The following is a 230686-nucleotide window of genomic DNA, read 5'->3' as shown; positions in this document are numbered from 1 at the left end:
ACCGAACCCGACCGGCTGCCGCCGCGCCCGTTCGGCGAGCCGGAGGGCACCCGGCCGCTGACCGTCAGCCAGCTGACCGCGCCGGAGGAGCGCTGGGAGGTCAAGCGCGACCTGATCGGCTACAACTCCGAGCTGGAGATCGTCAAGGACCGCGGTCTGGCCCGCCTGGACGACACCGGCATGGAGGTCGGCCGGCGCGCGTACGAGCGGTATGCGACCGTCGCCGACGACTTCACCTCCGCCACCGGCGAAACCCTGTGGACCATGCGCTTCCGGCGCGGCGACTGGGACGTACGGGTGGTCACCCACCAGGAAGTACGGTGCGACGAGAAGCAGTTCATCGTGGACGCCACCCTGGACGGCTACGAGAACGACCGCCGCGTCTTCTCCCGCACCTGGAACGAGACGATCCCGCGCGACTGCCTGTGAGAGGTACGGTCGGCCCGTGCGCCTGCTGCTGATGTCCGACACCCACCTGCCCAAACGCGCCAAGGCCCTGCCGCCGGAGCTGCTGGACGAGGTGGCCCGCGCCGATGTGGTCGTGCACGCCGGCGACTGGGTGGACACCGCCACGCTGGACCTCCTGGAGGACCGCTCCCGCCGGCTCATCGGTGTGTACGGCAACAACGACGGCCCGGAACTGCGTGCCCGCCTGCCCGAGGTCGCCTACGCGGAACTCGGCGGCCTGCGCTGGGGTGTGGTCCACGAGACCGGCCAGAAACAGGGCCGCGAACGCCGGTGCGCCGAACGGTACCCGGACCTGGACGTCCTGGTCTTCGGCCACAGCCACATTCCGTGGGACACCACCACGGAGGACGGCCGCCTGCGCCTGCTCAACCCCGGCTCACCGACCGATCGCAGGCGGCAGCCGTACTGTACGTACATGACGGTGGAGGCGGGGGAGGGGCGGCTCAGCGAAGTCGAACTGCATCGGCTGCCGTTGCGCGGCGGGGCGTGAGCGGCACCCAGCGCGCCATGGCGTCCCAGGACGCCAGCAGGCGTTCCAGCTCTTCCGCCGTGACCGGACTGTCCGGCCCGAAAGCGCTGGTCATGACGAGCAGCAGACCACCGCTTTGGTGCACGAGCCGGATCAGCTCCCCGGTGGCGGGAGCGGACCAGATCTCGGTGAGAGCCGCCACCGCCACCACGCCGTCACCGATGAGCGCCCGGGCGAGGGAATCGGAGCGCCGGGGCGGGAATCCGTCCCGCAGCGGCCGGAGACGCAGCGCCGCGCTCCCCGCCGACCGGGGCCCGTACGCGCCGGCCGCTGTCCAGACCTGATCGTCCAGGACCAACTGCGCCGATTCGAACGAGGGATTCACGACCAGCGCCGGAATCAGCTGCCCGCCCGCGGTCACCCCGCCGCTGAACGCCCTCCACGTGACCCCGGCGTCTTTGGCGAAGGTGACCGGGGCGGAGGTGTTCCACCGCGGGAATCGGCACATGCCGAAATGAAACAGCCGGGCCTCCGCCGTCGTGCGATGGTCGTCCACATACAGCGCGGGCACCCCGTCCTGAAGGGGATAACCGCAATCCTGGCAGTCCGCGGCCCACAGCAGCCGCATGAGACGGCGGACTCCCTTGTCGCCGAGCTTGTCCAATGCCTCCGAACTGACGGCCAGATGTCGCAGGCCGGGAAAACCCTCCGGGGATTCCACGACGTGCCAGTCCACCGCGCATCCCTTATCGCGTGCCCGTTGCCACCACTCCTCACCGGCCCGGACATCACCGAGGGAATACGCGGTCACCCCAGCCATCAGACAACCGGCCGGCTCACCCAGCCGGCCTTGCCGCACCGCCGCGTCATACGCCTTTGCCACATAGGCGTTTGCCGTTTCGTGGTCCTCCTTGCGCAGAAGGACACCGGCGTACGACAATGCCGCATAGGGAAGCGCGCCGTCGGCCGCGATGCGCAGGGCCGCCACCGCCTCCTCCGACTGCCATTGCGAGGACAGCCAGTCGGAATACTGCAAAGCGCTTCCGGGGTCTCCGGCTTCGGTGCCGCGTTTCCAGAGACGTGTCGCTTCCGCTCGGTTCCCCAGCTTTTCGTGGACCAGGCCCAGGGCGCCGATCGACGCCGACTCACCGCGCTCGACCGCCAGCGTGTACCAGTCGCGCGCACCCTCCAGATCGTCCCGTACGACACACAGCGAGCCCATGTTGTGCGTACCCGTCGGGTCGCCGAGGTCCGAGGCGCGGCGGAAGCAGTCGGCGGCCCCGTCGTGGTCGTGCTCCGCGGCCAGGAGCGCACCGAAGTGGACCAGCGCGTCCGGGGCGTCGGCCGCCACGAGCGGCCGGAGCACGTCCTTCGCGACGTCCGGCCGCCCGGCGACCCGGGCCACCGTGGACACCAGCACGCGCCGCGCGTCGTCCACCACACGCAGCGCCTCTCCCCACACCTCCTCCGGCAGTTCGTCCGGCCGGGACCGGCGCGCCACATCGGACACCAGGTAATCGCACGGCTTCCACGTCCCGCCCCGCCCCGGAACCAGCGGGCTGGTCACCCCCAGGACGATCCGCGCCGCCCAGTCCCACGCCTCGTCCAGCCCTTCCGGCCGCAGCGCGGGGCCACCCGCCCGGTCGAGGTAGTGCTCGTGCAGGCGCTCCACCGCCTCCGGCGGCAGCGCGGAGCCCACTCCGGTACGTACGAGGTCGATCGCGGCGGCGACGAGCGCGGCTCCCCGCGGATTGCCTTTCACCCGGGAAGCGGATCGCCACATCTTGAGCACCTGCGGGCCCGCCGCGAGATATTCGGCCAGTCCATAGGCCCGGTCGGACCTCAATGCCTCGGCGATACGCGGATCCGCGCTGCGGGACGCATTCCGCCGTTCACCGTCGGTCCAGATGCGCTCAAGGGTGAGGTGCTGTGCCCTGCGGAGGATTCGGCCCGGAGAAGAGGGCAGCCGGGGGTCGGTGCCCCGGGTCAGGGACGGGGCGTCCTGGTCGTCGGTGTAGTGCTCGTAGAACTCCGTACGCAGTGTGGCGAGCACCGTGACCCGCCGGCTGATCAGCCCGTCGAGCAGCGAAAGTGTCAGCCCGTCGGAGCGCAGATAGTCGTGCAGATCGTCGAGCCATACGACTCTCCTCTCCTCGCCGGTGCAGGAGAGGAGCGCGGACAATTCCGCGTCCGGGTCGGGGGCGCAGACCAGCCGGTCACCCAGCTTCCGGCGCATGCTCTCGAAAAGGGCCCGGGTCTTTCCCGCCGCCGAGTCGCCCGTCAGCAGAAGCATCCCGCCGGAGTCGGCCAGTGCGTCGAGGTGTTCGTCCAACTGGGCGTCGACGGCGCGGGGTACGTACTCGACCACCTGCCCATGGCCCGGGGCCGCCGGCGCGCGGTGGATTCCGAAACCCGCCGGGTCGGCTTCCCGTACCGGCTGCCAGACGAATGCGGGGGAATCCGGCGGGGGTTGAACGGCCGGTTCCACCGGCCTGACGACCTCCGTCAGTTCCGGCCGCACCCCGGCCGCTTCCCACATCGCCCGCTCGAATGCGGGATCGCCGACCAGGACGGAAACCGGGACCGCCTCGACACGGGCGTGCCCCCAGCGCACCGGGTCGCCGCACACCACACCGATCAGGTATTCGCCGGCGAAAAGGGCGGCTCCCGACATTCCTTGCCACGGTGACGCGGACGGGCCGTCCGCGTGGGGCGGCGGGGAATGGGCGCTGTCCAGGACGTAACGGCCGCGCAGGAGCGAGGAACCGGGCTTCAGGGTGCCGACGATCTGCTCGGTGTCCGGCCGTTTCCCCTCCTGCAGGGATATCCGGGGATAGCCGATCGCCTCGCAGTTCTCCCAGGCGGCCAGGCCCGCGATCCTGCCCCACGCGATATCCGCTATCCGGCACTTCGCCGGGTCGGCCACCAGGTCTCCGGCGGCCTCGACCAGCGCGGCGTCACTTATCTCGTCGTGACGGCGCCACAGAAGCCGGCCGCGCTGGACGCCCGTACCGCCGGGAACGGCGACGCGGACGTCCTCGGCCCCGTCGAACAGATGGGCCGAGGTCAGGACCAGCCGTGAGGTGAGGAGGAATCCGCTGCCCTGCCGGGCCGCCTGTACCAGGGCGATGCGTTCGGCGGACCGGGCGCTCATTCACGGTGCCCGTCGAGCGGGGCGCCGAAGACCTCCATGCTCACGTCGTCCTGATTCCCGATCTCCACCGGGCCGCCGTCGCGGGAGTTCTTCGGCCGCAGTTTCACCGACACCTTGTGAGCGGCGGTACGGGCCGCTCCCGCCTGGCTGTCGCCGGATACGACCCAGGCTTTGAACCCGGCCTTGATCTGCGCGTCGCGACGCAGTTCGACGGCGAATTCCAGGTTGATCTCCTCGACCTCGAACCTGATGGGCCGACCGTCCGACGCGTCCACGGCGGCCATCAGCTGATCCCTCAGCCCCTGTACGGCCGCGGTGAGTTCCACGTTCTCCAGAGGGTCCTGCGTGCCCATGCCTTCCCCCGCTCCGACAGCCCTGGCCGGCCGTCGCCGTCCCGAATCCGTGGCAGCGAACGTAGCATTCGGAGCCGGACCGTACGGAAAGTCAGGCCGCCAGCGCCCGCACCGCGCGCCCCGCCGCTTGCTCGTACCGCCGCACCAGCAGCCGCGCCACTTCCGGCGCCGATCCGAGAACATCCGCGAGGACCTCGGCCCCCGCCTCCTCGGCGCCGCGGGCGATGCGGTCCGGGAGGAAGCCGGGGGCGATGACGTACGGGGCCACGGCCACGCGTGCGGCGCCGTCGGCGCGCAGCGCCCGTACGGCGTCCGCGGTGCGGGGCAGCGAGGCGGAGGCGAACGCAGGCCGCACGGCGCACCAACCGGTGGTGCGCCGCCACTCCCGCGCGATTTCAGCGATCACTGCGATCGCCTCCGGGTCGGAGGAGCCCGCCGAGGCCAGCACGACCCCGGTCGAGCGCCGGTCGCCGGGCCGCAGCCCGGCTTCGTACAGCCGCCGCTCCAGGGCGGCCGTCAGCAGCGGCGACGGTCCGAGCACGTCGGCCTGGCGGACGGTGAGTCCGGGGAGCCGCGCACCGGCCTCCCGCAGGACGGCCGGGATGTCCGTCTTGGCGTGGAAGGCGCGGGTCAGCAGCAGCGGCAGGGCCACCACCTCCCGTACGCCGTCCGCCGCCAGCCGCTCCAGCGCCCGGGGCACATCCGGCGCGTTGAAGTCGAGGAAGGCGACCTCGACGCGCAGGCCGGGGCGCAGTGCCCGGGCCCGCGCGCACAGCGCGGTGACGGTCGCCGCGTGCCGCGGGTCGCGGCTGCCGTGCGCGATGACGAGGAGGGCCGGTGGTACGTACATGGGTCAGCTCTTCACCAGGAGTCCGCGGCTGCGCAGCACCCGCCGCTCGATCGGCGCGAAGATCAGCAGCTCGATGCCGATGCCGACGATGAGGATGAGGAGGATGGCGGACAGCACCCAGGACATGTCCTGGAGCTCACGGCCCTGTTCCAGGAGCTGGCCGAGGCCGGTGCCCAGGTCGGCGGCGTTGACGATGAGTTCGGCGGCCATCAGGGAGCGCCAGGAGAACGCCCAGCCCTGCTTGAGGCCGGCGAGGTAGCCGGGCAGCGCGGCGGGCAGCAGGACGTGCCGGACGCCGGTCAGGCCGCGGGCGCCGATCGTGCGGCCGGCGCGCAGGTAGAGCGGCGATATCTGGTCGACGCCGGAGACCAGGCCGTTGGCGATGGAGGGGACCGCGCCGAGCAGCACCACCGCGTAGATGGTGGCGTCGCTCAGGCCGAACCAGATGATGGCGGCGGGCACCCACGCCACCGAGGGCAGCGACTGGAGGCCGCTGAGGATGGGCCCGATCGCGGCCCGTACCGGCTTGACCCGGGCGACGATCAGGCCGAGCGGCGTACCGATCACCACCGAGGCCAGGAAGCCGAGCGCGCCGCGCGACACGCTGGTCCACACGTAGTCGAGCAGGGTGCCTTCGAGCCACTTGTCCTGGAGCGACCGGGCGACATCGACCGGGCTGGGCAGCAGGTAGTGGTCCTTGAGCTCGAAGTGGTAGGCGAGCTGCCACAGGCCCAGGACGAGGACGATGGCGACGACCGGCGGCGCCGCCTTGGCGCCGAGCCTGCGCAGCCAGGGCCGGCGGTCGGTGACGGTGGTGTCGAGGGCGTCCAGACCGGCTTCCAGCCCGGCCAGGTCGGCGGCGCCGTCGGGCCGCGCCCCGGCGGCCCCGGTCACCGCCGTCCCGGAGGCCGTGTCGGTGGTGCCGGTCTCAGTGCTGGCCATGGCGGCGGATCTCCCCACGGAGCTGTTCGGTGATCTCTACGGAAAGGTCGGCGACGGCCGCGTCCTCGATGCGCCGCGGATGCGGGATGTCCACGCTCCACTCGCGGGCGATCCGGCCGGGCCGGGAGGACAGCAGCACCACCCGCTCGGCGAGCCGCACCGCCTCCCGGACGTTGTGGGTGACGAACAGGACGGACAGGCCGCCGCTGCTGGCGGTGCCGTCGTTGGACTCCTGCCAGATGCGGGTCAGTTCGTCGTGCAGGACGTCGCGGGTGATCGCGTCGAGGGCCGCGAACGGCTCGTCCATCAGGAGCAGCCGGCTGTCCTGCGCCAGCGCGCGGGCCATCGCCACGCGCTGCCGCATGCCGCCGGACAGCTCGTGCACCCGCTTGCCGTACGCGCCCTTGAGCCGTACGAGTTCGAGCAGCCGCTCCGCCTCGCCGCGCCGCTCCGCGCGCGGCACCCCGCGCAGCCGCAGCGCCAGTTCGATGTTGCGGCCCGCGGTGAGCCACGGGAACAGCGCGTGCTCCTGGAACATCAGGGCCGGGCGGCCGCCGGGCGTCTCGATGCTCCCCGCGGACGGGCCGTCCAGCCCGGCGACGAGGTTGAGCAGCGTCGACTTGCCGCAGCCCGACGCCCCCAGCAGACAGACGAACTCGCCCGGCGCGACATCGATGCTGATGTCGTCCAGCACATGCTGCTGCGCGCCGGGGCGGCCGAAGGACTTCGAGACATGGTCGATGCGAGCGGCGTACGAAGCGGCCGCGCCGCCCGTGTCCGCCGGGGCGGACGTCCGGCTGCCGGGCTTGCCGAGCGTGGGGGTCGTCATCGGGGTCACCTCCTGGGATGCGTGCGGCGGACTACTCGGCGCCGAGACCGGCGTCGTCGACCGCCGGCTTGCCCTCGGCCTTGAGCACCTTGTTGAGCAGCGTCAGGTCGTAGATGCCCTTCAGGGCGGGCTTCTTCAGCAGACCGGCCCGGACCGCGTGGTCGGCCTCCTGCTGGAGGGTGGCGGCCAGCGGGTCGTCGGTGACGTCGGTGTTGCGGAACGCCGGGTCGATGACGTCGGGCGGCAGTGCCTTGCCGGACGCGGTGGCCAGCTTGTCGTTGAGTGCCCGCTTGGCCTCGGCGGGGTGGGTCCTGATGTACGTGTTGGTCTTGACCGAAGCGCGCAGCACCGCCTCGACGGCCTTCGGGTGCTCCTTGAGGAACTTCTGCGAGACGATCACGTTCGTGATGACGAACTTGCCGTCCTTCCACAGCTTCTTCTCGTCCAGCAGCACCTTGCCGCCCTCGGCGACCAGCTTGGAGGCGGTCGGCTCGGGCACCCACGCGGCGTCGATGCTGCCCTGCCGGAAGGCGACGGGGGTGACCTTGTTCTCGGTGCGCTGCACGGTCACGTCGCCCTTGCCGGTGGTGGCGTCGACCTTGTAACCCTTCTCGGCCAGGTAGTTGAGCAGCGCCACGTCCTGGGTGTTGCCCAGCTGCGGGGTGGCGATGGTCCTGCCCTTGAGGTCGTCCAGGCTCTTGATCTTCTTGGGATTCACCACCAGCGACACGCCGCCGGACGCCGAACCGGAGATGATCTTCAGGCTCTTGCCCTTGGAGGTGGTCCAGCCGTTGATCGCGGGGGACGGGCCGATCCAGCCGATGTCGATGGCGCCGGAGTTCAGCGCCTCGATCTCGGCCGGGCCCGCGTTGAAGACCGACGGCGCGAACTTCGTACCGCCCAGCTCCTTCTGGAAGAACCCCTTCTGGTCGCCGACCAGCGCGGTGGCGTGCGTGGTGTTGGCGAAGTAGCCGACCTTCACCTGGTCGAGCCCGTCGGTCTTCGGGCCCTTCGCCGCGACCGTCCCCTGGCTGTCCTGTTTGGCGCGGGACCCGTAGCCGCACGCTCCGAGCGCGCCCAGCAGGAGGGGGACGGTGGCGGCGGCCGCGAGGAGGCGGCGGCGTCGTACGGCAGGCACGGAGGGGGTCCTCTCGGAGGGCCGGGCGGCGAGCGCCTACGGCGGGCCCGGCAGAGCGGTGGGATGTCGGAAGGGGGGCGTGGGGGGCATATGGCGGTACGTCATCGGCGCACACATCGCCCGACGCCGCCCTGGCCGCTGCCCAGGGCGCCGCTGCCGATCCGGCCGCCCTCCTTCGCGAACGTCGAGAAGGCGTCCAGGGCCAGGGAACCGGTCATGTCAGAAGTCCCATTCCGCGTCGTCGTCGGCGTGTGCCGCAGCGGCCTCGGCCGCCTCGGCGAACGCGGACCCGGCCATGCCCGCGGTCAGCGTGGTGCCGTCCGCCGGGTCGATGAGCAGGAACGATCCGGTGCGCCGGGAGTCGGCGTACGGGTCCAGGGCCAGCGGCTCGGCGGTGCGCAGCACGACCCGGCCGATGTCGTTGGCGGCCAGCTCGCCGGGCGCCGGGTGCTGGGAGAGGTCGTCGAGCGTCAGCCGGGACGGGATGTCCTTGACGATCGCCTTGACCGTACGGGTGGTGTGCTTGAGCAGCACCCGCTGGCCCGTCTTCAGCGGCCGGTCGGCGACGTGGCAGACGGTCGCCTCGACGTCCTGCGTGGTGGCGGGCGGCGCGGCGGCCGGGGCGATCAGGTCGCCGCGCGAGATGTCCAGGTCGTCGGCGAGCCGTACGGTCACCGACTGCGGCGCCCAGGCCACGTCCACCGCCTGGCCCAGCACGTCCAGCGCCTCGATGGTGCTCGTACGGCCCGACGGCAGCACCGTCACCGCGTCGCCGACGCGCAGCACGCCGGAGGCGATCTGGCCCGCGTATCCGCGGTAGTCGGGCAGTTCGGGGGTCTGCGGGCGGATGACGTACTGCACCGGGAAGCGCGCCGGGTCCTCGGAGGGGTCGGCCACGACGGGCACGGTCTCCAGGTGCTCCAGCACCGTCGGGCCGCCGTACCAGTCCATGTTCGTTGACGGGGTCACCACGTTGTCGCCCGCCAGCGCGGAAATCGGGATGGCGGTGATCTCCGGGACGCCCAGCGAGGCGGCGTACGCGGTGAACTCCTCGGCGATCGCCGCGAAGACCGGCTCGGCGTAGTCCACCAGGTCCATCTTGTTGACGGCCAGGACGACGTGCGGGACGCGCAGCAGCGCGGCGACGGCGGCGTGCCGGCGGGTCTGCTCGACGACGCCGTTGCGGGCGTCGACCAGCACCACGGCCAGCTCGGCGGTGGACGCGCCGGTCACCATGTTGCGCGTGTACTGCACATGGCCGGGCGTGTCGGCCAGGATGAACCGCCGCCGGGGCGTGGCGAAGTAGCGGTAGGCGACATCGATGGTGATGCCCTGCTCCCGCTCGGCCCGCAGCCCGTCCGTCAGCAGCGCCAGGTCCGGGGCTTCCTGGCCGCGGCCCAGCGAGGCCCGCTCGACCGCTTCGAGCTGATCGGCCAGTACCGACTTCGAGTCGTGCAGCAGCCGTCCGACCAGGGTGGACTTGCCGTCGTCCACCGAGCCGGCGGTGGCGAAGCGCAGCAGTGAGGTGGCCGTGGCGGCCACGTCGACCGGGTCGACAATCGTGCTCATGGTTAGAAGTACCCCTCGCGCTTACGGTCCTCCATGGCGGCCTCGGACAGCTTGTCGTCGGCCCGCGTCGCGCCCCGCTCGGTGAGCCGGGAGGCGGCGATCTCCGCGATGACGGCCTCGATGGTGGCCGCGTCGGAGTCGACGGCGCCGGTGCAGGACATGTCACCGACGGTGCGGTAGCGCACCAGGCGCGTCTCGACGCTCTCGCCGTCCTTGGGGCCGCCCCACTCACCGGGCGCCAGCCACATGCCGCCCCGGGCGAACACCTCGCGTTCGTGGGCGTAGTAGATGGCGGGCAGCTCGATCTTCTCGCGGGCGATGTACTGCCACACGTCCAGCTCGGTCCAGTTCGACAGCGGGAAGACGCGGACGTGCTCGCCGGGGGAGTGCCGGCCGTTGTAGAGCTGCCACAGCTCGGGGCGCTGGCGGCGCGGGTCCCAGCCGCCGAACTCGTCGCGCAGCGAGAACACCCGCTCCTTGGCGCGTGCCTTCTCCTCGTCCCGGCGCCCGCCGCCGAACACCGCGTCGAAACGGTTCGACTCGATGGCGTGCAGCAGCGGCACCGTCTGGAGGGGGTTGCGGGTGCCGTCCGGGCGCTCGCGCAGCTCGCCGCGGTCGATGAAGTCCTGTACGGAGGCGACGTGCAGCCGCAGCCCGTGCCGGGCCACCGTGCGGTCGCGGTAGTCCAGCACCTCGGGGAAGTTGTGCCCGGTGTCCACGTGCAGCAGCGCGAACGGCACCGGCGCGGGCGCGAACGCCTTCAGCGCCAGGTGCAGCATCAGGATCGAGTCCTTGCCGCCGGAGAAGAGGATCACCGGTCGCTCGAACTCGCCCGCCACCTCGCGGAAGATGTGCACCGCCTCGGACTCCAGCGCGTCCAGGTGGCTGAGCGCGTACGGGTTGTCGGCGTCCCCGGTGCCCTGGCTCACGGCAGCGGCGGTCGTCATGCCAGTCCCCTCTCGGTGAGCAGCGCGTGCAGCGCCGCCGCGGACTCCTGCACGGTCCGGTCGTGCGTCACGAGCCGCAGATCGGGCGACTCGGGCTCCTCGTACGGGTCGTCGACGCCGGTCAGCCCGGAGATCTCGCCGGCCGCCTGCTTCGCGTACAGGCCCTTCACGTCCCGCTCGGAGCACACCTCGACGGGCGTGGCCACGTGGATCTCCAGGTACGGCGTGCCCTCGCGCTGGTGGCGCTTGCGCACCGCCTCCCGCGAGTCCGCGTACGGCGCGATCACCGGCACCAGTGCCTTGACGCCGTTGCTCGCCAGGAGTTCGGCGACGAAGCCGATGCGCTGCACGTTGGTGTGCCGGTCCTCCCGGTCGAAGCCCAGCCCCGCCGAGAGGAACTCGCGGATCTCGTCGCCGTCCAGCACCTCGACGCGGTGGCCCTCGCCCCGCAGCCGCTCCGCCAGCGCGTACGCGATCGTGGTCTTGCCGGCACTGGGCAGTCCGGTCAGCCACACCGTGGCGCCCGTCATCTTTCGCTCCCGAAGGTCCTGTATGTCCTCGTGGTCCGGCGCGCCATGGCCGGACACCCCGGGGCCGCTCATCCGTGCAGCCCGCATTCGGTCTTGTCGCGGCCGGCCCAGCGGCCGGCCCGCGCGTCCTCGCCCGCCAGTACCCGGCGGGTGCAGGGCGCGCAGCCGACCGAGGCGTAGCCGTCGGTCAGCAGCGGATTGACCAGCACGCCGTGCTCGGCCACATACGCGTCCACGTCGTCCTGCGTCCAGCGCGCGATCGGCGCGATCTTCACCTTGCGGCGCCGCGCGTCCCAGCCCACCACGGGGGTGTTCGCGCGGGTCGGCGACTCGTCGCGGCGCAGCCCGGTCGCCCAGGCGTCGTACCCGGCCAGGCCCTCTTCCAGCGGCTTGACCTTGCGCAGCGCGCAGCACAGGTCCGGGTCCCGGTCGTGCAGCTTCGGCCCGTACTCGGCGTCCTGCTCGGCCACCGTCTGCCGCGGGGTGAGCGTGATGACGTTGACGTCCATCACCGCCTCCACCGCGTCGCGGGTGCCGATGGTCTCCGGGAAGTGGTAGCCGGTGTCGAGGAAGACCACGTCCACGCCGGGGAAGGCGCGCGAGGCCAGGTGGGCCACCACCGCGTCCTCCATGGAGGAGGTGACGCAGAAGCGCTTGCCGAACGTCTCCGCGGCCCAGGTGAGGATCTCCAGCGGGGAGGCGTCCTCCAGGTCGCGTCCGGCCCGCTCGGCGAGCGCGGCCAATTCGTCATCCGTACGGTGCTGAATCACCGTCATATCTCGCTGCCCCCTTGGCGGTTGACGGCCTGACCGGCCGGGGCGGCGACGCCCTTGGCCAGCAGCCCGAGGAACGAGAGCCGGAACGCGCGGTTGCACGCCCCGCATTCCCAGGAACCGTGTCCTTCCTCGGAAGGGCGCAGGTCCTCGTCGCCGCAGTACGGGCAGTAGAACGGCGCGGCCCGCTCGCTCACTTCAGCGCTCCCTCGTCCGCGCGGGCGGCCCAGGTGGCGAACCGCTCGCCCACCTCGCGCTGCTCCTGGAAGTTGGTCAGCACCCGCTCCACGTAGTCCGGCAGCTCCGCCGCGGTGACCTTCAGACCGCGGACCTTGCGGCCGAAGCCCGCCTGGAGGCCGAGCGCACCGCCCAGGTGCACCTGGTAGCCCTCCACCTGGTTGCCGTCCTCGTCCAGCACCAGCTGGCCCTTGAGGCCGATGTCCGCGGTCTGGATGCGGGCGCAGGCGTTCGGGCAGCCGTTGAGGTTGATGGTGATCGGCTCCTCGAAGTCCGGCATCCGGCGCTCCAGCTCGTCGATGAGCGCGGCGCCGCGGCCCTTCGTCTCGACGATGGCCAGCTTGCAGAACTCGATGCCGGTGCAGGCCATCGTGCCGCGCCGGAAGGGCGACGGGCGGACCTGGAAGTCCAGCGCCTCCAACCCCGCGACCAGCGGCTCGACCTGCTCCTCCGCCACGTCGAGGATGATCATCTTCTGCTCGACGGTGGTGTTCAAACGGTCCGAGCCGTGTGCCGCGGCCAGTTCGGCGACCTTGACGAGGGTGGCACCGTCCACCCGGCCGACGCGCGGCGCGAAGCCCACGTAGAACCGGCCGTCCTTCTGGCGGTGCACCCCGATGTGGTCGCGCCAGCGGCTGCTGGGCTCGGCCGGCGCCGGGCCGTCGATCAGCTTCCGCTTGAGGTACTCGTCCTCCAGTACCTGCCGGAACTTCTCCGGGCCCCAGTCCGCCATCAGGAACTTCAGGCGGGCGCGGTTGCGCAGCCGCCGGTAGCCGTAGTCGCGGAAGATCCCCACCACACCGGCCCACGCGTCGGGTACCTCCGCCAACGGCACCCACGCGCCCAGGCGTTCGCCGAGCCGCGGGTTGGTGGACAGGCCGCCGCCCACCCACAGGTCGAAGCCGGGGCCGTGCTCGGGGTGCTCGACGCCCACGAACGCGACGTCGTTGATCTCGTGCACCACGTCCTGCACCGGCGACCCGGAGATCGCCGTCTTGAACTTGCGCGGCAGGTTGGAGAACTCCTTGCTGCCGATGAAGCGCCGCTCGATCTCCGCGATCGCGGGCGAACCGTCGATGATCTCGTCCGCCGCGATGCCCGCGACCGGCGAACCGATGATGACGCGGGGGCAGTCGCCGCACGCCTCGGTCGTTGACAGACCCACCGACTCCAGCTTCCGCCAGATCGCCGGGACGTCCTCGATGCGCACCCAGTGCAGCTGGATGTTCTGCCGGTCGGTGATGTCCGCGGTGCCGCGCGCGTACTCCTGGGAGACCTCGCCGATGGCCCGCAGCTGCGCGACGCTCAGCCGCCCGCCGTCGACGCGCACCCGCAGCATGAAGTACTCGTCCTCCAGCTCCTCGGGCTCCAGGACCGCGGTCTTGCCGCCGTCGATCCCGGGCTTGCGCTGGGTGTACAGGCCCCACCAGCGCATCCGGCCGCGCAGGTCGTTGGGGTCGATGGAGGCGAACCCGGTCTTCGCGTAGACCGTCTCAATGCGTGTCCGCACATTGAGACCGTCGTCGTCCTTCTTGAACTGCTCGTTGCCGTTCAGCGGCGTGAAGTGACCTACGGCCCACTGCCCCTCCCCGCGGTGGCGTCCGGCCTTGCGGCGGGTCGTGGCGGGGCTGGGTCGATCGGAGGTGGCGGCCATGGCGGTACGTCCTTCTGGGCGGCTCGGTAAGGGCGGGAGCGGGCAGCGGCAGCCCTGCGATGACCTGCGAAGACGTGCCTCGTCACGGAGCGGTGCGAGGTGTTGGTGAGAGGGTGTCCGGGGCAGGTCGGATCAGGGTGCCCGCGCGTCCGCGGCGATGGGGACGGCGAAAAGGAATGACGTTGCTGAGACTGTCAGCCCGCCGGACAGATGGCGCTGGACATGCGGCCGAGGTCGACGTGCCGCCGACTCACCAAGGCAATTCCAGCTGTAGACATGACGGAAGCGTGTCACGGCGCTCTTGAGCCAGTCCACCGCCGTCCGGAGTGTGGACAAGAGTGTCCCGCAAGGCGAGACGGTGTGACGCCGGTCACGCCGCGGCGGGACGGGCCGCGGGGCCCTGGTCCTCCCCTTCCCGGCGGGAGCCCCCGCCTCCGCTCAGACGCCCGGCCACGGACCCGGAGCGGGTGCCTCCGGCTCCTCCGTCACCTCGGTCGCGAACACCCGGAAGCCCCGCCGACGGTAGTTGTCCAGCGCGTACGGCCCGTCCTGGCTGCACGTGTGCACCCACACCCGTCGCGTCTTCGCCCGCCCCGGCCACCGCCCGGCCAGGTCCCAGGCGCGCGCGGTCCCGTACGTCAGCAGATGCCCCCCTATGCGGCGGCCGCGGAACGCCGGCAGGAGGCCGAAGTAGCTGATTTCCACGACCCCTTCGGGCTGCGCGTCCAGCTCGATGTACCCGGCCGGCGTCCCCCGCTCGTACGCCACCCAGGTCTCCACCCCCGGCCGCCCCAGGAACTCCCGCCACCGCGCGGGCGACCACCCCAGCCGGTCCGTCCACGCGATGTCCCCACCGACGGACGCGTACAGGAACCGGCTGAATTCAGGCGACGCCACTTCCGCACGGACGATCTCCACCCGCTGCTCCGCCGGGGGAGCGGTGGCCGGGGCGAGGTCGTCGGGGGCGGTCTGTTCGAGGTGCCAGGTGGTCACGGTGATGGTCATGGGGGCAGGAGATCACAGGGGGCCGCCTGCACGCTTCTGGCCCCGGTGCGTTCTATGATCAGCGCCCGCGGGCCCGTGGCGGGCATGCCGAATGGGCGAGGGGTGGGTCATGGGACTGGTCGAGGAGCTGTGGGACGCAGGGAAGATGCCGTTCCGCGACGGGCTGTACCGCTCGGATGACACCGGATCGGAGGTGTACGTCGAGGGTCCGGGGGCGTACCACCCGGACGCCGGGCAGCCGATTCCGTTCCGTACCGGGGGACCGTTCCATGTCGCTCAGGACATTGAGGAACACGGCACCGCCGAGGCCGACACCTACTTCGAGAGCCCGCTGCCGGACGGGACGGGGTGGCTCACCGGAGGTGGGAGCGGGATGGGCAACATCGGCCACCTCGCCCGTCTCGACGCCAGCCGCTCGTTGCGGTGGGTCGCCGTCATGGTCCGCTCCAACCCGTTCGTCGGGGTGAGGTACGAGGGCATGCACGCCGTGTTCACCAACGACTGGGGAAACCGGCTGACGCTGGACCTTGCGAACCCTGCTCTCGGCTGACCGGGCCCGGGCCGCACGGAATCCCCCCGTGCGGCCCGGCCGGATCACAGCACCGCGTCCGCGATGCGGTCCACCTGGTCCGGGTCGGTGGCCCAGCAGTAGAGCATGACCTCGTCGGCGCCGATGGCGCGGAAGGCGGTCACCGTGTCGAGGAGCTGCCGTTCCGTGGTGAGCAGGCCGTTGACGACGTGGTCGGTGTACTCGGACGGGCCGTAGTACGCGCGGGCCTCGCGCCGGGCCTCGTCGAGGACGGCCTCCGGGCCGAGCGCCACGTTCACCTGGGCCACCAGCCGCGGACGGCCGGGCCGCCCCGCCTCGTCCCAGGCCGCCTCCACCTTGCGGAACAGCCCGTCCATCAGCGGGGCGGGCAGCGCCGCGCCGAGGAAGCCGTCGCCCCAGCGGGCCACCCGCCGGATCACGGCCGGCACGAAGCCGCCGAACAGGATCTCCGGGCCGCCGGGACGGGCCGGGGCCGGGCCGATCGGGCCGACGTCCGCGCCGTACGGCTCACCGGCCCATACGGACCGCAGCCGGGCCATCTGGCCGTCCAGCCGCCGGCCGCGGGTGCGCTTGTCGACGCCCACGGCCGCGTAGTCGTCCGCGCGCCCGCCCAGCCCGATGCCGAGCGTGAAGCGGGCGCCGGACAGCAGGTCGAGGGTGGCGGCCTGCTTGGCGAGCAGCGCGGTGCGGTGCAGCGGCGCGAGCAGCACCTCGGTCTGCAGCCGGACACGGGAGGTGGCGCCGGCGAGGGCGGCCAGGGTGATCAGCGGTTCGGGGTTGCCGTACGCCAGCCGGTCGAGCAGCGCGATGCTGCGGAACGGGGCGGCGTCGGCGCGCCGGGCCCAGGTCAGCAGGGTCGCGGGGTCGCCGATGGGCAGGCCGAGGCCGACAGACATGACAGGTCCTCCAGGAGGGCAGGGTCGATCGCGAGATGTCGTGTCGCCCGCTCACTTGGCCGCACGCGCGCCGTGGCGTGGGTCGCTCCCGTTCTGCGACGTCCTCCTGGGGAGCTGATGTTCGAAGCGAGGTGAGGATACCCGAGGGGTGCGCGGGGCCGCATCGTATTTATGGGGCGGACGGTGCGTGGGCCGGACCCCCCGCGATCCGGCCGCCGCACCACGGTCACCCGCTCCGCGCCGCCACCACCGCCGGTGCCGTCGAGTGCGGCAGCAGGTCCACCGGGCGCGGCGGCAGGCGCAGCTCCACGTCCACCCCGTCGGCGAAGCGGTACGGGCGGTGCGCCAGCACACTCGCGAGGTGGCGGCGCAGCCGCGACAGTTCGGCCCGTACCGTCACCGTACGGCCGCGGTCCCCGAACAGATCCTGCGCCAGGTCGGCGGCGCTGCGCCCCTGCGGCCGGTGCGCCAGCACGAACAGCACCTCGGCGTGGCGCGGGCTCAGCTCGTGCGACCAGCTGCCCGCCGGGCCGGTGACCGTGACCGCGGGCCGGGCGCGGCTGCTGAGGTCCAGCAGCACCCGGCTGGGCCGGGGCTCGTCGCCCGGTGGCGCGCCGACGCGGATCAGCCAGCCGCCGGGCAGCGGCTCCAGCGTGCACATGCCGTAGCGCGGCAGCCACAGCGGCCCGGCCTCGGGGGACTTGGGGAGCGCGACCCGGTCCGGCGGGGCCAGCCCGGTCACCGCGGCCGTCCAGCCGTCCTTGTCGACGGCCAGTGCCTGCCCGCCGAGCCGGGCCAGTACGGGGGCGGCGCTCGCCCGCAGCCGGTCCAGCGCGCCGTGGTGCCGCTCGCGCAGCTCGCCCTCCGCGAGCCGGGCCACCGCGGTGACCAGCGACAGGACCGTGGGGTGGAAGGTGTGCGCCGGGCCGCTGACGTCCACGATGCCCAGCAGCCGCCCGTCGCGCGGGTCGTGGAGCGGCGCGGCGGCGCACGTCCACTGGTGGTGGGTGCGTACGAAGTGCTCGGTGGTGTGCACCAGGACGGGGCGGCGGGCCACCAGCGCGGTCCCGATGGCGTTGGTGCCGACGACGTCCTCGGTCCAGTCCGCGCCCTTGTCGAAGCCGTGCCGGTCGGCCATCCGCCGTACCGCGGCGCAGCCCTCCCGCCACAGCACCCGACCCTCGCCGTCCGCGACGACCATGATCTGCTGGGCGGCGTCGACGGCCGGCAGCAGACCGCTGTTGAACAGCGGCAGCAGCGACGCGAGCTGCGAACTGTGCCGCCGGTGCTCCAGCTCCTCCACGGTCAGCGGGCGCTCCCTGCGGTCCCGGTCGGGATCGACGCCGGAGCCGAGCGCCCGGCGCCACGACTCGCAGATCACCGCGCGGGGCGCGGTGGCCGTCCGCTCACCGCACAGCGCGGCCTCGCGGACCGAGGCGAGCCGGCGCGTCGTCGCGCGTATCTCCTGGGCCGACCAGATACCCATGTCGATCGGTCTGTCGCTCACGCTGTCTCTCCGTAGTGCACTGTCCGCGGTTGCGCCCATGGTGCCGTCACCGGGCCGGTCCGAACGGGGGATTGCGCCAATTGGTTGCAACGGGCTGCAACTGTTGTGGCGTATGACGGGGGCGAGGAAGGTGACCGGCAGTACGGAGAGGGGGCAGCGCCATGGTGAACAGCACTCCTCACATTGTCGTGGCCGATGCGGCACACGGCGCCCGTACGGCCCGCGCCGCGCACCCCGCGCGGCCCCGCGGCGTCCCGCTCCGCCGCCGGCGCCCCGGCGCCGGCCGCCGGATGCCGTCACCTTCCGGCGGCCGCGGCCGCGGACCTCGCCGTGGCGGCCGGGACGCCGCACGCAGGGGCGGGAACAGGCCCTGAGGGCCGGCTCCGAGAGCCGGTCCGAGTCCGGGAAGCGGTGCCGGGTCGGCGCGGCACCGCTTCCCGCAAACGCGGTGGCGGACCTCGGACCCCACCCCCCTCTTCAGGGAACGAGGTCCGCCACCGCACTTTCCGGCTTTTCCGGGCTGCCCGGGCTTGCGGCGGCGAGGACACCCCGCCCGTCCTTCCTCCTCCTCAGCCGTCCACCACCGGCCGCGCCCGTTCCACGATGGCGCGCAGGCCGAGCGTGGGCGGCAGGGTGCCGAACGAGGCGCCGTGGTCGGTGCCCAGGCGTGAGGCGCAGAACGCGTCGGCGACCTCGGGCGGTGCGTACCGGACCAGCAGCGAACCCTGCAGCACCAGCGCCATCCGCTCCGCCAGCCGCCGGGCGCGGGCCTCGATGCCCTCCAGGTCGGCCAGTTCGGTGAGCATCTCCTTGATCGCGGCGTCCAGGCGGTGGTCGGCGCCCCGTGCCGTACCGATCTCCGTCAGGAACGCGTGCAGCGCCGCCGGTTCGCGGCGCAGCGCCCGCAGCACATCCAGGGCCTGGATATTGCCCGACCCCTCCCAGACGGAGTTCAGCGGCGACTCGCGCAGCAGCCGCGGCATGCCGGACTCCTCCACGTAACCGTTGCCGCCCAGGCACTCCAGCGCCTCGGCGGCCACCGGGGTGCAGCGCTTGGTGACCCAGTACTTGGCCGCCGGGACCGCCATCCGCAGGAAGGCGCGCTCCTGCTCGGTGTCCGCGTCGTACGCCGCCGCCAGCCGCAGCGCCAGCGCCGTCGCCGCCTCGGACTCCAGCGCCAGGTCCGCCAGGACGTTGCGCATCAGCGGCTGGTCCGCCAGCGGCCTGCCGAACGCCTGCCGGTACGCGGTGTGGTGCAGCGCCTGCGCCACCGCCTGCCGCATCACCGCCGCCGACCCCGTCACACAGTCCAGCCGGGTCGCCGCGACCATCTCGATGATCGTCGCCACCCCGCGCCCCTCCTCGCCGACCCGCCGCGCCCAGGTGGTGCCGTCGAACTCGACCTCGGCCGACGCGTTCGAGCGGTTGCCGAGCTTGTCCTTCAGCCGCTGGATGCGGAAGGAGTTGCGGCTGCCGTCCGGCAGCACCCGCGGCAGCAGAAAACACGAGAGCTCGCCCTCGTCCCCGGACGTCCGCGCCAGCACCAGGAACGCGTCCGACATCGGCGCCGAACAGAACCACTTGTGCCCCGTCAGCACATACTCGCCGTCGGAGGACAGGGACTCGGCGACGGTCGTGGTCGCCCGTACGTCACTCCCGCCCTGTTTCTCCGTCATCGCCATCCCGGCCAGCGCGCCCGGTTTCTCCGCCACCGGCCGCAGCCCCGGCTCGTACACCCGCGAGGTCAGCAGCGGCTCCCACTCCGCCGCCAGCGCCGGGTCGGCACGCAGCGCCGGCACCGCCGCGTGCGTCATCGACAGCGGACAGCCGTGGCCCGCCTCGGCCTGCGTCCACACCAGGAACCCGGCCGTACGCCGTACGTGTCCGGCCGGCCGCGACCAGGCGTCGGTCAGCCCGGCGGAGACGGCGTGCCCCAGCAGCCGGTGCCACGCCGGGTGGAACTCCACCTCGTCCACCCGGTGCCCGTAGCGGTCGTGGGTACGCAGGACGGGTGGCTGCTCGTTGGCCAGCGCGCCCCAGCGCTGCGCGTGCGCGGAGCCCGCCGCGCGGCCCAGCTCGCCCAGCTCACCTCGTACCTCCTCCAGCAGAGCGGGCGGGACGTGCCGCCCGACGCCCTCGGCGAGCGCCGCGTCGGCGGCGAAGACGTCGTACCCGACCAGCGGCGGAGGCTGGTTCGTGACCGTATGAGTGGTGGCTGCCATGACAGATACGGTAAGGAGGTGCAGCCAGTGAAAGAAGCAGCGCAGCGGCCGTCCGGCCGTCTGCACAGGGCCCGGGTCCTGTACCGGAACGTCTCCAAACGCCGCCTCGCCTGGCTGCTGCTGAAGGACACCGTCAACTCCTGCATGGAGTACCGCGTCACCGGACTCGCCGCCGAGGCCGCGTTCTTCTGCCTGCTGTCGCTGCCGCCGCTGCTCCTCGGCTTCATCGGCCTGCTCGGCTACATGGAGCCGTGGATCGGCCAGGAGACCATCGACCACATCCGCGAGAACATCCTCAGCGCGTCCGACACGCTGCTGTCCAGCAAGGGCGTCAACGAGATCGCCCGGCCGCTGCTCGACGACATCTTCACCGGCCGCCGCCCGGACGTCATCTCCCTCGGCTTCGCCATCGCCCTGTGGTCCGGCTCCCGCGCCGTCAACGTCTTCGTCGACACCATCACGATCATGTACGGGCTGGACGGGCGGCGCGGCATCGTCCGGACCCGGCTGCTGGCCTTCGTGCTCTACCTGGCCGCGCTGGTCGTCGGCGCGGTGGCGCTGCCGCTGATGGTGGTCGGCCCGGACACCGTCGTCAGCTGGATGCCGGCGAGCGAGACCGCCATCCGCATCCTGTACTGGCCCGTCGTCCTGATCCTCTCCGTCGCCTTCCTCACCACCCTCTACCACGTGTCCGTCCCCGTACGCTCACCCTGGCGCGAGGATATCCCCGGCGCGGTCGTCGCCCTCGCCATGTGGGTACTGGGCAGCCTGCTGCTGCGCGTCTACCTCACCCAGACCGTCGAGGGCCCCACCATCTACGGCTCTCTCGCCGCACCGGTTGCCGTCCTCCTGTGGATCGGCGTCTCCGCCTTCGCGGTCCTGGTGGGCGCCGCCATGAACGCCGCTTTGGACCGCGTATGGCCCTCGGTGGCCACCGCTGCCGGCCGAGCCGAAAAAGAACACCGCGCCCGCGAGGTGGCCGCCGCCCAGCGCGCCGCCCTCACCGCCGTCGGCCTGGGCAGCACCGCGGCGGACGACCCCCCGACCCCGGACGACGAAGAAGACGACGACACCGAAGACGACGACACCCCGCCCCCAGCCGAGTACCCCGAACGCTGGGCCGAGTTCCTGCCGCCGGTCGATATCAAGGCCCGGTTGTACGCGTATGCGAAGAGGCGGGGGCGGCACTGAGGGGAGCCCCGCGCCGGTTGCCGCTTCGGACGGGCGGCTACTCGCTCCGGGGCACCCCTGCGTGGTCGGAGACCACACGCCGGAACAGGTCGTGGCCGGTCGGCGGCGGTGCAGACGGTCTCGTACGGTTCGCCGAGCACGCCGAGGAGTTGTGGGGGCGGGGAAGCCGCCTGCCCGAGTAGGGAAAGGGACTCGGTCACCAGCCGGCGACGACCTCCCGCCCCTGCGGGATGGCGAGGTCGAGCAGGCCGGGGAAGCGGGCGTCGAGGTCGTCCCGGCGTAGTTGGTTCAGCCGCCGGGTGCCCTCGTCGCGTTGGCGGATGACGCCGGCTTCCCGCAGGACTTTGAAGTGGCCGCTTTGCGTGGACTTGCTGACCGGTAGCGCGAAGGTCGTGCACGCCAGTTCCCCGTCGGGTCCGGCGTCGGCAAGGCGGGCGACGATGGCCAGCCGGACCGGGTCGCTCAGGGCGGCCAGCACGGTGGTGAACCGCAGGTGGTCGCGGGCGGGGTGGACGAGTTCGGTCGCGGTGCGGCTGGCCATGCTTCCAGGATACCCAAGCATGTTCGGGGGGTCCGAACATCTGCTATGTTCGGCGGCTCCGAACATGATGCTTGGGGAGGAACGATGTCGATCGATCGCCTTGGAGCGCGGGCCGGCAGTCGGCCGCCACGCGGTGCCCGCGTTTCCGGCTCGCCGGACACGATCTCGGGCGGGCGGCCCTCGTCCGTCGGGCGATGGCGGTTCTGGGGCGCCGCGTACACGCTGCTGATCCTGCTGACCGGCACGAATCTGCCGACGCCGCTGTACCGGGGCTACGAGGCGCGCTTCGGGTTCTCACCGCTGGTCGTCACGCTGATCTTCGCCGCATACGTGGCCGTGCTGATCCCCTGTCTGCTGCTCGCCGGCCCGCTCTCGGACGCGGTCGGCCATCGCAGGGTGCTGCTGCCGGCGGTGGCCGTGGCCGTACTGGGATCGCTGGTCTTCGCCCTCGCCGACGGTACGGGGTGGCTGTTCGCCGCCCGTATGCTCCAGGGCCTCGCCATCGGAGCGGCCTCGGGATCGCTCACCGCGGCGCTGACGGAGCTCGAACCGTCCGGCAACCGCCGCAAGGCGGCGCTGGTCTCCACCGTGGCCTCCGTGGGCGGGCTGGGACTCGGCCCCGTGCTGGCCGGTCTGCTCGCCCAGTACGCCCCGGCGCCGTACGTCCTGCCCTACGCGATCGAGATCGCCCTGCTGATACCCGCGGCGGCAGCCGTCCTCGCGCTGCCCGCGACGCGCTCCGGCAAGCGGTGGCGCCCCCGCCGGCCGGGAATCCCGCACGCCATGCGGGCGGTGTTCGCGACCAGCGGGACGGCCGGGTTCCTCGCGTTCGCCGTGATCGGGCTGTTCCTGACCCTCGTGCCCACCTACGTCGCCACGCTCTCGGGCAGCGGCAACCTGCTCCTGGGCGGTGCGGCCGTGGCCCTGATGCTGGCCTGCTCCGCCCTCGCCCAGCTGATCGGCTACGGCAGGCCGGCGCGGGCCCTGGAGCTGGCGGGGCTCCCGCTGCTGGCCGCCGGGCTGGTGCTGCTCGCCCTCGCGGGTGGCGTCGCCTCGCTGCCCCTGCTGCTCGCCGCCACCGTGATCGCCGGCATCGGCCAGGGCCTGGTCTTCCTGGGCGGCCTGACCGCGGTCAACCAGGCGGCCCCCGCCGAACGCCGGGCCGACGTGATCTCCAGCTTCTACGTGATCATGTACCTCGGTGTCGGCCTGCCCGTCATCGGTGTCGGCCTCCTCGCCGCGGCGGTCGGCCTGCTCGCTGCTGTGCAGTACTTCGCCTGCGTTGTCGCCGCGCTGTGCCTGATGGTGCTGCTCGCTCTGGCCATCGCCCTCGTCCGGGCGCCCGCCCGCCGGTGACCAGCGGCGCCGCGCGGGCGGAACGCGGCCGCCGCTCCGGCCGGGTCCCTACGGCCGTGTCGGCCAGATCAGTGCCTGGGCGACGATGACGCGTTCGCCGTCGAAGGTGACGGCGGGGCCTTCGTGCAATGCGTAACCGAGTTCCAGCATTTCGCTCACGCGGCGGCAGAACGTGGCATCGTCCGGTCCGGTCAAGACGCGATAGGCGGGTAATCCGTCCGGTGGTGTGGTCATGAGGAGAAGGATTCCAGACGCGCTCGCCCATCGAGCGAGCGGGCGGGGCCGTGCGCATCCCGCGTGCGGCCGCCGGCCGGCCACTGCCTTGTGCTGAATACGGGTGATCGGGGCGGCGGCGGGCCGCGAGCGACGGCGCGCGACCGGTGGCTTTGCTGCACAGTGCTGGCAGCGAACCGGATATCACCGCCCGTCAGGAGAGCGCCGTGCACGCATTTTCCTACTGTGCGACGCGGGGGGCGCGGGGTCCGCGCCCCGGCCGGCTTGTCGCGTCGCTGTTCGTTGTGCTGCTGGTTCTGGCGGGCGGTTCTTCCGGGGGTGGGTACGCGGTCGCGTCCGTATCGACCGGTGATCCGGTGGCGCCGTACGACGGGAGGGACGGGGCGGTCCGGTGTTCCACTCCTGGGGACTGTCTTCCGGAGCGGGTGGTTCTGACGCCTGGGGCCGGTTCCCGTACGGAGGGTGGGCCTGCCTCCCCGTCGACGGGGCGCCCCGCTCTGCCCGCCACCGGCGGGGGCCCGCTGATCCCGGTGGCCGCGTTCGGAGCGGTGCTGATCATTGTGGGGGCCGTGGCCGCCGCGGTGGGGCGGGACCGGTGGAACCGTCGGCGGCGGAGGGCGAGGGAGGGGCCCGCGGGGCATTGACAGGGGTTCGGGGTGGCGTGATGATCCGCGGCACCCACCACGTGAACGTAAGTTCACTACGCATGCTGGTCGCCGGGCGCACCGCCGACCGCTTCGGCCCGGTCCGCGTCTCGGCCGTCTGGTTCCTGCTCACCGCCGCCGGAGCGCTGCTGGCTGGGTCACCGGCATCGGCCGTACGGGCGCGGTCGCCGGACCCTGGCTCGGCGGCACGCTGGCCGCGAGCGGCGACGACCGCCTCGGTTTCCTCGCGTTCGCGCCGGCGGGGCTGGTCGGTGCGGTGCGTGTCGCGCTGGTTCCGGTGACCCGCCGGGGTGCCGGGCGAGGCGTGGGGCGGGTCCGGGTGGAGGCGGCCGTGACCCGGTGACGGGGCAGTGATGATCATGGATCAGGTTCCGTGGGGCAGGAGGTGATCAATGCAGTCGTACGCGTCCCGCGGAAGTGAAGGAGCTCCTGCCTGTGGCCGCACCCTGGAGAGTTGACGGTGTGTCACCCGGTTCCGGTGTCCGGTCCGGTGCCCGCGCTTACCCGATGCGGCGGACGATGTTCGTCCTGGCCGTGCTCGGCGCCCTGATCTGCGGCGGCTACCTCGCCGTACGGGAAGCGGTCCGGTGGGCGGTGGCGCACCCGGGCCCGGCCCTCGGCGTGGGCGCCGTCGTCCTCCCGCTGCTCGTGGTCGTGGCCGTGGTGGCGGTCCGCGGTATGCCGCGGCTGCGTGAGCTGCGGCGGGCGGCGCGGGCGGGAAAGGCGGAGGCCGAGGCGGAGGTGGCGGCGATGGCGGCGACCGCTCCGGTCGCGCAGGCCGCTCCGGTGGTCGAGGTCGAGGCGGCCGACGCGGCGCCGTGGCGTGTCGAGGACTTCCTCGCCCTCGACGCGGACGGCTTCGAGCAGGCGATAGCCCGCCTCTGCGAACGGGACGGCTGCCGGGACGTCCAGGTGGTCGGCGGCGCGGGGGACCTGGGCGCGGACGTACTGGCCACCGCGTCCGACGGCCGTCGGCTCATCATCCAGTGCAAGCGGTACGGCGAGACGAACAAGGTCGGCTCCCAGGACGTACAGCGCTTCGGCGGCACCTGCTTCACGGTGCACGAGGCCGAGGTCGCCGCCGTCGTCACCACGAGCACCTTCACCGAACCGGCCGCCGACTACGCCGCCACCTGCGGCATCCGCTGCTTCGACGGCGAACGGCTGGTCGCCTGGGCGAACGGGGACGGGGCGACGCCCTGGGGATGATGGCACGCACCTGAGCTCTCGGTGTTCACTCGGGGAGTATCACTTCGGCCTTCCGACGCTCTTCGAGAAGGCGTTGACGGACTCTTCCATGAGCTTCACGAACTTCGTGTGGCCCTTCTCGCCCGCGTGGGCACGAATCCACGCGTTCACCTGCATGGGATTGTCCCAACAGGAGGAACGGGCGCCGCACAGCGCGCCATCGTCCTGTTCGGTGATGCACTCGACGGAGTGCTTCCGGATGCCGGTGATCTGGACTTCCATGCAGGTCGGCGCGGGAGCGGGGGTTGCCATGGTCGTACCTTCGGGTCGGGGGAGGTCGGGGGCGGTCTCACTGTCGCCACTGGTGCGCATGAGGAGCATGCCGTCGTGACCGCTTGCGCGCATGAGCCGGGTGAGGGTTACCCGGCTGGGGCTGGGGCTGGGGTTGGGGCTGAGGCGGGAACTCGGGGTGGGGTTCGAGTTGGTCACTTTGGTCACCGTTCCTGGGGACATCGGAAGATGTGACGGCAGGCGCGTACTGGGCCGTGTCTTCGGCGGTCTTCGGACGTTTGGCAGAGAGGGTGTACGGCCGAACCAGTAGGCCGTTCAGCTACGGCAGTTCCAGCGGTCGGGTCACGTGTTGAGCGTCGCGTGCTGGTCAGCGTCATGTCGGAGCGGCGGGGGCGGATGTGGGTGGTCCTGGGGCAGGTTCGCCCCTCTTCGTAGCGGTTGCACTACCGGGCAGCATCAGCGTGGCCCAGTGTCGAGCACCCTTCAACCTGTCAATTCGGCATGGAAGGTCGGTGATCGCCCTTGAATCGCAAGGAGCTGCAGCCGGACAGTAGCCCTCAAGCCGCCTTTGGGGCGCGACTTCGCGGTATGCGAGAGGGACGGGGCTGGACACAGGACAGCCTGGCCGAGCGCATGGGGTACTCCAGCGTGCATATTTCGGCGGTGGAAACTGGTCGCAAACCTTCGACCCTGCGTTTTTCGCGCAGTGCGGACAGGGCCTTCGGACTCGAAGGCAAGGCGGACACGTTCGAAAGCGAGTTCCGCGAGGTGAGGCACGGGAGCCTGTTGGAAGGGTTCCCGGAGTACGTCGCGCACGAGGGGAGGGCGATTGAGGTACGGCTCTACGAGGTGGGTGTCATCCCGGGTTTGCTTCAGACGGTGGAGTACGCAGCAACGCTGGAGGCGGATGCCGTACGGCGCGAGATGACTACGGCTGAACAGGCCCAGGAACGGGTGGCACTTGTGCCTCGCAGGCAAGCCGCGTTGGTCCGCAACCCATCCCCTCTGCTCCATGCGGTCCTCGACGAGAGCTGCGTTCGTCGGCCGATGGGGGACGCCGCGGTCATGGATGACCAGTTGGCCCGTCTGCTGAAGTTCGCGGAGATGCCGAACACGGTCCTCCAGGTCGCCCCCTTCAGCATGGGTGCGCGACGGCCGTTCAGCCTGCCCGTAACCGTGTTGACCATGGCCGACCGCTCGATCATGTCCTATGCCGAGTCAGCGCAGCGGGGGCATCTGGAACGCGATAGCGCGTCAGTCACGCTCATACTGAAGGCATACCATCAGTTGCAGGCCGAAGCGCTCTCCCAGGCGGCGTCCACGGCCATGATCGAAGAGCTTCGAAAGGGCTTCCAGTGACGACCGAATCCCCCCGATGGTTCAAGTCTTCGTACAGCGGCAACGGCGGCCAGTGCATAGAGGTCGCCACCAACCTCGTCGCCTCTCGCGGCCTGGTCCCCGTTCGTGACAGCAAGGACCCGAACGGCCCGGTCCTGACGCTGCACCCCACCTCCTTCGCCGGACTGGTTGAGTTCGCCCGGCAGGCAGCCGTCTGATTCAACCGCCTGAACGGCCCACAAGCCCCGCCACCCCTGCACCACCGGAGCGGCGGGGCTTCCTCATGCTCTGGGCCTCATGCCCTAAGCGGGGGGCACCCGCAGAAACCGCCCCGCCGTACGCAGATCCGCCTCGATGCGCGCCGCGGCCGCCCGCAGCGGGGGCAGGAAGGCGTCGCGGTCCTCGGCGGGGGAGCGGCGGCCCGCGTGGGTGGAGATGTTGACGGCGGCGACGACGTGGGCGTCGCGGTCGCGGACGGGCACGGCGATCGAGCGCAGGCCCTCCTCCAGCTCCTCGTCCACCAGGGCGTAGCCGTCCTCGCCGACCTGTTCCAGGAGGGCCGTGAGGCGTTCGGGGGAGGTGACCGTGTGCTGGGTGAGCGGGGTGAGGGTGGTGCGGGAGAGATGGGCGGTGCGTTCTGCCGGGGGGAGGTCCGCGAGCAGGACCCGGCCCATGGAGGTCGGGTAGGCCGGGAAGCGGGTGCCCACGGTGATGTTGACGCTCATGATCCGTACGGTGGGGACCCGCGCCACGTACTGGATGTCCGTACCGGACAGCACCGCCATCGACGCGGAGTCGTGCACCTGCTCCACCAGCGTCACCAGATGGGGCTGGGCGATCTCCGGCAGCGTCAGGCCCGACAGCGCGGCGAAGCCCAGGTCGAGCACCTTCGGGGTGGGGCGGAAGAGGCGGCCGTCCGAGGCGAGGTAGCCGAGGTGTTCCAGGGTGATCAGGGCGCGCCGGGCGGTGGCCCGGGCGAGGCCGGTGGCCTCGGCGACGGCGGTCAGCGGGAGTGCGGCGCGGCCGGTGCCGAACGCGGTGAGCGTGAGCAGGCCGCGGGCCAGTGACTCGACGAACTCCGGGCCCAGCTCCTGTTTGGAGGCCCGCATCCAGGAGGCGTGCCGGGTGGCGGGAGGCTCGGAGTCGGGGCGGGGCGGGGCGGGGTCGGCCAGGGTGCGTTCCATCTCGGCGACGGTCTCGCGCAGGCGGGGGAGTACGGCGGTGGGCAGGTCGGCGGCGGCCAGCCGGCTGGTGTGGCTGACGACGCTCACCGCGCACACCGGGCGGCCGTGGGGGTCGCGTACGGGCACGGCGATGGCGACCAGGCCCGGTTCGATCAGCTGGTCGTCCAGGGACCAGCCCGCGGTACGGGCCGCCTCGACCCGGGACGCGAAGTCCTCGCCGGGGTCCGTCGAACGCGTACCGCCGTTGCCGTCCCGGTACGCGAGGTCCGCGCCGAAGTTCTCCGGACCGCCCGTACCGCTGTTCCCGTCCCGGCGCGGCGGTACGGCAGGGAAGCCCGCGTCCGTGGGGTCCGCCGCGCGCCGCTCGCGCCAGCGCCGCCAGGCGTCCTCGTCCCAGTCGGCGGCGAACAGGGCCCCGGGGGCGCCCCGTTCGGCGGGCAGCAGGTCGCCGATGCGGAACGCGAGCGACATCGCGCGCCGCCGTGTCGCCTGGTGGACGAAGCGCACCCCGTCACCGTCCGGTACGGCGAGCGAGACCGACTCGTCCAGCGCGTCGGCGAGCCGTTCGGCGGCCGGGCCGAGCCGGTCGGGCAGTTCGGAGGCGGCCAGGTAGGCGTTGCCCAGTTCCAGCAGGCCGGGCGCGAGCACCGCGTCCCGGCCCTCGACGCGTACGTACCCGAGGCGGGCCAGGGTGCTCAGGACGCGGTCGACGGTGGAGCGCGCCAGGCCGGTCGCGCGGACGAGGTCGCCGACGGCCTGCCGCCTGCCGCCCGTGGAAAGCGCGCGCAGCACGGACAGGCTGCGCATCAGCGGGCCCACCGCCTCCTGGGGCGGCGGCGGAGCGTCGGTGGCGGGGTGCGTCATGGGCTCTCCACGGTGCGGAAATCTCGTCGGAACCGTACCCGGTGACCCGTTGACAGGGCTGGGAGAGGGGGACAGACTCAGGGCACGCCGAAAAAGTGAACTTCAGTTCACCTGGCGAACGAGAGGGGCGCAGGGGCCCGTACGGCTGCGGGCGCCGGCACCGCGGATCGACGCGAGGGTGAGGACATGGCCGACATCCGTTCCCTGCACGACGCCGTCGGGGACCTGATCCACGACGGGGACACCGTCGCGCTGGAGGGCTTCACCCACCTGATCCCGTTCGCCGCGGCGCACGAGATCATCCGGCAGGGCATCACCGGCCTGACGCTGGTCCGTATGACGCCGGACGTGGTCTACGACCAGCTCATCGGCGCGGGCGCGGCCCGCAAACTGGTCTTCTCCTGGGGCGGCAACCCCGGCGTCGGCTCCCTGCACCGCTTCCGCGACGCGGTCGAGAACGGCTGGCCCCGCCCGCTGGAGCTGGACGAACACAGCCACGCCGGAATGGCCAACCGCTATGTCGCCGGCGCCTCGCGGCTGCCGTTCGCGGTGCTGCGCGGCTACCGCGGCAGCGGCATCCCCGGCCGTACGGACACCGTCGCCACCGTCACCTGCCCCTTCACCGGCGAGGAGCTGGCCGCCGTCGCCGCCCTCAACCCGGACGTCACGGTCATCCACGCCCAGCAGGCCGACCGCGGCGGCAACGTACAGCTGTGGGGCCTGACCGGGGTGCAGAAGGAAGCGGTGCTGGCCGCCCGGCGGGTGCTGGTCACCGTCGAGGAGATCGTCGACGGGGCGCTGGAGCCCCGGCCCGGCTCGGTGGTGCTGCCGGGCTGGGTGATCGACGCCGTCGCGGAGGTGCCCGGCGGCGCCCACCCCTCGTACGCGGCCGGGTATTCGGTCCGGGACAACGACTTCTACCAGGAGTGGGACGCCGTCTCCCGCGACCGGGACACGTTCGCGCGCTGGCTGGACGACAACGTACGGAAGGCGACTCGATGAGCGGCACGGTCGGTGATACGGGCAGGGGTACGGCCAGTGATACGGGCGACGGCGCGGACGCCGGTACAGGCGACGACGCGCGCTGGGGGCGCGACGAGCTGATGGAGATCAACGCGGCCCGGGCGCTGACCGGCGCGCACAGCTGCTTCGTCGGCATCGGACTCCCCAGTACGGCCGCCAACCTCGCGCGCCGCACCGTCAACCCCGACCTGGTCCTGGTCTACGAATCCGGCACCATCGGCTCCCGTCCGACCCGGCTGCCCCTGTCCATCGGCGACGGCGAACTGGCCGACACCGCCGACGCGGTGGTGTCCGTGCCCGAGATGTTCAACTACTGGCTCCAGGGCGGCCGGATCGACGTGGGCTTCCTCGGCGCCGCCCAGCTCGACCGGTTCGCCAACATCAACACCACCGTCGTGGACCGCGGCCCGGACCGGCCCGAGGGCCGCCTGCCCGGCGCGGGGGGCGCCCCCGAGATCGCCGCCAACTGCGGCGAGGTCCTCATCGTGCTGCGGCACACCCGCCGCAACCTCGTGCCCGCGCTCGACTTCGTCACCACCCTCGGCCACGGCACCGGGCCGGGCGACCGCGCCGCCCTCGGCATGCGCGGCGCCGGACCCACCGCCGTCATCACCGACCTCGGCATCCTGCGCCCGCACCCGGACACCGCCGAACTGGAGCTGACCACGCTGCACCCCGGCGCCACGGTGGAACAGGCCCGGGAGGCGACCGGATGGGACCTGCGCGTGGCAGAGGGCCTGACGGTCACCGAAGCGCCCACCGAGGCCGAACTGTCCGCTCTGCGCGCGCTCAAGGGAGCCGGAAGGAGGGCAGCATGAGCTCCATGGATGTCCGTGATGTGTATGTGGTGGATGCGGTGCGGACGCCGGTCGGCCGGTATGGCGGTGCGCTCAGTGGTGTGCGGCCCGATGATCTGGCGGCGCATGTGGTGCGGGCGCTGGTGGAGCGCACGCCGCGGCTGGATCCGGCGCGGATCGATGATGTGGTGTTCGGGGATGCGAACGGGGCGGGGGAGGACAACCGCAATGTGGCGCGGATGGCGGTGCTGCTGGCCGGGCTGCCGGTGACGGTGCCGGGGGTGACGGTCAACCGGCTGTGCGGCTCCGGCCTGGAGGCGGTGATCCAGGCTGCCCGCAGTATTGCCCTGGGCGATGCGCAGGTGGTGCTGGCCGGCGGGGTGGAGTCGATGAGCCGCGCCCCCTACGTGCTGCCCAAGCCCGAGCGGGCCTTCCCGGCCGGGCACCAGGAGCTGTTCTCCTCCACGCTGGGCTGGCGCATGACCAACCCTGGTATGGCGCCGGAGTGGACGGTGGCGCTGGGCGAGGGCGCGGAGCTGATCGCCGACAAGTACGGCATCGACCGGGCGGCGCAGGATGCGTTTGCGCTGGCCAGTCACCGCAAGGCGGCGCGCGCCTGGGACGAGGGGGCCTATGCCGCTGAGGTGGTGCCGGTGCCGGGGGTGGATCTGGCCCGTGATGAGTCGATCCGGGCCACCACCACGGCGGAGGCGCTGGGCAGGCTGCGGCCGGCCTTTCGCCCGGAGGGCGGGACGGTCACCGCGGGCAATGCCTCTCCGCTGAGCGACGGCGCCGCCGCCCTGCTGCTGGCCGATGAGCGGGGGCTGCGGGCCACCGGCCGTGACCCGCTGGCCCGCATCGGTGCGAGCGCGGTGACCGGCATCGAGCCGCAGCTGTTCGGCCTGGGCCCGGTCGAGGCGGTGCGCCGCGCCCTGCACAAGGCCGGGCGGGGTTTGGGGGATCTGGCGGTGGTGGAGCTGAACGAGGCGTTCGCGGCGCAGGCGCTGGGCTGTCTGGCGCAGTGGCCCGGTCTGGATTCGGAGGTGGTCAATCCGCGCGGCGGGGCGATTGCGCTGGGGCATCCGCTGGGGGCGTCCGGGGCGCGGCTGGCCGGGGCGGTGGCCCATCAGCTGGCCGCCCGCGGCCGCGGTACCGGCCTGGCCGCCCTGTGCATCGGCGTCGGCCAGGGCCTCGCCCTCACCCTCGAACACTGACCGGCCCGCCCATCCGGAGCCCGCACCCCCGCCCCGTACGCACCGGGCGGGACAACCCCACCGGCCCTACGTCTGGAGAAGCCCGATGACTCCACGGAGCGCATCCGCCGCCCCGGCACCCCCGGCCGCCACCGCTCCGGCCCCGGCTCCGCCGCCTCCGGCCCCGGCTCCGCCGCCTCCGGCCCCCGAACCGCAGTCCGTCATCGACCGCGAGATCGCCGCGCTGCACAGCGCCGCCGCCGACGCCCGTGCGGCGGGCGGCCCCGTACCGGCGCACCCCGGCCGCGACTTCGCCCCGTACCGCAGCACCCGCCTGCGCCACCCGCGGCAGCCGCTCGCGGCGATCGACGCGCTGCGCGACCCGGAGGCCGTCGAACTGTCCGGGCCCGCCTTCGGTGTCACCGACGTGACCGCCCTGGACGCCGATCTGACCCGGCAGCACGCCGGTGAACCGCTCGGCGAGCGGATCACCGTCACCGGCCGGGTACGGGACCGCGCGGGCCGCCCGGTGCGCGGGCAGCTCGTGGAGATCTGGCAGGCCAACGCCGCGGGCCGGTACGCCCATCAGCGCGATCAGCATCCGGCGCCGCTCGACCCCCACTTCACCGGTGTCGGCCGCTGTCTGACGGACGACGAGGGGCGGTACGCGTTCACCACCGTGCGGCCCGGCGCCTACCCGTGGCGCAACCACCACAACGCCTGGCGCCCGGCGCACATCCACTTCTCGCTCTTCGGCACCGCCTTCACCCAGCGGCTCGTCACCCAGATGTACTTCCCCGGCGACCCGCTGTTCCCGTACGACCCGATCCTGGCCTCGTGCACCGACCCGCAGGCCCGCGCCCGGCTGGTCTGCGCCTACGACCCGGAACTGGCCCGCGCGGAGTGGTCCCTCGGCTACCGCTGGGACATCGTGCTGGACGGACCGTCCGCCACCTGGACCGAGGAGGAACGCTGATGTCCACCCCCTCCACATCGCACGAGCACCCGGGCGTACCGCACCAGCCGGCCCCGGCGCAGGAGACGCCCGGAACCCTCGCCCCCACCCCCTCCCAGACCATCGGCCCCTTCTACGGCTACGCGCTGCCGTTCCCCGGCGGCGGGGAGATGGCCCCCACCGGCCACCCCGACACCATCACCCTGCACGGCCGCGTCCTCGACGGAGCGGGCGAGCCGGTGCCGGACGCGCTGCTGGAGTTCTGGCAGGCGGGACCGGACGGGAGTCTGCGCGGCGCGCCCGGCTCGCTGCGCCGCGACCCGGCGACCGGCGCGGTCATCGGGCGCGACGGTGTGGAGTTCACCGGCTTCGGCCGGGTGCCGACCGACGCCGACGGCCGTTATGCGCTGCGTACGCTGCCCGCCACCGCACCGGCGGACCGGCCGGCCGCGGCGCCGTACATCGCGGTGTGCGTCTTCGCCCGCGGCCTGCTGCACCATCTGTTCACCCGGGTGTACTTCCCGGAGCACACGGCGGCCCACGCGGCGGACCCGCTGCTGTCACAGCTTCCCGCGCACCGGGCACGCACCCTGGTCGCACGGGCCGACGGCGAACGGCGGTACCGCTTCGACATCCGCCTCCAGGGCCGTGCTGCGGAGGACGGCGACGAGGCGAGCGAGGAGACGGTCTTCCTTGAGTTCCGCTGATGACGGTCTGCTGCCCGCGGACGATGGCCTGTTGGCCTCGGACCACGGCCTGTTGGCCTCGGACGACGGCCTGCTGGCCCCGGGCCGGGTGGACTCCGCCGTGGAGGCCGCCACCGGTGACGCCGCGTACGTACGTGCCCTGCTGGACGCGGAAGCGGCCCTGACGCGGGCCCAGGCGGCCGTCGGCCTGGCGCCGTCCGCGGCGGCCGAGGCCGTCACCGCGGCCGCGCGCGACACCGGCCGGTACGACGCCCGCGACCTGGCGGTACGGGCCCGTTCCGGCGGCAACCCGGTCATCCCGCTGGTCGGCGCCCTCACCTCCGCCGTGGCCGAACGGGCCCCGGACGCCGCCGCCTACGTCCACCGCGGCGCCACCAGCCAGGACATCCTCGATACCGCCACCATGCTCGTCTGTTCGCGCGCCCTGGCCGCCGTGCTCGGCGACCTGGACGACACCGCGGCCGCCCTGGCCCGGCTGGCGGTCGAGCACCGCGACACGCCGATGGCGGGCCGCACGCTCACCCAGCACGCGGTGCCGACCACGTTCGGTCTCAAGGCCGCGGGGTGGCGCGGGCTGGTGCTGGACGCCCGGGACCGGCTCGCCGCCGTACGGGCCGCGCTGCCCGCGCAGTTGGGCGGCGCGGCGGGCACCCTCGCGGCGTTCCACGCGTTCGCGGAGGCGGACGGCCGGGGGCCGGTGCCCGACCTCGGGCCGCAGCTGCTCGCCGCGTACGCGGCCGAGACCGGCCTCGCCGAGCCCGTGCTGCCCTGGCACACGCTGCGCACCCCCGTCGCCGACCTGGCGGGCGCGCTGGCGCACACCGCCGGGGCCCTCGGCAAGGTCGCCGCCGATGTGCTGGCCCTGTCCCGTACGGAGATCGGCGAGTTGGCCGAGGGCAGCGGCGGCGGCTCCTCCGCGATGCCGCACAAGGCCAACCCCGTACGGGCCACGCTGATCGCCGCCACGGCCCGGCAGGTCCCCGCGCTGGCCGGGGTGCTGTACGGGTCCCTGGCCGCCGAGGACGAACGGCCGGCCGGGGCCTGGCACGCGGAGTGGCAGCCGCTGCGCGACGCCCTCCGGCTGGTGGGCGGCGCGGCCCGGGACGCCGCCGAACTGGCCGCCGGACTGCGGGTACGTACGGAGCGGATGCGCGCCAACCTCGCCGCGACCGGCGGCGGGATCGTCGCCGAACGCCTCGCGGCCGTGCTCGGCGCCCACCTTGGACGTGATGCGGCCAAACGGCTGCTCACCGATGTGTCGCGTCGGGCCGCAGAGGACGGCACCGGCCTGGCCGAGGCGCTGGACCGCGCCTTGCGCGCCCGGCACCCCGCCGTCGCCTACGCCTTCCCCGCCGCCCGGCTGCGGGAACTGGCCGATCCGGCCGCGTACACCGGCTCGGCCGGAGCGCTCGTGGACCGCGCCCTGCGCCGCCCCGGCGCGCAGCCCGCCGCCCCGACCCCGCAGGAGAACGCATGACCGGCACCACCGCCCACCCGCTCCCGCACCACCGCGAAGACGGCCCCGCCGACGCGCCTCCGCTCATCCTGGGCCCGTCCCTGGGGACGTCGCTCGCGGTGTGGGAGCCCCAAATGGCGGCACTGGCGCGACAGTTCCGCGTCGTCCGCTGGGACCTTCCCGGGCACGGCGGGACTCCGTACGACGTACTTCTGGGCCGTACGGACGGAACTGCCGGTACGGACGGAACTGCCCGTGCGGACGGAACTGCCCGTGCGGACGGGACTGCCCCCACGGAAGGCACCGCCCACACCGTCGCCGACCTGGCCGCACTCGTCCTCGCCCTCGCCGACTCCCTCGGCATCGACCGGTTCGCGTACGCCGGGATCTCCCTGGGCGGCGCGGTCGGCGCCTGGCTCGCGGTCCACCACCCCGAGCGGATCGCGTCCCTCGCGCTGGTCTGCTCCTCGGCCCGCTTCGGCGAACCGGAAGGGTGGCACGAACGGGCCGCGCTCGTACGGGAGCAGGGCATGGCGGCGATCGCCGAGACCACTCCCGGCCGCTGGTTCACCCCGGCGTTCGTCGGTACGCCGGAGGCGCGCGACCTTCTGGACGGGCTGCGGACCGTGGCGCCCGAGGGGTACGCGGCGTGCTGTGACGCGCTCGCCACCTACGATCTGCGCGGTGACCTGGGCCGGATCGGCGCGCCCACGCTCGTCGTCGCCGGTCGCGACGACCCCGCGACCCCGCCCGCGCACGCCCGTGAACTCGCCGACGGCATCCCGGGCGCGAGCCTCACCGAACTGGCCGGTGCCGCCCACCTGGCCAACGCCGAACGGCCCGCGCAGGTGCTCGCCGCGCTCCTCGGCCATCTCACGGCGTACCCGGCGGACGGCGGCGCCACCGACGACCGCACGCGGCATGCCGCCGGTACCACCGTCCGCCGCGCCGTCCTCGGTGACGCCCACGTCGACCGCGCGACCGCCCGCACCACCGCCTTCACCGCCGTCTTCCAGGACTTCATCACCCGCTACGCCTGGGGCGAGATCTGGACCCGGCCCGGACTGTCCCGGCACACCCGCAGTTGCGTCACCATCACCGCGCTGGTCGCGCGCGGGCACCACGAAGAGCTGGAGCTGCACCTGCGCGCCGCCCTGCGCAACGGCCTGACCGCCGAGGACATCCAGGAAGTCCTGCTCCAGTCGGCCGTCTACTGCGGCGTGCCCGCCGCGAACTCCGCGTTCGTGCTGGCAGACCGTGTCATCGCCGAACACCGGGAAGGAAAGTGACCCCGATGCGTCCCGCGTCCTCCGCGCCCCCGGCCCCCGCCACCACGACGGTCGGCATCGTCGGCGGTGGCCCGGCGGGGCTGCTGCTGGCCCGGCTGCTGCACCGCTCCGGCATCGACTGCGTCGTCCTGGAGAGCCGCGACCGCGCCTACGTCGAACAGCGCCAGCGCGCCGGAATCCTGGAGCAGGGCACCGCCGACACGCTGCGCGCCTGCGGTGCGGGGGAGCGCCTGGACCGGGAGGGCATCGTCCACCACGGCATCCGGCTGCGCTTCGACCGGCGTTCGCACCGCATCGACTTCCCGCCCCTGACCGGCGGCCGCAGCGTGCTCGTCTACGCGCAGACCGAGGTGGTCAAGGACCTCATCGCCCTCCAGCTCGCGGAAGGGCCGCCGCTGGTGTTCGGGGCGCGGGCGCTCGCGGTGGAGCGCGCGGACACCGAACGGCCCGTGATCCGCTACGCGCACCAGGGCCGGGAACACGCCCTCACCTGCGACTACGTCGTCGGCTGCGACGGGTTCCACGGCATCGTCCGGGACGCGGTGCCGGCCGCCGCCCGCCGAACGTACGAGCGCGGCTACCCGTACTCCTGGCTCGGTGTCCTCGCCGATGTGCCGCCGTCCTGCGACGAACTGGTCTACGCCCACTCGGAGCGTGGCTTCGCGCTGTTCAGCATGCGCTCGCCCACCATCAGCCGGCTCTACCTCCAGGTCCCCAACGGCACCGACCCCGCCGACTGGCCGGACGAGCGGATCTGGGACGAGCTGGACGCCCGCTCGGCCACCGACGGGCCGTGGACCCTCGCACGCGGCCCGATCACCGCGAAGTCCGTCCTGCCGATGCGCAGCGTGGTCACCGAGCCGATGCGGTACGGGCGGGTGCTGCTCGCCGGGGACGCGGCGCACATCGTCCCGCCGACCGGCGCCAAGGGGCTCAACCTCGCCGCCTCCGACGTCACCGAACTGGCCCATGCCTTCGCCCACCTGAAGGAAACCGGCTCCACGGAGCTGCTGGACGGCTGGTCCGACACCTGTCTGCGCCGCGTCTGGCGCGCCGAGCAGTTCTCGTACTCCATGACGACGACCCTGCACACCGACCCCGGCCAGAGCGCGTTCGACACCCGGTTGCAGCTGGCCCAGCTCGACCGGATCGCGTCCTCCGGACATGCGGCGGCCGAACTGGCCGAGAACTACACGGGGTTGCCGTTCGCCCGCGCTGCCGTGCCTACCTCGGCACGGTGAGGATCTCGGCCCCGTCGTCGGTGATGGCGATCGTGTGCTCGGTGTGAGCGGTCCGGCAGCCGGTCGCGCTCCGCAGCGTCCAGCCGTCGGCGTCGGTGACGAGTTCGGCGGTGTCCGCCATGACCCACGGCTCCAGTGCGAGCAGCAGCCCGGGGCGGAGCTTGTAGCCACGGCCGGGCCGGCCGGTGTTCGGGACGTGCGGGTCCTGGTGCATCGTCGAGCCGATGCCGTGGCCTCCGAACTCGGTGTTGATCGGGTACCCGGCCTCGCTGAGGACCGTACCGATGGCATGGGAGAGGTCGCCGATACGGGCCCCGGGCCCGGCGGCGGCGATGCCCGCGGCCAGTGCGCGTTCGGTGGCGTCGATCATCGCGATGCTCTCCGGGGGCTGTGTGTCGCCCACGATGAAGCTGATGGCGGCGTCCGCGGCGACTCCGCCCTTGGAGACGGCGAGGTCGAGCGTGAGCAGGTCGCCGTCGGCGAGCGGATAGTCGTACGGCCGTCCGTGGAGCACGGCGTCGTTGACGGCCGTGCAGATGTAGTGGCCGAACGGGCCGCGTCCGAAGGACGGCGCGTAGTCGACGTAGCAGGACTGCGCTCCGGCCTCGACGATCATCTCCTTGGCCCACCGGTCGATGTCCAGGAGGTTCGTGCCGGCCGTGCTGCGGCCCTTCAGTGTCTGCAGGATGTGGCCGACCAGGGCGCCGCTGTCTCTGGCCCGGGTCAGCAGGGTGGGGTTCAGGATCTCGATCATGCGGCGCCCTTCTCATGCTTCCAATAACTATACCGGCAATACTATACCGGTACTAGAATCGGTCCCATGGTCAGGTTGCCGCTCACTCCCGAAGAGGTCGAACGCGGTCAGCGTCTCGGCGCCCTCCTCCGCCGGGCCAGGGGGGAGCGCTCGATGCTCGAAGTCGCGCTCGACGCCCATGTCTCACCGGAGACCCTTCGCAAGATCGAGTCGGGCCGGGTGGCCACCCCCTCCTTCCCGACCATCGCGGCGATCGCCGATGTCCTCGGCCTCTCCCTCGACGCGGTGTGGGCCGACATCAGCCGGCCCGAAGGTGAGATCGCACCGGTCCGTGCCGGTCACCGCGCACGGGAGCCGCTGACCGCGTAAGCCCCCGGGCAGGGCGTTCACTTGCGCCCCTTGCCCCCGCCCCGCTTCCCCTGGTTCTTCTTTCCGCTCCCGCCGGCGTCCTGCGCCGTGCCGGTCTCCGCCGCCACGTCCTCGGCCACCTGCTTGAGCGTGTGCCCGCTCAGCACCGAGCGGGCCCGCCGCGGGTCCGGGGTGCCCTGGCCGCCCGCGTGCTCGTCGTCGGCCTTCACCAGCAGCCAGGATTCCCGCTCGTCGCTGTCGGGCCCGCCGCGGAAACGGGTGAGGGCATAGCCGCCCCGCAGTTTCTTTCCCTCCATCCAGAACGTCACATGGCCCTTTTCCAGAGCTTCGGTGAACGGAACCGGACGGCCTTTCTTGTCGTGTGCGGTCGGGCGGTAATGGCCCTGGTCCCATACGATCACCGTGCCGCCACCGTACTCGCCCTGCGGAATGACGCCCTCGAAATCCCGGTAGTCCAGCGGGTGGTCCTCGGTGGGCATGGCCAGTCTTTTGTCCTTCGGGTCCGTGGACGGGCCCTTCGGCACGGACCACGATTTCAGGACGCCGTCGGCCTCCAGCCGGAAGTCGAAGTGCATGGTGCTCGCGTCATGGATCTGCACCACGAACCGCGGCTTCTCGGAGGAGGCCGACGCATCGTCGCCCCGCGGTTCCGACGTCCGGTCGAAATGCCGTTTCGACAGGTACGTCCGCAGCGGTCCCTCGTTCATCCCGGCCGCCGGATCAGCGGCCGAGGGCCTTGGCCAGCTGGTCCTTGTTCATGTTCGACCGGCCTTCCACGCCGCGCTTCTTGGCCTCGTTGTAGAGCTGGTCACGCGTGGGGCCCTTGGAGCCGGTGCGGTTGCCGGAGCGCTGGCCGCCGCGCTCGGGCGCCGACTTGCGGTCCTGGGTCGAGGACTTGCTGGCCGTCTTCGACTCCCCGGAACGGGCGCGCTCCTTGTTCACCGTACGGGCCGCGATCTCCTTCGCCCGGCCCTTGGACGTACCGCGCTTCTCGGCGCCTTCCTTGATGTGCTCGTACTGGCGCTCACGCTTGGCGTTCGATCCTGCGGGCATGGTATTTCTCCTCGGTTCTCGCTGTCTCGCACACGCCCTGGACGCGTACCGGCGTACCTGCCCCGGGCCTGCCGTGCACCATTTCTCGGACTACGGTTACCCGTGAATTCCGGCCTGTAACGATTGGCCCCGGCGACTGCCCCGACGGGCCGAACGCGCGACGCCGGACCGATCCGTTCCTCAGGCCCCGGACTTCCGGGCGCGCACGCACCGGATGAATTCCTCCGCGTACGGCAGGGCGACGAAAGCGCCCACCCCGGCCGCGATCCCCGCCAGGTATTTCCCGGGCAGCGGCCGCTCCTTCGGCAGCAGCTTCCAGGCGTCCGGCTGCTTGCCGCCGTGCGCGAGATCCCGTACGGACTCCCAGTGCAGGCACGACGTGATGACCACGGCGGCCAGCGGCAGCACCTCCAGGAAGCTGTGGATGTGCTGCTCCACCGGACGCACCTCGCGGTCCTCGGTGGCCACCGTCACGTCCCAGATGGCGGTCGCGCTGTGCACGGCGGCGGCCCCGCCCATCATCGTCAGCACCAGCGGGTTGATCCGCGCGACCAGCCCGGCCAGCACCGGCACCCCGGCCTCCGCCATCATCAGCGCGTGGATCGCCGACTCCTTGACGCCGGTGGTCTTCTCGATGTCCGTACGCCGGTGCATCACCCAGTCGGCGACGGCCGGCACGAACCACATGGGCAGGACGCCGTACATCAGGACGCGCTGCGTCGCGTTCTCCACGTCGTCGGCGCCGGGGGCGGGACGCAGCTCCCGCCCCCGCCGCCAGTTCCGCCAGTCCTTCAGTGCCGTCAGCCTGGCCACGGGCCCTCCTTGGAAGTCGTGGAAGTGGTGGGAAGTGGAAGTCGGCCGGTCGGGTGCCGGACGCGGGCCGGGCCGCCCGGGGCCCGGCCCGCCGGTCACTTCGGAGCGTCCCCGTGGCCCTTGCCCGGCAGGAACTCCTGGATCTTCGCCTTGACGCCCTGCTTGAGCACCCCGGCCGTCTCCGGGTCGCCCTTGAGGATCGCGGTCGCCGCCGCCTCGATCTGGTCGAGTGTGGCGTGCGGCGGGATGGGCGGCACGTTGGGGTCGGTACGGAAGTCGATGACGAACGGCCGGTCGGCGGCGAGCGCCTGCCGCCACGCGCTCTCCACCTCGTCGGGCCGCTCGACCCGTACGCCGCCCAGGCCGATGGAGCGCGCGAAGTCGGCGTACGGCACGTCCGGGATGCGCTGCGACTCCTCGAACTGCGGCGCGCCCGACATGGCCCGCATCTCCCATGTCACCTGGTTGAGGTCCTCGTTGTTCAGCACCGCGACGATCATGCGCGGGTCGCTCCACTCCCGCCAGTACTTCGCCGCGGTGACCAGCTCGGCCATGCCGTTCATCTGCATCGCCCCGTCACCGACGATCGCCAGCGCCGGCCGCTCCGGATGCGCGAACTTCGCGCCGATCACATACGGCACGCCGGGACCCATGGTGGCCAGCGTCCCGGACAGCGAACCGCGCATATGGCCGCGCATCCGCAGATGGCGCGCGTACCAGTTGGCCGCCGAGCCGGAGTCCGCGGCCAGGATCACGTTGTCGGGCAGCAGCGCGTCGAGCGCGTGCACCACATACTCGGGGTTCACGGGATCGGCCTCGACGGCGGCGCGCCGCTCCATGACCTGCCACCAGCGCTCGACGTTCGACTCGATCTTCTCGCGCCACTTGCGCGCCTTCTTGTGCTTGAGCAGCGGCAGCAGCCGCTCCAGCGTCCTGGACGCGTCACCGACGAGGTTGACCTCGAAGGGGTAGCGCAGCCCGACCATGAACGGGTCGATGTCGATCTGCACGGCGCGGGCCTGCCCGTACTCCGGCAGGAACTGCGAGTACGGGAAACTGGAGCCGATCACCAGCAGCGTGTCGCACTCCTGCATCAGCTCGTAGCTGGGCCGGGTGCCCAGCAGCCCGACGGCGCCGGTCACATACGGCAGCTCGTCGGACAGCACGTCCTTGCCGAGCAGCGCCTTGGCCACCCCGGCGCCGAGCAGTTCGGCGGCCTCCTCGACCCGCTCGCGGGCCCCGCGGGCGCCCTGCCCGACCAGGATCGCCACCTTCTCGCCCGCGTTGAGCACCTCGGCGGCGCGCCGCAGGTCCTCGTCGGCCGGTACCGGCGCGTACTGCGACACGCCGAGACTGGACGGCACCATCTTGAACTCGTGGGTGGGCGCGCTGTACTCCAGCTCCTGCACGTCGCCCGGGACGATGATCGCGGTGACGGTGCGCTTGGCGTACGCGGTGCGGATCGCCCGGTCGAGGACGTTCGGCAGCTGCTCGGGGACCGTCACCATCTCGCAGAACTCCGAGGCGACGTCCTTGTAGAGCGCCATCAGGTCGACTTCCTGCTGGTAGGAGCCGCCCATGGCGCTGCGCGCCGTCTGCCCGACGATGGCCACCACCGGTACGTGGTCCAGCTTCGCGTCGTAGAGCCCGTTCAGCAGGTGGATGGCGCCGGGACCGGAGGTCGCCGCGCACACCCCCACCTTGCCGGAGAACTTGGCGTACCCGACGGCCTGGAACGCGGCCATCTCCTCGTGCCGCGCCTGCACGAACTTCGGCCGGTTGTCCGCCCGTCCCCAGGCGGCCAGCAGTCCGTTGATGCCGTCCCCGGCGTACGAGAAGACGTGGTCGACGTCCCAGTCGCGCAGGCGCTGGAGGATGTGGTCGGAGACTTTGGTGGACATGCGGTTCGTTTCCTCTCACGATCGCGGCGGGTGCCGGGCCGGCTTTCCGTGTGCCCGTCCGGGCCCGGACGGATGCACGGCCGTCCGGACGGTTTTCGTCCGGATGTCCGGTTACCGGCGGTATCCGGGTGTGCGGCCGCCGGCCGTCACCGCTCACCCGGTGCCGCGAGGAGGCTGCTGTCCAGGCGCTCGGCCAGATCGGCCGGGCCGTCGTAGACCTCGTACGCACCGGCCTCCCGCAGGTCGTGCTCCGGATAGCCGCCGCTGAGCACCGCCAGACACGGCACGCCCGCCCGGTGACTGGCCCGCACGTCCCAGACCGTGTCGCCGATGAACACCGCCGCGTCGGCGTCCACGCCGCTGTGCTCCAGGGCGCTCTTCACCAGATCGGGCGCGGGCTTGCTCGCCGACACATCGTCCGAGCTGGTCACCGCGGTGATCGCGTCCTCGGCGTCCAGCGCGCGGCGCATCGCGGCCAGCTCGGGACCGTGCGCCGAACTGGCCAGCACCACCGTCCAGCCGCGCTTCGCGCAGGCCCGCAGCAGGTCGGCCGCGCCGTCGAGCGGGGCCAGCCGCTCCCAGTACTGGGCGAAGAGCGTGCCGTGCGCCGCACGGATCGTCTCGTCCTGGTCGCGGTCCCGGTCCCCGCTGAGCAGATGGTCCAGCAGATGGTCGGACCCCATGCCGATGGCCCGGTGGATGTCCGCCATCGGCACCCGGTGCCCGGCCTGGCGAAACGCCTCCCACCAGGTGACGGCGTGCAGATAGGTGCTGTCGACCAGCGTTCCGTCGACGTCGAAGAGTGCCGCTCCGCGTGGGCTCACCCGTCGTTTCTCCTTCCGTGGGGGCCGAGCGGTGCCGCCCGGCCGCACTGGTTGAAGCGCCCCGCCGCCCGGTCGTTGAGGGCGCCGAGCAGCTTGCGCAGCCGCGGGGCCGGTGCCGTACGCCCGCCGCTCTCCACCGCCGCCCCCTCGGTGACGCCCGGTGCGCCGACCGCGTCGCGCGGCAGCACCCGGGCCAGGGCCGAGGACAGGCGGGTGGTGGTCACCGGGGCCAGGCCGTGCGCCGTGGCGGCCAGCCTGGCCGCCGGGGTCAGCACGACGCGGGGTCGGCGGCGCTGCACCCCGGAGACGATGCGCCCGGCGGCGCGTTCGGCGTTCATCGACAGGACGGGCGTGCCCGCCAGCGCCGAGAACCAGGCGTACTCCCGCGCGGCGTCCCCGCCGAACTGCGCGTGCAGATGGGAGCCCGTACGCATCAGCCCCGGATGCACCGCCGTCACCGACACCCCGTATCCGCTCTCCTCCGCGTGCAGCCCCTCGGCCAGCGCGGCGACGGCGAACTTGGCGCAGGAGTACGGCAGCAGATGCGGTACGGCCAGCAGCCCGCCGACCGACCCGATCAGCGCCAGCCGCCCGCCCGCCGGGCTGCGCCGCAGGTGGGGGAGGACCGCCAGGGACGTGTTCAGCGCCCCGTCGAAGATCGACGCCATGGCGTCGTGGAACGCCTGGTGCCCCAGCGAGGCGGCCGGGCCCACCTGGATGACCCCGGCGTTGCCGATGACGATGTCCAGCCCGCCCTCGCGCGCCGCGATCTCCTCGACGGTCCCGTCGACCGCCGCGCGGTCGCGTACGTCGCACACGGCGGTGGCCACAGGCGGGCCGCCGGGGCGGCGCAGCGACCGGGCGGCCTCGGCCAGCTCCTGCCCGTCCCGGGCCAGGATCGTCACACGGGCTCCCCGCGCGAGGAGCTGACGGGCCATCAGCAGACCCAATCCGCGCGAACCACCCGTCACCAGGGCCGACAGCCCCGCGATCGGCGGTGCGGAAGCGAAATACGGCATGCCCGGTCCCTTCACCTCGGCCTGAACGCCCTGCGGTGCGCCCCGTGCCGTGCGGTCACGGCGTGAACAGCACCTTGATCGCGCCGTCCGCCTTCTTCTGGAACATGTCGTACGCCTCGGGTGCCTTCTCCAGCGGCAACCGGTGCGTGGCGAAGTCGTCCACGCCCAGCGGGTCGTCGTCCGTCAGCAGCGGGATGATGTCGTCCGCCCAGCGCCGTACGTTCGCCTGGCCCATCCGGAACGTGAGCTGCTTGTCGAACATCACCAGCATCGGCATCGGGTCCGTCATCCCGCCGTACACCCCGCTGATGGAGATCGTGCCGCCGCGGCGCGCCAGGGAGATGGCCAGGTGCAGGGCGCTCAGCCGGTCCACGCCCGCCTTGCTCATCAGCTTCTCGGCCCAGCGCGACGGCATCAGCCCGGCGGCCTGCTGCGCCAGCTTCCCGGCCGGGCTGCCGTGCGCCTCGGTGCCCACCGCGTCGATCACGGCGTCCGGGCCGCGGCCGTCGGTGACGTCCTTGACGGCCTCGATCAGCCCGTCCTCGTCGTCGAAGGCGTCCAGGTCGAAGACGGTCGCCCCGTCGCGCCGGGCCCGCGCCAGCCGCTCCGGCACATGGTCGATGCCGATCACCTGCTCGGCGCCCAGATGCCGGGCGATCCGGCAGGACATCGCGCCGATCGGCCCCAGGCCCAGGACGGCGACGCTGCTGCCCTTGGTGACGCCCGCGTACTGCACGGCCTGCCAGGCGGTGGGCAGCACGTCCGAGAGATAGACGAAGCGGTCGTCGGCCGGTCCGTGCGGCACCTTGATCGGCCCGTACTGCGCCTGCGGTACGCGCAGGTACTCGGCCTGCGCGCCGGGCACCGAACCGTAGAGCTTGGTGTAGCCGAAGAGCGCGGCGCCGGAGCCGTGCTCGCGCACCTGCGTGGTCTCGCACTGTGTCTGGAGGCCGTCGTCGCACATCCGGCAGGAGCCGCAGGCGATCTGGAACGGGATCACCACCCGGTCGCCGGGGCTGAGGTTCGGCACGTCGGGGCCGACCTCCTCGACGATCCCCATCGGCTCGTGCCCCAGGATGTCGCCGGGCGTCATGAACGGCGTCAGGACCTCGTACAGGTGCAGGTCGGAGCCGCACAGCCCGCTGGACGTGATCTTGATGACCGCGTCGGTCGGCTTCTTGATCTGCGGATCGGGAACGTGCTCCACGCGGACGTCCCGCTTGCCGTGCCAGACGGTGGCTCGCATTGCGGATCTCCTTGTCCTGGCGGCCGGCCCACCGGACGGAACCGGCCGGAGAGCGCCGATCGCCCGGTGACCCAAAAGCCGCTTTTGAGTCTAAAGCGGTGTTCTTCGCCGTGGCAGCTCCAGTACCCGCATCGCCCGGGCCGAATCGTTTCCGTACGGCGTCGGTACGGACCCCGGCCGCCCACCACACGGGTTTCCGCGGCCGGGAAAACGGTTACCCGGCGCCTCACCCAAGGGGGCGACCCACTTACCCACCCACCCGGCCCGCGCGGGCCGTCGAGAGCGCACGGAGCCCCGATGACCGAGTACGGATACTTCCTCGCCTGCGAGGAGCACGGCCCCGCTGAGCTGGTCGAACAGGCCCGCATGGCGGAGCAGGCCGGCTTCACCAAACTGTGGATCTCCGACCACTTCCACCCGTGGAACGACGCCCAGGGCCAGAGCCCGTTCGTCTGGTCGGTGATCGGCGCGCTGTCCCAGGTCACCTCGCTGCCGGTGGAGACCGCGGTGACCTGCCCGACCATGCGGCTGCACCCGGTGGTGACGGCGCAGGCCGCGGCCACCAGCGCGGTGCTCCTCGACGGCCGCTTCCGGCTCGGCGTGGGCAGCGGCGAGGCGCTGAACGAGCACATCCTCGGGGACCACTGGCCGCAGGCGTCGGTGCGCCTGGAGATGCTGGAGGAAGCCGTTCAGGTGATGCGGCAGCTCTTCGAGGGCGGCGAGGTCAGCCACCACGGCAAGCACTACACCGTGGAGAACGCCCGCCTGTACACGGTCCCCGACGAGCCGGTGCCCATCGACGTCTCTGCGTTCGGCCCCAGCGCCACCGAACTGGCCGCCCGCGTCGGCGACGGCTTCGTGACCATGGCGCCGGACGCGGACGCCGTCGAACGCTTCCGCCGGGGCGGCGGCGGCAACAAGCCCGTACAGGCCGGACTGAAGGTCTGCTACGGCCCCGACCGGGACGAGTGCGTGCGCACCGCCCACCGCCTGTGGCCCAGCGAACTGCTGCCCGGCGAACTGGCCCAGATCCTCCCCACCCCGCGCCACTTCGAGCAGGCGTCCCAACTGGTCACGCCGGAGCACGCGGCGAAGGGTTTCCCCTGCGGCGACGATGTCGACATGCACGTGTCCGCGCTGCGGGACTTCGTGGACGCGGGCTTCGACACCGTCTACGTCGGTCAGATCGGCCCGGACCAGCGCGGGTTCTTCGACTTCTACCGGACGAAGGTGCTGCCGCAGGTCATGGACTAGGACGACGAGGAGCGGCCGACTGCTGACGGGCCGTCAGGAGGCTTTCCGCCGGGCGGCCCGGTGCTGCCGCACCGCCTCCCGCAGATGCGTACGCACCGGCCCCGGCGGGACGGTCCCGGTCGGGTCGGCGACCACCTCGCCGGCGACCTCGCGCACCTTGAGGTTCGCGTGCTGGGAGGTCTGCCGGAGGATGTCCCAGGCCCGTTCGGCCGTGCACCCCTCGGTGGCCATCAGGATGCCGCGGGCCTGGTCGATCACCGGCCGCCCGGCCAGCGCCCGCCGCAACCGCGCGTTCTCCGCGCGCAGGCGCTCGACCGCGGCCCCCGAAGCGTCGGGAGCCGCGGTATCCGCCGTCCCGTCACGGAGGGCGTCGGCCGCGGCTCTCGGCACCTTCCGCGGCGCACGCAGGGCGGAGGCGACACGCAGGACGGAGGTGAGCCGCAGGGCCGCGAGCGAGCGCCGCCTCACTGCGGCTCCCGGGCCGTCGGCACACCGGCCGGCGCCGCCCGTCCGAAGAACTTCTCCGCCCGTGGCGTGCCGGGCCACATACGGGCCAGCTCCAGCACACGGCGGGGCTGGCGGCGCAGGTTGAGGGCCCGGACCGGGATCTGGCACTGCCGGCCGTACGCGTCCAGTCGCCGCAGGAAGTGCAGCCCGGCCGCGTCCATGAAGGTGACCCCGGTCATTTCGAGGACCACGCTCCCCAGGCCGGACGGTAACGCCGCGACGGCCGCGTCCAGTACGGGCACGGTGCCGTAATCGATCTCGCCCCGCACGGTCAGCACGGCCGAGGAGCCGAACAGCCGGGTGCGGACCCCCAGGGCATCCGGACCGGCCTGGGAAGACCGGTCTGTCTGTAGGGACATGACCCCATCGTGTCAGGAGTCAAACCGGTCTGTCCACGCCTACACTGGGTGCCACCATGACGACCGAGTGCGCGCCGGCCACGTCGCACGCCGGGGGTCGGCCCGGCGCCCGCGAGCGGGTACTGAGCGCCGCCTATGACCTGTTCTCGCGCCGTGGTATCCGCGATGTCGGCGTCAACGAGGTCATCCACCGCTCCCGGGTGGCCAAGGCGACCTTCTACCGCCACTTCCCCTCCAAGGACGACCTGGTCCTCGCCTTCCTCGACCGCCGCGAACAGCAGTGGACCCGCGGCCTGATCGAGGCCGGCGCCCGCCGCCGCGGCCGCACCCCCGAGGAACGCCTGCTGGCCGTCTTCGACGTGTTCGACGACTGGTTCCGCCACCCCGACTTCGACGCCTGCACCTTCATCAACGTCCTGCTGGAGATGGGCTGGCGGCACCCGCTGGGCCGGGCCAGCATCCGCTACCTGGAAAACGTCCGGATTCTCGTCCGTACGCTGGCCGAAGAGGCCCACCTGCGCGACTGCGACGGCTTCTCCCGCTCCTGGCACATCCTCATGAAGGGCTCCATCATCGCCGCCGCCGAGGGCGACCCGCACGCCGCGCGCCGTGCGCAGACGATGGCCCGCTGCCTGATCGAACAGCATCGGTGAGCCGGCCGTGGCCGTACGGGCGCGAAGGCGGGCCCCGGCCGTTTGAGACCATGCCCGGATGATCGAAATCGGCCACCGGCCGGCCGCACGGCAAGGCCGTACGCCCGGCTCCCCGCCCTCCGGACCCCCGTCCTTCCACGGCGCGTTCGAAACGCACCTGACCGTACGGGACGAGACCCCCGCGGACCCGGACGCCCCGGACCGGATGGCCGCCGGCCTCGAACTCCACGCCGCGGCACGCGGGCTGAAATGGGTCCACATCCTGCTGGAGCGCGGCAGCACACCGTCCCAGCCGATGCTGACCCTGCACGGCAGCGGATCGGCCGGGCGGATGCGGGAGCGGGCGGCGGCCGAGGCGGCGGAGCTGCGCGCCGCGGGTTTCGAGGTGGTGCGTACGAAGATCGAGACGACGCCGTGGGCCGACGGCGTACCGGTCACCGACGCGGCGGCAGCGGCCCTCGGCCCGGCCTATTACTTCGAACACCACATCAAGCTCCTCCTGGACCGCACCGCACCCGGCGCCCCCTCCGCGCTCACCGGCCTCGCGGACCTCGCCGGTCCGCACGCGGCCCACCTCTCCCGCAACGCCCGACGCGTACGGGCCGACGGGCGCGAGGAGCGCTTCGTGACCCAGCGCTGCCGCGCCGTCGGCCGGGACACCGCGGAACGGCGCCTGGCCGCCCTGCTGGCCGCACTGCGCGCGGCGGAGCACGACACAGCCTCCGTCGAGCGGGAGTTCGTCGTCCACGACAGCGACGAGACGCTGGACGACGGCTGGATCGACGAGACACCGGCATACGGGGCGGGAGCGGCCACATGACCGAGCAGGAGCACACGCGGCCGGAACGGCCGCCGCACTGGCGCGACTTCGGGTACGGTCCCTGGCCCGCGACCGCCGTCGTCCCCACCACACCCCCGGACGAGGCGACGCGCACCGCCATGGATCTCCCGGCGACCCTGCTGCCGGTACGGGGCGACGGTGTCGTCCAGCCGCCCGTGTTCGACCCGTCGGTCCGCCACCACCTGCACGCCATGCGACTGGGCGAGCCGCGGTTCGCCGACGCGGCGGCCGGCGCCCGCTGGTACGCCGCCCGCCGCCACGCCCTGCACCACGCGCTGACCGCCGTCGCCACCTCCGCATGGGCCGGCCACCTCGTCCTGCGCGGCAGCGTGCTCCTGCGGGCCTGGTTCGGCGCCGGGGCCCGGGAACCCGGCGACCTGGACTTCGTCGTCGTACCGCCGACCTGGAACGAGCGGGACAGCCGTACGGAACGCATGATCCACGGCATCGCCCGCTCCGCCGAGGAACTGTCCCTGCGCGACGGCCCGGTACGCCTGCACGCGGACGGCGCGGTCGGCGACGACATCTGGACATACGACCGGGTCCCCGGCCGGCGGCTGGTCATCCCGTGGACGGCACACGACGACGCCGTACCGCCGGGCACCGTCCAACTCGACTTCGTCTTCAACGAACACCTCCCGGCACCCCCGGCCCCCGCCGAAGTCCCCGGCCCCGACGGCACGCAGCCCGCCCGGGTCCCGGCCGCCACCCCCGCGCTCTCCCTCGCCTGGAAGATCTTGTGGCTGGTCACCGACCGCTACCCGGAAGGCAAGGACCTGTATGACGCGGTCCTGCTCGCCGAATCGACCGAGCTGCCGTTCCCGCTGCTCCGGTCCGTCTTCCGCGGCGTGGAGGACGGTTACTACGACCGCAACCCGGTCCTCCTCAAGAACCTCACCTGGACCGAGCAGGACTGGGACGAGTTCCGCAAGGATCACCCCGAACACGACGCCCCCGCCGAATACACCTACGTCAACCGCCTCGTCACCGCCCTCGCCCCCACCTACGCCTTCGACGACGGCAGCGGCGCGTCCCCCGCCTACCAGCAGCGGGCCGCCTGGCTGACACCGCTGATAGAGGAGTGCCGGGAGGTGCTTGCGCGTCAGGGCATGGACGCGGTCCAGCAACTCCTGCTCAAGCCCTACGCCGGCATCGACAACGCACTGGTCGTCACGGCGGAACTGCTGGAGGGCCCGCTTGAGGACCGGCTTACGGAGGCGGGTGTGGCGGTGGCGTCGTACCGGGTGGCGAATGCGGATGAAGGGGAGGCGCGGCGGGTGGTGGGGGCTTTGGGGGAGGCGGTGCGGGTGTTGGTGCTGGGGGAAGAAGACGACTGAGACGGATGGGTGGGTAAAGGGGGTGCAGCCCGTGACACTGGTGCTCTCGTGTGCCGGAACGGTCGGCGGGTTACCGGTAGGGGCGGCCAGAACCTGTACGGGCGGCGAGGATTCTTCTCGGACACACGGGCGGTACCGCCACGCCAGCGCTCGGACCACGTGAGAGCCCTTCGAGGCCTGCGGACACCGACGTCGCGGCTTCTCGACCCGGACGGTTCCGGGTCGTCCTACAGGGATCTGGGCTGGTCGAGTCACTCGCGCACGGGTACGGCTGCGACGAGGCGGCCGTTCCGATCAGGTCAACCTCTGGGCTGTCGGCGGACCCGAAAACGTGGATGTACGGTGAGCCACTTCCTTGTTTCCTGTTTCCAGTCGCATTGGAAACAGGAAACACCTAACGCTCGGGCCGAGTTTGAGGGATGCTGCTCCCATGCACTGGGGCGACCCTCGGTTCTGTGCGGCTGGGGTCCTCCTTTCAGCAAGTACCAGGAGCATCCATGCAATGTCCCGGGCGCACTGCCTCGCTGACTTACGGTATGTTCGGCGCAGTAACCCGTATCGGTGCCTTTGTTGGTGGCGAACCAGACCGCGAAGGTAGTTGAGGTCATGAACGATATCACTCGTGATTTTGGTGAAGAGCTTCGCCGGAGGCGTGAGGCGCGAGGGATCGGCCTGATTGCCTTCTCTTTTCAGATAGGCTTCAGTAAGGGCCACCTGAGCAAAGTGGAGAGGGGGCTCGCAAAGCCGACCCGCGAGTTCGCGGAGTCCTGCGATGACGCTTTGGCGGCACATGGTGAACTGATGGATCTCCTCAGTATCGAAGAATCATGGGAAACGGGATTCGGTGAAATGAAAACTTTCGTTGGACTTCCTGCTTCGCCCTCCCGGTTTGTCGGGCGATCCGGGGAACTCGCGCGCATTGCCGAATATTTGACCGCTGAAACCGGAGACGCCGTATGCGTGCTCAGCGGTATGGCGGGATCAGGGAAGACTGCATTGGCGCTCAAGGGGGCTTGGAACGCAGTTGCGTCTTTCTCCGATGGGTGCTTCTTCTTCGACTTCGGAGAAGAGGGGGCCGGCGGCGCCCGCGATGTCCTTGAATCGTTGCTCAGGCTGCTCGGCGTACCCAAGGAACACTTACCGTTACGGCAGGACGCACTGTCCAACTTCTGGCGAAGCCGTCTCGGCGGCAGGCGCCTGCTGATCATCCTCGACAACGTCCGCAGCGCCGCGGACGTCACGCCGCTACTTTCGGCCGAGCCGGGGTGCAAGATCCTTGTCACCAGCCGGAGCCGCCTGAGTGCTCTTGACGACGCGGCGCATCTGTCCGTCGACGTCTTGGGCGGCGTAGAGGCCGACGCATTGTTCCGTGCAGTCGGAGGGGAGCGAGCAGCGAGTGCTGCGGACCAAACCGTCCGTGCGGTGGTCGAGCACTGCGGCCGACTGCCGTTGGCGGTACGTATCGTTGCCGCTCGTTTGCACAGCAGGCCGATGCGAACTGTGGCAGAGCTCGAAAGGATGTTGTCGCACGAGGCTTGCCGGCTTGAGTTGCTCGATGACGGAGAGCGCAGTGTCACCGCCGCCTTGATGGTGTCCTGCACCGAACTGCCCCCGGAACAGCGCCGCCTGCTCGCACTGTTGGCACTGCATCCCGGGCCGGGCGCTGATCTCGGTAGCGTTGCGGCCCTGGCAGGCATCGATCTGCCTCGCGCTACCATGCTGACGGACGGTCTTGCGGATGTGCATCTCGTGGTCTACGAATCGTCCGACCGCATCGCGATACACGATCTAGTGCGGCAGTTCGCCCGCAATCTGCTCCTTCCGTACGTGCCGGTTGAAGAGCAGTACAGTGCTGTCCGGCGATTGCTCGAACACGGGCTCCGCCTTGCCGTGACTGCGGACAAGTTGCTCACCCCCCAGCGTTATCGGCCGCCCGCCATCCTGGACGACTTTCCTACGCGGCCAATGCCGTTCAATGACCGTGCGGCGGCGGTTGCATGGCTCGAAGCGGAATGGCGTTGCCTCGTGGCACTGTGCCGAACGGCCGCCGAACGCGGGCTGCATTCTCTGTGCTGGCAGTTGGCGTTCGCGTTGCGGGAATTCTTCTACCTCGCGAAACTTTGGGGTCCGTGGATTGAGACCCATCAGTTGGCGGTCGAATCCGCCAGAGCAGCGGGTGTCCGTATGTGGCTGGCCATCAGCCTGGGCAACCTCGGTGTCGCCTATGCGGACCGAGGTGATCTCACCAAGGCCGTTGATCATTTTCAGCAGTCTCTGGTTCTGTATCAGCAGCTGGGCGATGAGCATGGGATTGTCAATACCATCTCCAACCTGGCCTGGGCTGAACTCTATCTGGGTGAGTACGGAAAATCTCTCGACGGTTTGCGTACGGCCCTGAAGCACTACCGACGGTTGGGGAACAGGCGCAACGCGGCCATCGCGCTTCGTGGAATCGCGTTACTGGAAGCAGAACTGGAGTTCTGTCCTGCCGCCGTTCAGCACGCACAGCAGGCCCGTAAGGAATTCAGTACCCTGGGACTCGAACTGGACGTCGTGATGTCGGTGAACTGCTCGGCTTGGGCCCATTTCCGGTTGGGTGACCATCAGGCGGCCGGTGCCGACTACGAGGAGGCTCTGGCCTTGGCCGAGGGCTGTGGAAGCCGTTACGAAATGGCACGCGCCGTGACGGGTCTCGGCAACATATATCAGGCGTCGGGAGACCGCGAGAAGGCGGCGAAGCTATGGGCGCGGGCTGACACCCTGTACGGCGGGCTCGAACCGGTCATGCTCGGAGAAGCTCGTGTCCGCCTGGCGTCCTGACATGGCACGGCCTTGTTCCCGGGCGAACCCCGGGCCGACCTCGACCGAGGTGCTCACGGGTCTCAAAAACCTCCGCAAGGGTTTCGGCATCGAGGACCCTGATGCCCTGAACCGCGCCGGCCACGCTCTGCGCCGTATCGCCGGGATCGTCCAGGACGACGGTTCGGCAGTTCAGCGCGCCAAGCTCAGGACGTGCTTGCTGAAGCTGATCGGCGCACTGCCCTCGGACATGGGCACACTCGGCAGGCGGGCGCTCGCCCTGGATGGTTCTGGTCCCGAACGGTTCGGACAACGGCTGAAGAGCATCGCAGTACAGCTCGACCGAGACCCCCGCACCGCCCGCCGACGTGTGGACGCTGCGCTACAACGCCTGGCGGAGGAGGCGGTGGCGGCAGGTCCAAGGGATGCGCGCAGGTCGGACGGGCGCGCCAAGGCTGCGATGGGCACCAGCGTCTCCATGGGCTTTGACGGGTCTTCGCCCCCTCGGCATGCCATTCACCGACGGGCCAGGCTTCCTCGCGGATCCTGGCCCACGGTCCGCCAGAAGTCAGTGGTCCGAAGGGGGGAGCGGATTGCGGAAAGCGTCTTCATCGGCTTCTTCCTGCGCGACAGCCGCGGCCTCCTGCACCACGCGCCGTCGCTCGGAGTGACCACCGACACAGTCGAGCAGCAGCTCGGCATCGGCCGCGAGGATATGCCCGGGCGAGGTCAGCCCAGCCCGGGCCAGACCGAGATACACAGGTCGGGGGAGCGGGACTTCGGCGTGCCAGGCGATGGACACCAGGTCCTCGACGATGCCCAGTTCGAGCTGGGCGGGCAAGACGTCGGGCAGGTTGCCCAGGCCGGCAGTCGGGTGCACATGGAACGCAATTTCGATGACGGTCGCGATCACGTCGGCGGCTCGCTGTACCGCCTGCTGAACCGGACCGGGAGTTTCCGGCCTCGTGGTCTTCGTACGATCGCTGATCGCGCGCTCGATGTCCGCGAGCTTGACCCCCTCGGTCCACATCAGGCAAGCCATGCTCCGACGGGCACGGCCGATGCCGATGCCGCTCTTGGGCGGAGCACCCATGAGCCTCGAAAGCACCGGTTCGGCAGCCCCACGATCCCGCAGTATTCCGGCGAGACGGGCATGCTCGCGGTGCGGGGTCCGACCGACCCGATTGAATCGGATATCGTCCAACTCGGTAGTCAGCTGAGCGGCACAAATCAGCGTGGCGCGGTTGATCCGGTCTGCCGGGACGTCTGCCAGCGCCTCCGCCACTGCCGTGACGGAATCGACGCCGAGGCCGCTACGGACAGCGAGCCTACCCAGGTCTGTCAGTGCGAGCCCCTTCGGCAACTCCTCCGTTCCGCTCGGTGTTCCCTTGAGGAACCCAGTGGCGACAAGCTCGCTCACCATGGGCCGGATGACCGTGCTCGGGAAGGGGGCCCCGGATCCGTTAGCCCTGCATTGGTGCGCGGCGAATGTGGCGGCCATGAACCGTTCTACATCCGGTCCGGAGCAGCGGCCGGCGAGGACGGCGGGTTCGGAGAGGGCGGCAAGGATCACGGCGCGCACGTCCACGGAGGGTTCCAGCAGCGCCGACCGTACGTCCTCGGGGTCCCCTTGGACGTACCGCCGCCACTTCTGGTCGGCGTCCGCGGTACCGCGGGCCAGGATGATGGCGCGGCCCTGCTCCACCAGGCCGACACGCCCCGCTCGGCCGGCCATGTTCTTGTACTCGGAGACGGAATACGGTCGGCCGTCCGACGAAGGGTGCTCCAGTTCGCAGACGACCACGGAATCCGCCGGGAGATTGACTCCTTGAGCCAGCGTTGTCGTGGCCACGAGTACGCGAACCTCGCTGTCCGCGCTCGCGAAAGCCAATTCCAGCAGCCGCCGTTCTTCGGTCGTCAGGTCCGCAATGTGGAAGGCCACCCCCTTCTCCAAGCACATGCGCAGCAGGTCCGTCGTGCGCCCTCCATCCCCGCTGGAGAGGGATTCGAGGGCGGTGTCGGCGGGGGGCAGTCCGAGGTTGCGGGCGAGGCTGCGGGCGAGTGTGCGGGCCTGTCCACGTGTGGCTCGAAAGACGATGACCTGTTGCCCGTCCACTACCAGTCTGCTCACCAGGCGCGTCACCAGCCGGTCGTCCGTGGCGGTTTCCACGGTGTCCGCCGGCTCCAGCAGCTGCTCGGTCGACTCGTTGCCCTGCTGGTCCCGGTATCGATAACAGCCGTCCGGCCCCATGACACCTTCGAGAAGGGGGGCTTCCCGGCGAGCGGCCGTCACGAGATTCGCACGGAGCCACCGGGCAAGTTCGTCCGGTTTCCCGAGCACTGCGGAAAGGCCGACGATCTGCGGTGTGTCGGTGGAGCCGTCACGCACTCGCAGGCAGGTGAGCAGAGTCTCCAGCAGCGGGCCGCGCTCGGGCAGCATAAGGGACTGGATCTCGTCGATGACCAGGACTCCCACACTCAGCAGGTCCGGGCGCTTGGGCAGCAGACCGATGAACTTCTCGTAGGTGAAGACAGCGAGTTCAAACTGGCCGTTGAGCAGTTCCGTCATGTGATCCCGCAGTTCGCCCGTGGCGCGAATCGTCCTGATCCCGAGAGAGCCGTAGAGAAACCGGAACTTCTCGTACTGTTCGTTGACCAGAGCACGGGTGGGGAGCAGGAATACTGCCTTCTTCCCCTCGGTCACGGCGCGAATGGCGCTCAACTCGCCCACCATGGTTTTGCCTGTCGAGGTCGGAGCGCTGACCAGGACATTCATACCTTCCAGCAGTGCGCCTTCATTGATGGCGCAAACCTGCAGATTGTTGAGCTTGCCGATGCGGCCCCGCCATGCGTCCAGTACGGCGGGCAAAATATTGTATTCCGCGAGTGACGACAGATCCGCAGTCGCGGATTGTGGCCTGGTGGCGTCGGCGGTCGCGAGATAGCGCGGGCCCGGTGTAAAAACTTTCAAAGAAATGTTCGAGATGGCGCCACTCAGGATGGGCTCCTGGGCTTTTCGGAACAGGTCGCTCCTGTGGGCGCTGACGTTCTTGGAGACGTAATGAGCCAACTTGAGGATGTACACCTTGCCGTTTTCGGCGACTTCCGGGTCGCCTCGCAATCCCCGGATCAGATAATAGCTGAGCAGGCCGTGCCGGAAGTTCTGTTCCTCGAATGCTTCCTGATCTCTGCCGGACGCAGCGATGACGACGTATCCGGCTTCACGGAGCCCATCGATCTCTTTTGACGCCGAGACGGAACCATCACGGCTCGTATAACTGTCCTGCGGGACACGCAGAACCTTGTCCGCAGCATGCCCTGAGAAGCAGCAGTCCAGTACCAAGAGCAGGGCGCGAGCCCGGATGTCGCGGGTCAGTTCGGCGAAATCTCCCAGTGACAAAGAGGTCTCGGCCAGCTTGTCGGGCAGAGTGTCGTACGTCGCCAGGGCGCCCCCCGGGATGCCGTGGCCCGAAAAGGTGATCACGGTAAAGTCCTCGGCCGTACTGACCTCGGCGAGGCGCCGCATTTCTGTCACCAATCTTTCCTTGGTGGCATCGCCATCGAGGAGTAAGGTTGTTTGTCCGTCGAGGTTGTCGCCGAACAAGGCGCAGAGCACGGTGGCGTCTCGCTGTGCGTACCGCAAGCGATTGAACTGCGACTCGTAGGTATCGATACCGACGAAAAGTCCATGAAAGGTCATCTGCTCCCCAAGATCCATCGATGCCGACGTAACCCCGCGAGTCCCGACAGGGCGCTGGGAGAAGGGTACGGTACGGCAGCCTGATTGGGGAGGGTAGTGCGATTTCAGGAAATCCGTTACGCGTTCCTGGGCGCTCAGGAGGGAAATGCAGGTGAGTATTCCGAGCATGCCTGATCAGGCGTACGTGGGGGGCGGCCTCGTGCGAATCCGTCCGACTGATGTTCGGCAGAGTGACAAGCGGTGTCCGCAGCAGCTCGCGACGAAAATTCGCCCCGGGTCACCTCGTGCACACCGGCCTTCTGCGTCCGGCCGTGTCCTGACAGAATGGGCGTTGGGCCCGCTGCACGACGTACTGGATCTCATCGAGTTCGAGCAGAAGTCGGTGGAAGACGCCTTGGCGAGCTGGCGAGCCAGGCCCAAACGCCCCTTCCACCCTGCACTCGCTCAATGGACCGAGTTTGCGGTCCGCAGTTACATCACCGCGGTCGCGGCGATTCCGGCGGCGGCCGGAGTGCCGTACACAGAACCGCTCGAACCCGTGTCGCGCCTGTGGGCCCGGCAGCGGCGGGGCCCGCTCAAGCCAGGCGACCCCGACGTGTACGAGGAGATGGTGACCGACCGGCGATATGCCGGCCACGGCGTCCGTGAACTGCGTGTCATTCGGACGGGATCGGTATCTGACCGCCCCCGGGACGAAACAGAGATCGCGGTAGCCGTGGGCGTCCTGGCCGGTGGGAGCCCGGTTCTGAGTTCCAGATGGCGCGCGGATCCACTCACACTCGGAAAGTCCGAACCGCCCCGTCTGGTGCGCCTCGTGGAGATCGGCTGCGTCGACGCCTCTCACCGGGTCCTCTTCGAGGGGACTCCTCAGGCGGCGTACGACTGTTACAACTGCAGCGTCGAGGCACACATCGACAAGGTGATCACAGGCGGCTCGTACCGACCCGGGGAGCGCTGCGGAGGGTGCGAGGCCGTCGCCACCTGCCCCGAGGTCCCATCCCGCCCAGGCATCCTCGGGGTCAGCCGCTCCGATCTGCCACGCCGCTCCTGGTCCGTGACGACAGGCCGCTCGTATCGCAAGTGCCCGGCCCGTGCTCACTTGGAGGACTTGTTCCTGCCGAGAGAGGGGACGACTGAGAACAGCGAGGCGGTCGTACGTGGGCAAGCCGTACACGCGTGGATCGAAAATCGGCATCGCCGCACACCCCAGCAGCCCTGTACCCCGGACGACATCCCCGCCTTGCAGGGCGCGTGGCAGTGCGACGGGTGGGCGGTGACCGGGCTTCAGGCCCGGCTCGGCATTCAGATGATCGGTGACCACGCCCTCGTCTGCCCCTTGCAAGACCGGCTCGATGATACGGAGGCCCATCCGGAGCGGCGGGTCGTCGTGTTCGACCCCGACGCTGATGTCGTCGTCATCGCCAAGACGGACCTGCTCTACCGTGCGGCCGACCGGTGGACCCTGCGCGAGACCAAGACCTCCAAGGTGCTGGGCGAGGGAGACCTGCTCGAGAGGTATCCGCAACTGGCTCTGGCTGTAGTGCTCGCCCGTGCGGGAGTGCTGCCTGGGGCCGAACACTGCCGGGTGGAGCTGGAGCGGCTGACCGGGAGCGGTCCGGTCGTGACCGAACTCGACGTGGCCGCTCCGGACGTGGTCGCTCAGGCGCAACTCGTTGTTAAGACGTACGTCGCCCCGTGGCACGCCGACGCCCGTTATCCGGCCAAGCCGGGCAAGGCATGCGAGGACTGTCCGTTCACCCGGTGGTGCCCCGATGCGGCGGAAAGGGGCGGTGCATGACCCAGTGGCTGGCCGGGATACGGGACGATCCGGCCGAACGCGCCCACCGCGTGGTGGCCGCTGCCCTGCGCGCCGCTTACGCGTGGACGGTCCGGCACCGACGGTCCGGCGCCATGCGGGAGGTCGCGAGGATGACCGGCGTTGTCATGGAGGCCCATGGCCCTGGCCGCGGGCCGACGACCCCGCTCGACCTCGTCGGCTGTCTACGGCGGCGCCTAGGACTGTTGCCGGCCCTCGCCGAGGGCACGGACGAGGAGATCGCGCAGGTCGTGCTCCTCGGCAACGATGATCGGCTCACCTCGGACGCGCATGACCTGGCCTGCGAGTACGCATTGCCGGTCGGCGGCCCGTCCGACTCCGCGCAGTGGATGCCGACCTGGACCCGGATGCACACCGACCAGATCCGCAGCATGACCTTCAACGCGCTGATCCAGGGCAATGGCCAGGAGAGCTACGTCGCTTCCCGGCGCTTCCTTATCGAGCACCCCGCAGGCTCTCTCGCAGAATTGCGCGACCTGGTCAGCGAGACCGGCGTACGCCTTCCGCCGAGGGGATACACCGACATTCCCGCCGGTCACGTTCATCACTCAGCAGGCGGCGATGCGTGGTGGTGGCCCTGCCCCACCTGCCGCTGGCCGATGGAGGTGGCTGGTACGACCGTGCGTTGCCAGTACCGCCCGCATGCCGCCGTCTACCAGCTGACCGAGGGCAGGTCGGGGGGCTCGCGGCCCCTACTTAGCAGGATCGATGAAGGCCGGCCGCGCGTGGCGAAACCCGTGGCCCGTCCCGCGGCCGGCTCCCGCTGCGTGGATCCCGGTGTGTGGCGGTTCGTCGTGGTGCCCGGGGCGAGCGAGATAAGGCTCAAGCAGTGCCTCGAGAGGCTTGGAGCAACCGTCCAGCTTTGGCCCGAGCTTGACCGGTACGACCTGCACGTGCGGGCGGGCGGCGAAGAGTTCAGGGTCGATCTCAAGGAATACCGCTCGGTGCACCGGCTGATCGCGGATCTGCGAGCGAAGCCGCCCAGCGCTCGTGTTCTCCTCCCGAAGACACATGAACATCAACTGGGAACCCTGCAGACCGTTCTACCCTCCCTGCTGATCACCACCGAGACGAAGTTCTGCACCGAGGTACGACGAGCACTGAGGACGGTATGAGTAATCCTGCACGCGGTTTCGAAAGGATATTCCCTCGCATAATGGGGGCTGCTATCGGGCTGGCGGCCAGTTTCTTCCATACTGAGGACGGCGGTGGGTTCAGGCGTACGACCACCCGTGAGGACGTTCTCTATGTGCTGGACGGCCACATCGCGGACTGGATCGGCTGGCGCGACCTTTCCGAGAACGACGCGCGCCGGTTCACCAAGCTGCTGCGTCGGCGTCCGAACCAGATGGCCAACGCAGAAGCGGCCGGTAGCCTTCTTGACAGCCTGCTTCGCAGCGGCGAAATTCCCGGCTGCAGCGCGGTTGATGACGAAGAGGGCAAGGCCGGCCAGATCGTGGTCGATCCCGGAATGCCTCTGCCGGACTTCGTCGATAGCTTCCTGCATGACCTCGACATGCTGCACGCGGCGAGGAACCGTGTTCTTCCGCCCGCCGAAGCCGGTCGTCACACAACCACGACAAGGGTGCCGGGGCGAGATGGCCGCCAGCAAACGTTCGTCGACTTCCACTATGAGATCCGTCCCCACCATCTCGCCCCCGGGCACTCGGTACCGGCAGTCCGAGACGCCCCCGCCCTCCTCGATCGCTGGGTGCCCTTCAGTGAATTGAGAGAGGTTGCGGTGCAGATCGACCAGGGCGAGCTGGAGCAGGGCAGAAGTGCCTACCGTGAGAGGGCGGTGGAGCGATTCGTCAAGCAGATCCGATCCCGCAGGAACGAGCCCGTCAAGGGCCTTGACCTGACCGCGGGCGTCCTCAACGAACTCCTCGCCTACACCGGCTTCGGGAAGTCCGTCGTCCTCATCGAGACTTTCGCCTGCTGGGCTGTCCGCCGCCGTATTCCTGTGGCTTTCGTTCTGCCGACCAACGCAGATGTGGTCCGCGCCGTGCACGGAATCGAACGCGCACTGGGGCTGTGCGGGGTGGAGGCCCAGAGCGGCGTCGTGCCGTTGGTCTCTCCCCGGGCGCTGATCAAGGTAGCCGAGACCGCCGCAGCTCGGGTCACCGAGGACGGCCCGGACGCGGACTGGATCTGGCGCCGGTTCGGTTACGGTTGTGCGCTTGCCGCGGTGGCCGGTTCCGATGATGCCGTCGACCGATGGCAGCCGGGCGGTGAGCCGTGCGCGAAACTGCGCAAGCCGCCGTCTCGGGGGCGCAAGAAGAACACCACGGTCTCCTGCCCCTGGCGGACCACTTGCGGGCGCTACAGGGCGGCGCGTCAGGCATGCACGGCAGACGTCATCGTGACCTCGCACGCGAACCTGTTACTCGGCGTCCTCCAGACACCGGTGGACGACGGTTACGGTGGGGACGATCGGTTGACCGTCGAGGAACTGCTCCTGCGCCGCTGTCAGATCGTCGTCATCGACGAGGTGGACGTCTTCCAGAGCACTGCGATCGAACATGCGGGACGTAACCTCGTCCTCGATCATGCGGGGCGGACCAACACCCCCTTGCGCAAGTTCGACCAGGATTTCGCCGCAGCGTTCGGCCGCCTTCAGGACGAAGTCGATGCCAGCGTCCGCGACGCCTATTTCTCCCTTCGCTACCTGTCCGAGAACTACGTGAGCCACTTGACTTACGAACGGCTCGGCGCCACGACCCCCGCCAAGGGACGACGTCCACGCGGGCCCGGGCGCTACTGGATGGTTCCCCGACGCTGGGACAACTGGCTGACCGCCAGGCTGTTCGGCCTGGACACCGAAGAGGTCAGTCCCAAACAGCTGGCGATGTTCCGTTCGCTCTTCCTGGACGAGATGCCGCCCCACGGTGACGAGCCCGAAACCTTCGCGGAAGCACGGCGACACCTCGCCTCGGTGGTCACCGGCGGGTCCGGTGGCCTGTCCTTGCCCGTGGCACGCGGCGCCCTCGAAGGTCTTGTCAAAGATGTACCCGAGGAACTCCGGACCAGAGTCGTCAACCGCATTCTGCGCCGAGCCATCCTCGAACGTATCAGGCTGTTCCTGCACCGGCTGATGGCCAACAACGCCCAACTGGTCGACATCGGTGTCGAATCCGCTCAGGAAATCGCAGATGCACTGGGCACCTACGGCCGTTGGCGCGTCACACCGACGGGTCCTCTGGGACGCCTCGTTTTCGCGTTCACCGAGTACTACGACGATACGGGAGGCGAACCTGCGCGACTGTCAACAGCGGCGTTCGGCGGCGATCCGCACACCTACACCGTGGGTCTGGGAGACACGACAGCCCTGGCGCATGCCGGAGTCCGCCGCATCGTGCTCGGGATGTCGGCCACCTCGTACTTCCCGGGCGCGCCACACCACCATATCCACATCATGCCGAAGTGGTCGGTAGCGGACGACAATCCCAACACCGTGCGCATCCTGCCTGCGCCGGTTGACGACGGGCAGGACCGGCCGCATCGTATCTCCGGACTGGAAGGGATCGAGCGGGCCGTGGCGACCCAGCGGATCGCCACGGTCATGTGGGGTAAGTACCTACGGCCCGAACTCGAACGGTTGAAGACCGAGGAGCGCGGCCGGGCCCGCGTACTTCTCGCGACAACCTCCTATGAGGCGGCGCGGCACGTGGCGGAGGGGCTGTCCACGGCCGGGGTCGACTCCACCCGCATCTGTCTGGCGGTACGGCCGGGTACCTACGCGGACGACCAGGAATCGGCCGTCGACACCGGCCGCTGGCGGGAGCTGCCGGCCGACCGCCTGGAAGAGTTTCCCGCCGTCGACGGTGCCGACATCCTGATCGCTCCGCTGGCCCGGGTGCAGCGAGGAGTGAACATCATCGGCGAGGACGACAAGTCCGCGCTGGGGTCGGTGTGGCTGATCGTCCGGCCGATCCCGCTGATCGACGAGCCAGCGGAACTCGTCGCGCACATTCAGGCAAGGGCGCTTGCCGAGCACCGCGGTCCCTCCAGCGACCCACAGGCTCTGCTGGCGGAACGCCGGAAGGTAGCCGGCCAGTATCTCGAGGAGATCGTCCGCCGGCCGCCCTATTTCCAGGCCCAGCCCCTCGAGGTCAAGCTGGGCGTGGTTGCCGAGATCATGAATGGAGCCGTCCAGCTCATCGGCCGGGCCCGCCGCGGTGGCACAAAAGCGACCTTGCATCTGGTCGACGGCGCCCTGCTCGACCCCGACGGTGGCACCGATCTCGCCACCCTCATCATCAAGCTCAAAGAAAAATGGCAGCGCGATGGAGTTCTGCCCGCCATGCACAGGTACTACGGTACGACACTCGGAGCATTCCTCGATTACGCGGAGCACCGCACCAAAGGAGGCGTCCTGTGCTGATCACACTTGCCTACCGTGTCCAGCGGCAGGACCTGGACGCCCTACTGGGCACCATCACGGCCTACCCGCTGACCGAGGAGTTCGAGGCAGCCTGGGAGGGGCTGCCGAAACGCGAGGGCCAACAACGCCCGCGCTATTCCGCGCTGGCCACGGGACTTGTAGCCGCCACTGGCCGCCCCGTCAAACTGTTCGGAGAATACGATCTCGCCGAGGAGGAACAGCGCACGGGTAGCCGGATGCTGCTCCTCACCAGTGATGGGGCCTTCGACGACCGGCTGAGGATCGCTGTACGAGCCTGGGAAGGCCACATTCGTGGCGGGAAGGGAACTGCTGTCCTCGCTGGGCTGCTGCCCACTCCGGAACAGGCGCGCTCCTTCGCAGACTTCGTGACATACCGCGCGGGACAGGTACCCGTGATGCCGGGTTGGGTGTTTCGCACGGCGGAGTGGCAAGTGATGCGGAAACTGGCCGCGAAACCGCTACGGGTGGACGGTCGTGCGCCCGTAGTCCTGTCGATGGGCACCGACGGATCGCTGCTTTCCTGGGACCCGGACGACCTCATCGTCAACCGTGCAGGTACAGCCTTCAGCATGCACAGGGTGACCGCACGGCTGACCACCCGGGCCGGCATCGAGGACCCGGTCCTCTGCTTCGATGCCCACTTGTCCAGAATCTCTCCACAAGGGAACTGGGCCAAAAACGTTTGGATCGACAGGGGCGAGGAAGGCGCACCGATTCTGAGACTCCCGATCCGGCGCCGCCCGGACAAAGAGACCGGCGAGTGGTGCAGCTACCTCGACCCTGCCATCGCAAAAATCCTCGAAGCATGCCAGCTCTCGCCACTGGATATCCCCGACGAACTACCGAACGTGCCCGAGGCGATCCGGCCGCAGATGGCGGGCGCCAGGTTCCACGCTCTGGGAAGTGGCCCCGGGCCCAGGTTCATGCTGCGGCTCCACGAACACATTGTGCGCACTTTGCCTTCGCTCGTACCTTTGTCCTACGAGGTCGACAAACGAATCCGCCTTGCGCGACGTGTAACGAGCTATGCGGTGGATGGCCTTCCGCCCGCCGCGGTCGGCCCGAGTGGGTACCAGCGGGTTACTCTTGCCTGTGTATACGGCACACCCCAAGGGCGCGAGCGCATGCTCGCCGAACTTGCGGAGCTTACGGGGCGCTCGGTCGAGCCGTTGGCAGGGGAGCCCGCCACCCCCGTCAACGCCCGCCTGGATGTCATAGCGCGCTACTGCCCGGACCTGCTCGCCCACGACACCGTGAACCGTGCCTCCTTTCTCGATTCGTTGGAGCTGCCTCCTGGCGAAAACCGCCTGGTCGCCGCTTGGCTGGAGACCGAGTACCACCCTGACGCCCCGGGCCCCGAACTTGATGCGAAGCCGCACCTGAGGCGGCTGCTGGGGCATCTCGGCATACCGACCCAGTTCCTCGCCACTGAACCCACTATTCTTCCGCCGAAGGTCACGCGGAACAGCCCCGAGACCAAGAAACATGCCGCCCGCGCTGCGCTGCGGGACCTGCTGAGGGCCGCCGGAGTTCTGGACAGCCGTTTGCTGGAGGCTGTGGTCGCAGGTGGGCGGCCGAACGGACTCACCCGAAAATCCCTGCTGGTAGGTATTCACGCCCGCAGGCAGCAGACTGGAGCGGACGGTACGCCCCTGGTCCTGACCATGGTGGCGCTGTATGTCGACCCTGACTCCCTCGCGAACTGCCAGATGCTGGTGTACAGCGATCGCCGGCTTGCATGGGTTCGTGGCGGTCAGGGGGTGGCGGACTTCCATGCCGATGTCATCGGTACGACCCGCTTCGGCCGTACCGGAAAGAAGGCGGAACTGACGCGCGACGTGGTCGAAGCCAGGCTTGGTGATCTGCTTGCTCTGCAGCCCGAGGGCACGCCGATGGTTGTCTTCGTCGACACGCAAGAGACCCGGACCATTTGGCCCGGGCTGCAGAACGCGCAACTGGGCGTCGGCCCTCTTCCGGCAGATACGCTGCGCGACAAAGGTGCGGATGTCGCGATCGTCCGCCTGAACACTGAGATCAGCGAGATCGGACGCCCTGTCACCCGCCGGGAAAAGGCGAACATGCCCAGTGACCCGGGCAAGCCAGCGGCACCGGACCGGAAGGTGTATCAGCTCGCGGACGGCGACCGGCACTGCTGGCTCTTCGCCGGCCGATCCGCATCGATAAAGGCCAAGGGCGGCGATCGGGGCGCGCTCTCCACGCGATGGACCTTGCCGGCCGGGCTCACCTCCCAACTCGCTGTGCCGTGGCACTCGTACACGGGGAAGGAGATCGTGGTGGTGAGCCCGGGTTCATGGGCCCCCGAGCAGTTGGCGAGCCTCACGGCGAGCCTTTGCGAGCAGGCTCTTTCCTGGGACGACCGCACGCAGATGCCCGTCCCGCTGCACATCGCGACCGTTGTTGACGAGGACCACCCCGACTACCGGGTCTCAGGGGAAGAGGAGTCCTGACGGCCCTGCGTCGCCGGTCAGGATTCGGTGCCGCTCAGCGGTTTCAATACGCTGGGTGGCATCTTCCCGAGCGGGGGCCGGGTGTGCCGGGGGACTCCGGTCATCGCTCGCAGGAGGTCGTCGATTCCCTCGGGGGTCAGTCGCCTGACGTCGTAGTGATCTGATGTCCACGGCTGCAGCACCTTGGGGACGTTGTCCACCAACTCGTGGGGCAGGACGACAGGCAGTACTTTGGCCGTCCACTCGTCGCGAAGCGTATGAAGCATTTCCTTGATGAGCAGTGCCTCGCTCCGAATGCCCGGATTGTCGGGGCCGCTGAGTTCTCCGTCGAACGCCTTGCGGCAAATGGGGGAGGCAAGCACGGTGACAAAATCAACCTTGTTGATGAGCTCGTGTGCCCAAATGGCCCAGTCTTTGCGGTTCGTGACGTACCACTGGTCCATGTGTGCATCGACACCGTTTCTGACGAGCAGGTTGCCGAATTTTCGAGCGTATTCCTTGTGTGCGGGCGAGTCGTGCGCGTAGCAAATGAAGACCGAGGGGTGACGTTCCGGGGCCTGGTCCTCGACCGTGGCGGAGAACGCGGGGGTGACGACTCCCGGGGTGTCCGAGGGGGCGGCGAGGCTCAGTCGGAAGCAGGCCGGCGACTGCGTGGGCCGGTACTCGACGTCGCGGGCTACCGCTAGGTCGTACCGAGCGGAGAATTCAACGGGTTGTTCGACCTGCCCGGCGGGGACGAGCAGAACCACCCAGGCGGCGTACGAGCCGGGCAGCACTCCGCTTTCGCCGAGTGAGACATGCCGCCACCGCACGCCCTGACCGCCGATGCCGAAAGTGTCGACCCTGTCGGCTCCTGCCGGGAGATGGACATGTGCGGATGCACTGTTCTCACACGGCACGAAGTTCAGGAACTGGTTGAGTACGTAGGACTCGGGCGCGCCGGTGAAGGTTCCAAAACGCGGGAGCGCGTCGACGACGGTGACTTGACTTGCTTCCCCGCCGGAGGCGAAATCGAAGGAGACTTCGACCCAGGACATCCGGGGACAGTCCAGCTCGAGCTCAAGCTCGTAGTTGATTTTGATGAAGTAGGCATCGTGCTCGTCGAACATGCCCGCGGGAGCGTCGATGCGGTCTATCTGCCAGTTCTTCAGGCACACTGCGCCGACGCTGACACCGTTCGGCGTCGAATCCATCCTCCGGCCGCCCTCATCGACGGCGGTGAGATCGATGCGGACGTTGTTCTGCAAATCCACTGCCTGACCTTTCGATGCCTTGCTGGGATGGCGCCACACTAGACCCGACTTCGTCGCCCCGTCGGCCGTCACCGATCAACTGTCCGGCATCTGTCAACTTGGCAGGGTCGTACAGGCGTTGATGCGGGACACTTCATGGCCCCTTCAGTGTGTCAAGAGTGGGGTGCGGTCAGGCGCAGGAGGCCGGGGAGGCCGGGTGTCGCCGTTCCGGCGTGCCGTTCAGGCGACGATCCGGCGGAGCTGAGAGCCGGAGGTGCCGAAACCTTCCGATGGCGACCGACGAGGAACACTTGAAAGCTGCAAGGAGAGAGTGTGGCAGACCGATGGCGTTGAGGCCCGTGGGGCGTCGGCGACCTCCGAGGCGCGAAAAATACGATGGCGCCCGAATCCGGAGCCGGGCTATGGTGAGCCCGTTCCCCGCGGTGGCCGTCCGGCCGCCGCGTCCGGCCGTGAAGATTCAGGAGGTGTGACCGATGGCTGTCATTGCGATGGGCGCTGCCCGCGATCAGAAGACCATCCATTCCACTTCCGTGGTCTCCGGCTGACTCGACCTCACTTTTCGCCACGCGTCGGACGCGTGGGGCCGGGGCCACCCTTGTGAAGGGTTTCCCTTGCAATCGTCTTCCTTCTTCTCCGCTTCGTCGCGCCCGCTGACCGCCTACGGCTGGGACGACGGCTTCGCGGAGAGTTTCGCCGCTTACGCCGGACAGGACTCCGTGCCCGGCCGTGTCGTCCGCGTGGACCGCGGGCGGGTGGACGCCGTGGTGCCCGACGGGGACGGTGTCCGGACCGTGCTGGCGGACACCGCGCTGGTGGCCACCAGTGATCCGATGCGGGTGCCGTGCACCGGGGACTGGGCCGTGATCGACCTCGGCGAGGTCGGTGCGGGCCGGGACGGTGTGGTGCGGGCGCTGCTGCCGCGGCGTACCGCGTTCGTGCGCTCGGCGTCCTCCAAGCGGTCCGACGGGCAGGTGCTGGCGGCCAACGTGGACCACGCCGTGATCGCGGTCTCGCTCGCCGTGGACCTGGACCTCGGGCGCATCGAGCGCTTCGTCTCCCTGGCCTGGGAGAGCGGGGCGCAGCCGCTGCTCGTGCTGACCAAGGCCGACCTGGCCGGTGATCCGGACGTGCTGGCGCACCTGGTCGCGGACGCGGAGACCGCCGCGCCGGGGGTGCGGGTGCTGGCCGTCAGCGCGACCGACGGTGACGGGCTGGACGTCCTCACCGCGGTACTGGGCGGCGGCACGTCCGTACTGCTCGGGCAGTCCGGTGCGGGCAAGTCGACGCTCGCCAACGTGCTGGTGGGCGAGGACGTGCAGGACGTACGGGCCGCCCGCGACCGGGACGGCAAGGGCCGGCACACCACGACCACCCGGGACCTGCTGGTGCTGCCCGGCGGCGGGGTGCTGATCGACACCCCCGGCCTGCGGGGCGTCGGCATGTGGGACGCCGACACCGGGCTCGCGCGGGCCTTCTCGGACGTGGCGGAACTGGCCGAGGAGTGCCGCTTCCACGACTGCGCGCACGCCACCGAGCCCGGGTGCGCGGTGCTGGCGGCCATCGAGAGCGGCGCGCTGCCGCAGCGGCGGCTGGAGAGCTACCGCAAGCTGCTGCGCGAGAACGAGCGCATCGTCGCCAAGACGGACGCCCGGCTGCGGGCGGAGATCCGCAGGGACTGGAAGCAGAAGCAGGCCCTGGGCCGCCACATGGTGGAGCGGAAGAGGGGGGCTCGGGGGTAAGGGCAGGGCGGGTGCCTCCGGGCGCCCGCCCCGCTTCGGGGCCCCGTCCCCGCCCCAGCGCGATGTCCGATTCCCGCCAGGGAATCTCCCGCGCGTCGCGCACACTGGATCGTGTGATGGACGACGAGACCAGGTACGAGGCGGTGTCGAGCCGGGACGCCCGGTTCGACGGCGAGTTCTTCTTCGCCGTCGTGACCACCGGGATCTACTGCCGCCCGAGTTGCCCGGCGGTCACCCCGAAGCGTCCGAACGTACGGTTCTACGCGTCCGCCGCGGCCGCGCAGGGCGCCGGGTTCCGGGCCTGCCGCCGCTGCCGTCCGGACGCCGTGCCGGGCTCGGCGGAGTGGAACGTCCGGGCCGACCTGGTCGGCCGCGCCATGCGGTTCATCGACGACGGCGTGGTCGACCGGGAGGGCGTCGGCGGCCTCGCGCGGCGGCTGGGGTACAGCGCGCGGCAGGTGCAGCGGCAGCTCACGGCCGAGCTGGGCGCCGGGCCCGTGGCCCTGGCGCGGGCCCGGCGCGCGCACACCGCGCGGCTGCTCCTCCAGACCACCGGCCTGCCGGTCACCGATGTGGCCTTCGCCGCCGGATTCGCCAGCATCCGGCAGTTCAACGACACGATGCGGGAGATCTACGCCAGTACGCCGAGTGAGCTGCGCGCGGCGGCGGGAACCCGCGCGGGGGCGGGTACGGGCCCGTCCGGCGCCGCGCGGCACGGCGCGCCCGCCGGTGTCCCGCTGCGGCTGGCCTACCGGGGCCCGTACGCCGCCGCCGAGATCTTCGACTTCCTCCAGGCGCGCGCGGTGCCGGGCGTGGAGGAGGTGCGCGGCACGCGGGGCTCCCGTACGTACCGCCGCACGCTGCGGCTCACCCACGGCAGCGGCATCGCCGAGGTCGACGAGCACGCAGGCTCCCGGCAGCCGCGCCGGCCGCGCGCCGGACTGGTGTGCCCGGCCGCCCGGGGTGCGGACGGCGGCTGGCTGGAGTGCCGGCTGCACCTGACCGACCTGCGCGACCTGTCCACCGCCGTCCAGCGGATGCGCCGCCTGTTCGACCTGGACGCCGACCCGTACGCCGTCGCCGAGCGGCTGGGCACCGACCCGCTGCTCGGCCCGCTGGTCGCGGCCCGCCCCGGCCTGCGGTCGCCGGGCGCCGCCGACCCCGAGGAACTGGCCGTACGGACCGTCCTCGGCGGGCCGCCGGAACACGCCGCCGAGCTGGTACGGACGTACGGCAAGCCGCTGGACGCGGCGGACGGCGCGCTGACCCACCTCTTCCCCGAGCCCGCCGCGCTGACCGGCGCCGAGGTGCCGGAACCGGTGCGCGTGCTGTGCGGCGCGCTCGCCGACGGGGCGGTCCGGCTGGACGCGGGCGCGGACCGGGACGCCGCCGAGCGCGCGCTGCGCGCCCTGCCCGGGGTGGGCCCGGCGGCAGCCGCGTCCATACGGATGCGGGCGCTCGGCGACCCGGACGTGGGGCCGGTGGACGGCGGTGGGGCGTCGCCGGAGGCGTGGCGGCCCTGGCGCTCGTACGCCCTGCATCATCTCTGGCAGGCCGCGGGCGCCCGGGAGGGTCAGCCCGCGATGACGGCGCCGGTCCAGGCGCCGACCGCCAGCAGACAGGCGTACAGCTCGACCAGCACGGCGAACCCGATGGCCCGCATGGCCGTGCGGGTGGCGGCCCACGCGTCCCCGTGACTGCCCAGACGCGCCCGTTCCATCAGGTAGAGCGCGCCGACCGAGCCCAGCGCGGCTCCCACCACGGGCACCACGAAGAAGCCGATGATGCCCGCGGCGCCGCTGACGTACAGGGTCCGGTACGGGGCACCGGCGGCCCGGGGGTCGCGGGGCGGCAGCAGCCAGGCGAGGACCTGGGCGAGCAGCAGGACGGCGCTCGTGCCGATCAGGACGCACCAGGCCAGGGTGGAGCGCTCGGCCATCGCCCACCACAGCACGCCCGCCCACACGATCGGCGGCCCCGGGACCCCCGGGGCCAGCACGCCCAGCAGCCCGAGCAGCAGGACGAGGCCGACCGTGAGCAACTGCCATCCGCCCATGGCCCCAGCGTGCCGGAACCGGGGCCGGCGCGCCCCTTGGCGCGTACCGGCCGGGCGGCGCGGTGACGCCCTGCCGCGCCCTGTCTCCGCGGCCCCGGCCGGTGGACAATGCGGCCCATGGACCGACAGGGGGACCGGCGCCGGCACGAGGACGCGTGGTGGCGGGAGTTGTACGAGGACGACGGTGACGCCGCCGCCCGGGACACCGGCCCCGCGGGGGCGGCCCGGGACTCGCTCGACGACCGGGTGGACTCCGCTTTCCGTGCGGTGGGGCAGGCGACGGATGCCGAGTCCGTACCGCCGACCGAAGCCGGTACGGATACGCGCGCACCGGCGGGGCCCGGGCCCCGCCCCGAACCGATGGCCCTGCCCGCCGCCGACCCGGCCGCGCTGGACGATCTCGTACCGGACACGGAGCTGGACGGCGCCGGATACGGAACGTTCACCCTGCGCGCCGCCTCGCTGCGCGGCGAAGCCGCCCGCCACCGGGGTGAGCCGCGCGGCGACGCCCTGCTCACCGCCCGCTTCGGTGCCGGACAGCACGCGCTGGTCCTGGTCGCCGTGGCCACCACGGCCCCCGGCGGAGATTCGTATGCGTACGGAGGCACCCACCGCGCGGCCCGCGACGCCTGCCGCTGGATCGGCGGGGCCGTCGGCCGCAGCTACACCCGGCTGGCGGAGGACGTCCGTACGGGCGACCGCGACGCCCTGAAGTCGGGCCTGCACCGCCTGGCCGACCGGACCTACGGCAAGCTCCGTGCGTACGCCGTCGAGCACGGCATGGAGCCCGAGCAGTACACGGCTGCGCTGCGCTGCCTGCTGCTGCCCGCCGACCCGGCCTGCCGGACCCGGGTCTTCTTCGGCGCCGGAGCGGGCGGGTTCTTCCGGCTGGGCAACGGCGTCTGGCAGGACCTGGAGCCACCGCCCCAGGAGGACGCGACGGGCGGCCCGGTGCCCGCGGGCGGTGCGAGCGGGGCGGAGGAGACGCCCGTGGACATACCCGCAGACACGCTTCCGTGGCCGGTCCCCGGCGCGCCCGGCCCCGACGCGCTGATACCGGACGTACCGGACGCGCCCGATCAGGGTGCCCTCCTCCCCGACCTCGGCGGCGCCGTTCCCGGCCTGCCCCGCGCGCCGTCGGGGCAGCCCTGGCAGCCGCCGTACGAGCCCGCGCCGCGTACCGCGCCGGAGCCGTTCCGCTTCCGGGCCGTGGCCGCGCGGCCCGGCGATCTCCTGCTGGTGTGCAGTGCCGGGTTCGCGGGCCCGCTGACCGAGGCGGCCGGGTTCGGCAGCCACCTGGCCGCGCGGTGGACGGCCGCCGGGCCGCCGGGGCTCGCGGCGTTCCTGGCCGATGTCCGGCTGCACGCGGAGGGGTACGGACAGGACCGTACGGCTGTGGCGGTGTGGGAGGGGGCGGAGGCGGGGGAGGCGGTACGGCCCAGGTGACGCGGCAGGCGTAGTCCGGACGGACACCGGCCCGGGGGAGTGGTAGAACCAGGAAGGAATGCCGCGAAACGGGCCATTGCCGGCTGATGGTGCCCGCCCGCGGTCCCCCCTCCGGAGGAGCGACAGCGACATGGCGAAACAGACCGTGGCCGGGCAGTTCGTCGACATCCTGGTGCGCGCCGGTGTCCAGCGGCTCTACGGGGTCGTCGGCGACAGCCTCAACCCCGTCGTCGACGCGGTCCGCCGCACCGCCGGGATCGACTGGATCCAGGTCCGCCACGAAGAGGTCGCCGCCTTCGCGGCGGGCGCCGAGGCCCAGATCGCCGGGCGGCTGGCGGCCTGCGCGGGCTCCTGCGGCCCCGGCAACCTGCACCTGATCAACGGCCTCTTCGACGCCCACCGCTCGATGGCCCCGGTGCTCGCGCTCGCCTCGCACATCCCGTCCAGCGAGATCGGCACCGGCTTCTTCCAGGAGACCCACCCGGACCGGCTGTTCACCGAATGCAGCCACTACAGCGAGATGATCTCCAGCCGCGACCAGATGCCGCGGGTACTGCAGACGGCCGTGCAGAACGCCATCGGGCTCAGCGGCGTCTCCGTCGTCTCGCTGCCCGGCGACATCGCCGACCAGGAGGCGCCCGAGCGCTCCATCGAGCACGCACTGGTCACCTCGCGCCCCACCGTGCGCCCCGGCGACGCGGAGATCGACCAGCTGGTCCGGATGATCGAGGACGCCGGCAAGGTCACGCTGTTCTGCGGCAGCGGCACCGCGGGGGCGCACGCCGAGGTGATGGAGTTCGCCGAGCGCCTCAAGGCCCCGGTGGGCCACGCGCTGCGCGGCAAGGAGTGGATCCAGTACGACAACCCGTACGACGTCGGCATGAGCGGCCTGCTCGGGTACGGCGCCGCCTACGAGGCCACGCACGAGTGCGACCTGCTGATCCTGCTGGGCACGGACTTCCCGTACAACGCCTTCCTGCCGGACGACGTCAAGATCGTCCAGGTGGACGTGCGCCCCGAACGGCTCGGCCGCCGCTCCAAGCTGGACCTCGCGGTCTGGGGCGACGTACGCGAGACGCTGCGCTGCCTGAACCCGCGCATCACGCCCAAGAAGAGCCGCAAGTTCCTCGACCGGATGCTGAAGAAGCACGCCGACGCCCTGGAAGGCGTCGTCAAGGCCTATACGCGCAAGGTCGAGAAGCACACGCCGATCCACCCCGAATTCGTCGCGTCCGTCCTGGACGAGGAGGCCGAGGCAAACGCGATCTTCACAGTTGATACTGGGATGTGCAACGTTTGGGCGGCGCGCTACATCAGCCCCAACGGCCGCCGCCGCGTGATCGGTTCCTTCACCCACGGGTCGATGGCCAACGCGCTGCCGCAGGCGATCGGCGCCCAGTTCACCGACCGCCGCCGCCAGGTCGTCTCGATGTCCGGCGACGGCGGCTTCTCGATGCTGATGGGCGACTTCCTCACCCTCGTCCAGTACGACCTGCCGGTGAAGGTGGTCCTCTTCAACAACTCCTCGCTGGGCATGGTCGAGCTGGAGATGATGGTTGCCGGGCTGCCCGCGTACGGGACCGATAACCACAATCCGGACTTCGCCGCCATCGCGCGGGCGGCCGGGGCGCACGGCGTACGCGTGGAGAAGCCCAAGGAACTGCGCGGCGCGCTGCGCGACGCCTTCAAGCACAAGGGCCCGGCCCTGGTCGACGTGGTCACCGACCCCAACGCGCTGTCCATGCCGCCGAAGATCAGCCGGGACATGGTCCAGGGCTTCGCCCTCTCCGCCGGCAAGATCGTGCTGGAGGGCGGGGTCGGCCGCATGGTCCAGATGGCCCGCTCCAACCTCCGCAACATCCCCCGCCCCTGACCGGGCAGGACGGGCGTCGCGCCGCAGGCACATGCCTGCGGCCTGGCGTTCACCGGTCTCGTGGGCCGAAGCATGGCACCGGGTCCGATGGGCATGCATGACCGTGAAACTGTTCGAGGGAGAGGGACCTGAAGCGTACGGGGCGGGGAGGATGAAGCGTCAGTCTGTGCGGCGCGAGGACAGAGCCGGACCGGTGGCCGCACGCGTCGGCGTCCACAACGGCACCCGGCTGCCGGGGAAGATGGAACGCACACTGCGGCACGCGGACCTGACGGCGGTGGCCGGGGTACGCGCGGAGCTGCGCCAGCTGTTGCGCCAATGGGGTGGGGCCGGGGACAGCGACATCGCGGAACTGCTCGTCAGCGAGCTGGTCACCAACGCCCTCGTCCACACGAACGGGGGCGCCGTCGTGACCGCCACGGTCACCGACCGGCTGCGTGTGGAGGTACGGGACTTCGCCGGGCGGCGGCCCAGGCTGCGCCCGCCGACGACGGACGGCACCTCGGGGAGGGGGCTGATGCTGGTGCACTCCCTCGCGGACGCGTGGGGAGTACGTGCCCACGCGGTGGGCAAGTGCGTGTGGTTCGAGCTGGGCGGGCCGACCTGACGGCTGAGCTGGGCGGCGGACCGGCCTGACAAAAGGCCGGGGGTGCGGGCTCGGTCCGCCGCGGGTCAGCCGAACTGCTTCTCGATCTGCGCCAGCTTCTCCTCCAGGGAGTCCAGCCGGGGCAGTGCCTGGGTGTCGTCCTCGGCGGTCAGATCCACCGTCCGCGGATACGCGTCAGGGGTCTCGGCGCCGTGTACGGCCTTCAGCGCCGGGCGGGAACCGGCCGGGGACACAGGGTCGGCCCCCGCGGACAGCGGTCCGGGCGGCAGGGCTTCCGGGTCGCCGGCTATCGCAGGTTCCGCGCCGGCGGCCTGCTGCGCGGCGGGGGAGCCGTGCGCCGCCGGGGCGCCCGCCGCCAGCGGCACCTGCCGCCCGCCGCGCCCGCGGGTCCAGTTCCGGTGCTGGCGGTTGATCGCCTTGATCCGGGCCCGGTCCAGCTTGTCCTGCTCGCGCCTGCGGTGGCGGTTGCGCTCGTTCTGGCGGCGGTCCTCGCGGACCTCCTCGACGGCCTCGTCCAGGGTCCGTACGCCTTCCAGCAGCATCAGCGACCAGGCGCCGAACGTCTCCCGGGGGGCCCGCAGCCACCGTACGACCCTGATCTGCGGCAACGGGCGGGGCACCAGGCCCTGTTCGCGCAGTGCGGCCCGGCGGGTCTGCTTCAGCGCCCGGTCGAAGAGGACCGCCGCCGACAGCGACATGCCGGCGAAGAACTGCGGCGCGCCGTCGTGACCGAACCCGCGGGGCGCGTGCACCCAGTTGAACCAGGCCGCGGCGCCCGCGAACAGCCAGACCAGCAGGCGCGAACCGAGCGCCGCGTCGCCGTGGCTGGCCTCGCGCACCGCGAGCACGGAGCAGAACATCGCCGCGCCGTCGAGCCCGAACGGCACCAGGTACTCCCAGCCTCCGGAGAGGTTGAGGTTGGACACGCCGAAGCCGACCAGCCCGTGGAAGGAGAGCGCCGCCGCGACCGCGGCGCAGCAGAACAGCAGCACGTATGAGGCGGTGCCGTACACGGCCTCCTTGCGGCGCCGCCGCTCCTGGGTGCGCTCCCAGGAGTCGTCGCCCGGCGCCGCGTCGGCCGCGCGCCTGCCGCGCAGGACCACGACCACGGCCGCGGCGACCCCGACGAGCAGCAGGACCCCCGGAGCCAGCCAATTAAGCGATATATCGGTCATTCTCATCCTGGGGCCCCTTGCCTCGTCGTACGCGGTTTCGCGCGACATCCTGGCGGAATCCGTCCGTCCCGCCGGGGCTTTCGGCAAACGAGAACGCGAAGGGGGTGCGGGGGCGCGCGGAAGAGCGCATTCGAATCGAACTGCCGCTGTGACGTGCTGGGTTGGGTTCGATTCCGACGACCCGATCGGGTGGTGTGGGGGTCAGGTGGTTGCGGTGAGACGCTTGATGCGATCCGCGTCGCACGTACGGGGGCAGGTCACACAGGTGTCCTCGGGGCGCAGCGTGTAGAACATGCAGCAGCTCGCCCGGTCCCGGGTGGACAGCGCCGCGCCGTCCGGACCGGCCAGCTCGCGGAAGGCGGCGCCCCCGGCGTACGGGGCCGTGCCGCCCGGCAGCAGCCGCGCCGCCTCGGCCACCGCGCGCGGCTCCTCGCCCAGCAGGTGCCCCAGGTACCACAGGCCCTCGACGATCTCGTCCGAGGCCATGCCCCACAGGGCGCGCGGCCCGCGGCGCAGCCGGGGCCGGAAGCCGTCCAGTACGGGCCCGAGATGCTCGGCGACCGCCTCCCGCACCTCGGCGCGCAGCGCCTCCTCATCCGGCACGACCCGCGCGCCGGGCAGGTCCGCCGCCGGGTCGCCGGGCAGACAGGCGAACGAGCGGACCCGTACGGCCATCCGCCCCTCCTCGCGGTGGTACGCCACGTCCTCGACGGGCAGCCGCGGTACCCGGCGGTGCAGGAACCAGGGGATGGTGATCAACAGGCAGGCGGGCCAGGCGTAGCGGTGCAGGGCGAACGCGGCGACGACGTCGGGGCGGGCCCGCTGCCCGTAATCCCGTACGACCTGCGCGTCGTCCCAGGCCAGGAAGGTGTCCAGGGCCGTGGGATCGGTGGCCAGCGCGGCGGCGGTCACCCAGCCCTCGCCCTGTGGCGGCGTCGTCTCCCACTCGGACACCCGCAGTCCGGGGAACACCTCGGTGAGCCGGGCATACGCCCCGGTCAGGGGCTCGATGCGCGGTTGGGCGGAGAGCTGGGGGCGCATGCGGGACACCACCGATATCACGTTCGTTGGCAGGTAAGCCTTACCTTACCCGATCTTCGGGGGTTTTGAGCCGGGTTTGCACTGTCACAGGGGGCGCTTATGGTGCTGGAGGACGTGAGGAGGAACCCGCATGGAGCAGGGCAGAGCGGAACCGGCGCCGCGGCTGCGCGCCCAGGTGCCGGTACAGGGCGGCTCGCAGCCCGTGCGGGGCGGGCACACCGGCCACGAAGGCCCCGGGGAACACCCGGCGGAGCGCCCCGGGCACGGCACCGCGCCGCTCCCGGCCGGGCCGGACACCCCGCCGGACGCCGCGTACGAACACCGCCCCGGCGTCCCGGACCCCGCCACGGCATACATACCGGCGCCCGCAGCCCCCGCCCCCCGCAAACAGCCCCAGCGGCACTCCGTGCGCGGCCAGGTGCTCGCCGCGCTGCGCGAAGCCCTGACGGCCGGCGAACTGGTCCCCGGCGAGGTCTACTCGGCCCCCGCGCTCGCCGTCCGCTACGGCGTCTCCGCCACCCCCGTACGCGAAGCCATGCAGCTGCTCGCCTGCGAGGGCGCGGTCGAGGTCGCCCCGAACCGCGGTTTCCGCGTCGCCGAGCGCACCCACCGCGACCTCGCGGAGCTGGCCGAGGTGCGCAGGATGCTCGAAATACCGGCGCTGCTGCGGCTGGCACGGACGCTGCCGGCCGAGCGGTGGGAGGAGCTGCGCCCGCTGGCCGCCGCGGGCGTCGCCGCCGCGGCCCACGGCGACCGCACCGGATACGCCGACGCGGACCACGCCTTCCACCACGCCCTGCTCGCCCTCACCGGCAACCGCCAGCTCGTCCAGGTCGCCGACGACCTCCACCGCCGCACCCGCACCCCGGTCCACGGCAGCCCTCCGCCCCGCACGGCCGACCTCCTCGCCGCCGCCTCCGAACACACGGCCCTGCTGGACGCCCTGATGGCCCGCGAGTACGCCATCGTCGAACGCATCGCGCGCGAGCACCTTTCGCCGGGGCGGCGGGGGCACTGAGGGCCCGGGTCCCCGCAGCGGTCACCCGGTCAGGGGCACCAGCCTCTCCACCGTCACGTCCGCCACGTCCGCCGCCGGCCGGGACAGATACAGGTCCGCGTGGTAGAAACCGTCCGATTCCTTGCCGGTGGTGTCCAGGCCGCGGGCCTGTAGCGCGGTGAAGGCGGCGCGGCGTTCGGCCAGGTCGGCGAAGCGGCGCTGGCGGAAGGTGCGCACGGGCAGGCGTTCGGTCACCAGGCCGTGCGCGGCGAGGAGTTCCGCCACCGGGCCGTACGACACGGTCCGCAGGACGAACGCGGCGACCCACGGCGGCTCGGGCGTGCAGGCGAGCAGCCGCCCGAAGGTGGTGGCGGAGATGTACCCCACGCCGCCCGTCACGGTGATCAGGTCGGTGCCCGCCAGGGTGCGCCGCAGGCGTGCGCTCGGCTCGGCGGCCTCCAGATTCTCGGCGAACCCGGCGTCCAGCAGGCCGACGCGCTCGGCGTAGCCGACGGCGCGCTTGGCCGCGTCGATGCCGATGGTCCGCACGGCCTCCGGGCGGCGCAGCTCGTCGAAGAACGTCCGGTCCTCGTCGGCCAGCAGGACCGCCGACAGACCGCCGGTCTCCCGGGCGTCGGTGTACCGGTCGTACAGGTCCGCGAGGCTCAGCTTGTGGTTGAGCAGCGCCGCGTTGACGCCGTAGGAACAGCACAGGTCGACGACCTGGAGCGGCGTGCGGCCGGGCCGGCGCCGTTGCAGGTGCTCGGCCAGGGCGCGGAACACCCCCTGGCCGTGGTGCGGGATCTGGTAGTCGAGCGGGCGCAGCGTCCGGAAGTACGTACGGGGATCCGGGCAGTCGTAGATGGCCTCGAAATCCGCCTTTCCCCAGTCCGAGCCGGCCGATGGTTGCGGTGCTCCTGCTGCCAAGGTGTGGCCTCCTGAAAGGCGCTGCCGTAGGTCGGGAGTCGAACCGCACCAGCATCCAGTGCCAAGTCACTCACGGACAGTGCGACTTGAGGCCAAATTCGGGGTGGGTGGGGCCCGCGGAGTGAAATATGCCCGTGGCGCGGGCCCGGGAACCGGCGGGCGTGGCGGCCGGGAACGGAGCGAGCGACAGGGCCTACTGTGCCGCCCGGCCCGCGGGGGCCTCGGGCACGCCCTCCAGGTGCTCCGCGAGCCAGGTCGGTACGCCGCCCATGAGCCGGAAGAGCCGGGCGGCCTCGATGCGCAGCCCCTCCGCCTCCTCGGGCGGCGCCGCGTCGGCGAGGGCGACCAGGGCCGGCGCCGTACCGACCAGGAACCCCAGTTCCTCGCGGATGCGCAGGGACTCGGCGAAACCGTGCCGGGCCTCGGCGAGTTCGCCGTCGCGCAGGGCGAGCCCGGCGAGATGGCGCCAGGTGAAGGAGAGCAGCAGGGTGTCGCCGTGCGCGGTGGCACCCGCGTGGGCGCGGCGGTAGGCGGCGCGCGCGGACTCCGGGCTGTTGGCGACGTGTTCGGCCATCAGGCCGCGCCGGTAGTCCAGCAGCGCGCGGCCGGGCGCCGCGGGGGCCAGCAGGGCCGCGGCCCTGCCGAGCGCGGAGCGGGCCTCGTCGGCGCGGTCCCGTACGCCCAGGACCGTGGCGGCGTACGCCAGGTGGCCGCGCTCGCAGGCCGCGGCGCCCCGCTCGTCGTTGTCGCCCGCCACCGCCTCGGCGGCGCGCAGCGCGTCCTCGGCCGCGGCCCATCCGGCGGCGGTGAACAGACAGCGCTCCACGAGGAGGGCGGCGCGGCGGATCGCGTATCGGGGATGCCCGGCCGCGTGGGGTTCCAGCAGGGCCGCCGCGTCGTCCCAGCACCCCCGTGACCGCAGCCGCCACACGGCCCCGTCCAGGGCGTCCGCCCCGGTCGCCGACCTGGCCGCGGGAAGCACCGGCACCGGTTCCCCGGGCTGTGTGGTTCCCGCGGTTCCCGCGGCTCCTGACATGGCGGTGTCCGCCACATTGCCCTCCCCGAGCGCACCGTTGAGCTGGAACTGAGAAGCAGTGGGCGCATCTCAGCACGAATCCCGCCGCCCGGCCAAGAGGGAAGGTGAATGATTTCACAATCGCTCCGCCGCCTCTTTGGGACGCCGTGACGGCCCAAAACCGGCAGTACAAGGCGCCCTGAGGGGTGGGGCGGGGGAGGTGCGGCGGTGCGCGGCGCCGTCGGGATACGTCCGATCGGGTGACGCGTGATCAGGGATTACCGGTGCCGCGGGGGCAGTTGCTGACGTTCGGTCAACCAAGCGCGGAGTGGCGGGCGTTGTGCACCGGCCCGGCCGGGGGCGCATATCCGCCATTCATACGTGACCGAATGTGGGCCGTGGTTCAGCCCGTTCGCCGCTCGGTGAACGCGCCTCTCAGCTCATCCGCAGCGCCAGGAAGAAGTCCAGCTTGTCCTCCAGGCGCGCCAGGTCGCGGCCGGTCAGCTGCTCGATGCGGCCGACCCGGTAGCGCAGGGTGTTGACGTGCAGGTGGAGGCGGGTGGCGCAGCGGGTCCAGGAGCCGTCGCAGTCGAGGAACGCCTCCAGGGTGGGTATCAGCTCGGCGCGGTGGCGGCGGTCGTAGCCGCGCAGCGGGTCCAGGAGCCGGGCGGTGAAGGCGCGGCGTACGTCGTCGGGGACGAAGGGCAGCAGCAGGACGTGCGAGGCCAGCTCCTCGTGGCCCGCCGCGCAGACCCGCCCGGGGCGGGCCGCGGCGACCCGGCGGGCGTGCCGGGCCTCCTCCAGGGCGCCGCGCAGGCCCTCCGCCGAGTGGACGGAGGCGCTGACGCCGATGGTCAGGCGGCCGTCGTCGCCCAGGCCGCGGGTCAGCGGCTCCTGTACGGCTGCGAGCAGGGCGTCGGCCTGGAGCCCGGCGGTGGACTGGCCGTCGCGCCCGTCGTCGTCCGGTACGGCCGGCAGCGGCACCAGGGCCACCGCCTCGTCCCCGGTGTGCGCGACGGCGATCCGGTCGGACGGGTCGGGCCCGAACGTACCGGGGTCGACCAGCACCTCTTCCAGCAGTGTCTGCGCGACCGGCCCGCCGGGCACGTCCCCGCCCGCCCACTCGACGCGGGCCACGACGACCTGCCAGTGCGGCGCCGTGCCCAGCCCGGGCAGCAGTACGGGCGCGGCCACCCGGAGCCGGGCCGCGATCTCGGCGGGCGCGGCGCCCGTCTGCACCAGCTCCAGGACCTCCTGGGCGAGGCGTCTGCGGACCGTACGGGCCGCGTCGCGGCGGTCGCGTTCGACGGCGATCAGCTGGGTGACGCCGTGCAGCAGGTCCAGGCGCTCCTCGGCCCAGTCGCCGGCGTCCGCCTCGACGGCCAGCAGCCAGTCGGACAGGACCGTCTCGCGCAGGTCGCGGCCGTTGCCGCGGATGGGGAAGAGGGAGTACGTGGTGCTGCCGAGCGGGAGCCGGTAGGGGCCGCGGCGGCCGGTGCGGGAGGCGGCCAGGTGCTCGCCGGCCAGCCGGGCGCCGGTCTCGGCGGGCAGCTCGGGCCCCGATCCGGCCAGGGTGGACCCGGCTATCTGCCGGCCGGTGGGGGACAGTACCCAGGCGCGCAGGTCCAGGTCGGAGCCGAGCAGTTCCAGTACGGCCTCCGGGCCGCCGCCGGCGGGCCCCGAGGTCATCAGGCGGCGGTGCCGGTCCACCACGGCGGCCAGGTCGCCCGCGCGCTCGCCGGAGACCTGGCGTACGACGTACTCCGTGATCGAGGCGAAGGAGACGTCCTCCACGACGGAGAACAGCGGCAGGCGGTGCCGGGCGCAGGCCACCACCAGGTCCTCGGGCACCGCGCCGAGCTCGGCCTCGCCCGCGGCCAGCCCGGCGACCCCGGCCGCGGCCAGGATGCGCACGAACCGCTCGGAGTCCTGCGGCTCGCGGCGCCAGGCCAGGCCCGTGAGCACCAGCTCGCCGCCGGACAGGTAGCGGCTGGGGTCGCGCAGGTCGGTGGTCATGACCCCGCGCACGGTACGGTCCAGTTCCTCCTCGCCGCCCAGCAGCCGCAGGCCGAGAGTGCCGGTGTCCAGGAGTGCGCGGAGCCGCATGGTCTCTCGCCCGCCGTTCTGTTCTGACTGATGTTGCCGGTGGAATGCCGCGAGGTTTCTGCGCCTCGCCTTTCGTTCGAATCTACAAGACATGCGCCGTGGCCAGCCAACCGCTTCATGGTTTCGGTGACTGCACCCGGCGGGTGCGGGGCGCGTTCACTGGGCCCAACCGCGTTAACAGGACATGAACGGCCCCCTTGAGTCGAGGGCCGCAGGTCCCCGTCGCGGGCAGCGGACGACCCGATTTCGCGAACGGTGCCGGCGCCGGTGGACCCGGCGCCAGGACGCACCGAAGATTTCGTAGAAGAGAGCCTCGTATGGACTTCCTTCGCCCCGGCAGCTGGGAGGAGGCGCTCGCCGCCAAGGCCGAGCACCCCACGGCTGTGCCGATCGCGGGCGGCACCGACGTCATGGTCGAGATCAACTTCGACCACCGCCGCCCGGAGTACCTGCTCGACCTGAACCGCGTCGATGACCTGCGGGAGTGGGAGGTGGGCGAGGAGACCGTACGGCTCGGCGCGTCCGTGCCGTACACGCAGATCATGGAGAACCTGCGGACCGAGCTGCCCGGCCTGGCGCTCGCCTCGCACACCGTCGCCTCCCCGCAGATCCGCAACCGCGGCGGCGTCGGCGGCAACCTGGGCACCGCCTCCCCGGCCGGCGACGCGCACCCGGCGCTGCTCGCCTCCGGCGGCGAGGTCGAGGCCGAGTCGGTGCGCGGCCGCCGCATGATCCCGATCGACGACTTCTACCTGGGCGTCAAGCGCAACGCCCTGGAGCCGGACGAGCTGATCCGCGCCGTGCACCTGCCCAAGGCGGACGGGCCGCAGCAGTTCTCCAAGGTCGGCACCCGCAACGCCATGGTCATCGCGGTGTGCGCCTTCGGCCTCGCGCTGCACCCGGACACCCGCACGGTACGGACCGGCATCGGCTCGGCCGCCCCCACGCCCGTACGGGCCAGGGCCGCCGAGGAGTTTCTGACGGCGGCCCTGGAGGAGGGCGGTTTCTGGGAGTCGGGGCGGCCCATTCCGCCGTCCGTGGCCAAACAGTTCGCCGAGCTTGCGGCCGGCGCCTGCAACCCGATCGACGACGTGCGCGGCAGCGCGAAGTACCGGCGGCACGCGGTGGGAATCATGGCGCGCCGCACCCTCGGCTGGACCTGGGAGTCCTACCGCGGCAACGAAAGGAGCGCCCAGTGCGCGTGAAGTTCACCGTCAACGGCCGCGAGCAGCAGGCCGACGACGTATGGGAGGGCGAGAGCCTGCTGTACGTGCTGCGCGAGCGGATGGGCCTTCCGGGTTCGAAGAACGCCTGTGAGCAGGGCGAATGCGGCTCCTGCACGGTCCGTCTGGACGGTGTGCCGGTGTGCTCGTGCCTGGTCGCGGCCGGCCAGGCCGAGGGCCGGGAGATCGTCACCGTCGAGGGCCTGGCGGACTACGCCGAGCAGCGCGCGCAGCACGGCGGCTGCGCCACCGGCGCATGCGGCGCCGGTACGAGCGTGGACGCCGCGCAGCGCTGGCAGGCCAAGCCGGCCGGCGCCGACGGGCAGACCGGCGAGCAGGTCAAACTCTCGCCGATCCAGCGGGCGTTCATCGACGCGGGCGCCGTCCAGTGCGGCTTCTGCACACCCGGCCTCCTGGTCGCCGCCGACGAACTGCTGGAGCGCAACGCCCAGCCGTCCGACGCGGACATCCGCGAGGCGCTGTCCGGCAACCTGTGCCGCTGCACGGGCTACGAGAAGATCCTCGACGCGGTACGCCTCGCCGCCGCCCGCGGGGACGCGCAGACCACCGGAACGGGGGCCTGACCATGAGCGGAGTCACCCGCACACCCACCCACCTGACCCAGGGCGGCACCACCGACGCGGGCATCGGCGCCTCGACGCTGCGCCCGGACGGCACCCTGAAGGTGACCGGCGAGTTCGCGTACTCCTCCGATCTGTGGCACGAGGACATGCTGTGGGGCTTCACGCTGCGCTCCACCGTCGCGCACGCCGAGATCGTCTCCATCGACACCTCCGAGGCGCTCGCCCAGTCCGGCGTCTACGCGGTCCTCACCTATGACGACCTGCCCACCGAGGTGAAGAACTACGGCCTGGAGATCCAGGACACGCCCGTCCTGGCGCACGGCAAGGTCCGCCACCACGGCGAGCCGGTCGCGCTGGTCGCCGCCGACCACCCGGAGACCGCCCGCCGCGCCGCCGCCAAGATCAAGGTCGAGTACGCCGAGCTGCCGGTGGTCACCGACGAGGAGTCCGCGACCCGCGAGGGCGCCCCGCTGGTCCACGAGAACCGCACCGACGACCATGCCGGGCACGTACCGCACCCGAACATCGTGCACCGCCAGCCCATCGTGCGCGGCGACGCCGAGGCGGCAGCCCGCCGCGCCGACGTGATCGTGACCGGCGAGTACGTCTTCGGCATGCAGGACCAGGCGTTCCTCGGTCCGGAGTCCGGCCTCGCGGTGCCCGCCGAGGACGGCGGCGTCGACCTGTACGTGGCCACCCAGTGGCTGCACTCCGACCTGCGCCAGATCGCCCCCGTCCTGGGCCTGCCCGAGGACAAGGTCCGCATGACGCTCTCCGGCGTCGGCGGCGCCTTCGGCGGCCGCGAGGACCTGTCGATGCAGATCCACGGCTGTCTGCTCGCGCTGCGCACCGGCAAGCCCGTCAAGATCGTCTACAACCGGTTCGAGTCGTTCTTCGGCCACGTCCACCGGCACCCCGCCAGGCTCTGGTACGAGCACGGCGCCACCAAGGACGGCAAGCTCACCCACATGAAGTGCCGGATCGTGCTGGACGGCGGCGCCTACGCGTCCGCCTCCCCGGCCGTCGTCGGCAACGCCTCCTCCCTGTCCGTCGGCCCGTACGTGGTCGAGGACGTGGACATCGAGGCCATCGCCCTCTACACGAACAACCCGCCCTGCGGCGCCATGCGCGGCTTCGGCGCCGTCCAGGCGTGCTTCGCGTACGAGGCGCAGATGGACAAGCTCGCCAAGAAGCTGGGCATGGACCCGGTCGAGTTCCGGCAGCTGAACGCCATGGAGCAGGGCACCCTGCTGCCGACGGGCCAGGTCGTGGACTCCCCGGCGCCGGTCGCCGAACTGCTGCGCCGCGTCAAGGCGATGCCGCTGCCGCCCGAGAACCAGTGGGAGACCACCGAGGGCGCCGACGTCCGCGCGCTGCCCGGCGGGCTGTCCAACACCACGCACGGTGAGGACGTCGTACGGGGCATCGGCTACGCGGTCGGCATCAAGAACGTCGGCTTCTCCGAGGGCTTCGACGACTACTCGACCGCCCGGGTCCGCATGGAGGTCGTCGGCGGCGTGCCGGTCGCGACCGTGCACACGGCCATGGCGGAGGTCGGCCAGGGCGGCGTCACCGTCCACGCGCAGATCGCCCGTACGGAACTGGGCGTCGACCAGGTCACCATCCATCCGGCGGACACCCGGGTCGGCTCGGCCGGCTCCACCTCCGCCTCCCGGCAGACCTATGTCACCGGCGGCGCGGTGAAGAACGCCTGCGAGCACGTCCGCGAACAGGTCCTGGAACTGGGCCGGCGCAAGTTCGGCACGTACCACCCGGCGTGGGCCACCGCCGAACTCCTGCTGGAGGGCGGCAAGGTCGTCACCGACGGCGGCGAGGTGCTGGCCGATGTGGCGGACGTGCTGGAGGACGAGGCGATCGACCTCGAACTCGAATGGCGGCACCGCCCCACCGAACCGTTCGACCTGCGCACCGGCCAGGGCAACGGCCACGTCCAGTACTCCTTCGCGGCACACCGCGCGGTGGTCGAGGTGGACACCGCCCTCGGCCTGGTCAAGGTCGTGGAACTGGCCTGCGCCCAGGACGTCGGCAAGGCCCTGAACCCGCTGTCCGTCATCGGGCAGATCCAGGGCGGTACGACACAGGGCCTCGGCGTCGCGGTGATGGAGGAGATCATCGTGGACCCGAAGACCGCGAAGGTGCGCAACCCGTCCTTCACGGACTATCTGATCCCCACCATCCTCGACACGCCGACCATCCCGGTCGACGTGCTCGAACTCGCCGACGAGCACGCCCCGTACGGGCTGCGCGGCATCGGCGAGGCCCCCACCCTGTCGTCCACCCCGGCCGTCCTCGCGGCGATCCGGAACGCGACCGGGCTGGAACTGAACCGGACCCCGGTCCGGCCGGAGCACCTCACCGGCACATAGCCGCGCGGGCGGGGCAGCCGTACGACGGTGCCGGTCACCGCCGTACGGCCGCCCCGCAGCAGGCGCCTGGGCCGTCCCCCGGGTCGTGCAGCCGATGTTCCATCCCAAATCTCGCGCCGCGGTGCGTGCGTGACGCGAGGGCCCCTATGAACCTTGGGAGTAAGGCACCATGACCCAGCAGTTCCTGGAGCCGAAGACCACGGCGGACGACGCGGGCGCGGGCACGCGCCAGCCCGCCGGCCGGTCCTGGCTCGACCGGTACTTCCACATCTCCGACAGAGGATCGACGGTCGCGCGCGAGGTGCGCGGCGGCATCACCACCTTCATGGCGATGTGCTACATCCTTCTGCTCAACCCCCTCATCCTGTCGACGCCGGACGCCGAGAAGCACACCCTGGCGAGCGCCGGGGTGGTGACCGCCACGGCGTTCGGCGCGGCGGTCTGCACGCTGCTCATGGGGTTCATCGGCAAGGTGCCGCTGGCCCTCGCCGCCGGACTGAACGTCTCGGCGGCCCTGACCTCGCAGGTCGTGCCGTACATGACATGGCCGCAGGCGATGGGCATGTGCGTGCTCTACGGCGTGGTGATCATGCTCCTGGTGGTCACCGGGCTGCGCGAGATGATCATGAATGCCATCCCGCTGGCCCTCAAGCACGCCATCACCATGGGCATCGGCATGTTCGTCGCCCTGCTCGGCCTGGTGAAGGCGGGCTTCGTCGGCAAGGGCGCCGGCGGCCCCGTCCAGCTCGGCCCGGCCGGCGAACTCGCCGGCTGGCCGGTCCTCTTCTTCGCCGTCACCCTGGTGCTGATCTTCATGCTCCAGGCCCGCAACGTGCCCGGCGCCATCCTCATCGGCATCGTCGTCGGCACGGTCCTTTCCGTGCTCGCCACCACCCTCGGCGGCCTCACCGACAAGGACTGGGGCGGCACCTCGCCCGAGCTGCACGGCAGCGCCGTCACCATGCCGGACTTCGGCCTCTTCGGGCATGTGGAGTTCGGCGGCTGGGACCAGATCGGCGCGATCACTGTCGGCATGATCGTCTTCACCCTCGTCCTCGCCGGCTTCTTCGACGCGATGGCCACCATCATCGGCGTCGGTACGGAAGCCAAGCTCGCCGACGACAAGGGGCGGATGCCGGGCCTGTCCAAGGCGCTGTTCGTCGACGGCGCGGGCGGCGCGATCGGCGGCGTCGCCGGCGCGTCGGGCCAGACCGTGTTCATCGAGTCGGCCAGCGGTGTCGGCGAAGGCGCCCGTACCGGCCTGTCCTCGGTCGTCACCGGCCTGTTCTTCGCCGCCTGCCTCTTCTTCACCCCGCTCACCCAGCTCGTGCCCGCCCAGGTCGCGGCGGCCGCCCTCGTCGTGATCGGCTCGATGATGATGAGTGCCGCCAAGCACGTGGACTGGAGCGACCGATCGGTGTCCATCCCGGTGTTCCTCACCGTGGCGCTGATGCCCTTCACGTACAACATCACCGCGGGCGTCGGCGCGGGCGTCATCGCCTACACCGCCATCAAGACCGCGCAGGGCAAGTGGCGGGAGGTCGGCGCCTTCATGTGGGTACTCGCTCTGATCTTCCTCGTCTACTTCTCGCTGCACCCCATCGAGAACTGGCTGGGCGTCAAGTAACGCCCGCCCTCGCCATCACCGTAAGGAGACCGACATGCTGGACATCGCCGACGAGCTGCACCGGTGGGCCCGGCAGGGACGCCCCTTCGCGGTGGCCACGGTCGTGGCCACCAGCGGCAGCGCCCCCCGCCAGCCCGGCGCCGCCCTGGCCGTGGACGGCGACGGCACCGCGGTCGGGTCGGTCTCCGGCGGCTGCGTGGAGGGCGCGGTCTACGAGCTGTGCCAGGAGGCGCTGCGCACCGGGGAAACGGTTCTGGAGCGCTTCGGCTACAGCGACGAGGACGCCTTCGCGGTCGGCCTGACCTGCGGAGGCGTCATCGACATCCTGATCACTCCGGTACGACCGTACGGTGCGGAGGAACCGGGGCGCGATGCCGCCGCCGAGTCCGAGGCGCCCGCCGCCGTCATCACCACGGCCCTGGCCGCCGCCGCCTCGGGTGAGGCGGCGGCGGTGGCCCGGGTCGTCCGCGGCCCGGCGCACCTCCTGGGCCACGCCCTGTTCGTACGCCCGGACGGCACCGCCACCGGCACCCTCGGCGGCCACCCGGACCTGGACCGCACCGCCCTCCACGAGACCCGCGCCCTCCTGGACGCGGGCCGCACCGCCACCGTCGAGGTCGGCGCCGACGGCTCGCGCTGCGGCGAACCCGTCACCCTCCTCGTCGAATCCTCCGTCCCCGCACCCCGCATGATCGTCTTTGGCGCCATCGACTTCGCCGCCGCCCTGGTGCGCGCCGGCAAGTTCCTCGGCCACCACGTCACCGTCTGCGACGCCCGCCCCGTCTTCGCCACCCGCGCCCGCTTCCCCGACGCGGACGAGATCGTCGTCGACTGGCCGCACCGCTACCTCGAAACCCAGGACCTCGACGCCCGCACGGTGCTGTGCGTCCTGACCCACGACGCCAAATTCGACGTCCCCCTCCTGGAACGCGCCCTGCGCCTACCGGTCGCCTACGTCGGCGCCATGGGCTCCCGCCGCACCCACCTCGACCGCCTGGACCGCCTCCGCGCCGCGGGCCTGACCGAACTCGAACTCAACCGCCTGCGCTCACCGATCGGCCTCGACCTGGGCGCCCGCACCCCCGAAGAAACCGCCCTCTCCATCGCCGCCGAAATCATCGCCAACCGCCGCGGCGGCACGGGCACGCCGCTCACCGGCGCGCATACGCCGATTCATCATGATGCGCCGACGGCGTTGGAGAGGATGGGGCCGGTTTCGGCGGCGTGAGGGACGGCGCCGCGTCACGGGCCGGACAGGAGGCGGTCCACATGGTCGAGCACCTGGACCTCTGAGGCGCCGGGCCGCTCGTCCTGTCCAGGCCGGGCCGGCGGCATGGATTCGTCGTCCAGGTGCGTCGTATGCGGTACGTGGATCAGCGCCGCCGAGTAGACGCGGCAATGCGTGCACCACGTCAGTCCGACGCAGCGCTCGTACCGGGGAGATGCGGGCGGGTGAATCCGGTAGCGATAGGAGCACGCTTCGGCGCCGCAGCGCGTGCAGGACCAGCGGCCGGTGGCGGCTGGAGAGACCCACGCGGACAGGTCGAGCTTGCGCCAGGGGCGTGTCATCCGTTGTTCGTTCCTTCCCGCGCCAGGGGCTGCTGCGGTGCGTGGTCGCTTGAGGCTACGGGTCGGGACGAGTGGGGTGCTTGCACGGGGGCAGCGCGGCCCCGCGGGCTGACGACGACGGCGAGTACGGCGGACAGGACGGGGACCAGGAGCGCGGTGCGGTAGGCGGTTAGGGGGTCGGGGCCGCCGAGGGACATGGCGGCTGTTGTCGCCGACAGGCCGAGGGCCGCGCCGAACTGGAAGGACGTGTGGAGCAGGCCGCCGGCCAGGCCCTGTTCGCCGGGGTCGATGCCGTCCGTGGCGACGATGGTCAGGGGGCCGTAGGCCAGTGCGAAGGCGATGCCGATCAGCAGGAGGCTGGGGAACATCGCCGCGTACGCGCGGTCCGTGCCGAGCGGCAGGAACGCGGCGTAGGCGAGGACCGCCAGCAGCAGGCCGCCGAGGATCACCCGCGCGTTGCCGAACCGCCGCACGAGGCGGGGCGTCAGGACGGGGGCGAGCACCGCGTCGGCGCCCAAGGCCAGCATCGCGAGGCCCGTCTCCGGCGCCGACCAGCCGCGCAGCTCGCGCAGGTAGAGCACGACGACGAACTGGAACCCGAAGAACCCGCAGGTGAACAGCGCTCCGGTGAGGTTGGCGCGGACCAGCGAGTGCGTACGGAAGATGCCGGGCCGCACCAGCGGGGCGGGGGAGCGCCGCTCGATCCGTATGAACGCGAGGAGAAGGATCAGGGAAGCGGCGAGGGCGGCCGCGGTCTGTACCGGCGGGGCGTGGGTGGCGCGTTCGACGGCCAGGACGAACAGGAGGATCGAGCCGGTCACGGTGAGTGCGCCGGGCAGGTCCAGGTGCGTGCGGGGCGGGCGGCCACACCCCGGGCGCGCTCCGGCCGGTTCAGTCGGAGGCGTCCTCGCCGTGCGCGGCCTCATCGCACGCGGCCTCGCCGTACGCGGCCTCACCGCACGGGCATCCTCCGTACGGGCTTCCTCCGTACGCGGAAGCAGCGGCAGCCCCGCGGCGAGGATCAGGGCCGCCAGGACGACCGGGGCGAAGAACACCCACCGCCAGTCGGCCGCCGTCAGCAGGCCGCCGACGACCAGGCCGACCGAGAAGCCGGCGCCCCCGGTGCCCGAGTAGACCAGCAGCGCCTTGGTGCGGTGCGGGCCGGCGGGGAAGCCGGTGGTGATGACCGACAGCCCGGCGGGGGTCATGAACGCGGCGCACGCGCCCGTCACGAACCGGGCGAGGACGAGTGTCCACCCGTTGCCCGCGAGGCCGCCCAGGCCGGAGAAGGCGAGGAAGACGGCGAGCGGCAGCAGGAACATCCGCCGCCGTCCGAACAGGTCGGCGGCCCGCCCGCCGAGCAGCATGAAGCCGCCGTAGCCGAGCACGTACGCGCTCATCACCCACTGCAACTCGCCGGTGCTCAGCCCGAGTTCGGCCCGGATCGACGGAAGCGCCGCGTTCAGCATGGCGATGTCGATCCCCTCCAGGAAGATCGCGCCGCACAGGACGAGCAGCACGCCCCAGGTGCGGCCGCTCATGCGGGTGCCGTCCCCGGGCGGCGGGGCCGTGGTGGTGGGCCTCATGGCCGGTTCCTTCCGCGTAGGTCGGTTACCTCTTGTTACCGACCGCATCCTCCGGCACCGTGTACGACCATGGAAGAAGGCACTTCGAAGTCACCCGGGCACACCGGAGTAACCCACCCGGCCCAGGCGTGCGGCGACGGCACGCACGGCCACGCTCCCGGCGAGGGATGCGACTACGACGCCCGGCAGTGGGACGTACGGGAGGGCTGCGAGGTCCGGCAGATCCTCGACCGGGTCGCCGACAAGTGGTCGCTGCTCGTCATCGCGCTCCTGGACCGCCGCACGCTGCGCTTCACCGAACTGCGGCGCGAGGTGGACGGCATCAGCCAGCGGATGCTGACGGTCACCCTGCGCCAGCTCGAACGCGACGGCCTCGTCCGCCGTACGGTGCACCCCGTCGTGCCGCCCCGGGTGGACTACGAACTGACGCCGCTGGGCGCGACCCTGCACGACACCATCCAGGCGCTGGTCACCTGGACCGAGGTGCACCAGAGCGAGATCGCCGAGGCGCGCGCCGCGTACGACCGCCGCGAACGGGAGTAGGGGGCCTCACCGGGCGGAGTACAGGTCCAGGTCGACCAGCAGCGCCCGGTGATCCGTGTCCGGCAGGTCGAGGAAGCGTGCCGCGCGGGGGCGCAGCGCGTCGCTGATCAGTACGTGGTCGATCTGGACGCCCAGTACGGGAGCCGTCCAGGAGGGCCAGGACGGGGCGCGGGGGTGGCCTGCCAGGCGGGCGCTGTCGCGCAGGCCGGTGTCGAGGAGGGCGCGGAAGGCGGCGTGGTCCTGGGAGGAGTTGAAGTCGCCCGCGACGATGAGGGGTTCGTGGCCGCGGGAGGCGGCCAGGGCGCGGAGGCGGCCGAGTTCGGTGCGCCAGGTGTCCAGGGAGGCGGGCAGCGGCGGCATCGGATGGGCGACCTGGAAGCGCAGGCGCTGCCCTGCGACGGTGACGGCCGCGCGCGGCATGGCCAGTTCGCCCGCGACCGCGCCGTCCCGGGCGAGCGGGAACCGGCTCAGCATGGCGGAGCCCTCGGCCGCTCCGTATCCCGCGAGCAGGCGGTACGGGTAGGCCGCGCGGACGGGCGCGGAGTCCAGGGCGGCGGCGCAGCGGTCCGGGTCGCACTCCTGGACCGCGACCAGGTCGGGCCGCTCCCGGCGCAGCGTGGCGAGCAGCCCGTCCGTGGCCCGGCCGAATTCGAGGTTCGCGGTCAGTACGCGCAGGCGGGCGACGGCCGGGCCGTGCGGCGCGGGGGCCTCGGCACCGTACGGCCGGACGAACGCGGCCGTGACGAGCAGCGCGGCGGCGGCCCAGAACAGGCCGCGCCGCCAGCGGGCCGCGAACGCCAGTGCCAGGCCGAGCCCGGCGGGCACCGGCAGCCAGGGCAGGAACGCGAGCAGCTGGGGGACGGGCGTCGGGCCGTCCGAGCCGGCGGCGCGGAACGCCAGGGGCACGGTGACGACGAGCAGGAGCAGGGCCGCGCCGGCCCGGGCCGCCCGCCGCCGTGGTGCCCCGCCCGTATCCGTACCCGTACCGGTGCGCGCGGCCGTGGCATTTCCCGTCACCATGCAGACGATGGTGCCGTACCGGCGGCCGGGTGCGAGCCGTATCACACCGGTGCTTGGGGAATTCTTGGCCGAAAGGGGGAGGGAACGGCCGGGGTCGTATGGCATTATTCGGTGGTGTGGGTGCCGGAACGCACGGCACCCGGTTTGTGTCCGCGCGAGCAAGGAGGTGATCGGGATGAGTCCCGAAGGAAGTCCTTGCCGCAGCGTTGCAGTGGCCGGCTGACCTGTATCGGCCGACCGGCTGACCGGTGAATTCGCCGTGGGTGACCGACGGGGGCGATGCGCCTCGTCATCGCGTACGGTCCTGCCCGGTCGTCGTGCCCTGCGTTTCTCTCTTCTCCGTACGGAATACCCGTACGTCCACGCCTGCCGGCATGCGCGAAATGCGCACCGCCGCGCCACGGCGTATTCCGGCGTGCCCGCATTTCCGTGCCTGCGGTAATTCAGTAACCCCGTAATTCACGATCGCCGAATTCCCCGTTCCGGCGCCGCGCGCCACCGGGGCATGCCGTCATGCCGATATGCCGCCATGCCCCGGCGCCGCCGCGCGCCCGTACGGAGGGAGGTTTCGTCATGACCAACCTGCTCACCCCCGAGAAGCTCGCGCCGCCGGGCCGCCGCCGGGAGCGCCGGGCCGCCGAACTCGAAGCCCGTACCCGCGCCGTCGCCGCGCACCTGGCCGGCGTCAGCGCCCGTCCGGTCTCCCGCGTCCTTCAGGACCTGCGGACCGTCCGCGACGGGCTGCTCCACGACAACGCCGTGGCGCGCCTGGAGCACGACGGGCCCAACGTCGTCGCGCACGAGCGCGCCCCGCGCTGGTACGTCCAGCTGGCCAAGGCGTTCTGGAACCCGTTCATCCTCGTCCTCGCCGCCCTGGCCGTCGTCATGTACGCGCAGTGGCTCCAGGCCGCGGACACCGAGCCCTTCGACCCGAAGATCCCGATCCTCGGCGCGATGGTGCTGATCAGCGGGCTGCTGCGGTTCTGGCAGGAGTACCGCTCGAACAGCTCGGCCGCCGCGCTGCGCGCCCTGGTCACCACGACCACCGCCGTGCAGCGCCGGCCCGGCCGGACGCAGCCGCCGGCCACCATGGAGATCCCGGTGGCGGACGTGGTGCGCGGCGATGTCGTCAAGCTGGCGGCCGGTGACCTCGTACCCGCCGACCTGCGGCTGCTGTCCGCCAAGGACCTCATGGTCGCGCAGGGCGCGCTGACCGGCGAGTCGCTGCCCGTCGCCAAGGCCGACACCCCGGCGCGGGACCACGGCGGGAGCGCCGACCCGGTGGAGGCGGACAACCTGGTGCTGGCCGGCACGTCGGTCACCTCCGGCACCGCTACCGGCGTGGTCGTGGCCACCGGGGCGGACACCTACTTCGGGTCGATGGCCGGTTCGCTGGCCGGTGAGCGGCCGGAGACCGGCTTCGACGCGGGGGTGCGCAAGGTCAGCTTCCTGCTGATCCGCTTCATGCTGGTCATGGTGCCGCTGGTGTTCGCCATCAACGGGCTGACCAAGGGCGACTGGGCCGAGGCGGTGACCTTCTCGCTGGCCGTCGCGGTGGGCCTGACCCCCGAGATGCTGCCGATGGTGGTCACCACCAACCTGGCGCGCGGCGCGGTCGCCATGGCCCGGCGCAAGGTCGTCGTCAAGCACCTGAACGCCATCCAGAACCTCGGCGCGATGGACGTGCTGTGCACCGACAAGACCGGCACGCTGACCGAGGACCGCGTGGTGCTGCACCGCTGCCTCGACGCGTACGGCAGGCAGGACGGCGACGGGGACGGGAGCGGAGAGGTTCTGGAGTACGCCTACCTCAACAGCCACTTCCAGACCGGTCTGCGCAACCCCATGGACCAGGCCGTCGTCGCCCGGATGCACGAGGCCGAGGAGGTGGTCGTCGACGCCCGCTTCACGCTCGTCGACGAGGTCCCCTTCGACTTCGCGCGGCGCCGGATGTCCGTGGTGCTCCGGCGCAACGGGCTCGACGGCCCGGCCGACGAGCACCTCATGGTCACCAAGGGCGCGGTCGAGGAAGTCCTCGCGCTGTGCACCCACCTCGCCGACGGCGGGCAGTGTGTGCCGCTGACCGACGCGCTGCGCCGTCAGGTCGCCGGGGCCGCCGAGGACCACAACCGGCAGGGCATGCGGGTCCTGGCGGTGGCGACCCGTACGTTCCCGGAGGGCGGCGACGGCGTGTACAGCGTCGCGGACGAGGCGGAGCTGACCCTGCGCGGCTTCCTGGGCTTCCTCGACCCGCCGAAGGCGGACGCCGCCGAGGCGCTGCGGACCCTGGCCGACAGTGGCATCGCCGTCAAGGTCGTCACCGGCGACAGCGAGGCGGTCGCGGCGCGGGTCTGCGCCGAGGTCGGCATCGAGGCGGGCACCGTCGTCACGGGCCCGTACCTGGACCTGCTCGACGAGCCGGACCTGGCCGAACTGGTCCGGACGACCACCGTGTTCGCCAAGGTCAACCCCGTACAGAAGGCCCGGATCGTGCGCGCCCTGCAGAAGGCGGGGCACACGGTCGGCTTCCTCGGCGACGGCATCAACGACGCCGCGGCGCTGCGCGAGGCGGACGTCGGTGTCTCCGTCGACACCGCCGTGGACATCGCCAAGGAGTCCGCCGACATCATCCTGCTGGAGAAGGACCTGACCGTCCTCGGACAGGGTGTCCTCCAGGGCCGCCGGACCTTCGGCAACACTATCAAGTACATCAAGATGACGGCCTCCTCGAACTTCGGGAACGTCTTCTCGGTGCTGGCCGCCTCCGCGTTCATCCCCTTCCAGCCGATGCTGGCGACCCAGCTGCTCGTACAGAACCTCTGCTACGACATCTCGCAGCTCGCCACGCCCTGGGACCGGATGGACGAGGAGTACCTGCGCAAGCCGCGCGCCTGGGACGCACGGGGCATCGGCCGCTTCATGCTCGTCCTGGGACCGACCAGCTCGGTCTTCGACATCACCACGTTCCTGCTGATGTGGCATGTCTTCGGGGCGGACAGCGAGGCGCACCAGGCGCTGTTCCAGTCCGGCTGGTTCGTCGAGGGGCTGCTGACGCAGACGCTCGTGGTGCACATGCTGCGCACCCGCCGTATCCCCTTCGTGCAGTCCCGGGCCACCTGGCCGGTGCTGCTGATGACCGCCCTGGTCATGGCGTTCGGCATCGCCCTGCCGTTCTCGCCGCTGGCCACGGCGCTCGGCATGCAGGCGCTGCCGCTCGGCTACTTCCCGTGGCTGGCCGGGACGCTGCTGGCGTACTGCCTGCTCACCCAGGGCGTGAAGACCTGGTACATCCGCCGGTTCAACACCTGGCTGTGAACCGCCGATGAGAAAGGGGGCCGCCCCGGGCGGCCCCGCACCGGCGCACGAGGAGGAGCGCGGATCATGGTGAACGAATGGCAGCTCGCCGCGAACATCGCGGCCGGCCTGGGATTCGGGGCGGTCATCGGCCTGGAGCGGCAGTGGCGCGCCCGAATGGCGGGTCTGCGCACGAACGCGCTGGTCGCCGCCGGTGCCGCGCTCTTCGTCCTGCTCTCGCAGTACGGCTTCGCGGCGGCGACCAGCACCACGGGCTACGACGGATCGCGGGTCGCCGCGCAGATCGTCTCCGGCATCGGCTTCCTCGGCGCCGGCGTCATCATGCGCGACGGGCTGAACGTACGCGGCCTGAACACCGCGGCCACGCTGTGGTGCTCGGCCGCGGTCGGCGCCCTGGCGGGGACCGGGCTGTACGTGGTCGCGGCGCTCGGCACGGCCGGGGTGGTCGGCGCGAACCTGGTGCTGCGCCCGCTGGGCCGCCGGCTCGACCGGGGGCCCGGCGGCGGCGCCGAGGTCGCCACCGACTACTACTTCGAGGCGGTGTGCACCGAGCCCGAGGAAGCGCACATCCGGGCACTGGTCGTACAGGCCGTCAGCCGTCCCGGCTTCCGGCTGAGGGCGGTGCACAGCCGGGACGACGGCACCGTACGGGCGGACGACGGTACGCCGGCGAAGGTCACCGTCGCCGCCGAGCTGACCACCGAGCGGCGCGACGACAGCCTGCTCGAAGAGGCCGTCAGCAGGCTCTCGCTGGAGCCCGCGGTGTCGGCGGTGAGCTGGACCGTGCTGAACCACCCGGACGGCGACGAGGAGGAATTCGACGGGGACTACGACCGGAGGCAGGGCGGGAATCCCGGCTCCGGCTACCGGGACCGGCCGCCCCGGAAAACCGGGTGACGGCGGGCGGGGCCCGGGTTAGCGTCGCGGAGTGACCACGGACATCCGGGACATCCCCGAAGCGCACATCGACCGGGCTCTCGAACTCGCCGACCTCGCCTTCCACTCCAAGACCGGTGACGCCACCCGCAAGCGTCAGCGCGACATGCTGCTGGACTGCGCGCGGGTGGGCGCGTACGACGGCGAGGAGATCGTCGGCTTCACCGCGGCGCACCGCCTCGGCCTTTCCGTACAGGGCGGAGAACTGCCCGCCGCCGCGCTGGACTTCGTATCGGTCGCACCCACCCACCGGCGGCGCGGCGTGCTCACCGCCATGATGGACGGGCTGTGGCGCCGCTGCGCCGCCGACCGCCGCCCGCTGGCCTGCCTGTGGGCGTCGGAGGACGCGATCTACGGGCGCTTCGGCTTCGGCCCGGCCACCGAGGCGTACAGCGTCGAGATCGACTCCAGCCGCCCCCTGGACCTGCGCATCACCCCCGACCGGCGCCCGCTGCGGCTGCTCGACCCGAAGGACGCGGTACCGGTGATCGCGCCGCTGTACGAGGCGAGCCGGGCGCGGCACGCCGGGCGGCTCGCCCGCGACGAGGCGTGGTGGCGGCGCTCGGTGCTCGCCCAGGACGATGACGACGATGACGACGACGGCCCGTCGCGCATCGTCGTCCTCGGTGACAAGGACGCGCCCGCCGTCGGATACGCCATCTACCGGGCGGGGGAGAAGGGCACGGTCACCGTCGAGGAGATGGCGGCGGCCGACGCGCCCGCCGCCGCGGCGCTCTGGACGTACCTCGCCTCCATCGACCTGACGCGCAAGGTGCGCGCCTGGGCGGTGGCCGCCGACGATCCGCTGCTGCTCTTCGCCGCCGACCGCGACCAGGTGCGCGTCACCGGCCAGTGGCCCGCGCTGTGGCTGCGGCTGGTGGACGTCGCCGAGGCGCTGAAGGCCCGCTCGTGGGCCGCGCCCGTCGACCTGGTGCTGGAGGTCCGCGATGCCACACTGCCCGCCAACGCCGGCCGCTTCCGCCTGACCGCGGACCCGTCCGGCGCCACGTACGAGCCCGCCGACGCCCCCGCAGACCTGGCCCTGGACGTACGGGACCTGGCGTCCTGCTACCTCGGCGGCACCCCGGTACGGCGGCTGGCGCGGGCCGGACTGGTGGAGGAACGTACACCCGGCGCGGCCCGCCTGCTGGACGCCGCGCTGGAAACGGAGTACCTGCCGTTCACGGGCGAGGACTACTGAGAGGGCCGTCCGGAGGAAGCGCCGAACCGCTGGGGGACCACCGAGGGGCGACCGGCCCCCGGCCCCCGCGCTCCGCGACAATGGCCCCGTACGGACGGACGGGGGAGGGCGGCGTGGAGCTGCGGCAGGTGCGGTATTTCGTCGCGGTCGCGCAGGAGCTGCACTTCGGGCGGGCCGCCGAGCGGCTGCACATCGTGCAGTCGGCGGTCAGCCAGCAGGTGCGGCGGCTGGAGCGGGAGGTGGGCGCCGACCTGTTCGACCGGTCGGCGCGGCAGGTACGGCTCACGGCCGCCGGAGAACGGTTCCTGCCCGAGGCGCGGGCCCTGCTCGCCGCGGAGGAACGCGCGCTCGCCGTCGTCGCCGACCTCGTCGGCACCCGGCGCAGCACCCTGCGGCTCGGGACGAGCGCGGGCCTGGGCGACCACCTGGACCGGGTACTGGACGCCCTGGCCCGTCTCGCCCCCGGCCTCCGCGTCCAGCTGGTCTCCGCGCCGACGCGCGAACGCCTGGACCGGGTGGCCAAGGGCGAACTGGACGCCGCGTTCGTACGGGACGCGGGCAGCGATGGCGCGGACGGCCTGGATGCGGACAATGCCGGCACTGACGGCGCGCTCCGCCACGTACCGCTCTGGCCGGACCCGCTCGTGGCCGTCCTGCCCGCCGCGCACCCTCTCGCGGCCACCGGGCCGGAGGAGGCCGAGGGTGTGGATCTGGCCGCTCTGGCCGCCGTACCGCTGCGGCTGACCGCCCGCCGTACCAATCCGGCCCTCGTGGACCGCGTGCTGACCGCCTGCCACGACGCGGGCTTCGAGCCCGTACCCGTACCGGGCCCGCCGGCCGGCTCGCTCCAGGACAACCTGGCCGCGATCGGCGCCGCCGGGCCGGCCGACCCGTCCTGGACCGTGGTGTACGCCGCGCACGCCCGCCAACTGCGCACCTCGCGCGTCGCCTTCCGCCCCTTCCGTACGCCCCTCACGCTGACCACCGCGCTGGCCGTGCACCGCACCGCGCCGCCCGCGTGCCTGGACGCGCTGCTCACGGCGTGCGCGGCCGCCGCGCACGATCTCGATCCGTGATCGCAGCGAGCGCGGACTGCTTCTTGGTCACCGGGCCCGCTCCGGATGGACTGGAGGCATGCGGAAGAGGCGCCCGGAACGGCCGGGCGAACGCCGCCGTGAGGGGAGTCCCGTCATGCCCGTCGTCACCGTTCAGCAGGGCCCGCGCAGCACCGAGCTCAAGCGCGAGCTGGTCCGGCAGATCACCGACGCGTTCGTGGACGCGCTGCACGTACCCGCCGAGAGCGTGCAGGTGTGGATCCACGAGGTGCCCACCGACAGCTGGGGCTCGGCCGGGAAGCTGACCGCCGACAAGTAGGCGCGGGGCGGCCGGAAGCGGCGGCGCGGCGCGGTGGCCGGAAGTCACGGCACCGCGCCGCGCCGCCGTTTGGCCGCCGTGCCCCCGGGCACCCGGCGCCGTGTTGCGACTCCCGATCGTGCGAAGGAGCTCTCCATGACCGACATCTGGGGCTACCCCGCCTCCGCCGGGCACACGGCGGGCACGGACCTCGTCGGGTACAAGGTCGAGGCCACCGACGGCCATATCGGCAAGGTCGACAAGCACTCCGACGAAGTGGGCTCCGCCTGGATCGTGGTGGACACCGGCGTCTGGATCTTCGGCAAGAGCGTCCTGCTGCCGGCCGGTGTCATCGCGTCGGTGGACACCGCCGAACGCAAGATCTTCGTCTCCCGCACCAAGGAAGAGATCAAGAACTCCCCGGAGTTCGACAAGGAGAAGCACCTCGGCAACCCCGACTACCACGAGCAGCTGGGGCGGTATTACCAGCCGCACCACAAGTGACACCACGCACCACACACGGGTCCGGCCGGCCACCCCGGCCGGACCCGCCGTCACGTTCCACGGGCTACGGCAGCACCCCCGCCCGCCGCGCCGCCACCACCGCCTGAAGGCGGGAGTGCACGCCCAGTTTGCGCATGGCGGAGCGCAGGTAGCTCTTGACGGTCTCCGGGCGCAGGCCCAGGCGCTCCGCCGCCACCGCGTTGGTCGCGCCGGTGGCCACGCAGGCCAGGACGTCCACCTCGCGCGGCGCCAGCGGGACCGGGTCCTCCGTGCCGCGTTCGGGGGAGGAGGCCGCCGCCAGCCGTCCGCAGGCCGCCAGCAGTTCCCGGCGCAGGGCCGGGTCCGCGATGCGCTGGGCGAGCGCGCGCAGCTCGCCGTGTGCCTCGCGTACCTCCTCCCACATCGACGGGTCGGCGGAGGCCGGCTGCCGGGTGACCGACAGGAGCCGCTGTGCCTCGTCCTGGAGCAGCAGGGCCTGTTCCAGTTCGCGGGCGGCGGCCATCGCGGCGGACAGTGAGCGGTCGCCGAGCTGTACGGGGTGCCGCAGCGCCCCGTACAGGACGCCGCGCACCCGGCGGCGCACCACGACCGGCACCGCGAGCACGGAGTACAGGCCCTCGGCCGCCACCGCCGCGTCGTACTCGTGGCTGATCACGGGGGAGGAGTGGTAGTCGGTCACCGCGAAGGGCCGGGTCAGGACCGCGGCCTTGCCGCCGAGGCCGTTGCCGTGCCGGATGGCCAGCCCGTGCAGCGCGGCGGATCTGGTGCCCGCCAGTTCGCTGATGCGGTAGCGGCCGGTGCCGGACCGCAGCCCCCCGAACGCCACCGGCAGCCCGCTCGCCCGCCGCAGCCGCGACAGCGCCGCCCGTACGTCCACGGACCCGCCGGACTCTGACTCGACCCGCACGCCGAAACCTCCGCTTCCCCCCGTTCGGGGGTGGTGAGACCTGCGTCACTGATTACACGATGGCGGTAGGCGGTGCGGCAATGAGGAGGACACATGGCGGACACCGAAGAGACAGGTGTGACGGGCGGTACGGGCGATAGGGGTGGTGTTGCGCCGGTTACGGGGGTGACGGGAGCGGCGGACGATCAGCGGCCCACGGGCACCGGCCCGACCGCCGCGTTCCGCGCGGCCCGGGATTTCCTCCTGCGCCATCGCGAGGACTACGACGGCGCGCGCAAGGGCTTCACCTGGCCCCGGCCCGCGTACTTCAACTGGGCGCTGGACTGGTTCGACCGCATCGCCGACGGCAACGACCGCACCGCCCTGCACATCGTCGAGGAGGACGGCACCCACACCCGCCACACCTTCGACGCACTGCGCCGCCGCTCGAACCAGGCCGCCAACTGGCTGGCCGCGCAGGGCGTACGGGCCGACGACCGGATCGTGGTCATGCTCGGCAACCAGAGCGAGCTGTGGGAGACCGCCCTCGCCGCGATGAAGCTGCGCGCGGTGGTCATCCCCGCCACGCCGCTGCTCGGCCCGCTCGACCTCGCCGACCGGGTGCGGCGCGGCCGGGCCCGGCATGTGCTCGTACGGGGCGACGACATCGGCAAGTTCGCGGACGTACCCGGCGACTACACGCGGATCGCGGTCGGCGGTGGCGAGGAAGCAGCGGCGGCGGGCTGGCTCGCCTACGAGGACGCGTACTCCGCCCCCGAGACGTACGAGCCCACGGGCCCCACCCACGCCGACGACACCCTGATGCTCTACTTCACCTCCGGCACCACGGCCCGCCCCAAACTGGTCGAGCACACCCACACCTCGTACCCCGTGGGCCACTTGGCGACCATGTACTGGATCGGCCTGAAACCCGGCGACGTCCACCTGAACATCTCCTCGCCGGGCTGGGCCAAGCACGCCTGGTCCAACCTCTTCGCCCCCTGGAACGCCGAGGCCACCGTCTTCATCCACAACTACACCCGCTTCGACGCGGCCCGGCTCATGGCCGAGATGGACCGGGCGGGCGTCACCAGCTTCTGCGCGCCGCCCACCGTCTGGCGGATGCTCATCCAGGCCGATCTGACGGCGCTGAAGAACCCGCCGCGCGAGATCGTCGCGGCCGGCGAACCGCTCAACCCGGAGATCATCGAGCGGGTGCGGGAGGCGTGGGGCGTCACCATCCGGGACGGCTTCGGGCAGACCGAGACCGCCGTCCAGGTCGCCAACACCCCCGGGCAGCCCCTCAAACCGGGCTCCATGGGCCGCCCCCTGCCCGGCTTCGAGGTCGTGCTGCTGGACCCGGTCACCGGCGAGCCCGCCGACGAGGGCGAGATCGCCCTCGACCTGTCGGCCCGCCCGGTCGGCCTGACCACCGGCTACCACGGCGACCCGGACCGCACCGCCGAGGCGATGGCCGGCGGCTACTACCGCACCGGCGACATCGGCTCGCGCGACGCCGACGGCTACCTCACGTACGTGGGACGGGCCGACGACGTGTTCAAGGCATCTGATTACAAGATTTCACCCTTCGAGCTGGAGAGCGCACTCCTGGAGCACGAAGCGGTGGCCGAGGCCGCCGTGGTGCCCGCGCCCGACCCCCTCCGGCTGGCCGTGCCCAAGGCGTACGTGGTGCTGGCGGCCGGCTGGGAACCTGGTCCCGAGACCGCGGCGGCACTCTTCGCCCACTCCCGGGCGGTGCTCGCCCCGTACAAGCGCGTGCGGCGGCTGGAGTTCGCGGACCTGCCCAAGACGGTCTCGGGCAAGATCCGTCGCGTGGAGCTGCGCGAGCGCACCGCCGAGCAGGGCGGGGGCGCCGCCGAGTACCGAGAGGAAGACCACCGATGACCGACATGAGCAGGCCGCCGGGCCACCCGCCGGGACCCCGGGAGAGCGCCGCGGCAGGTCACCACCTGGCGTATGCCCGGGGCGAGACCGGCCGGCCGCTGCTCGACCGCACCATCGGCGCCGACCTGGAGCGCGCGATCAGTCGCTTCGGCGACCGCGAGGCGCTGGTGGACGTGGCGGGCGGGCGCCGCTGGACGTACGCGGAGCTGGGGCGGGCGGTGGACGAGGTGGCGCTCGGCCTGCTGGCCAAGGGCGTGCGCAAGGGCGACCGGGTCGGCATCTGGGCGCCCAACTGCCCGGAATGGGTGCTGGTGCAGTACGCCACCGCCCGCATCGGCGCCATCATGGTCAACATCAATCCGGCCTACCGTGTGCACGAATTGGCGTATGTGCTCAAGCAGGCCGGGATGAGCGTGCTGGTCTCCGCCGTCGCCCACAAGTCCAGCGACTACCGGCGGATGATCGAGCAGGTGCGGGCCGAGAGCCGGGCGCTGCGCGACGTGATCTACATCGACGACCCGACCTGGGACGGGCTGCTGGCGGCGGGCGCGACGGTGCCGTACGAGCGGCTGGCCGCCTGCGCGAAGGAGCTGTCGCCGCACGACCCGGTCAACATCCAGTACACCTCCGGCACCACCGGCTTCCCGAAGGGCGCCACCCTCTCCCACCACAACATCCTCAACAACGGCTTCTGGGTGGGCGAGACCGTCGGCTACACGGAGCACGACCGGGTCTGTCTGCCGGTGCCCTTCTACCACTGCTTCGGCATGGTGATGGGCAACCTGGGGGCCACCTCGCACGGCGCCTGCATCGTCATCCCGGCGCCCGCCTTCGACGCGGCGGCCACCCTGCGCGCCGTCGAGCAGGAGCGCTGCACGTCCCTGTACGGCGTGCCGACCATGTTCATCGCCGAACTGGACCATCCGGACTTCGCCACGTTCGACCTGTCGTCGCTGCGCACCGGGATCATGGCGGGCTCGCCGTGCCCGGAGGAGGTGATGCGGCGGGTCGTCTCCGAGATGCACATGGCCGAGGTCTCCATCTGCTACGGCATGACCGAGACCTCGCCGGTCTCCACGCAGACGCGGCGCGACGACGACCTGGCGCACCGCACCGGCACGGTGGGCCGGGTGCTGCCGCACATCGAGGTCAAGGTGGTGGACCCGGCGACCGGCGCGACCGTGCCACGTGGCGAGCCCGGCGAGCTGTGCACCCGCGGCTACAGCGTGATGCTGGGCTACTGGGAGGAGCCGGAGCGCACCGACGAGGCGATCGACGCGGAGCGCTGGATGCACACCGGTGACCTGGCGGTGATGAACGACGACGGCTATCTGCGCATCGTCGGCCGCATCAAGGACATGATCATCCGGGGTGGGGAGAACGTCTACCCGCGCGAGATCGAGGAGTTCCTCTACACCCACCCGAAGATCGCGGATGTGCAGGTGGTCGGCGTCCCGGACGCCAAGTACGGCGAAGAGATCGCTGCCTGCGTCATCCTGCGCGACCCCGCGGCCGGCCTCACCCGCGACGAACTGGCCCGCTTCTGCCGCTCGCGGCTGGCGCACTACAAGGTCCCGCGCTACGTACACGTCCTCGACGCCTTCCCGATGACCGTCAGCGGCAAGGTCCGCAAGATCGAGCTGCGGGAGCGGCTGGCGGCGCGGCTGGCGGCGGAGGCGGAGCCGACGGCGGCCCCGGTACGGCCGACGGAAGCGGGCGCCGCGGGGCCCGTCGAGGCCGCCCAGGCGTAAGAACCACACGTACGAACCAGACGTAAGAAGCCGTCTGCAACGGTACGGCCGGGCCGCGCGCCATGGGATCAGGCGCGGCCCGGCCAGTCCAGCGCCAGCTGCTGGGCGCGCGGCAGCCGCGCCACGATCAGGTCGTACGAATCCTCGATCATGTCCAGGACGAGCCGGTCGTCCAGCGCCCCCGCCAGCGAGACGGTGTTCCAGTGCCGCTTGTTGAGGTGGTAGCCCGGCACGATCTCGGGGTGCGCGGCGCGCAGCCGCTCGGCCAGCTCCGGGTCGCACTTCAGGCTCACGGCCAGCGGCACGGCGTCCAGAGTGGCCAGCGCGAAGATCTTTCCGCCGACCTTGAACGTGGACACCTCCGGGTGCCGGGGAAAGGGGAACTCCTCGACCGCCCCGTTGAAGTCCAGACAGACGGCCCGCAGCCGCTTGGCATCGAACATGCAGGCATTATGGCGCGCCGCCGGTCCCGGCCCCCGGGCCCCCGTGCGGTGCCGGGGCACGCTAGAGCGGCGCGGGCGGCAGCGGTACGGCCGTCAGAACGGCGGAAACCAGCACCACCGCCGCCAGCGCCACCAGCTCCGCACGGGCCGGCCGGGTGGCCGCGCCCGGCACGGCCGCTTCCCGCCGCAGCCGCCCGCGCGCGACCAGCGCCAGCCCGCTCACGATCAGGACGAGCACCAGCTTGGCCAGCAGCACACGCCCGTACCCCGAGGTGAACACCTCCGCGAGCGGCAGCCGGCGCAGCGTGCTGCACACGCCGGTCGCGGTGATCGCGGCGAACAGCAGCGCCGCAGGACGCGCGTACCGCGTCAGCACCTCGCGCCCGGCCGCCGCGTCGTGCCGCCACCGCCACCGGGTCCGCAGCACGTGCAGCAGCCCGCCGGTCCACAGCGTGGTCGCCGTCAGGTGCACGAGGGTGAGGGCCGTACCGATCTCCGGGGTGTACGGCTCGGGGTGGGCCCGCAGCGCCTCGCCGAACACGATGGCCGCCAGCGGCACGACCGCCCACCCCGGGCGTCTGGAGGTGGCGCACAGGGCGGCCAGCAGGAAGGCGTTGGCCTCCAGGAGCGCGAGCAGGCCCGGCCGGGTCGCGTACGCCTCGACGAGGGCGGGCCCGGACAGCCCCGCCACCGGCGATCCGCTCCCCGCCACCAGCAGCAACTGCCCCACGGCCGCCGCCACCCCCGCCCACGCGGCCCGCACCGCCCACGACCGCGGCAGCCCCGCCGACGCCCCGGCCACCCGCCGCGCCAGCCGCACCCCCGCCAACTCCCCGACGTGCACGCACAGCGCGGCCAGCAGCACCGCCCGCAGCAGCGCGATGGCCCCGTCACCGGGTAACCGGATCTCGTACGACTCGTCGACCACGAGCCCCGTACCGAGCAGGGGCACGAGGACGGCGACGGTGACGGACGCGGCCACGGCGAGGACGCGCCGCGCGGGGGAGAGGCGGGCCGCCGCCGCGTCCGTGGCGGACTGCTCGCCGAGATCCCCGGAACCGGGGCGGGAAGGGGGCCGGGACGCCGGTCGGGGTGGCTTCATCCGGCGATCGTCCCCGGCGGCCGGAACACCGGCAAGCCGGGCGCCCGCGCAGGTCACACAACCAGGCCACCGGCCCGTGAGCCGTATGTGACGCCGGTCGCCGGCCCTCAGCCGTCCCGGCGCATGCACACCCGCTGCCACCGGTCCAGGCCCAGTTCGCCCTCCCGGCGGCGGATCTCCCGCAGGCCGGGCGTCAGTTCGGCCTCGGCGAGGACACGGAAGCCGATACGGGCGTAGTACGGGGCGTTCCACGGAACGCCCGCGAACGTCGTCAGGGTCAGCGCCGGAAGCCCGCTGTCCTGCCACGCCCGCTCGATGAGCGCCCGGCCGAGGCCGCGGCGGGCGGCGTCCGGGTGGACCGAGACCTGCTCGATGTGGGCGCAGCCGTCGACCGGCTCCCACAGCAGATACGCGAGCGGCGCGCCGTCCGCCGCTCCGTCATCGGCGACCAGGGCCCGTCCCGCCTGCTGACAGCGGGTCAGTTCCGCGGGCGACGGAGGTTCGTCGTCCGCGATCACATCCATGCCCACGGCGCGGAAAGCCTCCCCGGCCGCGCGCTCGATGGCGCGCAGCGCGGGGAGGTCGCCGGGGGCGGCCGGACGGATGACGGGGTCGGGGCGGGTGCCGGATGCCTTCATGGCAGCACCGTCGCAGGTCGCGGGGCGTACGGCAGCCGATTTTCCCGGGTACGGGTGCCGGGTCGGGCGGTACGGCCCTCCACGGCGTCCGCGTACGTACGGGCCAGTTCGGCGGCCGGGGTGCCCGCGGACGGGTCCATGCCCAGCCGCTCCGGGGTCTCGCCGACCCAGCCGGGGCTGACGGCGGTCAGCCGCAGCCCGCGGGGCATCTCGGGTGCCGCGGCCTGTGCGAAGGCGTCCAGCCCCGTGTTCACCAGCGCGGCGAACGCGCTGCCCGGGGTGGGTTCGTCGAACCGGCCGCTGGTGAGCACGACCGCCCCGCCGTCCTGTAGGTGGTGCAGCGCGCGCCGGGTCAGCTGCACCTGCCCGAGCAGCTTGCCGTGCAGACCACGGGTGAATTCGGCGTCGGACGGCTCGTCCAGCGGCGTCAGCCGCCCGCTCGCCGCGCAGCAGACCACGGCGTCCGCGCCGCGCACGGCCGGGTCCTCGAACAGCGCGTCCGCGGACGCCGGATCTTCCATGTCCACCCGTACCGGCCCGCGCCGCGAGGCCCGTACGACCGTGTGCCCGCGCCCCGCCGGCTCGTCGGCGACCGCGCTGCCGATGACCCCGCTCGCTCCGATGACGATCACCTTCATACGGGCCTCGGCTCCTCGTCCCTGTGGTCGGCCGTCACGGCCGGACACAACCGCCGGAGCGGCCGTTTCCTTCCCGGCCGGACGGCTCAGTGCCGTACGAGCCGGCTCGCCGACCGCCCGGCGAAGAACAGCAGACCGGCCGTCAGCACCAGCGCCATGACGCCCGCCTGGAGCACCGACCGCGCATCCGGCCCGTGGGCCAGGGCCGGGTTCAGGACGAGGGTCAGGCCGGTGACCGACACCAGCGGACCGGCGGCGTACCAGGCGGCGAACAGGAACGGGCCGGGGCCGCCCATCGGTGTGGCGCCGCCGACGAACAGCAGGTCCGTGCGGGCCGGGCCGCGGCAGGCGCCGAAGACCGCCGCCGCGGCGAACGGCGCCGCGCACAGCGGCATCAGCAGCAGCGCCCACCCGGCACCGGCGAGCGCGTACGGTACGGCCGCCAGCAGGCCCAGCAGCGCGCCGAGCGCCGCCGGCACGATGGCGTGGTGCAGCATCAGCGTCCGCAGCCGGAACGGCGACCAAGCGGCGCGTCGCGCGTCGTCCGTCTCCAGGCGCGCCGGTTCGGCCAGGGCACCGACCGCGGCGTACCCGCACAGCAGCCCTACGGCCAGGCCGAGCACGCGCCGCTCGGCGACCGGCCCGGCGCCGAGGCCCACCGCCGCGGCCGCGGCGGCCGTCCAGGCGACCGCCCGCCCCAGCCGCCCCGGCATGCGCAGCAGGGCCAGCAGGTCGCGCCACACCACGATCAGATACCGGTGCGGCGGCGCCGGCAGCCGCACCCGGCGCTTGGGCGCGTCGCCGCCCGCCTCCAGGACGGCCAGTTTCGCGGCCCGCAGTTCCAGGGCGAACACTCCGGACGTGACGGCCGAGGCCGTCGCCGCACGGCCCCGCAGCTGGGCGTTGGGCACGTGCGCGGCGTCCCGGTGCGCGTACCCGGCCGCGGCGGCGGTGACGGCCGCGAGGAGTACGAGCGCGACGGGCCAGCCCGGGGCCTGCCCGCCGGTGACCGCCACCACCGGCTGTGCCGCCCAGCCCCACGGGCCGGACCACAGTTCGGCCCACTCCACAGGCGCCCAGCGGTGGCCGCCGAAGGCCAGCGCCGTCTGCCCGGCCGCCAGCGCCAGGAGAAGGGCGGCAGGCGCGGTGAGCCGCCGTACGAGGCGTGCCGACTGTGACCTGCGCTCGACCGCCATGCCCAGCGATACGGCCAGCAGCGGCAGGCAGACCCCGGCCGGGAACAGCGCGGCCAGCGCGCCGCCGAAGGAGGCCAGGCCGGTGACGTGCAGGACGACGGCCGCGGCCGTCGCGGCGAGCGCACCCGCGGCCATCGCCAGTACGGCGGACATCCGGAAGGCGGGCCGCAGCACCGCGCCGCGCCGTACGGGCTGTGCCAGCAGCCAGCCGGCGGACGGCCCGGACACGACCACCGGTCCGCGCCACAGCGCGTCGCGGGCGGCGAGCACGGCCAGTGCGAGGGCGACGACGACGAAGGCGCCCGGCAGGGTGCGCTGGAGGTCCGCGCCGAGGCTGCCGTGGTCCGCGCCGATCTTCAGCGACCGCAGGAAGCGGAAGGCGTAGCCGCCGCCGTAGCCGAGGACGGCGAGCACCACGCAGTACGCGAGGACGGCACGGTCGCGGCGGCGCTGCCGCTGGTGCGCCCGGCGTTTGTCGCGCAGCCAGCGCAGCGTCTCGACGGTGCGGTCGTCCTCCTGCTCGTTCCAGACGGCCGGATCGCTGGTCTCCTCCTCCGCCGCGCGCGAATCCGTCTCCGTACCCCGCGCCGTCATGAGCGCACACCCAGCTTCCGCAGCACCTCCGCCGGAGTGCCCTGCTCGATCACCCGGCCGTCCTCCAGCGCGATCATGTGGTCGGCGACCTCCTCGGCCAGCTCGGCCTGGTGCGTGGCGAGCAGGACGGCCACGCCGTCCTCCTTCTCCGCGACCAGGAGGGCGGCCAGGCGCGCGCGGGCGCCGGGGTCGAGCCGCTGTTCCGGTTCGTCCAGGACAAGCAGGTCGCGCGGCCGTACCAGCGCGGCGGCCAGCAGCAGCGACTGCAGCTGACCGGAAGAAAGCGCATTGGGCAGCGCGTCGGCGTGGTCGGCCAGCCGCCGGTCGGCGAGCACCTGGTCGATCCAGGCAGGGGCGTCGTCCACCGCGTGCGCGACCGTGACGAGTTCGAGGTGTTCGCGGACGGTGAGATCCGGATAGCAGGCCACGCTGTCGCCGACCACCGCCACCCGCGCCCGTACCTCCGGGTCGTCCTCGGCGACCGTACGGCCCGCGAACAGCGCCCGGCCGCCGGTCGGCGCGTCCCGGCCGCACGCGATCCGCAGCAGCGTGGACTTGCCGGACCCGTTGTGCCCGAACAGCGCGGTGCAGCGGCCCGCGGCCAGGTCGTGGTCGATCGGGTGCAGGGCCTGCCGGTCGCCGTAGCGACGGCTGACACCGCGCAGTTGCAGCAGCGCGTCCGCGCCGTTCCTGGCCGTCATCGAGCCTCTCCGTACGCTGGTCGGGGACCCACCGACCCTAACCAGCACCGCCGCGGTGGCCGGCCGCCGCCCCTACCGGCTCGTGGCGCCGTCCCTGATCAGCTCATCGGCCGGATCGTTGACCGGCTGCGGGGTGCCGGTCAGGTCCATGACGAACAGCGGGAGGTGCAGTTCGTCGGCGCGGGCGCGGGCGTCGCGGGAGTAGCCCGCCAGGGAGAAGCAGACCGCGATCGCGGAGTCGTTGAGACCATTGAGCCACAGGCACTCGATCTCCCGCAGCTTGGTCGCCCGGGTCGTCGGGTCCACCTGGGCCACCACGCCGGTGCCGCGCAGGTCCACCCCGGACGCGCTGCGTTCCTGCGCCGCCAGGACATCGGTGAAGCCGAGCCACTTCAGGTACTGGGCGGCGGCGGTGACACAGTCCCGGGCCGTACGGATGGTGACCGGGCGGAAGGCGGGCCGCAGCACCGGCGGCGGGCCGGGCGGCCCGGCCGAGGACGCGAGGGAACTGCCGGGCGCCGGCGGGTTCGGCGGGGGCGGGGTCGGTACGGGGACGACGGGAACGCGCACCACCGTTCCGCACACACAGCCCGACTCAGGCGCCGGCCACTCGTCCAGCCGCCCGCAGGTATCACAGCGCACCTCCACCCAGGAGCTCTGCCACGTACGGTGCACGATCTCCACCGGCACACCACCGCGCAGCACCGGCAGAGTCAGCGGCGCCCCGCAGGCGCACGGGAACGTGGGCGGGGTGAAGGCGTTCTCGCGGCGGCACGTCGGGCAGCGCACCGGCACGCTGTCGGCCATGATCGGCTCCCGGCAGGTAGGTCGGCAGACAGATTCCGTTGCCGTCCATGGTCCCCCAGCGGGCGTTGGGGGGAGGCTCACGGTGGGAGGCCGACCATACCGCAGGGATATGCGCGGGGGTCCGGCTTTCACCCAAATCGTACGGACACCGTGCGCGGTTCCGCCCGCACCGGCGCCGTGGTGGTGCCGCCCGGCGGCACGGGAGTCGGGCGCGACAGGACGATCGCGCCGCCGGGCGGGGTTCGGGGGAGTGCCGTGCCGGCCGGCCACCCCTCAGCGGACCGGCCGGCACGGGCGCGCGATGGGCCGGACCTCCCGTCGGGCCCTCGCGCTGACCGGGGGCTCAGTCCTCGCGCAGCTCGTGGACCTTCGCCTCGACGCGCTTGCCGTACTCCGGGTCGGCGGCGTGGAAGTGGGCGAGGTTCTTCTCGACCACGTCGTCCCGCGAGACCTGTGCCAGGCCGCCGGCGATGTTCGCCACCAGGCGGTTCTTCTCGTCCTCGGACATCAGCCGGTACAGCTCGCCGGCCTGGAAGAAGTCGTCGTCCTTGGTGTGTGCCGGGGCCGCGTGGGTGCCGGTGTGGCCGGTGAGCGCGAACGGCGCGGCCAGCGGCTGGTCCGACTGCACGGGACCGTCGTAGGAGTTGGGCTCGTAGTTCTTGGCGTGCCGGCCGTAGGCGTTGGACGCCATCAGGCCGTCCCGGCCGTAGTTGTTCGCCACGGTCGCCTTCGGCGCGTTGACCGGCAGCTGGGTGTGGTTGACGCCCAGGCGGTAGCGGTGCGCGTCGGCGTAGGCGAACAGCCGGCCCTGGAGCATCTTGTCCGGGGACGGACCGATGCCGGGCACGAAGTTGTTCGGCGAGAACGCGGCCTGCTCGACCTCGGCGAAGACGTTGTCCGGGTTGCGGTCGAGCACCATCCGGCCGACGCGCTGGAGCGGGTAGTCGGCGTGCGGCCACACCTTCGTCAGGTCGAACGGGTTGAAGCGGTAGTCCGCCGCCTCGGCCGCGGGCATGATCTGCACATACAGCGTCCAGGACGGGTACACGCCGCGCTCGATGGACTGCAGCAGGTCGGTCTGGTGGCTGTTGGGGTCCTTGCCCGCGAGCTCCGCGGCCTGGTCGCTGCTCAGGCAGCGGACGCCCTGGTTGGTCTTGAAGTGGTACTTGACGAAGAAGCCCTCGCCGTCGGCGTTCGTCCACTGGTACGTGTGCGAGCCGTAGCCGTTCATGTGCCGGTACGAGGCCGGGATGCCGCGGTCGCCCATCAGCCAGGTGACCTGGTGGGTGGCCTCGGGGGAGTGGGCCCAGAAGTCCCAGACGTTGTCCGGCTCCTGCTTGCCGGTGAACGGGTCGCGCTTTTGCGAGTGGATGAAGTCCGGGAACTTCAGCGGGTCCTTGATGAAGAAGACCGGGGTGTTGTTGCCGACGAGGTCGTAATTGCCCTCCTCGGTGTAGAACTTGACCGCGAAGCCGCGCGGGTCACGGGCGGCGTCCGGGCCGCCGAGGCTGTCGGCGACGGTCGAGAAGCGGATGAACAGGTCGGTGCGGCGGCCGACCGCGCTCAGGAAGTCCGCGCGGGTGAAGGCGGTGACGTCGTCGGTCACCTCGAAGTACCCGTACGCGCCCGAGCCGCGGGCGTGCACCACCCGCTCCGGGATGCGCTCGCGGTTGAAGCGGGCCAGCTTCTCCAAGAGGTGCTGGTCCTGGAGGAGCAGCGGGCCACCGACGCCGGCGGTGGCGGAGTTCTGGTTGTCGGCGATCGGGGCGCCGGCTTCCGTGGTGAGACGGCGCGTCGTCGTGGGCTTCGGCATGGTGACCTTCCGTACGAGAGCGCGGAAGTCGGCTTCCGCATGTTGGAGCGTAGGGAGCACCCCCATCACCGTCAACACTTTGTTGAAAAGTTGCGGGGTGGTGCTCGGACGGGGCAGAGAGCGGCATTTCGGGCGCGCTCGGAGGGGTTTCCCGGCGGCGGCGCCTGGGCGCGACAGGACAGGTGTCGGCGCCGCCGCCGGGAAGTCTTCGGGGCCCGGGCTCTTACGCCTCGGGCGAGGGGTGCGCGGTGGCCAGCAGCAGGACCGGCCGGGCTGTGGTCACGGCCTCCTTACGGGCCCAAGTGGCCGCTGAGCGCAGGGCGTCGGGGTCGCCCACCCGGTGCGCCGAGCAGCCGTACGCCCGCATCAGCTCCAGCGACCGCCTGCCGCTGGGGGGCATCGGGCCCGACCGCGACCAGCACGAACGGCACCTCGTGCAGCGCCGCGAACGCCAACGCATCGGTGGCACGCGGCAGTTCGCGTACGGGGACGAGGGTGACGACCGTGGTGTCCCGGCGGCCCAGGGCGTTCAGGGCCACGCGTACGCCGATCGTGACCGGTGCTTGGCGGCCGGGCGGCCCGTTCCCGCCGCACACCACGTACCGCGCCGCGTGGCGCGACGACGACCGGTGCGGGTCGCCACAGAGCCGGCGGAGACCGGCGTCGGTGACGATGTACGCGTCCGGGCCGACGGCTTCGTCGATGACCCGGCAGGCCGTCAAACGGTGGTGGGGCTGGAGAGGCGTTCGACGCCGCGTAGGAGGGCGGAGTGGTCGAGGCCGCCGTCGCCCTGTGCGCGCAGGGCGGCGACCAGGGAGGCGACCAGGGTGCCGACGGGCAGGGCGGCGCCGACCGTGCGGGCGGCGTCGGTGACGATGCCCATGTCTTTGTGGTGCAGATCGATGCGGAAGCCGGGTGTGAAGTCGCGGGTGAGGAAGTTGGTCTTCTTGCGGGTCAGGACGGTGGAGCCGGCCAGTCCGCCGCCCAGGACTTCCAGGGCGGCGGTCAGGTCGACGCCGGACTTCTCCAGGAAGACGACGGCTTCGGCGCAGGCCTGGAGGTTGACGGCGACGATGAGCTGGTTGGCGGCCTTGACGGTCTGCCCCGCTCCGTGCGGGCCGCAGCGCACGATGGTCGTGCCGAGGGCTTCGAACAGGGGGCGGGCGGCGTCGAAGTCTTCCTGGGGGCCGCCGACCATGATGGACAGGACGGCCTCGATGGCGCCGGCCTCGCCGCCGGAGACCGGGGCGTCCAGCACCCGCAGGCCCCGCTCTGCTGCGGCGGCGGCCAGGTCGATGGACGTTTGCGGGGTGATCGAGGACATGTCGATCAGCAGTGCCCCGCGCCGGGCGTTGGCCAGGATGCCGTCGGGGCCGTAGGCGATGGCCTCGACCTGGGGGGAGGCGGGCACCATGGTGATGATGACGTCGGCCTCGCGTACGGCTTCGGCGATGGAGGTGGCGGGGGTGCCGCCGGCGGCGGCCAGCCGGTCGAGCTTGTCCGGTTCGAGGGTGTGGCCGGTGACCGGGTAGCCGGCCTTGAGCAGGTTCTCGGCCATGGGCGCGCCCATGATGCCCAGCCCGATCCACGCGATCTTCGGAAGAGTGCTCATGTACGGGGTGCCTTTCGTGCGGCGGGTCAGGGGGCGGTGGTGGCGCGCTGGGGGCGGGGCAGCCAGGCGAACGCGTCCGCGCTGGGGGTGTTGCCGGGCTGGTATTCCAGGCCGGTCCAGCCGGTGTAGCCGTTGGTGTGCAGCCGGTCCAGGAGGTCTTCGAGGGGGAGGGTGCCGGTGCCGGGGGCGCCGCGGCCGGGGTTGTCGGCGATCTGGACGTGGCCGGTCAGCGGGGTGTAGCGGTCGATGACCGCTTCCAGGTCCTCGCCGTTCCTCGCCAGGTGGTACAGGTCCATCAGGAAGCGGGCGTTGTCCAGGCCGGTGGCGGCGTTGACCGCGTCCACCACCTCGATGGCCTTGGGGGCGGAGACGATCGGGCAGTCGGGCGACTCCGGCGCGTTGAGTGCCTCGATCAGCAGCGTGGCGCCCACCCGGTGCGCGGCGCGGGCGGCCAGGGTGAGGTTTTCCAGTGCCAGGGCGTCCTGGGCGGCCGGGTCGACGCCCTGGACGCGGTTGCCGTACAGGGCGTTGAGCGCGGTGCAGTCCAGCGACTGCGCGAAGTCCGCGGCCACCTCCACGTTGGCGCGGAAGCGCTCGGACTCCTCCCCGGGGACGGACAGGGCGCCGCGGTCGGGGCCGGGCAGCTGCCCGGCGTAGAAGTTCAGGCCGACCAGGTGGGTGCCCGCGTCGCGCAGCGCGTTGCGCAGGGCGTCCAGCTGCCGTTGTGCGGGGACGGGGGCGTCGGTCCAGGGCCACCACAGCTCGACCGCGGTGAATCCGGCCGCGGCGGCCGCCGCCGGGCGTTCCAGCAGCGGCAGCTCGGTGAACAGGATCGAGAGGTTGACATCGAAACGCGCGTCGGAGAAGCCCATGAGGGGTGAGCGACCTTCCGTATTGTGGAACTGTGTTTCTGCTGGTTGGAACATTGCCTGCGGATCTCGCGACCTGTCAAGAGGTGGACCGGTGGCCCGCCGGGCGCTCGTGAGGCGGTTCCCCGGGCCCGGGGAACCGCGCGGCCCGGCGGCGATACTTTGGTGGCATGGTGCGATTGCGAGTGGAATTCACGACGGAACCGTTCGATCTGGACGAAGCGCCCGCCCACGCGGTCGTGGGGCGCGAGATCATCACCGGTGCCGGGCTGGACGCCGTCGACGTCGGCCCCTTCGGCAACACCGCCGAAGGGGAGGGCGAGAAGGTGCTGTCGGCGGTGGACGTGCTGCTGCGCAAATCCCTGGAGGCCGGCGCCACCCGGGTCTCCCTCCAGGTCAACGTGATCGCGCCGGGCGAGGGGGACGCGACGTGACCGAGCCCGCCGATCACCCGTTCGTCCAGGCGGTCAAGCCGCTGGTGGACGCCATGGGTGCGGAGATGATCGCGCCGGAGCAGGCGCAGGGTGACGATGTCGTCCTGGCCTGGGAGGGGCAGGACCGGGTGGCCGTACGGCTGCCGCACCTGTCCGACTCGCTGGATCACCTCCTCGCCGAGCTCCAGCGCCGGCACGGCATGCCGCTGTCGGACCTGGACCGCCGGACCAAGCAGTCGGTGGTGCGGGTCCTGGAGGCGCGCGGTGCTTTTTCCGTACGGCACGGCGTCGAGACGGTGGCCGGTGCGCTCGGCGTCAGCCGCTTCACCGTTTACAACTACCTGAACAGGGACAACGCCACGAAGGGTGCCGACTGACCCGTAAGTGGGGCCGGTTGGGCGAACCCGCGCATGCCGCCGTCCGGGCGAACCGGACGGCGGCTTTCTTGTTGCCGAGTTTTCAACAAAGTGTTGACGTGATGTTGCCGGAGGTCTTAGCTGTTTCCAGCCAAGCAGAGCCCGCACCGCACCAGGCCACGGAGGCTACCCGTGTCTTCGAATCCGACGCCGGGCCTCGCCCGGTTCAACGCCGCTTCCGACCGTGCGGCACGAGCCGCACTGCACGAGGCGTGCGCCAGCGAAGCGTGGGGCAACCACCTCCTCGCCCACCGCCCGTACGCCACCACCGAAGCCCTGTACGCCGCCAGCGACGCCGCCATGGCCGAGCTGACCGCGGCGGACCTGGCCGAGGCGATGGCCGGGCACCCGCCCATCGGCCGGCCCACGCCGGGCGACGCGACCTCCTCGCGCGAACAGCGCGGGATGTCCGACGCCGACGCGGACCTCAAGGCGGAGATGCTCGAACTGAACCTGGCGTACCAGGAGAAGTTCGGGCACGTCTTCCTCATCTGCGCCACCGGACTGACCGGCGAGCAGCTGCGGGACGCCGCCCGTAACCGCGTGGACAACACGCCGGAACAAGAACGCGAGATCGTGCGTACCGAACTGGGCAAGATCAACCGCATCCGGCTGGGCCGCCTCGTCGAGGACGCGGCGGACCCGGCAGACGCCGCAGAAGGAGCCACACCATGAGCAGCGAGACGGCCGCGCACGACACGTCGGTGTCCACGCACATCCTGGACACCAGCGTGGGCCGCCCCGCGCAGGGCATCGCCCTGACGCTCTCGGTACGGTCCGGACACGACGCGGACTGGAAGGCACACGGCGCCTCCCGGACCGACGCGGACGGGCGCTGCAAGGACCTGCCGGCCCTGCCGGCGGGCACCACCCACGTACGCCTGGACTTCGCGACCGAGGCGTATCTCGCCAGCAAGGCCGAAACGGCCGACCAGCAAGCCGAGGAACAGCAGGACGCCCCCCGCGCAAGGGACAGCGGAGCTTTCTTCCCGGAGGTGGCGATCACCTTCGCCGTCACGCCGGGCGAGCACTACCACGTACCGCTGCTGCTCAACCCGTTCGGCTACTCCGTATACCGAGGGAGCTAGCACCGAAATGCCCACGATTCTCGGCCAGAACCAGTACGGCAAAGCGGAAAACCGAGTCGTCAAAATCACCCGGGACGGCGACACCCATCACATCAAGGACCTGAACGTTTCGGTAGCGCTCTCCGGCGATCTCGAAGACGTCCACCTCTCCGGCTCCAACGCCCACTGCCTGCCCACCGACACGACCAAGAACACCGTGTACGCCTTCGCCAAGGAACACGGCATCGAGTCGGCCGAGCAGTTCGGCATCCACCTGGCCCGGCACTTCGTCACCAGTCAGGAGCCGATCCGGCGGGCCCGGATCCGCATCGAGGAATACGCCTGGGAGCGCATCGAGACCTCCGAGGCCGCCGCGCAGTTCATCGGCGCCGACGAGGTCAAGCACTCCTTCGTCCGCAAGGGCCAGGAGACCCGGCTGACCCAGATCACCTACGACGGTGAGAAGTGGCAGGTCATTTCCGGCCTGAAGGACCTCGTCGTGATGAATTCGACGAATTCCGAGTTCTGGGGCTACATCAAGGACAAGTACACGACGCTGAAGGAGGCGTACGACCGCATCCTGGCCACCGAGGTGTCCGGCCGCTGGCGGTTCAACTGGACCGACGACGACCAGCGGATGCCCAACTGGGAACGCTCCTACGCCCAGGTCAAGAAGCATCTGATGCACGCCTTCGCGGAAACCTACAGCCTCTCGCTCCAGCAGACCCTCTACCAGATGGGTTCGCGGATCATCAATAACCGCGCGGAGATCGACGAGGTGCGGTTCTCGCTGCCGAACAAGCACCACTTCCTGGTGGACCTGGAGCCGTTCGGCCTGAAGAACGATACCGCCGAGGGAGCCGTCTACTACGCGGCGGACCGCCCGTACGGCCTGATAGAAGCCACTGTCCTGCGCGACGGTGTCGAAGCCGAGATCCCGACGGATCTGACCAACCTCTGACGGCTCCCGACGCAGCGCCGTGCCGCGCCGCCCCTTCCCGTCCCGCAGCGGGGAGGGGCCCCGCGAATCCTGAGGGGAAACGCCCCATGGCCGCACACCCACCGCACGTTGAGAAACACCCCGTCCCGCCGGTCCACCCGGTGGACGAGAAGCCGGCACCCAAGCGGCTCGTCCCCGCCGCGCTCCAGCACATCGCCGCCATGTACGCCGGCGTCGTCACCCCTCCGCTCATCATCGGCCAGGCCACCGGCCTGGACACCGCGGGCCGCACCCGGCTGATCGCCGCCAGCCTGCTGATCGCCGGTCTCGCGACCCTGCTGCAGACCCTCGGCGCCGGACGGTTCGCCGGCAACCGGCTGCCGTTCGTCAACGCCGCCTCCTCGGCCGGCATCACCCCGATGCTCGCCATCGCCGAGACCACCGCCAAAGGCCACCAACTCCCCGCGATATACGGGGCGGTGATGGTCGCCGGCGCCTTCTGCCTGACCGTCGGCCCGTTCTTCGGCAGGCTGCTGCGCTACTTCCCGCCGCTGGTCACCGGCGTCGTCATCACCCTCATCGGCGTCACCCTGATGCCGGTACCGGTCGGCTGGGCGCAGGGCGGCGACAAGGAGGCCGCCGACTTCGGCTCCATGAAGCACCTGGCGCTGGCCGCCTTCACCCTCGTGGTGATCCTGCTGATCCAGCGCTTCACCCGGGGCTTCGTCAAGCAGATCGCGCTCCTGCTGGGGCTGGTCGCGGGCACCCTCGCCGCGGTCCCGTTCGGCATGGCGAGCTTCGACGCGCTGCGGGAGGCGCCCGTCGTCGCGCTGCCCACCCCCTTCGCCTTCGGCGCGCCGGAGTTCCAGCCCGCCGCCATGCTGTCCCTGTGCATCGTCATGCTGGTCCTGATGACCGAGTCCGCCGCCGGGATGCTCGCCCTCGGTGAGATCTGCGAACGGCGTACGACCGGTCGGACCATCACCCGCGGGCTGCGTACCGACGGCATCGCCACCCTTCTCGGACCGGTCTTCGGCGGCTTCCCGACCAGCGCCTTCGCGCAGAACGTCGGGGTCGTCTCGCTGACCCGGGTACGCAGCCGGTACGTCGTCGCCGTCGCGGGCGCCACCCTCCTGGTCCTCGGCGCCTTCCCGGTCCTCGGCGCGGTGGTCAACCTCGTGCCGATGCCCGTCCTCGGCGGCGCCGGCATCGTCCTGTTCGGCTCGATCGCGGTCAGCGGCATCCGTACGCTCTCCGAGGCCGGCCTCGACGACAGCTCCAACATCATCCTCGTGGCCGTGTCGCTGGGCGCGGGCATCATCCCGCTCGCCGCCCCGCGGTTCTACGAGGACTTCCCCGCCTGGGCACAGACCGTGCTCGGCTCCGGCATCAGCGCCGGCGCGCTCGTCGCGGTCCTGCTCAACCTGTTCTTCCACCATCTCGGCACCCGGAGCACCAAGGGGGCAGCGGTACTGTCAGCCGCCTCGCCCGGTTCCGGCACTCAAATCCCGTAGGGCCCTGCCGTGCCCGAACCCCAGAGGAAAGCAAGAGGAAGCACCATGGCAGCACCGGCAGCCTCTGACAGCAGGGCGACGCGGCGCATCGTCATCGAGAACTGCGCCATCGCGACCGTCGACGCAGACGGCACCGAGTACGCCTCGGGCCACCTCGTTGTCGCCGGCAACCTCATCGAATCGGTGGGCGCGGGCAAGGCCCCCGAGGGCCTGGAGAACGTCGTCCGCCGTATCGACGGCACGGGCCACCTCGTCACCCCCGGCCTGGTCAACACCCATCACCACTTCTACCAGTGGATCACCCGCGGGCTGGCCACCGACCACAACCTCTTCAACTGGCTGGTGGCCCTGTACCCGACCTGGGCCCGCATCGACGCGCCGATGCTCGCCGCGGCCACCCAGGGCTCGCTGGCCATGATGGTCAAGGGCGGCGTCACCACCGCCTCCGACCACCACTACGTCTTCCCGCGGGGCTCCGGCGACCTGGTCGGCGCCGAGCTGGCCGCGGCCCGCGAGATCGGTGCCCGGATCACCCTGGCCCGCGGGTCGATGGACCGCAGCGTCAAGGACGGCGGGCTGCCGCCGGACTTCGCGGTCGAGACCACCGAGGGCGCGCTGAAGGCCACGGAAGAAGCCATCGACACCCACCACGACGCGTCCTTCGGGTCGATGGTGCACATCGCCGTGGCCCCCTGCTCCCCGTTCTCGATATCCACCGAACTCCTGCGTCAGGGAGCCGAGTTGGCCCGCCGCAAGGGCGTGCGGATGCACACCCACGGCTCGGAGACGGTCGAGGAGGAGAAGTTCTGCCACGAGCTGTTCGGCATGGGCCCGACCGACTACTTCGAGTCCACCGGCTGGCTCGGCGAGGACGTGTGGATGGCGCACTGCGTCCACATGAACGACTCCGACATCGACGCCTTCGCCCGGACGAGGACCGGCGTCGCGCACTGCCCGTCCTCCAACGCGCGGCTCGCGGCCGGCATCGCCCGGGTACCCGACATGCTCGCCGCGGGCGTACCGGTCGGCCTCGGCGTGGACGGCACCGCCTCCAACGAGAGCGGCGAACTGCACACCGAACTGCGCAACGCGCTGCTGATCAACCGGCTCGGCGCGCACCGGGAAGCCGCCCTCGACGCCCGCAAGGTGCTGCGCCTGGGCACTTACGGCGGCGCCCAGGTGCTCGGCCGGACCGCGGAGATCGGCTCCCTGGAGGCCGGGAAGCTGGCCGACCTGGTGCTGTGGAAGCTGGACGGCCTGGCCCACTCCACCATCGCCGACCCGGTCACGGCCCTGGTGTTCGGGGCCGCGGCACCGGTCACCCTCTCGCTGGTCAACGGAGAGCCGGTGGTCGAGGACGGCCGGCTGACCACTGCCGACGAGGAGGCCATCGCCCGTACCGCCCGGGCGGAGGCCCAGCGCCTGGCCCGGATCGCCGCCGAGGGCTGATCCCCGCCCGGCGGCACCCCGAGAACTCGGCCGGGGGGACGGCCCCGGCCGGGAGCTTGTGGATCCGAGCGGGGTCCACAAGCGCCGGAACCCGGGGGCACGGAGGTCGCTCCGTGCCCCCGGCCCGGTCATGCCGCACCTCATCACCCCCCATCACGTGACGACCCGCCACCCCCATTACGTGACGACCCGTCACGCCCCTTTCACGCGCCACGAGCGCGGACCGCTGCTCCACCGCACCCGACGCACGACCTCCGTGACAGCCTCGCGCCGCCGCCCCCTCGCGGCGCAGAAATCGAAGGAGGCCCGCAGTGGCCGCAACCCCAGGGCGGACGGCGCAGGGCGACCGCAAGCACCCGGTCGACGCAACCCTGCCGCCCTTCAAGATGTTCACCAGCGGCCTGCAGCACGTGGCCGCGATGTACGCGGGCGTGGTGGCCCCGCCGATGATCGTCGGTCCGGCCTGCGGACTCGGCCCCACCGAGACCGCCTTCCTGGTGGGCGCCGGCCTCTTCACCGCCGGAATCGCCACCCTGCTGCAGACCCTCGGCTTCTGGAAGATCGGCGCCAAACTGCCCTTCGTCAACGGCGTCTCGTTCGCCGGGGTCACCCCGATGGTCGCCATCGGCAAGGCCCAGAGCCCCGGTGACGCGCTGCCCGTCATCTTCGGCGCGGTGATCGTCGCGGGGGTGCTCGGCTTCCTGCTCGCGCCCTACTTCTCCAGGCTGGTGCGGTTCTTCCCGCCGGTGGTCACCGGCACCGTCATCACCCTGATCGGCGTGTCGCTGCTGCCCGTCGCCTTCAACTGGTCCCAGGGCGGCAACGCCACCGCGCACGACTACGGTTCGCCGGTCAACATCGGCATGGCGGCGCTCACCTTCGTCATCGTGCTCGTCCTGCGCAGGGTGCTGCGCGGCTTCCTCCAGCAGATCTCGATCCTGCTGGGCCTGGTCGCCGGCACGCTGATCGCGATACCCGTGGGCATCACCGACTTCGGGGCGATCACCGAGGCGGCCCCGGTCGGCTTCCCGACGCCGTTCCACTTCGGCGCCCCGCAGTTCGACGCGGCCGCCATCGTCAGCATGTGCATCGTCATGCTGGTCTGCATGACCGAGTCCACCGCCGACATGCTGGCCCTCGGCAAGATCGTGGACCGGCCGGCCGACGAGCGCACCATCGAGGGCGGCCTGCGCGCCGACACCCTCGGTACCGCGATCAGCCCGCTCTTCAACGGCTTCGCCAACAGCGCCTTCGCGCAGAACATCGGCCTGGTCGCGATGACCAAGGTGCGCAGCCGGTTCGTCGTCGCCACCGGCGGCCTGATCCTGGTCCTGCTGGGCCTGTGCCCGGTCGCCGCCTCAGTGATCTCGCTGGTGCCGCTGCCGGTCCTGGGCGGCGCGGGCATCGTGCTGTTCGGGTCGGTTGCCGCCAGCGGCATCCAGACCCTGGCCACCGCGGCGATGGACAAGGGCGAGAACGCGCTGATCGTCGCGGCGTCGGTGGGCATCGGCCTGATACCCATCGCGGCGCCGCGGTTCTACCACGACTTCCCCAAGGACATGCTGGTCGTCCTGGACTCCGGCATCAGCACCGGCTGCATCGTCGCCATCGTGCTCAACCTGGCCTTCAACCACTTCGGCAAGCGGCGCGGCGAGCCCCCGCTGGAGGTGATCCCGCAGCAGCCGGAGCGCGGGGCTCCGGACGCGCGGCCGGCCGGGGCGCACTGAGCCGTATCCGGCCCGGACACACCGACGGCCCGTACCGCGCCGGACTCCCGGCACGGTACGGGCCGCCGTGCGGCTCAGCCGATGTGGTACGAGTCCCCGTACACCTTCCAGTCCAGCGGCGGGTCCAGGTTCAGGTTGCCCTTCTTGAGGAAGACGCGCTGCGCGGTGTCGACGCGGCTGGTGTCGCTGTGCGCCTCCTCCTGCTTCATCGCCCACACCCGCGCGTCCAGGAAGGCGTCGAGGTACGCCTTCTCGTCGCCGCCCTGGGCGGGCGTCCTGGCCTTGGCCATGGCGCGCTTGCGGATGTTGGAGAAGCTGGTCTTGTCGCTGCCGTCACCGTGCATGACGAGCGCGTCGTAGTACGCGAACTGGCCCAGCACACCGATCTTGTCGGCCTTGCCCTGCTTGACCGCCGGGTTGAAGTACACCCGGTCCCGCTCGTCGTTCTGCGCCTGCTGGAAGTCCTTGTCCTGGGCGGCCTTCTTCCAGTCCTTCTCGAAGGCGGAGCCCAGACCCGCGTGCGAGTCGCTGCCGTTGACCTTGCGCAGCGCGGGCAGGTACTTCGCCAGGACGTTGCCGGGCTTGCGCTTGGTGTACAGCTCGACGAGGTCGAGCATGTCGCCCGTACCGGAACAGAAGCCGATGATGCCGGCGGTGTAGCCGCGGCCGTCCTTGATGTCCTCGATGTAGGCGTACTGCTTCTTCCAGTCCAGCGAGGAGTTCTCGGCGCTGGAGACCAGCTGCATGGCGATCTCCTTCTTCGCCGGGTCGTCCAGTCCGGCCGCGGCCTTGGCGGCGGGGGCCGCGACCGGCGTCCGGCCGGTGGCGGCGACCGCGGTACCGGCGACGGCGGTCGCCGGTACGGCGAACAGGACCAGACCGACGGTCAGGCCGGTGGCGGGCTTGCGGATCGCCTTGGCTATGGATCGGGCACGCATGGTTGTCCTCCAGGGGAGCGGGCCGGGTGGCCGGGGTGCGGTGAGGGATCCCAATCGTTAGGAACCTTTCCTATCAGACCCGGGGGAGGACCGGAACCCGCCAGATCGCGCCAACCTCTGGCGCATCACGCAGGGTTGACCGCGCCGTCGCCTCGGTCATCGGCCGCCGGCTGCCACACGTACGGCACGGTCGTGGCGGCGATGACCAGGCCCAGCCGGTTGAGGATGGGGCGGCTGGTCTCCAGGGCATCGACCTGTACGTAGCGGAACCCGCGCGCCAGGGCGAGCGCCGCCCGATGCGCGACCAGGGCGCGGTAGACGCCCTTGCCGCGCCAGTTGGGCAGCGTCGAGCCACCCCACAGGGAGGCGAAGTCGGTGCCCTGGTGGAAGCGCGCCCACGCCGCCGAGACCACCTCGCCCGCCAGCGACTCCGCCACCGTCACCACGCAGGCGTCGCCGTCCCGGCCCGTCGCCATCTCCTCCAGGGCGGGCGCCAGCCAGCCGCGGTCGTCGGCCCAGACGGCCTCGGCCAGTTCCCCGATGCGGTCGAAGTCCGCCCGGTCGGTGACATCCCGCAGCCGTACGCCTTCGGGCAGCGGCGGGCCCCCGGGCGGCCCGGCGACGTCCGCCGCCTCGCCGATGACGACCGTCTCCCGCTCGCCCGGCGTGAACCCGGCGGCGGTGAGCCGGTCCGGCAGATCGGCGGGCAGGTCATGGCCGTGGTACTTCCACTCGACCGGCAGGCCGCGGGCCGCGAAGTACTCGCGCTGGGCGGCGATAAAGGCGTCCAGTGCCTCCCCGTCGAGCCCGCCGAGGTCGCGGTAGAGGATCAGTCCGCCCTGGCGGGGGAGGGTTCTGCGCAGTACGGGCCCGACCCGCTCGGTGCCCGGTGCGCCGGGCGCGAAGCCGCGGTCCCGGAGCTGTGCGTCGTACGCCGCGCGGTAGCCGGCGGCCCGTTCTCGGTCGGTGTCTGATGTCGTCACCGGCGTCACTCCACCACAGGCCGGTGGCCGGGGCCATCGAATACGGCCGTGGCGTGGCGCGGCGGCGTCACGGCGCGGCGGGCGGCTCCGCGGTTGCGAGCAGTCCGTTGAGGAGTTCCGCGATGCCCGGGCCGGGGTCGAAATCTTCCGCAGGAAAGGCAAGTTGGTGGAAGGCGACGCCGTCCAGGTAGTCGAGGAGGATCTCGCAGTGCCGCCGGGGCGCCGGTGAGCCGAAGCGCCGCAGCCACTCCGTGGCCCACCCGACGACGGCCTCGCGCCCCCGGACGAGGGGCGGGCGCAGCTCGGGGCGGGACGAGGCTTCCAGGAAGAGGGCGTAGCGGGCGGCGGTCCTGGCGCGCCCGGGGCCGGTCGCGTGCCGGACGAACCGGGTCACGGCGGCTGCCAGCTCCGGTACGCCGGCGGGCGCGGCCTGCCGCGCGAACTCCTCCCAGTCGCGCCGCTCCAGCGCTTCCAGATGGGTCACGATGCCGTCGATCAGCGCGGCGCGGTTGCGGAAGTAGTTGGACGTGGTGCCGGCCGGCACGCCCGCGGCGGCGTCCACCGCCTGGTACGTCAGCCGCCGCGACCCCGCGGCGCCCAGCACCTCGATCGCCGCGTCCAGGACCTCGTCCCGCCGTCGTGCCACCCTGCGCACCTCTCGATACTAAATTTGTAGTGCCGATCTACTATGAACATAGTAGCGTGCGGGCATGGAGCTGACACCACGCACGGCGGCCGTCGTCGGCGGCGGCATCGGCGGGCTCGCCACCGCCCTCCACCTGCGCTCCGGCGGCTGGTCCGTCGATGTCTTCGAACGTGCCTGCGCCCTCCCCGCGACCGGCACCGCCCTGGGCCTGTGGCCCGCCGCCCTCGCCGCCCTGGACACGCTCGGCGTCGGCGCGCGCATACGGGACCTGAGCCGGCCGCAGACCTCCGGCGCCTTCCTGCGCCCCGACGGCAGCCGGATCGCGGCCCTCGACGTCGCCGCCCTCCAGCGGCGTACCGGCGACACGGTCCGCCTGATCTCCCGCCCCGAACTGCTCACCGTCCTGTACGAGGCGAACGGCGGCGCGGTCGCCTTCGGGCGGCCGGTCGACGACATCCGGCAACTGGAGGACGCGTACGACGTGGTGATCGCCGCCGACGGCCTCAACAGTGCCGCGCGCCGCACCCTGTTCGGCCCGCGCCACCGTGCCCGGTATGCCGGCGCGTCGTCCTGGCGCGGCACGGTGGGCGGCGACACCGGCGCCGTCACCGAGACCTGGGGCGAAGGGCTGCGGTTCGGCATCACGCCCACCACGGGCGGCCGCACCAACTGGTTCGCCTGCGCCGTCGCCCCCGATGGGCAGCGCGAGCCGGGCCGCGAAGTCGCCGCCCTGCGCGCCCGATTCGGTCACTGGCACGCCGGTGTGCGCCGCGTACTGGAGCAGCTGACCGAGCCCGAGGTGCTGCGCCGGGACCTCTACTACCTCGACCCGCCGCTGCCCTCGTACGTCAGGGGCCGGACCGCGCTCATCGGCGACGCGGCCCACGCCATGACCCCCGACCTCGGGCGCGGGGCCTGCGAAGCGCTCGTGGACGCGGTGGTGTTGGCGCGGGCCCTGCGCGCGTCGTCCGAGGTGGCGGCGGCCCTGCGGACGTACGACGCGGAGCGGCGGGCCGTGACCCGGCGCCTGGTGCGCACGGCGCGGCTGATGAACCGGATGGCGCATGCCCAACGGTTGACGGGCTTGCGGAACGCCGCGATGCGGGCGGCGGTGACGCTGGGCGGCCCGCCGTCCTGAGGAGGCGGTCTGTACCAGGATGCTGGAGTTTGGGCCGATATGCTGCGTCGGCACCTGAACATCAGTCAAGTGAGCGCCCGGCGCCACGGAGAGGGGTTCCGCGGTGGACCCGAACGCCCAGCAGCCACCCGCCCGGAAACCGGACAACGGACCACCGCCCGACGACGACCCGCGCCCCGTCGAGCCTCCACCGCCCGACGCGGACGCGCCTGCCGAAGGAACCGCGCCCGCCGACGGCGCCCCGGCGGGCCCCCGGCGCCGGTTCACCTTCCCCAGCGCCCTGACCGTCCTGGTCGTCGTCACCCTCGCCGTCTGGGCCCTGGCCTTCGTCATCCCGTCCGGCAGCTACGACCGTAACGCGTCCGGTACCCCGCTCCAGGGCACCTACCACCGCACGTCCTCCGGCCAGTCCCTCACCGAACGGCTCGGCGACCTCTTCCTCTCGCCGGTCAACGGCCTGTACGGCGTGCAGGACGCGAAGACCGGGAAGGTCGGCCCGACGATGGCGGGCGAACTGTACGGCAGCGCGGGCGTGTTCCTCTTCGTCCTGGCCATCGGCGCGTTCATCACGGTCGTCTTCGCCACCGGCGCGCTGGACCGCGGCATCGGCCGGCTCGCCCACCGCCTCCGGCACCGCGGCGCGCTGCTGATCGCCGGAGTGATGGCCGTCTTCTCGCTGCTCGGCACGGTCGAGGGGTTCGCCGAGGAGACCCTCGGCTTCTACGGCCTGGTCGTGCCCCTGATGCTCGCGCTCGGCTACGACCGGATGGTGGCCACCGCGACCATCATCCTCGGCGCCGGCATCGGCGTCCTGTGCTCGACCGTCAACCCCTTCGCCACCGGCGTCGCCTCCTCCGCCGCCGACATCTCGCTGGGCGACGGCATCGTGCTGCGGGTGGCGATGTGGCTGGTGCTCACCGGCGTCACCATCGGCTACGTGATCCGCTACGCGCGCCGCGTACGGGCCGACCCGGACCGCTCGCTCGTCGGCTTCCGGCCCGGCGACCGGGACCGCGCGAAGGCCGCCGAGGACGCGACGGAGCCGCCGCCGCTGACCCGGCTGGACCGGACCGTGCTGGTCACCGTGGCCCTGGTCTTCGCCTTCATGATCTTCTCGGTCATCCCGTGGTCCGGGGTGCTCACCGGGGACGCCGACGCCGCGCCCTACGCCTTCGAACTGGGCTGGTCCTTCCCGCAGTTGGCCGCCCTGTTCCTCGCGTCCTCGATCCTCGTCGGCCTGCTGGCACGGATGGGCGAACAGCGGCTCAGCGCGACCTTCGTCCAGGGCGTCGCCGAGTTCGTCTCCCCGGCGCTGGTGATCGTGCTGGCGCGGGGGGTGACCACGATCATGAACAACGCGCAGATCACCGACACGGTGCTGCACGCGGTCGAGAGCACCGTCTCCGGTGTCCCGTCGGCCCTGTTCGGCATCATGGTCTACGTCGTCAACCTGCCGCTGGCCTTCCTCATCCCGTCCACGTCCGGCCACGCCACGCTCGCCATGCCGATCCTGGCGCCGCTGGCCGACTTCGCGCACGTCTCGCGCGCGGTGGTCGTCACGGCGTGGCAGGCGGCCAGCGGCTGGATGAACCTGTGGGTGCCCACCACCGCCGTCATCATGGGCGGCGTCTCGCTGGCCAAGGTCGGCTACGACCGGTACCTGCGCTTCGTCTGGCCCCTGCTGGCCCTCCTCGCCGTCCTGATCTGCGGCTTCGTCGGGCTGGGAGCGGTGATGACGTGATCCGGTCCGCCGGGCGGCCTACGCGTCGTCCACCCCGCGTACCCGCAGCCCGGCGATTTCGGTACGGGGCGGCCGGTCGCCCGCCAGCAGCAGAGTGGTGATGCGGTCGGCCGGTCCGGCGGTGAAGTGCGCAGCGCCGCCGTCGAGCGGTACGCGGGTGCCGCTCGTATCCACCGGAACCCCGGTGAGCGCGCCGAGCCAGGCGGCGGCGCCGCGCGGATCGGGCGTCTCGACCAGGAACCCCGCGAGGTCGAAGGCCCCGCGGTCGATCCGGCCGGAGGCTTCGTGCTCCCGGCGGAGCGCGGGATCCATGCGGACGGTGATGAAGAACGGGGCCCAGGGCGGCGTGCCGTCGCCCGTCAGCATCGCTTCCTGAAAGGTCACCCGCCCTTCCTGGAAGGAGAAGTCGTGCAGGTCCACGTCGTGCCCGGCGCGGCGCAGCCGCTCGGTGGTGGCCCCGGTGTCCGCGACGTGCACCGCGAAGTTCAGCGGACCGCCGCCCGCCGCCGTCAGGGCGTCGATACGGGGCTGCCACCCGGCCGTCGCCCGCCCGAACGGCGACGGCGCGTACACCGCACGATCGACGACGGTCAGGATCTCGACGTACCGATCGTCCAGCCGCCAGGCGCCGTTCTGGAACCCCTCGTGCACCGGATTCGTGTGCGCGGGCAGCCCGGCCGCCGTGTACTCCCGTACAGCTGCGGCGACATCCGGCACGCAGTGCAGGAGGTGGTCGAAGCGGGGGGCTTCCGTCGGACGGAGATCGGGCGTGCGGATCGGCTGTGTGGTGGTCATGGTCACCCTCCCCGAGTTGGTTAGGTGAGCCTAACCCAGAGGGCGGCGAGGGTCCGTGCGCTGTGGCACGGACCCCTCGGACCGGGGAGCGGTCGTTCAGTCCAACAGCTCGTAAGCCGGCAGCGTCAAGAACGCCGCGTAGTCAGTGTCGAGGGAGACCTTCAGGAGGAGGTCGTGGGCCTGCTGCCAGGCGCCGGCGGTGAAGGCCGCGTCGCCGAGGTCGGCGCGGATGGCGGCCAGTTCCTCATCGGCGATCTTGCGGACCAGGTCCGCTGTGGCCTTCTCGCCGTTCTCGAACACGACGCCCGCGTCCACCCACTGCCAGATCTGCGAGCGGGAGATCTCGGCGGTGGCCGCGTCCTCCATGAGGCCGAAGATGGCGACCGCGCCGAGGCCCCGCAGCCACGCCTCGATGTAGCGGGTACCGACCCGGACCGCGTCCACCAGGCCCTGGTAGGTGGGCCGGGCGTCGAGGGAGTCGATGGCGATGAGGTCGGCGGCCGTGACCGAGACGTCCTCGCGCAGCCGGTCCTTCTGGTGCGGCTTGTCGCCGAGCACCGCGTCGAAGCAGGCGCGGGCGACCGGGACCAGGTCGGGGTGGGCGACCCAGGAGCCGTCGAAGCCGTCCCCGGCCTCGCGGTCCTTGTCGGCGCGGACCTTGGCCAGCGCCTTCTCGTTGGCCTCCGGGTCACGGCGGTTGGGGATGAACGCCGCCATGCCGCCGATCGCGTGCGCGCCGCGCTTGTGGCACGTACGGACGAGGAGTTCGGTGTACGCGCGCATGAAGGGCGCCGTCATGGTGACCGCGTTGCGGTCCGGCAGCACGAACTTCTCGCCGCCGTCGCGGAAGTTCTTCACGATGGAGAACAGATAGTCCCAGCGGCCCGCGTTCAGCCCCGAGGCGTGGTCGCGCAGTTCGTAGAGGATCTCCTCCATCTCGTACGCGGCGGTGATGGTCTCGATGAGGACGGTGGCGCGGATGGTGCCCTGCGCGATGCCCACGTAGTCCTGCGCGAAGACGAAGATCTCGTTCCAGAGGCGGGCCTCCAGGTGCGACTCGGTCTTCGGCAGGTAGAAGTACGGGCCCTTGCCGAGGTCCAGCAGGCGCCGGGCGTTGTGGAAGAAGTACAGGCCGAAGTCGACCAGGGCGCCGGGCACCGGCGTGCCGTCGAGCTGGAGGTGGCGCTCGTCGAGGTGCCAGCCGCGCGGGCGCACGACGACCGTCGCCAGTTCCTCGGCGGGCTTCAGCGCGTAGGACTTGCCGCTGTTGGGGTCGGTGAAGTCGATCCGGCGCTCGTAGGCGTCGATCAGGTTCACCTGGCCGCCGATGACGTTCTGCCAGGTGGGCGCGGAGGCGTCCTCGAAGTCGGCGAGCCAGACCTTGGCGCCGGAGTTCAGCGCGTTGACGGTCATCTTGCGGTCGGTGGGACCGGTGATCTCCACCCGGCGGTCGTCGAGCGGGGCGGGCGCGGGGGCCACCCGCCAGCTGTCGTCGGCGCGGATGTGCGCGGTCTCCGGCAGGAAGTCCAGGGTGGAGGTCCGGGCGATCTCGGCACGGCGCGCGTCGCGGCGGGCGAGCAGTTCGTCGCGGCGCGGGGTGAACCGGCGGTGGAGTTCGGCGACGAAGGCCAGCGCGGCCTCCGTGAGGATCTCGTCCTGGCGGGCCGGGGCCTTGCCGGGGTCGACGTCGACGATGGCCAGCGGGGACGGCGCTGGTGTGGACATGAGCTGTCACTCCATTCAGCGGCGGTGCCCGGGCGGCCGTCGGGACGCGGACGCGGCACGGGGTGCCACGGGCCGTGGGCGGCGGTCGCGGGCGCCGGTGGGTTCAGGGCGCTTCTGACCAGTGGAGAGTAGTTTCCTTATCGCGGAACTTCAATGGTTTGTTGACGTCGAGATTCTCTCCGTCGACACAAGCGGCGCCCGGATGGCTCCCCGTGCCACCCCGGTCACCGCCCTTCGCCTGCCCGCGGCGCGCCCGGCGACGCCAGCCGGAACAGATCCCGCGGGGTGTCGATGTCGTACGGCTCGGCCACATCGGCGCATTCGACGAGCGTGAGCGCGTCCTCGTGCTCCTTCAGGTACGCGCGGGCCCCGCGGTCCCCGGTCGCCCCGGCCGCCACTGCCGCCCACCGCCCGGCCCCGAACAGCACCGGATGCCCGCGCTTCCCGTCGTACGCGGCGGCCACCAGGTCCGCCCCGCCCTCGTACGCGGCGATCACCCGCGCCACCGCCGCCGCGCCGATGCCCGGCTGGTCCACCAGCGAGACCAGTGCCGCGCCCGCCCCGGAGTCCGCCAGGGCAGCCAGCCCGACGCGCAGCGAGGAGCCCATGCCGTGCGCCCAGTCGGGGTTCTCGGCCGTCGCGTAGGCCGAGAGGTCCGTCCGTTCCCGTACGGTTTCGACCGCCGCACCCAGCACGACGAGCACCCGATCGCAGCCGCCCTCCCGCAGCACCCGGGCCGCGTGCTCGACCAGCGGCCGGCCGCGGAAATCCAGCAGGGCCTTCGGGCGGCCGCCCAGTCGCCGCCCGCCACCCGCGGCGAGCAGCAGCCCGGCGACCGGGCGGTGGGCGGGGGATGGGGTCGAGGCGGGGACTGCGGTGTGCGTCATGGGGTCTGCTTACCCCATGACCTGGTGCGGCGGAGCGGTGGTGCAGGGTCGGGTGTGGCGGCGGGAGCGGCGACAGACCGAAAACGCTATCGCACGGCAGCGCCGCGCGCGCGTAGGAATTCGGTGATCCTGATTTCGCTCTCCGTATGGCGCTCACCGCGCAGGGTGGCGTTAACTGGCCCGCATCGCGGAGCGGGGTGAACGGCCTTGGAGGGTGCCGTCGTTGTGGAGCAGAGGCAGAAGCACAGGCGAATAGAAGGAGCCGGGGACGATCCACGGGGCGTCGCCCTGTGCGGCGCGGTGGCCCGGCTGCGCCGGGAACTGGCCCTCCTCCCGGCGGAGTTGCCCGACCGTACGGCAGCCGACGACGAACTGGCCGCGCTGCACGCCATGGTGAGCGCGGGAAACCCCGACGTGGGCCGGCTGCGCCGCTCGCTGCTGCTGATCACGGGCGCTGTCGGCTCGGTCAGCGCGCTGGCGCCGGCCCTGACGGACGTACGGGAGCTGATCGGCCTCTACGCCGGCCTGCCGCGCCGCTACTGAGCCCCGGCCGTACGGCGGTCGGGGCGGGCCGGAATCCGGGCGCCGTGCCCGGTGCCTACGCCGGGTTCTGGTTGGCCAGGGCCACCGAGAGTTCGGCGGCGATCTCCTGGAGCACCGGGACGATCTTGTCGATGGACGCCTCGGTGACCCGGCCGGTCGGACCGGAGATGGAGATGGCCGCCGCGGTAGGGGAGTCCGGCACCGGCACCGCGAGGCAGCGGACGCCGATCTCCTGCTCGTTGTCGTCCATCGCGTACCCGGTGCGGCGGACCTCTTCGAGCGCGTCCAGGAAGGTGTCCGGGTCGGTGATCGTCTTCTCGGTGGCAGCGGGCATGCCGGTACGCCCGAGCAGCGCCCGGACCTCCTCCGGCGGGTGGCCCGCCAGCAGCGCCTTGCCCACGCCCGTCGAGTGCGGCAGCACCCGCCGGCCGACCTCGGTGAACATCCGTACCGCGTGCCGGGACGGCACCTGTGCCACGTACACGATCTCGTCGCCGTCGAGCAGCGCCATGTTGGCGGTCTCGCCGGTCTCCTCGACCGCGCGCGCCAGGTAGGGCCGGGCCCAGGTGCCGAGCAGGCGCGAGGCGCTCTCGCCGAGCCGGATCAGCCGGGGGCCGAGGGCGTACCGGCGGTTCGGCTGCTGGCGGACGTAGCCGCAGGCGACGAGCGTGCGCATCAGCCGGTGGATGGTCGGCAGCGGCAGTCCGCTGCTGGTGGACAGCTCGCTCAGGCCGACCTCGCCGCCGGCGTCGGCCATCCGCTCCAGCAGGTCGAAGGCGCGCTCAAGGGACTGGACGCCACCGCCGGCGGCTGCGGGCCTGGCTGCGGCGGCGGAAGTGCTGGCGCTGGACGGCGGCACGACGCGTTCCTTTCGGGGCAGGTGGTGGCGGGCTCGGCGCGGGCTGTGGTCGTACGGGTGCCGGGACCGACCCGGAGCAGCCTACCGGTCCCCCCGGGCGGACACACGGCCCCTCGCACACTCGTTCCCGCCGGTCAGCGCCCGTACTCCGGCCCGGCCCCGGCGCTACCCGCGATCACCGGGTACGGCCACTGGGCGGAGCTACGTTCTGCTGGGCGAAACTCCGTATCCATTCTGTGGAATCCTCCAAGCGTTGGCCTGAGGCACGGATTCCCGTCAGGGAGCCGCTCGCGCGCTCCGGCCGACCGGCGCGATCCGGTGCCACCGCGCCGCCGTGGGAGGGGTCTTGACGGGGTGCGGTCCCGAGTGAAGACTCCGTTCAACAGAAAGTTGAATTCCGTGGTGCGGAAGCCCATCGGAAGCGCACGAGGAGGAGACCGGGTGTCCGAGATCGATCTGGTGCTGCGCTCCACGCGCGTCGTCACTCCGCGGGGGACGCGCCCGGCGACCGTCACCGTACGGGACGGGAAGATCGCGGCGATCCTCCCGCACGACGCGCCCGCACCGGCCGGGGCCCGGGTCGAGGACTTCGGCGACGACGCGCTGCTGCCCGGCCTCGTCGACACCCACGTCCACGTCAACGACCCGGGCCGCACCGAGTGGGAGGGCTTTTGGACCGCCACCCGCGCGGCGGCGGCCGGCGGCATCACCACCCTCGTCGACATGCCCCTCAACAGCCTGCCGCCGACCACCACCGAGGCCGATCTGCGCACCAAGCGCGAGGTCGCGCGCAGCAAGGCGCACATCGACGTCGGCTTCTGGGGCGGCGCCGTGCCCGGCAACGTCAAGGACCTGCGCCCGCTGCACGACGCCGGGGTGTTCGGCTTCAAGTGCTTCCTGTCCCCGTCCGGCGTGGACGAGTTCCCGCAGCTGGACCAGGAGCAGCTGGCCGCCGCGCTCGGTGAGATCGCCGGCTTCGGCGGGCTGCTGATCGTGCACGCCGAGGACCCGGACCACCTGGCCGCCGCGCCGCAGCCGCACGGCCCCAAGTACGCCGACTTCCTCGCCTCCCGGCCCCGCGCGTCCGAGAACGACGCGATAGCGGGCCTGATCGCGCTCGCCCGGCGGCTCGGCGCGCGGGTGCACGTCCTGCACCTGTCCTCCTCCGACGCGCTGCCGCTGATCGCCGCCGCCCGGGCCGAGGGCGTCCGGATCACCGTCGAGACCTGCCCGCACTTCCTCACCCTGACCGCCGAGGAGATCCCGGACGGCGCCACCGAGTTCAAGTGCTGCCCGCCCATCCGCGAGGCGGCCAACCAGGACGCCCTCTGGCAGGGCCTGGCCGACGGCACGATCGACTGCGTCGTCTCCGACCACTCGCCGTCCACCGCCGACCTGAAGACCCCCGACTTCGGCGACGCCTGGGGCGGCATCTCCTCCCTCCAGCTCGGCCTGCCCGCCATCTGGACCGCTGCCCGCGAGCGCGGCCACACCCTCCAGGACGTGGCCCGCTGGATGGCCACCGCCCCGGCCGCGCTCGTCGGCCTGCACGGCAAGGGCGCCATCGAGCCGGGCCGGGACGCGGACTTCGCGGTGCTCGACCCGGAGGCCACGTTCACCGTCGACCCGGCCGGGCTCCAGCACCGCAACAAGATCACCGCGTACGCGGGCCGTACGCTGCACGGCGTCGTCCGGTCCACCTGGCTGCGCGGCCGGCGGATCAACGACGGCGGGACGCTGGCGGAGCCGTCGGGGGAGCTGCTGGACCGGCAGCCGTAAGACACCGTGGCGCCCCTCAGGGGCGCCACCCCGTCTCCTTGGCCCAGCCCTCTGCAACCTCCGCCACCAGGTCCACGACCGGGTCCTTGACCTCCGCGTAGCTGCCGCTGTCCGCCGTACGGTGGGCGAGTTCGCGCTTGAAACGGGCGTACGCCGGCACCGCCTCCGGGTGGGCGCGGAACCAGTCGCGGAAGAGCAGCGCCAGCCGCTCGTTGGGCGAACCGGCGCACCGTACATGGAGGTTGACGTCCGGGCCGGGGCCGCCGCGCCGCGTCCACAGCCGCTTGACCCACCGGTCCTGACCGTCGTCCCGGCCCGCCGGTACGTGATCGGTCTCGTGCCGCGAGCGGACGAAGCCCCGGGCCGCCAGCGGCGCGTCGAACGCGTCCGACGCCGCCGCCAGGTCCGCGACGCTCACCTGGAGATCGAAGACCGGCTTGGCCGCCATGCCGGGCACGGACGTACTCCCGATGTGCTCGACCCGGCGTGCCTCCGGCGCGAGCGCGGCCTGCAACTCCGCGGAGAGCGCCGCGCCCTCGGCCGCCCAGCCCGGATGGGCGTCGACCAGGACCGCACGCGTGCTGCCCTTCTGTACGGCCTCCGCCACGACGTCCAGGAACGCGTCGTGCAGGCGCCCGTTCGTGACCAGCACCGAACCGTCGCCTTCCAGGACCGGCGCCCCCGTGAGGTCGGTGATCCGGCCGCCGCCCTCCGCGACGATCACGGGCAGCGGGGCGAGGTCCTCGTACCCCAGCGCGGGGCCCGCGATCACCAGGGCGTCGGCCCGCCCCGCGAGCACGTCCAGCGCCCCGCCGCCGGTCGGCACCAGCCACACCCGCCGGTGCAGCGCGGTCAGCAGCGACTCCGGCCACCCCGCGATGTTGTGCGCCTGCGTACGGGCGCCGGTCAGCTCCGTACGGCCGTCGGCGCGCAGCCGCCCGCGTCCCGAGCGCAGCGCTTCCAGCGGATCCGGGTCCGTACCGAGCAGCAGCCAGCAGCCGAGGCCGCGCCCGGCCGCCACCAGTTGGCGGCTCATCGGGAGGTTGACCACCCCGATCGCGGGTCCGTGCTCGTCCTCGAAGGCGAGGTCGGTGGAGAAGGCGGGCATCCGGTCACCGAACTGCCGGGTGCCGTTGACGGGATCGACCACCCAGCGCCGCCCGGACGTCCCGGCCCGCGGCCCGGACGTCCCGGCCCGCGGCCCGGCCTCCTCCCCGAGCACCGCGTCCGCCGGGAACGCCGCGGCCAGCTCCTTCCGTACGAACTCCTCGACCGCGAGGTCCACCGCGGTCACCTCGGTGCCGTCCGGCTTGCGTTCGGACGACGGCCGCTCGCCGTGGAACGCCTCGGCGCACATCCGCCCGGCGCGCGCGGCGAGACGGACGGCGAAGGCGAACAACTCCTCCGAAACGGGCGGGGTACCGGTGCTGTGAATCATGGCGTGAGCCTGCCACAGGGCTGGCGCGCCGGGGCGGCGGCATCGGAAGGTAGGTCCGGGTGGCCGTCCGGGACCACCCGGGGAGGAGTGCGGCATGGAACACGACGAGCTGCGACGGCGGTTCGCCGCGCTGACCACGGCACACCTGGCGGACGCGTGCCTGCGTGCCCGGACCCCGGTGCGCTGCGCGCCGCCGTCACTGCGCGCCCTGGTCCCGGGCAGTCGGCTCGCCGGACGAGTGGCGCCCGCCCGGCACGTCGGCAGCGTCGACGTCTTCCTCGAAGCGCTGGAGAGCGCCGCGCCCGGCGACGTGCTGGTGGCCGACAACGGCGGCCGGACCGACGAGAGCTGCGTCGGCGACCTCATGGCGCTGGAGGCCCAGGCCGCCGGGCTGGGCGGTCTCGTCGTCTGGGGCCTGCACCGCGACACGGCCGAGCTGCGGGAGATCGGACTGCCGGTCTTCAGCCTGGGCGCGACACCGACCGGCCCGCTGAGTCTGAACGCCCGCCCGGACGGAGCGCTGGACAGCGCCGCGGTGGGGCAGTGGACGGTCGGCCGCGCGGACCTGGTCCTGGGCGACGACGACGGCGTCCTCTTCCTGCCCGCCGACGGCGCCGAAGACCTCTTCTCCCACGCGGAATCGATCCGCGACACCGAACGCCGCCAGGCCGACCGCATCCGGGCCGGGGTCCCGCTGCGCCGGCAGGTGGGGTTCGCCGGCTATCTCGCCGCGCGCCGACAGGACCCCGCCCTGACGTTCCGCGACCATCTGCGGTCCGTGGGCGGGGCCATTGAGGAATGACGGTTCCGCTTACGGTTCCACGGAACGTGTACGGCGGGAAAGGCCCGACCCGGTCAATTCTTCGGGCACAGGTGGGTGTGCACGGCCTCCAGAATCTTCTCCGCCTGCGCGGCGTTGAATTGCGTGGCGCCCGAGAATCGCTGCCGGGTCTGCTCCACCTGCTTGGCGTGGTCCTTCGGGAAGGAGTGGATCGTACCGCAGGTACTTCTGCCGCGGCTCACCGCGCGTTCCGGCTTGCCGTTCACGATGTCCCGGGAAATCGCGTCGAGCGCGGCCACGTAGCGGGCCTGCGTCGCGGCGTCCGGCTTCGGGGGAATTCCCAGCCGCGCCTCCGCGTCGGCTATCGCCTTGGACGGCTCCTGCTCCGCCGACGGGGAGCCGGCCCCGGCCGGCGCGGCGGGCCGGCTCTCGCTCTTGGCGCTGCCGCCGCACGCGGTCAGACCCGCGGCGGCGACGAGGGCGGCGGACAAGGCAATGGCGGTGCGGTGGTTCACGTTTCTCCCCTGACCGGTGGACATGAGCGGTCATTCTGACAGGGAAAGCGCCGGGTGCTAAGGGGAATTGGGAAAAATATAAAGGTCCCTGTTTTTGCGGGTGCCGTGGGGCGTCACGGCCGGTGTCCTTTGCACGGGCCACGCGGGCTGCCATTGTCCGCCGCACGAGGGGGCGGTCATTCCGCGAGGGCCGCCCAGAACATCAGCTCGTACGCCTGGAGCAGGCGCCCGTAACGGTGCGCGAGGCGGGGCGTGACCCGCGACGTGGCGAGGCCGTGGCGCACCGCGTCGCGGGCCAGCCCGTCGAGTTCCGCGGCGGGCCCGGCGAAGAAGTCGAAGAAGGCGCACGCGGTGTCGGGAAAGCCGTAGCGGGTCCGCAGGGCGTGCGCGACGGTGGCGCAGTAGCCGCCCCACGCCGCGAAGTTGGCGGTCACGGCGATCACCACGTCCGCGGGCTCCGCGCCCAGGGCCAGCCGGGCCACGTACGACGGGTACGCCTGGCACCCGGCCCGCGGCTCGTGGTCCCGTACGGCGTCCGCGTCCAGCCCGCAGGCGTCCGCGAGCCCCTGCAGCGCGTCCAGCGCCAGCGACTCGCCGTCGGCCAGCGCCCCGAAGAACGCCGCCACCGGCGGATCCCCGTCGGCGCGGTGCGCCAGATGGCGGAAGCTGCGCCGGTCGGCGGCGATGATCTGGTGCTGTTCTAGGGCGAGCGCGGCGAACACCTCGCGCGGCGCCTCACCCGCGGCGATCCGGGCCACCAGGGGATTGTCCCCGGCGCCGGGCGCCAGTTCCCGCGCCGCGGCCTCCAGGATGCCGTCGGCGGTGGGCGTCCCCGGCCGGTCCGCCGCGGTCGCGTCGTTCTCACGGGCCATGCTGATGCCTCCCCGCGTGCGGGCTGGTGGTGGACCGGCCGGGGTGGGTGCGTACCGGCGATTCTAGGACCGGCCGCGCTTCCCGTCGTGTTCGGCGATGGCGTCCGTCACGAAGGTGTCCACCACCCCGTTCGCGACGAGGACCGGGACGCGTTTGCCGTTCATGTCGACATAGACGTACGACTTCGCCGTCTCCACCAGGGCCGGGAGCCGGTCCCGCAGGCGCTGCGCGGTCGCCTCGTCGCCCGCGCGGGACGCCTGGAGCATGCGCAGGGCCGTGCCGGCGGCGCGGCCCCACGCTGCGGTCGCGTCCAGCCACGGCGCGCTGTCGTCGAGGAAGCCGCGGTCGGGGAGGCCGGCACGCAGCACTCCCGGCGCGTCCTGGAGGGCGCGCAGCGCGGCGGTCAGGCGTGCCGCGCTGCCGGTGTCCCGGAAGTCCCGGATCGCGGCCGCGAGTTCGGGTGACTGCTGCGGGTTGAGGGCGGAGCCGTAGTGGGCGTCGGCGAAGGCGCGCAGCGCGCGTTCGGTGCGCGGGGAGCCGCCGGACAGCTCCTTGAGGGCCGCGGTCCAGGAGGCGCGGGCGTCGTAGGCCCGGTCGTTCCAGGCGTAGTCCGCGACCGTGAACAACGCGATCTTGGAGGCGGCGGGCTGGATCATGGGGTTGGCCGTGATGCCGGCCAGCCGGGCGGGCAGCCCCCGCTCGCGCCCGCTGAACGGGCCGAGCAGCAGCCGGTTGGTGACGTAGTCGTTGACCGGATAATTGTCCCAGGTCAGGATCGGGTGCCCGAAGACCTGCCGGGCCGCGTCGGCCTGGGCGACGGTCATGACCGGCGCGATCACCCCGACGCCGGTCCACTCCACCAGCACATCCGGGTCGAGCCGCGCCTTCAGCGCCGCCTTGTAGGGCGTCGCCCGCACGTCGTAGTACTCGGTCGGCACCATCTGGAGCGGCTGCGCGCCCTCCGCCCGGTGCCCGGCCAGGAACTCGCGGTTGACCCGGTTGAGGAGGTGCGCCTGCGCGGCACCGGCGGCGCCTCCGCCGCTGCCGAACCGCTGCTTGTCCGCCGCGCAGTTCCAGTCCGTGTAGCTGATGTCGTCCAGCGGCACCGCGAAGGTCCGTACGCCGATGTCCCACAGCGCCTGGAACTTGCCGGTCAGCGCCTTCAGGTCGGCGTCCGAGCTGTAGCAGACGGACAGGCCGGGCGAGAGCGCGTAGCTGAACTCCACGTGCCGGGCCCGCGCCCGGTCCACCAGCTCCTTGAGCTGCGCGAGCCGGTCCGCCGGATAGGGCGAGCGCCACTTCTCGCGCAGGTACGGGTCGTCCTTGGGCGAGTAGACGTACGTGTTCATCTTGTGCGCGCCGTAGAAGTCGAGCTGGTCCAGGCGCGCGGTGTGCGACCAGGGGGTGCCGTAGAAGCCCTCGATGACGCCGCGCAGCGGGGTGGCGGGCCAGTCGCGTATGGCGGTGGCGCGGATCCGGGCGCCGGGGCGGTCGCGGTGCGGGAGCAGCTGGCGCAGCGACTGGGCGGCGTAGTACGTGCCGGTGGCGTCCGCGCCGGCCAGGGCGATCCGGCCGCCGCCGACGGCCAGCGCGTACCCCTCGGCGGGCAGTCCGCCGGTGCCGCGCGCGCCGAGGTCCGCCAGGGTCCGCGCGGCGCCCGCGCCGTCCACGTAGACGGTCAGGCCCCGGCCTGCCTTGGCGTCCCGTACGACCCGGTCGGCGCCCGCCCGCAGCAGGGAGCGCTCGACGACTTCGAGGGCCGGGCCGTCGGCCCGGGGTCCGGCGACGACCGTGACGGTGGGAGTGATCGTGACCCGGCCGTCGAGGGCGCGTACGGACTGGGGTGCCGGGCTGATGGCGGGGCCGGCGGGCGGGCCTTCCCCGGCGTCGCCGGAGCCGGTGGCCCCGGCGGGCGGGACGGTGAGCGGGATGACGGCCAGGGCCAGGGCGAGGGCGGCCGCCGCCGTGCGCGTACGGTGCATCCTTCGGTCCTCCTCGGTACGACGAGGTGCGCGGAACCTGCGTGGTGCGTGCGTGACGAGCGACAGCAGGTTTCACCCGGTACGGGCGGAGGACAATGGATTTTCGCGTCGGGTGGATGGACGTTCCGGCCGCGCGGGAGCCTCAGCGGTTCTTGGCGATGATGAAGATGAGGCTCATGAAGGCCAGCAGGGCGTGGGTGGCCACGACGTAGATGAAGACGCGTACGTAGACGCCGCGCGGCGGCTTGTTCTCCACGTACTTGCGGGCGGCGGGCGCGGCCTGGGGAGTGGTGGGGTCGTCGGACATGGCGGGGGTTCCTTCCTCGGTCACAGGCCGCGGCGCGGTGCGGCGTCGCCGAGGCACAGCTCGGCCGCGCCGCTCTGCAGCAGCGTGTGGACGAACAGCAGCTCCGTGCCGCCGCGGGTGGCGGCGGCGATGCGGTGCGGGGTCAGCGAGTCGAAGTGGGCCGCGTCACCGGGGTCGAGCAGATGGACCGTCTCGCCCAGCGTGAGGCGCAGCCGCCCCTTGAGGACGTACAGCCACTCCTCGCCCGGATGCACCCGTACGAGATCGCCCTGCGCGCGCTGCGGTACGTGCACCCGCAGTGCCTGCATGGCCCGTCCGGCGCCGCCCACGGTCCAGTACGTCCAGCCGCCCGCGGCGGACGGTTCGGCGCGGGCGGCCCGGATGACCGGGTCCCGCTCCGGCACGGCCTCGCCCAGCAGATCGGATACCGTTGTTCCGTACATCCGTGCCAGGGCGAGCAGCATCGGCAGCGACGGCTGGCGCTGGTTGGTCTCCAGCCGGGACAGGTGCGCGGGCGACAGTCCCACCCGCCGGGCGGCCGTCTCCAGCGTGAGGCCGGTACGGCGCCGCAGTTCGCGCAGCCGGGGCGCGACGGAGGGCAGCTCGTCGGCCGACTCGCCCGTGGGCTGCTCGGCAGCGGTGTCGCTCATGTACCCGGTATAGCCAGGTTTCGCCTCTCGGGCAAAAGTTTTGCCTCTCAGGCAAGCGGACCTTTCATGCCATTCCCATCGTTCAGCCGGGCGTCGTCCTGTGAACTCCCGGGAAACATCCGTGTTTTGTTATTGACAGGTACCTGTCTACGCGCGTCATGCTGGATCCATGAAGATCCCCCCACGCATCACCCGGTTCGGCGCCGCGGGCGCCCTCGCGTCGGCCCTGCTCGTCGGCGGGCCCGCCGTCGCCGCCACACCCACCACGGCCACCGCCCCCGTGGCGCACTCGGCCACCGTCCGCCCCGCCCTGCACGTCAAGGCGGTCGGCGACATCTGTTACTCGAAGCTGCCCTCGCAGGCCCACGACACCCTGAACCTGATCGCCAAGGGCGGCCCCTACCCGTACCCGAAGGACGGCACGGTCTTCAGCAACCGGGAGGGCGTCCTCCCCCAGCAGAAGAGCGGCTACTACCACGAGTACACCGTCAAGACGCCGGGCTCCCCGGACCGCGGGGCCCGGCGCATCGTGACCGGTGAGAAGAAGGACGAGGACTACTACACCGCCGACCACTACAAGTCGTTCGACCTGGTCGACCGGGGCTGCTGAAACGGTCGGCCGGTCGGGGCGGCGGAGGCCGGGGAGGATTCCCCCGGCCTCCGCCGCCGTATGTCCGGCCGCCGCGGGCGGGCCGTACGGCATCACGCCCGTTTCCGGCGTACGGCGGGCATCTGGACGTACCCCCGCGAGAGGATTGTCAGTGGTCCCCGGTAGCGTTTCGGTGGAAACGACGAATGGGCGGGCAACGGTGGCAAAGGGACCGGGAGGCGGTTACCTGCGGCGCGGCGCGGCCCAGGAGGCGCCGCGTGCCCGGCCGTTCCGCGGGGACGGGGCGCGTGGTTCTGGCGTTTGAGACAAGGAAGGCGGCGAGCTGCCGTGTACCGCTGGGAGATCACCCGGGCCGCTCTGGCGCAGCGTGTTTTCGCCGTCGTCCGCAGCGAGACGTACGACGAGGCCAGCGCCACCGCCGACACGCTGCTGTCCGCCGGGATCACCAGCCTGGAGATATCCCTGACCACGCCGTTCGCGCTGGAGGCCGTCACCACCCTCAGCCGTGAGCTGGGCGATGACGCCGTCATCGGCGCCGGCACGGTCCTGGACGCCGTCTCGGCCCGGATGGCGGTGGACGCCGGGGCCCGCTTCCTGGTCTCCCCGAGCCTGGACGCCGAGGTCATCCGCACCGGCCACCGCTACGGCGTCCCGGTCTTCCCGGGCGTGGCCACGCCCACCGAGATGGTCCGCGCCCTGGAGCTGGGCGCCGACGCGCTCAAGCTCTTCCCCGCCTCCGCCCACCGCCCCGACTGGCTGCGTGACGTCCGCGCCGCCCTGCCGCAGGCCCCGGTGCTGCCCACCGGCGGGGTGACGGTCGACAGCGCCCCCGAGTGGATAGCCGCCGGCGCGGTGGCCGTCGGCATGGGCTCGGCCCTTTCGGAAGGCGACCGGGAGACCGTGGCCAAGCGCGCCACGGACCTGCTCGCCCGTCTCGCGGACGCCGCGCCCCAGCCGCCGGCCGGCCCCGGGACCTCCGGCCTCTACGACATCTGAGGCCGCGCCGCCCCGCGGTACCGCAGGTGAAGCACTCCCCATGGAGGAGGCGGGACCGCCCGGCTCCTCCGCGGGGCCGATGACCCCCGCCCTCCGGCGTACGTACGGTGACCGAAAAGCCTACGAGGGGCGGACAGGACATGCCGGAAATCATCGACCTGGGCGCGTACGGCCCGGACTTCGTCGCCGACCCGCATCCGTACTACGCCAAGCTGCGCGCCCAGGGCCCGGTCCACCGGGTCCGCGCCCCGGAGATGGAGCCGGAGTTCCCGCAGGCCTGGCTGATCGTCGGATACGACGAAGCGCGGGCCGTGCTGGCCGACAACCGCTTCGCCAAGGACTGGTCCCGGGCGAACGGCTCCCTCGCCGACAGCGAGGTCCTGGCCGAGTGGCAGCTGATGAACATGCTCGACGCCGACCCGCCGCAGCACACCCGGCTGCGCAAGCTGGTGGCCCGGGAGTTCACCACCCGCCGCGTCGAGGCGCTGCGCCCGCGCGTCCAGCAGATCACCGACGAGCTGCTGGACGCCATGCTGGCCGCCCCGGACGGCCGCGCCGACCTCGTGGAGGCGCTCGCCTTCCCGCTCCCGATGACCGTCATCTGCGAACTCCTCGGCGTGCCCGACATCGAGCGGGACACCTTCCGCGCCTGGTCCAACGAACTGGTCTCGCCGACCGACAACGAGGCGACGATGACCGCCGCCCGCGAGATGGCCGCCTATCTGGACGGCCTGATCGAAAGCAAGCGGAGCTCGCCGGGCGAGGACCTGCTGAGCGCGCTGGTGCGCACGAGCGATGAGGACGGCGACCAGCTCTCCCGGCAGGAACTGCTCGGCATGGCCTTCCTCCTGCTCGTGGCCGGCCACGAAACCACCGTCAACCTGATCTCCAACGGCGTACGGGCCCTGCTCCAGCACCCCGCGCAACTGGCCGCACTGCGCGCCGATCCCTCGCTTCTCGACAACGCCGTCGAGGAGATGCTGCGCTACGACGGCCCCGTGGAGACCGCCACCTGGCGCTTCACCGCCGAGCCCGTCGGGATCGGCGGCGTGGAGATCCCGGCCGGTGAGATCGTCCTCGTCGGCCTGGCCGGGGCGGACCGCGACCCGGAGCGCTTCGAGGCCCCCGACACCTTCGACATCACCCGCGAGACCCGCGGCCACGTCGCCTTCGGCCACGGCATTCACTTCTGCCTCGGCGCCCCACTGGCCCGCGTCGAGGGCCGTATCGCGGTGCGCACTCTCCTGGACCGCTGCCCGGACCTGGCCCTGGACACCGCTCCCGAGGCGCTGACCTGGCGCGCGGGCATGACGATACGAGGGCCCCAGCACCTGCCGGTGCGGTGGCGGTAGACCCGTAGGGCCAGGCAACCCCCGGGCATACGGGACGGGACGGCCGCCAAGCCGCCCATCCCATATGCCCGGTCGCGCCCGTCTCTCCCGTCCCACCCACCGATCACGCCCTTCTCTCCCGCCCCACGCTCTGCCACGCTGACGGCGCGTTCCGCCCACCGCTCACGCCCTCGCCGCGTACAGGAGCCGCCCATGCGCCGCGCCGCCGTCCTCTCCGTCCTGACCTGCGCGCTCGCCCTCACCGCCACCGCACCGACGACCGCCACGGACCCGGCCGTCCACCCGGACCGGCCGTCCGCCGCCACGCACACCACGGTGCGTCCCGCCACCCTCCTCGACACCATCCCCCGCCGCGGCGTCCTGCGCGTCTGCACCACCGGCGACTACCGCCCCTTCACCCACCGCGACCCCGCGTCCGGGACGTACAGCGGTGTGGACATCTCCATGGCCCGCGACCTCGCCGCGAGCCTGGACGCCACACCCAAGTACGTGGCCACGACCTGGGCAAAGCTCGTGGACGACCTGGCCGCGGGGCGCTGCGACATCGCCATGGGCGGCGTGTCGGTCACCCTCCCGCGCGCCCGCAAGGCGGCCTTCGGCGAGCCCACCCGTACGGACGGGAAGACGCCCATCGTCCGCTGCGGGGACCAGGACAAGTACGGGACGCTGGAGCAGATCGACCGTCCCGGCACCACGGTGATCGTCAACCCCGGTGGCACCAACGAGCAGTTCGCCCGCTCCGTCATCAAGCACGCGACCCTCAAGCGGCACCCCGACAACACCACGATCTTCGACGAGATCATCGCCGGCCGCGCGGACGTGATGATGACCGACGCGAGCGAGACCCGCTACCAGTCCAAGATCCACCCCGAACTGTGCGCCGTACACCCCGACCGGCCCTTCACCTTCTCCGAGAAGGCATACGCCGTACCGCGCGCCGACTTCCCGTTCAAGCAGTACGTCGACCAGTGGGTCCACCTGGCGAAGCACGACGGCACGTACAAGAAGTACGAGGACGCGTGGATGGGGGAGTGAGGGAAGAGCACCCGGGGCCGTCGCCGGGGCGGCGGGCCCTGAGCTGGCCGTCAGCGGGCCGCGCGGCTCGGGAGGTAGTCGCTGTAGCCCTCCGCGCCGTGCGTGTAGAGGAGCGCGGGGTCGTGGCCGGCGAGCGGAGTGCCGGTGGCGAAGCGGTGCGGGAGGTCGGGGTTGGCGAGGAAGGCCCGGCCGTACGAGACCAGGTCGGCGCGGCGGGAGTCCAGGAGGGCCTGGCCCGCCTCCCGCGTCGTCGGTGCCCCGTTCTCGCCCACGTTGGCGATGAGGGTGCCGGGCCAGTGGGGCCGCAGGTCGGCCAGCGCCCGGTAGGCCGGGGTGCTCTCGGTGAGGTGGAGGTAGGCCAGGCCCAGGGGAGCGAGGCGGTCCACAAGGGCGCGGTACACGGGCGCGGGGTCCGCCTCCGCCATGCCGAACTGCGGATTGCCGGGGGACAGGCGCAGTGCGGTGCGGCGGGCGCCGACCGCGTCGGCCACGGCGCGCACGACCTCGACGGGGAAGCGGATACGGCCGGTGACGTCGCCGCCGTACGCGTCCTGGCGGAGGTTGGTGTTGTCGGCGAGGAACTGGTGGAGCAGATAGCTGTTCGCGCCGTGGATCTCGACGCCGTCGAACCCGGCGCGGATCGCGTTGCGGGCACCGTCGGCGAAGTCCCGTACCGCCGTGCGGATGTCGTCGTGCGTCATGACACGGGGGACCACGGGGTCCTGCTTCCCGGCGGGAGTGTGCTGGGCCTGCGGTACGGGCACCGCGGACGGTCCGGCCGGGTGACCGCCGTCGATGCGCCCCAGCGGGTGGCCGATGCGCCCGGCGTGCATGAGCTGGGCGAAGATGCGGCCGCCCGCGGCGTGCACGGCGTCGGTGACCCGTCGCCAGCTGGCGACCTGCCGGCCGGTCGCCAGGCCAGGTACGCGCCAGCCGCTCTGACCGGGGAAGGAGGGCCAGATGCCCTCGGTGACGATGAGGCCTGCCGAGGCGCGCTGTGCGTAGTAGTCGGCGACGAAGGGGAGCGGGACGCTGTCCTCGTCGGCGCGGAAGCGGGTCATCGGGGCCATGACGATGCGGTTGGGCGTGTTGAGGATGGCGGAGGCGTAGGGGGTGAGGAGGGACGGCGGGGTGTCGGCGGACGGTGCGGAAGGGGCCTGCGGGGCGAGCGTGGTGTGCGTCATGGCAGGACGGTAGAAGGTGACACTAATGTCAGGTTCAAGCTCGGCAGCCGGATCCGGCGGTGGCCGGGGACGAGGGGAATGGGGGAAGAGCCGGTGCGCATAGGAGAGTTGGCGCGGCGTACGGGAGTCAGCGAGCGGTCGCTGCGCTACTACGAGAAGCAGGGTCTGCTGGCGGCGGAGCGGACGGCCGGTGGCCACCGCGAGTTCCCCGAAGCCTGTGTGGACCGAGTGATTCGTATCCAGGAGCTGTTCGCGGCCGGGCTGTGCAGCGCGAAGATCGCGCAACTGCTGCCCTGTATGCGGGAGTATGGCGGCTCGGCGACCGCCACCGCCGCGCTGGCCGAGGATCTGGCGGTGGAACGGAAGCGTATCGACGCGATGATTGGTGATCTGCTGCGTTCGCGGGAGGTGCTGGACGAGGTGATCGCGGAGGCGCGCACGGACGGGGAACGGGAGATGGCGTGACGGGCGTCGCGCCGGGTCCCGGCGTACGCGATGAGCTGCGCCGGTGGAACGGTTTCCCGTACGGGTGTGCACGCCCGCGCGGCCGACGGCAAGATCACCTCCGCCGCCACCATGATCCCGCCCACCCCGACGTGATTGTCCGGACAATGTGACCTCTGGACTTCCCGTCATCTGCCGGGCCGGATACCCTCCCAGCCGTGGGGAAACGCGAAACAGACTCCAAGGGCGACGAGAGCCCCGTCCGGTTCAGCGTGGACCGGAGCAGCCCGGTCCCGCTGTACTTCCAGCTGTCGCAGCAGCTGGAGACGGCCATCGAGACGGGCAAGCTGGCGCCGGGCAGCCTGCTCGGCAACGAGATCGAGCTGGCCGGGCGCCTCGGGCTGTCCCGGCCGACCGTCCGCCAGGCCATCCAGTCGCTGGTCGACAAGGGGCTGCTGGTGCGGCGCCGCGGCATCGGTACGCAGGTCGTGCACAGTCAGGTCAAGCGCCCGCTGGAGCTGAGCAGCCTTTACGACGACCTGGAGGCCGCCGGGCAGAAGCCCGCCACCCGTGTGCTGCTGAACACCACCACCGAGGCCACGGCCGAGGTCGCCGCCGCGCTCGGGATCGCGGAGGGTGCCGAGGTGGCGCTCGTCGAGCGGCTGCGGTTCACGCACGGTGAGCCCGTCGCCCACCTGCGCAATCACCTCCCCGCCGGGCTGATCGACCTCAGCACCGAGCGGCTGGAGGAGACCGGTCTGTACCGCCTGATGCGGGGTGCCGGGATCACGCTGCACAGCGCCCGCCAGGCCGTCGGCGCGCGTGCCGCCACGGCCGAGGAGGGTGAGCGGCTCGGCGAGCCCGAGGGCGCTCCGCTGCTGACGATGCAGCGTACGACCTTCGACGACACCGGCCGCGCGGTCGAGTTCGGCTCGCACGTCTACCGCGCCTCGCGGTACGCCTTCGAGTTCCAGCTGCTCGTACGGCCCTGAGTCCGCCGCGCCCACCGGATGACCCCCCGGGTAAGAATGTTCTGACAAACCATTGACGGGGCTCGGCGCGCGCCGCTAGAACTCCTCCAGCCGCCATTGGGCGGCGCGGGAGAGAGGGCGGTTCCATGAGGTGTACCGTGCGCAAGTCCCGTACCACCATCAAGCCCCGGACCATCAAGCCCCGGACCGTCCGGCCCCGCAAGGCCGGGCTCCCGGCGGCCGTCGCCGCCCTCGCGCTCGTCGCCGGGTGCAGCGGCTCCGGCGGCAAGGGCGCCGAGGACAAGCCGAGCGGCGGGGCCGGTGTCCGGCCGGTCGACACGCCCCGTATGACGATCGGCATGGTCAGCCACGCCGGCGAGGGCGACACCTTCTGGGACATCGTGCAGAACGGCGCGGAGCAGGCCGCCCGCAAGGACAACGTGAAGTTCCTGTACGCCAACGACAAGGAGGGCGGCAAGCAGGCCGAGCTGGTGCAGTCCTACCTCGACCAGAAGGTGGACGGGCTGATCGTCACGCTCGCCAAGCCGCAGGCGCTGGCGGCCGTGGTCCGCAAGGCCGTCGCGCAGGGCGTCCCGGTGATCACGATCAACTCCGGCGGGCAGTCCTCGGCCCGCTACGGCGCCCTCACCCACATCGGCCAGGACGAGACCGTGGCGGGCCGCGCCGTCGGCGAGGAGCTGAACCGGCGGGGCCGGAAGAAGGCGCTGTGCGTCGTCCATGAGCAGGGCAACGTCTCCCTGGAGGACCGCTGCGCCGGGGTGCGCGCGACCTTCTCCGGCCGGGTGGAGAACCTGAACGTGGACGGCACCAACGCGCCCGCCTCCCAGTCCTCCGTACAGGCCAGGCTCCAGTCGGACCGGGACATCGACGCCGTCGTCACACTCGGCGCGCCGATGGCCGCGATCGCCGGGAAGGCCCGCGACGAGGCCGGCAGCAAGGCCCGGATCGGCACCTTCGACCTGAACCCGTCCGTGGTCGGGCTCCTGAAGAAGAAGGACATCGACTTCGCCGTGGACCAGCAGCCCTACCTCCAGGGCTACGAGTCGGTGGACCTGCTGTGGCTGCACAAGGCCAACGGCAACGTCCTGGGCGGCGGCAAACCGGTGCTGACCGGCCCGGCCGTCGTCACCGGCAAGGACGTACCGAAGCTGGAGGAGTACACCGGGCGCGGGACCCGATGACCTCACGTGGAACAGGTGTAACGGATACTTGGGCGGCCGGGACCGATCATTTTCGGCCCAAACCCGGCACAGCGCCCCCGGCGCACAGACAGAAACGACAGCAACGAGAAGGGCACGACCTCGTGGCAAGGGTTCGGAGAGGGGCACGCGCGGTGACCGCGCTGCTGGCAGCGGTGCTCACCGCGTCCCTGGCGGGATGCAGCAGCACCGGCGGCAAGCGCGCCGAGGAAGCGCGCGCCGCCCAGACCGCCGGCGGCAAGGCGGCCGTCAACACCCCCAGGTGGACCTTCGCGATGGTCACCCACTCGGGCGATGGCGACACGTTCTGGGACATCGTGCAGAACGGCGCCCGGCAGGCCGCCGACAAGGACAACATCAAGTTCGTCTACGGGCACGACAAGGAGGCCCAGCGGCAGAGCCAGCTCGTCCAGTCCTACATCGACCAGAAGGTGGACGGGCTGATCGTCACCCTCGCCAAGCCGGACGCCATGAAGGACGTGGTCGCCCGGGCCGAGAAGGCCGGCATCCCGGTGATCACCGTGAACTCCGGTGCCGAGGTCTCCAAGGCGTACGGTGCCCTGACCCACGTCGGCCAGGACGAGACCATGGCCGGCGAGGCGGTCGGCGAGGAGCTGAACAAACGGGGCCGCAAGAAGGCCCTGTGCGTCTTGCACGAACAGGGCAACGTCGGCCACGAGCAGCGCTGCGACGGCACGAAGAAGACCTTCAAGGGCGAGCTGCAGAAGCTGTACGTGGAAGGCACCAACATGCCCGACGTGCAGTCCACCATCGAGGCCAAGCTCCAGTCGGACCGGGACATCGACTCCGTCGTCACCCTCGGAGCGCCGTTCGCGCCGACCGCCGTCAAGGCCAGGGAGCAGGCCGGCAGCGACGCCGAGATCGACACCTTCGACCTGAACGCGAAGGTCGCCGACGGCCTGGAGGACGGCTCCCTCGGCTTCGCCGTCGACCAGCAGCCGTACCTTCAGGGCTACCAGGCCGTGGACCTGCTGTGGCTCTACAAGTACAACGCCGATGTGCTCGGCGGCGGCAAGCCGGTCTTCACCGGCCCGCAGGTGATCACCAAGAAGGACGCCGCGGCGCTGCGGGAGTACACGAAGCGGGGGACCCGATGAGCACCGCGGACACACCCGTGAAGGACAGCGGACCGCGCGGCGGCGCGGGTCCCGACGAGCGGCTGGTGCACCGGTCGCTGGCGCGCCGCCTGATGAGCCGCCCCGAGCTGGGCGCCGTGGTCGGCGCCGCGGCGGTCTTCCTCTTCTTCTCCTTCGCCGCCGACACCTTCCTGCGCGCGTCCAGCCTCTCGACCGTGCTGTACGCGTCGTCCACCATCGGGATCATGGCGGTGCCGGTGGCGCTGCTGATGATCGGCGGCGAGTTCGATCTGTCGGCCGGTGTCATGGTCGTCAGCTCGGCGCTCGTCTCGTCCATGTTCAGCTACCAGATGACGGCCAACGTCTGGGTCGGCGTCGGGGTGTCCCTGCTGGTCACCCTGGCCATCGGGGTCTTCAACGGCTTTCTGCTGACCCGTACGAAACTGCCCAGCTTCATCATCACGCTCGGTACGTTCTTCATGCTGACCGGCCTCAACCTCGGCTTCACCAAGCTGATCAGCGGCACCGTCTCCACGAAGTCCATCGCCGACATGGAGGGCTTCGACTCGGCCCGGGCGCTCTTCGCGTCCCACCTGAGCGTCGGCGGCGTGGACATCCAGGTCACGATCCTGTGGTGGATCGGCCTGGTCGCGCTGGCCACCTGGATCCTGCTGCGCACCCGCGCCGGCAACTGGATCTTCGCGGTGGGCGGCGGCGCGGACGCCGCGCGGGCGGTCGGCGTCCCGGTCACCAGGACCAGGATCGGTCTGTACATGGGCGTGGCGCTGGCGGCCTGGATCTCCGGGCAGCACCTGCTGTTCTCCTACGACGCGATCCAGTCCGGCGACGGCGTCGGCAACGAGTTCCTCTACATCATCGCGGCCGCGGTCGGCGGCTGCCTGATGACCGGCGGCTACGGCTCGGCGATCGGCGCCGCCGTCGGCGCCTTCATCTTCGGCATGGCCAGCAAGGGCATCGTGTACGCGCAGTGGAACCCGGACTGGTACAAGTTCTTCCTCGGGGCGATGCTGCTGCTGGCCACGCTCCTGAACGCATGGGTCCGCAAGCGGGCGGAGGCGACGAAATGAGCACCCCGGAGAGCACCCCGGACGGGGCGGCGGACGCGGCGGCCCCGGCGGCGGCCGAGGGCACCCCGCCCCTCGTGGAGCTGGCGGACGTCAGCAAGTTCTACGGCAACATCAAGGCCCTGGAAGGCGTCTCGCTGGAGGTGCACGCCGGGGAGATCACCTGCGTACTCGGTGACAACGGCGCGGGCAAGTCCACCCTCATCAAGATCATCGCGGGGCTGCACCAGCACGACGGGGGCCGCTTCGCGATCGAGGGCGAAGAGGCCCGGCTGTCCTCCCCGCGCGAGGCGCTGGACCGCGGCATCGCCACCGTGTACCAGGACCTGGCGGTCGTCCCCCTGATGCCGGTCTGGCGCAACTTCTTCCTCGGCTCCGAGCCCACCAAGGGCGCCGGCCCCTTCAAACGGCTCGACGTGCAGCTGATGCGCGAGACGACCCGCGCCGAGCTGCTGCGCATGGGCATCGACCTGCGCGACGTGGACCAGCCCATCGGCACCCTCTCCGGCGGCGAGCGACAGTGCGTGGCCATCGCCCGCGCCGTCTACTTCGGCGCGAAGGTCCTGGTCCTGGACGAGCCGACGGCGGCGCTCGGCGTCAAGCAGTCCGGCGTGGTGCTGAAGTACGTGGCGGCCGCCCGGGACGCCGGACTGGGCGTGGTGTTGATCACCCACAACCCGCACCACGCCTACCTGGTCGGCGACCGCTTCGTCCTCCTGAAGCGCGGCACGATGGCCGGGCGCCACACCAAGCAGGAGATCGCCCTGGACGAGCTGACGCGCCAGATGGCGGGCGGCAGCGAGCTGGAACAGCTCAGCCACGAACTGGCGCGGGCGCCCGAGCCCAGCCACCTCGGCGGCCACCCCACCCACTGAGCGGCCCGGCGGCGCGGGCCGGGCCGGGCCTGCGCCGCCATGCGCGCCGTGGCGCGGGTAGGGCACAATCGCAGCGGACCGTGCACGTCACCGCCGCCGGCACGGCACCGCGCGCCCCGGGCACGCCCCGGCGGCGCCCGGACACGTACGAGACCGAACGAGCACCACCGGACCACGCACGCCCGAGGCCCCGGCCTCCCGACACCCGCAGGGACGAGACGACTCTTGCGAGCACGCAGCCGCCGCCACCGCAACGGCGAAGAGGTGGGTCGATGAGCACGTACCGGGACCGGGTGCACCGAGGATCGGCCAGAGCGACCGTGCTGCGCACGGTGGGCACCCGCGAGCGGCGTTCCCACCTGAGCGCGCCCCGCGTGCCGACCGTCGGCATCGACATCGGCGGGACCAAGGTGATGGCCGGCGTCGTCGACGCGGACGGCATGATCCTGGAGAAGGTCCGCACCGAGACGCCCGACAAGTCCAAGAGCCCCAAGGTCGTCGAGGACGTCATCACCGAACTGGTGCTGGACCTCTCCGACCGGCACGATGTGCACGCGGTGGGCATCGGCGCGGCCGGCTGGGTCGACGCCGACCGCAGCACCGTCCTGTTCGCACCCCACCTGAACTGGCGCAACGAGCCGCTGCGCGACCGTCTCGCGGGCCGCCTGGCGGTCCCCGTCATGGTCGACAACGACGCCAACACGGCCGCCTGGGCCGAGTGGCGCTTCGGCGCGGGCCGAGGCGAGGACCACCTCGTGATGATCACGCTCGGTACCGGTATCGGCGGCGCGATCCTGGAGAACGGCGCGGTCAAGCGAGGGAAGTACGGAGTGGCCGGCGAGTTCGGCCATATGCAGGTGGTGCCGGCCGGGCACCGCTGCCCGTGCGGCAACCGCGGCTGCTGGGAGCAGTACAGCTCCGGCAACGCGCTGGTCCGCGAGGCGCGCGAGCTGGCCGCCGCCGACTCTCCCGTCGCGTACAACATCATTGACCGGGTCGGCGGCCGCGTCACCGACATCACCGGCCCGCTGATCACCGAGCTGGCCCGCGAGGGCGACGCGATGTGCGTCGAGCTGCTCCAGGACATCGGCCAGTGGCTGGGCGTCGGCATCGCCAATCTGGCCGCCGCGCTGGATCCTTCCTGCTTCGTGATCGGCGGCGGCGTCAGCGCCGCCGACGACCTGCTCATCGGCCCGGCCCGGGACGCCTTCCGGCGCACCCTGACCGGCCGCGGCTACCGCCCCGAGGCCCGGATCGCCAAGGCCCAGCTGGGTCCCGAGGCCGGGATGGTCGGCGCCGCCGACCTGGCGCGCCTGGTGGCCCGCCGCTTCCGGCGCGCCAACCGCCGTCGCGTGGAACGCTATGAGCGGTACGAACGATCGGGCCGGCGATGACGGAGCTGGACACCCCACCCATGACCGACGAACACGATCCGGCGGGACAGGAGCCGGGGCAGGCCGTGCGCGAGGCGCCCGAGCGGCCGGAGCCGCCGGCCGGGCCCCCGGGCGGCGCGTCCGCGGCACCCCGGCCGAGCCGGCGCCGCCGCTGGCTCACCGCCCTGGTGATCTTCCTGCTGATCGCCGTCCCCGCGGGCTACATCGTCATCTCCGCCGAGCAGAGCCGCGACAGCGGCCAGAGCAAGGAGGAGGAGGCCGCGGCCACCGGCCTCTACAACGACTTCCCCTCCAAGGTGCAGCAGCGCATCTACAACGTCCCGGTCCCCGCAGGCTCCACACCGGTCTACTACTACGAGTCCAACGCCTGGCACCGCAGCTCTCTCTACGTCCAGTTCCGCACCAACGAATGGGGCCTGGACCACTACCTGAAGTGGGCCGGCACCAGCCGCGCAGCCCTCAAGGACGGCGAGATCACCATCACCGGCGCGCAAGCGGCCAAGGTCGGCTGGGACCTGGCCGGCGGCGGCCAGTGGGCCGGCACGTCCATCAAGGCCGAGGGCCCGGGCCCCAGCCAGCGCATCGCCGTGAATTTCGACGATCCGGACCATCCGGTCGTCTATGTCGTCTCGACGGTCGCTTTCAAGCGCTGAGGGGGGTACGGGCGGCGGCTGCGGCACGCCCCCGTATCAGGAGATTCTGTGTCCAGAGGCCGATCGCCAGGTAGGCGTAGACCGACGCGGTCCCCAGCAGTCCGGCCCCGGCCGCATGGTCGATCCACAGCCCGAGCCCGATGTGCGCGCCCACCGAGGCGAGCCACAGCCCGGCCGTGGCCGCGGTCCCCTTGCGCAGCACCGCACCCTGCGGCTCGCGCCAGACCCGTACGGTACGGGACCTGGCCGCGCCGAACACCGCGGCGACGGGCAGGCTCACGGCCAGCAGGACGACCGGCAGCAGGGGCAGCGGGTGGTACTTGAGGACCGAGGCGATGCCGAAGGCGATTCCCGCCGCGCCCAGGACACCGAGGACCGCCGGGCCGATCAGCGAGCCGTTGCGCCGCACCGGACGGGTTGCCAGCTGCCGGCGCACCACCAGCCCTACGACTCCCACGAGTACGGCGAGTGCCCCGCCATGGATGTCCGCCATGTTGTTCCCCCTTGTGGCACTGCGCGTCCACGAGCACGTCGGCTGATCATTATGCCGGTCCACGACCGTGTCGCAGCCGTACCGGATCGCTCCGCCTCAAGGCCGCCGCCGTGTCCAGGCGCCAGCCGGTGTCGTAGACCCGGGTGAAGGGCTCCTGGCCGAGTGCGGCGTGGCCGCGGGTGGTCAGTGTGCGGACCGTCAGGTCGGTGGGGTCGTGTGTGCCGCGCAGGCGGGCCGCCGCGCCGATGGCGGGTGCCGCACTCAGTCCCCGCCCGGCGCCTCCTGGCTGACGGTCGCCAACAGGTGCCCTATCAGCGGGTTCTCGTCGTTCCTGCGCCAGGCGACAGCGACGCGCGTACGGGCGGTATCCGGTGCGATGGTGCGGAAGGCGACGCCTTCGAGCCGGATGCGCCGGATGCTTGCCGGGGCCAGTGAGACGCCGAGTCCGGTTTTCACCAGCGCGCACACGGTCTGCCACTCCACCGCGTGCTGGGCGATCCGCGGCGTGAAGCCCGCGCCGACGCACAGACCGGTGATCTGGTCGTACAGCTGCGGGCCGACCGCCCGGGGCAGCAGTACGAACGGCAGGTCCGCCAAGTCCGCGAGTTTCACGGTGCGCTGGGCGGCCAGTGGGTGAGCGGCGGGCAGCACGGCCACGAAGGGCTCGCGGAGCACCGTCTTGAAACCGAGGTCCGCTTCGGGGGAGGGCTCGCGTACCAGGCCGATGTCGATGGTCTTGTCGCGCAGGGCGGTGATCTGCGGCGCCGTGGTCATCTCCTGGATGTCGAGGTGCACGTCGGGGAACCGCTGCCGGAAGGTGTGCAGCAGACCGGGCAGGACGGTCAGGGCCAGGGAGGCGGCGAAGCCGATCCGCAGGCGTCCGGCCCGGCCGCTGCCGATGGCGCGGGCCGCGGCCAGGCCGGACGCGAGGTCGGCGAGGGCCCGCCGCGCGGCGGGCAGCAGTTCGCGCCCGGCCGGGGTGAGGGCGACCTGTCCCGGCCGGCGGCTGAACAGCGCGTGACCGACCTTGTCCTCCAGGCGGCGGATCTGCTGGCTCAGCGGCGGCTGGGCGATGCCCAGGCGGGCGGCCGCGTGACCGAAGTGGAGCTCCTCGGCGAGCACGACGAAGGCGTGCAGCTGCGGGAGGGGAAGTTCGGGCCGTTCCATACCCTCAGAGATACCAGATCGGATATCTGATCATAGCCAGGGCTGTATTAGACGTATCGCTGCTGGTCGCTTAGCGTTCGCCGCATGACAGAGCGACGTGCGATCCTCAGCGGCTCGACCTTCGAGGAGCAGATCGGCTATGCCCGCGCCGTGGTGGACGGCGACTGGGTGCATGTGTCCGGGACGACCGGGTTCGACTACACCGCCATGACGATCTCCGACGACGTGGTGGAGCAGGCCGAGCAGTGCCTGCGCAACATCGAGGCCGCGCTGGCCGAGGCGAAGTGCACCTTCGCCGACGTGGTGCGGGTGCGCTACCTGCTGCCGGACCGCGCGGACTTCGAGCCCTGCTGGCCGGCCCTGCGCCGCTGCTTCGGCGACGTCCGGCCGGCCGCCACGATGCTCGTCTGCGGACTCGCCGACCCCCGGATGAAGATCGAGATAGAGGTGTACGCGCGGCGCGGCGCCGTGTGACGGCGGGCCGTGGTCAGGGGGCGGGGGCACCTGACCGAGAGCAAAGGCATCTCGTCGTCCAGCGGGCCGCCCACGCCTGGGACCTCCTGGCGTTAGAGTCGTTGTCCGCTGCCCGAAGCAGGCGCATCCGCGCAGGTGAACGGGGAGCGAAGGCAAAGCTGCGTCTCTTCGCCCAGTAAGGCTCACGGACAGGTCTTCCGGAAGATCCGTCGCCCGTGGCTGCCGCGAGGGGCAGTCAGGTACGACGAAGGTCAGGTAGTGGGCAGTTCGGTATCGACGGATGTGACGGAGGCGGGCGAGTCCGCCATAGCGGACCGGGGGCCGGTCTTCCGGCCGCGTGGCGTGGTGGATCTGCGGGGCGTGGAGGACGTTCCGGCGGTGCTGACGTATCCCGCGCAGGCGTTGGTGGTGGTCTCCGGCTTGCCTGGCAGCGGTAAAAGCACCCTCTTGCGGCGTCTGTCCCAGGCTGCGCCCGTCATCGATCCGCGAGTGGTCCATGTCGCCTGCGAAGCGGTGATGCCGGACTGGCTGCCGTACGCGGTGTACCGGCCCTGGGCGCGGTGGACGTACTTCCGGTGGCTGCGCAGGGAGGTACGCAGCGGCGGCCCCCTGTTCGTCCACGACTGCGGCGGCCGGCCGTGGATGCGCCGATGGCTCGCCCGGAGCGCCGTACGCCAAGGCCGCGAACTGCATCTGGTGATGCTGGACGTAGGGGTCGCCGAGGCGCTGTCCGGCCAGGAAGCCCGGGGCCGGTGGGCACCACGACGCGCCTTCGCCCGACATCGCAGAGGCTTGGACCGGTTGCTGCGGGCAATGCCCACACCGGACGCAACACCGCGGACCGCAGTCCCACCGACCGCCAGGCTCGCGGAACAGCCCGCCCCGGTGAGCGAGGCGGCATCCGTGGTGCTGCTGGACCGCCGTTCGCGGGAGCGGGTGGCGGGGGTGGAGTTCGGTGGCGTGCCGGTGGTGGGGAAGGTTCCTCAGTGAGGTCAGGTCCCGATCAAACTCGGCGATCGCGGGAAAGGAGCTCTTCCAGTCGTCGCCATGCTGGTGAGGCGGCGGTGGCATTGGCGTCCATGAGGGCGAGCGTCCCGGGGCCGGGCAGTTCGTGCGGTGGTTGCCGCGCCTTCCAGGCCGCCATGGCGGCGGCGAGGCCGGGCAGCCGCGGGTCGTCGGCTTCCCAGTCCATCGCCTCGTCGCAGGTCAGGTAAAGACGCCGGAAATCCGGGTCGGCAAGTGCCTTCTCCTTTGCGGCGACCCACTCCGGGACCGATTCCGGCGCCAGGGCCACCAGCATGATCCAGGAGTCGCGTTCGATACGTACCATGCGCTCACTGACACCGAAGGCGCGCTGCCGGTCGAGGATGCCGATGACCTCGGAGGGCAGGAAGAGGCGGTCTCCCGCGGCCAGGCGCGCGATGCTGCGGCGCCGGCGGGTGAGTTCACGAATCCTGCGCGACAGATCCTGCTCGACCTCGGTGACGGCCCGGGCGAACTCCTCGGGCCGGGCGGCGAGGAGTTCGTCGATGCGGGCCAGGGGCACGCCGGCATCGGCCAGGGTCTTGATGCGGATCAGGTCCACCACGGCCTGGGCGCCGTAGCGCCGGTAGCCGGAGCGGTCGCGTTCGGGCTCGGCCAGCAGACCGCGTTGGTGGTAATGGCGTACGGCTCGTACCGTGACCCCGACGTGGGCCGCGAGCCGGCCGATGGTGAGCACCGGCGCTCCTTTCAGCACACCCGCTGCCACAGGTCGCGGACGGCCTGGGCGACGGCCTCCGGGCAGTCCGTGGTGATCGTACTGTGCCTGGCCCCGCCCAGTACGCGGTGTTCCCCGTGCGGTACCGACGCGGCGAGGGCGTCGTAGAGCCGCCGCTTGCCCGTGCGCAGCTGCCGCAGCTTCTTCGGTGACATGAGCACGCGCATGGCGGGGTCGATGCCCAGGGCGGTCATCGCGATCAGCGGTGTATCGGGCACGGTCCCCGCCGCCTTGAGCTCGTGGAGCCATTCCGGCTGGTTGCTGCGCTCCAGCGCACCCGTCCGCTGCGCCGCCACGGTGAGATGGTGTGCGACCAGGAGATCGCGTATGCCGGGTGGCCATGAGGCGAACATCTTCCGGTAGACGCCCCGGGACAGCAGGCTCACCAGTCGCAGCGCCGCTGTGCCCGGTACCTTCTGCGAACGCAGCGGCGGCATACAGGTCTCCCAGTCCTCCACGACACCGTCGAGATAGACCACGCCCGCCACATCCGCAGGAAACAACTGCACAAAGCGGCGAGCGTAGGCACACCCGAGGGAGTGCCCGACCAGTACGTAAGGGGCCGGAACTTCCGCGGCGCGCAGCAGTTCCCTCAGTTCGACGGCGACCTCGGCCAAGGAGCGCGGAAGACCGGCCGGGCCGCTCCACCCCGTACCGCCACGGTCGTAAAGCACGGAGGTGGTGTACCGGCTGACGCTCTGGTGGATGTTGAGGTAATGCAGGCCGATCGCGCCGGCACCGGGCAGAAAGACCACGGCCGGTCCGCCGTCGCCCGACCGGTGCAGGAACAGGCTTCGTCCATCGATGTCATAGAAGTGTCCCAGCGGGACCTGACGCGCAGGGCGTGTGGTGGTGTCCATGGACCGATGGTCCGACCCTGACGCTGGGGCAAGGTCAAGCGATCGGCTCGGTTCCCGAGCCGGACGGAAGACCGGCATGCCGGCAGGCGAGAGGATGCGGTGGTGTGCGATCCCGCAGAATGCCCTGTCCGATCCGGACATCAACACCCAATTCGTCTGCCGAGCCCTAGAGTTGAGCGGTGACCTTTCCGCAGAAAGACCCGTCAGCACTGCTCAGCGACGACGAGCGCGAGGCGGCTGTACAGCGCCTTCAAGAGGTATACGCCGAGGAGCGCATCTCGTACGAGGAGATGGACCAGCGTCTCGGCCACGTGCTCACCGCCAAGACCCACGGCGAGCTCGCGTCGGCTCTGGCCTCGCTACCCGAGGAGGTTTCGGCCCCCGCCTCAACGATCGCCGCGGCCGGCGGTCGGATCCGGCGGCGCGGTGCGTGGCGAGTGCCCCGGGTCCTCAAGGTCGGCTCCGCATACGGAAGGGTGCGGCTTGACCTGTCCAGGGCGGTCATCGAGCATCCGGTCGTCGACATCGAGCTGCAACTCGGCACCGGTGGAGCCAGGATCACGGTGCCCCGGGACGCGATCGTGGACGTCGAGGGCCTGAGTACCGGATGGAAGGACCTGCGCTACAAGGCCCGGCCGAGTCCCCGCCCCGGCGGGCCGAAGATCCGGATCTTCGGCACGATGGGGTACGGGCGGTTGAGGATCCGGCACGCGCGGCGTTAGTGGCTCACGTGGTACCAGAGAGCATCGGCAACCTGGGGGTGGGGCGTCGGCCTTGGTACACGTGCCGCGGAAGGCCCCACCCGTCGAGGGAGCTCCCGCCCCGTTTCCGCCACCCCGGCACAACGACGCGGACCGCGCACGAGGGACAGAGTTGCGTCAACGTTTTCGAACTCCTTCGCGGTTCTTGACGGTGCGCGGTGACGATGTCCTCAGGAACCTCGCACGCCGACCGGTGCCATGCCGTGAACTCTCCTTCGCCATGCCGCCCGGCGTGCCGCTTTCCGGAAGTGGGGTACGTGGAGGAGTACGTGATGGAGCGGGGCGGCGATGTGACCTGCGGGGCAGGGCGGCGGGTCGGCCGGCTCAAGGTTTTTCTCGGGGCGGCTCCCGGGGTGGGCAAGACCTACCGGATGCTGGACGAGGGGCGACGCCGGGCCGCGCGCGGTACGCGGGTGGTGGCCTTCGCGGAGTGCCACGGCCGTGCGTCCACCGAGGCGATGCTCGACGGGCTGGACGTACTGCCGCGGCCGACGCGCGGCGACGGCGGTGCGGAATTCACCGCGGCCGATCTGGACCGGGTGCTGGAGCTGCGGCCGCACGTGGTGCTCATCGACGAGCTCGCGCACACCAACGCGCCGGGCAGCCGGCACGCCAAACGGTGGCAGGACGTCGAGGAACTGCTGGCGGCCGGCATCGATGTCGTGGCCACGCTCAACATCCAGCACCTCGACTCGCTCAGCGATGTGGTCGAGAAGATCACCGGTGTGCCGCAGGACGAGACCGTGCCCGACGCGTTCGTCCGCCGTGCGGACCAGATCGAGCTGGTCGACCTGCCGGCCGAGGGGCTGCGGCGCCGTATGGCGCACGGCAACATCTACCCGCCGGAGAAGGTCGACGCGGCGCTCTCGCACTACTTCCGGCTCGGAAACCTCACCGCTCTACGGGAGCTGGCGCTGCTGTGGGTGGCCGGGCGGGTGGACGAGGCGCTGCGCAAGTACCGGGACGAGCACCGTATCGGCCGGGTGTGGGAGACCCGTGAACGGGTGGTGGTGGCGCTCACCGGTGGCGCGGAGGGCGCCACCCTGATCCGCCGGGCCGCCCGGATCGTGAGCCGTTCGTCCGGTGATCTGCTGGCCGTCCACATCACCCGCAGCCACGATCTGGTGGGCTCCTCGCCCGCCGCGCTGGCGGGACAGCGGCAGCTGACGGAAAGCCTGGGCGGCAGCTACCACTCGGTGGTGGGGGACGACGTACCCACCGCCCTGCTCGACTTCGCCCGGTCCCAGAACGCCACCCAGCTGGTCATCGGTGCCAGCCGCCGGGGCCGGTTGCGGCGCCTGCTGACGCGGCGCGGTGTCGGCGAGACCGTGGTCGAGCGCTCCGGCGACATCGACGTCCATACGGTGACGCACGAACACGCAGGCCAGGGGCGCAGATGGGCCGCGCCGGGAAGCGGTCTGCCACGTTCGCGGCGGGTGGCCGGTCCGGTGGCCGGCCTGGTGCTTCCGCTGCTGCTCACCCTGGTACTACGGGCCGTCTCCGGGCCGTTGGCGCTCAACCTCACCAGCGAGGCGCTGCTGTTCCTGCTCACGGTGCTGGGCGTGGCCTGCATCGGCGGGGTGGTCTCCGCGCTGCTCGCCTCCGTGACGACCTCGCTGCTGCTGAACCTCTACTTCATCCCGCCCATCGGCCACTTCACGTACGCCGAGGCCAATATCGTCGTCGCCCAGGCGGCCTTGACGACGGTCGCGGTTACCGTCGCCGCCATCGTCGACCGCTCGTTGCGGCTGAACCGGCGGGCCGCCCGGGCCACCGCGGAAGCGGAGAGCCTCATTTCGCTGGCGGGCGGCATTCTGCGCGGGGACCGGGCGGTGCCCGTCCTCCTGGAGCGCACCCGCGAGACCTTCGGCATGGACAGCATCGCGCTGCGGCCACGCGACGGGGAGGCGGATTCCGGCGCCGCGGGCGGCCTGCCGTCCGAGGGTGGTGACGACCGGGAGACCAGGGTGGCGATAGGGGAGGACAGCGTCCTGGTGCTGAAGGGACGCCGGCTGCCCGCCTCGGAGCACCGCGTCCTGACGGCCTTCGCGGCGCATCTGACCGCGGCCGTCGAACGCGCCCGGCTCGCCGAGGCCGCCGCCGAGGTCGAGCCGGTCAAGGCGGCCGACCGGATGCGTACCGCACTGCTCGCCGCGGTCGGCCACGACCTGCGCACGCCACTGTCCGGCTGCTGGGCCGCGATCAGCTCACTGCGCAGCCGTGATGTCGACTTCTCCGCCGAGGACCGCGAAGAACTGCTGGCCACCGCCGAGGAGTCGCTGGCCAAGCTCAGCCGCCTGGTCGACAACCTCCTCGACATGAGCCGGCTGCAGGCCGGTGCGCTGACCCTGCGCCTGGAGCCCGTAGCACTCACCGAAGTGCTCCCCGCGGCACTGGACACCCTGCCCGGCTCGCCCCCGGCAGCCGTCGCCCACGTGGCGACCCTGGGTCTGGAGACCGCCCCCGACGTACTCGCGGACCCGCCGCTGCTGGAACGCGTCCTCGCCAACCTGGTGTCCAACGCGGTACGCCATTCGCCTGCCGGGCGCCCGGTGACGATCGGCGCCAGCGCGCTGGCCGGGCGGGTGGAGCTCAGGATCACCGACCGGGGCCCGGGCATCCGGCCGCCCGACCGCGAGCGGGCGTTCGAGCCGTTCCAGCGGCTCGGCGACACCGACAACACCACCGGCCTCGGCCTCGGCCTGGCACTCTCCCGGGGACTCACCGAGGCGATGGGCGGCACGCTGACCCCCGAGGACACCCCCGGCGGCGGCCTGACGATGGTCGTCTCCCTGCCTGCTGCCCCGGTTCCGGAGGCGGTTCCGGGGGCGGCGGTGTCCGCCCGTACGCCGTAGAGGCGCACCACCCGGGCGATGGCCGTTCCTCCCGTGAGGAGGCGGCCGACGTGCTCGGTGGTGTGTCGGCGAGTGGCGTGGGCTGTTCAGGGGTATGGCGGGAAACAGCGATGACGGGGGAGCGGGTCTCCTTCGGGGGTACGAGGGGCCGTAGGGGTGCTTCGTGCGTCTGCCTGTCACGCACCTGACGGGGGGCGCGTCCGAGTGGCGCGTCGAAGAGAGAGGCGCCGAACGCCATGCAGACAACCTCCTTCCGTGGCTTCTTCCGTATCGGTCTCGTGGCGTCGGCCGCCGCGGTGGCATCGGCCGTGCTGGGTAACGCGGCGAGTGCGGCCGTGCGGGCGGACGTGTCGTACGGCGTTCCGGCCGGGGCGCGGACACCTTCGGCGCGCGGCTGTGCCGTCGTCTACTTCGATCTGGGCGAGACTCTGGTGCACACGGCCGCGGACTCCGGCATCAGCTACCTGCCGGGTGCGGCCGCGTACCTGCGTACGCTGCGGGAGCGGCACATCAAGGTCGGGCTGATTACCAACGTGCCGTCCTCGTGGGGCAAGACGGACGCCGAGCGCGCCGCCGCCCTGAAGAAGGAGGTCGACGGCGCGTGGAAGGGGCCCGCCCCGTTCGCCTGGGCGGACTTCGGCGACCGGATTCTCACTCCGCGTACCGAGGCGGAGCGTAAGCCGGCGCCTGTCCTCTGGAAGCGCGCCCAGGCCGCGGCGCACGGCTGCCGCCTCGTCTACGAGGGGGAGACCGCCAAGGAGACGTACGTGGCGGCTTCGCTCGGTTACGTGGCTTATCAGGTCGGACGGCCGTACCGTCCCGCCTACTTCCCGGCCCGGGTGGTCGAGTGGCTGGCGTACGGCTCGCGCGGGCGCGCCTGAACAGGTGCGGGTGCGCCTGCGTCCGTGCGGGCGTCCGGCTCCTCTGCCGCCTCGGAATCCGGCCGCTCCGCCGCATCCCCCTCCGCACCGCGCCGCGTCCGCATGCTCCGCACGACCAGTTGGAAGGCGCCGAGCAGCACCGCGGTCGCCAGGGCGCTGTGCCAGAGCAGGGCGTCCAGGTGGCCTGCGGAGAGGTAGGCGCCCACGGCGACGGCCGCCAGCGCGCACACCGCGCGGTCCACGATCGACTCGACCGACAGCAGCGTTGCCCGTGGGGCGCCGGCAGGTACGGCATCGTTGACCAGCTTGCGCTGGATCGGGTAGGCGAAGCCGGCCGCGGCGGCGAACACGCAGAGCAGGGCGACGGTCGTCCAGGGCCCGCCGAGAGTGATGCCCGCCAGGGTGCCCGCGAGGACGAGGCTGAGGACGGAGACCCAGGCCACCGGTGTCAGGCGGCGGCCCAGCCACTGGGGGCGTGCCGAGCCCACGGCCTCCGCCACCGTCATGGCGGCGAGTACCCCGCCGTGCGCGGACTCGCCGATGCCGTGGTCGAGCAGGATCGGCTGGAAGAGGTTGACCTGGCAGATCCTGGACAGCGTGAACACGGCCACGCCCTGGACCATGACCAGCGCCAGCCACGGCGAGGAGACCACGCAGCGCAGCGCTGCCTTCGCGTCGCCCAGCGAGGTGCCGCGCCCGCCCCGTGGCGCCCGGGGCTTTCCGGCCCGGCCCGACGAGGCCGTACCGCGAGCCTGCGTTGCCGTCCGGGGCAGGGCGATGACGCAGATCAGCGAACCCGCCGCGCTCAGGGCGCTCAGGAGGTACGGGGCCGGGTGGACGAGCACCATCAACGGCCCGACCAGGGGCCAGCACAGGATCTTGGCCGCGAGTCCGAGTGCCCGGGCGGTCCCCTCCGCCTTGAGGTAGTGCTCCTCGCACCGCTCGGCGCGCAGCCCGTCGTACAGGTAGGCGCTGGCCGCGCCCGAGGTGAGCGAGCGGCCGGCGGCGATGGCGAGGAAGTGGACGAGGAAGCCGGAGTACGAGGAGCTGACCACCGGGGCGAGGTTCGCGGCCGTCATCACGACGGCGCCGGCCCGCAGGCAGTTGCGGGTACCGATCCGGTCGGCGATCAGCCCGGTCGGGATCTCGAAGAGGCAGAAGGCCACGTAGTAGATGCTCTGGATACCGAAGATCTGCCCGTCGGAGAGGCCGGCGTCCTTCTGGTAGGCGTAGAACACCGGCATCCACCACAGCAGGTTGAACAGCAGCTGGAAGCCGTAGTTGAGCCGGATGATACGGCGGGCGGTGCCGGTCAGGGGCGTGGCCGCGGGCCGCGCCGCGGAGCGCGGGAGGCGGGGGCTCACAGCGCGTAGGGGCGGATCTGGACCAGGCGGAAGTCGCCCTGGTCGGTCAGCAGCCACTCGATGTCCAGGGGGTCGTCCACCTCGGGGGCGCTGAAGTGGGACTGCAGCAGCCGGCCGGTCAGGGACAGGTCGGCGAGCCGGGCCCGGGTGGCGGCGGGCAGGCCCTCGCTCCAGGAACCGAGGGCGACGGTGCGCCCGCCGCCCTCGACGGTGTTGTAGAGGTACTGCTGCGGAAGTACCTCGCCCTCGACGACCTGTTCGGGTGAGCCCGGCGAACAGTTGAGGTAGACGTTGCGGAAGTCCTCGCGCCGGGTGGGGTCGCAGGTCACCAGGACGCCGCCGAGCGCGGCGGGGACGTACTCCTGGATGATCACGCCCATGTAGGTGTCGTCCAGGGATATGCCCACCTGGTGGCGCAGCCGCACACTGCGCGGCGAGAGCAGGGAGGCCCACACCTGCCGTACGGCGTCGAGGAGTTCGCCGGTGCCGTGGACGGTGGTGACGGAGTCGTAGACCCCCGCCGCGGAGAAGCCCGGCAGGTCCTCGGCGTTGGAGGAGGAGCGCACCACGAGACGGCCGCCCGCGGCGAGCGCGGCGGGGAAGGCCCGGGTGATCTCCCCGGCCACGGAGTCGGGCATCGCGGTGTGCCGGATCAGGTGCTGGAGCTGGAGGCAGAGCGGGTCGAGTACGTCGGTGGCGTCGAGTTCGAGCGCCATCTTCAGCTTGCCGATGCCCTGCTGGAGCGCGGGGGAGGAGGTGAGGAAGCGGTGCAGGAGCGAGAACGGCAGGGCCACACCCTCGGGGGCCGCGACGGTGCCGGCCACGAAGGAGGCCGCGGCCGCGCGGAGTTCGGTTGCGGAGGGCGAGTCCAGGCCGAGCCGGGCCGCGAGGTGCCCGTACAGGTTCTTACGGGGCGGGCGGGGGCGGCCGTAGAACGCGGTGAGGTCGGCCGTGCGGCTGTCGAGCACGTGGTGCAGCTCTCCGAGATTGGCCGCCTTGGTGCCGTAGCGGTCCCGGTCGGCGCTGCGCAGCCGGTGCAGGGAGAGTACGGGCGCGTCCTCCAGGAGCGGTGGCTCCAGGCGGATGCGCTGCTGGTGCCAGGCCGGGGCCCGCAGTTCGGGGGCCTGCTCCAGCCGCTCCAGGGTGATCTCGTCCTCGCTGACCCGGTAGCGGACCCAGGCCCCGTCCAAACCGTCCTTCTGGACGAGCTGTTCCAGGTCGCGGACGATCGCGTTGGGGATGCCCCATCCGGAGGCGAGGACGTTGGTGTGGGACAGCGGGGTGATGGGCGCGGTGTTGATGAACCCGGCCACCCGCTGCACGCCGTCCGGCAGGCAGGGCATCGCGACGATGTCCGACCAGCCGAGCCCGTCGGCCGCCGCCTCGTACTCCGCCAGGGTCGTGAAGCAGCGCAGCCGGCCGGTGGCTTCCCCGGCGTTGAGCGGCACGCGGACCCGGGAGCCGAAGAGCTCGTGGCCGAGGACGCGCGGCACGCGCTGTTCGCTGACCGAGGCCAGTGCCTCTTCCTGGACGTGGTTGGCGGGCTTGAGCAGGAGCGGCAGCCTGCCGTCGACGCGCTCCCGTACGAAGGTGTAGAAGAACTCCAGCAACTCCCCGTGCATGGTGTCGGCCTCGGTCGTCTCCAGCACGAGGAAGGTGCGCTCGTGGCCCTCGCGGTCCTCATCGGTGTGCAGGGACAGCACACCGAGCAGGAAGCGGCGCTCGGGGTCCATGTAGACGGATGCGTTGAACTCGTCCAGCTGAGCATCGAGTTCGGCCAGATCCATGCCGAGGACACGGGTGGCGATGTAGTTCACGTGGAAGGGGTGGGCGGCCGTGTCGAGCAGGTGCCAGGTGGCCTCGGCGCGGTCGACGACGACCTTCAGGTACGGGTGGCCTGCCAGGACTCCGGACAGCGTGCGGAACAGCGGCAGTGAGAGGTTCTCACCGACGACCGTGCGGTCGGTCGCGGGATCCGCGACGCTGACGGGGAGCGGTGTGGTGGTCATACGGCGACTCCCTCGGACGGTACGGCCGGCTGGACGCGCGGGCGGGCGGGGGATGCGGAGGCTGACGGTGCGGTCGTGTTCCGGGACCGGCCGGCCGGGGGCCCGGGCCGCGGCGCGGCGGGTACGGCGGGCGGCAGTACGTCGGGCAGCGCGTCCACCAGAGCCGTGAAGTCGCGCAGCACGGTGCGCGCGTCGGCGGCGGAGAGCAGGCACAGGGCCGCCATCGTGTTGGCACCGCCGGCGGGGTCATAGACCGGCACGATGCTGCCGTCGGGCAGGGAACTCTCCGGTACCACCGAGAGCGTGCTGCCCTCGCTCAGCGCGACGGCCTCCCGCACCACGCGGAAGTCCCACCGCCTGCGGTCCCGCCAGGCCGCGCCGCGGCCGTCCACCGCGAGGACGACGAGGGAACCCGCGGCGCCCCGTGCCTGCTCCGGGCCGAGGACCCGGTCGGGCCAGGCGACCGGACGGCCCAGAAGATGGTCCACGAGCATGCCGACGACGTCGAGCCCGAACACCTCCTCGATCTGCGGGACGGTCATCGCGCCGCCGAACCGGGCGGCCGTCTCGATCAGCCACATGCGCCCGTCGGCGCCGAGCTTGATCTCGGTGTGAGTGCCGCAGTCGCGCAGGCCGAGGGCATCGACGGCCTTCCGGGCAAGGTCGACCACGCGGTCCTGAAGGTCCACGGGAAGCGACGCGGGGGTGATGCCGGCGCGCTCGGTGAACGGCTCCACCGTCGGCATCCGGCCGCTGACGCAGACCGGCCGGAAGACGCCGCCGGTCACCACGCCCTCGACGCTGACGTAGTCGCCCCAGCCGGGCTCGTCGAACCAGCCCGCGGTGTCGCCGGTCACGATCTCCTCGACCACGAAGTGCCCCGCCGCCTCGGCCACATGGAGTTCGGCGAAGCCCAGCCGGGCGGACTGGTCCATGGTTTCGCGCGAGCGCTGCCAGGCGGCGTCGGCCTCCTGCGGGGAGGCGATGATCTGGTGGGCGGTGGAGCCCGCGCTCCAGGCCGCCTTCAGCAGCAGGGGAGCGGTCAGGGCGGCGACGGCCTCGTGGAGGTCCGCCTGGGTGGCGACGGGGCGGAACGCGGGCTGCGGCAGGCCGTGCCGATGCCAGGTGTGCCGCATCATCCGCTTGTCGCGGGCGAGCGCGGCGGCGTCTCCCGCACCGGCGAGACCGAGCGCCTCACACGCTTCGGCGACGGCCACGACCGCGTACTCGGAGAAGGTGAGAACCGCGTCCGCGCCGACGGCTTGGGCCCGCGCCACGATCAGCGAGACCAGGTCGGACCGCTCCGCGTCGGTGGGCAGCACGACCGAGGCGCACAGCCGCTCCGCGGACGCGGCGACCGACGGCGGAAGCGCGCTGAGCGCCAGCAGGTGCACGTCCGCCCGCGCGGCTGTCCGGGACAGGACATGGCCGAGCGGCGGACCGCCCTTGGCGTGCACCAACAGCACCGTGCTCACGGAAATTCGTCTCCTATCGCTTGTCACTTGTCTGTTCGCTCGTCCGTCCGGGGCGTCGGGCCGTGGCCCGGCCCCGCTGCCCGTCAACCGTGACCGGGGCACCGTGACGCAACCCGCGTAGAACACGGCGGGTAACCGGCGACATACACAAGGGAAACAGAAGGCGGGTGCCGGAAGTGCCGCCGGAGGCGGGCGCCAATCAGGCAAATGCCAAAGTCGTGGACATCGTTGGAGTGCGGACGAAGGTGGTGGATCACCTATGGCGAGCCGCCCCGGCGACGCGCTCACGTACCGCAGTCGGCTGATAACGGAGCATGGCCGGACTCCGCACGGGATAGGCATCGCCATGTCACTTCCCGCCGCCCGGCGGGTACATGGACGGAAAGGCCGTCGTGGACGATCCCGGTCTCAGAGCACTGCTGGAGCGCCTCCCCGTGTCCTGGTGGGAGGCGGATGAGCAGGGGCGCGTCAAGGAGCGGGGCGGCGGGGCCTTCGCCGACCTGCCCACCGCGCAGCGCTTCCTGGACCACGCGCGCCAAGAACTGTCCGCTCAGGGAGACGCCCCCCAAGGCGGCCACCCCCTGGTCCAGTTCGACGGCCGGACCTTCCACGTGCGATGGCCCCAGGACGGGTGCCGGGGCTGGACGCGCGGGATCGCGATGGAGACCGGTGCGCAGCCCGCCGGTGGCCGGCCGTACGCCGCTTTCGCGGACTTCGCCGACTTCGCGCCGGCCGCGGCCTTCCTCCGCGACCGCGACGGCCGCTACTTATGGGCCAACCACGCCTACGCGCATCTCTACGGCACCACACCGGAGCGGGTCGTCGGCAGCCGTATCGAAGACCTCGACACCCCCTCCGACGCTGCCCAGTTCCGGGCCCTGGACCAGGAGATCCTCCGCCGCGGCAAGCCGGTCCGCCACCACCTGCGCTACCACCGTTCGGACGGCAGCACCGGGCAGGCGGCCGGCCACCGCTTCCCGGTCCAGGAGAACGGCCGGACCTGTGTGGCCGGGATCTACGTCGACATCACCGACCACGTCCGCGCGACGAGCCAGCGCCAGGAGGCCGAGGAGAATCTGCGCGCGCTGCGGGACTACAGCGGTCTGCCCTGCGCGCTGCTCTCGGTCGGCGGCCGCATAGAACAGGCGGGTACGGCCGCCGCCGAACTGTTCCGGACACGCCTGTCCGACCTCGTCGGCCGCCGTGCGCACACCCTGCTCGCCGCCACGCCCGACCTCCGCCCCCTGCGCCGCGCCTGGGAAGGGCTGATCACCCGCCGCATCAGGCGGGCGGAGACCTCCGCCGTCCTCCTGGACACCGAGGGGCGCCAGCGCCGTGCGCAGCTCCACCTGTCCACGGTGAGCGGGCCCGTCGGCCGCGTCGCACACGTGTGGGCCGTCGTCACCGACCAGAGCATCGCCCACGAGGCCCACCCGTCGCTCACCGCCGCGCAGATCCGCATACTGTCCCTCCTCGCCGGCGGCAGCACCAACGGCGAAATCGCCACCTCGCTGAAGCTCTCCCGCCAAGCAGTCGACTACCACCTCAGCCGGCTCCGGGACCTGCTGGGCGCCGAGACCAGACCCGCCCTCGTCGCCCGTGCCTACGTCCTGGGCATCCTCGCTCCCCGGGCCTGGCCGCCACGGCCGGCCACCGGGAGGCAGTGAGGCCGGCGGCTCGGCATCGCGTCAGGTCTGCTACGCGCCGGGGCACGGGGCCGGTGGCGGCGGCTTCGTCGGCGGCCCGTTCGGTGGCCGGCCGGGTACCCGGACGAGCGAGGCGGTAACGACGCATGCGGTGCGGACGATAGCCGCACGCTGAAATGGCGGTCGCGATGCTCATTCGACGCTCGTCCTGATGGGGCATCACCTGACGTCCACGAGTAGGCCGCCTGCTACCCGAACGCACCCGCGGGCCGGCTCGTCCGCCCGAGGCGCAGGCTTTGGCCGTAACTGTTTGCCGACGCTAAGGTATGCCGCCGTACTCGGCGGATCGCTCCCTTGACGAAGGTGGGATGGGCTCATGGACGCGGGCCATGTGGAGCTGGTTGTCGCGGCGCAGGCCGGTGACGACCGGGCGCGCGAGAAGCTGATCGCCGCGTACCTGCCGTTGCTCTACAACATCGTCGGGCGGGCGCTGAGCGGACATGCCGACGTGGACGACGTCGTCCAGGAGACCCTGCTGCGCGTGGTGCGCGACCTGCCCGACCTGCGGGCCCCGGAAAGTTTCCGGTCCTGGCTGGTGTCGATCGCGCTCCGCCAGGTCAATACCCACTGGCACCGGCAACGCACTCTCGCCGACCGGACCACGGTCATCGACGAGGCACTCCGGACACCGCATGTCGGCACCGCGCCCGAAGACATGACGATCCTGCGGCTGCACATGTCGGACGAGCGCCGTCAGGTGGTCGAAGCCGCCCGGTGGCTCGACCCGGACCACCGGGTGCTGCTGTCGCTGTGGTGGCAGGAATGCGCCGGTTTGCTGAGCCGTCAGGACATCGCCGACGCGATGGGGCTCAGCGCCGCCCACGCCGGAGTTCGTTTGCAGCGCATGCGCGAGCAACTGGAACTGAGCCGGACGATTGTCGCCGCGCTGGAGGCGGACCCGCGCTGTCCGCAGCTGAACGAGACCGTCGCCGGCTGGGACGGTCTCCGTACATCGGTGTGGCGCAAGCGGATCGCGCGGCACACCCGTGACTGCCCGGTCTGCACGACGACAGAACGGGTTCCGGCCGAACTGCTGCTTCTCAACATCGCGCCGCTGGCCGTCCCGGCCGCACTCCTCGCCGCGCTGGCCGCCAAGGGCCTGCTGTCGGGTACGGCTGCCGCGGGCGCCGCCGGGCTGGCCGCGGCACACGTCAGCGTCGGCACGGCGACGGGGGGAAGCAGTCTGCACGGCTCGCTGCTCGGCAAACTGCACGTGGTGACCGCTCATCCGGTGGTGAGCCTCGCCACCGGCGCGGTGCTCGTCGCCGGGGCCGCCACCTACGCGGCCTGGCCCGAACCGGCGCCCCGGACGCCCGCCGTCATCGCCGCGCCCGAGGTCGGCACCCCCACGCCGCTCCCGTCGCGCGCCCCCACGCCGACCCCGTCGCGCACCACCGCGTCGCCCAAACCGTCCCCGGCGAGTCCGTCCGCCGTCGCGGGAACGGTTCCGCTGGGCGCGCGGTCGCTGGAGTCCGTGGACCAGCCCGGCCTGTTCGTCACGTACGCCGGCGACTTCGCGACGCTCGGCGGCCGAGTCTCCGCGCCCGGCGGCGCGCAGGCACCGCAACGGATCACCTTCACGGTCGTCGGGGGACTGGCCGACACACGGTGCGTCACCCTCCGCGCCGCGGACGGCCGGTATCTTCGCCATCAGTACCTGCGGCTACGGCTGAGCACCAACGACGGCAGCCAACTGTTCCGTGAAGACGCCACCTTCTGTCCGCGCCCCGGGGCGGTCGCCGGGTCGGTGACCCTGCACGCGCACAACTATCCCGGATCGGTCCTCCGCCACCGCGACGGTGGCATCTGGCTCGATGGCTCCGACGGCACTCGGGCCTTCGCCGGCCAGGCTTCCTTCATCACGCGCGAGGCCCGGGCCTGAGAACCGCTCTACGAGAATCCTGGGCCGGGTCGTTCAGTGACAGCCGGCGATTCCCAGCACGAGCCCACACCACGCCCCCACCCCGCGGTGAGCCGAGCGCTGCGCCGAATCCAGGTTCGGCCCGCATTTCATCGTCGGCTGCCTCGCCGTGACAGTTCTGCATCCCTCCCCACGGGGACGACCGGACCACAGGGCTCGGCATAACGCTTTTTGCCTGCGAGATGCATCACTGAGCAATCCTCCGTGCGGCGCGACTTTTCCGTTACGGGACCGCGAGTGAGAAAGCCTCCACTTCAGGGGTGACCTTCCCGCCGCTCGCCATGGCGTGCCGGCGTGGCAGGTCTCCCATATCCCGTTGACGTATCCCCTGAAGAAAGCGGCTCCCATGACGCGACACACCCACGAATGCCGGGTGACCGGTGGGCAGGAACGGCCCCACGTCCTGCACCGCACCCACCCCGCGACAGATCAGGTGACCCGCGACCCCCGAGGAGAATCGTGAAGGGCCTGCACCGGCTCCGCCGGAGCCGCCGGACAGTGACGGTAGGACTGTCGACCGCGGCGGTGATCGCCGGAGTCGTGACACTTCTCCCCAGCTCCGCCGGAGCCGCCGCCTTGAGTACGCAGGCGGCCCCCTCGGGCAGGTACTTCGGTACGGCCGTGGCTGCCGGAAGGCTCGGCGACCCGACGTACTCCACGATTCTCGACCGGGAATTCAACATGATCACCCCGGAGAACGAGATGAAGTGGGACGCCACCGAACCCTCCCGCGGCACCTTCACCTTCGGCCAGGCCGACCGGATCGTCGGCCACGCCACCGCGCACAGGCAGCGGGTACGTGGCCACGCCCTGGTCTGGTACCAACAGCTGCCCGGCTGGGTGAAGTCCATCACCGACGCCAACACCCTGCGCAGCGCGATGAAGAACCACATCACCACCGAGATGAACCACTTCAAGGGCAAGATCTACGCCTGGGACGTGGTCAACGAGGCCTTCGCCGACGGCTCCTCCCAGCACCGCAGTTCGAAGTTCCAGGACCTGCTGGGCGACGGCCACATCGAGGAAGCGTTCCGCATCGCCCGTGCGGCCGACTCCTCGGTCAAGCTCTGCTACAACGACTACAACATCGAGAACTGGTCGGACGCCAAGACCCAGGGCGTCTACCGCATGGTCAAGGACTTCAAGTCCCGCGGCGTGCCCATCGACTGCGTCGGGTTCCAGAGCCACTTCCAGGCGGGCGGCCCGCCGGCGAGCTTCAGGACCACCTTGGCCGCCTTCGCCGCCCTGGGCGTCGACGTCCAGATCACCGAGCTGGACATCGCCCAGGCACCACCCGTCCACTACGCGAACACGGTGAAAGCCTGCCTGGCCGTGGCCCGGTGTACCGGCATCACGGTGTGGGGCATCCGGGACAGCGACTCCTGGCGCCGCGACGAGCGCCCGCTGCTGTTCGACGACAACGGCAGGCCGAAGCCCGCGTACAGAGCCGTCATGGACGCTCTCCATTCCGGCTCCGGTACGCCCCCGGCCAAGCCGGCCGGCGGTACGGGCGACATCAAGGGCGTGGCCTCCGGCCGCTGTATCGACATCCCCGACTCCGTCACCGCCAACGGCACCCCGGCGCAACTGTGGGACTGCAGCGGACGGGCCAACCAGCGCTGGACCTACACCGCCGCGAAGCAGCTGAAGGTCCACGACAACAAGTGCCTGGACGCCAAGAACAAGGGCACCACCAACGGCACCTCCTTGGTCGTCTGGGACTGCAACGGCGGCGCCAACCAGCAGTGGAACATCAACACCAACGGCACGATCACCGGCGTGCAGTCCGGCCTGTGCCTCGACGCCGTCGGCGCGGCCACCGCGAACGGCACCAAGATCCAGTTGTACGCCTGCGCGTCCGTCGACAACCAGAAGTGGAGCGCCCCGTCCGGGACGACGGCGGGCAGCCGCGCATGTGCTCTTCCCTCGACGTACAAGTGGAAGTCGACGGGTGCCCTCGCACAGCCCTCGAACGGGTGGCTCGCGGTGAAGGATTTCACCAGCGTGGTGCACAACGGCAAGCACCTGGTCTACGCGTCGAGCGCGTCCGGAAACTCGTACGGCTCGATGGCCTTCCGCCCCTTCACGAACTGGTCGGACATGGCGTCGGCCGGCCAGACCGGCATGCGAGAGGGCGCGGTGGCGCCCACCCTGTTCTACTTCGCCCCCAAGAAGGTCTGGGTGCTGGCGTCCCAGTGGGGTGCGTGGCCCTTCAGCTACCGCACGTCGAGCGACCCCACCAACCCGAACGGCTGGTCCGCCCCCCGTCCGCTGTTCACCGGCAGCATCCCGCGCACCGATTCCCCCACCGGCCCGATCGACCAGACCCTGATCGCCGACGGCCAGAACATGTATCTGTTCTTCGCCGGTGACAACGGCAAGATCTACCGGGCGAGCATGCCGATCGGGAACTTCCCGGGCAACTTCGGCTCCTCGTACACGACGGTCATGAGCGACACGCCGGACAAGCTGTTCGAGGCGCCGCAGGTCTACAAGGTCCAGGGCCACAACGAGTACCTCATGATCGTCGAGGCGAGGGGCGCGCACCAGAAGCGCTACTTCCGCTCGTTCACGGCTTCCAGCCTCAGCGGTACGTGGACCCCGCAGGCCACCGGCGAAAACAACCCCTTCGCGGGCAAGGCCAACAGCGGTGCCACCTGGACCGACGACATCAGCCACGGTGACCTGGTCCGCAACAACCCCGACCAGACCATGACCATCGACCCCTGCAATCTGCAGTTCCTCTACCAGGGCAAGTCCCCCACAGCGGGCGGCGACTACGACCGGCTCCCGTACCGGCCGGGTGTCCTCACCCTGCAGCGCTGACCTGCCCGATCCACGGTGATATGCAAGGAGAACACCTCCCCATGAAGAACCACACGGACGGACGGCGCCGCGGGCGTCACCGCCGTCGCAGAGCCGCGACCGGCCTGCTGCTCGGCGTGCCGGCCGCCGTCGTGCCGTACCTCCTGTTCACCCAAGAGGACTCCCTGGCCGCCACGATCGACGCCGGTGCCTACTACAAGCTTGTCTCCGTGCGCAGCGGCAAGGTGCTGGACGTCAACGCCTTCTCCACCGCCGACGGCACCCGCATCCAGCAGTGGACCGACCAGAACACCGCCAACCAGCAGTGGAAGCTGAGGCCCACCGAGGACGGCCACTACGAGCTCGTGAACCGCAACAGCGGCAAGGTGCTCGGCATAGCGGGCGGCTCGACCGCCCGGTCGGCTGCCGCCGAGCAGCAGACCGACAGCTCCGCCGCCTCCCAGGAGTGGCGGATCGATGACGTGAGCGGCTCCGGCGCCGTCACCTTCACCTCCCGCAAGAGCGGCCAGGTCCTGGACGTCTCCGGAGGGGCCACGGCCCAGGGCGCGGCGGTCGTCCAGTATCCCGGCAGGGGCAGCATCAACCAGCAGTGGAAGCTGGTGAAGGTGACCGGCAGCCAGGCGGCCGCGGCCGGGCCGTACAAGTGGAGGAACGCCCAGGTGGTCGGCGGCGGTTACGTCACCGGCCTGGTGTTCAACCCACGGGAGAAGGGTCTGCTGTACGCGCGCACCGACATGGGCGGTGCCTACCGGTGGGACACCGCGGCCGAGCAGTGGATACCGCTCACGGACTGGCTCGGGGAGAAGGACTGGAACCTGCTGGGCATCGACGCGCTGGCCACCGACCCCGTCGACCCCAGCCGGCTCTACCTCGCGACGGGCACCTACACCAACAACTGGGCCGGCAACGGCGCGATCCTGCGCTCCACCGACCGGGGCCGCACCTTCCAGCGCACCGATCTGCCGTTCAAGCTGGGCGGCAACGAGGACGGCCGCGGGGCGGGCGAACGGCTCGCGATCGACCCCTCGGACCACCGCACCCTGCTGCTGGGGACCCGTAAGAACGGCCTGTGGCGCAGCACCGACCACGGGGTGACATGGCGGCAGGTCTCGACGTTCCCGGTCAAGGACGGGGCGGGCAGTGGCGCGGGCATCTCCTTCGTGACGTACGGGCCGGCCGGCAGCAACACGGTCTACGTCGGCGTCGCGGACAAGTCGACCTCCCTCTACCGCTCCACCGACGGCGGCAGCACCTGGAAGGCCGTCCCCGGGCAGCCCACCGGCCAACTGCCCCAGCATGGCGTGGTCTCCGGTGACGGTTCGCTGTACCTGACGTACACCGACAACCTCGGACCCAACGGCGTGACGGCGGGCTCGGTGTGGAAGTACACCCCGGCAGGCGGAGCGTGGAAGAACGTTTCCCCGTCCCAGGGCGGCTACGGCTTCTCCGGCCTGGCCGTCGACCCGCGCAAGCCGTCCACGGTGATGGTCACCACCCTCGACCGCTGGTGGCCCGAGGACGAGATCTACCGCAGCACCGACGGCGGCACGACATGGAAGGCGCTGGCCGGGAAATCGGTACGGAACGCCTCCGCCGCTCCGTACATCGGCACCCACACCGGGCACTGGATGACCGCCCTGGCCATGGACCCCTTCGACTCCGGGCACGTGCTGTACGGCACCGGCAACGGCATCTGGCGCAGCAAGGACGCCGACGCCACCGACAGCGGCGGCACCAGCCACTGGACCGTGGGCGCGCGCGGCCTGGAGGAGACCGCGCTGATGGACGCGATCGCCCCGCCCGGCGGTGCGACCGTCATCACCGCCATGGGCGACCAGGGCGGCTTCCGCCACGACGACCTGACCAAGGTGCCCGCCGGGCGGATGAACAACCCGTTGATGAGCAACAGCACCGACATCGACTTCGCCGAGGCAAACCCCTCGGTGATGGTCCGTGTCGGCAGTGGCGGCGCGCAGGACGGCGCCTACTCCACCGACGGCGGCAACAGCTGGACCGGCTTCCGGTCGGAGCCGGTGGTCGGCGCCGACAGCGGCCAGGTCGCGCTCGCGGCGGACGGTGCGAGCATCGTGTGGACCGAGGCCGGCCAGGTCCCGTACCGCTCGACCGACAAGGGGGCGAGCTGGTCGAAGGTCGGTGGCCTGGGCGCCGGCGCCGTGGTCGTCGCCGACCGCTCCTCGGCCGGCACGTTCTACTCGCTGGCCGGCGGCACGCTCTACGCCAGCACCGACGGCGGAGCGACCTTCACGGCCCGGGCCACCGGCCTTCCCGCCGGCGGCCGGCTCAAGGCCGTACCCGGCGTTGCGGGAGACCTGTGGATCGCCGGCGGTGACCGGGGGCTGCTGCACTCCACCGACGGCGGCCGCACCTTCGCCAGGCTCACCACGGTGAAGTCCGCCGCCGCCCTCGGCTTCGGCAAGGCCGCACCGGGCGCCTCCTACCAGGCCCTGTACATGATCGGCACCGTCAACGACGTCAGCGGGGTCTTCCGCTCCACCGACAAGGGCGCCACCTGGCTCCGCGTCAACGACGACGACCACCAGTGGGGCAACATCAGTGGCGTCGGCGTCATCACCGGTGACCCCGACACCTTCGGCCGCGTCTACATCGGCACCAACGGACGCGGCCTCCAGTACGGCGACCCGTCCTGACCCCGACGCCAGAGCGGATGCCCGTACGGCGCGTGAGCTGACGCGCTGACCGCAAGGGACAGCCGCCCCTCCTGACCGATGCGACAGCTCGGTTGGAGGGGCGGCTTTCTGCTGTGGAGGGGGACCGATGACGGTGGGCTCCAAGGCCCTGTCCGGCGGTACTGGAGGGGGCGAGGTCACCCGAGTGGACGAACGGGAGGGCGGCTGACGTGCGGATACACCGGTCGGCTTCCAAGGTGGGGTAAGGCCCGTACACCGGCAGCCCCTGATGCCGCCGAGCAGCGTGTGTTCCCTGTCCGCGGGGCCTTTCCCATCGACAACGCACGCGGGCCGGTCGCCCGCCGGATCGGATGACGGCTGTGACGACTTCGCCCTTCGGGTCCGGTGACCCGTTCTCGGACCTGTTCAACCGCTTCTTCGGCACCAGTCCGGCGGCCTCACCGCCGGCGGTCCAGCGGGTGCCCATCGGGCGCCTGCTCAGCGATGCCGCGCAGGAGCTTCTGGCGACGGCCGGCGGGCGTGCCGCCGAGGACGGGGCCGATCTGGACACCGTGCACCTTCTGTGGGCCGCCGCCCAGGCCGACCCGGGCCGCCGTCTGCTGGCGCAAGCAGGTGCCGATCCCGACGCGCTGGTGGCGCAGGTGGAGCAGTCGCTGCCGGCCGGTGACGGGGTGGAGGAACCGCGGCTGACTCCGGCGGCGAAGCGGGCCCTGCTCAGGGCCCACGCCAAGTCCCAGGAGGCGGGTGCGTCCTACATCGGGCCTGAGCACATCCTGGCGGCGGTCGTGGAGGACCCCTCGTCCGGTGCGGCCGGGATGCTGGGCCCGGAGGGTGCCGGAGCCCGCCGCGACCGCGGGGGCCCGGGCGGGGCCGGTGGCGGTTCGGCGGGCGGCGGGTCCAGTGCGACGCCCACGCTGGACGAGTACGGCCGCGACCTTACGGAAGAGGCCCGCGCGGGACGGTTGGACCCGGTGGTGGGGCGGGCCCAGGAGATCGAGCAGACGGTGGAGATCCTCTCCCGGCGTTCGAAGAACAACCCGGTGCTGCTGGGGGACCCGGGGGTCGGCAAGACCGCCATCGTGGAGGGCCTGGCGCAGCGCGTGGTGTCCGGCGATGTGCCCAAGACCCTGCGGGACCGGCGGGTGGTCGCCTTGGACCTGCCGGGACTGGTGGCCGGTTCGAAGTACCGCGGAGAGTTCGAGGAGCGCCTGAAAAAGGTCATCGACGAAGTCACCGAGGCGCAGGAAAGCATCATCCTGTTCATCGACGAGATCCACACGGTCGTCGGCGCCGGTGGCGGCGGCGAGGGGGCCATGGACGCGGGCAACATCCTCAAACCCGCCCTGGCGCGCGGCGATCTCAGTCTGGTCGGCGCCACGACGCTGGAGGAGTACCGCAAGAACATCGAGAAGGACGCCGCGCTCGAACGCCGTTTCCAGCCCGTGATCGTGCCGGAGCCCACGGTCGACGAGACCGTGGAGATTCTTCAGGGCCTGCGCGACGCCTACGAGGCCCATCACGGCGTGCGCTTCACCGACGCGGCGCTGGAGAGCGCGGCGGTCCTCTCCGACCGCTACATCACCGACCGGTTCCTGCCCGACAAGGCCATCGACCTGCTGGACCAGGCAGGGGCCCGGGTGGCGCTGCGCGGCGGCGGTGACAGCCCCGAGGCGGACGAGGTCCAGGACGAACTGACCCGGCTGAACCGGGAGAAGGACGAGGCCGTCCACAACGAGGACTACGACCGGGCCGCCGGGCTCAAGAGACAGATCGACGAGACGCAGGAGAGGCTTTCGGGCCTGGACGGTGAGCGGGCACCGGTGGCAGAGGTCACCGAGGAGGACATCGCCGAAGTCGTCTCCCGGCGCACCGGAATCCCGGTCGCCCAGCTGACGGCCACCGAGCGCGAACGCCTGATCCGGCTGGAGGAGACCCTGCACGCGCGGGTGGTCGGCCAGGACGAGGCGGTCACCGCGGTGGCGCAGGCCGTGCGGCGGGGCCGTGCGGGGATGGGCGACCCCGACCGTCCCACCGGCAGCTTCCTCTTCCTCGGGCCCACCGGCGTCGGCAAGACCGAACTCGCCAAGGCCATCGCCGAGATCCTCTTCGGCCAGGAGGACCGGCTGATCCGCTTCGACATGAGCGAGTTCCAGGAGCGCCACACCGTCTCCCGCCTCGTCGGCTCGCCTCCCGGGTACGTGGGCTACGACGAAGCCGGGCAGCTCACCGAGGCGGTCCGTCGCAAGCCGTACAGCGTGCTGCTGTTCGACGAGGTGGAGAAGGCGCACCCGGACGTCTTCAACCTGCTGCTCCAGGTCCTCGACGACGGCCGGCTGACCGACGCGCAGGGCCGTACGGTCGACTTCCGCCACACGGTCGTCATCATGACCAGCAACCTCGCCTCACAGCTCATCCTGAACCACCACGGCGCCGTGGACGAGATCCGCGACGACCTGATGGCCGAGCTGCGCAGCCATTTCCGCCCCGAATTCCTCAACCGCATCGACGAGGTGGTCGTCTTCCACGCGCTCACCCGGGAAAACCTCGTGCGGATCGTCGACCTGCTGCTGGAGCGCAGTCGCCGCAGGCTGCACGCGCAGCAGGTCGGTCTCCAGGTGACCGAGCGCGCCAAGGAATGGCTCGCGGAGCAGGGCTATCAACCGGAGTTCGGTGCCAGGCCGTTGCGCCGCACCATTCAGACGGAGCTCGACAACCGGCTGTCCAACATGCTGCTGGACGGCCAGGTGGGCCCCGGCGACACCGTTACCTGCGACGTGCGGGACGGCCGGCTGGAGTGCAAGGTCACCCCCGGCAGCCGGGAGGAGAGCGCCGAACCGGCCACAACGGGCTGACCACGGCCGGCCCGTGCCGGCCGCTACGTCAGGGCGCCAACGCGCTCCGCGCCAAATCGCGTAGCCAGATGTGTGCGGGGTCGGTGTCGTAGCGCTGATGCCATGACAGGTACACCGCGGCCGACGGCAGTTCGAACGGCAGGGGGAGCACGGTCAGACCGAGGGCCGTGGCCGTTGCGCGCGTCGTCGATTCCGGGGCTGTGACGAGGAGATCGGAGTCGCGGACGAACTCCAAGGCGGTGCTTTCGGTGGGCGCGGTCGCCACTACCCGGCGGGTGAGACCGAGCCGCGCGAGAGCGTCGTCGAGGGCGTTGCCGAGCCTGCCGCGCCGCGAGACGGTGATGTGCTCGGCCGCGGCGTACTGCGCGGCGGTGACGGCCCTGACCCGGGTGAGCGGGTGGCCCTGCCGCACGACGATGACGTGCTGGCTCTCGGCCACCCGGTCGGCGCGGATGTCGGGTGCGGTCGGGCGGTCCGCGTTCGCCTCCAGGTCGACCTCGCCGCGACGCAGCTCGGGGGTGTCGACGCTCGATTCCGCGAGGAAACGCAGACGCACGCCCGGCGCCTGCTCGCGTACGGCCGCGAGAAGCGCGGGGCCACCGAGTGCGACGAGTGAATCGTGCCAGCGGAGGGTGAAGGTGCGCTCCAGCGTCGTGAGGTCGAGTTCGCGGCTCGGTGCCAGCACGCCCTGGACCTGCTGCAGCAGCTCGTGCACCTGTTCCCGGACGGCGATCGCGTACGGCGTCGGGGTCATCGTGCGCCCGGTACGCACCAGGATCTGATCCCCTGTCGTGCGCCGGATCCGGCCGAGGCTTCGGCTCATCGCGGGGGCGGTGACGTGCAGGCGCTCAGCGGCGCCGGCCACGCTGCCCTCCTCCAACAGCGCATCGAGCGCGGCGAGCAGGTTCAGATCCAATTGCATGAGAGTCATGCTAGCCGTGCTTTACATGCACTTGTAGTTAATGGTCGCCCCTCCTACCTTCGAGATGCGGGCGCGAAAGGAACACAGTCCTCGCCCGGTCCGCCTCATCCCCCTTCTCAACTGGGAGCACCGCCATGCCCGAATCGACGCAGAGCACCCCAAGCGCCGCACCCGCCGGTTCCGCGTCCGACGCCGACCTGCTCGCGCAGACCGCGATCGCCGTGCGCGCGGCGGCTTCGGTGCTACGGGAGCGGTTCGGCGACGTGGTCCGCCACCGGACCCGCGAAGAGCTGATGCGCGCGCTCGCCGCCAACGACGACGCGGCCCTCGGCGTCCTGCGCCCCCGCCTCACCCTCCTGCGCCCGGACGCCCGCTTCGTGGAGGACGAGCTGGCGGGCGGTGCCCTGCCCCCCGGCGAATGGTGGGTTCTGGATCCGGCCGAAGGCAACGTCAACCACCTGCACGCGCTGCCGGAATGGGCGGTCACCGCCACGCTCGTACGCGACAACCAGCCGGTACTCACCGCGGTGCACCTGCCGTTGACCGGGGAGACCTACACCGCGCTCGCCGGCGCCGGCGCCCGGCTCGACGGCCGCCCGCTGCACGTGTCCCGGACCACGGACCTCGGCTTGAGCCTCGTGGCCACGAGCCAGGCCAGGCCGGACGAGGACGAGAAGGTCGTGCGGCGCATCGGCTCCTCGATCACGGCGATGCTCTTCGACGCGCTCGTGGTGCGGACCTCCGTGCCCGCCACCCTGCACCTGCTGAACGTGGCCGCCGGCCGGATCGACGCCTTCTGGCAGTTCGCCGGGGCCCGCGCCGACCTGCTTCCCGGAGCGCTGCTCGTCGCCGAGGCCGGCGGACGGATATCCGACGCCGAGGGCCGCCCCTGGACCCCGCTGAGCGAGAGCTTCCTGGCCGCCGCGCCCGGCGTGCACACCGAAGCCGTCACCACGCTCTCCCGCTGACTCCCACGAGAACCACAGACACCGGAAGGACCACATCGGCATGACCACGATCGCTGTTCTCGGAAACGGCCGCGTCGGCGGCAGCCTCGCCCGAGCCCTCACCGGGGCCGGACACGAGGTGACCGTGGCGGACCGCTCACCGGGCTCTGCCGCCGACGCCGCCCGCACAGCGCGGATCGTCATCAACGCCACCCCGGGCGCCGGATCGCTGGAGCGGCTCGTCGCACTGCGCGAGGAACTGCGCGGCAAGATTCTCGTGGACGTCTCCAACGCCACCGTCGACGGACCGGACGGCCTGCCGGCCGCCCTGCTCCACCCCGGCTCAAGCCTCGCGGAGCACCTCCAAGAAGCCCTCCCCGGCACACGCGTCGTCAAGACGCTCAACACGATGCTCTACCCGGTGATGACCGCACCCGCCGCGCTCACGCAGCCACCGACCGCCTTCCTCTCCGGCGAGGACCCGAAGGCCAAGCAGGTCGTACGCGGGCTTCTCGCCGACCTCGGCTGGCAGCAGGAGTGGATCACGGACCTCGGCGGAATCGAGACCGCGCGGGCCACCGAGGCCGCCGTCCTGTTCGTGCCGCATGTGATCCGATCGGGCGGATTCGCGCCCTTCGCCATCTCGATCACCCGCTGAAAGTCCGAGGCAACACCTGCGCACGCCTCAGCCGGTATCGGTCCCGGCACGGCCGTCGCCGGCAGGCCCCGCCGCGAACCCGTCCGTTGCCTCGAACGCCATGCGGCCCGAAAGGACTTGCACCCGGTCGAACACCCACCGCCAGGCCCCCGCTACAGGCCCCCTCAAGACATGTGGGAGCGTGAGCAGGTGAGTGAGACGACGGTGAAGACCCTGCAATACCGCTCTGACGGGCCGGAAGACGCACCTTGTCTGGTTTTGGGTGCGGCGCTCGGGACGACCTGGCACATGTGGGATCGGCAGGTACCCGAGCTGACCCGGCACTGGCGCGTCGTCCGGTTCGATCTGCCGGGGCATGGCGGCTCGCCCGCGTATCCGGCGTCCTCTGTTGCCGAGCTGGCCGACCGGCTGGTGGCCACGCTCGATGTGCTGGGGGTGGAACGTTTCGGGTATGTGGGGTGTTCCATCGGTGGTGCCATCGGTGCGCAGCTGGCGCTCACCCGGCCGCAGCGGGTCACCTCGCTCGCGCTCGTGTCCTCCTCGCCGCGGTACGGGACCGCGGACGCCTGGCGGCAGCGGGGTGTGGTGATCCGTACGAACGGGCTGGACCCGATCGCCCGCACCTCGCCCGAGCGCTGGTTCACCCCGGGCTTCGCGGGGGCCCAGCCCGCCATCGTGGAGTGGGCCGTCCAGATGGTGCGCACCACCGACCCGGGCTGCTACATCGCGGCCTGTGAGGCGATGGCCGCCTTCGACGTCCGCTCCTCGCTCCAGCGGATCGGCGTGCCCACCCTCGTCGTCGTCGGCTCCGAGGACCAGGTCACCCCGACCACCGATGCCCGCACCCTGGTGGCGGGCATTCCGGACGCGAGTCTCGCGCTGGTTCCCGGTACGTCCCACCTGGCGCCGGTCGAGCAGCCTGCCGCCGTGACCGAGCTGCTCATCCGGCATTTCACGGCCGCCTGGCACGACAAGCTGGGTGCCACCGGTCAGACGGCGATCGGCGCTGCCGCCCCCAAGCCGGTGCCGGCGGCCGCGCCGCCGCCTCCGGCCATGACGCCCGCGGCGATCGAGTCCGGCCTCAGGCAGCCGGAGGCGGTGCGGGGCGGTGCGTACGAGCAGGGGATCAAGGTCAGGCGCGAAGTGCTCGGCGACGCGCATGTGGACCGGGTGGAGGAGACGACGGATGACTTCACCGGGGACTTTCAGGAGTTCATCACCCGGTACGGGTGGGGGGAGGTGTGGACGCGCCCCGGGCTGGACCGGCGTACGCGCAGCATCATCACGCTCACGGCGCTGGTCGCCGGCGGTCATCGGGACGAGCTGGCGCTGCACACCCGCGCCGCGCTGCGCAACGGGCTGACGCCCACGGAGATCAAGGAAGTGCTGCTGCACACGGCGGTGTACTGCGGTGTGCCCGCCGCGAACGCGGCTTTCGGCGTGGCGCAGCGTGTCATACGGGAGGAGACCACCCCGCAGGGGTGACGGCCGGCGCCCGCCTCCCGCTGCGGCCCTCCAAGGGCTCCGCGCGGCAAGATGGGAAGCATGGAACTCACGAAGAAGACCCATGCCTGCGTCCGGCTGGAGAAGGACGGGCAGGTGCTCGTCATCGATCCCGGTGTCTTCAGCGAGCGGGACGCGGCGGTCGGCGCCGACGCCATCCTGATCACCCACGAGCACATGGACCACTTCGACGAGGAGCGGCTGCGCGCGGGCATGGAGGCCCACCGCGGCGCCGAGATCTGGACCCTGGCCAGCGTCGCCGAGCAGATCTCCGCGGCCTTTCCGGGGCGGGTGCACACGGTCGGTGAGGGGGACACATTCACGGCGGCCGGTTTCGACGTGGAGGTGCACGGACAGATGCACGCCGTCATTCACCCGGACATTCCGCGCATCACGAATGTCGGTTACTTGATTACCACTGAGGATGATGGCGGCACCGTCTTCCACCCGGGCGACGCGCTCACCGTTCCCCAGGGGCGTACGGTCGATACGCTGCTGCTGCCGGTGCACGCGCCCTGGAACAAGGTCGCCGAGGTCATCGACTACGTCCGCGAGGTCCGGCCGCGCCGCGCCATCGACGTGCACGACAGCCTGCTCCAGGACCATGCCCGCCCGGTCTACGACGGCATGATCGACAAGCTGGGCGGCACCGACCACGGCCGCCTCGCACCCGGTGAGTGCACCGCGCTGAACTGAGATACAGTGCCCGGCCCCGGCCGGGCCGGGCACGGACCCCGACTGTCACACCCCCGCTGTAGGTTTACGGACATGCGCATCGCGACCTGGAACGTCAATTCGATCACCGCCCGCCTCCCGAGGCTGCTGGCCTGGCTGGAGAACACCGGCACGGACGTGCTGTGCGTCCAGGAGACCAAGTGCTCGGACGAGCAGTTCCCGTACGACCAGCTGCGCGAGCTGGGCTACGAGGCCGCCGTGAACGCCACCGGCCGGTGGAACGGCGTCGCGCTGCTGTCCAAGGTGGGCCTGGAGGACGTCACCCCCGGTCTGGCCGGCGGCCCGGACTACGAAGGGGTGCAGGAGCCCCGCGCCGTCTCCGCGACCTGCGGCCCGGTCCGCGTCTGGTCGGTGTACGTGCCCAACGGCCGCGAGATCGACCACGCCCACTTCGCCTACAAGCTCCAGTGGTTCGAGGCGCTGAAGGCGGCCGTCGCCGAGGACGCGGCCGGTTCCCGGCCCTTCGCGGTCCTCGGCGACTTCAATGTTGCGCCGACCGATGACGACGTGTGGGACACCTCCGTCTTCGAGGGCATGACGCATGTGACGCCCGCCGAGCGGGCCGCCCTGGCCGCTCTGCGCGAGGCCGGTCTGTCGGACGTGGTGCCGCGCCCCCTGAAGTACGACAAGCCGTTCACCTACTGGGACTACCGCCAGCTCTGCTTCCCGAAGAACAAGGGCATGCGCATCGACCTGGTCTACGGAAACGAGCCGTTCTCCAAGGCCGTCTCGGACGCCTATGTGGACCGCGAGGAGCGCAAGGGCAAGGGCGCCTCGGACCACGCGCCGGTGGTGGTGGATCTGGACGTCTGAGCCGACGGAAGGGCCCGCCCCGTCAACGCCCGCCCGGCACCAGCGCCCGCAGGTGCACCGACTCCCCGAGCGCCCGCATGCCCGCGTCGCCGGGGTGCAGATGGTCGCCGCTGTCGTACGCGGGCAGCAGCCGCTGCGGGTGCCGCGGGTCGCGGAGCACCGCGTCGAAGTCCAGTACGGCGTCGAAAACCGCGCCGCGCGCCCGGAGGGCGGCGTTCACGGCGGTGCGCCGTTCCTCGACGGCCGCCGTGCAGTCCGGGAAGCCGCCGCACGGCGCGATGGTCGCGGCCACCACCCGTAGCCCGCGCTCGTGCGCGCGCCGGGCGAGGGACCGCAGTCCCGCCACGACCTCGTGCGCCGGGGTGCCGGTCCGTACGTCGTTGACGCCCTCGAAGAGCACGACCGTACGGACCGAGGGCCGCGCCAGCACATCCCGCTCCAGCCGGTGCTGTGCGCTGACCCCGCTGACGTCGGCGCTCACGCCGTCACCCGGATAGCGGTCGGTGACGACCCGGTTCCCCGCGATGCCGCTGTTGACCACGCCGTAGCGGGGGAGTGCGTGCTGGGCCTGGAAACGGCGGGCCAGTACGTCCGGCCAGCGCCGGTTGGCGCCCGCCGTCGAGCCCTGGCCGTCGGTGATGGAGTCCCCGAGTGCCACGACCGTTCCCGGGCCGTCCGCGACCTCCACCCCGGTCAGGAACGGCCAGGCGGTCAGCGTTCCGGGGTACGCCGCGGCACCGGTGTCACCCGTACGGTCGCCGCTGCCCGGTGCGCTCACGTACGAGACCTGCTCGGACCGCCCGTGCATCGGCGCTGTCGTCACCGTGCCCGGCAGATACAGGCTGACCAGCAGGTTCCGGCCCGCAGGTACGCGCAGGCGGAGCGGATCGCTGTACGTTTCGGCGCCGGCCGGGACCCGGGTGCCGCGCTGTCCGCCGAACGTCAGCGGTACGGGTGTGCGGGCGGCTCCCGCGCCGCCGCCCGCGCCCTGCACGGCCACGCTCGCCGCCCCGAAGTCCACCGGCGCCGCCGCGAAGGTGTTCGCCAGCCGGACCCGCACCCGCGGCCCGCCCGCGCCGCTGTGCACGACCAGGCGCAGTGTTCGGCCGCCCCACGGCCCGGCCTTCGCGTACCCTCCCGTGCTCGCGCCCCAACTGCCGGTCCAACCGGCGCCGTTGTCGCGTACCGCCACCGCGAACACGTGCAGATCGGCGCCCGGCCCCGGGTCCCGGGGCAGTACGACGGCGGCCACCTCGCGCCCGCGCACCACCGGCACGCTCACCGCGTACAGCCGTGCCCGCTCCGCCCGTTGGCCGCCCGGCGTGTTGATGTGCGGCAGCGCGACCGCCTTGGTGCTCAGCGGGCCCGTACGCCAGTCCGGCGCGGTCAGCCGGTACGTGCTGCGCGACCCGTCCCGATAGCGGACCGTGCCGGTGCCGCTCACCGTGCCGCCCGTGGCCGCGACCAGCAACGACACCGCGTCACCGCGCCCGCTCAGCCGTACGGTCTGGCCGTCGGCCCGTAGGTTGTCCGGCCGGCCCGCGGCGGTGCGCGGCCACCGCAGCCGGGCCGCGTCGAGGGTCAGGACCCGGCCCGGCGTCCAGCCCGCCGCGTCGAGGTCCCGCGTGGACAGGGAGTTGCCCGCGCCGTCGAAGTCCGCCGACGCCGGGTCGCTCGGCTGGCTGATGGCCCGGTTGTCGAAGAGGCGCTCCAACGGCACCGGTTCAGCGAGCCGTTGTGGCGGCGTCGCCAGGGCGGCCGTGGTGCACAGGGCGAGCGAGAGGGCCGGGGCGAGTATCGCGCCCCATAGTCGTACGCGCATACGGGCAGTCCTTCCACGGGTGCCGGGAACGGGTACGGGACCGGCCGGAACCGGTGGCCGGGCGCGGTGATCCGGCCACCGGCCTGCCGCGCGCCTGTGGCGGGCGCCCCGGCCCGGGTGGGACGCTACGCCCATGAACATGTCTTTCCTGGACAAGTGGCGCAAGCGGCCGGAAGCGAGCCCCGCTGTGGTGGACGACCCCGAAGGCGCGGCCCAGCTCCTGGCGGAGTGCGAGCTGCTGCGTGCCCAGGCCCAGACCGAAGGCGTGGAACTGGACGATTCGGTGCACTCGTTGGAGGCGCTGGACCAGCTGCGCCCCGCCTGGCGCGACGACCCCGAGGTGGTGACCTGGCTCGGCAACGACGCGGGCTTCTACCTGGGCACGGTGCTGGTGCGGACGGTGCCCGGCGCCAGCTGGAAGGTGTGGCCGAGCGGCGAGCCGGTGGTCCGGCTGGCGTCCGGCCGGGAGGTGGACGTGGTGACCGCGGGCCGGGACTGGGCGGCCACCGGAGCGCCCGAACTGTGCCAGCTCTACGCGGAGGCCGCCGAGAGCTGACGGCCCGTGCCCGGTCCGCCGGAACACGGACGCCGGCCCCGGCGCGACCGTCCGGAGCCCGCCTGCCCGAAGCCCGACCGCCCGACCCCGGCTACACGAACCCGATGTCGTACGCGAGCCGCCACCGGTCGGCCCGTACGACGATGTCCGAGGTCTCCACGGCCCGCCCGTCCGCGTCGAAGTGGGTGCGCTCCACGACCGTGACGCACTGCCCGGGGGAGCAGCCCAGCGTCTCCGCCTCGGCGCTGGAAGCGGGCCGCGAGCCCACCCGCTCCTCGGCGCGCACCACCCGGATGCCGATGGCCGCCATGCGCCCCCTTACGCCCCGACGCGCGTAGGGCCCGCACTCCGGGAAGACCACGTCCGTGCCCTCGGTGATGGCGAGCGGCTCCCAGCTCGTGGCGAGTTGCACCGGCTGCCGGTTGGCGAGGTACTCGTACACCGACCGGATGACGCCGGTGCCCGGCACGATGCACAGCCGCCGCGCGACCCGGTCGGACGCCGCGGCCGCCGTCGAGGACGCCTCCCAGGTCAGTGGCGCGCCGTCGGGCGAGCCCTCCAGCGCGATGCGGGCGGCGAACGGGGAGTCCACGGCGCCCGTGGAGCGCAGCAAGGTGCCTATCGGCGCCCGGTCGGTCACGAAGACCCCGCGCCCGAACTGGCCCTCGGCGTAGCCGGCGGCCTTCAGGACGCGGACCGCCCGGTCCACCGTCTGGTCGCTGGCCTCGTACGTCCGCTTCAGCTCGGAGCGGGACGGGATGCGCGCACCGACGGGCAGCGCGCCCTCGTCGATCTGGCGGCGCAGGTCGTCGGCGATGCGCTGGAAGACAGGCCGGTTGTCACCCATGCCCCACAGGCTAGGTACGCAGGCAGGCTCTGTGTACCTAGGGAAGCGCGGTGCGCCAGGGTCCCGCCCGGCCGCTCCGTACCCGGCGCTCCCGGGATTCCGTACCCGGCACGCGTGGGCATTTTCTCCGGTAATCGGGGATTGTCGTGGCATCTGTGCGTGTCAGCGGAGAAGGCCCGGTTTCGTGCGGGTAGGTTGCGGTGTCCTGGCTGGACGGATGAGAGTGAGCAGGGCTGCACATGGCCGGTGATGCGCTGATCGAGCTGCGCGGGGTCAACAAGCACTACGGGAAACTGCATGTCCTCCAGGACATCGATCTCACCGTCGGCCGCGGCGAGGTGGTGGTCGTCATCGGGCCCTCCGGCTCCGGCAAGTCCACCCTGTGCCGCACCATCAACCGCCTCGAACCGATCGGGTCCGGCACCATCACCCTGGACGGCCACCCGCTCCCCGAGGAGGGGCGGGAACTGGCCAGGCTGCGCGCCGAAGTCGGCATGGTCTTCCAGTCCTTCAACCTGTTCGCGCACAAGAGCGTGCTGGCCAATGTGATGCTCGCGCCGGTCAAGGTCCGGGGGCGCAAGAAGGAGGACGCCGAGCGGCGGGCCCGCCAACTCCTGGAGCGGGTGGGCCTCGCGGCGCACGCCGACAAGTACCCGGCGCAGCTCTCCGGCGGCCAGCAGCAGCGGGTGGCCATCGCCCGCGCGCTCGCCATGGAGCCGCAGGCGCTGCTCTTCGACGAGCCGACCTCCGCCCTCGACCCGGAGATGATCAACGAGGTGCTGGAGGTCATGCAGCAGCTCGCGCAGGAGGGCATGACGATGGTCGTCGTCACCCATGAGATGGGTTTCGCGCGCTCGGCCGCCAACCGGGTCGTCTTCATGGCCGACGGCCGGATCGTCGAGGACCGCACGCCGGAGGAGTTCTTCACCGCGCCCGAGAGCGACCGCGCCAAGGACTTCCTCTCCAAGATCCTCAAGCACTGACCGGGGGCGCCGCCATGCACCAGACCCGAACCGCCCTCGCGGCGCTCGTGCTGACCGCCGTCGCGCTGCTGGCCGCCGCCTGCGGCAAGTCCGGCAGCCCGCCCGTCAAAGGCCCCAAGGGCAGCCAGCTGCCCCGCTACACGACCGCCACGGGCTTCCGGCTGCCCGGCTCCGCGACCTGGGAGAAGGCCAGGAGCCGCGGTCGGCTGGTGGTCGGCGCGAAGGAGGACCAGCCCTACATGGGCGAGCGTGACCCGGCCTCCGGCACGTACACCGGCTTCGACATCGAGATCGCCAGGATGCTGTCCGCCTCCCTCGGCTTCGACCCGAAGACCATCCAGTTCAAGACGATCTCCTCCGCCAACCGCGAGACCGCCCTGCAGAACGGACAGATCGACTACTACGTCGGCACCTACACCATCAACGCCAAGCGCAAGCAGCAGGTGGGTTTCGCCGGGCCGTACTACATGGCGGGGCAGGGCCTGCTCGTGCGCAAGGACCAGAAGGGCATCGACGGCCCCGGTGACCTGGCGGGCAGGAAGGTCTGCTCGGCGGCAGGTTCCACGCCGTACCAGCGCATCCAGTCCGACTACCCGAAGGCCGACCTGGTCGCCTACGACACGTACTCGGTGTGCGTCGACAACCTGCTCACCTATCAGGTCGATGCCGTCACGACCGACGACGCGATCCTCATGGGCTACGCCGCGAAGGTGCCCGACGAGCTGAAGCTGGCCGGCAGGCCGTTCTCCCAGGAGCCGTACGGCATCGGCGTGCCGCGCGGGGACACCGCGCTGCGCTTCGCGCTGGACGACGCGCTCGCCGCGCACGAGAAGAACGGCGACTGGAAGAAGGCGTACGACGCGACGCTGGGCCTGTCCGGTGTCCCCGCTCCGAAGCCGCCCGCCATCGACCGCTACCCGGCGAGCTGAGGACGGACCGCCCATGAACGTGCTCCTGGACAACTTCTCCCGCTACGGGGAGGGCCTGCTCGGCACCGTCGAACTGACCGTCTTCGCCTCGCTCCTGGCGCTCGCCGTTGGCGTGGTGATGGCAGCCTTCCGGGTGGCGCCGGTCGGCTCGCTGCGGGTGTTCGGCACCGTGTGGGTGATGGTGCTGCGCAACACCCCGCTGACGCTGCTGTTCTTCGCGGTGCTGCTCGGCCTGCCGCGCTTCGGCGTCGTGCTGCCCTTCAAGGTCTTCGCCGTACTGGCGCTGGGCTGCTACACCTCCGCCTTCATCTGCGAGGCGGTGCGCTCGGGCATCAACACCGTTCCGGTGGGGCAGGGCGAGGCGGCGCGCAGCCTGGGCATGACCTTCTCGCAGACGCTGGGCGGCGTGGTGCTGCCGCAGGCGTTCCGTACCGTCATCCCGCCCGTCGGCTCCACGCTCATCGCGCTCGCCAAGAACTCCGCGATCGCCGGCTCCTTCAGCGTCGTCGAACTCCTCGGCACCTACAAGACGCTCAACGAACTGGGCTACAGCATCGTCTGGACCTTCGTCTGGATCGCCGTCGGCTATCTGATCGTGACCCTGACCATCAGCGCGCTGTTCAACGTGCTGGAAAAGCGCTGGGGGGTTCCCCGATGACCACCACCGCCCTCTACGACGTCCCCGGACCGCAGACCCGGCGCCGGCACCGGATCTACGGGGTGGCGGCGACCGTGGTGATCCTCGCCATCCTCGCCTGGGCCGTGTACCTGCTCATCGACACCGGCCAGTTCAGCGCGCGCAAGTGGACACCGTTCGCGTACAAGGGCATCCAGGAACTGCTGCTCGAAGGGCTGGGCAACACGCTCAAGGCGTTCGCGATCGCGGCGGTGCTCTCCCTCGTCCTGGGCGCGGTGCTCGCCGCCGGACGGCTCTCGGACCACGCGCCGGTCCGCTGGGTGAGCACGCTGCTGGTGGAGTTCTTCCGGGCGATGCCCGTACTGGTCATGATCTTCTTCATCTACGTGGCGCTCAAGGCCGAGCCGCTGTACGCGCTGGTCGCCGGGTTGACGCTGTACAACGGCTCGGTGCTGGCCGAGGTGTTCCGGGCCGGCGTCCACTCGGTAGACCGCGGGCAGCGGGAGGCCGCGTACGCGCTGGGCATGCGCAAGACGCAGGTCATGACGTACGTCCTGGTGCCGCAGGCGGTCCGCGCCATGCTGCCCACGATCATCAGCCAGCTGGTGGTCGCCCTGAAGGACACCTCGCTCGGCTTCCTGATCACCTACGAGGAGTTCCTGCACGCCGGCAAGCTGATCGCCTCCAACCTGGACTACGACCTGCCGTTCATCCCGGTCGTCCTGATCATCTCGCCGATCTACATCGGCATGTGCATGCTGCTGTCGTGGTGCGCGTACCGGGTCGCCCAGCGGCAGCGCAGGAGCCCGAAGACGGAGGCGGTGGACGTGAACGCGCCGGAGCCGGGGACGCTGCTGCCGGGGGCGGGGCAACAGCACTGACGCCCCCGGCCACCGGCGCTCAGTCGCGTACCGGCACCGACAGCCACGACGGATCGTCCGCCGGGGAGGAGAAGGTCAGCTTCGCGCCGGACGGGTTGTGCTCGATGTAGAGCGGGTCCACGGAGTCCACGACCACCGCCAGCCGGTGGCCCGCCGGAACGTCGTACGCCGTCGAGAACAGCTCCAGGTCCACGCCGAACGGCTTGTCCGGGGCCTTGCCGTGGAACGTGAACGGCGCGTGCGAGACCAGCTTGCCGACGCCCAGCGGCCCGACGTCGTACAGGTAGGCGATGCCGGTGCCGCTCTCGGCGGTGCTGGTCACGGTGGTGTGCAGCTTCGCCGTACCGCGTACGTGCTGGGCGGAGGTGTAGCGCTCCGACTGCCACACGGCCGCGGCCGAGCGCGGCAGCAGCGGGATCGAGGCCATCGGCGGCAGCCGGAAGAACTGGTCCAGCAGGCTGGAGAGGAAGACCGTGCCGCCGTTGGCGCCGGAATCGCGGTCGGTACGGATCTGCTGCGTGCCGTTCAGCGCGATCCTCCGGTTCGCCGAGGGCACGTCCTTCCAGCTCTTGTAGCCCTCGTAGGCGCCGGTGGAGCGGGACTTCAGCTGTACGGGTGCCTCCCGGTCCACGCCGTTGTCGGCGCCCTTCAGATAGTGGTCGAACCAGCGCTTCGTGTGGTCCCAGGTGTCGTTGGGCAGGCCGAGCAGGCCCAGGCCCTCGGCGGTGGCGTGGTCACCGGGCCGGAACTCCAGCCGCTTGGGCCCCTTGAGCTTCTCGTAGAAGTCGGCGTACTGGTTGGGCGGGAAGAGCGAGTCGCCCCAGGCGTTGCCCAGCATGATGGCCGCGCCGTTGGCGTTGATCCGGTCGAGGTAGGTGACCGGCGACCGCTTGGCGCCCCACTTGAGCATGTCGCCTTCCTTGGCCAGATTGGAGGCCAGGAAGTCCTTGAGGATGGTCTTCAACTCCGGGCTGGGGCGCCCGGTGAGCGCACCGGCACCGCCCAGCAGGACGGCCGCCTGCTGATGCTGGGTGCGCCCGCTGTAGATCGAGTCGATCAGGTCGGCCCAGCCGCTCAGCGCCGCGACCGCCTTGATCCGCTTGTCGAAGGCCGAGGCCAGCAGGCTGATCCCGGCCCCGTACGACACCCCGCCCATGCCCACCTTGCCCGGGTCGGCCGGGGTATGGGCGAGCGCCCAGTCGATGACCTTGGAGGCGTCGGCGATGTCCGGGGGGCCGGCCGTCTCGATCTGCCCGCCGGACTGCCAGAAGCCGCGGGAGTTGTAGCCGACCACCACATACCCGGCGTCGGCGAGCTTCTTGGCCTGCACGACGTACTCGATCTGCGGCATGCCCCAGCTGGTGGGCAGCACGATCAGCGGGTAGCGGCGGCCGGGCGCGGCGTCGCCCGGCGTGAAGACGTTGGCCTTCAGGGTGATGCCGCCGTCGCCCTGGATGTCGACGAACTTCACGTCGGGGAACCGCGCCGCGACGTCCCGTGGTGCCGTGGCGCCGCTCCGCGCGCCGCTTGCGGGTGCGGACGCCGCGGAGTTCGCGGCGGGGGCGCCCGCGAGGGTGGAGGTGGCGAGCACGGCCGCGGAGACGGTGCCGACGGCGGTGCGCAGCGTGGGACGTGAGGGCGACATCTACTGCTCCAGGTGCTTCAGGAGGGGGGCTGAAGTGACTGGAGAGTAAGGTGCCGTGCTTACCGGAGGTAACCCATCGGTAGGTTACGGATGGGTAACGCGGAGATGTCCGGGTGCGGGGCGGTGCGCCCGGCCGGCGGGCCGGGCGCATGCCGTCCTCACAGGCCCAGGTCCGGCCCGAACACCTCGTAGTGGATGTCCGCCGCCGCTACGCCCGCCTCCAGGAGCTGGGCGCGGGCGGCCTTCATGAAGGGCACCGGGCCGCAGAGGTAGGCGATGGTGCCGGCCGGGACCTCGACCCGGCTCAGGTCGATCAGGCCCTCGTGGAAGGTGATCGCCTCGCCGGTGCCCTCGCGGTCCCCGCCGTCCTCCGGCCGCTCGTACCAGACCTCCGCCGTGGCGTTGTCCAGCTTCTCCGTCAGCTGCCGCAGTTCGGCGCGGAAGGCGTGGGTGTACGGGGAACGGTCGGCGTGCACCGAGACGACGCGCCGGGCGGAGCCGTCGGCGGCGAGCCGGGACAGCATGCCGATCATGGGCGTGCAGCCGATGCCCGCCGACGCGAACAGCAGCGGGCGGTCGCCCTCGTCCAGCACCACGTCACCGAACGGCGCGCTCACCCGCAGGACTTCGCCGCCCTGCACGTGGTCGTGCAGGTGGTTGGAGACCTCACCGGCGGGTGAGCCCGCCGCGTCGCCGGTGACCCGCTTCACGGAGAACTGCAGGCCGGCGTCCGGCTGGCCCGACAGGCTGTACTGCCGTATCTGGCGGGCCCCGTCGGGGAGTTCGACCTGTACGGAGACGTACTGGCCGGGCCGGGACGCCGGGAGCGGGCGCCCGTCCACCGGCTGTACGACGAAGGTGGCCACGTCGTCGGTCTCCTGGAACCGGCCGGTCACGCGGTACTCGCGCCACACGTCACCGCCCGGCGTCCCCGCCGCCGTGTACAGCCGCTCCTCCAGCGTGATGAGGGCGTTCGCCATCAGCCAGTACACCTCGTCCCAGGCCGCCGCCACCTCTTCGGTGACCGCGTCGCCGAGCACCTCGGCGATGGCCGCGAACAGGTGCTCGCGCACGATCGGGTACTGGTCGGCGCGCACGCCGAGCGAGGCGTGCTTGTGCGCGATGCGCTCCAGCATCGCGTCGGGGCGCTCGTCCGGGTGCTCCACGAGGTACGTCGCGAAGGTGGCGATGGAGCCCGCGAGCGCCTGGCGCTGGCTGCCGTTGGCCTGGTTGCCGCGGTTGAACAGGTCGCGCAGCAGCTCGGGGTGGGCGGCGAACATCTTGTCGTAGAAGAGCGGGGTGATCTCGCCGATGGCCGACCCGACGGCGGGGAGGGTGGCGCGGACGGTCTCGGCGGACTTGGTCGACAGCATCGGGTGCTCCGGTTCGTGTTCTCGATATGTGCTGGTCTTGCGTTGTGCCGGCCCGGTGGCCGGGCGGTGCGACGCCGCGGTGAAAACTGGCATCTCAGATTCGTATTTCACTGCGAGCGTACGAGCGGGGGTGGCGGCACAATAGGGCCGTTCAGCCCTCCGGCCGGGGCGACAGGCTCAGCAGCAGCGGGCCGGTCGGGGTATCCACCAGGTCCTCGATGGACAGCGGGTCGAGCGCGGCGAAGAACGCCTCCTGAGCGGTGCGCAGCGCACCGCGCAGCCGGCAGGCCGCGCGCAGCGGACAGGGCGGATCGTCCTCGCAGCCCACCACGTCACCGACCCCCTCCAGCTCGCGGACCAGGCGCCCGAGGGAGCCGGTACGGCCCGCCTCGGTCAGCGACAGCCCGCCGTTGCGGCCCCGCCGGGCCTCCACGACGCCGAGGTGCTGGAGTCTGCTCACCACCTTGGCGGCATGGGTGTACGGCACCTGGACCGCACCGGCCACCTCCCGGGTGGTCGGCGCGTCCTCCCGGTGGTCGAGGACCGCCAGCCGCATGGCGATGCGGAGCGCGATGTCGGTGCTCTTCGTCAGGCGCACAAGCACACCGTACTGAATTGGAGTATGTGATGCCAATTTGGATGGGGCGGGCGGGGACGGGCGTACCGGACACGGCGGACGGGTCGGGCGGTCAGGAGGAACCGCCCGCGCGGCTGCGTGCGCCACGGGGTACGCGTGGACACATGGTGACCGACGTCGAATGGGCCGCGTTCTTCCCGGCGGCCGTACTCCTGGCCGCCACCCCCGGGGCCAACCAACTCCTGGCACTCCGCAACGGCCTGCGGCACGGCCCACGGGCGGCCGTCGGCGCCTCACTGGGCCGGTTCGGCGCGTTCGCGCTGATGGTGGCGGCGGTGGCGGCCGGACTGGGAGCACTGCTGACCGCGTCAGAGGTGGCGTTCAGCGTCGTCAAATGGGGCGGAGTGGCGTACTTGGCCTGGCTGGGGGTGCGGACGGTGGCCACGGCGGGTCGGGGGGTCGGCGAGGAGCGGCGCGGAAGCCGGGCCGAGGGAGCGGTCGCACAGGACAGGAGCGGGGCCGGTGGCGCGGCTCCGCAGGGCAAGGATCGGTCCAGTGGCGCGGCCCCTGCCCTGCGGGGTCGACAACCCGTATCCGCGCGCCGCTTGGCCCGCCAGGAGTTCATCGTCGCCGCGGCCAACCCGAAAGCGCTGATCCTCTTCACCGTCTTCCTCCCGCAATTCCTCTCCCGCGACGCCGCCCATGTCGTCCTCCCGCTGTGCGCCCTGGGAGCGGCCTACATCGCCGTCGAATTCTGCTGCGCCTGCGGCTACGCCGCCCTGGGCGGACGGCTGAAGGCCCTCGGCATCACCCGGCGGGTACGACGGCGGCTGGACGCGGCGACGGGGGCCGGGATGCTGGGGCTGGCGGGGTGGTTGGCTACGGAGGAGCGGTGAAGGCGGGGCGTACTGGCCAAAGTTGTCCCGGATCTCCGCTGCGACCAGCGGAGATGTGATCTGGTTAAATCCGCCGTTGCTAGGGTTTGCCCGATCACCAGCGGGGGGCACACGGTTTCCGTCGGTTCGGGGGAAACAGTGTCCCCTGGGCGCTCTCCGGCTGGTCGGTGTGTTGCCAGGAGGGCACATGACTCTTTCCCCGATACCGAGACGGTCCGGACGGCTGCTGAGCACGGCGGTGGCGGTCGGCCTGGCGGTCACCGCAGGCCCGCTCGCCGTCCCCGCCTCCGCGGCCGCGCCGGCGGCCCCCGCGGCCTTCGCCGCCCCCGCCTCCGCCGCCTCGGTGGGCAAGCTCGCGCCGGGCTCCCGGATCGTGAGCGCGGGCACCACCGGGTACCTCTCCGCGGACCCGCAGGGCAAGGTGGTGTGGACGCGTTACGCGGACGGCAGCACCACACAGCTGGCCCAGGACAAGGCCGATTACGGATTCGGGACGGAGCACGGCACGGCGTCCGACGTCGTCGCGCTCGGCGACGACCCGGTCATGGGCGCCTCCAAGAAGATCACCCTGCGCGACATGGCCACGGGGAAGTCCACGTTCATCGACCTCACCACGTACGGCTACCACTACATGGGCACCGTGGGCTCCTCGGTGTTCGCGTACAAGCGGGTCGGCAAGGACGAGAAGGACGAGGAGGTGCACCTGCTCGCCGCCGAGGGCGAGCAGGTGACCGACCGGGTGGTCACCGGCTTGCCCGGTCACTCGAACGACTTCCACCTGGAAGCGGGAGGCTCCGGTAAGGCCGTGGTCCGCTGCGGGCGGGGATACGGTGAGTTCTTCGACTACGTCGTGGTCGACCTGGCCACGGCCAAGGTTGTCACCGGCCGTAGCCTGGCGAGCGGTTACACCGCCGGTGCCGCCGTGTCCGCCAAGCACCTCGCGGTGAGCGGCTCGGTGCTCGACCCGCGCGCCGAACTGGAAACGGTGGAGCTGGCCGGCGACGGCAAGCGGTGGAGCACCGCGCTCCAGGGCATGGTGACCCCGGACGTCGGTCTGGTCGGCGACTGGGCGGTCTACGGGGAGAAGCGTAAGACCGCCGAGTACTCCCGGGACCCCTCCGTACGCGCTATGCCGGTCGGCGGCGGCACCGACCGCAAGGTGCTCGACCATTTCGAAAGCCTCACTCCCACGCCGGACGGCGCCCTGCTGATGACGGGCGGCACCGCGGAACAGGGCGAGGGCCTGTACCGGATCTCCGCGGGGGCCGACGGCGCGCCGGTAGCGCAGCTGGTCGCGAGCACCGGTGAGCCGACGAAGGTCACGCTCACCGACGCGCAGGTACCGGCGGTGGCCGACCTGTCCAAGGGCCACTGGAAGCCGCGCTGGCAGCTGTCCCGCCGCAACGTCGAGGTCACCATCACCCTGCGGCACCAGGCGTCCGGCGCCGAGCGCGAGTTCACCGTGCGCCCCGGCGACGCGGGCCCGAGCCACAGCGGCCCCGGCTGGGTCGACTTCGACTGGGACGGCGTGTTCGGCGACTGGTTGGACAAGCCGGCCGCGCCCAACGGCGACTACACCTGGAAGTTCAGCGCCAAGCCGCTCAACAACCTGGGTCCGGTCCTGGAGAAGAGCGGCACGTTCAAGGTGACGCGCAAGCCCGCCCCGCACGACTACACCGACAACGGCACGCCGGACCTGCTGCTCCGCGGATCGAGCACGCTCTCGCTCATGGACACCTTCCGTGACGGCGGGAAGCTCAAGGGCACGCAGAGCAAGGAGGTCGGTACCGGCTGGGGCGACTACAACCAGGTCACCGCCGTCGGTGATGTGGCCGGCGCGTCGGGCGGCGACATCGTGGCGCGGGACAAGGACGGGGTGCTGTGGCTGTACCTGGGCAAGGGTGACGGCACCTTCAGCGACCGCGCGAAGATCGGCGCGGGCTGGGAGATGTACGACCGGATCACGGGCGGCGGGGACATCGACGGCGACGGCCGCGGCGACCTGCTGGCCCGCGACTCCGCCGGTGTGCTCTGGTTCTACAAGGGCACGGGCGACTGGCGGGTGCCGTTCGCGCCGCGGGTCAAGGCCGGTACCGGCTGGAACATGTACAACGAGATCACCTCGGTCGGCGATGTGGCCGGCGGCCCCGGCGGCGACCTGGTGGCCCGCGATCCGGACGGTGTCCTGTGGCTGTACCTGGGGTACGGCAACGGTACGTTCGCGGACCGGGTGAAGATCGGCGCGGGCTGGGACGCCTACCCCCAGATGGTCGGCATCGGTGACGCGAACGCCGACGGCAAGGCCGATCTCTTCGTCACCACGAAGGACCGTATGACGTACGTCTACCACGGCACCGGTGACTGGCGGGCGCCGTTCGCCCCGCGTGAGACCACCGGCATCGAGCTGTGGAGCTGGGACACGCTGTCCTGAAATCCGGGGGTGGGACCGGCGCGGACCGGTCCCACCCCCGGCCTCCGGCCCGGGCGGCCTACTTCTTCCGCCGCTCCCGCCACTCGCTCACCACGCGCTCCACATCGAACGGCTCCACCCCCAACGGCGGCCCCGGCGGCGGCTGCCGGACCGCTTCCTCGATCTTCGCGTTGATCTCGCCGATGATGCGCCGGACCGCGCGCTCCGACGGTGCCCGCGCCGCGGCTTCCAGGGCGTCTTCGGCCTCTTTGCGGAGGGCGAGGGTGGGTGGGAGGAAGCTCAGGTTTTCGCGGTTCATCTTTTCCTTGACCCACCACATGGCGTCGTACGGCTTGTCGAGGCCGGTCAGGGGCTTGCCGAAGCCGGGCAGGGCGGTGAAGTCGCCGCGTTCGGTGGCCTCGCGGATCTGGCGGTCGGTCCAGGTCTCGAAGTCGACACCGGGGGGCTTGCGTTCGGTCATCACGTGCTCCCTGGGGCGTGGGGTCGGCCGGTCGCCCGGGCCCCGGCACGCCGGAGCCGTTGGTCACAGGATTACCACACGGGGGTAACGGCGGGGCTTTGCGGTGGGGAGGTGTACGGATGCGGCGGGGCGTCGCGTAGAACGGGTGCTGCTGCACGGGGGCCGGACCGGACGAAGGGGCTGAACGATGGCCGCAGGACGCGCGTGGTGGCGGACCGTGGAGACCGAGCGGGGGCGGGTGTGCGGCGAACCGGCGCCGGTGGCGGAGGGGGATGTGGACGCGCCGCCGGTGGCCGCCTTCCGCGGCATCCCGTACGCGGCCTCGCCGGTCGGCGCGCTGCGTTTCGCGCCGCCGCGCCCGCACGAGGGCTGGTCCGGTGTCCGTGACGCGGCGCGCCCGGGGCCTGCCGTACCGCAGGGGCCGTCCCGCCTGGAGTGCGTCATGGGGCGCCGGGCCGTCGACTGGAGCGAGGACGACTGTCTGACGCTGAATGTCTGGAGCCCGGCCGGGGCGGCCGGTGCGGGGCGGCCCGTGCTGGTGTGGTTCCACGGCGGCGGCTTCTCCAGTGGCTCCGGCGGCTGGGACTGGTACGACGGAACACGGCTCGCCGCGCTCGGTGATGTGGTCGTGGTCACCGCCAACTACCGGCTGGGGCCGCTCGGTTACCTGTACCTGCCGGAGTCCGGTGTGGGTAATCTCGGTCTACGGGACCAGGCCGCGGTGTTGCGCTGGGTGCGCGACAACATCGCGGCGTTCGGGGGCGATCCCGCTGGTGTCACCGTCGGCGGGCAGTCGGCGGGCGCGTATGCGGCTCTGGCCCTCGCGGTCGCGCCGGAGACTCGTGGAATGGTGCGCCGGGTCATCGCGCAGAGCGGGCCGTGGGGGCTGCCGCCCCAGGAACCGGACGCGGCGGCCGGGAGCGCGGCCGCCTTCCTGGACCTCCTCGGGCTGCCGGGGAAGGCGGTGGGCGGCGCCCGGGAGGCGGAGGTGCTGCGGGAGCTGCGTGCGCTGCCGGCGGAACGGCTGCTCGCCGCGTACGCCCGGCTGTCGGCGGACCGCGCGCGGCCGGGCCGGATCGCGCCGCCCATGTATCCGGTGCTCGGCGGCGCGCTGCTGCCCACGCCGCCCCGGCAGGCCGTGGCCGAGGGCGCCTTGGGCGGCGCCGGGCTGCTGATCGGTACGGTACGGGACGAGATGACCGCGTTCGTCGCCTTCGACGAGCGGGCCCGCGCGTTCACCCGGGACGACGTCCTGCGGATCATGCGCGAGGACGCCCGCGACACCTTTCGCGGCGGCGACCGCGACGCGGCGGCCTGCGCTTACGACGACCTGGCGCGCCTGCGCCCGGATGCCTCGCACGCCGAACTCCTCACCGAGGCGGCCACCGGCTGGCTGTTCCGGGACGGCGTGACCCGGATCGCCGAGCAGCGCGCCGCGCAGGGCACGCCCGCGTACGTCTACCGCTTCGACCGCGGCCCGGACGGCGACGACGGCACGCTGGGCGCCACCCACTGCGCGGAGCTGCCCTTCCTCTTCGGGACGTTCGACGCCTACCCCGACAGCCCGATGCTCGGCCGGCCCGGCACGGACGCCCGCCGCCTGGCGCGGGCCTTCGGCGGCGCGTTCGCGGCCTTCACCGCCACCGGCACGCCGAACGGGCCGGGGCTCGCGGACTGGCGGCCCTACTGCGGCGGGCCGGCGCCCGAGGTCATGTACTTCGGCTGAAAGCCCTTGGGGCGAACCCGGCCGCCGCGCGGGGCCTACACGCTCGCGCGGTGGCCCTTCGGCTCCGGCGGCGCCAGTGCGGCCTTGGTCACGTCCGCGACCAGCTCCACCACGTCCGGCCCGTACGCCTGCGAGTTGACGACCTTCAGCAGCAGGCAGAACTGCCCGTCGGCCCCGTATTTGCGGGCCAGCCGCGCCCGGTTGCGCACCAGGTGCCGCACCGCGGCGCGGTGGGTGACCGGGCGCTGGCCGGCCGCGAGGAACACCGGACGGCCGCTCTCCACGGCGGTCAGCCGGGCCAGCAGAACGTGCTCCGTCGCGCCGGGCTCCAGCCGGTACGTCGAACCGCCGACCGCGAACGTCCCGCGCCCGATGCCGTGTTCGTCCCCGGGATGCACGGCGACCCCCGGCAGCAGGTTCGCCATGTGGGCCGCCAGGCGCCGGTGCGCGGTCGGGTCGCCGACGCAGAATTCCGTACGGGCGCCGAAGCCCTGCAGCCCCGTGTCGTGCGGCGCCACCTCCGCGTGCGCCCCGCAGTTCTCCACCACCGAGGCCAGCCCGAGCAGCGCCAGCGCGTCGTGCCGCGGGATGCTCCAGTGGGCCGAGGTGCTGTCCCGGTGGGTGACCAGCACGCATTCCGACCCGTCGGGCAGCCCGAAGAAGCTCTGCTCGCGGGTCAGCCTGCGGCGCACCACGGCGGCCTGCGCGGCCCAGCCGCCCGCCGTGCCGACGACGAGGGCGGCCACCGCCACGGTCAGAAGGAGCAGGGAGTCGTCCATGGCGGGGGAGCGTAGCGGCAGGCCAGAGGGGTGGTCGGACGCGGGGCGGGTGGCTGGGCCGCCTTGCCCGCATCCGTACGGGCATGGGAACGTCACCCGCTATGCGCCGCCGTGCACCCCTTGCGCACCGCGCGCCTCACGTCCGTGCAGGCTCCTCGCGCACCACGCCACGGATGCCCGTGCACGCCCCTTGCGCACCGTGTGTCGCACCCCCGAGCGCGCCCCTTTCGCGCCCCGCCCTCGCGCCCCCTGTCGCCCCCGTGATCTCGCAGGTAGGCTCCGGCCCCTGCCGCCCGCTCAGGCCAGGAGGGAACGCCGTATGACACCGGTCCGCCGACTTTCCGTACTGGGGGTGGTGGCCGCCCTCGCCGGTTCGCTGACCACCGTCCCGGCCGCCGCCCAGTCCCCGGCCGCCGCCCCGCCGTCCCCGTCCCGGGCGCCCGCGAAGACCCCGCCGAAGGCGCCGGTCGCGGTCGGCTACGGCGGCGCGGTCTCCAGCGTGGACGCCGACGCCTCGGCCGCCGGCATCGAGGTGCTGCGCAAGGGCGGCAACGCCGTGGACGCGGCCGTCGCCACCGCGGCGGCCCTCGGCGTCACCGAGCCCTACTCGGCCGGCGTCGGGGGCGGCGGCTACTTCGTCTCGTACGACGCCAAGTCCCGCACCGTGCGCACCCTCGACGGGCGCGAGACCGCGCCGCGCAGCGCCGGCAGCGGTCTGTTCCTGGAGAACGGCAAGCCGATCCCGTTCGACGAGGCGGTCACCAGCGGACTGTCCGTCGGCACCCCCGGCACGCCCGCGACCTGGGACACCGCGCTGGACCGGTGGGGCACCCGCTCGCTGCGCGACGTCCTGAAGCCCGCGGAGAAGCTGGCCCGCGACGGCTTCACGGTCGATGCGACCTTCCGCTCGCAGACCGCCGCCAACGAGGCCCGCTTCCGCGACTTCCCCGCCACCGCCCGCCTGTTCCTGCCCGGCGGAAAGCTCCCGGTCGTCGGCTCCACCTTCAAGAACCCCGACCTCGCCCGTACGTACAAGGAGCTGCGCGACCAGGGCGTCGATGCCATGTACCACGGGCGGCTCGGCAAGGACGTCGTACGGACCGTACGGAAGCCGCCGGTGCGGCCCGGCGCGGACCGCAAGGTGCGGGCCGGTGATCTGACGGCCCGCGATCTGGGCTCGTACGAGGTGCGCTCCCAGGCGCCGACCCGGTCCCGGTACCGGGGGCTGGACGTGTACGGCATGGCGCCGTCCTCGTCCGGCGGCACCAGCATCGCCGAGGCGCTGAACATCCTGGAGCACAGCGACCTGTCGAAGCTGAGCGAGAAGGACTACCTGCACCGTTACATCGAGGCGAGCCGTATCGCCTTCGCCGACCGGGGGCGCTGGGTGGGCGACCCCCGGTTCGAGGACGTGCCGACCCGGGGCCTGACCTCGCAGCGGTTCGCCGACTCCCGGGCCTGCCTGATCAAGGACGACGCGGTGCTCACCAGCCCGCTGGCGCCCGGCGACCCGCGCCACCCGAAGCCCTGCAAGGCCGGTGGCCGGGCCACGCCGACCACGTACGAGGGCGAGAACACCACCCACCTGACCGTCGCCGACAAATGGGGCAACGTCGTCGCCTACACCCTCACCATCGAGCAGACCGGCGGCAGCGGCATCGTCGTGCCGGGCCGCGGCTTCCTGCTCAACAACGAGCTGACGGACTTCTCCTTCGCCCCGGCGAACCCGGCCGTGCACGACCCGAACCTGCCCGGCCCCGGCAAGCGCCCGCGCTCCTCGATGTCCCCGACGATCGTGCTGCGGGACGGCCGGCCCGTGGTGGCGCTCGGCTCGCCCGGCGGCGCGACGATCATCACGACCGTGCTGCAGAGCCTGCTGAACCACCTGGACCGCGGAATGCCGCTGGTCGACGCCATCGCGGCGCCCCGCGCCAGCCAGCGCAACGCGGCCGCCACCGAGCTGGAACCCGGCCTGTGGGACAGCCCGGTCCGTGCGCAACTGGAGGCGATCGGGCACCGGTTCACCCGCAACCCGGAGATCGGCGCCGCGACCGGCGTCCAGCGGCTGCCCGGCGGACGCTGGCTGGCGGCGGCCGAGAAGGTGCGGCGCGGCGGCGGGTCGGCGATGGTCGTACGGCCGCAGGACTGACCGCGGCGCGGCGTCCGGCCGGGCGGGCCGGGGCGGAACACAAGGGGCGAAGGTAAAAAATTCGATAGGTTTTTCGGTGTGCACGACGAACCGAACCCCGCCCCGGCCCGCGACCTGGACGTGGACGCCTTCGCCACCGCGATCGAGACCTTCAGCCGCTTCTACGCCCGGCTCCCCGTCCCGGAGAAGCTCTCGTTCACGGCGCTGTCGGTGCTCGACACCCTCACCTGCCACGACGGCCCGCTGCGGCTGACCGACCTGACCAGGTCCGAACAGGTCAGCCAGCCCGGCATCACCCAGCTCGTCGCCCGGCTGGAGCGCGACGGGCTGGTGGAGCGCCGCCCCGATCCGAGTGACGGGCGCGCCGTCCTCGTCCGTATCACCGAGGCCGGACGGCGCGCCGGCCGCACCCGCCACGAAGCCCGCACCCGCCATCTGACGCCCCTGGTGGATCGCCTGTCCGGCGCGCAGCGCCGGGCGCTCGCCGACGCGCTGCCGGCCCTGACCCGCCTCGCGGAACTCGGACGCGAGCACCGTTGAAGCCGCCGCCCGGCCCGGTTACCGTCGAAGTCGTTCGTTCGAACGAACAGTCCGGCAAGGGGGTTTCATGGGCCTGCGGGACAACGGCGGCAGGAGCGCGGACAACGGCGCCACCACCCGGAGCGGCGCCGTCCGGGAGTACGAAGGACTGGCCGAGCAGGCGGCGGCGCTGGCGGACGGCCGGGCGGGGTCGGTGGAGCTGGTACGGCGCTCGCTGGAGCGCATCGACGCCACCCAGGGCACGGTCAACGCCTTCCGGCGGGTCCGCGCCGGGGCCGCGCTCGCGGAGGCCGCCGCGGCCGACCGGCGCCTGGCGGCGGGGGAGCGGCTGCCGCTGCTCGGCGTGCCGGTCGCCGTCAAGGACGACACCGACGTGGCGGGCGAGCCCACCGCCTTCGGCTGCGCGGGCGAGTTCCCGCCCAAGGCCGCGGACTCCGAGGCCGTACGGCGGCTGCGCGCGGCCGGCGCGGTCATCGTTGGCAAGACCAACTCCTGCGAACTGGGGCAGTGGCCGTTCACAGAGGGCCCCGCGTTCGGCGACACCCGCAACCCCTGGAACCCGGGCCACACACCGGGCGGTTCGTCGGGCGGCTCGGCCGCGGCGGTCGCCGCCGGACTCGTACCGGCCGCCCTCGGCACGGACGGCGCGGGCTCGGTCCGCATCCCCGCCGCCTGGACCCACCTCGTCGGCATCAAGCCGCAGCGCGGCCGCATCTCGACCTGGCCCGACCCGGAATCCTTCCAGGGCATCACGGTGCTCGGCCCGCTGGCCCGTACGGTCCGGGACGCGGCGCTGCTGCTCGACGCCGCCGCCGGGAGCCACGACGGCGACCTGCACCGGCCGCGCCCCGTCGCGGCCCGCGCGGCGGCGGACCGCGATCCGGGGCGGCTGCGCATCGCGCTCTCCTGGAAGCCGGCCTTCACCGGTACGCCCAAACCGCTGCACCCCGAGGTGCGTTCCGCCGTCACCGCGCTCGCCCGTACGCTCGCGGCCCTCGGCCACCAGGTCGAGGAGGCCGAGCCGGACTACGGGCTGATCGGGCTCGCGTTCGTGCCGCGGGCGACGACGGGCGTACGGGAATGGGTGGCGCGGGCGCCCGACCGCACGCTGCTGGACCGCCGTACCCGCGAAGCGGCCCGGCTGGGGCGCCTGCTGGGCGGCCCCGTGCTGCGCCGGGCGCGGGCGGCGGAACGGCGCCAGCACCAGCGGGTGGGCGCGCTGTTCGGCCCGTACGACCTCATGCTGACGCCGACCACGGCCGCGCCGCCGCCGCGTATCGGCACGCTCGCGAAGATGAGCGGCTGGCAGACCGACCGGGCGATGATCGCCGCGTGCCCGTACGCCTGGCCGTGGAACGTCCTCGGCTGGCCCGGCATCAGCGTGCCCGCCGGATTCACCGCGGGCGGCCTCCCCTTGGGCGCCCAGCTGCTCGGCCCGTCCCACTCGGAACCGCTGCTGATCTCGCTCGCGGCCCAGTTGGAGGCGGAGCTGCGGTGGTACGAGCGGTGGCCCGAGGCAGAGCTGGTGGGCGAACGGCCGGAGGCGGCCGAGCGGCCTCGGGTGGTGGGCACGGGGCGGTCGCAGCCGCGCTCCCTCAGGGCCGACGGTCTCGGCGGCTCGGCGGACGCCGTGGGCCTATGACGGCGGCGGAGCCCGGGGCCGCCCAGCCCGGCGACACCCGGCGCTGCATCATCGGTGCCGTGCTGCGCATCATCGGGCGGGACGGTGTCGCCGCCGTCACCAACCGGCGCATCGCGAAGGAGGCCGGTGTGTCGCTGGGCTCGGTGACGTACCACTTCGCGACGCAGCACGATCTGCTGCGGGAGAGCCTGCTGCGGTTCGTCGACGAGGAGACCCGGCGGTTCACGGCGCTGGCCGACGACAGCCGGCTCGACCGGATCGGCCTGGCGGAGGCCGCGGCGCTGGTCGGACAGGTCGCGGGCGGCACGGAGTTCGACAGCGAGCACATCGCGCCGTTCGAACTGTACGTGCAGGCCGGGCGCGACGAGCGGCTGCGGGCCGCGGCGGCCGAGTGCTTCGCCGCGTACGACCGGCTGGCGGCCCGCATCCTGACGGCGCTGGGCGTCGCGGACGCCGAGCGGCTGGCCGGCACCGTGGTGGCCCTGGTGGCGGGGCAGCAGCTGCGGCGCCTGGCCACCGGCTCGTCCGCGGCCGACCTGGTCGACGCGCTGCTGCTCCTGGCCAAGGGCGCGGCCCCGACGGCCGCCGCCCCGCCCGTGCCGCCTCCCGGTCCGGTCAGCCCAGCAGGCCGATGACCGCCTCCGTCGAGCCGGTCTCGCCCAGCCGGGGGAAGATCTTCTCCAGGCTGCGGCGGTGCGCCTCCTCGTCCATGTCGGTCACCGCGTCCGTCGCGACGGTGACGTGGTAACCGTGCTCGTGCGCGGCGCGCGCGGTGGACTCCACACCGATGCTCGTCGCGATGCCCGCCAGGACGATCTGCGTGACGCCCCGGCTGCGCAGCTCCGCGTCGAGGCCGGTGCCGTGGAAGGCGCCCCAGGTCTGCTTGGTGACGGTGATGTCGGTGGGCTGCCGGTCGAGTTCCGGCACCAGCTCGGCCCAGTCGGCCGGCGGCGTGCCCCCGGGCCGCCCGGCTTCCGTACGCCCCGGCGCGCCGCCCGTGACGTTGACGAGCACCACGGGCAGGTCCCGCTCCCGGAAGGCCGCGGCGAGCCGCGCGGAACGCTCGACGATCTCGGCGGCGGGGTGGGCGGTCGGCAGTGCGGTGATGCCCTTCTGAAGGTCGATCAGGACGAGGGCGGTGGTGGGGTCGAGGGTGGTGACGGGCATGGGGCGCTCCTAGGGACGGGGGGACGAGTCTTCGGTGCGGTGGCGGTCGGAGGACGTACGGGTGCGGGACGGTGCGGCCGTACGGGCGGGTGACGACGGGACGGTCCGGGGCCGCAACGTGCGGTCCGCGGCCGTCAGTACGAGCAGCAGCCCGCCGAGGACGAGTCCGACGACGGCGATCTCGTGCAGCCCCGCGTCCGTGGCCCGCTGCCCGTACAGCAGCCCGATCAGGCTCGAAGCGGTGATCGCGCCGAGGTACTGCGCGGTGCGCTGGAACCCGGCCGCCGCGCCGATGCCGTCGGCCGGTGCCTGCGCGTAGACCGCGGCCTGGTTGCCCGTGGAGGCGAGGCCCTGGGGGATGCCGAAGAGGACTCCGGCCAGCAGCAGGAGAGCCAGCGGCGTACCGCCGCCCAGCAGCAGACAGACACCGCTGCCCACGGCGAGGCACGCCGCGGCGGCCGTGAGCGGGGCCCGGATGCCCTTCGTACGGGCACCGGCGAGGGAACAGAGAGCGGCAGCCCCGGACATCGGCAGCATGATCAGCCCGGCGTGGAAGGCGCTGTAGCCGTGCCCCTCCTCCAGCCACTGGCTGTAGCCGTACAGCACGCAGTAGATGACGAGGTACGTCAGCCCGTGTCGGAGGTAGGTCAGCAGCAGCGCGCCGTTGCGGGCGAGCATCCGCAGGTCCAGGAAGGGTTCGGGGTGGCGCAGCTGCCACCACGTCAGGACGGCGGCGAGCGCGGCGGCCGGTGCCAGCAGCGGCCAGCGGGGGTGCGCGAGGTCCAGCAGGAAGAACATCGCGACGGTGAGCGTGGCCGCGAACAGCGCGATGCCGAGCGGGTCGAGGGAGCCTGGGCGGTCCGCTGCACGAGCCGCTGTACCGGCCGTCGCGCGGTGTGCCGTACGGTCCGCAGCGGTACGCCCGTCCGCGGGCAGCCAGGCCAGTGCGCAGGCGAGGGCGACCAGGGCGAGGGGGACGTTCACCGCGAAGACCGCGCGCCAGCCCGCGGTCGCCGCCAGCAGGCCGCCGAGCGCCGGGCCCACGGCGGCGCTGCCCAGGGCGGCGAGGGACAGCCGCCCCAGGACGGCGCGCGGCGTGCCGCGGCCCACCCGTTCCGCCTCGGTACGCAGCATCGCCATCGCGGCCGGGTACGCCGCCGAGGTGCCGACGCCCAGGACGACGCGGGAGACGATCAGCAGCGTGAAGGTGGGCGCGAGCGCGCCGAGCAGACCGGCGCCGAGCACCGTCACCAGGCCCGCGACGAAGACCCGGCGCGGGCCGAGCCGGTCGGCCAGCCGGCCCATGGAAGGCTGGGCGACCGCGCTGGCCAGGTACATCGCGGAGATGAGCCAGGCGGTGTCGGCGGCGCCGACGCGGAAGTCCCGGGCGATGGCCACCAGCGCGGTGGCGATCATCGTCGAGTTGACCGGGTTGAGCACCGAGCCGAGCAGCAGCGGCGTCATCAGCCGCGCCCCGAACCCCCGCTCACCGCCTCCGGGCGCCGCCCCTGCGGCGCTTGCCGCGTCCGCCGCCGCTCCCTCGGCCCTCATTCCTGTATCAGCCGCTTCAGCAGCTCGGTGGCTTCGGCCAGCGTGTGCTGTTCGGCCGGGCCGAGGCGTTCGGCGATGGCGACGGCGAGCCAGTTCTGCTTGGCCTGCCGGGCCTCGGCGAGCACCCGCCGCCCCTCCTCGGTGAAGGAGAAGACGACCTGCCGGCCGTCGGTCGGATGCGGGCTCCGCCGCAGGATGCCCTGCTCCTCCAGGGCTCCGATCGTCATCCGCATCGACTGCGGCCGTACGTATTCCGCGCGGGCCAGTGCCGCGATGGTGGTGGGCCCCTCGGCGTCGATACGGGCGAGTGCCGCGCGCTGCGAGGCGGTGAGTCCGCCGGCGTGCGAGACGGCGCGCAGCTGGCGCATGAGGAGGCTCACGGTGGCGCCCAGGTCGGTCGCCAGGCGTTCCTGATCCTTGTCGGGCATGGCGGCAGCCTAGGATGACGACAGATGAACTTGCAAGTTAGCCTGTCGAAAATGTGTATCCCGCGAGTGTCCTCGTGATCCGCCCCGGAAAACGCCGAAGCCTGTGAGGCGCCATGATGCGGCGCCTCACAGGCTTCTTCTCCCTGGGTGGGTGAGCGCCTGACCCCCGTCCAAGCGCTCACCCAACCGCCCCGTACGGGGGTGGGTGTCTTCGCCCACGCCCCCGGGAGTGAGGGCGTGGGAGGTGTGGAGTGGTGCGGGCCGGCAGGGTCAGTGACCCATGCCCGCGCCGCCGTCGACCGGGATGACGGCCCCGGTGATGTACGACGCTTCCTCGCCGGCGAGGAAGCGCACCGCCGCGGCGATGTCCTCGGGGCGGGCGGCCTTGCGCAGCGGGATTTCCTCCAGCATGGCGTCCAGGCGTTCCTGCGGGAGCGCCGCGGTCATGTCGGTCTCGGTGAGGCCGGGGGTGACCACGTTGGCGGTGATGCCGCGCGAGCCCAGTTCGCGGGCGATGGAGCGGGCGAGGCCGACCAGACCGGCCTTGGCCGCCGCGTAGTTCGCCTGGCCCGCCTCGCCGCGCAGCCCGACGGTGGAGCCGATGAAGATCATGCGGCCCTTGCGGGCGCGCAGCATGCCGCGGGTGGCGCGCTTGGCCACCCGGTAGGCGGCGGTGAGGTTGGTGCCCACCACGTCGCCGAAGTCGTCCTCGGACATGCGCATCAGCAGCGCGTCGCGGGTGATGCCCGCGTTCGCCACCAGGACCTCGACCGGGCCGTGCGCCTCCTCGATCCGCTGGAACGCCGCCTCGACCTGCTCCGGGTCGGTGATGTCGCACTTGACGCCCAGGACGCCGGCGGGCGGCTCGCCCGACCGGTAGGTGACGGCGACCTTGTCGCCGTCGGCGGCCATGGCCTGCGCGATCGCCAGCCCGATGCCTCGGTTGCCACCGGTGATGAAGACGCTGCGGCTCATGGGTCCCTCTCGATTGCTGCGGGTGTGCCCGGCTCGGCCGGTGGCACGGCGGCGGGGCGTCGGCGGGGGCGCCGTGCGGGCCCTGCCGCGGTCAGTCACTCTGGCACAAACCGATCCGGCGTTCTCGTTCGCCGGGGGTCACACACGGTGACCGGTACTGGGAGTTCCGGTAGGCGGGGTGCCGCTCCGGCCCGGAAAATGCGGAGGATGTGGGCTTTCGGGTGATTCGTGGGGTGGCGGGTGGTCCGCGGTGGGCCCGGGGGCTCGTTCGGTCCGTAGTGGAGTGGCGATAAAGTCGGCCGTAACTTTTCGATCCTTTTACCGAACCGAAGGGGGCTTTGTGCCGAATGTCCCGTAAGCAGCGCCTCGGCGACTTCCTGCGCGACTGGCGCGCCCCGCGGGACCCCAACCAGGTGCCGGGTTTCACCGCGAAATTCGGCCACCGGGACCGGCTCGGTATCACGCAGGCCGAGATGGCGGTGCTCACCGGCGTCACCGAGGGCTGGTACCGCAGGCTGGAGTCCGGCCGGATCGAGCGGCCGAAGACCGAGTGGCTGGAGCGCATCGTGCGCATCCTCGACCTCGACGAGGCGCAGCGGCACACCCTCTTCGTGTACGCGCGGGGCCAGGTGCCGCCGCCGCTCTACCGCCCCACCGGCGCGGTCGACCCGTCGACGTCCGCGCTCATCCAGGTCCAGCCCTGGCCCGCGTACCTGTCCGACTCGGCGTGGGACGTGCTCCTGTACAACGCGGCCTGCGAGAAGGACTGGCCGTGGATGAAGCACGGCATCAACGTCATGATCTGGGCGCTGACGTACCCGGAGGCCCGCCTCCAGCTGATCAACTGGGAGGAGGACTGGGCCAAGCCGATGGCGTCCCAGCTGCGCCTGGCCGCCGCCGAACAGCCGGAGAACCGCCGGCTGACGGAGGTCGTCGCGGAGATCAAGGAGCGCGACCGGGTCGCCGCCCGGCTGCTCACCGACGATCTGACGACGGTCACCCACCCGGACGGCGACCGGCGCTGGCTGTACCTGCCCGGCCACGGCGACGAGGAGTTCGAGGTCACCTTCCGCTGCTTCGCGCCGCTCAGCGACCGTACGCAGCGGCTCATGCTGGTGGTGCCGTCCGACTACCCGGTGGCCACGGAGCCCGCCGCGTCCGGCTACGCGGCGGCCGCCAGCCGGGCCATGCCCTCGACCAGCTCGAACGTGGTGGACGGTACGTCCGGCACGCCCGCCTCCTGGTAGGCCCCCGCGACCGCGGTGAACAGCCGCTCCGGGTGCGCCAGGTCGCCGGCGTGCGCGGCCTTGACCAGGCGGGCCGCCTCGTCCAGCTCCCGGCCCTCGCGGGCGTACGCGGTGGCCGTCTCGAAGATCCGGGACAGCTCGTCGCGGAAGTGCGTCAGCCCCGCCCGGTCCGTCAGCTCCCCGTGGCCCGGTACGAAGGTCGTGGCGCCGGTGGCCAGCAGGGTGTCGCAGGCCGTGACGCACGAGGAGAGCGAGCCCGACCAGACGATCATGTGGCCGCCGCGGAACAGGGCGTCGCCGGTGAACACCACGCCGTCCTCGGGCACGTGCAGCGCGACATCGCCCGCGCTGTGCCCGGCGCCGAGATCCAGCAGGCGCACCGCCGTACGGCCGACGGTCAGCTCCAGGCTGCCGGTGAAGGTCCGGGTCGGCCCGGTGAGGGTGATGCCGCCGAAGTCGAAACCGCCGAAGTGCTCGACGGCGTAGGCCGCGACCGCGGTGGCCGGCTCGCCGCGGCTCAGGGCCGACAGCATGTCCGGCGTCATCTCATGGCACCGGTGCGCGGCGGACGCCTCGGACGTGATGATCTCCGCGTCCCCGACCAGTTCGTTGCCCCAGGTGTGGTCGCCGTTCTGGTGGCTGTTGACCACGGTGGTGATCGTCGCGTCCGGTACGGCGCCGGCGATCGCGGCCAGCAGTTCCCGGGTGCCCTCCAGGGTGAACTGGGTGTCCATCAGGAGCGCTTCGCCGTCGGACGCGACCAGGCCGCAGTTGCTGTAACCCCAGGCGGTGCTGTCGTGCGTCCACGCCCAGGTGGTCGGGGAGAGCGGGACGAGGCGGGGCGTGGTCAAGGAAGAGGTCCATTCTCTCGGGCGGCGCCGCTGCCGCCGGATGGCACGGCGTACGGACCCGGCGGTGAACCCCACGGGAACGGTCGCCCGGTTCCGCAAGAAGCCAATGTAATCACCAACGGTCTGGACCACTCACACCGGATCACCCGCACCGGGACCGCCCGCACGGGGATCACCGCACCAGGACCTCCGGCACGGGGATCACCGCACGGGGGCCTCCGGCACCGGGATCTCCCGCACCGGGACCGCCGCACCCGGACCGCCCCCACCCGCCGGGTGGCCCGGCCCGGACCCGCTACTCCACCTCCCGCCGCTCCAGCGGCTCCGTGGCCGGGCCCTGGAGCACCGAGCCGTCCGGTGCGAAGCGGGAGCCGTGGCACGGGCACTCCCACGCCTTCTCGGTCGCGTTGAACGCGACCAGACAGCCCAGGTGGGTGCAGCGCGCCGACACCGCCAGGGTGGTCCCGTCCTCGTCCCGGTGGACCGCGCAGCGCCTGCCGCGCACCCGGACGATCGCGCCGGAGCCGGGCGCGATCTCCGCCACCGAGTCGGCGTGCGTCGTCCGCAGCCGGTCGCCGATGAAGTGCCGCCCGACCTCGGCCTGGTGCTTGAGGAAGGCGGGCGCCTCGCGGACGGCGCTCCACAGCCGGCGGGGGTCGTACAGGCCCGCCCACGGCGGCGGGTCCCCGGTGATCAGGCCGGTCAGCAGGCGCCCGGCGGCCACGCCGCCGCTCAGGCCCCAGCCGCCGAACCCGGTGGCGACATAGGTGTGGCGGGCGGCCGGGTGGAACGGCCCGATCAGCGGAACGGTGTCGGTGGAGTCGTTGTCCTGGGTCGCCCAGCGGTACGCCACCTCCGTACCGGGGAAGTGCCGGTGCATCCAGGCGGTCAGCCGCGCGAACTTCTCGCCGGCGTCCGCCGTGCCCGGCTTGAACGTCTCGCCCGTGACGATCAGCAGCCGGCGCCCGTCGTCGTACGGGGCGGTGCGCACCGACCGCTTGCCCTCCTCCTCCGTGATGTACATCCCGCCAGGGTCACGGCCCGCGTCCACGGGGGCGGCCACCACGACCTCCCGGCGCGGCGACAGCCGGGTGAACAGCAGGGCGCGGTCGAAGACCGGGTAGTGGGTGGCGACCACGACGTCCCGCGAGGTGACGGTGGCGCCCGACTCGGTCGTCACGCGGCAGGGCGAGCCCTCGTGCAGGCCGGTCGCGCGGGTGCGCTCGTGGATGACGCCGCCGCGGGAGCGGAAATCCTCCGCCAGCGCGAGCAGATACCTGCGCGGGTGGAACTGGGCCTGCTCCTCCACCCGCACCGCGCCGGCCACGGGGAACGGCAGCCCGGTTGCGGTCACGAAGGAAGCCGGCAGCCCGGCCTCGCGCGCCGCCTCCGCCTCCGCGCGCAGCTGCCCGGCACCCGCCGGGTCCCGTACGTAGGTGAACGCCGGGCCGCGTTCGAGGTCGCAGTCGACGCCCAGCAGATCCGCGATCTCGACGACGCGCTCGACGGCGGCCTGCTGGGACTCGGCGTACCGGCGGGCTCCCTCGGCGCCGCGGGTACGGCGCAGCCGGTCGTAGATCAGGGTGTGCAGGGACGAGAGCTTGGCGGTCGTGCAGCCGGTGACCCCGGCGGCGATCCGGTCCGCCTCCAGCACGACGACCCGGCGCCCGGCCCGGACCAGCTCCCAGGCGGTACTCAACCCGGCGATCCCGCCGCCGATCACCGTCACATCGGCCTCGGCGTCCTCGGCGAGCGGCGGATAGGACGTGCCGGGCGTCGTCGCGATCCAATACGACTCGTACGACTCGTCGGGGCCGGACGCTCCATCGTTGTCGGTCATGCGACACCGGGTGCCCCGCGCGGCCGCCCCGAAGCCCGTCCGTGCCCCGGCTCCCCCGGACGGACCCGCGGCCGGGCGGGGCTCCACCGGTCGATGACCGGCTCCAGGTCCGTCCCGTCGCCGCGCGGCGTCAGAACGTGCGTCATCCGGCAGGGCGCCCCGGCGTGACCGAAGTGTCTCAGTCATGTCCGCAGACTAGGGCCCACCACTGACAACGGCGGATGGCCGCTGCTCCGCCCATCCCGGGAGCCCCGGCGAACCGCGCGTAGACCGGTGCAATCGAGGCCGAAACCCGGCTGGTGCCGCATGCGGGTCGGGCGTGGGGTGGGAACGGGCGGGCGCACGGGGGGTGGGGGAGGGGAGAGGGGAACGTGGCAACGGACCAACTCGAAGCGCCGGTGGCGGAGTTCGCGCGGTTCCTGCGCGGGCTGACGCGGCTGCTCGACGAGACGGCCGGATGGTACGCCGTCTTCACGCTCCGCGACCCCGAGGGCATGCGGGCCTGTCTGGACGGTACGGACGTGCCGCCCTGGGACGTGGTGGAGTCGCTGCTGCACGACCTCGCCGGCTGGCGCGGCGAGTACGCCGTGCGCACCGCCGGGCCGCGGGCACGTCGGCTCCACGAGGAGGCGGTCGCGGCGTACGACGCCCGGCCGGGCGCCCCCGCGCGCCTCGGGGACCGGCTGGACATGATGCTGCGCGAGCGGCAGTACGCGGCGCTGCGCGAACGGGAGTTACGGGCCGCCCTGCTGGCGGCGGCGGGCGGCCCCGGCGCGGCACGGCTGGCGGACGAACTGGCCTGGGCCCGCGACGATCACGTACGGTCCGGTGCCAGGGCGCGCGAACTTCAGGGGCGCCTCGACGCACTGGCGAGCGCGGCGGTGAGCCGCCGCTTCCCGGGCGGCGGCACCGGTCCGTACGAGCGCGAGCCGGACGCCGGCAGTGCTCCCCGCACCTCCGGAACGCCCGTCGCCCCCGCCCCTCCACCCCCTCCCGCCAACGCCACCCGCCTGGCCCGGCTCCGTGCCACCGGGCGCGGTGGCGAGGCGCACGCCCTGCTGTGCGCCGCCGCCCACGCGCACCCTTCGGAACTTCCGCGCCTCATGGACGAGTTGGAAAGCGTGGGCCTGGCGGCCGAAGTGCCGACGCTGCTCTGGGAGGTGGCCTGTCTGCCACCGCCCCGGCTCGCCGCTGCCGCCGACGCGCTGACCGCCGCCGGCCGCACCGCGGAGAGCGTGCGGCTGCTGCGCCAGGGCGTTGCCCGGCCCGTCGGGGAAGTGGCGCACACGGCGCTGGCGCTGCTCGGCGCGGGCCGCCCGGCCGAGGCCCGCGAACTGTTCGCGGCGCTCGTCCGGGCCCGTACGCCCGAGGAGGCGGTCGAGGCGACAGCGAGCGCGCCGGGCGAGCTGGTCCCGCTGCTCCTGGAGGCCGCCGCCGACGTCTCGCCGTACCGCCATCGCGACATCTCGCACGCCCTGCGCGCGGGCGGCGCGGGCTTCTGACCGTGCGCCGGGCGCGCGCCCCTCCGGCCCGCTTCCGGTGCCGCCCGCCGCCGTACGGGAGATGGTCTTGCCTCGCCGCTGCACGGGGCCTACGGTCGCTCCACACGCGTAGATCCGCATGGCCCGCTGGCCGACGGCTCGACGAAGGAGCAGCTCATGGCCGATGTTGTCCGTAACGTCGTACGCGCCGCACTGGTTCAGGCGTCCTGGACCGGCGACACCGAATCGATGATCGCGAAGCACGAGGAACACGCCAGGGCGGCGGCCGCGCAGGGCGCGCAGGTGATCGGCTTCCAAGAGGTCTTCAACGCCCCGTACTTCTGCCAGGTCCAGGAGCCGGAGCACTACCGCTGGGCCGAGCCGGTACCGGACGGCCCCACCACCCGCCGGATGCAGGAACTGGCCCGGGAGACCGGCATGGTGATCGTGGTGCCGGTCTTCGAGGTCGAGCAGTCCGGCTTCTACTACAACACCGCGGCCGTCATCGACGCCGACGGCACCGTGCTCGGCACCTACCGCAAGCACCACATCCCGCAGGTCAAGGGCTTCTGGGAGAAGTACTACTTCAAGCCGGGCAACCTGGGCTGGCCGGTCTTCGAGACCGCCGTGGGCCGGATCGGCGTCTACATCTGCTACGACCGCCACTTCCCCGAGGGCTGGCGCCAGCTGGGCCTGAACGGCGCCCAGCTCGTCTACAACCCGTCCGCCACCTCCCGCGGCCTGTCCGCCTACCTGTGGCAGCTGGAACAGCCCGCCGCCGCGGTCGCCAACGAGTACTTCGTCGCCGCGATCAACCGCGTCGGCGTCGAGGAGTACGGCGACAACGACTTCTACGGGACGAGCTACTTCGTCGATCCGCGCGGGCAGTTCGTCGGCGAGGTCGCCAGCGACACCAAGGAGGAGCTGGTCGTCCGCGACCTGGACTTCGGCCTCATCGACGAGGTGCGGCAGCAGTGGGCCTTCTACCGGGACCGCCGGCCCGACGCGTACGAGGGGCTGGTCCGGCCGTGAGGGCCCCGGAGGCCGGACCGGGCGCTCAACCGGACACCGGGCCGGCCCCCACCGGCCTGCACGCCCGGCACCGCGCCGTGCTGCCCGACTGGCTCACGCTGCTGTACGAGCGGCCCATCGAGCTGACGCACGGCGAGGGACGCCACGTCTGGGACGCGGACGGCAACCGCTACCTGGACTTCTTCGGCGGCATCCTCACCACCATGACCGCCCACGCGCTGCCCGAGGTCGCCAAGGCGGTCGCCGAGCAGGCGGGCCGCATCCTGCACACCTCGACGCTCTACCTGTCCCGCCCGATGGTGGACCTGGCGGAGCGGATCGCCGCGCTCTCCGGCATCCCGGACGCCCGGGTCTTCTTCACCACGTCCGGTACGGAGGCCAACGACACCGCGCTCCTGCTGGCGACGGTGTACCGGCGCTCCAACCAGATCCTGGCGATGCGCAACAGCTACCACGGCCGGTCCTTCTCGGCCATCGGCGTCACGGGCAACGCCGGCTGGTCGCCGACCGGCCTGTCCCCGCTCCAGACGCTGTACGTACACGGAGGTGTGCGCACCCGCGGCCCGTACGCGGGGCTGTCCGACGCCGCGTACATCGACGCCTGCGTCGCCGACCTGGAGGACCTGCTCGGCCAGACGGCGGGCGTCGCGGCGCTGATCGCCGAGCCGGTGCAGGGCGTCGGCGGCTTCACCTCACCGCCCGACGGGCTGTACGCGGCCTTCCGCGAGGTGCTCGACCGGCACGGCATCCTGTGGATCGCGGACGAGGTGCAGACCGGCTGGGGCCGGACCGGCGACCACTTCTGGGGCTGGCAGGCGCACGCCGGCAACGGGCCGCCGGACCTGCTCACCTTCGCCAAGGGGATCGGCAACGGCATGTCCGTCGGCGGCGTCGTCGCCCGCGCCGAGGTGATGAACTGCCTGGGCGCCAACTCCATCTCCACCTTCGGCGGCAGCCCGGTCACCATGGCGGCGGCCCTGGCCAACCTCGACCACCTCCTGGCCCACGACCTCCAGGGCAACGCCCGGCGCGTCGGCGGCCTGCTCATCGAGCGGCTGCGGGCGGCCTGCGCGGGGCTGCGGGTCGTACGGGAAGTGCGCGGACGCGGCCTGATGATCGGCGTCGAGCTGGTCGCGCCCGGCACGGACGAGCCGTCGCCGCGGGCGGCGGGCCTCGTCGTGGAGGCCGCCCGCGAGCGCGGCCTGCTGATCGGCAAGGGCGGCCTGTCGGGCTCCGCCCTGCGCATCGCGCCACCGCTGTCGCTGACGGTCGAGGAGGCGGAGACGGGAGCGCGCATCCTCGCGGAGGCGCTGCGGGAGGCGGAGCGGGGAATGACGGCGGGATAAGCGGCGGCATCGGGCATGTCCGGCCCCGAACCGGCACGAGCCGGAACGCCACCCGTTCGGGCGTTCCGGCTCGTGCCGTGTTGTCGCTCCGCCGTCCGAAGCCGGGCGGCTCAGGCGAGGACGATGTTCTCCGCCTGCGGGCCCTTGTGGCCCTGCGTGACATCGAAGCTGACCTTCTGGCCTTCCTGCAGCTCACGGAAGCCCTGGGCCTGGATGTTGGAGTAGTGCGCGAAGACGTCGGCGCCGCCGCCGTCCTGCTCGATGAAGCCGAAGCCCTTTTCGGAGTTGAACCACTTCACGGTGCCGGTTGCCATGTCCCTATCCTTCGATCGAGGCAGTTGAGGATTCCGCACGGCGCGGTCTCCAGGGTCGCCGCAATTGAGCCCATCCGGATGTGACCGGCAGAAACAGAAGGCGCCCGACGGACACATCCCGTCAGGCGCACATGACGTTCATGGGTACCAAAACTGCAACTGGAGCGACCGTAGCACGCGATCGGTGATCGTACCGGTACCGACCGTGACCCCCGGGTGTCGGCCGTGTGGCGGCACCCGGGGCGCGGGCCCGGCCGTCAGATCGTCGCGGTGTCGATCACGAAGCGGTAGCGGACGTCGCTGGCGAGCACCCGCTCGTACGCCTCGTTGATCCGGTCGGCGGAGATCACCTCGATCTCCGAGGTCAGCCCGTGCTCACCGCAGAAGTCCAGCATCTCCTGGGTCTCCTGGAGGCCGCCGATCAGCGAACCGGCCAGCGAGCGGCGGTTGCCGATCAGGGCGAACGGGGCGATCGGCAGCGGGTGCTCCGGCGCGCCGAGCTGGACGAGGGTGCCGTCGGTGCGCAGCAGGCCCAGGTAGGCGTTCAGGTCGAGCTGCGCGGAGACGGTGTTGACGATCAGGTCGAAGCTGCTCGCCAGCTCCTCGAAGGTCGCCGGGTCGGACGTGGCGTAGTAGTGGTCGGCGCCGAGCCGCAGGCCGTCGTCCTTCTTGCGCAGCGACTGGCTCAGTACGGTGACCTCCGCGCCCATCGCGTGCGCGATCTTGACGCCCATGTGGCCGAGGCCGCCGATGCCCACGACGGCGACCTTCTTGCCGGGGCCGGCCTTCCAGTGCGCCAGCGGCGAGTAGAGGGTGATGCCGGCGCACAGCAGCGGCGCGGCGGCGTCGAGCGGCAGGCTGTCCGGGATGCGCAGGGCGTAGTTCTCGTCGATGACGAGGTGGGTGGAGTAGCCGCCCTGGGTGGCCAGGCCGTCCCGGCCGATGGCGTTGTACGTGCCGACCTGGCCCAGCTCGCCGGTGCAGTACTGCTGGAGGCCGGCCCGGCAGTTCTCGCACTCGCGGCAGGAGTCGACGAAGCAGCCGACGCCGACCCGGTCGCCGACCGCGTACCGGGTGACCTCGGGGCCGACCTCGCTGACCACGCCGGCGATCTCGTGGCCGGGGACGATGGGGAAGTTCCCGCCGTCGCCCCACTCCGCCCGCACGGTGTGGATGTCGGAGTGGCAGATGCCCGCGAACTTGATGTCGATGAGGATGTCGTGCGCGCCCAGCTCCCGGCGCTCGATGGTGGTGCGCTCCAGCGGAGCCTTCGGGGCGGGTGCTGCGTATGCGGGTACAGAGGTGCGGTTCATGCTCTCCAGGGTGGGGTTGCGTGCCCGGGGCAACCAGTGCCCTGCTGAACCTACGCTCGCCGGTCGTACCACTGCGAGAACCACCCTGGCCGTACCGCGGACGGCGCCCGTCATAATTCAGGGATGGACCAGCGCACCGAACTGAGCGAATTCCTCCGCTCCCGCCGCGCCAGGCTCCAGCCCGAGGATGTCGGTCTCGCCCCTCACGGCGGGCGGCGCAGGGTACCCGGCCTGCGGCGGGAGGAACTGGCGCAGCTGGCGGGGGTCAGCGTGGCGTATTACATACGGCTCGAACAGGGGCGGGGGCAGAACGTCTCCGCGGCCGTGCTGGACTCGATCTCGGACGTGCTGCGGCTGACCCGGGCCGAGCGCTCCCACCTGAGCCATCTGGCCAGGCCGGTCTCCCGGCGGCGCCGCCCGGCGCCCCGGCCGCAGCGGATGCGTCCGGCCTTGCAGGACCTGATCGACGCGATGGACGGTGTCCCCGCGTACGTGATCGGCCGGCGGCTGGACATCCTCGGCTGGAACCGGCTGGCCCGCGCGCTCCTCGGCGACTTCGCCGCGATGCCCGCCGAGGAGCGCAACATGGCCTGGCAGCTCTTCCTCGCTCCGGCGACGCGCGAGCTGTACGCCGACTGGGAGGGCAAGGCGGCGCACGTCGTGGCCCAGCTGCGCGGCGACGTCGGCCGGTTCCCGGACGACCCGAAGCTGTGCGCGCTGGTCGATGAGCTGTCCGCGAAGAGCGCGGACTTCCGGCGGATCTGGGCGGCCCACGACGTCCAGGACAAGGGGTTCGGCCGCAAGCGGCTGACGCACCCGCTGGTGGGAAGCCTGTCGCTGGCGTACGAGACGCTCGCCCTGCCGGCCGATCCGGACCAGCAGCTGGTCACCTACCACGCCGAGCCCGGGTCCGCTTCGGCGCTGGCGCTGCGGCGGCTGGCGCAGTGGTCGGCGGAGCCTCAGGCGCGCCGGGCGGAGGGGCCGGCGGAGCGGGTGGCCTGATACCGGGAAAGCCGCCGACGCGGTCTGTTGTGCGCGCGCCCGGCTGGGTACCGTACGACTGGGCCCCGCTGTGAGTATTCCGGCGGGGCCCGCCAAGTGTCCGGTCGGGCGGCGTCCGTCCGGTTTCCACCCCGCGGCCCTGCTTCTTTACTTCGTCATTACCTCTACAGTGCTGTAGATTTGCGATTCCCGGCCGGTGGCGGCGGCCGCCGCTCTGCCCGGGGCATGCCATCCCGACGCAGGAGTGACAGCACATGACCGTGAACCTGGACAAGGGTCAGAAGATCAGTCTGAGCAAGTCCGGCGGGGGCGAACTCAGCGTGGTCCGCATGGGCCTGGGCTGGCAGGCCGCCGCCCGCAAGGGCTTCCTCGCCAAGCTGATGGCCCGCGAGATCGACCTGGACGCCTCCGCCGTGCTGTTCGCCGGTCAGGAGCCCGTCGACGTCGTCTTCTTCCAGCACCTGATCAGCGACGACGGCTCCGTGCGGCACACCGGGGACAACCTGGTGGGCGGCGCGGGACAGGGCGGCGACGACGAGGTGATCTACGTCGATCTCCAGCGGGTGCCCGCCCATATCGACCAGATCGTCTTCACGGTGAACTCCTTCACCGGGCAGACCTTCGCCGAGGTGCAGAACGCGTTCTGCCGCCTGGTCGACGAGAGCACCGGCCAGGAGCTGGCCCGCTACACCCTCACCGGCGGCGGCCAGTACACCGCGCAGATCATGGCGAAGGTACGCCGGGCCGGCGGCGGCTGGGAGATGGCCGCCATCGGCGAGCCCGCGGCCGGCCGCACCTTCCAGGACCTGATGCCGGCCATCGCCTCGCACCTGTAGGCGGGGCCCCGGGGGCGCGCCCTTCCCGGGCGCGCCCTTTCGCGTACCGGTATCAGCCGACGTTGACGCCGTAGTCGGTGGCGATACCGGCCAGCCCGGTCGCGTAACCCTGGCCGATGGCGCGGAACTTCCACTCGCCGCCGCGCCGGTAGAGCGCCCCGAAGACCATCGCCGTCTCGCCGGCGGCGTCGTACGACAGCTCGTAGCGGCACATCTCACGGCCCGTCAGGTTGTCCACGACGCGGATGTACGCGTCCTCGACCTGGCCGAAATTCTGCCCGCGCGCCTCGGCATCGTGGATGGAGACGGTGAAGACGACCTGGCCGGTCTGCTCGCCGAGGCGGTCCAGGTCGACCAGGATCTGCTCGTCGTCGCCGTCGCCCTCGCCGGTGAGGTTGTCGCCGGTGTGCCGGACCGCGCCGTCCGGGCTGGTCAGGTTGTTGTAGAAGACGAAGTGCGCGTCGGACAGGACACGCTGGTCGGGGCCGCAGACGACCGCCGAGGCGTCCAGGTCGAAGTCCGCGCCGCCGGCGGGCCGGGCGTCCCAGCCCAGGCCGACGGTGACGTCCGCGAGGGGAGTGCCGTCCTGGTTGAGGACGACGTTCTGGCCCTTGCTGAGGCTGACGCCCATGGTGCTGTGTCTCCTGTTGCGTATGCGGTTGGGTCCGGTGTGTCGGGTTTTCCCACCGGGGCAACGCGGCGGCCCGCACCAAGGTTCCCGGATTGCGCAATCGATGAAGTTTTACGGGCGGCAACCGGGCACGTCCCACCGGTTCCCGCTGAACCGCGGTCATGGTGTTGCCACGGTGGGTGACATGCTTCTACGGTCAGCTGCACGGCCGCGTTCTACGGGTGTAGACCGGCCGTGACGCGGCGTCACCCGGGACGCGCCGCCCGGCCGGCCGACCACGCCGGGCCGTGTCCCTTCCGGCGCCGCCGAGCACCTGTGCTGTGTGTGGAAGGGAGAGCCGGAAGCATGAGCCGAACAGTCGTCCGCGGCGGTCTGGTCGTCACCGCCGCCGATGAGATCCATGCCGATGTCCTGGTCGAGGACGGCAGGATCGCCGCCCTCGCCGCGCACGGCACGACCACCGCCGAGAGCTGGGCCGAGGGCGCCGACCGCACCATCGACGCCACCGGCAAGTACGTCATCCCGGGCGGCGTGGACGCCCACACCCACATGGACTTCCCGTTCGGCGGGACGTCCTCCTCCGACACCTTCGAGACCGGCACCCGGGCAGCGGCCTGGGGCGGCACGACCACCATCGTCGACTTCGCAGTCCAGACGCGCGGCCGGGCACTGCGCGAGGGCCTGGACGCCTGGCACGCCAAGGCCGATGCCCAGTGCGCCGTCGACTACGCCTTCCACATGATCCTCTCCGATGTGAACGAGCACGCGCTCAAGGAGCTGGACCTGCTGGTCGAGGAAGGCGTCACCTCCTTCAAGCTGTTCACCGCCTACCCGGGCGTCTTCTACAGCGACGACGGCCAGATCCTGCGCGCCATGCAGCGTTCGGCGGCCAACGGCGGGCTGGTCATGATGCACGCCGAGAACGGCATCGCGATCGACGTCCTGGTCGAACAGGCCCTGGCGGAAGGGCGCACCGACCCCCGCTACCACGGCGAGGTGCGCAGAGAGCTGCTGGAGGCCGAGGCCACCCACCGTACGATCCAGCTCGCCCGGGTCGCCGGCGCGCCGCTGTACGTCGTGCACGTCTCGGCCGAGGAAGCCGTCGCCGAACTGGCGCAGGCCCGCGACAAGGGGCTGAACGTCTTCGGCGAGACCTGCCCGCAGTATCTGTTCCTGTCCACCGACAACCTGGCCGAGCCGGACTTCGAGGGCGCCAAGTACGTGTGCAGCACACCGCTGCGGCCGCGGGAGCACCAGGCGGCACTGTGGCGCGGGCTGCGCACCAACGACCTCCAGGTGGTCTCCACCGACCACTGCCCGTTCTGCTTCAAGGGCCAGAAGGAGCTGGGCCGCGGCGACTTCTCCAAGATCCCCAACGGGCTGCCGGGCGTCGAGCACCGGATGGACCTGCTCCACCAGGGCGTGGTGGACGGGCACATCAGCCGCCGCCACTGGATCGAGATCGCCTGTGCCACACCGGCCCGGATGTTCGGCCTCTACCCCAAGAAGGGCACCATCGCGCCCGGTTCGGACGCCGACCTCGTCATCTACGACCCGGCCGCCGAACAGGTCCTCTCGGCCGCCACCCACCACATGAACGTCGACTACTCCGCGTACGAGGGGCGCACCGTCACCGGCCGCGTGGAGACCGTCCTCTCGCGCGGCGAGACCGTGATCGACGAGCGGCGCTACACCGGGCGCGCGGGGCACGGCCAGTACACCCCGCGCGGCACCTGCCAGTACCTGAACTGAAGGAGGCCGAGATGGACTTCGGAGTCGTCCTGCAGACCGACCCGCCCGCATCCGACGTCGTCACCACCATGCGCCGCGCCGAGCGCCAAGGCTTCCGCTACGGCTGGACCTTCGACTCCTCCGTCCTGTGGCAGGAGCCGTTCGTCATCTACAGCCGCATCCTGGAGCACACCGAACGCCTCATCGTCGGCCCGATGGTCACCAATCCCTCCACCCGCACCCCCGAGGTCACCGCCTCCACCTTCGCCACCCTCAACGACATGTACGGCAACCGCACCGTCTGCGGCATCGGACGCGGCGACTCGGCGATGCGGGTGGCGGGCCGCGCCCCCAACACGCTGGCCCGCCTCGGCGAGTCGATCCGTGTCATCCGCGACCTCGCGGAGGGCCGGGAGGCGGACGTGGGCGGCCACACCCTGCGCATCCCGTGGGTGCGCGACGGGCGGCTGCCGGTGTGGATGGCCGCGTACGGGCCGAAAGCCCTGAAGATGACCGGGGAGCTGGCGGACGGCTTCATCCTCCAGCTGGCCGACCCGTTCCTGACGGAGTGGATGGTCAAGGCGGTCCGCGACGCCGCGACGGCGGCCGGCCGCGACCCGTCCGACGTGACGATCTGCGTCGCCGCGCCCGCCTACGTGGGCGACGACCTCGCGCACGCCCGCGAGCAGTGCCGGTGGTTCGGCGGCATGGTCGGCAACCACGTCGCGGACCTGGTCAAACGGTACGGCGAGCACTCCGGCATGGTGCCCGAGGCGCTCACCTCGTACATCAAGGAACGCGCGGGCTACGACTACGCCCACCACGGCCGCTCCGGCAACCCCGACACCGCGTTCGTGCCGGACGAGATCGTGGACCGCTTCTGCCTGCTCGGGCCGCCCGCGGCCCAGCTGGAGAAGCTGCACCGGCTGCGGGAGCTGGGCGTCGACCAGTTCGCGCTGTACGCGATGCACGACGCGCGGGACGCCACCATCGACGCGTACGGCGAACGGATCATTCCGGAGTTCGCGGGCTGAGAGCCCGTCAGGGGAGGGGAGACGGACATGCGCGTCGCCGTGGTGGGTGCGGGCATCGTGGGCGCGAGCACCGCCTGGCACGCGGCCGGGCTGGGCGCGGACGTCGTGCTGGCGGGCCGGGCCCAGCCCGGCGAGGCGACCGCGGCCGGCGCGGGCATCGTCTGCCCCTGGGCCTCCGAGAACGACGACCCGGACTGGTTCCGCGCCGCCGCGGAAGGGGCGCGGTACTACCCGGGCCTGGTCGCCGAACTGACCGAGGCGGGCGAGCGCAGCCTCGGCCACCGCACCGTCGGCGCGCTCGCCCTGGCCGCCGACGACGCGGACCTGTACCGCATCCGGCAGCTCGTGCTGGAACGGCGGCGCGACGCCGCGGACACCGGCGAGGTGGATCTGCTCGACACGTCCGCGGCCCGCTCGCTGTTCCCACCGCTGGCGCCCGGCCTGCATGCCGTACGGATAGCCGCCGGCGCCCGCGTCGACGGCGGCCGGCTGCGCGACGCGCTGCTGCGGCAGGCGCGGTGGCGGGGCGCGGACGTACGCTCCGGGCGCGCGGCACTGCTCCGTACGGGCGACCGCGTCACCGGCGTCGAGGTGGACGGCGAGCGCATCGCAGCGGACGCGGTCGTCGTCGCGGCCGGGGCCTGGGCGCCGGAGCTGCTGGCGCCGGTGGGCATCACCGTACGGATCGCGCCGCAGCGCGGGCAGATCGCGCACCTGTCGCTGCCCGGCGCCGGCACCGGGCGCTGGCCCGTCGTCATGCCCCGCGCCACCGGGCACTACCTCGTCCCGTTCGACGGCTCGCGGGTCGTGGCGGGCGCCACGCGCGAGTCCGGCACCGGCTTCGACCACCGGGTGACGGCCGGGGGACTGGCCGAGGTGCTGGCCGAGGCCCTGGCGGTCGCGCCCGGCCTGGCGGACGCCACCCACCTGGAGACGCGCGTCGGCTTCCGCCCCGTCGGCCCGGACTTCCGCCCGCTGCTCGGCCGGGTCCCGGGCCTGGACGGTCTGATCGTCGCCGACGGCCTCGGCCCGACCGGGCTGACCGTCGGCCCCTGGGCGGGCCGGGTGGCCGCGCTGCTGGCCACGGGCGCGGACCCGGGGCTCGACCTGGGGGCGTACGACCCGGTGCGCTGACCGGCGCACGGTTCCGGCGGGGGCGCGCAGGACGCGCGAAGGCGCTCGGGGGCGCGCACCAACTCACCCGCCTCTCCCAACTCTTTGCCCACTCCTGATGCTCCCCATACGAGGCGGCCTTGGAGCCCGGCGGCCGATACGGGGACCATGGAGGTATGAGGCGCCCCCCATTGGAGACACATCTCGGAACCGGTATCCGTACGACGTCGGCTTCGGCCGGCCGGCTCTCCCACGTGCGGTGGATCGCCGGCGGCACCGGAGCGGGCAAGAGCACCCTGGCGATAATCCTGGCGCGGCGGCACGGCGCCGTCATCTACCGCGGTGACCTGGCCCAGCACACCTGGCTGCCGCGCTGCTCACCCCGGCAGCACCCGCACTTCCACGCCGCCCGCGACGAGCCGCCCGGCTCCCTGTGGGACAGCCGCGACCCCGACGAGGCGTGCGGGTTCGCTCAGCGCGTGGTTGCCGAAACCTTTGCCTTCGAGGTCGAGGACCTGCTCGCGATGCCCACCGACCGGCCCGTCCTGGTGGACTGGTTCGGCAACCTGCCGAGCCAGATCGCGCCCCTGCTCACCCGCCCCGACCAGGCGGTCTTCCTGCTCCCCACCCCGGAGTTCCGCCTGGCCGCACTGCGCTCCCGGCGCAGCGTCCCGGTGCGCTCCCTGGTCAGCTGGGGCAGCGGGACCCCGGAAGCCACGCTGGCCCAGCGGCTGGCCCGGGACGAGCTGTGGGATGCGGAGGTCCGCCGTCAGGCGGCCGCCCACGGGAACACGGTCATCACCATGGACGGCGGCCGGCCGGCCACCGACCTCGCGGACGAGGTGGCGGAGCGGTTCCGGCTGGGGACGGCGGCTTAGGCCGGCGCCGCGCCGGCTCTTTCTGCTCTGCTTGGGCGACGGCGACCGTGCCGTCCAGTCCGCCGGCGCGCTCAGCAGGACCACCGCGGGCACCCACGCCAGCGCCGTCCGGCTCCCCTCGGCGGCGGCGAGATGGGCGAAGACCGCCGCGCCGACCGCGCCGCCCGCCATGTCGAGGCTGGTGAGCCAGGACATCGTCCCGGTGACCTCGCCCTCCTGCGCGAGGTCGCTGCCCACCGTACGCAGCGTGCCGAAAACCGAACCGAGGACCAGACCGGCCACCGGGCCGAGGACGAGGACGGCGACCGGGGAGAGCCCGGCGCCCAGGGCGAGCGCGCCGCCCCCGGCCGCGAAGACGAGGAGCAGAACGGAGAGTTTGGGCCCGCGGGCCAAGAAGCCGGGCATGGTGCCCAGGACGAGGCTGCCCAGCACGCTGCCGATGGACAGGGCGCTCGGACAGGCGCCGGTGGACACCGCCGCGTCGTGTTCCTTCGCGTAGACCGGCAGCAGTACGTCGGTGGCGGTCACCGCCAGGACGAAGAGGCCGTCCGCGATCAGCAGGCGCCGCAGGGGCGCGGAGGTGAGCGGCCCGAGCCGGTGCCGCCGCCCGGCCGGCCGAGCCGGGACCTCGGTGTCGAGCAGCAGGCACACGACGAAGGCGGTCAGGGGCAGCCGCCCCCCTGCCACCTGCTACGGCACCCGCGCAGTCCACTCCGGCGAGCTGAACTTGCCGCCCGCCAGTTCCTGCGCCCGCTCCATCTCCTCCGGGGTGACCGCCCCGTCGCTGCCGCCGTACCGCGCGCGGAACGAACCGATCATCCGCTCGATGACCTCGGCACGCGGCAGTCCGGTCTGCCGGCGCAGCGGGTCCACCCGCTTCTTCGCGCTGCGGGTGCCCTTGTCCGACAGCTTCTCCTTGCCGATCCGCAGGACCTCGACCATCTTGTCCGCGTCGATGTCGTACGACATGGTCACGTGGTGCAGCACCGCCCCGTCACCGGCCACCATGCGTTTCTGCGCGGCGCCGGCGATCTTCCCGGCGTCCGTCGCGATGTCGTTGAGCGGCTTGTACCAGGCGTTGATGCCCATGTCGCCGAGGGCGGTCAGCACCCAGTCGTCCAGATAGGCGTAGCTCTCGGCGAAGGTCAGCCCCTGCACGAGGGAGGCGGGTACGCACAGGGAGTAGGTGATGGTGTTGCCGGGCTCGACGAACATCGCGCCCCCGCCGCTGATCCGCCGCACCACCGTCACGCCGTGCCGCGCGGCGCCCTCCGGGTCCACCTCGTTGGCCAGGGACTGGAAGCTGCCGATGATGACCGCCGGGCGGTCCCACTCCCACACCCGCAGCGTCGGCGGCCGACGCCCGGCGGCCACCTCGGCGGTCAGTACCTCGTCCAACGCCATGTGCAGCGCGGGCGGTTGGGGCGCCTCGTGGATGATCTGCCAGTCGAAGTCCGTCCAGTCGGTGGCCTGCGCGACCGCGCGGCGCACCGCGATGCCGACCGCCTCCGAGGTGAACCCGAACAGCACCGCCCCGGGCGGCAGCGCCGCGTCGATCCGGGCCGCCAGCCCGCGCGCGTCGGTGTCCGCCGGGGCGCCCTCCAGCGCCGCGTCGATGGCGCCCAGCGCCTCGTCCGGCTCCAGGAAGAAGTCCCCCGCGACATGGACGTCGCGCAGCGCCCCGCCCGTCACGTCGAGATCGACGACCACCAGCTTGCCGCCCGGCACCTTGTACTCACCGTGGTGCTTGCCCTGCACGGCGCATCCTCCCGCTGTCCTGTTCCCGGCGCACGGCCCGGCGGCCGGCAGCCGGGTCAACCGTAGCGTTGCCGGTTTCATTTCCGGCAAAGGGGGCGGTCCGGTCAGGGGGCCAGCGTGGCGAGCAGCTCCGGGAGGGCGGTGCCGATGGGGGTGCGGATGGTCTCGGCGGCGAGTTCGTCGTACGGGGTGGGCTCGGCGTTCACGATGATCAGCCGGGCGCCGTGCTCGGCGGCCAGGCCCGCGAGCGAGGCGGCGGGCTGCACCTGGAGGCTGGTCCCCACCGCGATGAAGACATCGGCGGCCTGGGCGACGCTGACGGCCGTACCGAGCACCTCCGGGTCGAGGCGTTCGCCGAACATGACGGTGGCCGACTTCAGGATGCCGCCGCAGCCGGTGCACGCCGGGTCGGGGTCGCCCGCGGCCACCCGCTCCAGGGCCTCGGACATCGGCGACCGGGCGCCGCAGCCGGTGCAGAGCACGGTGCGCGCGGTGCCGTGCAGTTCGAGCACCTTGCGGTCGGGTACGCCCGCGAGCTGGTGCAGCCCGTCGACGTTCTGCGTGATGACGCGGACCGGAACGCCGGAGCGCTCCAGCCGGGCGATCGCCTCATGGGCGGCGTTCGGCCGGGCCCGCAGGGCGGGACCGTCCTGCCGCATCCGCCAGGAACGGCGCCGGATCTCCGGATCGTTCATGTAGTACTCGTACGTCACCAGCTTCTCGGCCTCCGGGTCCTGCCGCCACAGGCCGTTCGGGCCGCGGTAGTCCGGGATGCCGGAGTCGGTGGAGATGCCGGCGCCGCTGAGGATCGCCACCAAGGGGCGTCGCGGGGCGTTGTGGGGCGCGGGGCTGGTGGGGGCCGTACCGGTCATGGTGCGAGCGTAGGCGGAGGGCGGCCGGGGCGGCGAACGGATTTGCGACGGACCCGCGGGCCGGCCGATGTGACCAGGACGCGGCCCGCTCACGGGCATGGCCGGCGCTTCCATGGGGGAGAGGGCGGACAGAAGACCCCCGACCGCGCCCGTACGCACGTGAGGAGCCCCGTGTTCACCACCCGCCCCACCCTTCAGGGAACCTTCGGTATGGCCGCGACCACGCACTGGCTGGCCTCGCAGTCCGCGATGGGCGTGCTGGAGGACGGTGGCAACGCCTTCGACGCGGCGGTGGCCGCCGGGTTCGTGCTGCATGTCGTCGAGCCGCATCTGAACGGGCCGGCGGGTGAGGTGCCCGTGATCATCGCGCCTGTGGACGGGGCGGTGCGGGTGCTGTGCGGGCAGGGGCCGGCGCCGGCCGGGGCGAGCGTGGCGCACTACACCTCGCTGGGGCTCGGGCTGGTGCCCGGCACCGGGCCGCTCGCCGCCGCCGTCCCCGGCGCGTTCGACGCATGGATGCTGCTGCTCCGTGATTACGGTACGAGGACGCTGGGGGAGGTGCTGAAGTACGCCATCGGGTACGCGGAGCACGGGCACCCGGCGGTCGAGCGGGTGGGCCGGACGGTGGCGACGGTCCGGGAGCTGTTCGAGACGGAGTGGATATCGTCCGCCGAGATCTATCTGCCGGACGGGCGGCCGGTGGCGCCCGGCGGGCTGCTCAGGAACCGGCCGCTGGCGGCCACCTGGCGCCGTCTGATCAGCGAGTCCGAGGCCGCGGCGGCGGGCCGGGAGGCGCAGATCGACGCCGCCCGGCGGATCTGGCGCGAGGGCTTCATCGGCGAGGCGCTGGCCGCGTTCGCCGCCCGTCCCGCCATGGACACCTCCGGTGAGCGGCACGCGGGCACGTTGACGGGCGATGACCTGGCGGCCTTCTCCG

General features: G+C 72.0%; 203 protein-coding genes and 1 pseudogene (2 of these 204 running past the window's edge). 109 read left to right on the top strand and 95 right to left on the bottom strand.

The features are described 5' to 3' along the window. Positions 1-429: the 3' end of a CocE/NonD family hydrolase gene (locus CP984_RS08260; protein WP_003983665.1), read on the top strand. It extends 1605 nt beyond the left edge of the window; 429 of the gene's 2034 nt are visible here — the last part of the coding sequence; the start codon falls outside the window, past its left edge; it ends in the stop codon at positions 427-429. Between the two features lie 16 nt (positions 430-445). Further along, on the top strand, positions 446-958 hold the full coding sequence (locus CP984_RS08255) for a metallophosphoesterase family protein (RefSeq protein WP_003983664.1): 513 nt from the start codon (positions 446-448) through the stop codon (positions 956-958). Here the strand turns inward: CP984_RS08255 and CP984_RS08250 are convergent. The 14 genes from CP984_RS08250 to CP984_RS08185 all read right to left on the bottom strand — a co-directional run bounded on the left by CP984_RS08250 (position 912) and on the right by CP984_RS08185 (position 14918). After that, positions 912-4091 (bottom strand): S1 family peptidase, encoded by a 3180-nt coding sequence (locus CP984_RS08250; RefSeq protein WP_003983663.1) that lies wholly within the window; start codon positions 4089-4091, stop codon positions 912-914. The genes CP984_RS08255 and CP984_RS08250 overlap by 47 nt on opposite strands. Continuing rightward, entirely contained in the window at positions 4088-4444 is a 357-nt protein-coding gene (locus tag CP984_RS08245; RefSeq protein WP_003983662.1) for a trypco2 family protein, read from the bottom strand. Before CP984_RS08245 ends, CP984_RS08250 begins: the two co-directional genes overlap by 4 nt. Before the next feature lie 91 nt (positions 4445-4535). Next, positions 4536-5294, bottom strand: coding sequence for a sirohydrochlorin chelatase (locus CP984_RS08240; protein WP_003983661.1), 759 nt, complete (start codon positions 5292-5294; stop codon positions 4536-4538). Positions 5295-5297: 3 nt separating this feature from the next. Continuing rightward, complete coding sequence (locus tag CP984_RS08235; RefSeq protein ID WP_003983660.1) at positions 5298-6236, bottom strand: ABC transporter permease; 939 nt, start codon at positions 6234-6236, stop codon at positions 5298-5300. Continuing rightward, positions 6223-7065 carry an ABC transporter ATP-binding protein gene (locus CP984_RS08230; RefSeq protein WP_003983659.1) on the bottom strand — a complete coding sequence of 281 codons (843 nt, stop codon included), beginning with the start codon at positions 7063-7065 and terminating at the stop codon, positions 6223-6225. Before CP984_RS08230 ends, CP984_RS08235 begins: the two co-directional genes overlap by 14 nt. A gap of 31 nt (positions 7066-7096) precedes the next feature. Then, positions 7097-8203, bottom strand: coding sequence for an ABC transporter substrate-binding protein (locus tag CP984_RS08225; protein ID WP_003983658.1), 1107 nt, complete (start codon positions 8201-8203; stop codon positions 7097-7099). A gap of 219 nt (positions 8204-8422) precedes the next feature. Continuing rightward, positions 8423-9772, bottom strand: a complete 1350-nt coding sequence (locus CP984_RS08215; RefSeq protein WP_003983656.1) for a sulfate adenylyltransferase subunit 1 — start codon at positions 9770-9772, stop codon at positions 8423-8425. A 2-nt stretch (positions 9773-9774) separates the two neighbouring features. Further along, on the bottom strand, positions 9775-10719 hold the full coding sequence (gene cysD / locus CP984_RS08210; RefSeq protein ID WP_003983655.1) for a sulfate adenylyltransferase subunit CysD: 945 nt from the start codon (positions 10717-10719) through the stop codon (positions 9775-9777). Next, positions 10716-11249, bottom strand: a complete 534-nt coding sequence (gene cysC, locus CP984_RS08205) for an adenylyl-sulfate kinase (protein ID WP_030182933.1) — start codon at positions 11247-11249, stop codon at positions 10716-10718. The genes cysD and cysC overlap by 4 nt, the downstream gene beginning before the upstream one ends. 68 nt (positions 11250-11317) lie before the next feature. After that, positions 11318-12025, bottom strand: a complete 708-nt coding sequence (locus tag CP984_RS08200) for a phosphoadenylyl-sulfate reductase (RefSeq protein WP_003983653.1) — start codon at positions 12023-12025, stop codon at positions 11318-11320. After that, positions 12022-12219, bottom strand: a complete 198-nt coding sequence (locus CP984_RS08195) for a hypothetical protein (RefSeq protein ID WP_003983652.1) — start codon at positions 12217-12219, stop codon at positions 12022-12024. Before CP984_RS08195 ends, CP984_RS08200 begins: the two co-directional genes overlap by 4 nt. Then, entirely contained in the window at positions 12216-13913 is a 1698-nt protein-coding gene (locus CP984_RS08190) for a nitrite/sulfite reductase (protein WP_003983651.1), read from the bottom strand. The genes CP984_RS08195 and CP984_RS08190 overlap by 4 nt, the downstream gene beginning before the upstream one ends. A gap of 194 nt (positions 13914-14107) precedes the next feature. Continuing rightward, positions 14108-14191, bottom strand: coding sequence for a putative leader peptide (locus tag CP984_RS42775; protein ID WP_312024626.1), 84 nt, complete (start codon positions 14189-14191; stop codon positions 14108-14110). A gap of 160 nt (positions 14192-14351) precedes the next feature. Further along, entirely contained in the window at positions 14352-14918 is a 567-nt protein-coding gene (locus CP984_RS08185) for a GNAT family N-acetyltransferase (protein ID WP_003983650.1), read from the bottom strand. A gap of 109 nt (positions 14919-15027) precedes the next feature. Between CP984_RS08185 and CP984_RS08180 the strand changes: the two genes are divergently transcribed. Further along, complete coding sequence (locus CP984_RS08180; RefSeq protein ID WP_030182930.1) at positions 15028-15468, top strand: hypothetical protein; 441 nt, start codon at positions 15028-15030, stop codon at positions 15466-15468. A gap of 44 nt (positions 15469-15512) precedes the next feature. On the opposite strand, the gene CP984_RS08175 is transcribed toward CP984_RS08180, so the two are convergent. The 3 genes from CP984_RS08175 to CP984_RS08165 all read right to left on the bottom strand — a co-directional run bounded on the left by CP984_RS08175 (position 15513) and on the right by CP984_RS08165 (position 20093). Further along, positions 15513-16364, bottom strand: coding sequence for an LLM class flavin-dependent oxidoreductase (locus tag CP984_RS08175; RefSeq protein ID WP_003983648.1), 852 nt, complete (start codon positions 16362-16364; stop codon positions 15513-15515). Between the two features lie 226 nt (positions 16365-16590). Beyond that, on the bottom strand, positions 16591-17871 hold the full coding sequence (locus CP984_RS08170; protein WP_003983647.1) for a GAF domain-containing protein: 1281 nt from the start codon (positions 17869-17871) through the stop codon (positions 16591-16593). A gap of 569 nt (positions 17872-18440) precedes the next feature. Then, positions 18441-20093 carry an acyl-CoA dehydrogenase family protein gene (locus CP984_RS08165; RefSeq protein ID WP_030182926.1) on the bottom strand — a complete coding sequence of 551 codons (1653 nt, stop codon included), beginning with the start codon at positions 20091-20093 and terminating at the stop codon, positions 18441-18443. An 18-nt stretch (positions 20094-20111) separates the two neighbouring features. Between CP984_RS08165 and CP984_RS08160 the strand changes: the two genes are divergently transcribed. Then, positions 20112-21284, top strand: a complete 1173-nt coding sequence (locus CP984_RS08160; RefSeq protein ID WP_032923053.1) for a YihY/virulence factor BrkB family protein — start codon at positions 20112-20114, stop codon at positions 21282-21284. Between the two features lie 196 nt (positions 21285-21480). Here CP984_RS08160 and CP984_RS08155 read toward each other — a convergent pair whose 3' ends face one another. Continuing rightward, complete coding sequence (locus tag CP984_RS08155; protein ID WP_003986314.1) at positions 21481-21825, bottom strand: ArsR/SmtB family transcription factor; 345 nt, start codon at positions 21823-21825, stop codon at positions 21481-21483. An 84-nt stretch (positions 21826-21909) separates the two neighbouring features. Between CP984_RS08155 and CP984_RS08150 the strand changes: the two genes are divergently transcribed. Beyond that, entirely contained in the window at positions 21910-23181 is a 1272-nt protein-coding gene (locus CP984_RS08150; RefSeq protein WP_003986315.1) for an MFS transporter, read from the top strand. 48 nt (positions 23182-23229) lie between these two features. Here CP984_RS08150 and CP984_RS08145 read toward each other — a convergent pair whose 3' ends face one another. Further along, entirely contained in the window at positions 23230-23415 is a 186-nt protein-coding gene (locus CP984_RS08145) for a DUF1737 domain-containing protein (RefSeq protein ID WP_030182917.1), read from the bottom strand. 706 nt (positions 23416-24121) lie between these two features. Here CP984_RS08145 and CP984_RS08140 point away from each other — a divergent pair. Continuing rightward, positions 24122-24361, top strand: coding sequence for a hypothetical protein (locus tag CP984_RS08140; protein WP_003986317.1), 240 nt, complete (start codon positions 24122-24124; stop codon positions 24359-24361). A gap of 226 nt (positions 24362-24587) precedes the next feature. Next, positions 24588-25289, top strand: a complete 702-nt coding sequence (locus CP984_RS08135; protein ID WP_032922135.1) for a restriction endonuclease — start codon at positions 24588-24590, stop codon at positions 25287-25289. 39 nt (positions 25290-25328) lie between these two features. On the opposite strand, the gene CP984_RS08130 is transcribed toward CP984_RS08135, so the two are convergent. Then, on the bottom strand, positions 25329-25580 hold the full coding sequence (locus tag CP984_RS08130) for a DUF7848 domain-containing protein (RefSeq protein WP_003986320.1): 252 nt from the start codon (positions 25578-25580) through the stop codon (positions 25329-25331). 501 nt (positions 25581-26081) lie between these two features. On the opposite strand from CP984_RS08130, the gene CP984_RS08125 reads away from it, so the two are divergent. Together CP984_RS08125 and CP984_RS08120 are read left to right on the top strand one after the other, a co-directional pair. After that, positions 26082-26918: a helix-turn-helix domain-containing protein gene (locus tag CP984_RS08125; protein WP_030182912.1), complete on the top strand. Its 837-nt coding sequence runs from the start codon at positions 26082-26084 to the stop codon at positions 26916-26918. After that, the gene (locus tag CP984_RS08120) at positions 26915-27115 is read left to right on the top strand and encodes a DUF397 domain-containing protein (protein WP_003986325.1); all 201 of its coding nucleotides are present in this window, start codon (positions 26915-26917) and stop codon (positions 27113-27115) included. The genes CP984_RS08125 and CP984_RS08120 overlap by 4 nt, the downstream gene beginning before the upstream one ends. Positions 27116-27199: 84 nt before the next feature. On the opposite strand, the gene CP984_RS08115 is transcribed toward CP984_RS08120, so the two are convergent. After that, a complete protein-coding gene (locus CP984_RS08115) occupies positions 27200-28945 on the bottom strand; it encodes an IclR family transcriptional regulator domain-containing protein (RefSeq protein WP_003986326.1) in 1746 nt (581 codons plus the stop codon). A 186-nt stretch (positions 28946-29131) separates the two neighbouring features. Between CP984_RS08115 and CP984_RS08110 the strand changes: the two genes are divergently transcribed. The 8 genes from CP984_RS08110 (at position 29132) to CP984_RS08075 (ending at position 37606) form a co-directional block, all read left to right on the top strand. Next, a complete protein-coding gene (locus CP984_RS08110; RefSeq protein WP_003986327.1) occupies positions 29132-29947 on the top strand; it encodes a CoA transferase subunit A in 816 nt (271 codons plus the stop codon). Positions 29948-30048: 101 nt separating this feature from the next. Continuing rightward, positions 30049-30786, top strand: coding sequence for a 3-oxoadipate--succinyl-CoA transferase (locus CP984_RS08105; RefSeq protein ID WP_032922142.1), 738 nt, complete (start codon positions 30049-30051; stop codon positions 30784-30786). A 5-nt stretch (positions 30787-30791) separates the two neighbouring features. Further along, positions 30792-31979, top strand: coding sequence for a thiolase family protein (locus CP984_RS08100; RefSeq protein WP_151416134.1), 1188 nt, complete (start codon positions 30792-30794; stop codon positions 31977-31979). 85 nt (positions 31980-32064) lie between these two features. Then, the gene (gene pcaH / locus CP984_RS08095) at positions 32065-32934 is read left to right on the top strand and encodes a protocatechuate 3,4-dioxygenase subunit beta (RefSeq protein WP_003983320.1); all 870 of its coding nucleotides are present in this window, start codon (positions 32065-32067) and stop codon (positions 32932-32934) included. Then, complete coding sequence (pcaG, locus tag CP984_RS08090; protein WP_003983319.1) at positions 32934-33620, top strand: protocatechuate 3,4-dioxygenase subunit alpha; 687 nt, start codon at positions 32934-32936, stop codon at positions 33618-33620. Before pcaH ends, pcaG begins: the two co-directional genes overlap by 1 nt. 28 nt (positions 33621-33648) lie before the next feature. After that, positions 33649-35097, top strand: a complete 1449-nt coding sequence (gene pcaB / locus CP984_RS08085) for a 3-carboxy-cis,cis-muconate cycloisomerase (protein ID WP_032921223.1) — start codon at positions 33649-33651, stop codon at positions 35095-35097. After that, entirely contained in the window at positions 35094-36365 is a 1272-nt protein-coding gene (gene pcaDC / locus CP984_RS08080; protein ID WP_003983317.1) for a bifunctional 3-oxoadipate enol-lactonase/4-carboxymuconolactone decarboxylase PcaDC, read from the top strand. The genes pcaB and pcaDC (CP984_RS08080) overlap by 4 nt, the downstream gene beginning before the upstream one ends. Before the next feature lie 5 nt (positions 36366-36370). Then, positions 36371-37606 carry a 4-hydroxybenzoate 3-monooxygenase gene (locus CP984_RS08075; protein WP_003983316.1) on the top strand — a complete coding sequence of 412 codons (1236 nt, stop codon included), beginning with the start codon at positions 36371-36373 and terminating at the stop codon, positions 37604-37606. Here the strand turns inward: CP984_RS08075 and map are convergent. After that, positions 37590-38360 carry a type I methionyl aminopeptidase gene (gene map, locus CP984_RS08070; RefSeq protein WP_003983315.1) on the bottom strand — a complete coding sequence of 257 codons (771 nt, stop codon included), beginning with the start codon at positions 38358-38360 and terminating at the stop codon, positions 37590-37592. The two genes, CP984_RS08075 and map, sit on opposite strands and share 17 nt — an antisense overlap. 66 nt (positions 38361-38426) lie before the next feature. Between map and CP984_RS08065 the strand changes: the two genes are divergently transcribed. After that, a complete protein-coding gene (locus CP984_RS08065; protein ID WP_030183175.1) occupies positions 38427-38729 on the top strand; it encodes a helix-turn-helix transcriptional regulator in 303 nt (100 codons plus the stop codon). 17 nt (positions 38730-38746) lie between these two features. Here the strand turns inward: CP984_RS08065 and CP984_RS08060 are convergent, their stop codons facing one another. The 7 genes from CP984_RS08060 to CP984_RS08030 all read right to left on the bottom strand — a co-directional run bounded on the left by CP984_RS08060 (position 38747) and on the right by CP984_RS08030 (position 45585). After that, entirely contained in the window at positions 38747-39436 is a 690-nt protein-coding gene (locus CP984_RS08060) for a DNA polymerase ligase N-terminal domain-containing protein (protein WP_003983313.1), read from the bottom strand. A 13-nt stretch (positions 39437-39449) separates the two neighbouring features. Further along, positions 39450-39782, bottom strand: a complete 333-nt coding sequence (locus CP984_RS08055) for a hypothetical protein (protein WP_003983312.1) — start codon at positions 39780-39782, stop codon at positions 39450-39452. A 180-nt stretch (positions 39783-39962) separates the two neighbouring features. Then, a complete protein-coding gene (locus CP984_RS08050) occupies positions 39963-40595 on the bottom strand; it encodes a hypothetical protein (protein ID WP_003983311.1) in 633 nt (210 codons plus the stop codon). Between the two features lie 95 nt (positions 40596-40690). Beyond that, positions 40691-42496: a thiamine pyrophosphate-requiring protein gene (locus tag CP984_RS08045; protein ID WP_003983310.1), complete on the bottom strand. Its 1806-nt coding sequence runs from the start codon at positions 42494-42496 to the stop codon at positions 40691-40693. A gap of 146 nt (positions 42497-42642) precedes the next feature. Then, the gene (locus CP984_RS08040; RefSeq protein WP_003983309.1) at positions 42643-43320 is read right to left on the bottom strand and encodes an HAD family hydrolase; all 678 of its coding nucleotides are present in this window, start codon (positions 43318-43320) and stop codon (positions 42643-42645) included. Next, a complete protein-coding gene (locus CP984_RS08035; RefSeq protein ID WP_003983308.1) occupies positions 43317-44339 on the bottom strand; it encodes an SDR family NAD(P)-dependent oxidoreductase in 1023 nt (340 codons plus the stop codon). The genes CP984_RS08040 and CP984_RS08035 overlap by 4 nt, the downstream gene beginning before the upstream one ends. Before the next feature lie 55 nt (positions 44340-44394). After that, the gene (locus CP984_RS08030; RefSeq protein WP_003983307.1) at positions 44395-45585 is read right to left on the bottom strand and encodes a zinc-dependent alcohol dehydrogenase; all 1191 of its coding nucleotides are present in this window, start codon (positions 45583-45585) and stop codon (positions 44395-44397) included. 297 nt (positions 45586-45882) lie between these two features. Between CP984_RS08030 and CP984_RS08025 the strand changes: the two genes are divergently transcribed. Next, positions 45883-46839, top strand: coding sequence for an LLM class F420-dependent oxidoreductase (locus tag CP984_RS08025; protein WP_003983306.1), 957 nt, complete (start codon positions 45883-45885; stop codon positions 46837-46839). A 33-nt stretch (positions 46840-46872) separates the two neighbouring features. Here CP984_RS08025 and CP984_RS08020 read toward each other — a convergent pair whose 3' ends face one another. Then, positions 46873-47307: an ANTAR domain-containing protein gene (locus tag CP984_RS08020; RefSeq protein ID WP_003983305.1), complete on the bottom strand. Its 435-nt coding sequence runs from the start codon at positions 47305-47307 to the stop codon at positions 46873-46875. Further along, a complete protein-coding gene (locus tag CP984_RS08015) occupies positions 47304-47705 on the bottom strand; it encodes an STAS domain-containing protein (protein WP_003983304.1) in 402 nt (133 codons plus the stop codon). The genes CP984_RS08020 and CP984_RS08015 overlap by 4 nt, the downstream gene beginning before the upstream one ends. Before the next feature lie 56 nt (positions 47706-47761). Here CP984_RS08015 and CP984_RS08010 point away from each other — a divergent pair, with 56 nt between their 5' ends. The 4 genes from CP984_RS08010 (at position 47762) to CP984_RS07995 (ending at position 53356) form a co-directional block, all read left to right on the top strand. Further along, positions 47762-48358 (top strand): TetR/AcrR family transcriptional regulator, encoded by a 597-nt coding sequence (locus CP984_RS08010; RefSeq protein WP_003983303.1) that lies wholly within the window; start codon positions 47762-47764, stop codon positions 48356-48358. A gap of 58 nt (positions 48359-48416) precedes the next feature. Further along, positions 48417-49178, top strand: coding sequence for a hypothetical protein (locus tag CP984_RS08005; protein WP_003983302.1), 762 nt, complete (start codon positions 48417-48419; stop codon positions 49176-49178). After that, positions 49175-50536, top strand: a complete 1362-nt coding sequence (locus tag CP984_RS08000; RefSeq protein ID WP_003983301.1) for a nucleotidyl transferase AbiEii/AbiGii toxin family protein — start codon at positions 49175-49177, stop codon at positions 50534-50536. Before CP984_RS08005 ends, CP984_RS08000 begins: the two co-directional genes overlap by 4 nt. Before the next feature lie 606 nt (positions 50537-51142). Then, complete coding sequence (locus CP984_RS07995; protein ID WP_031008549.1) at positions 51143-53356, top strand: tetratricopeptide repeat protein; 2214 nt, start codon at positions 51143-51145, stop codon at positions 53354-53356. A gap of 547 nt (positions 53357-53903) precedes the next feature. On the opposite strand, the gene CP984_RS07990 is transcribed toward CP984_RS07995, so the two are convergent. Next, the gene (locus CP984_RS07990) at positions 53904-57053 is read right to left on the bottom strand and encodes a DEAD/DEAH box helicase (protein ID WP_003983299.1); all 3150 of its coding nucleotides are present in this window, start codon (positions 57051-57053) and stop codon (positions 53904-53906) included. 313 nt (positions 57054-57366) lie between these two features. Between CP984_RS07990 and CP984_RS07985 the strand changes: the two genes are divergently transcribed. From CP984_RS07985 to CP984_RS07970, 4 genes are read left to right on the top strand one after another with little or no spacing between them, the layout of a single operon-like run. Further along, positions 57367-58833 (top strand): PD-(D/E)XK nuclease family protein, encoded by a 1467-nt coding sequence (locus CP984_RS07985; RefSeq protein WP_003983298.1) that lies wholly within the window; start codon positions 57367-57369, stop codon positions 58831-58833. Then, entirely contained in the window at positions 58830-59987 is a 1158-nt protein-coding gene (locus tag CP984_RS07980) for a restriction endonuclease-related protein (protein WP_003983297.1), read from the top strand. The genes CP984_RS07985 and CP984_RS07980 overlap by 4 nt, the downstream gene beginning before the upstream one ends. Before the next feature lie 41 nt (positions 59988-60028). Continuing rightward, positions 60029-63256 (top strand): hypothetical protein, encoded by a 3228-nt coding sequence (locus CP984_RS07975; RefSeq protein WP_030183159.1) that lies wholly within the window; start codon positions 60029-60031, stop codon positions 63254-63256. Next, positions 63250-65745: an RNaseH domain-containing protein gene (locus tag CP984_RS07970; protein ID WP_003983294.1), complete on the top strand. Its 2496-nt coding sequence runs from the start codon at positions 63250-63252 to the stop codon at positions 65743-65745. The genes CP984_RS07975 and CP984_RS07970 overlap by 7 nt, the downstream gene beginning before the upstream one ends. Positions 65746-65762: 17 nt before the next feature. On the opposite strand, the gene CP984_RS07965 is transcribed toward CP984_RS07970, so the two are convergent. Next, entirely contained in the window at positions 65763-67070 is a 1308-nt protein-coding gene (locus CP984_RS07965) for a toll/interleukin-1 receptor domain-containing protein (RefSeq protein ID WP_129820836.1), read from the bottom strand. A gap of 539 nt (positions 67071-67609) precedes the next feature. Here CP984_RS07965 and rsgA point away from each other — a divergent pair. Further along, the gene (rsgA, locus tag CP984_RS07960; RefSeq protein WP_003983292.1) at positions 67610-68737 is read left to right on the top strand and encodes a ribosome small subunit-dependent GTPase A; all 1128 of its coding nucleotides are present in this window, start codon (positions 67610-67612) and stop codon (positions 68735-68737) included. A 116-nt stretch (positions 68738-68853) separates the two neighbouring features. Continuing rightward, on the top strand, positions 68854-70434 hold the full coding sequence (locus CP984_RS07955) for a DNA-3-methyladenine glycosylase 2 family protein (RefSeq protein WP_043979889.1): 1581 nt from the start codon (positions 68854-68856) through the stop codon (positions 70432-70434). Here CP984_RS07955 and CP984_RS42610 read toward each other — a convergent pair. Next, positions 70386-70676, bottom strand: a pseudogene (locus CP984_RS42610) (DUF456 domain-containing protein); the annotation flags it as partial. The gene CP984_RS07955 and the pseudogene CP984_RS42610 overlap by 49 nt on opposite strands. 234 nt (positions 70677-70910) lie before the next feature. On the opposite strand from CP984_RS42610, the gene CP984_RS07945 reads away from it, so the two are divergent. From CP984_RS07945 to CP984_RS07935, 3 genes are all read left to right on the top strand, one after another. Next, a complete protein-coding gene (locus tag CP984_RS07945) occupies positions 70911-72239 on the top strand; it encodes a protein phosphatase 2C domain-containing protein (RefSeq protein WP_003986699.1) in 1329 nt (442 codons plus the stop codon). A gap of 130 nt (positions 72240-72369) precedes the next feature. Beyond that, entirely contained in the window at positions 72370-74112 is a 1743-nt protein-coding gene (locus tag CP984_RS07940; protein WP_003986700.1) for a pyruvate dehydrogenase, read from the top strand. Between the two features lie 151 nt (positions 74113-74263). Beyond that, positions 74264-74719 carry an ATP-binding protein gene (locus CP984_RS07935; protein ID WP_031008557.1) on the top strand — a complete coding sequence of 152 codons (456 nt, stop codon included), beginning with the start codon at positions 74264-74266 and terminating at the stop codon, positions 74717-74719. 65 nt (positions 74720-74784) lie between these two features. On the opposite strand, the gene CP984_RS07930 is transcribed toward CP984_RS07935, so the two are convergent. Continuing rightward, a complete protein-coding gene (locus tag CP984_RS07930) occupies positions 74785-75900 on the bottom strand; it encodes a DUF2637 domain-containing protein (RefSeq protein WP_003986702.1) in 1116 nt (371 codons plus the stop codon). A gap of 195 nt (positions 75901-76095) precedes the next feature. After that, entirely contained in the window at positions 76096-76935 is an 840-nt protein-coding gene (locus CP984_RS07925) for a (2Fe-2S)-binding protein (RefSeq protein ID WP_003986703.1), read from the bottom strand. Between the two features lie 130 nt (positions 76936-77065). On the opposite strand from CP984_RS07925, the gene CP984_RS07920 reads away from it, so the two are divergent. Beyond that, positions 77066-77953, top strand: a complete 888-nt coding sequence (locus tag CP984_RS07920) for a GntR family transcriptional regulator (protein WP_003986704.1) — start codon at positions 77066-77068, stop codon at positions 77951-77953. A gap of 21 nt (positions 77954-77974) precedes the next feature. On the opposite strand, the gene CP984_RS07915 is transcribed toward CP984_RS07920, so the two are convergent. The 3 genes from CP984_RS07915 to CP984_RS07905 all read right to left on the bottom strand — a co-directional run bounded on the left by CP984_RS07915 (position 77975) and on the right by CP984_RS07905 (position 81980). Next, positions 77975-78859: a hypothetical protein gene (locus tag CP984_RS07915; RefSeq protein ID WP_003986705.1), complete on the bottom strand. Its 885-nt coding sequence runs from the start codon at positions 78857-78859 to the stop codon at positions 77975-77977. A 193-nt stretch (positions 78860-79052) separates the two neighbouring features. Then, entirely contained in the window at positions 79053-79910 is an 858-nt protein-coding gene (locus CP984_RS07910) for a hypothetical protein (RefSeq protein WP_031008559.1), read from the bottom strand. 399 nt (positions 79911-80309) lie between these two features. Next, a complete protein-coding gene (locus CP984_RS07905; RefSeq protein ID WP_003984288.1) occupies positions 80310-81980 on the bottom strand; it encodes a PucR family transcriptional regulator in 1671 nt (556 codons plus the stop codon). A 317-nt stretch (positions 81981-82297) separates the two neighbouring features. Here CP984_RS07905 and CP984_RS07900 point away from each other — a divergent pair, with 317 nt between their 5' ends. The 5 genes from CP984_RS07900 (at position 82298) to CP984_RS07880 (ending at position 89029) form a co-directional block, all read left to right on the top strand. Then, positions 82298-83185 carry an FAD binding domain-containing protein gene (locus tag CP984_RS07900; RefSeq protein ID WP_003984287.1) on the top strand — a complete coding sequence of 296 codons (888 nt, stop codon included), beginning with the start codon at positions 82298-82300 and terminating at the stop codon, positions 83183-83185. Further along, positions 83176-83787 (top strand): (2Fe-2S)-binding protein, encoded by a 612-nt coding sequence (locus CP984_RS07895; RefSeq protein WP_003984286.1) that lies wholly within the window; start codon positions 83176-83178, stop codon positions 83785-83787. Before CP984_RS07900 ends, CP984_RS07895 begins: the two co-directional genes overlap by 10 nt. Positions 83788-83789: 2 nt before the next feature. Next, a complete protein-coding gene (locus tag CP984_RS07890) occupies positions 83790-86174 on the top strand; it encodes a xanthine dehydrogenase family protein molybdopterin-binding subunit (protein WP_003984285.1) in 2385 nt (794 codons plus the stop codon). Between the two features lie 169 nt (positions 86175-86343). Further along, positions 86344-87801, top strand: coding sequence for an NCS2 family permease (locus tag CP984_RS07885; protein WP_003984284.1), 1458 nt, complete (start codon positions 86344-86346; stop codon positions 87799-87801). A 34-nt stretch (positions 87802-87835) separates the two neighbouring features. Beyond that, on the top strand, positions 87836-89029 hold the full coding sequence (locus tag CP984_RS07880) for an XdhC family protein (protein WP_003984283.1): 1194 nt from the start codon (positions 87836-87838) through the stop codon (positions 89027-89029). 14 nt (positions 89030-89043) lie between these two features. Here the strand turns inward: CP984_RS07880 and CP984_RS07875 are convergent, their stop codons facing one another. Together CP984_RS07875 and CP984_RS07870 are read right to left on the bottom strand one after the other, a co-directional pair. Further along, positions 89044-89370 (bottom strand): hypothetical protein, encoded by a 327-nt coding sequence (locus tag CP984_RS07875; RefSeq protein WP_003984282.1) that lies wholly within the window; start codon positions 89368-89370, stop codon positions 89044-89046. Then, a complete protein-coding gene (locus CP984_RS07870; RefSeq protein ID WP_003984281.1) occupies positions 89367-90956 on the bottom strand; it encodes an MFS transporter in 1590 nt (529 codons plus the stop codon). Before CP984_RS07870 ends, CP984_RS07875 begins: the two co-directional genes overlap by 4 nt. 69 nt (positions 90957-91025) lie before the next feature. Here CP984_RS07870 and CP984_RS07865 point away from each other — a divergent pair, with 69 nt between their 5' ends. Further along, positions 91026-91499: a winged helix-turn-helix transcriptional regulator gene (locus tag CP984_RS07865; protein ID WP_003984280.1), complete on the top strand. Its 474-nt coding sequence runs from the start codon at positions 91026-91028 to the stop codon at positions 91497-91499. 6 nt (positions 91500-91505) lie between these two features. Here the strand turns inward: CP984_RS07865 and CP984_RS07860 are convergent, their stop codons facing one another. Continuing rightward, positions 91506-92519 (bottom strand): endonuclease/exonuclease/phosphatase family protein, encoded by a 1014-nt coding sequence (locus tag CP984_RS07860; RefSeq protein WP_032921670.1) that lies wholly within the window; start codon positions 92517-92519, stop codon positions 91506-91508. 573 nt (positions 92520-93092) lie between these two features. Here CP984_RS07860 and mgtA point away from each other — a divergent pair. The 6 genes from mgtA (at position 93093) to CP984_RS07830 (ending at position 99828) form a co-directional block, all read left to right on the top strand. Next, positions 93093-95834 carry a magnesium-translocating P-type ATPase gene (mgtA, locus tag CP984_RS07855; RefSeq protein WP_003984278.1) on the top strand — a complete coding sequence of 914 codons (2742 nt, stop codon included), beginning with the start codon at positions 93093-93095 and terminating at the stop codon, positions 95832-95834. Between the two features lie 66 nt (positions 95835-95900). Further along, entirely contained in the window at positions 95901-96731 is an 831-nt protein-coding gene (locus CP984_RS07850) for an MgtC/SapB family protein (protein WP_003984277.1), read from the top strand. A 31-nt stretch (positions 96732-96762) separates the two neighbouring features. Further along, a complete protein-coding gene (locus CP984_RS07845; RefSeq protein ID WP_003984276.1) occupies positions 96763-97971 on the top strand; it encodes a GNAT family N-acetyltransferase in 1209 nt (402 codons plus the stop codon). 113 nt (positions 97972-98084) lie between these two features. Beyond that, on the top strand, positions 98085-99047 hold the full coding sequence (locus tag CP984_RS07840; protein ID WP_003984275.1) for a LysR family transcriptional regulator: 963 nt from the start codon (positions 98085-98087) through the stop codon (positions 99045-99047). A 115-nt stretch (positions 99048-99162) separates the two neighbouring features. Then, a complete protein-coding gene (dmpI, locus tag CP984_RS07835; RefSeq protein ID WP_003984274.1) occupies positions 99163-99345 on the top strand; it encodes a 4-oxalocrotonate tautomerase DmpI in 183 nt (60 codons plus the stop codon). Positions 99346-99480: 135 nt separating this feature from the next. Then, positions 99481-99828, top strand: coding sequence for a PRC-barrel domain-containing protein (locus CP984_RS07830; protein ID WP_003984273.1), 348 nt, complete (start codon positions 99481-99483; stop codon positions 99826-99828). A gap of 64 nt (positions 99829-99892) precedes the next feature. Here the strand turns inward: CP984_RS07830 and CP984_RS07825 are convergent, their stop codons facing one another. Continuing rightward, positions 99893-100735, bottom strand: coding sequence for a helix-turn-helix domain-containing protein (locus tag CP984_RS07825; protein ID WP_003984272.1), 843 nt, complete (start codon positions 100733-100735; stop codon positions 99893-99895). Between the two features lie 93 nt (positions 100736-100828). Between CP984_RS07825 and CP984_RS07820 the strand changes: the two genes are divergently transcribed. Continuing rightward, a complete protein-coding gene (locus tag CP984_RS07820) occupies positions 100829-102619 on the top strand; it encodes an AMP-binding protein (protein ID WP_078586871.1) in 1791 nt (596 codons plus the stop codon). Next, entirely contained in the window at positions 102616-104370 is a 1755-nt protein-coding gene (locus tag CP984_RS07815) for an AMP-binding protein (protein WP_003984270.1), read from the top strand. The genes CP984_RS07820 and CP984_RS07815 overlap by 4 nt, the downstream gene beginning before the upstream one ends. Before the next feature lie 68 nt (positions 104371-104438). On the opposite strand, the gene CP984_RS07810 is transcribed toward CP984_RS07815, so the two are convergent. From CP984_RS07810 to CP984_RS07760, 11 genes are all read right to left on the bottom strand, one after another. Beyond that, the gene (locus tag CP984_RS07810; RefSeq protein WP_003984269.1) at positions 104439-104813 is read right to left on the bottom strand and encodes an MmcQ/YjbR family DNA-binding protein; all 375 of its coding nucleotides are present in this window, start codon (positions 104811-104813) and stop codon (positions 104439-104441) included. A gap of 61 nt (positions 104814-104874) precedes the next feature. Further along, positions 104875-105915: a CopD family protein gene (locus tag CP984_RS07805; RefSeq protein WP_003984268.1), complete on the bottom strand. Its 1041-nt coding sequence runs from the start codon at positions 105913-105915 to the stop codon at positions 104875-104877. Between the two features lie 107 nt (positions 105916-106022). After that, positions 106023-106553 (bottom strand): GNAT family N-acetyltransferase, encoded by a 531-nt coding sequence (locus CP984_RS07800; RefSeq protein ID WP_003984267.1) that lies wholly within the window; start codon positions 106551-106553, stop codon positions 106023-106025. Beyond that, complete coding sequence (locus CP984_RS07795) at positions 106550-107191, bottom strand: SDR family oxidoreductase (RefSeq protein ID WP_003984266.1); 642 nt, start codon at positions 107189-107191, stop codon at positions 106550-106552. The genes CP984_RS07800 and CP984_RS07795 overlap by 4 nt, the downstream gene beginning before the upstream one ends. Before the next feature lie 86 nt (positions 107192-107277). Continuing rightward, positions 107278-108981, bottom strand: a complete 1704-nt coding sequence (locus CP984_RS41205; protein WP_030183138.1) for a DUF6297 family protein — start codon at positions 108979-108981, stop codon at positions 107278-107280. Then, the gene (locus tag CP984_RS07785; protein ID WP_003987113.1) at positions 108978-109682 is read right to left on the bottom strand and encodes an ABC transporter ATP-binding protein; all 705 of its coding nucleotides are present in this window, start codon (positions 109680-109682) and stop codon (positions 108978-108980) included. Before CP984_RS07785 ends, CP984_RS41205 begins: the two co-directional genes overlap by 4 nt. A gap of 72 nt (positions 109683-109754) precedes the next feature. Next, a complete protein-coding gene (locus CP984_RS07780) occupies positions 109755-110489 on the bottom strand; it encodes a hypothetical protein (protein WP_003987114.1) in 735 nt (244 codons plus the stop codon). Between the two features lie 343 nt (positions 110490-110832). Continuing rightward, a complete protein-coding gene (locus CP984_RS07775) occupies positions 110833-112302 on the bottom strand; it encodes a catalase (RefSeq protein WP_003987115.1) in 1470 nt (489 codons plus the stop codon). A gap of 290 nt (positions 112303-112592) precedes the next feature. After that, positions 112593-113024 carry a hypothetical protein gene (locus CP984_RS07770; protein WP_003987116.1) on the bottom strand — a complete coding sequence of 144 codons (432 nt, stop codon included), beginning with the start codon at positions 113022-113024 and terminating at the stop codon, positions 112593-112595. Beyond that, positions 113021-113914 carry a 2-hydroxy-3-oxopropionate reductase gene (locus tag CP984_RS07765; protein WP_033020447.1) on the bottom strand — a complete coding sequence of 298 codons (894 nt, stop codon included), beginning with the start codon at positions 113912-113914 and terminating at the stop codon, positions 113021-113023. The genes CP984_RS07770 and CP984_RS07765 overlap by 4 nt, the downstream gene beginning before the upstream one ends. A gap of 26 nt (positions 113915-113940) precedes the next feature. Next, a complete protein-coding gene (locus tag CP984_RS07760; RefSeq protein WP_042807690.1) occupies positions 113941-114786 on the bottom strand; it encodes a TIM barrel protein in 846 nt (281 codons plus the stop codon). A 170-nt stretch (positions 114787-114956) separates the two neighbouring features. Between CP984_RS07760 and CP984_RS07755 the strand changes: the two genes are divergently transcribed. The 8 genes from CP984_RS07755 to CP984_RS07720 all read left to right on the top strand — a co-directional run bounded on the left by CP984_RS07755 (position 114957) and on the right by CP984_RS07720 (position 122330). After that, positions 114957-115217: a hypothetical protein gene (locus tag CP984_RS07755; protein WP_078575377.1), complete on the top strand. Its 261-nt coding sequence runs from the start codon at positions 114957-114959 to the stop codon at positions 115215-115217. Next, positions 115214-115594, top strand: a complete 381-nt coding sequence (locus tag CP984_RS07750; RefSeq protein WP_003983141.1) for a helix-turn-helix domain-containing protein — start codon at positions 115214-115216, stop codon at positions 115592-115594. The genes CP984_RS07755 and CP984_RS07750 overlap by 4 nt, the downstream gene beginning before the upstream one ends. 171 nt (positions 115595-115765) lie before the next feature. Further along, the gene (gene uraD / locus CP984_RS07745) at positions 115766-116308 is read left to right on the top strand and encodes a 2-oxo-4-hydroxy-4-carboxy-5-ureidoimidazoline decarboxylase (protein WP_003983140.1); all 543 of its coding nucleotides are present in this window, start codon (positions 115766-115768) and stop codon (positions 116306-116308) included. Next, entirely contained in the window at positions 116305-116721 is a 417-nt protein-coding gene (uraH, locus tag CP984_RS07740) for a hydroxyisourate hydrolase (protein WP_003983139.1), read from the top strand. Before uraD ends, uraH begins: the two co-directional genes overlap by 4 nt. 7 nt (positions 116722-116728) lie before the next feature. Further along, the gene (pucL, locus tag CP984_RS07735) at positions 116729-117661 is read left to right on the top strand and encodes a factor-independent urate hydroxylase (protein ID WP_003983138.1); all 933 of its coding nucleotides are present in this window, start codon (positions 116729-116731) and stop codon (positions 117659-117661) included. Between the two features lie 86 nt (positions 117662-117747). Next, the gene (locus CP984_RS07730) at positions 117748-119154 is read left to right on the top strand and encodes a nucleobase:cation symporter-2 family protein (protein ID WP_003983137.1); all 1407 of its coding nucleotides are present in this window, start codon (positions 117748-117750) and stop codon (positions 119152-119154) included. Between the two features lie 45 nt (positions 119155-119199). Beyond that, on the top strand, positions 119200-120603 hold the full coding sequence (locus tag CP984_RS07725; protein WP_003983136.1) for an 8-oxoguanine deaminase: 1404 nt from the start codon (positions 119200-119202) through the stop codon (positions 120601-120603). Positions 120604-120914: 311 nt separating this feature from the next. Beyond that, entirely contained in the window at positions 120915-122330 is a 1416-nt protein-coding gene (locus tag CP984_RS07720; protein ID WP_003983135.1) for a nucleobase:cation symporter-2 family protein, read from the top strand. A gap of 74 nt (positions 122331-122404) precedes the next feature. On the opposite strand, the gene CP984_RS07715 is transcribed toward CP984_RS07720, so the two are convergent. The 3 genes from CP984_RS07715 to CP984_RS07705 form a co-directional block, all read right to left on the bottom strand. Further along, positions 122405-123268 (bottom strand): chitosanase, encoded by an 864-nt coding sequence (locus CP984_RS07715; RefSeq protein WP_003983134.1) that lies wholly within the window; start codon positions 123266-123268, stop codon positions 122405-122407. Positions 123269-123393: 125 nt separating this feature from the next. After that, entirely contained in the window at positions 123394-124251 is an 858-nt protein-coding gene (locus tag CP984_RS07710) for a GNAT family N-acetyltransferase (protein WP_003983133.1), read from the bottom strand. Positions 124252-124318: 67 nt separating this feature from the next. Further along, positions 124319-124897, bottom strand: coding sequence for a TetR/AcrR family transcriptional regulator (locus CP984_RS07705; protein ID WP_003983132.1), 579 nt, complete (start codon positions 124895-124897; stop codon positions 124319-124321). Between the two features lie 64 nt (positions 124898-124961). Here CP984_RS07705 and CP984_RS07700 point away from each other — a divergent pair, with 64 nt between their 5' ends. Beyond that, positions 124962-126035, top strand: a complete 1074-nt coding sequence (locus CP984_RS07700; protein ID WP_003983131.1) for an FAD-dependent oxidoreductase — start codon at positions 124962-124964, stop codon at positions 126033-126035. Between the two features lie 103 nt (positions 126036-126138). After that, positions 126139-127776: a YfcC family protein gene (locus tag CP984_RS07695; protein ID WP_003983130.1), complete on the top strand. Its 1638-nt coding sequence runs from the start codon at positions 126139-126141 to the stop codon at positions 127774-127776. Between the two features lie 18 nt (positions 127777-127794). Here the strand turns inward: CP984_RS07695 and CP984_RS07690 are convergent, their stop codons facing one another. The 3 genes from CP984_RS07690 to CP984_RS07680 form a co-directional block, all read right to left on the bottom strand. Next, the gene (locus tag CP984_RS07690; RefSeq protein ID WP_003983129.1) at positions 127795-128571 is read right to left on the bottom strand and encodes a VOC family protein; all 777 of its coding nucleotides are present in this window, start codon (positions 128569-128571) and stop codon (positions 127795-127797) included. 96 nt (positions 128572-128667) lie between these two features. After that, the gene (gene aceB / locus CP984_RS07685) at positions 128668-130296 is read right to left on the bottom strand and encodes a malate synthase A (RefSeq protein WP_003983128.1); all 1629 of its coding nucleotides are present in this window, start codon (positions 130294-130296) and stop codon (positions 128668-128670) included. A 224-nt stretch (positions 130297-130520) separates the two neighbouring features. After that, positions 130521-131183, bottom strand: a complete 663-nt coding sequence (locus CP984_RS07680) for a nucleotidyltransferase family protein (protein ID WP_003983127.1) — start codon at positions 131181-131183, stop codon at positions 130521-130523. A 225-nt stretch (positions 131184-131408) separates the two neighbouring features. Between CP984_RS07680 and CP984_RS07675 the strand changes: the two genes are divergently transcribed. After that, the gene (locus CP984_RS07675) at positions 131409-131726 is read left to right on the top strand and encodes a DUF5955 family protein (RefSeq protein ID WP_226048628.1); all 318 of its coding nucleotides are present in this window, start codon (positions 131409-131411) and stop codon (positions 131724-131726) included. A 55-nt stretch (positions 131727-131781) separates the two neighbouring features. Here CP984_RS07675 and CP984_RS07670 read toward each other — a convergent pair whose 3' ends face one another. After that, complete coding sequence (locus CP984_RS07670; RefSeq protein WP_003983125.1) at positions 131782-132585, bottom strand: IclR family transcriptional regulator; 804 nt, start codon at positions 132583-132585, stop codon at positions 131782-131784. 441 nt (positions 132586-133026) lie between these two features. Between CP984_RS07670 and allB the strand changes: the two genes are divergently transcribed. Beyond that, a complete protein-coding gene (gene allB, locus CP984_RS07665; RefSeq protein ID WP_003983124.1) occupies positions 133027-134364 on the top strand; it encodes an allantoinase AllB in 1338 nt (445 codons plus the stop codon). 16 nt (positions 134365-134380) lie between these two features. On the opposite strand, the gene CP984_RS41965 is transcribed toward allB, so the two are convergent. After that, positions 134381-135802, bottom strand: a complete 1422-nt coding sequence (locus CP984_RS41965) for an inositol monophosphatase family protein (protein WP_003983123.1) — start codon at positions 135800-135802, stop codon at positions 134381-134383. A gap of 94 nt (positions 135803-135896) precedes the next feature. Between CP984_RS41965 and CP984_RS07650 the strand changes: the two genes are divergently transcribed. Continuing rightward, positions 135897-136604, top strand: coding sequence for an RraA family protein (locus CP984_RS07650; RefSeq protein ID WP_003983122.1), 708 nt, complete (start codon positions 135897-135899; stop codon positions 136602-136604). Positions 136605-136657: 53 nt separating this feature from the next. Here CP984_RS07650 and CP984_RS07645 read toward each other — a convergent pair whose 3' ends face one another. The 5 genes from CP984_RS07645 to CP984_RS07630 form a co-directional block, all read right to left on the bottom strand. Further along, positions 136658-137098: a hypothetical protein gene (locus CP984_RS07645; RefSeq protein ID WP_003983121.1), complete on the bottom strand. Its 441-nt coding sequence runs from the start codon at positions 137096-137098 to the stop codon at positions 136658-136660. Between the two features lie 176 nt (positions 137099-137274). Continuing rightward, positions 137275-137970, bottom strand: a complete 696-nt coding sequence (locus CP984_RS07640) for a thiaminase II/PqqC family protein (protein ID WP_003983120.1) — start codon at positions 137968-137970, stop codon at positions 137275-137277. A gap of 63 nt (positions 137971-138033) precedes the next feature. After that, the gene (locus tag CP984_RS07635) at positions 138034-139953 is read right to left on the bottom strand and encodes a beta-N-acetylglucosaminidase domain-containing protein (protein WP_003983119.1); all 1920 of its coding nucleotides are present in this window, start codon (positions 139951-139953) and stop codon (positions 138034-138036) included. A 142-nt stretch (positions 139954-140095) separates the two neighbouring features. Then, on the bottom strand, positions 140096-140260 hold the full coding sequence (locus tag CP984_RS41200; RefSeq protein WP_165417061.1) for a DUF6126 family protein: 165 nt from the start codon (positions 140258-140260) through the stop codon (positions 140096-140098). Positions 140261-140280: 20 nt separating this feature from the next. Further along, positions 140281-140910, bottom strand: coding sequence for a helix-turn-helix domain-containing protein (locus CP984_RS07630; RefSeq protein WP_003983118.1), 630 nt, complete (start codon positions 140908-140910; stop codon positions 140281-140283). A 169-nt stretch (positions 140911-141079) separates the two neighbouring features. Here CP984_RS07630 and CP984_RS07625 point away from each other — a divergent pair, with 169 nt between their 5' ends. The 4 genes from CP984_RS07625 to CP984_RS07610 all read left to right on the top strand — a co-directional run bounded on the left by CP984_RS07625 (position 141080) and on the right by CP984_RS07610 (position 144903). After that, the gene (locus tag CP984_RS07625; protein ID WP_003983116.1) at positions 141080-141520 is read left to right on the top strand and encodes a ribonuclease; all 441 of its coding nucleotides are present in this window, start codon (positions 141080-141082) and stop codon (positions 141518-141520) included. A gap of 327 nt (positions 141521-141847) precedes the next feature. Then, positions 141848-142516, top strand: coding sequence for a bifunctional 4-hydroxy-2-oxoglutarate aldolase/2-dehydro-3-deoxy-phosphogluconate aldolase (locus CP984_RS07620; RefSeq protein WP_003983114.1), 669 nt, complete (start codon positions 141848-141850; stop codon positions 142514-142516). A 140-nt stretch (positions 142517-142656) separates the two neighbouring features. Then, positions 142657-143868, top strand: coding sequence for a cytochrome P450 family protein (locus CP984_RS07615; protein ID WP_003983112.1), 1212 nt, complete (start codon positions 142657-142659; stop codon positions 143866-143868). 192 nt (positions 143869-144060) lie between these two features. Further along, positions 144061-144903 (top strand): transporter substrate-binding domain-containing protein, encoded by an 843-nt coding sequence (locus CP984_RS07610; RefSeq protein WP_003983111.1) that lies wholly within the window; start codon positions 144061-144063, stop codon positions 144901-144903. Between the two features lie 50 nt (positions 144904-144953). Here the strand turns inward: CP984_RS07610 and CP984_RS07605 are convergent, their stop codons facing one another. Beyond that, a complete protein-coding gene (locus CP984_RS07605; RefSeq protein WP_003983110.1) occupies positions 144954-146087 on the bottom strand; it encodes an alkene reductase in 1134 nt (377 codons plus the stop codon). Positions 146088-146180: 93 nt separating this feature from the next. Here CP984_RS07605 and CP984_RS07600 point away from each other — a divergent pair, with 93 nt between their 5' ends. From CP984_RS07600 to CP984_RS07565, 8 genes are all read left to right on the top strand, one after another. Further along, positions 146181-146552, top strand: coding sequence for a MerR family transcriptional regulator (locus tag CP984_RS07600; RefSeq protein ID WP_030179900.1), 372 nt, complete (start codon positions 146181-146183; stop codon positions 146550-146552). Between the two features lie 251 nt (positions 146553-146803). Further along, positions 146804-147523, top strand: a complete 720-nt coding sequence (locus CP984_RS07595; RefSeq protein WP_030179897.1) for a GntR family transcriptional regulator — start codon at positions 146804-146806, stop codon at positions 147521-147523. A gap of 137 nt (positions 147524-147660) precedes the next feature. Continuing rightward, positions 147661-148704 (top strand): sugar ABC transporter substrate-binding protein, encoded by a 1044-nt coding sequence (locus tag CP984_RS07590; RefSeq protein ID WP_003983107.1) that lies wholly within the window; start codon positions 147661-147663, stop codon positions 148702-148704. A 122-nt stretch (positions 148705-148826) separates the two neighbouring features. Continuing rightward, positions 148827-149840 (top strand): sugar ABC transporter substrate-binding protein, encoded by a 1014-nt coding sequence (locus tag CP984_RS07585; protein WP_442712859.1) that lies wholly within the window; start codon positions 148827-148829, stop codon positions 149838-149840. Beyond that, entirely contained in the window at positions 149837-150907 is a 1071-nt protein-coding gene (locus tag CP984_RS07580) for an ABC transporter permease (RefSeq protein WP_003983105.1), read from the top strand. The genes CP984_RS07585 and CP984_RS07580 overlap by 4 nt, the downstream gene beginning before the upstream one ends. Next, a complete protein-coding gene (locus CP984_RS07575) occupies positions 150904-151779 on the top strand; it encodes an ATP-binding cassette domain-containing protein (RefSeq protein WP_003983104.1) in 876 nt (291 codons plus the stop codon). The genes CP984_RS07580 and CP984_RS07575 overlap by 4 nt, the downstream gene beginning before the upstream one ends. A gap of 272 nt (positions 151780-152051) precedes the next feature. Beyond that, positions 152052-153173 carry an ROK family glucokinase gene (locus tag CP984_RS07570; RefSeq protein ID WP_003983103.1) on the top strand — a complete coding sequence of 374 codons (1122 nt, stop codon included), beginning with the start codon at positions 152052-152054 and terminating at the stop codon, positions 153171-153173. 20 nt (positions 153174-153193) lie between these two features. Further along, entirely contained in the window at positions 153194-153826 is a 633-nt protein-coding gene (locus CP984_RS07565) for a hypothetical protein (protein WP_226048627.1), read from the top strand. Here CP984_RS07565 and CP984_RS07560 read toward each other — a convergent pair. After that, a complete protein-coding gene (locus CP984_RS07560) occupies positions 153816-154319 on the bottom strand; it encodes a hypothetical protein (RefSeq protein WP_003982652.1) in 504 nt (167 codons plus the stop codon). The two genes, CP984_RS07565 and CP984_RS07560, sit on opposite strands and share 11 nt — an antisense overlap. Before the next feature lie 261 nt (positions 154320-154580). Continuing rightward, on the bottom strand, positions 154581-155486 hold the full coding sequence (locus CP984_RS07555) for a LysR family transcriptional regulator (protein WP_003982651.1): 906 nt from the start codon (positions 155484-155486) through the stop codon (positions 154581-154583). 84 nt (positions 155487-155570) lie between these two features. Here CP984_RS07555 and CP984_RS07550 point away from each other — a divergent pair, with 84 nt between their 5' ends. Further along, on the top strand, positions 155571-155960 hold the full coding sequence (locus CP984_RS07550) for a RidA family protein (protein ID WP_003982650.1): 390 nt from the start codon (positions 155571-155573) through the stop codon (positions 155958-155960). 258 nt (positions 155961-156218) lie between these two features. Further along, the gene (locus tag CP984_RS07545) at positions 156219-156950 is read left to right on the top strand and encodes an AAA family ATPase (RefSeq protein ID WP_003982649.1); all 732 of its coding nucleotides are present in this window, start codon (positions 156219-156221) and stop codon (positions 156948-156950) included. Positions 156951-156963: 13 nt separating this feature from the next. On the opposite strand, the gene CP984_RS07540 is transcribed toward CP984_RS07545, so the two are convergent. Together CP984_RS07540 and CP984_RS07535 are read right to left on the bottom strand one after the other, a co-directional pair. Continuing rightward, positions 156964-157680: a MerR family transcriptional regulator gene (locus CP984_RS07540; protein ID WP_003982648.1), complete on the bottom strand. Its 717-nt coding sequence runs from the start codon at positions 157678-157680 to the stop codon at positions 156964-156966. 11 nt (positions 157681-157691) lie between these two features. Beyond that, positions 157692-158579 (bottom strand): alpha/beta fold hydrolase, encoded by an 888-nt coding sequence (locus tag CP984_RS07535; protein WP_003982647.1) that lies wholly within the window; start codon positions 158577-158579, stop codon positions 157692-157694. A gap of 179 nt (positions 158580-158758) precedes the next feature. On the opposite strand from CP984_RS07535, the gene CP984_RS07530 reads away from it, so the two are divergent. From CP984_RS07530 to CP984_RS07520, 3 genes are all read left to right on the top strand, one after another. Next, on the top strand, positions 158759-159301 hold the full coding sequence (locus tag CP984_RS07530; protein ID WP_003982646.1) for a DUF1707 SHOCT-like domain-containing protein: 543 nt from the start codon (positions 158759-158761) through the stop codon (positions 159299-159301). Positions 159302-159612: 311 nt separating this feature from the next. Next, entirely contained in the window at positions 159613-162195 is a 2583-nt protein-coding gene (locus CP984_RS07525) for an ATP-binding protein (protein ID WP_030179883.1), read from the top strand. A 236-nt stretch (positions 162196-162431) separates the two neighbouring features. Further along, entirely contained in the window at positions 162432-163076 is a 645-nt protein-coding gene (locus CP984_RS07520) for a hypothetical protein (RefSeq protein ID WP_003982644.1), read from the top strand. On the opposite strand, the gene CP984_RS07515 is transcribed toward CP984_RS07520, so the two are convergent. Genes CP984_RS07515 through CP984_RS07505 form a run of 3 tightly spaced genes read right to left on the bottom strand, consistent with a single transcriptional unit; the run spans position 163019 to position 167924 of the window. Continuing rightward, the gene (locus tag CP984_RS07515) at positions 163019-164440 is read right to left on the bottom strand and encodes an MFS transporter (protein ID WP_003982643.1); all 1422 of its coding nucleotides are present in this window, start codon (positions 164438-164440) and stop codon (positions 163019-163021) included. The genes CP984_RS07520 and CP984_RS07515 overlap by 58 nt on opposite strands. Further along, positions 164437-166449: a PEP/pyruvate-binding domain-containing protein gene (locus CP984_RS07510; RefSeq protein ID WP_003982642.1), complete on the bottom strand. Its 2013-nt coding sequence runs from the start codon at positions 166447-166449 to the stop codon at positions 164437-164439. Before CP984_RS07510 ends, CP984_RS07515 begins: the two co-directional genes overlap by 4 nt. Then, positions 166446-167924: an ATP-grasp domain-containing protein gene (locus tag CP984_RS07505; RefSeq protein WP_003982641.1), complete on the bottom strand. Its 1479-nt coding sequence runs from the start codon at positions 167922-167924 to the stop codon at positions 166446-166448. The genes CP984_RS07510 and CP984_RS07505 overlap by 4 nt, the downstream gene beginning before the upstream one ends. A 392-nt stretch (positions 167925-168316) precedes the next feature. On the opposite strand from CP984_RS07505, the gene CP984_RS07500 reads away from it, so the two are divergent. The 5 genes from CP984_RS07500 (at position 168317) to CP984_RS07480 (ending at position 179898) form a co-directional block, all read left to right on the top strand. After that, positions 168317-169591: a PAS domain S-box protein gene (locus CP984_RS07500; protein ID WP_032920967.1), complete on the top strand. Its 1275-nt coding sequence runs from the start codon at positions 168317-168319 to the stop codon at positions 169589-169591. Positions 169592-169946: 355 nt separating this feature from the next. Then, complete coding sequence (locus tag CP984_RS07495; protein WP_003982639.1) at positions 169947-171512, top strand: sigma-70 family RNA polymerase sigma factor; 1566 nt, start codon at positions 169947-169949, stop codon at positions 171510-171512. A 498-nt stretch (positions 171513-172010) separates the two neighbouring features. Continuing rightward, entirely contained in the window at positions 172011-174377 is a 2367-nt protein-coding gene (locus tag CP984_RS07490) for a non-reducing end alpha-L-arabinofuranosidase family hydrolase (RefSeq protein WP_003982638.1), read from the top strand. 41 nt (positions 174378-174418) lie between these two features. Then, a complete protein-coding gene (locus CP984_RS07485) occupies positions 174419-177046 on the top strand; it encodes an RICIN domain-containing protein (RefSeq protein ID WP_003982637.1) in 2628 nt (875 codons plus the stop codon). Positions 177047-177396: 350 nt separating this feature from the next. Further along, positions 177397-179898 carry an ATP-dependent Clp protease ATP-binding subunit gene (locus tag CP984_RS07480; RefSeq protein WP_043978883.1) on the top strand — a complete coding sequence of 834 codons (2502 nt, stop codon included), beginning with the start codon at positions 177397-177399 and terminating at the stop codon, positions 179896-179898. Positions 179899-179926: 28 nt separating this feature from the next. Here the strand turns inward: CP984_RS07480 and CP984_RS07475 are convergent, their stop codons facing one another. Continuing rightward, the gene (locus CP984_RS07475; RefSeq protein ID WP_003982635.1) at positions 179927-180820 is read right to left on the bottom strand and encodes a LysR family transcriptional regulator; all 894 of its coding nucleotides are present in this window, start codon (positions 180818-180820) and stop codon (positions 179927-179929) included. Positions 180821-180954: 134 nt separating this feature from the next. On the opposite strand from CP984_RS07475, the gene CP984_RS07470 reads away from it, so the two are divergent. The 5 genes from CP984_RS07470 (at position 180955) to CP984_RS07450 (ending at position 185476) form a co-directional block, all read left to right on the top strand. Continuing rightward, positions 180955-181788 (top strand): inositol monophosphatase family protein, encoded by an 834-nt coding sequence (locus tag CP984_RS07470; protein ID WP_003982634.1) that lies wholly within the window; start codon positions 180955-180957, stop codon positions 181786-181788. A 40-nt stretch (positions 181789-181828) separates the two neighbouring features. Beyond that, positions 181829-182425, top strand: a complete 597-nt coding sequence (locus tag CP984_RS07465) for an NADPH-dependent F420 reductase (RefSeq protein ID WP_003982633.1) — start codon at positions 181829-181831, stop codon at positions 182423-182425. 189 nt (positions 182426-182614) lie between these two features. Next, complete coding sequence (gene pcaDC / locus CP984_RS07460) at positions 182615-183910, top strand: bifunctional 3-oxoadipate enol-lactonase/4-carboxymuconolactone decarboxylase PcaDC (protein ID WP_003982632.1); 1296 nt, start codon at positions 182615-182617, stop codon at positions 183908-183910. A gap of 60 nt (positions 183911-183970) precedes the next feature. Further along, the gene (locus CP984_RS07455) at positions 183971-184624 is read left to right on the top strand and encodes an MBL fold metallo-hydrolase (RefSeq protein ID WP_003982631.1); all 654 of its coding nucleotides are present in this window, start codon (positions 183971-183973) and stop codon (positions 184622-184624) included. A gap of 72 nt (positions 184625-184696) precedes the next feature. Then, complete coding sequence (locus tag CP984_RS07450; RefSeq protein WP_003982630.1) at positions 184697-185476, top strand: exodeoxyribonuclease III; 780 nt, start codon at positions 184697-184699, stop codon at positions 185474-185476. Between the two features lie 22 nt (positions 185477-185498). On the opposite strand, the gene CP984_RS07445 is transcribed toward CP984_RS07450, so the two are convergent. Continuing rightward, positions 185499-187298, bottom strand: a complete 1800-nt coding sequence (locus CP984_RS07445) for an SGNH/GDSL hydrolase family protein (RefSeq protein WP_003982629.1) — start codon at positions 187296-187298, stop codon at positions 185499-185501. A gap of 133 nt (positions 187299-187431) precedes the next feature. On the opposite strand from CP984_RS07445, the gene CP984_RS07440 reads away from it, so the two are divergent. Next, positions 187432-187854 carry a DUF6278 family protein gene (locus tag CP984_RS07440; RefSeq protein WP_003982628.1) on the top strand — a complete coding sequence of 141 codons (423 nt, stop codon included), beginning with the start codon at positions 187432-187434 and terminating at the stop codon, positions 187852-187854. 91 nt (positions 187855-187945) lie between these two features. Here CP984_RS07440 and CP984_RS07435 read toward each other — a convergent pair whose 3' ends face one another. After that, positions 187946-188701, bottom strand: a complete 756-nt coding sequence (locus CP984_RS07435) for a GntR family transcriptional regulator (RefSeq protein WP_003982627.1) — start codon at positions 188699-188701, stop codon at positions 187946-187948. Between the two features lie 239 nt (positions 188702-188940). Between CP984_RS07435 and CP984_RS07430 the strand changes: the two genes are divergently transcribed. The 4 genes from CP984_RS07430 to CP984_RS07415 are packed head-to-tail and all read left to right on the top strand — an operon-like array spanning position 188941 to position 192131. Beyond that, on the top strand, positions 188941-189684 hold the full coding sequence (locus CP984_RS07430; protein ID WP_003982626.1) for an amino acid ABC transporter ATP-binding protein: 744 nt from the start codon (positions 188941-188943) through the stop codon (positions 189682-189684). A gap of 14 nt (positions 189685-189698) precedes the next feature. Further along, entirely contained in the window at positions 189699-190613 is a 915-nt protein-coding gene (locus CP984_RS07425) for a glutamate ABC transporter substrate-binding protein (RefSeq protein ID WP_003982625.1), read from the top strand. Between the two features lie 13 nt (positions 190614-190626). Next, entirely contained in the window at positions 190627-191271 is a 645-nt protein-coding gene (locus CP984_RS07420) for an amino acid ABC transporter permease (protein ID WP_003982624.1), read from the top strand. Beyond that, entirely contained in the window at positions 191268-192131 is an 864-nt protein-coding gene (locus tag CP984_RS07415) for an amino acid ABC transporter permease (RefSeq protein WP_003982623.1), read from the top strand. The genes CP984_RS07420 and CP984_RS07415 overlap by 4 nt, the downstream gene beginning before the upstream one ends. Positions 192132-192150: 19 nt before the next feature. Here the strand turns inward: CP984_RS07415 and CP984_RS07410 are convergent, their stop codons facing one another. The 3 genes from CP984_RS07410 to CP984_RS07400 all read right to left on the bottom strand — a co-directional run bounded on the left by CP984_RS07410 (position 192151) and on the right by CP984_RS07400 (position 195747). Beyond that, entirely contained in the window at positions 192151-193776 is a 1626-nt protein-coding gene (locus CP984_RS07410) for an alpha/beta fold hydrolase (protein ID WP_003982622.1), read from the bottom strand. A 158-nt stretch (positions 193777-193934) separates the two neighbouring features. Next, positions 193935-195149 (bottom strand): globin domain-containing protein, encoded by a 1215-nt coding sequence (locus CP984_RS07405; RefSeq protein WP_003982621.1) that lies wholly within the window; start codon positions 195147-195149, stop codon positions 193935-193937. A 151-nt stretch (positions 195150-195300) separates the two neighbouring features. Further along, positions 195301-195747: an RrF2 family transcriptional regulator gene (locus tag CP984_RS07400; protein ID WP_003982620.1), complete on the bottom strand. Its 447-nt coding sequence runs from the start codon at positions 195745-195747 to the stop codon at positions 195301-195303. A gap of 143 nt (positions 195748-195890) precedes the next feature. Here CP984_RS07400 and CP984_RS07395 point away from each other — a divergent pair, with 143 nt between their 5' ends. Together CP984_RS07395 and CP984_RS07385 are read left to right on the top strand one after the other, a co-directional pair. Next, the gene (locus CP984_RS07395; RefSeq protein ID WP_003982619.1) at positions 195891-196622 is read left to right on the top strand and encodes a LysE family translocator; all 732 of its coding nucleotides are present in this window, start codon (positions 195891-195893) and stop codon (positions 196620-196622) included. A gap of 187 nt (positions 196623-196809) precedes the next feature. After that, positions 196810-199053, top strand: coding sequence for an FG-GAP repeat domain-containing protein (locus CP984_RS07385; protein ID WP_043978886.1), 2244 nt, complete (start codon positions 196810-196812; stop codon positions 199051-199053). A 58-nt stretch (positions 199054-199111) separates the two neighbouring features. On the opposite strand, the gene CP984_RS07380 is transcribed toward CP984_RS07385, so the two are convergent. Further along, positions 199112-199513 carry a DnaJ family domain-containing protein gene (locus CP984_RS07380; protein WP_003982003.1) on the bottom strand — a complete coding sequence of 134 codons (402 nt, stop codon included), beginning with the start codon at positions 199511-199513 and terminating at the stop codon, positions 199112-199114. Between the two features lie 187 nt (positions 199514-199700). On the opposite strand from CP984_RS07380, the gene CP984_RS07375 reads away from it, so the two are divergent. Continuing rightward, positions 199701-201239, top strand: coding sequence for a carboxylesterase/lipase family protein (locus tag CP984_RS07375; protein ID WP_003982002.1), 1539 nt, complete (start codon positions 199701-199703; stop codon positions 201237-201239). Positions 201240-201274: 35 nt separating this feature from the next. Here the strand turns inward: CP984_RS07375 and CP984_RS07370 are convergent, their stop codons facing one another. Beyond that, complete coding sequence (locus CP984_RS07370) at positions 201275-202018, bottom strand: hypothetical protein (protein ID WP_003982001.1); 744 nt, start codon at positions 202016-202018, stop codon at positions 201275-201277. Positions 202019-202337: 319 nt separating this feature from the next. Here CP984_RS07370 and ggt point away from each other — a divergent pair, with 319 nt between their 5' ends. From ggt to CP984_RS07350, 4 genes are all read left to right on the top strand, one after another. Further along, positions 202338-204167: a gamma-glutamyltransferase gene (gene ggt / locus CP984_RS07365; protein WP_003982000.1), complete on the top strand. Its 1830-nt coding sequence runs from the start codon at positions 202338-202340 to the stop codon at positions 204165-204167. A 78-nt stretch (positions 204168-204245) separates the two neighbouring features. Then, a complete protein-coding gene (locus tag CP984_RS07360) occupies positions 204246-204707 on the top strand; it encodes a MarR family winged helix-turn-helix transcriptional regulator (protein ID WP_003981999.1) in 462 nt (153 codons plus the stop codon). 67 nt (positions 204708-204774) lie between these two features. Then, on the top strand, positions 204775-206349 hold the full coding sequence (locus CP984_RS07355; protein WP_003981998.1) for an amidase: 1575 nt from the start codon (positions 204775-204777) through the stop codon (positions 206347-206349). Continuing rightward, positions 206346-206984, top strand: coding sequence for a TetR/AcrR family transcriptional regulator (locus tag CP984_RS07350; RefSeq protein ID WP_003981997.1), 639 nt, complete (start codon positions 206346-206348; stop codon positions 206982-206984). Before CP984_RS07355 ends, CP984_RS07350 begins: the two co-directional genes overlap by 4 nt. Here the strand turns inward: CP984_RS07350 and CP984_RS07345 are convergent. The 4 genes from CP984_RS07345 to fabG all read right to left on the bottom strand — a co-directional run bounded on the left by CP984_RS07345 (position 206965) and on the right by fabG (position 210470). Beyond that, positions 206965-207516 carry an isochorismatase family protein gene (locus CP984_RS07345; protein WP_003981996.1) on the bottom strand — a complete coding sequence of 184 codons (552 nt, stop codon included), beginning with the start codon at positions 207514-207516 and terminating at the stop codon, positions 206965-206967. The two genes, CP984_RS07350 and CP984_RS07345, sit on opposite strands and share 20 nt — an antisense overlap. A 9-nt stretch (positions 207517-207525) precedes the next feature. Continuing rightward, positions 207526-209067 (bottom strand): MFS transporter, encoded by a 1542-nt coding sequence (locus tag CP984_RS07340; RefSeq protein WP_100246561.1) that lies wholly within the window; start codon positions 209065-209067, stop codon positions 207526-207528. Next, positions 209064-209495, bottom strand: a complete 432-nt coding sequence (locus CP984_RS07335) for a MarR family winged helix-turn-helix transcriptional regulator (protein ID WP_003981994.1) — start codon at positions 209493-209495, stop codon at positions 209064-209066. Before CP984_RS07335 ends, CP984_RS07340 begins: the two co-directional genes overlap by 4 nt. Before the next feature lie 270 nt (positions 209496-209765). After that, positions 209766-210470 (bottom strand): 3-oxoacyl-ACP reductase FabG, encoded by a 705-nt coding sequence (fabG, locus tag CP984_RS07330; protein ID WP_003981993.1) that lies wholly within the window; start codon positions 210468-210470, stop codon positions 209766-209768. Between the two features lie 347 nt (positions 210471-210817). On the opposite strand from fabG, the gene CP984_RS07325 reads away from it, so the two are divergent. Beyond that, the gene (locus tag CP984_RS07325; RefSeq protein ID WP_003981992.1) at positions 210818-211717 is read left to right on the top strand and encodes an MmyB family transcriptional regulator; all 900 of its coding nucleotides are present in this window, start codon (positions 210818-210820) and stop codon (positions 211715-211717) included. Here CP984_RS07325 and CP984_RS07320 read toward each other — a convergent pair. Both CP984_RS07320 and CP984_RS07315 read right to left on the bottom strand, forming a co-directional pair. Then, the gene (locus CP984_RS07320; protein WP_003981991.1) at positions 211633-212568 is read right to left on the bottom strand and encodes an MBL fold metallo-hydrolase; all 936 of its coding nucleotides are present in this window, start codon (positions 212566-212568) and stop codon (positions 211633-211635) included. The genes CP984_RS07325 and CP984_RS07320 overlap by 85 nt on opposite strands. 295 nt (positions 212569-212863) lie before the next feature. After that, complete coding sequence (locus tag CP984_RS07315) at positions 212864-214408, bottom strand: FAD-dependent oxidoreductase (RefSeq protein ID WP_003981990.1); 1545 nt, start codon at positions 214406-214408, stop codon at positions 212864-212866. A gap of 371 nt (positions 214409-214779) precedes the next feature. On the opposite strand from CP984_RS07315, the gene CP984_RS07310 reads away from it, so the two are divergent. The 3 genes from CP984_RS07310 (at position 214780) to CP984_RS07300 (ending at position 218267) form a co-directional block, all read left to right on the top strand. Then, positions 214780-215910, top strand: coding sequence for a hypothetical protein (locus CP984_RS07310; RefSeq protein WP_003981989.1), 1131 nt, complete (start codon positions 214780-214782; stop codon positions 215908-215910). A gap of 156 nt (positions 215911-216066) precedes the next feature. Beyond that, the gene (locus CP984_RS07305) at positions 216067-216921 is read left to right on the top strand and encodes a nitrilase-related carbon-nitrogen hydrolase (protein ID WP_003981988.1); all 855 of its coding nucleotides are present in this window, start codon (positions 216067-216069) and stop codon (positions 216919-216921) included. Then, positions 216918-218267, top strand: a complete 1350-nt coding sequence (locus tag CP984_RS07300; protein WP_003981987.1) for an aspartate aminotransferase family protein — start codon at positions 216918-216920, stop codon at positions 218265-218267. The genes CP984_RS07305 and CP984_RS07300 overlap by 4 nt, the downstream gene beginning before the upstream one ends. Before the next feature lie 110 nt (positions 218268-218377). Here CP984_RS07300 and CP984_RS07295 read toward each other — a convergent pair whose 3' ends face one another. Together CP984_RS07295 and CP984_RS07290 are read right to left on the bottom strand one after the other, a co-directional pair. Next, a complete protein-coding gene (locus CP984_RS07295; protein ID WP_003981986.1) occupies positions 218378-218581 on the bottom strand; it encodes a cold-shock protein in 204 nt (67 codons plus the stop codon). Between the two features lie 257 nt (positions 218582-218838). Continuing rightward, on the bottom strand, positions 218839-219894 hold the full coding sequence (locus tag CP984_RS07290; RefSeq protein WP_003981985.1) for an NAD(P)-dependent alcohol dehydrogenase: 1056 nt from the start codon (positions 219892-219894) through the stop codon (positions 218839-218841). Between the two features lie 123 nt (positions 219895-220017). Here CP984_RS07290 and CP984_RS07285 point away from each other — a divergent pair, with 123 nt between their 5' ends. Both CP984_RS07285 and CP984_RS07280 read left to right on the top strand, forming a co-directional pair. Then, the gene (locus CP984_RS07285; RefSeq protein WP_003981984.1) at positions 220018-220896 is read left to right on the top strand and encodes a helix-turn-helix domain-containing protein; all 879 of its coding nucleotides are present in this window, start codon (positions 220018-220020) and stop codon (positions 220894-220896) included. Positions 220897-221150: 254 nt separating this feature from the next. Beyond that, positions 221151-221732, top strand: coding sequence for a TerD family protein (locus CP984_RS07280; RefSeq protein WP_003981983.1), 582 nt, complete (start codon positions 221151-221153; stop codon positions 221730-221732). Between the two features lie 52 nt (positions 221733-221784). Here CP984_RS07280 and CP984_RS07275 read toward each other — a convergent pair whose 3' ends face one another. Continuing rightward, positions 221785-222363, bottom strand: coding sequence for a TerD family protein (locus tag CP984_RS07275; protein ID WP_003981982.1), 579 nt, complete (start codon positions 222361-222363; stop codon positions 221785-221787). Positions 222364-222708: 345 nt separating this feature from the next. On the opposite strand from CP984_RS07275, the gene hydA reads away from it, so the two are divergent. From hydA to CP984_RS07260, 3 genes are read left to right on the top strand one after another with little or no spacing between them, the layout of a single operon-like run. After that, a complete protein-coding gene (gene hydA, locus CP984_RS07270; protein WP_003981981.1) occupies positions 222709-224115 on the top strand; it encodes a dihydropyrimidinase in 1407 nt (468 codons plus the stop codon). 11 nt (positions 224116-224126) lie between these two features. Then, the gene (locus tag CP984_RS07265) at positions 224127-225128 is read left to right on the top strand and encodes a TIGR03842 family LLM class F420-dependent oxidoreductase (RefSeq protein ID WP_003981980.1); all 1002 of its coding nucleotides are present in this window, start codon (positions 224127-224129) and stop codon (positions 225126-225128) included. 27 nt (positions 225129-225155) lie between these two features. Further along, a complete protein-coding gene (locus tag CP984_RS07260) occupies positions 225156-226262 on the top strand; it encodes an NAD(P)/FAD-dependent oxidoreductase (RefSeq protein ID WP_003981979.1) in 1107 nt (368 codons plus the stop codon). Positions 226263-226618: 356 nt separating this feature from the next. Here the strand turns inward: CP984_RS07260 and CP984_RS07255 are convergent, their stop codons facing one another. The 3 genes from CP984_RS07255 to CP984_RS07245 all read right to left on the bottom strand — a co-directional run bounded on the left by CP984_RS07255 (position 226619) and on the right by CP984_RS07245 (position 229749). Continuing rightward, positions 226619-227806 carry an MFS transporter gene (locus CP984_RS07255; protein WP_050498803.1) on the bottom strand — a complete coding sequence of 396 codons (1188 nt, stop codon included), beginning with the start codon at positions 227804-227806 and terminating at the stop codon, positions 226619-226621. A gap of 3 nt (positions 227807-227809) precedes the next feature. Then, positions 227810-228877 carry a lipoate--protein ligase family protein gene (locus tag CP984_RS07250; RefSeq protein WP_003981976.1) on the bottom strand — a complete coding sequence of 356 codons (1068 nt, stop codon included), beginning with the start codon at positions 228875-228877 and terminating at the stop codon, positions 227810-227812. A 104-nt stretch (positions 228878-228981) separates the two neighbouring features. Further along, entirely contained in the window at positions 228982-229749 is a 768-nt protein-coding gene (locus tag CP984_RS07245) for an SIR2 family NAD-dependent protein deacylase (protein WP_043978891.1), read from the bottom strand. Between the two features lie 171 nt (positions 229750-229920). Here CP984_RS07245 and CP984_RS07240 point away from each other — a divergent pair, with 171 nt between their 5' ends. Next, on the top strand, positions 229921-230686 hold the start of the coding sequence (locus CP984_RS07240) for a gamma-glutamyltransferase family protein (protein ID WP_003981974.1). Its footprint extends 1079 nt past the window's final position; 766 of the gene's 1845 nt are visible here — the first part of the coding sequence; the start codon lies at positions 229921-229923; its stop codon lies off the right edge, out of view.

The organism is Streptomyces rimosus (assembly GCF_008704655.1).
Taxonomy (GTDB): Bacteria; Actinomycetota; Actinomycetes; order Streptomycetales; family Streptomycetaceae; genus Streptomyces; species Streptomyces rimosus.
This window is presented reverse-complemented; position numbering and strand designations above follow the sequence as displayed.

Bases quoted from the DNA above. Each gene is read 5' to 3' on its own strand.
- CP984_RS08250 (WP_003983663.1), bottom strand. From the start codon at position 4,091: ATGAGCGCCCGGTCCGCCGAACGCATCGCCCTGGTACAGGCGGCCCGG.
- CP984_RS08245 (WP_003983662.1), bottom strand. From the start codon at position 4,444: ATGGGCACGCAGGACCCTCTGGAGAACGTGGAACTCACCGCGGCCGTA.
- CP984_RS08240 (WP_003983661.1), bottom strand. From the start codon at position 5,294: ATGTACGTACCACCGGCCCTCCTCGTCATCGCGCACGGCAGCCGCGAC.
- CP984_RS08235 (WP_003983660.1), bottom strand. From the start codon at position 6,236: ATGGCCAGCACTGAGACCGGCACCACCGACACGGCCTCCGGGACGGCG.
- CP984_RS08230 (WP_003983659.1), bottom strand. From the start codon at position 7,065: ATGACGACCCCCACGCTCGGCAAGCCCGGCAGCCGGACGTCCGCCCCG.
- CP984_RS08215 (WP_003983656.1), bottom strand. From the start codon at position 9,772: ATGAGCACGATTGTCGACCCGGTCGACGTGGCCGCCACGGCCACCTCA.
- cysD (WP_003983655.1), bottom strand. From the start codon at position 10,719: ATGACGACCGCCGCTGCCGTGAGCCAGGGCACCGGGGACGCCGACAAC.
- cysC (WP_030182933.1), bottom strand. From the start codon at position 11,249: ATGACGGGCGCCACGGTGTGGCTGACCGGACTGCCCAGTGCCGGCAAG.
- CP984_RS08200 (WP_003983653.1), bottom strand. From the start codon at position 12,025: ATGACGGTGATTCAGCACCGTACGGATGACGAATTGGCCGCGCTCGCC.
- CP984_RS08190 (WP_003983651.1), bottom strand. From the start codon at position 13,913: ATGGCCGCCACCTCCGATCGACCCAGCCCCGCCACGACCCGCCGCAAG.
- CP984_RS42775 (WP_312024626.1), bottom strand. From the start codon at position 14,191: ATGTCTACAGCTGGAATTGCCTTGGTGAGTCGGCGGCACGTCGACCTC.
- CP984_RS08185 (WP_003983650.1), bottom strand. From the start codon at position 14,918: ATGACCATCACCGTGACCACCTGGCACCTCGAACAGACCGCCCCCGAC.
- CP984_RS08180 (WP_030182930.1), top strand. From the start codon at position 15,028: ATGGGACTGGTCGAGGAGCTGTGGGACGCAGGGAAGATGCCGTTCCGC.
- CP984_RS08175 (WP_003983648.1), bottom strand. From the start codon at position 16,364: ATGTCTGTCGGCCTCGGCCTGCCCATCGGCGACCCCGCGACCCTGCTG.
- CP984_RS08165 (WP_030182926.1), bottom strand. From the start codon at position 20,093: ATGGCAGCCACCACTCATACGGTCACGAACCAGCCTCCGCCGCTGGTC.
- CP984_RS08155 (WP_003986314.1), bottom strand. From the start codon at position 21,825: ATGGCCAGCCGCACCGCGACCGAACTCGTCCACCCCGCCCGCGACCAC.
- CP984_RS08150 (WP_003986315.1), top strand. From the start codon at position 21,910: ATGTCGATCGATCGCCTTGGAGCGCGGGCCGGCAGTCGGCCGCCACGC.
- CP984_RS08145 (WP_030182917.1), bottom strand. From the start codon at position 23,415: ATGACCACACCACCGGACGGATTACCCGCCTATCGCGTCTTGACCGGA.
- CP984_RS08140 (WP_003986317.1), top strand. From the start codon at position 24,122: ATGCTGGTCGCCGGGCGCACCGCCGACCGCTTCGGCCCGGTCCGCGTC.
- CP984_RS08135 (WP_032922135.1), top strand. From the start codon at position 24,588: ATGCGGCGGACGATGTTCGTCCTGGCCGTGCTCGGCGCCCTGATCTGC.
- CP984_RS08130 (WP_003986320.1), bottom strand. From the start codon at position 25,580: ATGGCAACCCCCGCTCCCGCGCCGACCTGCATGGAAGTCCAGATCACC.
- CP984_RS08115 (WP_003986326.1), bottom strand. From the start codon at position 28,945: ATGACGCACCCCGCCACCGACGCTCCGCCGCCGCCCCAGGAGGCGGTG.
- CP984_RS08110 (WP_003986327.1), top strand. From the start codon at position 29,132: ATGGCCGACATCCGTTCCCTGCACGACGCCGTCGGGGACCTGATCCAC.
- CP984_RS08105 (WP_032922142.1), top strand. From the start codon at position 30,049: ATGGAGATCAACGCGGCCCGGGCGCTGACCGGCGCGCACAGCTGCTTC.
- CP984_RS08100 (WP_151416134.1), top strand. From the start codon at position 30,792: ATGGATGTCCGTGATGTGTATGTGGTGGATGCGGTGCGGACGCCGGTC.
- pcaH (WP_003983320.1), top strand. From the start codon at position 32,065: ATGACTCCACGGAGCGCATCCGCCGCCCCGGCACCCCCGGCCGCCACC.
- pcaG (WP_003983319.1), top strand. From the start codon at position 32,934: ATGTCCACCCCCTCCACATCGCACGAGCACCCGGGCGTACCGCACCAG.
- pcaDC (WP_003983317.1), top strand. From the start codon at position 35,094: ATGACCGGCACCACCGCCCACCCGCTCCCGCACCACCGCGAAGACGGC.
- CP984_RS08075 (WP_003983316.1), top strand. From the start codon at position 36,371: ATGCGTCCCGCGTCCTCCGCGCCCCCGGCCCCCGCCACCACGACGGTC.
- map (WP_003983315.1), bottom strand. From the start codon at position 38,360: ATGATCGAGATCCTGAACCCCACCCTGCTGACCCGGGCCAGAGACAGC.
- CP984_RS08065 (WP_030183175.1), top strand. From the start codon at position 38,427: ATGGTCAGGTTGCCGCTCACTCCCGAAGAGGTCGAACGCGGTCAGCGT.
- CP984_RS08060 (WP_003983313.1), bottom strand. From the start codon at position 39,436: ATGAACGAGGGACCGCTGCGGACGTACCTGTCGAAACGGCATTTCGAC.
- CP984_RS08055 (WP_003983312.1), bottom strand. From the start codon at position 39,782: ATGCCCGCAGGATCGAACGCCAAGCGTGAGCGCCAGTACGAGCACATC.
- CP984_RS08045 (WP_003983310.1), bottom strand. From the start codon at position 42,496: ATGTCCACCAAAGTCTCCGACCACATCCTCCAGCGCCTGCGCGACTGG.
- CP984_RS08035 (WP_003983308.1), bottom strand. From the start codon at position 44,339: ATGCCGTATTTCGCTTCCGCACCGCCGATCGCGGGGCTGTCGGCCCTG.
- CP984_RS08030 (WP_003983307.1), bottom strand. From the start codon at position 45,585: ATGCGAGCCACCGTCTGGCACGGCAAGCGGGACGTCCGCGTGGAGCAC.
- CP984_RS08025 (WP_003983306.1), top strand. From the start codon at position 45,883: ATGACCGAGTACGGATACTTCCTCGCCTGCGAGGAGCACGGCCCCGCT.
- CP984_RS08015 (WP_003983304.1), bottom strand. From the start codon at position 47,705: ATGTCCCTACAGACAGACCGGTCTTCCCAGGCCGGTCCGGATGCCCTG.
- CP984_RS08010 (WP_003983303.1), top strand. From the start codon at position 47,762: ATGACGACCGAGTGCGCGCCGGCCACGTCGCACGCCGGGGGTCGGCCC.
- CP984_RS08005 (WP_003983302.1), top strand. From the start codon at position 48,417: ATGATCGAAATCGGCCACCGGCCGGCCGCACGGCAAGGCCGTACGCCC.
- CP984_RS08000 (WP_003983301.1), top strand. From the start codon at position 49,175: ATGACCGAGCAGGAGCACACGCGGCCGGAACGGCCGCCGCACTGGCGC.
- CP984_RS07995 (WP_031008549.1), top strand. From the start codon at position 51,143: ATGAACGATATCACTCGTGATTTTGGTGAAGAGCTTCGCCGGAGGCGT.
- CP984_RS07990 (WP_003983299.1), bottom strand. From the start codon at position 57,053: ATGGATCTTGGGGAGCAGATGACCTTTCATGGACTTTTCGTCGGTATC.
- CP984_RS07980 (WP_003983297.1), top strand. From the start codon at position 58,830: ATGACCCAGTGGCTGGCCGGGATACGGGACGATCCGGCCGAACGCGCC.
- CP984_RS07975 (WP_030183159.1), top strand. From the start codon at position 60,029: ATGGGGGCTGCTATCGGGCTGGCGGCCAGTTTCTTCCATACTGAGGAC.
- CP984_RS07955 (WP_043979889.1), top strand. From the start codon at position 68,854: ATGGACGACGAGACCAGGTACGAGGCGGTGTCGAGCCGGGACGCCCGG.
- CP984_RS07945 (WP_003986699.1), top strand. From the start codon at position 70,911: ATGGACCGACAGGGGGACCGGCGCCGGCACGAGGACGCGTGGTGGCGG.
- CP984_RS07940 (WP_003986700.1), top strand. From the start codon at position 72,370: ATGGCGAAACAGACCGTGGCCGGGCAGTTCGTCGACATCCTGGTGCGC.
- CP984_RS07935 (WP_031008557.1), top strand. From the start codon at position 74,264: ATGAAGCGTCAGTCTGTGCGGCGCGAGGACAGAGCCGGACCGGTGGCC.
- CP984_RS07930 (WP_003986702.1), bottom strand. From the start codon at position 75,900: ATGAGAATGACCGATATATCGCTTAATTGGCTGGCTCCGGGGGTCCTG.
- CP984_RS07925 (WP_003986703.1), bottom strand. From the start codon at position 76,935: ATGCGCCCCCAGCTCTCCGCCCAACCGCGCATCGAGCCCCTGACCGGG.
- CP984_RS07920 (WP_003986704.1), top strand. From the start codon at position 77,066: ATGGAGCAGGGCAGAGCGGAACCGGCGCCGCGGCTGCGCGCCCAGGTG.
- CP984_RS07905 (WP_003984288.1), bottom strand. From the start codon at position 81,980: ATGCGGCTCCGCGCACTCCTGGACACCGGCACTCTCGGCCTGCGGCTG.
- CP984_RS07900 (WP_003984287.1), top strand. From the start codon at position 82,298: ATGGACTTCCTTCGCCCCGGCAGCTGGGAGGAGGCGCTCGCCGCCAAG.
- CP984_RS07890 (WP_003984285.1), top strand. From the start codon at position 83,790: ATGAGCGGAGTCACCCGCACACCCACCCACCTGACCCAGGGCGGCACC.
- CP984_RS07885 (WP_003984284.1), top strand. From the start codon at position 86,344: ATGACCCAGCAGTTCCTGGAGCCGAAGACCACGGCGGACGACGCGGGC.
- CP984_RS07880 (WP_003984283.1), top strand. From the start codon at position 87,836: ATGCTGGACATCGCCGACGAGCTGCACCGGTGGGCCCGGCAGGGACGC.
- CP984_RS07875 (WP_003984282.1), bottom strand. From the start codon at position 89,370: ATGACACGCCCCTGGCGCAAGCTCGACCTGTCCGCGTGGGTCTCTCCA.
- CP984_RS07870 (WP_003984281.1), bottom strand. From the start codon at position 90,956: ATGAGGCCCACCACCACGGCCCCGCCGCCCGGGGACGGCACCCGCATG.
- CP984_RS07865 (WP_003984280.1), top strand. From the start codon at position 91,026: ATGGAAGAAGGCACTTCGAAGTCACCCGGGCACACCGGAGTAACCCAC.
- CP984_RS07860 (WP_032921670.1), bottom strand. From the start codon at position 92,519: ATGGTGACGGGAAATGCCACGGCCGCGCGCACCGGTACGGGTACGGAT.
- mgtA (WP_003984278.1), top strand. From the start codon at position 93,093: ATGACCAACCTGCTCACCCCCGAGAAGCTCGCGCCGCCGGGCCGCCGC.
- CP984_RS07850 (WP_003984277.1), top strand. From the start codon at position 95,901: ATGGTGAACGAATGGCAGCTCGCCGCGAACATCGCGGCCGGCCTGGGA.
- dmpI (WP_003984274.1), top strand. From the start codon at position 99,163: ATGCCCGTCGTCACCGTTCAGCAGGGCCCGCGCAGCACCGAGCTCAAG.
- CP984_RS07830 (WP_003984273.1), top strand. From the start codon at position 99,481: ATGACCGACATCTGGGGCTACCCCGCCTCCGCCGGGCACACGGCGGGC.
- CP984_RS07820 (WP_078586871.1), top strand. From the start codon at position 100,829: ATGGCGGACACCGAAGAGACAGGTGTGACGGGCGGTACGGGCGATAGG.
- CP984_RS07815 (WP_003984270.1), top strand. From the start codon at position 102,616: ATGACCGACATGAGCAGGCCGCCGGGCCACCCGCCGGGACCCCGGGAG.
- CP984_RS07810 (WP_003984269.1), bottom strand. From the start codon at position 104,813: ATGTTCGATGCCAAGCGGCTGCGGGCCGTCTGTCTGGACTTCAACGGG.
- CP984_RS07805 (WP_003984268.1), bottom strand. From the start codon at position 105,915: ATGAAGCCACCCCGACCGGCGTCCCGGCCCCCTTCCCGCCCCGGTTCC.
- CP984_RS07800 (WP_003984267.1), bottom strand. From the start codon at position 106,553: ATGAAGGCATCCGGCACCCGCCCCGACCCCGTCATCCGTCCGGCCGCC.
- CP984_RS07795 (WP_003984266.1), bottom strand. From the start codon at position 107,191: ATGAAGGTGATCGTCATCGGAGCGAGCGGGGTCATCGGCAGCGCGGTC.
- CP984_RS41205 (WP_030183138.1), bottom strand. From the start codon at position 108,981: ATGACGGCGCGGGGTACGGAGACGGATTCGCGCGCGGCGGAGGAGGAG.
- CP984_RS07785 (WP_003987113.1), bottom strand. From the start codon at position 109,682: ATGACGGCCAGGAACGGCGCGGACGCGCTGCTGCAACTGCGCGGTGTC.
- CP984_RS07780 (WP_003987114.1), bottom strand. From the start codon at position 110,489: ATGGCCGACAGCGTGCCGGTGCGCTGCCCGACGTGCCGCCGCGAGAAC.
- CP984_RS07775 (WP_003987115.1), bottom strand. From the start codon at position 112,302: ATGCCGAAGCCCACGACGACGCGCCGTCTCACCACGGAAGCCGGCGCC.
- CP984_RS07765 (WP_033020447.1), bottom strand. From the start codon at position 113,914: ATGAGCACTCTTCCGAAGATCGCGTGGATCGGGCTGGGCATCATGGGC.
- CP984_RS07760 (WP_042807690.1), bottom strand. From the start codon at position 114,786: ATGGGCTTCTCCGACGCGCGTTTCGATGTCAACCTCTCGATCCTGTTC.
- uraH (WP_003983139.1), top strand. From the start codon at position 116,305: ATGAGCAGCGAGACGGCCGCGCACGACACGTCGGTGTCCACGCACATC.
- pucL (WP_003983138.1), top strand. From the start codon at position 116,729: ATGCCCACGATTCTCGGCCAGAACCAGTACGGCAAAGCGGAAAACCGA.
- CP984_RS07730 (WP_003983137.1), top strand. From the start codon at position 117,748: ATGGCCGCACACCCACCGCACGTTGAGAAACACCCCGTCCCGCCGGTC.
- CP984_RS07725 (WP_003983136.1), top strand. From the start codon at position 119,200: ATGGCAGCACCGGCAGCCTCTGACAGCAGGGCGACGCGGCGCATCGTC.
- CP984_RS07715 (WP_003983134.1), bottom strand. From the start codon at position 123,268: ATGCGTGCCCGATCCATAGCCAAGGCGATCCGCAAGCCCGCCACCGGC.
- CP984_RS07700 (WP_003983131.1), top strand. From the start codon at position 124,962: ATGGAGCTGACACCACGCACGGCGGCCGTCGTCGGCGGCGGCATCGGC.
- CP984_RS07690 (WP_003983129.1), bottom strand. From the start codon at position 128,571: ATGACCACCACACAGCCGATCCGCACGCCCGATCTCCGTCCGACGGAA.
- aceB (WP_003983128.1), bottom strand. From the start codon at position 130,296: ATGTCCACACCAGCGCCGTCCCCGCTGGCCATCGTCGACGTCGACCCC.
- CP984_RS07680 (WP_003983127.1), bottom strand. From the start codon at position 131,183: ATGACGCACACCGCAGTCCCCGCCTCGACCCCATCCCCCGCCCACCGC.
- CP984_RS41965 (WP_003983123.1), bottom strand. From the start codon at position 135,802: ATGATTCACAGCACCGGTACCCCGCCCGTTTCGGAGGAGTTGTTCGCC.
- CP984_RS07650 (WP_003983122.1), top strand. From the start codon at position 135,897: ATGGAACACGACGAGCTGCGACGGCGGTTCGCCGCGCTGACCACGGCA.
- CP984_RS07640 (WP_003983120.1), bottom strand. From the start codon at position 137,970: ATGGCCCGTGAGAACGACGCGACCGCGGCGGACCGGCCGGGGACGCCC.
- CP984_RS07635 (WP_003983119.1), bottom strand. From the start codon at position 139,953: ATGCACCGTACGCGCACGGCGGCGGCCGCCCTCGCCCTGGCCCTGGCC.
- CP984_RS41200 (WP_165417061.1), bottom strand. From the start codon at position 140,260: ATGTCCGACGACCCCACCACTCCCCAGGCCGCGCCCGCCGCCCGCAAG.
- CP984_RS07630 (WP_003983118.1), bottom strand. From the start codon at position 140,910: ATGAGCGACACCGCTGCCGAGCAGCCCACGGGCGAGTCGGCCGACGAG.
- CP984_RS07625 (WP_003983116.1), top strand. From the start codon at position 141,080: ATGAAGATCCCCCCACGCATCACCCGGTTCGGCGCCGCGGGCGCCCTC.
- CP984_RS07615 (WP_003983112.1), top strand. From the start codon at position 142,657: ATGCCGGAAATCATCGACCTGGGCGCGTACGGCCCGGACTTCGTCGCC.
- CP984_RS07610 (WP_003983111.1), top strand. From the start codon at position 144,061: ATGCGCCGCGCCGCCGTCCTCTCCGTCCTGACCTGCGCGCTCGCCCTC.
- CP984_RS07605 (WP_003983110.1), bottom strand. From the start codon at position 146,087: ATGACGCACACCACGCTCGCCCCGCAGGCCCCTTCCGCACCGTCCGCC.
- CP984_RS07580 (WP_003983105.1), top strand. From the start codon at position 149,837: ATGAGCACCGCGGACACACCCGTGAAGGACAGCGGACCGCGCGGCGGC.
- CP984_RS07575 (WP_003983104.1), top strand. From the start codon at position 150,904: ATGAGCACCCCGGAGAGCACCCCGGACGGGGCGGCGGACGCGGCGGCC.
- CP984_RS07570 (WP_003983103.1), top strand. From the start codon at position 152,052: ATGAGCACGTACCGGGACCGGGTGCACCGAGGATCGGCCAGAGCGACC.
- CP984_RS07565 (WP_226048627.1), top strand. From the start codon at position 153,194: ATGACCGACGAACACGATCCGGCGGGACAGGAGCCGGGGCAGGCCGTG.
- CP984_RS07560 (WP_003982652.1), bottom strand. From the start codon at position 154,319: ATGGCGGACATCCATGGCGGGGCACTCGCCGTACTCGTGGGAGTCGTA.
- CP984_RS07555 (WP_003982651.1), bottom strand. From the start codon at position 155,486: ATGGAACGGCCCGAACTTCCCCTCCCGCAGCTGCACGCCTTCGTCGTG.
- CP984_RS07550 (WP_003982650.1), top strand. From the start codon at position 155,571: ATGACAGAGCGACGTGCGATCCTCAGCGGCTCGACCTTCGAGGAGCAG.
- CP984_RS07535 (WP_003982647.1), bottom strand. From the start codon at position 158,579: ATGGACACCACCACACGCCCTGCGCGTCAGGTCCCGCTGGGACACTTC.
- CP984_RS07525 (WP_030179883.1), top strand. From the start codon at position 159,613: ATGGAGCGGGGCGGCGATGTGACCTGCGGGGCAGGGCGGCGGGTCGGC.
- CP984_RS07520 (WP_003982644.1), top strand. From the start codon at position 162,432: ATGCAGACAACCTCCTTCCGTGGCTTCTTCCGTATCGGTCTCGTGGCG.
- CP984_RS07510 (WP_003982642.1), bottom strand. From the start codon at position 166,449: ATGACCACCACACCGCTCCCCGTCAGCGTCGCGGATCCCGCGACCGAC.
- CP984_RS07495 (WP_003982639.1), top strand. From the start codon at position 169,947: ATGGACGCGGGCCATGTGGAGCTGGTTGTCGCGGCGCAGGCCGGTGAC.
- CP984_RS07485 (WP_003982637.1), top strand. From the start codon at position 174,419: ATGAAGAACCACACGGACGGACGGCGCCGCGGGCGTCACCGCCGTCGC.
- CP984_RS07480 (WP_043978883.1), top strand. From the start codon at position 177,397: ATGACGGCTGTGACGACTTCGCCCTTCGGGTCCGGTGACCCGTTCTCG.
- CP984_RS07475 (WP_003982635.1), bottom strand. From the start codon at position 180,820: ATGCAATTGGATCTGAACCTGCTCGCCGCGCTCGATGCGCTGTTGGAG.
- CP984_RS07470 (WP_003982634.1), top strand. From the start codon at position 180,955: ATGCCCGAATCGACGCAGAGCACCCCAAGCGCCGCACCCGCCGGTTCC.
- CP984_RS07465 (WP_003982633.1), top strand. From the start codon at position 181,829: ATGACCACGATCGCTGTTCTCGGAAACGGCCGCGTCGGCGGCAGCCTC.
- CP984_RS07455 (WP_003982631.1), top strand. From the start codon at position 183,971: ATGGAACTCACGAAGAAGACCCATGCCTGCGTCCGGCTGGAGAAGGAC.
- CP984_RS07450 (WP_003982630.1), top strand. From the start codon at position 184,697: ATGCGCATCGCGACCTGGAACGTCAATTCGATCACCGCCCGCCTCCCG.
- CP984_RS07445 (WP_003982629.1), bottom strand. From the start codon at position 187,298: ATGCGCGTACGACTATGGGGCGCGATACTCGCCCCGGCCCTCTCGCTC.
- CP984_RS07440 (WP_003982628.1), top strand. From the start codon at position 187,432: ATGAACATGTCTTTCCTGGACAAGTGGCGCAAGCGGCCGGAAGCGAGC.
- CP984_RS07435 (WP_003982627.1), bottom strand. From the start codon at position 188,701: ATGGGTGACAACCGGCCTGTCTTCCAGCGCATCGCCGACGACCTGCGC.
- CP984_RS07430 (WP_003982626.1), top strand. From the start codon at position 188,941: ATGGCCGGTGATGCGCTGATCGAGCTGCGCGGGGTCAACAAGCACTAC.
- CP984_RS07425 (WP_003982625.1), top strand. From the start codon at position 189,699: ATGCACCAGACCCGAACCGCCCTCGCGGCGCTCGTGCTGACCGCCGTC.
- CP984_RS07420 (WP_003982624.1), top strand. From the start codon at position 190,627: ATGAACGTGCTCCTGGACAACTTCTCCCGCTACGGGGAGGGCCTGCTC.
- CP984_RS07415 (WP_003982623.1), top strand. From the start codon at position 191,268: ATGACCACCACCGCCCTCTACGACGTCCCCGGACCGCAGACCCGGCGC.
- CP984_RS07410 (WP_003982622.1), bottom strand. From the start codon at position 193,776: ATGTCGCCCTCACGTCCCACGCTGCGCACCGCCGTCGGCACCGTCTCC.
- CP984_RS07405 (WP_003982621.1), bottom strand. From the start codon at position 195,149: ATGCTGTCGACCAAGTCCGCCGAGACCGTCCGCGCCACCCTCCCCGCC.
- CP984_RS07395 (WP_003982619.1), top strand. From the start codon at position 195,891: ATGGTGACCGACGTCGAATGGGCCGCGTTCTTCCCGGCGGCCGTACTC.
- CP984_RS07385 (WP_043978886.1), top strand. From the start codon at position 196,810: ATGACTCTTTCCCCGATACCGAGACGGTCCGGACGGCTGCTGAGCACG.
- CP984_RS07380 (WP_003982003.1), bottom strand. From the start codon at position 199,513: ATGACCGAACGCAAGCCCCCCGGTGTCGACTTCGAGACCTGGACCGAC.
- CP984_RS07375 (WP_003982002.1), top strand. From the start codon at position 199,701: ATGGCCGCAGGACGCGCGTGGTGGCGGACCGTGGAGACCGAGCGGGGG.
- CP984_RS07370 (WP_003982001.1), bottom strand. From the start codon at position 202,018: ATGGACGACTCCCTGCTCCTTCTGACCGTGGCGGTGGCCGCCCTCGTC.
- ggt (WP_003982000.1), top strand. From the start codon at position 202,338: ATGACACCGGTCCGCCGACTTTCCGTACTGGGGGTGGTGGCCGCCCTC.
- CP984_RS07355 (WP_003981998.1), top strand. From the start codon at position 204,775: ATGGGCCTGCGGGACAACGGCGGCAGGAGCGCGGACAACGGCGCCACC.
- CP984_RS07350 (WP_003981997.1), top strand. From the start codon at position 206,346: ATGACGGCGGCGGAGCCCGGGGCCGCCCAGCCCGGCGACACCCGGCGC.
- CP984_RS07345 (WP_003981996.1), bottom strand. From the start codon at position 207,516: ATGCCCGTCACCACCCTCGACCCCACCACCGCCCTCGTCCTGATCGAC.
- CP984_RS07340 (WP_100246561.1), bottom strand. From the start codon at position 209,067: ATGAGGGCCGAGGGAGCGGCGGCGGACGCGGCAAGCGCCGCAGGGGCG.
- CP984_RS07335 (WP_003981994.1), bottom strand. From the start codon at position 209,495: ATGCCCGACAAGGATCAGGAACGCCTGGCGACCGACCTGGGCGCCACC.
- fabG (WP_003981993.1), bottom strand. From the start codon at position 210,470: ATGAGCCGCAGCGTCTTCATCACCGGTGGCAACCGAGGCATCGGGCTG.
- CP984_RS07325 (WP_003981992.1), top strand. From the start codon at position 210,818: ATGTCCCGTAAGCAGCGCCTCGGCGACTTCCTGCGCGACTGGCGCGCC.
- CP984_RS07315 (WP_003981990.1), bottom strand. From the start codon at position 214,408: ATGACCGACAACGATGGAGCGTCCGGCCCCGACGAGTCGTACGAGTCG.
- CP984_RS07305 (WP_003981988.1), top strand. From the start codon at position 216,067: ATGGCCGATGTTGTCCGTAACGTCGTACGCGCCGCACTGGTTCAGGCG.
- CP984_RS07295 (WP_003981986.1), bottom strand. From the start codon at position 218,581: ATGGCAACCGGCACCGTGAAGTGGTTCAACTCCGAAAAGGGCTTCGGC.
- CP984_RS07290 (WP_003981985.1), bottom strand. From the start codon at position 219,894: ATGAACCGCACCTCTGTACCCGCATACGCAGCACCCGCCCCGAAGGCT.
- CP984_RS07285 (WP_003981984.1), top strand. From the start codon at position 220,018: ATGGACCAGCGCACCGAACTGAGCGAATTCCTCCGCTCCCGCCGCGCC.
- CP984_RS07280 (WP_003981983.1), top strand. From the start codon at position 221,151: ATGACCGTGAACCTGGACAAGGGTCAGAAGATCAGTCTGAGCAAGTCC.
- CP984_RS07275 (WP_003981982.1), bottom strand. From the start codon at position 222,363: ATGGGCGTCAGCCTCAGCAAGGGCCAGAACGTCGTCCTCAACCAGGAC.
- hydA (WP_003981981.1), top strand. From the start codon at position 222,709: ATGAGCCGAACAGTCGTCCGCGGCGGTCTGGTCGTCACCGCCGCCGAT.
- CP984_RS07265 (WP_003981980.1), top strand. From the start codon at position 224,127: ATGGACTTCGGAGTCGTCCTGCAGACCGACCCGCCCGCATCCGACGTC.
- CP984_RS07260 (WP_003981979.1), top strand. From the start codon at position 225,156: ATGCGCGTCGCCGTGGTGGGTGCGGGCATCGTGGGCGCGAGCACCGCC.
- CP984_RS07245 (WP_043978891.1), bottom strand. From the start codon at position 229,749: ATGACCGGTACGGCCCCCACCAGCCCCGCGCCCCACAACGCCCCGCGA.